This is a genomic window from Bradyrhizobium sp. STM 3566 (assembly GCF_045571445.1).
Classification (GTDB): Bacteria; Pseudomonadota; Alphaproteobacteria; order Rhizobiales; family Xanthobacteraceae; genus Bradyrhizobium; species Bradyrhizobium vignae.
Map to the genome: position 1 here is coordinate 970,531 of NZ_CP120692.1, position 221,629 is coordinate 1,192,159.

Annotated in this window: 220 protein-coding genes, 1 tRNA gene, 5 pseudogenes and 1 riboswitch (2 of these 227 running past the window's edge); of the genes and pseudogenes, 102 read left to right on the top strand and 124 right to left on the bottom strand. The window is 64.7% G+C overall.

Features of this window, described 5'->3' with window-relative positions:
* Together P6U27_RS04610 and P6U27_RS04615 are read left to right on the top strand one after the other, a co-directional pair.
* Positions 1 to 331, top strand: the 3' portion of a protein-coding gene (locus P6U27_RS04610) for a DUF1007 family protein (protein WP_209294643.1). Its footprint begins 308 nt before the window's first position; 331 of the gene's 639 nt are visible here — the last part of the coding sequence; the start codon falls outside the window, past its left edge; the stop codon is at positions 329 to 331.
* Positions 328 to 1,443: a nickel/cobalt transporter gene (locus P6U27_RS04615; protein ID WP_407193709.1), complete on the top strand. Its 1,116-nt coding sequence runs from the start codon at positions 328 to 330 to the stop codon at positions 1,441 to 1,443. The genes P6U27_RS04610 and P6U27_RS04615 overlap by 4 nt, the downstream gene beginning before the upstream one ends.
* 151 nt (positions 1,444 to 1,594) lie before the next feature.
* Here P6U27_RS04615 and P6U27_RS04620 read toward each other — a convergent pair whose 3' ends face one another.
* A complete protein-coding gene (locus tag P6U27_RS04620; RefSeq protein WP_122400855.1) occupies positions 1,595 to 1,993 on the bottom strand; it encodes an MAPEG family protein in 399 nt (132 codons plus the stop codon).
* 82 nt (positions 1,994 to 2,075) lie between these two features.
* On the opposite strand from P6U27_RS04620, the gene hemH reads away from it, so the two are divergent.
* From hemH to P6U27_RS04635, 3 genes are all read left to right on the top strand, one after another.
* A complete protein-coding gene (gene hemH, locus P6U27_RS04625; protein WP_122400856.1) occupies positions 2,076 to 3,113 on the top strand; it encodes a ferrochelatase in 1,038 nt (345 codons plus the stop codon).
* 210 nt (positions 3,114 to 3,323) lie between these two features.
* Positions 3,324 to 4,319, top strand: a complete 996-nt coding sequence (locus P6U27_RS04630) for an SPFH domain-containing protein (protein WP_209294645.1) — start codon at positions 3,324 to 3,326, stop codon at positions 4,317 to 4,319.
* A gap of 27 nt (positions 4,320 to 4,346) precedes the next feature.
* Positions 4,347 to 4,790 (top strand): NfeD family protein, encoded by a 444-nt coding sequence (locus P6U27_RS04635; protein WP_122400858.1) that lies wholly within the window; start codon positions 4,347 to 4,349, stop codon positions 4,788 to 4,790.
* Positions 4,791 to 4,850: 60 nt separating this feature from the next.
* On the opposite strand, the gene P6U27_RS04640 is transcribed toward P6U27_RS04635, so the two are convergent.
* Positions 4,851 to 5,177, bottom strand: a complete 327-nt coding sequence (locus tag P6U27_RS04640; protein WP_407193710.1) for a winged helix-turn-helix transcriptional regulator — start codon at positions 5,175 to 5,177, stop codon at positions 4,851 to 4,853.
* Between the two features lie 71 nt (positions 5,178 to 5,248).
* On the opposite strand from P6U27_RS04640, the gene P6U27_RS04645 reads away from it, so the two are divergent.
* Positions 5,249 to 5,800 carry a carboxymuconolactone decarboxylase family protein gene (locus P6U27_RS04645; protein ID WP_407193711.1) on the top strand — a complete coding sequence of 184 codons (552 nt, stop codon included), beginning with the start codon at positions 5,249 to 5,251 and terminating at the stop codon, positions 5,798 to 5,800.
* Between the two features lie 115 nt (positions 5,801 to 5,915).
* Here the strand turns inward: P6U27_RS04645 and P6U27_RS04650 are convergent, their stop codons facing one another.
* Entirely contained in the window at positions 5,916 to 6,923 is a 1,008-nt protein-coding gene (locus P6U27_RS04650) for an SIS domain-containing protein (RefSeq protein WP_164936767.1), read from the bottom strand.
* Positions 6,924 to 7,113: 190 nt separating this feature from the next.
* Here P6U27_RS04650 and P6U27_RS04655 point away from each other — a divergent pair, with 190 nt between their 5' ends.
* A complete protein-coding gene (locus P6U27_RS04655) occupies positions 7,114 to 8,856 on the top strand; it encodes an outer membrane beta-barrel protein (RefSeq protein WP_407193712.1) in 1,743 nt (580 codons plus the stop codon).
* A gap of 16 nt (positions 8,857 to 8,872) precedes the next feature.
* On the opposite strand, the gene P6U27_RS04660 is transcribed toward P6U27_RS04655, so the two are convergent.
* Positions 8,873 to 9,217, bottom strand: a complete 345-nt coding sequence (locus tag P6U27_RS04660) for a hypothetical protein (RefSeq protein WP_122402509.1) — start codon at positions 9,215 to 9,217, stop codon at positions 8,873 to 8,875.
* A pseudogene (locus P6U27_RS04665) lies at positions 9,217 to 10,023 on the bottom strand (IS5 family transposase); the annotation flags it as partial. The gene P6U27_RS04660 and the pseudogene P6U27_RS04665, both read right to left, overlap by 1 nt.
* Before the next feature lie 106 nt (positions 10,024 to 10,129).
* On the opposite strand from P6U27_RS04665, the gene P6U27_RS04670 reads away from it, so the two are divergent.
* Both P6U27_RS04670 and P6U27_RS04675 read left to right on the top strand, forming a co-directional pair.
* Positions 10,130 to 10,990: a site-specific integrase gene (locus P6U27_RS04670; protein ID WP_162500198.1), complete on the top strand. Its 861-nt coding sequence runs from the start codon at positions 10,130 to 10,132 to the stop codon at positions 10,988 to 10,990.
* A 9-nt stretch (positions 10,991 to 10,999) separates the two neighbouring features.
* The gene (locus P6U27_RS04675; RefSeq protein ID WP_407193637.1) at positions 11,000 to 12,193 is read left to right on the top strand and encodes an IS91 family transposase; all 1,194 of its coding nucleotides are present in this window, start codon (positions 11,000 to 11,002) and stop codon (positions 12,191 to 12,193) included.
* A gap of 354 nt (positions 12,194 to 12,547) precedes the next feature.
* On the opposite strand, the pseudogene P6U27_RS04680 reads toward P6U27_RS04675, so the two are convergent.
* The 3 genes and pseudogenes from P6U27_RS04680 to gltB form a co-directional block, all read right to left on the bottom strand.
* A pseudogene (locus tag P6U27_RS04680) lies at positions 12,548 to 12,835 on the bottom strand (transposase); the annotation flags it as partial.
* Between the two features lie 346 nt (positions 12,836 to 13,181).
* A complete protein-coding gene (locus tag P6U27_RS04685; RefSeq protein ID WP_122400863.1) occupies positions 13,182 to 14,633 on the bottom strand; it encodes a glutamate synthase subunit beta in 1,452 nt (483 codons plus the stop codon).
* Between the two features lie 140 nt (positions 14,634 to 14,773).
* The gene (gene gltB, locus P6U27_RS04690; RefSeq protein ID WP_122400864.1) at positions 14,774 to 19,507 is read right to left on the bottom strand and encodes a glutamate synthase large subunit; all 4,734 of its coding nucleotides are present in this window, start codon (positions 19,505 to 19,507) and stop codon (positions 14,774 to 14,776) included.
* A 490-nt stretch (positions 19,508 to 19,997) separates the two neighbouring features.
* Here gltB and P6U27_RS04695 point away from each other — a divergent pair, with 490 nt between their 5' ends.
* A complete protein-coding gene (locus P6U27_RS04695; protein ID WP_209294647.1) occupies positions 19,998 to 20,768 on the top strand; it encodes a hypothetical protein in 771 nt (256 codons plus the stop codon).
* Between the two features lie 127 nt (positions 20,769 to 20,895).
* On the opposite strand, the gene P6U27_RS04700 is transcribed toward P6U27_RS04695, so the two are convergent.
* Complete coding sequence (locus P6U27_RS04700) at positions 20,896 to 21,666, bottom strand: alpha/beta fold hydrolase (RefSeq protein WP_209294648.1); 771 nt, start codon at positions 21,664 to 21,666, stop codon at positions 20,896 to 20,898.
* A gap of 155 nt (positions 21,667 to 21,821) precedes the next feature.
* Entirely contained in the window at positions 21,822 to 22,286 is a 465-nt protein-coding gene (locus P6U27_RS04705) for an Hsp20 family protein (RefSeq protein ID WP_162500108.1), read from the bottom strand.
* A gap of 205 nt (positions 22,287 to 22,491) precedes the next feature.
* On the opposite strand from P6U27_RS04705, the gene P6U27_RS04710 reads away from it, so the two are divergent.
* Entirely contained in the window at positions 22,492 to 23,439 is a 948-nt protein-coding gene (locus tag P6U27_RS04710; RefSeq protein ID WP_122400868.1) for an alpha/beta fold hydrolase, read from the top strand.
* Positions 23,440 to 23,541: 102 nt separating this feature from the next.
* On the opposite strand, the gene P6U27_RS04715 is transcribed toward P6U27_RS04710, so the two are convergent.
* Together P6U27_RS04715 and P6U27_RS04720 are read right to left on the bottom strand one after the other, a co-directional pair.
* Positions 23,542 to 26,352: a di-heme-cytochrome C peroxidase gene (locus P6U27_RS04715; protein ID WP_209294649.1), complete on the bottom strand. Its 2,811-nt coding sequence runs from the start codon at positions 26,350 to 26,352 to the stop codon at positions 23,542 to 23,544.
* Between the two features lie 182 nt (positions 26,353 to 26,534).
* Positions 26,535 to 28,331: an adenylate/guanylate cyclase domain-containing protein gene (locus P6U27_RS04720; protein ID WP_162500109.1), complete on the bottom strand. Its 1,797-nt coding sequence runs from the start codon at positions 28,329 to 28,331 to the stop codon at positions 26,535 to 26,537.
* 216 nt (positions 28,332 to 28,547) lie between these two features.
* Between P6U27_RS04720 and P6U27_RS04725 the strand changes: the two genes are divergently transcribed.
* Entirely contained in the window at positions 28,548 to 29,180 is a 633-nt protein-coding gene (locus tag P6U27_RS04725) for a LysE family translocator (protein WP_209294650.1), read from the top strand.
* A 6-nt stretch (positions 29,181 to 29,186) separates the two neighbouring features.
* Here P6U27_RS04725 and P6U27_RS04730 read toward each other — a convergent pair whose 3' ends face one another.
* Entirely contained in the window at positions 29,187 to 29,939 is a 753-nt protein-coding gene (locus P6U27_RS04730; RefSeq protein ID WP_209294651.1) for a sulfite exporter TauE/SafE family protein, read from the bottom strand.
* Between the two features lie 89 nt (positions 29,940 to 30,028).
* On the opposite strand from P6U27_RS04730, the gene P6U27_RS04735 reads away from it, so the two are divergent.
* Positions 30,029 to 30,919 (top strand): LysR substrate-binding domain-containing protein, encoded by an 891-nt coding sequence (locus P6U27_RS04735; protein ID WP_122400873.1) that lies wholly within the window; start codon positions 30,029 to 30,031, stop codon positions 30,917 to 30,919.
* A gap of 48 nt (positions 30,920 to 30,967) precedes the next feature.
* On the opposite strand, the gene P6U27_RS04740 is transcribed toward P6U27_RS04735, so the two are convergent.
* From P6U27_RS04740 to P6U27_RS04750, 3 genes are all read right to left on the bottom strand, one after another.
* Entirely contained in the window at positions 30,968 to 31,954 is a 987-nt protein-coding gene (locus P6U27_RS04740; protein WP_209294652.1) for a tripartite tricarboxylate transporter substrate binding protein, read from the bottom strand.
* A 20-nt stretch (positions 31,955 to 31,974) separates the two neighbouring features.
* Complete coding sequence (gene hisN / locus P6U27_RS04745; protein ID WP_122400875.1) at positions 31,975 to 32,757, bottom strand: histidinol-phosphatase; 783 nt, start codon at positions 32,755 to 32,757, stop codon at positions 31,975 to 31,977.
* 528 nt (positions 32,758 to 33,285) lie between these two features.
* Complete coding sequence (locus P6U27_RS04750; RefSeq protein WP_209294653.1) at positions 33,286 to 34,176, bottom strand: N-formylglutamate amidohydrolase; 891 nt, start codon at positions 34,174 to 34,176, stop codon at positions 33,286 to 33,288.
* Positions 34,177 to 34,506: 330 nt separating this feature from the next.
* On the opposite strand from P6U27_RS04750, the gene cpdR reads away from it, so the two are divergent.
* The 4 genes from cpdR (at position 34,507) to P6U27_RS04770 (ending at position 36,005) form a co-directional block, all read left to right on the top strand.
* Positions 34,507 to 34,866: a cell cycle two-component system response regulator CpdR gene (gene cpdR / locus P6U27_RS04755; RefSeq protein ID WP_007597092.1), complete on the top strand. Its 360-nt coding sequence runs from the start codon at positions 34,507 to 34,509 to the stop codon at positions 34,864 to 34,866.
* A gap of 72 nt (positions 34,867 to 34,938) precedes the next feature.
* Positions 34,939 to 35,013, top strand: a tRNA-Val gene (locus tag P6U27_RS04760).
* A gap of 198 nt (positions 35,014 to 35,211) precedes the next feature.
* Complete coding sequence (locus tag P6U27_RS04765; protein WP_122400878.1) at positions 35,212 to 35,439, top strand: DUF2945 domain-containing protein; 228 nt, start codon at positions 35,212 to 35,214, stop codon at positions 35,437 to 35,439.
* Between the two features lie 29 nt (positions 35,440 to 35,468).
* Positions 35,469 to 36,005: a DUF488 family protein gene (locus P6U27_RS04770; protein ID WP_209294654.1), complete on the top strand. Its 537-nt coding sequence runs from the start codon at positions 35,469 to 35,471 to the stop codon at positions 36,003 to 36,005.
* Between the two features lie 40 nt (positions 36,006 to 36,045).
* Here the strand turns inward: P6U27_RS04770 and P6U27_RS04775 are convergent, their stop codons facing one another.
* The 5 genes from P6U27_RS04775 to P6U27_RS04795 all read right to left on the bottom strand — a co-directional run bounded on the left by P6U27_RS04775 (position 36,046) and on the right by P6U27_RS04795 (position 41,029).
* On the bottom strand, positions 36,046 to 36,504 hold the full coding sequence (locus tag P6U27_RS04775; RefSeq protein ID WP_312016163.1) for an NUDIX hydrolase: 459 nt from the start codon (positions 36,502 to 36,504) through the stop codon (positions 36,046 to 36,048).
* 145 nt (positions 36,505 to 36,649) lie between these two features.
* Positions 36,650 to 37,741 (bottom strand): enolase C-terminal domain-like protein, encoded by a 1,092-nt coding sequence (locus P6U27_RS04780; RefSeq protein WP_122400881.1) that lies wholly within the window; start codon positions 37,739 to 37,741, stop codon positions 36,650 to 36,652.
* A gap of 112 nt (positions 37,742 to 37,853) precedes the next feature.
* The gene (locus P6U27_RS04785) at positions 37,854 to 39,077 is read right to left on the bottom strand and encodes an ABC transporter substrate-binding protein (RefSeq protein WP_164936770.1); all 1,224 of its coding nucleotides are present in this window, start codon (positions 39,075 to 39,077) and stop codon (positions 37,854 to 37,856) included.
* A gap of 154 nt (positions 39,078 to 39,231) precedes the next feature.
* Positions 39,232 to 40,161: an alpha/beta hydrolase gene (locus P6U27_RS04790; RefSeq protein WP_129142643.1), complete on the bottom strand. Its 930-nt coding sequence runs from the start codon at positions 40,159 to 40,161 to the stop codon at positions 39,232 to 39,234.
* A 298-nt stretch (positions 40,162 to 40,459) separates the two neighbouring features.
* A complete protein-coding gene (locus P6U27_RS04795; protein WP_407194416.1) occupies positions 40,460 to 41,029 on the bottom strand; it encodes an alpha-ketoglutarate-dependent dioxygenase AlkB in 570 nt (189 codons plus the stop codon).
* A gap of 79 nt (positions 41,030 to 41,108) precedes the next feature.
* Between P6U27_RS04795 and P6U27_RS04800 the strand changes: the two genes are divergently transcribed.
* On the top strand, positions 41,109 to 41,249 hold the full coding sequence (locus P6U27_RS04800) for a hypothetical protein (protein ID WP_164936762.1): 141 nt from the start codon (positions 41,109 to 41,111) through the stop codon (positions 41,247 to 41,249).
* On the opposite strand, the pseudogene P6U27_RS04805 reads toward P6U27_RS04800, so the two are convergent.
* Positions 41,246 to 41,554 (bottom strand): annotated as a pseudogene (locus P6U27_RS04805) (sensor histidine kinase); the annotation flags it as partial. The gene P6U27_RS04800 and the pseudogene P6U27_RS04805 sit on opposite strands and share 4 nt — an antisense overlap.
* A pseudogene (locus P6U27_RS04810) lies at positions 41,552 to 41,806 on the bottom strand (winged helix-turn-helix domain-containing protein); the annotation flags it as partial. The pseudogenes P6U27_RS04810 and P6U27_RS04805, both read right to left, overlap by 3 nt.
* A 205-nt stretch (positions 41,807 to 42,011) precedes the next feature.
* Between P6U27_RS04810 and P6U27_RS04815 the strand changes: the two are divergent.
* Positions 42,012 to 42,218: a hypothetical protein gene (locus P6U27_RS04815; protein ID WP_025033895.1), complete on the top strand. Its 207-nt coding sequence runs from the start codon at positions 42,012 to 42,014 to the stop codon at positions 42,216 to 42,218.
* Between the two features lie 154 nt (positions 42,219 to 42,372).
* Here the strand turns inward: P6U27_RS04815 and P6U27_RS04820 are convergent, their stop codons facing one another.
* Entirely contained in the window at positions 42,373 to 43,218 is an 846-nt protein-coding gene (locus tag P6U27_RS04820) for an SDR family oxidoreductase (protein WP_209294655.1), read from the bottom strand.
* A gap of 180 nt (positions 43,219 to 43,398) precedes the next feature.
* On the opposite strand from P6U27_RS04820, the gene P6U27_RS04825 reads away from it, so the two are divergent.
* The 4 genes and pseudogenes from P6U27_RS04825 to P6U27_RS04840 all read left to right on the top strand — a co-directional run bounded on the left by P6U27_RS04825 (position 43,399) and on the right by P6U27_RS04840 (position 48,819).
* Entirely contained in the window at positions 43,399 to 44,895 is a 1,497-nt protein-coding gene (locus P6U27_RS04825) for an aldehyde dehydrogenase family protein (protein WP_407193713.1), read from the top strand.
* A 119-nt stretch (positions 44,896 to 45,014) separates the two neighbouring features.
* Positions 45,015 to 46,140: pseudogene (locus P6U27_RS04830) on the top strand (alkene reductase).
* A gap of 221 nt (positions 46,141 to 46,361) precedes the next feature.
* Complete coding sequence (locus P6U27_RS04835) at positions 46,362 to 46,865, top strand: GFA family protein (protein WP_122400887.1); 504 nt, start codon at positions 46,362 to 46,364, stop codon at positions 46,863 to 46,865.
* 292 nt (positions 46,866 to 47,157) lie between these two features.
* Positions 47,158 to 48,819: a thiamine pyrophosphate-binding protein gene (locus P6U27_RS04840; protein WP_209294657.1), complete on the top strand. Its 1,662-nt coding sequence runs from the start codon at positions 47,158 to 47,160 to the stop codon at positions 48,817 to 48,819.
* A gap of 61 nt (positions 48,820 to 48,880) precedes the next feature.
* On the opposite strand, the gene P6U27_RS04845 is transcribed toward P6U27_RS04840, so the two are convergent.
* Complete coding sequence (locus tag P6U27_RS04845; RefSeq protein WP_209294658.1) at positions 48,881 to 50,260, bottom strand: LLM class flavin-dependent oxidoreductase; 1,380 nt, start codon at positions 50,258 to 50,260, stop codon at positions 48,881 to 48,883.
* A 265-nt stretch (positions 50,261 to 50,525) separates the two neighbouring features.
* Between P6U27_RS04845 and P6U27_RS04850 the strand changes: the two genes are divergently transcribed.
* The 6 genes from P6U27_RS04850 (at position 50,526) to P6U27_RS04875 (ending at position 56,436) form a co-directional block, all read left to right on the top strand.
* A complete protein-coding gene (locus P6U27_RS04850) occupies positions 50,526 to 51,911 on the top strand; it encodes a M20 family metallopeptidase (protein ID WP_122400890.1) in 1,386 nt (461 codons plus the stop codon).
* An 87-nt stretch (positions 51,912 to 51,998) separates the two neighbouring features.
* A complete protein-coding gene (locus P6U27_RS04855) occupies positions 51,999 to 52,910 on the top strand; it encodes an amino acid ABC transporter substrate-binding protein (RefSeq protein ID WP_122406375.1) in 912 nt (303 codons plus the stop codon).
* A 126-nt stretch (positions 52,911 to 53,036) separates the two neighbouring features.
* Positions 53,037 to 53,768, top strand: a complete 732-nt coding sequence (locus P6U27_RS04860; RefSeq protein WP_122400891.1) for an amino acid ABC transporter permease — start codon at positions 53,037 to 53,039, stop codon at positions 53,766 to 53,768.
* Between the two features lie 4 nt (positions 53,769 to 53,772).
* The gene (locus tag P6U27_RS04865) at positions 53,773 to 54,465 is read left to right on the top strand and encodes an amino acid ABC transporter permease (protein ID WP_122400892.1); all 693 of its coding nucleotides are present in this window, start codon (positions 53,773 to 53,775) and stop codon (positions 54,463 to 54,465) included.
* Between the two features lie 191 nt (positions 54,466 to 54,656).
* On the top strand, positions 54,657 to 55,388 hold the full coding sequence (locus P6U27_RS04870; protein ID WP_122400893.1) for an amino acid ABC transporter ATP-binding protein: 732 nt from the start codon (positions 54,657 to 54,659) through the stop codon (positions 55,386 to 55,388).
* A 187-nt stretch (positions 55,389 to 55,575) separates the two neighbouring features.
* On the top strand, positions 55,576 to 56,436 hold the full coding sequence (locus P6U27_RS04875; protein WP_407193714.1) for a D-amino-acid transaminase: 861 nt from the start codon (positions 55,576 to 55,578) through the stop codon (positions 56,434 to 56,436).
* 129 nt (positions 56,437 to 56,565) lie between these two features.
* Here the strand turns inward: P6U27_RS04875 and P6U27_RS04880 are convergent, their stop codons facing one another.
* The 3 genes from P6U27_RS04880 to P6U27_RS04890 all read right to left on the bottom strand — a co-directional run bounded on the left by P6U27_RS04880 (position 56,566) and on the right by P6U27_RS04890 (position 59,963).
* On the bottom strand, positions 56,566 to 57,027 hold the full coding sequence (locus P6U27_RS04880; RefSeq protein WP_122400895.1) for a carboxymuconolactone decarboxylase family protein: 462 nt from the start codon (positions 57,025 to 57,027) through the stop codon (positions 56,566 to 56,568).
* 29 nt (positions 57,028 to 57,056) lie between these two features.
* Complete coding sequence (locus tag P6U27_RS04885; RefSeq protein WP_209294659.1) at positions 57,057 to 58,664, bottom strand: DHA2 family efflux MFS transporter permease subunit; 1,608 nt, start codon at positions 58,662 to 58,664, stop codon at positions 57,057 to 57,059.
* A gap of 117 nt (positions 58,665 to 58,781) precedes the next feature.
* Positions 58,782 to 59,963, bottom strand: coding sequence for an HlyD family secretion protein (locus tag P6U27_RS04890; protein WP_407193715.1), 1,182 nt, complete (start codon positions 59,961 to 59,963; stop codon positions 58,782 to 58,784).
* Between the two features lie 211 nt (positions 59,964 to 60,174).
* Between P6U27_RS04890 and P6U27_RS04895 the strand changes: the two genes are divergently transcribed.
* Complete coding sequence (locus tag P6U27_RS04895) at positions 60,175 to 61,086, top strand: LysR family transcriptional regulator (RefSeq protein WP_122400898.1); 912 nt, start codon at positions 60,175 to 60,177, stop codon at positions 61,084 to 61,086.
* A gap of 12 nt (positions 61,087 to 61,098) precedes the next feature.
* Here P6U27_RS04895 and P6U27_RS04900 read toward each other — a convergent pair whose 3' ends face one another.
* Positions 61,099 to 64,530, bottom strand: a complete 3,432-nt coding sequence (locus P6U27_RS04900) for an indolepyruvate ferredoxin oxidoreductase family protein (RefSeq protein WP_407193716.1) — start codon at positions 64,528 to 64,530, stop codon at positions 61,099 to 61,101.
* 153 nt (positions 64,531 to 64,683) lie between these two features.
* Between P6U27_RS04900 and P6U27_RS04905 the strand changes: the two genes are divergently transcribed.
* The gene (locus P6U27_RS04905; protein WP_122400900.1) at positions 64,684 to 65,139 is read left to right on the top strand and encodes an Lrp/AsnC family transcriptional regulator; all 456 of its coding nucleotides are present in this window, start codon (positions 64,684 to 64,686) and stop codon (positions 65,137 to 65,139) included.
* 191 nt (positions 65,140 to 65,330) lie between these two features.
* Here P6U27_RS04905 and P6U27_RS04910 read toward each other — a convergent pair whose 3' ends face one another.
* Together P6U27_RS04910 and P6U27_RS04915 are read right to left on the bottom strand one after the other, a co-directional pair.
* Positions 65,331 to 65,834: a hypothetical protein gene (locus tag P6U27_RS04910; RefSeq protein ID WP_122400901.1), complete on the bottom strand. Its 504-nt coding sequence runs from the start codon at positions 65,832 to 65,834 to the stop codon at positions 65,331 to 65,333.
* A 68-nt stretch (positions 65,835 to 65,902) separates the two neighbouring features.
* Entirely contained in the window at positions 65,903 to 66,328 is a 426-nt protein-coding gene (locus P6U27_RS04915; RefSeq protein ID WP_122400902.1) for a hypothetical protein, read from the bottom strand.
* Between the two features lie 103 nt (positions 66,329 to 66,431).
* Here P6U27_RS04915 and P6U27_RS04920 point away from each other — a divergent pair, with 103 nt between their 5' ends.
* Entirely contained in the window at positions 66,432 to 67,352 is a 921-nt protein-coding gene (locus tag P6U27_RS04920; protein ID WP_407193717.1) for a LysR substrate-binding domain-containing protein, read from the top strand.
* Between the two features lie 15 nt (positions 67,353 to 67,367).
* Here the strand turns inward: P6U27_RS04920 and P6U27_RS04925 are convergent, their stop codons facing one another.
* Genes P6U27_RS04925 through P6U27_RS04935 form a run of 3 tightly spaced genes read right to left on the bottom strand, consistent with a single transcriptional unit; the run spans position 67,368 to position 70,610 of the window.
* Positions 67,368 to 68,153, bottom strand: coding sequence for a fumarylacetoacetate hydrolase family protein (locus P6U27_RS04925; RefSeq protein WP_122400904.1), 786 nt, complete (start codon positions 68,151 to 68,153; stop codon positions 67,368 to 67,370).
* Between the two features lie 15 nt (positions 68,154 to 68,168).
* Entirely contained in the window at positions 68,169 to 69,536 is a 1,368-nt protein-coding gene (locus P6U27_RS04930) for an LLM class flavin-dependent oxidoreductase (RefSeq protein WP_122400905.1), read from the bottom strand.
* Positions 69,537 to 69,557: 21 nt separating this feature from the next.
* Positions 69,558 to 70,610 carry an Ldh family oxidoreductase gene (locus tag P6U27_RS04935; RefSeq protein WP_209294662.1) on the bottom strand — a complete coding sequence of 351 codons (1,053 nt, stop codon included), beginning with the start codon at positions 70,608 to 70,610 and terminating at the stop codon, positions 69,558 to 69,560.
* Positions 70,611 to 70,906: 296 nt separating this feature from the next.
* Here P6U27_RS04935 and P6U27_RS04940 point away from each other — a divergent pair, with 296 nt between their 5' ends.
* A complete protein-coding gene (locus tag P6U27_RS04940) occupies positions 70,907 to 75,013 on the top strand; it encodes a GAF domain-containing protein (protein WP_209294663.1) in 4,107 nt (1,368 codons plus the stop codon).
* On the opposite strand, the gene P6U27_RS04945 is transcribed toward P6U27_RS04940, so the two are convergent.
* The 5 genes from P6U27_RS04945 to P6U27_RS04965 form a co-directional block, all read right to left on the bottom strand.
* The gene (locus P6U27_RS04945; RefSeq protein WP_122406376.1) at positions 74,987 to 75,328 is read right to left on the bottom strand and encodes a hypothetical protein; all 342 of its coding nucleotides are present in this window, start codon (positions 75,326 to 75,328) and stop codon (positions 74,987 to 74,989) included. The two genes, P6U27_RS04940 and P6U27_RS04945, sit on opposite strands and share 27 nt — an antisense overlap.
* 216 nt (positions 75,329 to 75,544) lie before the next feature.
* Positions 75,545 to 76,537 carry a UDP-glucose 4-epimerase GalE gene (galE, locus tag P6U27_RS04950; protein ID WP_407193718.1) on the bottom strand — a complete coding sequence of 331 codons (993 nt, stop codon included), beginning with the start codon at positions 76,535 to 76,537 and terminating at the stop codon, positions 75,545 to 75,547.
* Positions 76,538 to 76,556: 19 nt separating this feature from the next.
* The gene (locus tag P6U27_RS04955; RefSeq protein WP_122400909.1) at positions 76,557 to 77,360 is read right to left on the bottom strand and encodes a WecB/TagA/CpsF family glycosyltransferase; all 804 of its coding nucleotides are present in this window, start codon (positions 77,358 to 77,360) and stop codon (positions 76,557 to 76,559) included.
* Positions 77,353 to 79,719 carry an exopolysaccharide transport family protein gene (locus tag P6U27_RS04960; protein ID WP_122400910.1) on the bottom strand — a complete coding sequence of 789 codons (2,367 nt, stop codon included), beginning with the start codon at positions 79,717 to 79,719 and terminating at the stop codon, positions 77,353 to 77,355. The genes P6U27_RS04955 and P6U27_RS04960 overlap by 8 nt, the downstream gene beginning before the upstream one ends.
* A 282-nt stretch (positions 79,720 to 80,001) precedes the next feature.
* Positions 80,002 to 80,802, bottom strand: a complete 801-nt coding sequence (locus tag P6U27_RS04965) for a class I SAM-dependent methyltransferase (protein WP_407193719.1) — start codon at positions 80,800 to 80,802, stop codon at positions 80,002 to 80,004.
* Positions 80,803 to 81,125: 323 nt separating this feature from the next.
* Here P6U27_RS04965 and P6U27_RS04970 point away from each other — a divergent pair, with 323 nt between their 5' ends.
* Positions 81,126 to 82,154 carry a glycosyltransferase family 2 protein gene (locus P6U27_RS04970; protein ID WP_407193720.1) on the top strand — a complete coding sequence of 343 codons (1,029 nt, stop codon included), beginning with the start codon at positions 81,126 to 81,128 and terminating at the stop codon, positions 82,152 to 82,154.
* Positions 82,155 to 82,169: 15 nt separating this feature from the next.
* On the opposite strand, the gene P6U27_RS04975 is transcribed toward P6U27_RS04970, so the two are convergent.
* Positions 82,170 to 83,156, bottom strand: coding sequence for a glycosyltransferase (locus P6U27_RS04975; RefSeq protein ID WP_122400913.1), 987 nt, complete (start codon positions 83,154 to 83,156; stop codon positions 82,170 to 82,172).
* Between the two features lie 246 nt (positions 83,157 to 83,402).
* Between P6U27_RS04975 and P6U27_RS04980 the strand changes: the two genes are divergently transcribed.
* From P6U27_RS04980 to P6U27_RS04990, 3 genes are all read left to right on the top strand, one after another.
* Positions 83,403 to 84,506 (top strand): glycosyltransferase, encoded by a 1,104-nt coding sequence (locus P6U27_RS04980; protein WP_122406377.1) that lies wholly within the window; start codon positions 83,403 to 83,405, stop codon positions 84,504 to 84,506.
* 3 nt (positions 84,507 to 84,509) lie between these two features.
* Positions 84,510 to 85,853: an O-antigen ligase gene (locus P6U27_RS04985; protein WP_122400914.1), complete on the top strand. Its 1,344-nt coding sequence runs from the start codon at positions 84,510 to 84,512 to the stop codon at positions 85,851 to 85,853.
* Between the two features lie 79 nt (positions 85,854 to 85,932).
* Entirely contained in the window at positions 85,933 to 87,078 is a 1,146-nt protein-coding gene (locus P6U27_RS04990; RefSeq protein WP_162500110.1) for a GNAT family N-acetyltransferase, read from the top strand.
* Between the two features lie 42 nt (positions 87,079 to 87,120).
* Here the strand turns inward: P6U27_RS04990 and P6U27_RS04995 are convergent, their stop codons facing one another.
* From P6U27_RS04995 to P6U27_RS05010, 4 genes are all read right to left on the bottom strand, one after another.
* Positions 87,121 to 87,255, bottom strand: coding sequence for a hypothetical protein (locus P6U27_RS04995; protein ID WP_283809935.1), 135 nt, complete (start codon positions 87,253 to 87,255; stop codon positions 87,121 to 87,123).
* 88 nt (positions 87,256 to 87,343) lie between these two features.
* Positions 87,344 to 87,943: an NAD(P)H:quinone oxidoreductase gene (gene wrbA, locus P6U27_RS05000; protein WP_122400915.1), complete on the bottom strand. Its 600-nt coding sequence runs from the start codon at positions 87,941 to 87,943 to the stop codon at positions 87,344 to 87,346.
* Positions 87,944 to 88,085: 142 nt separating this feature from the next.
* Complete coding sequence (locus tag P6U27_RS05005; protein ID WP_122400916.1) at positions 88,086 to 88,784, bottom strand: pirin family protein; 699 nt, start codon at positions 88,782 to 88,784, stop codon at positions 88,086 to 88,088.
* Positions 88,785 to 88,822: 38 nt separating this feature from the next.
* Positions 88,823 to 89,575 (bottom strand): SDR family NAD(P)-dependent oxidoreductase, encoded by a 753-nt coding sequence (locus P6U27_RS05010; protein ID WP_209294666.1) that lies wholly within the window; start codon positions 89,573 to 89,575, stop codon positions 88,823 to 88,825.
* Between the two features lie 118 nt (positions 89,576 to 89,693).
* Here P6U27_RS05010 and P6U27_RS05015 point away from each other — a divergent pair, with 118 nt between their 5' ends.
* The gene (locus P6U27_RS05015) at positions 89,694 to 90,629 is read left to right on the top strand and encodes a LysR family transcriptional regulator (RefSeq protein WP_407193721.1); all 936 of its coding nucleotides are present in this window, start codon (positions 89,694 to 89,696) and stop codon (positions 90,627 to 90,629) included.
* Between the two features lie 186 nt (positions 90,630 to 90,815).
* Entirely contained in the window at positions 90,816 to 91,154 is a 339-nt protein-coding gene (locus P6U27_RS05020) for a hypothetical protein (protein WP_122400919.1), read from the top strand.
* Positions 91,155 to 91,396: 242 nt separating this feature from the next.
* Here P6U27_RS05020 and P6U27_RS05025 read toward each other — a convergent pair whose 3' ends face one another.
* From P6U27_RS05025 to P6U27_RS05035, 3 genes are all read right to left on the bottom strand, one after another.
* Complete coding sequence (locus tag P6U27_RS05025; RefSeq protein ID WP_122400920.1) at positions 91,397 to 91,864, bottom strand: YbaK/EbsC family protein; 468 nt, start codon at positions 91,862 to 91,864, stop codon at positions 91,397 to 91,399.
* A gap of 42 nt (positions 91,865 to 91,906) precedes the next feature.
* The gene (locus tag P6U27_RS05030; protein WP_407193722.1) at positions 91,907 to 92,638 is read right to left on the bottom strand and encodes a haloacid dehalogenase type II; all 732 of its coding nucleotides are present in this window, start codon (positions 92,636 to 92,638) and stop codon (positions 91,907 to 91,909) included.
* Positions 92,639 to 93,006: 368 nt separating this feature from the next.
* Positions 93,007 to 93,345, bottom strand: a complete 339-nt coding sequence (locus P6U27_RS05035) for a winged helix-turn-helix transcriptional regulator (protein WP_376707267.1) — start codon at positions 93,343 to 93,345, stop codon at positions 93,007 to 93,009.
* A gap of 180 nt (positions 93,346 to 93,525) precedes the next feature.
* On the opposite strand from P6U27_RS05035, the gene P6U27_RS05040 reads away from it, so the two are divergent.
* Positions 93,526 to 94,260 carry an SDR family NAD(P)-dependent oxidoreductase gene (locus P6U27_RS05040; RefSeq protein ID WP_162500111.1) on the top strand — a complete coding sequence of 245 codons (735 nt, stop codon included), beginning with the start codon at positions 93,526 to 93,528 and terminating at the stop codon, positions 94,258 to 94,260.
* Between the two features lie 64 nt (positions 94,261 to 94,324).
* Here P6U27_RS05040 and P6U27_RS05045 read toward each other — a convergent pair whose 3' ends face one another.
* A complete protein-coding gene (locus tag P6U27_RS05045; RefSeq protein WP_028180449.1) occupies positions 94,325 to 95,209 on the bottom strand; it encodes an amidohydrolase family protein in 885 nt (294 codons plus the stop codon).
* A gap of 312 nt (positions 95,210 to 95,521) precedes the next feature.
* Between P6U27_RS05045 and ykgO the strand changes: the two genes are divergently transcribed.
* From ykgO to P6U27_RS05060, 3 genes are all read left to right on the top strand, one after another.
* A complete protein-coding gene (gene ykgO / locus P6U27_RS05050) occupies positions 95,522 to 95,647 on the top strand; it encodes a type B 50S ribosomal protein L36 (RefSeq protein WP_006611362.1) in 126 nt (41 codons plus the stop codon).
* A 104-nt stretch (positions 95,648 to 95,751) separates the two neighbouring features.
* Positions 95,752 to 96,384 carry a tetratricopeptide repeat protein gene (locus P6U27_RS05055; RefSeq protein WP_122400923.1) on the top strand — a complete coding sequence of 211 codons (633 nt, stop codon included), beginning with the start codon at positions 95,752 to 95,754 and terminating at the stop codon, positions 96,382 to 96,384.
* A 124-nt stretch (positions 96,385 to 96,508) separates the two neighbouring features.
* Complete coding sequence (locus P6U27_RS05060; RefSeq protein WP_129142614.1) at positions 96,509 to 96,769, top strand: hypothetical protein; 261 nt, start codon at positions 96,509 to 96,511, stop codon at positions 96,767 to 96,769.
* 7 nt (positions 96,770 to 96,776) lie between these two features.
* On the opposite strand, the gene P6U27_RS05065 is transcribed toward P6U27_RS05060, so the two are convergent.
* Positions 96,777 to 96,959, bottom strand: coding sequence for a hypothetical protein (locus P6U27_RS05065; RefSeq protein WP_122400925.1), 183 nt, complete (start codon positions 96,957 to 96,959; stop codon positions 96,777 to 96,779).
* Positions 96,960 to 97,286: 327 nt separating this feature from the next.
* On the opposite strand from P6U27_RS05065, the gene P6U27_RS05070 reads away from it, so the two are divergent.
* A complete protein-coding gene (locus P6U27_RS05070) occupies positions 97,287 to 98,243 on the top strand; it encodes an alpha/beta fold hydrolase (RefSeq protein WP_162500112.1) in 957 nt (318 codons plus the stop codon).
* 41 nt (positions 98,244 to 98,284) lie between these two features.
* On the opposite strand, the gene cycA is transcribed toward P6U27_RS05070, so the two are convergent.
* Positions 98,285 to 98,680 carry a cytochrome c-550 CycA gene (cycA, locus tag P6U27_RS05075; protein WP_122400927.1) on the bottom strand — a complete coding sequence of 132 codons (396 nt, stop codon included), beginning with the start codon at positions 98,678 to 98,680 and terminating at the stop codon, positions 98,285 to 98,287.
* Between the two features lie 263 nt (positions 98,681 to 98,943).
* On the opposite strand from cycA, the gene P6U27_RS05080 reads away from it, so the two are divergent.
* Positions 98,944 to 100,437 (top strand): FAD-linked oxidase C-terminal domain-containing protein, encoded by a 1,494-nt coding sequence (locus P6U27_RS05080; RefSeq protein ID WP_122400928.1) that lies wholly within the window; start codon positions 98,944 to 98,946, stop codon positions 100,435 to 100,437.
* A gap of 175 nt (positions 100,438 to 100,612) precedes the next feature.
* Here the strand turns inward: P6U27_RS05080 and P6U27_RS05085 are convergent, their stop codons facing one another.
* A complete protein-coding gene (locus P6U27_RS05085; RefSeq protein WP_129142612.1) occupies positions 100,613 to 100,951 on the bottom strand; it encodes a putative quinol monooxygenase in 339 nt (112 codons plus the stop codon).
* A gap of 296 nt (positions 100,952 to 101,247) precedes the next feature.
* On the opposite strand from P6U27_RS05085, the gene P6U27_RS05090 reads away from it, so the two are divergent.
* From P6U27_RS05090 to P6U27_RS05105, 4 genes are all read left to right on the top strand, one after another.
* Positions 101,248 to 102,483, top strand: coding sequence for an FAD-binding protein (locus P6U27_RS05090; protein WP_129142611.1), 1,236 nt, complete (start codon positions 101,248 to 101,250; stop codon positions 102,481 to 102,483).
* Positions 102,484 to 103,806 carry a glycolate oxidase subunit GlcF gene (gene glcF, locus P6U27_RS05095; RefSeq protein ID WP_407193723.1) on the top strand — a complete coding sequence of 441 codons (1,323 nt, stop codon included), beginning with the start codon at positions 102,484 to 102,486 and terminating at the stop codon, positions 103,804 to 103,806.
* Positions 103,807 to 103,890: 84 nt separating this feature from the next.
* Positions 103,891 to 104,253 (top strand): histone, encoded by a 363-nt coding sequence (locus P6U27_RS05100; RefSeq protein WP_122400931.1) that lies wholly within the window; start codon positions 103,891 to 103,893, stop codon positions 104,251 to 104,253.
* 401 nt (positions 104,254 to 104,654) lie between these two features.
* Positions 104,655 to 105,665 (top strand): TorF family putative porin, encoded by a 1,011-nt coding sequence (locus tag P6U27_RS05105; RefSeq protein WP_122406381.1) that lies wholly within the window; start codon positions 104,655 to 104,657, stop codon positions 105,663 to 105,665.
* A 387-nt stretch (positions 105,666 to 106,052) separates the two neighbouring features.
* Here P6U27_RS05105 and P6U27_RS05110 read toward each other — a convergent pair whose 3' ends face one another.
* A complete protein-coding gene (locus P6U27_RS05110; protein ID WP_129142608.1) occupies positions 106,053 to 107,813 on the bottom strand; it encodes an ABC transporter ATP-binding protein/permease in 1,761 nt (586 codons plus the stop codon).
* Between the two features lie 292 nt (positions 107,814 to 108,105).
* Between P6U27_RS05110 and P6U27_RS05115 the strand changes: the two genes are divergently transcribed.
* Together P6U27_RS05115 and P6U27_RS05120 are read left to right on the top strand one after the other, a co-directional pair.
* Positions 108,106 to 109,770, top strand: a complete 1,665-nt coding sequence (locus P6U27_RS05115; protein ID WP_129142607.1) for an L-lactate permease — start codon at positions 108,106 to 108,108, stop codon at positions 109,768 to 109,770.
* Between the two features lie 132 nt (positions 109,771 to 109,902).
* The gene (locus P6U27_RS05120; RefSeq protein ID WP_129142606.1) at positions 109,903 to 110,301 is read left to right on the top strand and encodes an META domain-containing protein; all 399 of its coding nucleotides are present in this window, start codon (positions 109,903 to 109,905) and stop codon (positions 110,299 to 110,301) included.
* A gap of 362 nt (positions 110,302 to 110,663) precedes the next feature.
* Here P6U27_RS05120 and P6U27_RS05125 read toward each other — a convergent pair whose 3' ends face one another.
* The 3 genes from P6U27_RS05125 to groES all read right to left on the bottom strand — a co-directional run bounded on the left by P6U27_RS05125 (position 110,664) and on the right by groES (position 114,214).
* The gene (locus P6U27_RS05125) at positions 110,664 to 111,875 is read right to left on the bottom strand and encodes a hypothetical protein (protein ID WP_129142605.1); all 1,212 of its coding nucleotides are present in this window, start codon (positions 111,873 to 111,875) and stop codon (positions 110,664 to 110,666) included.
* A gap of 201 nt (positions 111,876 to 112,076) precedes the next feature.
* Positions 112,077 to 113,708: a chaperonin GroEL gene (groL, locus tag P6U27_RS05130; RefSeq protein ID WP_122400936.1), complete on the bottom strand. Its 1,632-nt coding sequence runs from the start codon at positions 113,706 to 113,708 to the stop codon at positions 112,077 to 112,079.
* Positions 113,709 to 113,917: 209 nt separating this feature from the next.
* The gene (gene groES / locus P6U27_RS05135) at positions 113,918 to 114,214 is read right to left on the bottom strand and encodes a co-chaperone GroES (protein ID WP_025033779.1); all 297 of its coding nucleotides are present in this window, start codon (positions 114,212 to 114,214) and stop codon (positions 113,918 to 113,920) included.
* A 315-nt stretch (positions 114,215 to 114,529) separates the two neighbouring features.
* On the opposite strand from groES, the gene P6U27_RS05140 reads away from it, so the two are divergent.
* Complete coding sequence (locus tag P6U27_RS05140) at positions 114,530 to 115,051, top strand: hypothetical protein (protein WP_162500113.1); 522 nt, start codon at positions 114,530 to 114,532, stop codon at positions 115,049 to 115,051.
* Positions 115,052 to 115,209: 158 nt separating this feature from the next.
* On the opposite strand, the gene P6U27_RS05145 is transcribed toward P6U27_RS05140, so the two are convergent.
* Positions 115,210 to 115,995, bottom strand: coding sequence for a protein phosphatase CheZ (locus P6U27_RS05145; protein WP_164936759.1), 786 nt, complete (start codon positions 115,993 to 115,995; stop codon positions 115,210 to 115,212).
* 315 nt (positions 115,996 to 116,310) lie between these two features.
* On the opposite strand from P6U27_RS05145, the gene P6U27_RS05150 reads away from it, so the two are divergent.
* Positions 116,311 to 117,120: a L,D-transpeptidase gene (locus P6U27_RS05150; protein WP_122400939.1), complete on the top strand. Its 810-nt coding sequence runs from the start codon at positions 116,311 to 116,313 to the stop codon at positions 117,118 to 117,120.
* Positions 117,121 to 117,760: 640 nt separating this feature from the next.
* Here the strand turns inward: P6U27_RS05150 and P6U27_RS05155 are convergent.
* The 6 genes from P6U27_RS05155 to P6U27_RS05180 form a co-directional block, all read right to left on the bottom strand.
* The gene (locus tag P6U27_RS05155) at positions 117,761 to 118,588 is read right to left on the bottom strand and encodes a DUF2076 domain-containing protein (protein ID WP_129142603.1); all 828 of its coding nucleotides are present in this window, start codon (positions 118,586 to 118,588) and stop codon (positions 117,761 to 117,763) included.
* A 127-nt stretch (positions 118,589 to 118,715) separates the two neighbouring features.
* The gene (locus P6U27_RS05160) at positions 118,716 to 119,561 is read right to left on the bottom strand and encodes a ChbG/HpnK family deacetylase (protein WP_209294668.1); all 846 of its coding nucleotides are present in this window, start codon (positions 119,559 to 119,561) and stop codon (positions 118,716 to 118,718) included.
* Entirely contained in the window at positions 119,558 to 120,619 is a 1,062-nt protein-coding gene (locus P6U27_RS05165; RefSeq protein WP_209294669.1) for a glycosyltransferase family 2 protein, read from the bottom strand. Before P6U27_RS05165 ends, P6U27_RS05160 begins: the two co-directional genes overlap by 4 nt.
* 86 nt (positions 120,620 to 120,705) lie before the next feature.
* Positions 120,706 to 121,683 carry an ATP phosphoribosyltransferase gene (gene hisG / locus P6U27_RS05170; RefSeq protein WP_122400942.1) on the bottom strand — a complete coding sequence of 326 codons (978 nt, stop codon included), beginning with the start codon at positions 121,681 to 121,683 and terminating at the stop codon, positions 120,706 to 120,708.
* 3 nt (positions 121,684 to 121,686) lie between these two features.
* Positions 121,687 to 122,838, bottom strand: coding sequence for an ATP phosphoribosyltransferase regulatory subunit (locus P6U27_RS05175; protein WP_209294670.1), 1,152 nt, complete (start codon positions 122,836 to 122,838; stop codon positions 121,687 to 121,689).
* Between the two features lie 132 nt (positions 122,839 to 122,970).
* Positions 122,971 to 123,726 (bottom strand): 16S rRNA (uracil(1498)-N(3))-methyltransferase, encoded by a 756-nt coding sequence (locus P6U27_RS05180; protein ID WP_407193724.1) that lies wholly within the window; start codon positions 123,724 to 123,726, stop codon positions 122,971 to 122,973.
* A gap of 211 nt (positions 123,727 to 123,937) precedes the next feature.
* Between P6U27_RS05180 and P6U27_RS05185 the strand changes: the two genes are divergently transcribed.
* Both P6U27_RS05185 and ubiA read left to right on the top strand, forming a co-directional pair.
* A complete protein-coding gene (locus P6U27_RS05185; protein WP_129142599.1) occupies positions 123,938 to 124,600 on the top strand; it encodes a hypothetical protein in 663 nt (220 codons plus the stop codon).
* Positions 124,597 to 125,529 carry a 4-hydroxybenzoate octaprenyltransferase gene (gene ubiA / locus P6U27_RS05190; RefSeq protein WP_129142598.1) on the top strand — a complete coding sequence of 311 codons (933 nt, stop codon included), beginning with the start codon at positions 124,597 to 124,599 and terminating at the stop codon, positions 125,527 to 125,529. The genes P6U27_RS05185 and ubiA overlap by 4 nt, the downstream gene beginning before the upstream one ends.
* Before the next feature lie 7 nt (positions 125,530 to 125,536).
* Here the strand turns inward: ubiA and P6U27_RS05195 are convergent, their stop codons facing one another.
* On the bottom strand, positions 125,537 to 126,055 hold the full coding sequence (locus P6U27_RS05195; RefSeq protein WP_129142597.1) for a DUF6101 family protein: 519 nt from the start codon (positions 126,053 to 126,055) through the stop codon (positions 125,537 to 125,539).
* 263 nt (positions 126,056 to 126,318) lie between these two features.
* Here P6U27_RS05195 and P6U27_RS05200 point away from each other — a divergent pair, with 263 nt between their 5' ends.
* The 6 genes from P6U27_RS05200 (at position 126,319) to lpxK (ending at position 132,007) form a co-directional block, all read left to right on the top strand.
* A complete protein-coding gene (locus P6U27_RS05200) occupies positions 126,319 to 127,710 on the top strand; it encodes a TldD/PmbA family protein (protein WP_407120274.1) in 1,392 nt (463 codons plus the stop codon).
* A 170-nt stretch (positions 127,711 to 127,880) separates the two neighbouring features.
* Positions 127,881 to 128,687 (top strand): 3'(2'),5'-bisphosphate nucleotidase CysQ, encoded by an 807-nt coding sequence (locus P6U27_RS05205; RefSeq protein WP_209294677.1) that lies wholly within the window; start codon positions 127,881 to 127,883, stop codon positions 128,685 to 128,687.
* Between the two features lie 61 nt (positions 128,688 to 128,748).
* Positions 128,749 to 128,991, top strand: a complete 243-nt coding sequence (locus P6U27_RS05210) for a DUF4170 domain-containing protein (protein WP_122400949.1) — start codon at positions 128,749 to 128,751, stop codon at positions 128,989 to 128,991.
* Complete coding sequence (locus P6U27_RS05215) at positions 128,988 to 129,701, top strand: lysophospholipid acyltransferase family protein (protein ID WP_122400950.1); 714 nt, start codon at positions 128,988 to 128,990, stop codon at positions 129,699 to 129,701. The genes P6U27_RS05210 and P6U27_RS05215 overlap by 4 nt, the downstream gene beginning before the upstream one ends.
* Entirely contained in the window at positions 129,664 to 130,998 is a 1,335-nt protein-coding gene (locus P6U27_RS05220) for a 3-deoxy-D-manno-octulosonic acid transferase (RefSeq protein ID WP_122400951.1), read from the top strand. Before P6U27_RS05215 ends, P6U27_RS05220 begins: the two co-directional genes overlap by 38 nt.
* On the top strand, positions 130,991 to 132,007 hold the full coding sequence (gene lpxK / locus P6U27_RS05225; protein WP_209294672.1) for a tetraacyldisaccharide 4'-kinase: 1,017 nt from the start codon (positions 130,991 to 130,993) through the stop codon (positions 132,005 to 132,007). Before P6U27_RS05220 ends, lpxK begins: the two co-directional genes overlap by 8 nt.
* 549 nt (positions 132,008 to 132,556) lie before the next feature.
* Here the strand turns inward: lpxK and P6U27_RS05230 are convergent.
* The 4 genes from P6U27_RS05230 to P6U27_RS05245 form a co-directional block, all read right to left on the bottom strand.
* Complete coding sequence (locus P6U27_RS05230; protein ID WP_244607859.1) at positions 132,557 to 132,742, bottom strand: hypothetical protein; 186 nt, start codon at positions 132,740 to 132,742, stop codon at positions 132,557 to 132,559.
* 337 nt (positions 132,743 to 133,079) lie between these two features.
* A complete protein-coding gene (locus P6U27_RS05235) occupies positions 133,080 to 133,457 on the bottom strand; it encodes a TadE/TadG family type IV pilus assembly protein (protein ID WP_244607860.1) in 378 nt (125 codons plus the stop codon).
* A complete protein-coding gene (locus P6U27_RS05240; RefSeq protein WP_407120273.1) occupies positions 133,454 to 133,894 on the bottom strand; it encodes a TadE/TadG family type IV pilus assembly protein in 441 nt (146 codons plus the stop codon). Before P6U27_RS05240 ends, P6U27_RS05235 begins: the two co-directional genes overlap by 4 nt.
* 74 nt (positions 133,895 to 133,968) lie before the next feature.
* Positions 133,969 to 135,144, bottom strand: coding sequence for a pilus assembly protein TadG-related protein (locus P6U27_RS05245; RefSeq protein WP_209294674.1), 1,176 nt, complete (start codon positions 135,142 to 135,144; stop codon positions 133,969 to 133,971).
* A gap of 398 nt (positions 135,145 to 135,542) precedes the next feature.
* On the opposite strand from P6U27_RS05245, the gene P6U27_RS05250 reads away from it, so the two are divergent.
* Positions 135,543 to 135,839, top strand: a complete 297-nt coding sequence (locus tag P6U27_RS05250) for a hypothetical protein (RefSeq protein ID WP_122400955.1) — start codon at positions 135,543 to 135,545, stop codon at positions 135,837 to 135,839.
* 16 nt (positions 135,840 to 135,855) lie between these two features.
* Here the strand turns inward: P6U27_RS05250 and P6U27_RS05255 are convergent, their stop codons facing one another.
* On the bottom strand, positions 135,856 to 136,083 hold the full coding sequence (locus tag P6U27_RS05255) for a DUF2093 domain-containing protein (protein ID WP_014491939.1): 228 nt from the start codon (positions 136,081 to 136,083) through the stop codon (positions 135,856 to 135,858).
* A gap of 194 nt (positions 136,084 to 136,277) precedes the next feature.
* On the opposite strand from P6U27_RS05255, the gene P6U27_RS05260 reads away from it, so the two are divergent.
* Both P6U27_RS05260 and P6U27_RS05265 read left to right on the top strand, forming a co-directional pair.
* Positions 136,278 to 137,099, top strand: a complete 822-nt coding sequence (locus P6U27_RS05260; RefSeq protein WP_162500117.1) for a dienelactone hydrolase family protein — start codon at positions 136,278 to 136,280, stop codon at positions 137,097 to 137,099.
* 207 nt (positions 137,100 to 137,306) lie between these two features.
* Positions 137,307 to 137,456, top strand: a complete 150-nt coding sequence (locus P6U27_RS05265) for a hypothetical protein (RefSeq protein ID WP_122400957.1) — start codon at positions 137,307 to 137,309, stop codon at positions 137,454 to 137,456.
* Between the two features lie 202 nt (positions 137,457 to 137,658).
* Here P6U27_RS05265 and xseA read toward each other — a convergent pair whose 3' ends face one another.
* On the bottom strand, positions 137,659 to 139,281 hold the full coding sequence (gene xseA / locus P6U27_RS05270) for an exodeoxyribonuclease VII large subunit (RefSeq protein ID WP_129142591.1): 1,623 nt from the start codon (positions 139,279 to 139,281) through the stop codon (positions 137,659 to 137,661).
* 137 nt (positions 139,282 to 139,418) lie between these two features.
* Between xseA and P6U27_RS05275 the strand changes: the two genes are divergently transcribed.
* The 4 genes from P6U27_RS05275 to P6U27_RS05290 are packed head-to-tail and all read left to right on the top strand — an operon-like array spanning position 139,419 to position 141,803.
* Positions 139,419 to 140,429, top strand: coding sequence for an alpha/beta hydrolase (locus P6U27_RS05275; protein ID WP_164936757.1), 1,011 nt, complete (start codon positions 139,419 to 139,421; stop codon positions 140,427 to 140,429).
* A gap of 2 nt (positions 140,430 to 140,431) precedes the next feature.
* Positions 140,432 to 140,953, top strand: coding sequence for a DUF2306 domain-containing protein (locus P6U27_RS05280; protein WP_129142590.1), 522 nt, complete (start codon positions 140,432 to 140,434; stop codon positions 140,951 to 140,953).
* On the top strand, positions 140,950 to 141,501 hold the full coding sequence (locus P6U27_RS05285; RefSeq protein ID WP_129142589.1) for a hypothetical protein: 552 nt from the start codon (positions 140,950 to 140,952) through the stop codon (positions 141,499 to 141,501). The genes P6U27_RS05280 and P6U27_RS05285 overlap by 4 nt, the downstream gene beginning before the upstream one ends.
* Positions 141,502 to 141,503: 2 nt before the next feature.
* Complete coding sequence (locus P6U27_RS05290) at positions 141,504 to 141,803, top strand: transcriptional regulator (protein WP_129142588.1); 300 nt, start codon at positions 141,504 to 141,506, stop codon at positions 141,801 to 141,803.
* 284 nt (positions 141,804 to 142,087) lie between these two features.
* Here P6U27_RS05290 and P6U27_RS05295 read toward each other — a convergent pair whose 3' ends face one another.
* Entirely contained in the window at positions 142,088 to 142,663 is a 576-nt protein-coding gene (locus P6U27_RS05295) for a hypothetical protein (RefSeq protein WP_129142587.1), read from the bottom strand.
* 414 nt (positions 142,664 to 143,077) lie between these two features.
* On the opposite strand from P6U27_RS05295, the gene P6U27_RS05300 reads away from it, so the two are divergent.
* Positions 143,078 to 143,377 (top strand): transcriptional regulator, encoded by a 300-nt coding sequence (locus tag P6U27_RS05300; RefSeq protein WP_209295941.1) that lies wholly within the window; start codon positions 143,078 to 143,080, stop codon positions 143,375 to 143,377.
* 323 nt (positions 143,378 to 143,700) lie between these two features.
* Here the strand turns inward: P6U27_RS05300 and P6U27_RS05305 are convergent, their stop codons facing one another.
* A complete protein-coding gene (locus P6U27_RS05305) occupies positions 143,701 to 144,216 on the bottom strand; it encodes a hypothetical protein (RefSeq protein WP_129142586.1) in 516 nt (171 codons plus the stop codon).
* Positions 144,217 to 144,785: 569 nt separating this feature from the next.
* Here P6U27_RS05305 and purD point away from each other — a divergent pair.
* Together purD and P6U27_RS05315 are read left to right on the top strand one after the other, a co-directional pair.
* A complete protein-coding gene (purD, locus tag P6U27_RS05310) occupies positions 144,786 to 146,069 on the top strand; it encodes a phosphoribosylamine--glycine ligase (RefSeq protein ID WP_129142585.1) in 1,284 nt (427 codons plus the stop codon).
* 224 nt (positions 146,070 to 146,293) lie between these two features.
* Positions 146,294 to 147,196 carry an alpha/beta fold hydrolase gene (locus P6U27_RS05315; protein WP_129142584.1) on the top strand — a complete coding sequence of 301 codons (903 nt, stop codon included), beginning with the start codon at positions 146,294 to 146,296 and terminating at the stop codon, positions 147,194 to 147,196.
* 143 nt (positions 147,197 to 147,339) lie between these two features.
* On the opposite strand, the gene P6U27_RS05320 is transcribed toward P6U27_RS05315, so the two are convergent.
* On the bottom strand, positions 147,340 to 147,798 hold the full coding sequence (locus P6U27_RS05320) for a nucleoside deaminase (RefSeq protein ID WP_129142583.1): 459 nt from the start codon (positions 147,796 to 147,798) through the stop codon (positions 147,340 to 147,342).
* Positions 147,799 to 147,918: 120 nt separating this feature from the next.
* On the opposite strand from P6U27_RS05320, the gene P6U27_RS05325 reads away from it, so the two are divergent.
* Positions 147,919 to 149,874, top strand: a complete 1,956-nt coding sequence (locus P6U27_RS05325; protein WP_209295926.1) for a pseudouridine synthase — start codon at positions 147,919 to 147,921, stop codon at positions 149,872 to 149,874.
* Between the two features lies 1 nt (position 149,875).
* Positions 149,876 to 150,433 carry a 16S rRNA (guanine(966)-N(2))-methyltransferase RsmD gene (gene rsmD / locus P6U27_RS05330; RefSeq protein ID WP_122400966.1) on the top strand — a complete coding sequence of 186 codons (558 nt, stop codon included), beginning with the start codon at positions 149,876 to 149,878 and terminating at the stop codon, positions 150,431 to 150,433.
* Between the two features lies 1 nt (position 150,434).
* On the opposite strand, the gene mutL is transcribed toward rsmD, so the two are convergent.
* On the bottom strand, positions 150,435 to 152,246 hold the full coding sequence (gene mutL / locus P6U27_RS05335) for a DNA mismatch repair endonuclease MutL (RefSeq protein ID WP_129142581.1): 1,812 nt from the start codon (positions 152,244 to 152,246) through the stop codon (positions 150,435 to 150,437).
* A gap of 306 nt (positions 152,247 to 152,552) precedes the next feature.
* Here mutL and P6U27_RS05340 point away from each other — a divergent pair, with 306 nt between their 5' ends.
* Positions 152,553 to 152,870: a ribbon-helix-helix domain-containing protein gene (locus tag P6U27_RS05340; protein ID WP_129142580.1), complete on the top strand. Its 318-nt coding sequence runs from the start codon at positions 152,553 to 152,555 to the stop codon at positions 152,868 to 152,870.
* A gap of 216 nt (positions 152,871 to 153,086) precedes the next feature.
* On the opposite strand, the gene P6U27_RS05345 is transcribed toward P6U27_RS05340, so the two are convergent.
* The 4 genes from P6U27_RS05345 to P6U27_RS05360 are packed head-to-tail and all read right to left on the bottom strand — an operon-like array spanning position 153,087 to position 156,058.
* Positions 153,087 to 154,655: a GMC family oxidoreductase gene (locus P6U27_RS05345; protein ID WP_209295927.1), complete on the bottom strand. Its 1,569-nt coding sequence runs from the start codon at positions 154,653 to 154,655 to the stop codon at positions 153,087 to 153,089.
* Between the two features lie 27 nt (positions 154,656 to 154,682).
* Positions 154,683 to 155,231, bottom strand: a complete 549-nt coding sequence (locus P6U27_RS05350; protein ID WP_122400970.1) for a gluconate 2-dehydrogenase subunit 3 family protein — start codon at positions 155,229 to 155,231, stop codon at positions 154,683 to 154,685.
* A 44-nt stretch (positions 155,232 to 155,275) separates the two neighbouring features.
* The gene (locus P6U27_RS05355; RefSeq protein ID WP_122400971.1) at positions 155,276 to 155,671 is read right to left on the bottom strand and encodes a VOC family protein; all 396 of its coding nucleotides are present in this window, start codon (positions 155,669 to 155,671) and stop codon (positions 155,276 to 155,278) included.
* The gene (locus P6U27_RS05360) at positions 155,672 to 156,058 is read right to left on the bottom strand and encodes a cytochrome c family protein (protein ID WP_164936755.1); all 387 of its coding nucleotides are present in this window, start codon (positions 156,056 to 156,058) and stop codon (positions 155,672 to 155,674) included.
* A gap of 304 nt (positions 156,059 to 156,362) precedes the next feature.
* Here P6U27_RS05360 and P6U27_RS05365 point away from each other — a divergent pair, with 304 nt between their 5' ends.
* Positions 156,363 to 156,668: a hypothetical protein gene (locus P6U27_RS05365; RefSeq protein WP_122400972.1), complete on the top strand. Its 306-nt coding sequence runs from the start codon at positions 156,363 to 156,365 to the stop codon at positions 156,666 to 156,668.
* Positions 156,669 to 156,831: 163 nt separating this feature from the next.
* Here P6U27_RS05365 and arfB read toward each other — a convergent pair whose 3' ends face one another.
* The 7 genes from arfB to P6U27_RS05400 form a co-directional block, all read right to left on the bottom strand.
* Positions 156,832 to 157,248, bottom strand: coding sequence for an alternative ribosome rescue aminoacyl-tRNA hydrolase ArfB (gene arfB, locus P6U27_RS05370; protein ID WP_407193725.1), 417 nt, complete (start codon positions 157,246 to 157,248; stop codon positions 156,832 to 156,834).
* 119 nt (positions 157,249 to 157,367) lie between these two features.
* Positions 157,368 to 158,834 carry a pitrilysin family protein gene (locus tag P6U27_RS05375; RefSeq protein ID WP_129142577.1) on the bottom strand — a complete coding sequence of 489 codons (1,467 nt, stop codon included), beginning with the start codon at positions 158,832 to 158,834 and terminating at the stop codon, positions 157,368 to 157,370.
* Entirely contained in the window at positions 158,753 to 160,147 is a 1,395-nt protein-coding gene (locus P6U27_RS05380; protein WP_407120270.1) for a M16 family metallopeptidase, read from the bottom strand. Before P6U27_RS05380 ends, P6U27_RS05375 begins: the two co-directional genes overlap by 82 nt.
* A 203-nt stretch (positions 160,148 to 160,350) precedes the next feature.
* Complete coding sequence (locus P6U27_RS05385; protein ID WP_162500545.1) at positions 160,351 to 161,073, bottom strand: hypothetical protein; 723 nt, start codon at positions 161,071 to 161,073, stop codon at positions 160,351 to 160,353.
* Positions 161,074 to 161,169: 96 nt separating this feature from the next.
* Complete coding sequence (gene lspA, locus P6U27_RS05390) at positions 161,170 to 161,664, bottom strand: signal peptidase II (protein ID WP_122400977.1); 495 nt, start codon at positions 161,662 to 161,664, stop codon at positions 161,170 to 161,172.
* 10 nt (positions 161,665 to 161,674) lie between these two features.
* Positions 161,675 to 164,719 (bottom strand): isoleucine--tRNA ligase, encoded by a 3,045-nt coding sequence (gene ileS, locus P6U27_RS05395; RefSeq protein WP_129142575.1) that lies wholly within the window; start codon positions 164,717 to 164,719, stop codon positions 161,675 to 161,677.
* 207 nt (positions 164,720 to 164,926) lie between these two features.
* Positions 164,927 to 165,898, bottom strand: coding sequence for a bifunctional riboflavin kinase/FAD synthetase (locus P6U27_RS05400; protein ID WP_122400979.1), 972 nt, complete (start codon positions 165,896 to 165,898; stop codon positions 164,927 to 164,929).
* Positions 165,899 to 166,127: 229 nt separating this feature from the next.
* On the opposite strand from P6U27_RS05400, the gene P6U27_RS05405 reads away from it, so the two are divergent.
* Positions 166,128 to 166,523, top strand: a complete 396-nt coding sequence (locus tag P6U27_RS05405; RefSeq protein ID WP_122400980.1) for a response regulator — start codon at positions 166,128 to 166,130, stop codon at positions 166,521 to 166,523.
* A gap of 118 nt (positions 166,524 to 166,641) precedes the next feature.
* On the opposite strand, the gene P6U27_RS05410 is transcribed toward P6U27_RS05405, so the two are convergent.
* The 9 genes from P6U27_RS05410 to uvrC form a co-directional block, all read right to left on the bottom strand.
* Entirely contained in the window at positions 166,642 to 167,496 is an 855-nt protein-coding gene (locus P6U27_RS05410) for a TIGR01459 family HAD-type hydrolase (protein ID WP_122400981.1), read from the bottom strand.
* A 15-nt stretch (positions 167,497 to 167,511) separates the two neighbouring features.
* Entirely contained in the window at positions 167,512 to 168,981 is a 1,470-nt protein-coding gene (locus P6U27_RS05415; protein ID WP_129142574.1) for an EAL domain-containing protein, read from the bottom strand.
* A gap of 248 nt (positions 168,982 to 169,229) precedes the next feature.
* Entirely contained in the window at positions 169,230 to 170,360 is a 1,131-nt protein-coding gene (locus tag P6U27_RS05420; protein ID WP_209295929.1) for a YihY/virulence factor BrkB family protein, read from the bottom strand.
* Positions 170,360 to 170,962 carry a phage holin family protein gene (locus tag P6U27_RS05425; RefSeq protein ID WP_209295930.1) on the bottom strand — a complete coding sequence of 201 codons (603 nt, stop codon included), beginning with the start codon at positions 170,960 to 170,962 and terminating at the stop codon, positions 170,360 to 170,362. Before P6U27_RS05425 ends, P6U27_RS05420 begins: the two co-directional genes overlap by 1 nt.
* 87 nt (positions 170,963 to 171,049) lie before the next feature.
* Complete coding sequence (prmB, locus tag P6U27_RS05430) at positions 171,050 to 172,009, bottom strand: 50S ribosomal protein L3 N(5)-glutamine methyltransferase (protein WP_407193726.1); 960 nt, start codon at positions 172,007 to 172,009, stop codon at positions 171,050 to 171,052.
* Positions 172,009 to 172,476, bottom strand: a complete 468-nt coding sequence (locus tag P6U27_RS05435; RefSeq protein WP_129142572.1) for a molybdenum cofactor biosynthesis protein MoaE — start codon at positions 172,474 to 172,476, stop codon at positions 172,009 to 172,011. Before P6U27_RS05435 ends, prmB begins: the two co-directional genes overlap by 1 nt.
* Positions 172,477 to 172,674: 198 nt before the next feature.
* Positions 172,675 to 172,926 (bottom strand): molybdopterin converting factor subunit 1, encoded by a 252-nt coding sequence (moaD, locus tag P6U27_RS05440; protein ID WP_122400987.1) that lies wholly within the window; start codon positions 172,924 to 172,926, stop codon positions 172,675 to 172,677.
* Entirely contained in the window at positions 172,923 to 173,540 is a 618-nt protein-coding gene (pgsA, locus tag P6U27_RS05445) for a CDP-diacylglycerol--glycerol-3-phosphate 3-phosphatidyltransferase (RefSeq protein ID WP_122400988.1), read from the bottom strand. The genes moaD and pgsA overlap by 4 nt, the downstream gene beginning before the upstream one ends.
* Positions 173,541 to 173,637: 97 nt before the next feature.
* Positions 173,638 to 175,710 (bottom strand): excinuclease ABC subunit UvrC, encoded by a 2,073-nt coding sequence (gene uvrC / locus P6U27_RS05450; protein WP_129142571.1) that lies wholly within the window; start codon positions 175,708 to 175,710, stop codon positions 173,638 to 173,640.
* Between the two features lie 249 nt (positions 175,711 to 175,959).
* On the opposite strand from uvrC, the gene P6U27_RS05455 reads away from it, so the two are divergent.
* Complete coding sequence (locus tag P6U27_RS05455; RefSeq protein WP_164936754.1) at positions 175,960 to 176,583, top strand: outer membrane protein; 624 nt, start codon at positions 175,960 to 175,962, stop codon at positions 176,581 to 176,583.
* 171 nt (positions 176,584 to 176,754) lie between these two features.
* On the opposite strand, the gene P6U27_RS05460 is transcribed toward P6U27_RS05455, so the two are convergent.
* From P6U27_RS05460 to P6U27_RS05475, 4 genes are all read right to left on the bottom strand, one after another.
* Positions 176,755 to 176,970: a cold-shock protein gene (locus tag P6U27_RS05460; protein WP_008544396.1), complete on the bottom strand. Its 216-nt coding sequence runs from the start codon at positions 176,968 to 176,970 to the stop codon at positions 176,755 to 176,757.
* 252 nt (positions 176,971 to 177,222) lie between these two features.
* Complete coding sequence (locus P6U27_RS05465; RefSeq protein WP_129142569.1) at positions 177,223 to 178,083, bottom strand: 23S rRNA (adenine(2030)-N(6))-methyltransferase RlmJ; 861 nt, start codon at positions 178,081 to 178,083, stop codon at positions 177,223 to 177,225.
* A 188-nt stretch (positions 178,084 to 178,271) separates the two neighbouring features.
* On the bottom strand, positions 178,272 to 178,964 hold the full coding sequence (locus P6U27_RS05470; protein WP_129142568.1) for a ribonuclease T2 family protein: 693 nt from the start codon (positions 178,962 to 178,964) through the stop codon (positions 178,272 to 178,274).
* Positions 178,965 to 179,083: 119 nt separating this feature from the next.
* Entirely contained in the window at positions 179,084 to 179,545 is a 462-nt protein-coding gene (locus P6U27_RS05475) for a hypothetical protein (protein ID WP_162500122.1), read from the bottom strand.
* Between the two features lie 184 nt (positions 179,546 to 179,729).
* Here P6U27_RS05475 and P6U27_RS05480 point away from each other — a divergent pair, with 184 nt between their 5' ends.
* A complete protein-coding gene (locus tag P6U27_RS05480; RefSeq protein ID WP_122400994.1) occupies positions 179,730 to 180,023 on the top strand; it encodes a hypothetical protein in 294 nt (97 codons plus the stop codon).
* Positions 180,024 to 180,067: 44 nt separating this feature from the next.
* Positions 180,068 to 180,598 carry a DUF3617 family protein gene (locus P6U27_RS05485; protein WP_129142567.1) on the top strand — a complete coding sequence of 177 codons (531 nt, stop codon included), beginning with the start codon at positions 180,068 to 180,070 and terminating at the stop codon, positions 180,596 to 180,598.
* Between the two features lie 30 nt (positions 180,599 to 180,628).
* Here P6U27_RS05485 and P6U27_RS05490 read toward each other — a convergent pair whose 3' ends face one another.
* The 3 genes from P6U27_RS05490 to P6U27_RS05500 are packed head-to-tail and all read right to left on the bottom strand — an operon-like array spanning position 180,629 to position 183,303.
* Entirely contained in the window at positions 180,629 to 182,017 is a 1,389-nt protein-coding gene (locus P6U27_RS05490) for an ATP-binding protein (protein WP_129142566.1), read from the bottom strand.
* A gap of 18 nt (positions 182,018 to 182,035) precedes the next feature.
* A complete protein-coding gene (locus tag P6U27_RS05495; RefSeq protein ID WP_407193727.1) occupies positions 182,036 to 182,764 on the bottom strand; it encodes a response regulator in 729 nt (242 codons plus the stop codon).
* A complete protein-coding gene (locus tag P6U27_RS05500; RefSeq protein ID WP_129142565.1) occupies positions 182,761 to 183,303 on the bottom strand; it encodes a MarR family winged helix-turn-helix transcriptional regulator in 543 nt (180 codons plus the stop codon). The genes P6U27_RS05495 and P6U27_RS05500 overlap by 4 nt, the downstream gene beginning before the upstream one ends.
* A 339-nt stretch (positions 183,304 to 183,642) precedes the next feature.
* Between P6U27_RS05500 and P6U27_RS05505 the strand changes: the two genes are divergently transcribed.
* The 4 genes from P6U27_RS05505 to P6U27_RS05520 all read left to right on the top strand — a co-directional run bounded on the left by P6U27_RS05505 (position 183,643) and on the right by P6U27_RS05520 (position 187,347).
* The gene (locus tag P6U27_RS05505; protein ID WP_129142564.1) at positions 183,643 to 184,725 is read left to right on the top strand and encodes a branched-chain amino acid aminotransferase; all 1,083 of its coding nucleotides are present in this window, start codon (positions 183,643 to 183,645) and stop codon (positions 184,723 to 184,725) included.
* Between the two features lie 200 nt (positions 184,726 to 184,925).
* A complete protein-coding gene (gene hisS / locus P6U27_RS05510; protein ID WP_129142563.1) occupies positions 184,926 to 186,440 on the top strand; it encodes a histidine--tRNA ligase in 1,515 nt (504 codons plus the stop codon).
* A gap of 55 nt (positions 186,441 to 186,495) precedes the next feature.
* Positions 186,496 to 186,744, top strand: coding sequence for a tautomerase family protein (locus P6U27_RS05515; RefSeq protein ID WP_122401001.1), 249 nt, complete (start codon positions 186,496 to 186,498; stop codon positions 186,742 to 186,744).
* Positions 186,745 to 186,942: 198 nt separating this feature from the next.
* A complete protein-coding gene (locus P6U27_RS05520) occupies positions 186,943 to 187,347 on the top strand; it encodes a thioesterase family protein (RefSeq protein WP_129142562.1) in 405 nt (134 codons plus the stop codon).
* A gap of 98 nt (positions 187,348 to 187,445) precedes the next feature.
* Here P6U27_RS05520 and proC read toward each other — a convergent pair whose 3' ends face one another.
* Entirely contained in the window at positions 187,446 to 188,270 is an 825-nt protein-coding gene (gene proC / locus P6U27_RS05525) for a pyrroline-5-carboxylate reductase (protein ID WP_129142561.1), read from the bottom strand.
* A gap of 218 nt (positions 188,271 to 188,488) precedes the next feature.
* Positions 188,489 to 188,989 carry a YbjN domain-containing protein gene (locus P6U27_RS05530; RefSeq protein ID WP_129142560.1) on the bottom strand — a complete coding sequence of 167 codons (501 nt, stop codon included), beginning with the start codon at positions 188,987 to 188,989 and terminating at the stop codon, positions 188,489 to 188,491.
* Positions 188,990 to 189,397: 408 nt separating this feature from the next.
* Positions 189,398 to 189,556, top strand: a riboswitch (FMN riboswitch).
* Positions 189,557 to 189,633: 77 nt separating this feature from the next.
* Here P6U27_RS05530 and P6U27_RS05535 point away from each other — a divergent pair.
* Positions 189,634 to 190,194, top strand: a complete 561-nt coding sequence (locus P6U27_RS05535) for a 6,7-dimethyl-8-ribityllumazine synthase (protein ID WP_122406389.1) — start codon at positions 189,634 to 189,636, stop codon at positions 190,192 to 190,194.
* Between the two features lie 139 nt (positions 190,195 to 190,333).
* Here P6U27_RS05535 and P6U27_RS05540 read toward each other — a convergent pair whose 3' ends face one another.
* From P6U27_RS05540 to lgt, 6 genes are all read right to left on the bottom strand, one after another.
* Positions 190,334 to 190,801: a hypothetical protein gene (locus tag P6U27_RS05540; RefSeq protein WP_209295932.1), complete on the bottom strand. Its 468-nt coding sequence runs from the start codon at positions 190,799 to 190,801 to the stop codon at positions 190,334 to 190,336.
* A 70-nt stretch (positions 190,802 to 190,871) separates the two neighbouring features.
* Complete coding sequence (locus tag P6U27_RS05545) at positions 190,872 to 191,825, bottom strand: ribose-phosphate pyrophosphokinase (protein ID WP_162500124.1); 954 nt, start codon at positions 191,823 to 191,825, stop codon at positions 190,872 to 190,874.
* A gap of 185 nt (positions 191,826 to 192,010) precedes the next feature.
* Positions 192,011 to 192,646, bottom strand: coding sequence for a hypothetical protein (locus P6U27_RS05550; RefSeq protein ID WP_129142558.1), 636 nt, complete (start codon positions 192,644 to 192,646; stop codon positions 192,011 to 192,013).
* Between the two features lie 291 nt (positions 192,647 to 192,937).
* The gene (gene pgeF / locus P6U27_RS05555; RefSeq protein ID WP_122401008.1) at positions 192,938 to 193,705 is read right to left on the bottom strand and encodes a peptidoglycan editing factor PgeF; all 768 of its coding nucleotides are present in this window, start codon (positions 193,703 to 193,705) and stop codon (positions 192,938 to 192,940) included.
* Complete coding sequence (locus tag P6U27_RS05560) at positions 193,702 to 194,820, bottom strand: class I SAM-dependent methyltransferase (protein WP_129142557.1); 1,119 nt, start codon at positions 194,818 to 194,820, stop codon at positions 193,702 to 193,704. The genes pgeF and P6U27_RS05560 overlap by 4 nt, the downstream gene beginning before the upstream one ends.
* Positions 194,821 to 194,841: 21 nt before the next feature.
* Entirely contained in the window at positions 194,842 to 195,684 is an 843-nt protein-coding gene (lgt, locus tag P6U27_RS05565; RefSeq protein ID WP_162500125.1) for a prolipoprotein diacylglyceryl transferase, read from the bottom strand.
* 211 nt (positions 195,685 to 195,895) lie between these two features.
* Here lgt and P6U27_RS05570 point away from each other — a divergent pair, with 211 nt between their 5' ends.
* From P6U27_RS05570 to ychF, 4 genes are all read left to right on the top strand, one after another.
* Positions 195,896 to 196,147: an accessory factor UbiK family protein gene (locus P6U27_RS05570; protein WP_122406390.1), complete on the top strand. Its 252-nt coding sequence runs from the start codon at positions 195,896 to 195,898 to the stop codon at positions 196,145 to 196,147.
* A gap of 290 nt (positions 196,148 to 196,437) precedes the next feature.
* Positions 196,438 to 197,160 (top strand): 50S ribosomal protein L25/general stress protein Ctc, encoded by a 723-nt coding sequence (locus P6U27_RS05575; RefSeq protein ID WP_122401011.1) that lies wholly within the window; start codon positions 196,438 to 196,440, stop codon positions 197,158 to 197,160.
* A 58-nt stretch (positions 197,161 to 197,218) separates the two neighbouring features.
* Positions 197,219 to 197,824 carry an aminoacyl-tRNA hydrolase gene (gene pth, locus P6U27_RS05580; RefSeq protein ID WP_129142556.1) on the top strand — a complete coding sequence of 202 codons (606 nt, stop codon included), beginning with the start codon at positions 197,219 to 197,221 and terminating at the stop codon, positions 197,822 to 197,824.
* A 5-nt stretch (positions 197,825 to 197,829) separates the two neighbouring features.
* Positions 197,830 to 198,927: a redox-regulated ATPase YchF gene (gene ychF, locus P6U27_RS05585; protein ID WP_027575780.1), complete on the top strand. Its 1,098-nt coding sequence runs from the start codon at positions 197,830 to 197,832 to the stop codon at positions 198,925 to 198,927.
* Positions 198,928 to 199,048: 121 nt separating this feature from the next.
* Here ychF and P6U27_RS05590 read toward each other — a convergent pair whose 3' ends face one another.
* Positions 199,049 to 199,345, bottom strand: coding sequence for a DUF4282 domain-containing protein (locus tag P6U27_RS05590; protein WP_018648333.1), 297 nt, complete (start codon positions 199,343 to 199,345; stop codon positions 199,049 to 199,051).
* Positions 199,346 to 199,526: 181 nt separating this feature from the next.
* Here P6U27_RS05590 and P6U27_RS05595 point away from each other — a divergent pair, with 181 nt between their 5' ends.
* From P6U27_RS05595 to P6U27_RS05605, 3 genes are all read left to right on the top strand, one after another.
* Positions 199,527 to 199,979: a MaoC family dehydratase gene (locus tag P6U27_RS05595; RefSeq protein WP_122401014.1), complete on the top strand. Its 453-nt coding sequence runs from the start codon at positions 199,527 to 199,529 to the stop codon at positions 199,977 to 199,979.
* Positions 199,979 to 200,458 (top strand): MaoC family dehydratase, encoded by a 480-nt coding sequence (locus P6U27_RS05600; protein ID WP_122401015.1) that lies wholly within the window; start codon positions 199,979 to 199,981, stop codon positions 200,456 to 200,458. Before P6U27_RS05595 ends, P6U27_RS05600 begins: the two co-directional genes overlap by 1 nt.
* Positions 200,459 to 200,655: 197 nt before the next feature.
* Positions 200,656 to 200,799: a hypothetical protein gene (locus tag P6U27_RS05605; RefSeq protein WP_164936753.1), complete on the top strand. Its 144-nt coding sequence runs from the start codon at positions 200,656 to 200,658 to the stop codon at positions 200,797 to 200,799.
* A 38-nt stretch (positions 200,800 to 200,837) separates the two neighbouring features.
* Here P6U27_RS05605 and P6U27_RS05610 read toward each other — a convergent pair whose 3' ends face one another.
* The 5 genes from P6U27_RS05610 to P6U27_RS05630 all read right to left on the bottom strand — a co-directional run bounded on the left by P6U27_RS05610 (position 200,838) and on the right by P6U27_RS05630 (position 204,311).
* The gene (locus tag P6U27_RS05610) at positions 200,838 to 200,975 is read right to left on the bottom strand and encodes a hypothetical protein (protein ID WP_164936752.1); all 138 of its coding nucleotides are present in this window, start codon (positions 200,973 to 200,975) and stop codon (positions 200,838 to 200,840) included.
* A gap of 300 nt (positions 200,976 to 201,275) precedes the next feature.
* A complete protein-coding gene (locus P6U27_RS05615; RefSeq protein ID WP_122401016.1) occupies positions 201,276 to 201,698 on the bottom strand; it encodes a hypothetical protein in 423 nt (140 codons plus the stop codon).
* Between the two features lie 328 nt (positions 201,699 to 202,026).
* Positions 202,027 to 202,935, bottom strand: a complete 909-nt coding sequence (locus P6U27_RS05620; protein WP_209295933.1) for a hypothetical protein — start codon at positions 202,933 to 202,935, stop codon at positions 202,027 to 202,029.
* A gap of 265 nt (positions 202,936 to 203,200) precedes the next feature.
* Entirely contained in the window at positions 203,201 to 203,641 is a 441-nt protein-coding gene (locus tag P6U27_RS05625; RefSeq protein ID WP_407193728.1) for a nuclear transport factor 2 family protein, read from the bottom strand.
* Between the two features lie 223 nt (positions 203,642 to 203,864).
* Positions 203,865 to 204,311 carry a nuclear transport factor 2 family protein gene (locus tag P6U27_RS05630; protein ID WP_209295934.1) on the bottom strand — a complete coding sequence of 149 codons (447 nt, stop codon included), beginning with the start codon at positions 204,309 to 204,311 and terminating at the stop codon, positions 203,865 to 203,867.
* A gap of 134 nt (positions 204,312 to 204,445) precedes the next feature.
* On the opposite strand from P6U27_RS05630, the gene P6U27_RS05635 reads away from it, so the two are divergent.
* Positions 204,446 to 204,736: a hypothetical protein gene (locus tag P6U27_RS05635; protein ID WP_245163174.1), complete on the top strand. Its 291-nt coding sequence runs from the start codon at positions 204,446 to 204,448 to the stop codon at positions 204,734 to 204,736.
* Positions 204,737 to 204,799: 63 nt separating this feature from the next.
* On the opposite strand, the gene uvrB is transcribed toward P6U27_RS05635, so the two are convergent.
* The 4 genes from uvrB to P6U27_RS05655 form a co-directional block, all read right to left on the bottom strand.
* Entirely contained in the window at positions 204,800 to 207,733 is a 2,934-nt protein-coding gene (gene uvrB / locus P6U27_RS05640; protein ID WP_129142554.1) for an excinuclease ABC subunit UvrB, read from the bottom strand.
* Between the two features lie 93 nt (positions 207,734 to 207,826).
* Positions 207,827 to 208,054: a hypothetical protein gene (locus P6U27_RS05645; RefSeq protein WP_122401020.1), complete on the bottom strand. Its 228-nt coding sequence runs from the start codon at positions 208,052 to 208,054 to the stop codon at positions 207,827 to 207,829.
* A gap of 54 nt (positions 208,055 to 208,108) precedes the next feature.
* Entirely contained in the window at positions 208,109 to 208,333 is a 225-nt protein-coding gene (locus tag P6U27_RS05650) for a hypothetical protein (RefSeq protein WP_035710417.1), read from the bottom strand.
* Positions 208,334 to 208,438: 105 nt separating this feature from the next.
* Entirely contained in the window at positions 208,439 to 209,353 is a 915-nt protein-coding gene (locus P6U27_RS05655) for a LysR substrate-binding domain-containing protein (protein WP_129142667.1), read from the bottom strand.
* Between the two features lie 153 nt (positions 209,354 to 209,506).
* Here P6U27_RS05655 and P6U27_RS05660 point away from each other — a divergent pair, with 153 nt between their 5' ends.
* The 3 genes from P6U27_RS05660 to P6U27_RS05670 all read left to right on the top strand — a co-directional run bounded on the left by P6U27_RS05660 (position 209,507) and on the right by P6U27_RS05670 (position 211,482).
* Positions 209,507 to 210,286: a sulfite exporter TauE/SafE family protein gene (locus P6U27_RS05660; RefSeq protein ID WP_129142553.1), complete on the top strand. Its 780-nt coding sequence runs from the start codon at positions 209,507 to 209,509 to the stop codon at positions 210,284 to 210,286.
* A complete protein-coding gene (locus P6U27_RS05665; RefSeq protein ID WP_122401023.1) occupies positions 210,283 to 210,513 on the top strand; it encodes a hypothetical protein in 231 nt (76 codons plus the stop codon). The genes P6U27_RS05660 and P6U27_RS05665 overlap by 4 nt, the downstream gene beginning before the upstream one ends.
* Positions 210,514 to 210,774: 261 nt before the next feature.
* On the top strand, positions 210,775 to 211,482 hold the full coding sequence (locus tag P6U27_RS05670; RefSeq protein ID WP_129142552.1) for a glutathione S-transferase family protein: 708 nt from the start codon (positions 210,775 to 210,777) through the stop codon (positions 211,480 to 211,482).
* Between the two features lie 48 nt (positions 211,483 to 211,530).
* Here the strand turns inward: P6U27_RS05670 and P6U27_RS05675 are convergent, their stop codons facing one another.
* Positions 211,531 to 211,743, bottom strand: coding sequence for a cysteine-rich CWC family protein (locus P6U27_RS05675; protein ID WP_122401026.1), 213 nt, complete (start codon positions 211,741 to 211,743; stop codon positions 211,531 to 211,533).
* Positions 211,744 to 211,959: 216 nt separating this feature from the next.
* Between P6U27_RS05675 and P6U27_RS05680 the strand changes: the two genes are divergently transcribed.
* The 3 genes from P6U27_RS05680 to P6U27_RS05690 all read left to right on the top strand — a co-directional run bounded on the left by P6U27_RS05680 (position 211,960) and on the right by P6U27_RS05690 (position 215,208).
* Positions 211,960 to 213,525: a DUF1800 domain-containing protein gene (locus P6U27_RS05680; RefSeq protein ID WP_164936751.1), complete on the top strand. Its 1,566-nt coding sequence runs from the start codon at positions 211,960 to 211,962 to the stop codon at positions 213,523 to 213,525.
* Positions 213,526 to 213,527: 2 nt separating this feature from the next.
* On the top strand, positions 213,528 to 214,745 hold the full coding sequence (locus tag P6U27_RS05685) for a DUF1501 domain-containing protein (protein WP_164936750.1): 1,218 nt from the start codon (positions 213,528 to 213,530) through the stop codon (positions 214,743 to 214,745).
* 139 nt (positions 214,746 to 214,884) lie between these two features.
* Entirely contained in the window at positions 214,885 to 215,208 is a 324-nt protein-coding gene (locus tag P6U27_RS05690) for an antibiotic biosynthesis monooxygenase (protein ID WP_122401029.1), read from the top strand.
* A gap of 167 nt (positions 215,209 to 215,375) precedes the next feature.
* Here P6U27_RS05690 and P6U27_RS05695 read toward each other — a convergent pair whose 3' ends face one another.
* The 5 genes from P6U27_RS05695 to P6U27_RS05715 form a co-directional block, all read right to left on the bottom strand.
* Entirely contained in the window at positions 215,376 to 215,831 is a 456-nt protein-coding gene (locus P6U27_RS05695) for a GNAT family N-acetyltransferase (protein ID WP_129142549.1), read from the bottom strand.
* A 171-nt stretch (positions 215,832 to 216,002) separates the two neighbouring features.
* Positions 216,003 to 216,815, bottom strand: a complete 813-nt coding sequence (locus P6U27_RS05700; protein ID WP_129142548.1) for a PAS-domain containing protein — start codon at positions 216,813 to 216,815, stop codon at positions 216,003 to 216,005.
* A 128-nt stretch (positions 216,816 to 216,943) separates the two neighbouring features.
* Positions 216,944 to 217,090: a hypothetical protein gene (locus P6U27_RS05705; protein ID WP_162500030.1), complete on the bottom strand. Its 147-nt coding sequence runs from the start codon at positions 217,088 to 217,090 to the stop codon at positions 216,944 to 216,946.
* An 85-nt stretch (positions 217,091 to 217,175) separates the two neighbouring features.
* Positions 217,176 to 217,352: a hypothetical protein gene (locus tag P6U27_RS05710; protein ID WP_162832045.1), complete on the bottom strand. Its 177-nt coding sequence runs from the start codon at positions 217,350 to 217,352 to the stop codon at positions 217,176 to 217,178.
* Between the two features lie 156 nt (positions 217,353 to 217,508).
* The gene (locus P6U27_RS05715) at positions 217,509 to 218,159 is read right to left on the bottom strand and encodes a glutathione S-transferase family protein (RefSeq protein ID WP_122401032.1); all 651 of its coding nucleotides are present in this window, start codon (positions 218,157 to 218,159) and stop codon (positions 217,509 to 217,511) included.
* 346 nt (positions 218,160 to 218,505) lie between these two features.
* On the opposite strand from P6U27_RS05715, the gene P6U27_RS05720 reads away from it, so the two are divergent.
* The 4 genes from P6U27_RS05720 to P6U27_RS05735 form a co-directional block, all read left to right on the top strand.
* Positions 218,506 to 218,697: a hypothetical protein gene (locus tag P6U27_RS05720; protein ID WP_164936749.1), complete on the top strand. Its 192-nt coding sequence runs from the start codon at positions 218,506 to 218,508 to the stop codon at positions 218,695 to 218,697.
* Between the two features lie 61 nt (positions 218,698 to 218,758).
* Complete coding sequence (locus P6U27_RS05725) at positions 218,759 to 219,961, top strand: pyridoxal phosphate-dependent aminotransferase (protein ID WP_122406393.1); 1,203 nt, start codon at positions 218,759 to 218,761, stop codon at positions 219,959 to 219,961.
* Between the two features lie 329 nt (positions 219,962 to 220,290).
* Positions 220,291 to 220,773 carry a DUF992 domain-containing protein gene (locus P6U27_RS05730; protein WP_129142546.1) on the top strand — a complete coding sequence of 161 codons (483 nt, stop codon included), beginning with the start codon at positions 220,291 to 220,293 and terminating at the stop codon, positions 220,771 to 220,773.
* A 330-nt stretch (positions 220,774 to 221,103) separates the two neighbouring features.
* On the top strand, positions 221,104 to 221,629 hold the 5' end (the start) of the coding sequence (locus P6U27_RS05735) for an elongation factor G (protein WP_129142545.1). It continues 1,523 nt past the right edge of the window; 526 of the gene's 2,049 nt are visible here — the first part of the coding sequence; it begins with the start codon at positions 221,104 to 221,106; the stop codon falls past the right edge of the window.

Genomic DNA, 221,629 nt, shown 5'->3' on the forward strand with positions numbered 1-221,629 from the left:
GAAGGAGCGGTTCCAGGAGCCGATCGACTATTTCCTCGACTACAAGGATACGGTGCTGACCCTGCACTTCACGCTGCCGCTGAAGAATCCGGTCAAGCCGAGGCAGCTCGTGCTCGAAGTGTTCGACCGCTCCTTCTTCATCGACTTCCAGATGGCCAAGGACAACCCAGTCAAGCTGGTCGGCGCGCCCGGGGGCTGCCAGATGAAGCTCGACCGTCCGAGCGACGGCTCGGCCACCGCCCAGAAGCTCAACGAACAGACTTTCCTGAATGGCGAGAACAGCAATTTCGGCATGATGTTCGCCAACAAGATCACGGTGGATTGCCCTTGAAGCAGCACCTCTCCCCGCCGGCGCGCGGGCTGATCGCCTGCGCCACAGTTGTGCTGGTCGCGATCGTGGCCGATGCCGCGCTTCATGATCTGCTCGCACAAAATCCGTTCGGCGCGCCGCGGCCGACCCAGGCGGCCGAACCCGAGGCCAGTGGCATCGTCGGCTGGCTGCTGGCAAAGCAGTCGGAATTCTATCGGCAAATGTCGTCGACCATCCGCGCCGCGAAGTCCGACGGCTCGGCGGTGTGGACGCTGCTGTTCATCTCGTTCGCCTACGGCATCTTCCACGCCGCCGGCCCCGGCCATGGCAAGGCGGTGATCGCCTCCTATCTCGTCGCCAACCGCGAGACCGCCCGGCGCGGCATCGCGCTGTCGTTTGCCTCGGCGCTAATGCAGTCGCTGGTCGCGATCCTCATCGTCGGCATCTCGGCCTGGGTGCTGAATGCGACGGCGAAAACCATGTGCAGGGCGGAGGGCGCGGTCGAGATCGCGAGCTACGCCCTGATTGCAGCGTTCGGCCTGCGCCTGGTCTGGGTCAAGGGCGGCGCCTTCATCCGCGCACTCCAGACGACCCAGCCGGTGCCGGCGATTGCGGGCGTGCCGCACGTTCATCATCATCATGAAATTCATGATCATCACGACCATGATCATCATCACCACGATCATCACGGTCACGACCATGCGCACGCCCATCACCACCACGGGCACGACCACGTCCTTGATGAGCATTGCGGCCATTCCCACGGCCCCACACCGAGCGAGCTCGCGGGGCCGGGCGGCTGGCGGCGCGGCTTTGCAGCGATTCTGACCGTCGGCATCCGCCCCTGCTCGGGCGCGATCCTGGTACTGGTGTTCGCGCTGGCCCAGGGCCTGTTCTGGGCCGGCATCGCCGCGACCTTCCTGATGGGATTGGGCACCGCGATCACCGTTGCGGCCATCGCGGTCGTCGCCGTCTCCGCCAAGGACGTCGCCGCCCGCTTCAGCGCAGGCCGCGACGGCGGCGGCGCGCTGTTCATGCGCGGCATCGAATTCGGTGCCGCGGGCGTGGTGCTGCTGTTCGGCGTCGGCCTCTTGTTCGGCTATATCGCGGCCGAACGGACGACGTGTTTCTGAGCCCAAGCCCTCGTGTCCCGGACGCAGCGCAGCGTCCCTTCGACGAGCCGGGGCCCATCTCTCCGTGTGGTAGTGTCTGGCGTTCTGGGGCCCGGATCTGCGGAGCAGCGCAAGAGCGCTGCACCGCGTCCGGGACACGGCAGCGAGAAACTCACACCGGCAGAAACCGCTTCAAGGCCGGCATGAAGAAGATCCCGAGATTGATCGCAAAGCCGATGCTCCAGAGGATCGAGCGCAGCGTCGGGCGGTTGCCGAGATAGGTCAGCACATAGGCGATCCGCACGATCAGGAACAGCGCGGCGAGCTCGTCGATCAGCCGCTGCGGCGAGTCCCTGTATTCGGCGAGCAGCACCGCGAAGGCGAAGAATGGGAAGGTTTCGATGCCGTTCTGGTGAGCGCCCAGCGCGCGCTGCGCGATGGGGTCCTCATAGAAGGCAGGATCGCGCGGCCGGGAATTGTCGAAGCTGCGAAACCTGATCCATTTGATCGAGCCGATCGTGGACAGATACAGCAACAGCGCTCCCAATACGCACCATTCCGCGAGCGTCATCTTCCCTTCCCCGCTTGGGTGCGACCCTAGCGAAACCGCCCTCGTCTTGACAAGTTCGGACCAACGCGCGACCCAACCAGCCATGAACAGCGTCGTCCCCCTCGAGACTGTGAAACCGGCCGGCCGATCCGTCCTGCCGCGCGTCGGCGTGCTCCTGATCAATCTCGGAACGCCTGACACCGCCGATGCGCCGGGCGTGCGGGTCTATCTCAAGGAGTTCCTCAGTGACGTCCGCGTCATCGAGAACCAGGGCCTGATCTGGAAGCTGGTGCTGAACGGCATCATTCTGCGCAGCCGTCCCCGCACCAAGGCGCTCGACTACGGCAAGATCTGGAACAATGAGCAGAACGAGTCGCCGCTGAAGACCATCACGCGGTCGCAAGCCGGCAAGCTCGCCGCCGGACTGTCGGACTACGCCCATGTCGTGGTGGACTGGGCGATGCGCTACGGCAATCCCTCGATCAAGTCGGGCATCGATACGCTGATCGCGAAAGGCTGCGAGCGCATTCTCGCCGTCCCGCTCTATCCGCAATACTCCGCCTCGACCTCGGCAACCGTCTGCGACGAAGTGTTCCGCGTGCTCGCCCGTCTGCGCAACCAGCCGACGCTGCGGGTGACGCCGCCCTATTATGAGGATGCGGCCTATATCGAGGCGCTCGCGACCTCGATCGAGACGCATCTGGCGAGCCTGCCGTTCGCGCCGGAGCTGATCGTGGCGTCCTTCCACGGCATGCCGAAATCCTATGTCGACAAGGGCGATCCCTATCAGACCCATTGCATCGCCACGACCGAGGCACTGCGCCGCCGGCTCGGCATGGACGAGACGAAGCTGCTGCTGACCTTCCAGTCGCGCTTCGGCAATGACGAATGGCTCCAGCCCTATACCGACAAGACCATGGAGCGGCTCGCCAGCGAAGGCGTGCGCCGCATCGCGGTGGTGACGCCGGGCTTCTCCGCCGACTGCCTGGAGACGCTGGAGGAGATCGCGCAGGAGAATGCCGAGATCTTCAAGCACAATGGCGGCGAGCAGTTTTCCGCGATCCCGTGCCTCAACGACAGCGAACCAGGCATGGACGTGATCCGCACCCTGGTGCTGCGCGAGCTTCAGGGCTGGATCTGACGTTAACCTTTGGCGCTAGGTCTGCTCCGGCATCCTTTCAAGAGCTTCCTCCCAAATACATAATCGTTGCCATTCCCTCTCGGTACGCCTTGTGCGGAATTGCGCCCATGCCGACGTTACTCGCGACCGCTGAACCGGTAGGGTATCGATCCCGACCAATGACAGCGCCGGAAAGGGCTTTTTCCCGATTTTTCCCGGCTTGGAGGAGATATGAGCGGCTTCGACATTTTCGCGATTGTTCTGGTGTTGCTCGTCATCGTCACGCTGGTGGCCGGCGTGAAGACGGTCCCGCAGGGCTATGACTGGACCATCGAGCGGTTCGGCAAATACACCCAGACGCTCAGCCCCGGGCTCAATCTGATCGTGCCCTATTTCGATCGCGTCGGACGCAAGATCAACATGATGGAGCAGGTGATCGACATCCCCGAGCAGGAGGTGATCACCAAGGACAACGCGACCGTCACGGTGGACGGCGTCGCCTTTTATCAGGTGTTCGATGCGGCGAAGGCGAGCTACGAGGTCGCCAACCTGAACCAGGCCATCACGGTTCTCACCATGACCAACATCCGCTCGGTGATGGGCTCCATGGATCTCGACCAGGTGCTGTCGCACCGCGACGAGATCAATGAGCGCCTCTTGCGCGTGGTCGACGCTGCGGTCTCGCCCTGGGGCGTCAAGGTCAATCGCATCGAGATCAAGGACATCGTTCCGCCCGCCGACCTCGTCGAAGCCATGGGCCGGCAGATGAAGGCCGAGCGCGTCAAGCGCGCCGACATCCTCGCCGCCGAAGGCCAGCGCCAGTCCGAGATCCTGCGCGCCGAGGGCGCCAAGCAGGGTCAGATCCTCCAGGCGGAGGGCCGGCGCGAAGCCGCCTTCCGCGACGCCGAGGCGCGCGAGCGTCTGGCCGAGGCCGAGGCGAAAGCGACCCAGGCCGTATCGGAGGCCATTTCCAAGGGCGACGTCGCCGCGTTGAACTATTTCATCGCCGATAAATATATCAAGGCGTTCGGCCAGTTCGCGGATGCGCCGAACCAGAAGATCATCATGTTGCCGGTGGAAGCCGTGAGCATGCTTGGCTCGCTCGCCGGCATCGGCGAGATCGCCAAGGCAACGTTCGGCGAAAGTGCCGCATCCGCAGCCGCTGCCGCGCGCCGAAGCGGATCGGTCCCGTCGTCGGGCCCGACGCCCGCGGTGCCGCCGCAGTAAACGGGGCTATTTTACAGAGGTCGTGTCATGACCGACATATTCGCATCGCTGGGCAACTGGAACTGGCTGATCTTCGGCTTCATCCTGATGGCGCTGGAGGTGCTGGCGCCCGGCATCTTCCTGTTCTGGCTCGGACTTGCGGCATTGCTGGTGGGCCTGATCTCGTTCGCTGTTGCCATGTCCTGGCAGATCCAGCTCGTCATGTTCGCGATCTTCGCCGCCGCAGCTGTGCCGGTGTGGCGCCGCCTCGCCAAGCCGAAGCCGGACGCGAGCACGAGCTCATTTCTCAACAAGCGCGCCGAGGCCTTGCTCGGCCGTGAGTTCACGCTGGAGAAGCCGATCATCGACGGTTCAGGCACAATGCGCATCGGCGACACGGTATGGCGTGTTGCGGGCCCGGATACGCCGGCGGGGACGCGGGTGAAGGTGGTGCAGGTGGACGGTGCGAACCTCACGGTCGCCGCGGCGTGATTCTTTCCCTCTCCCACAACGGGAGAAGGAAGAAAGGAGCATGCGGCACGCTTTCAGATTCTACCTCTTCCACCTCTCCGCAAACCTATGCAGCGGCATGAACGTCTCGCACAGCTCGCGCCCCAGCGTCGTCAGTCCGTAACCTCCGCCGTCGCCCAACTCCACGAATCCTGCCTCGCGCAGTTCGGTCAGCCTCGCTTGCAGCACCGTGGGCGAGGCTTGATCACAGGCGGTGCGCAGGGCGCGCGAGGTGAGGGGCTCTCCGCGCAGCTCCCAGAGAATCCGCAGGCTCCAGCGTCGGCCGAGCAGGTCGAGCAGCACCATGATCGGCCGGCCCGTGCGCGAGCCGCGGACGCTGCGTGTCGTCGTGCCAGCCTGTTTAGCCATCGTCACCTCTTGCGTTGTGCTACAGATAATGTAGCGTATCGCTACGATAATTGTAGCAACGGAGACCGCCCATGTCCGGGGCCTCGCCGCGCATCGCACCGCTCACTCCGCCTTATCCCCCGGAGATCCAGGCGCAGTTCGACCGCATCATGCGCGGCGCGCCGCCGCTGGTGCTGTTCCGGGTGATGGCGGGGCACGGCCGCGCCTGGGACAAGTTCCGCGCCGGCGGCCTGCTCGACGCCGGGCCGCTGTCGCTCCGCGACCGCGAGATCGTCATCGACCGCACCTGCGCGCTGAACAGATGCGAATATGAATGGGGCGTGCACGTCGCGATCTTTGCCGGGCCGGCAAAGCTCACCCAGGACGAAGTGCGGGCGACGGTGCAGGGCGATGCAGCATCAACATGCTGGTCGCCGGCCGAGCAGGCGCTGATCGCAGCCGTCGACGCGTTGCATCATCGCGCGACATTCACGGACGAGGAGTTCGCAGCGCTGTCGGCGCATTACGACGAGGCGCAAATCCTGGAGATCATGCTGCTGTGCGGCTACTACCGCACGGTGTCCTACCTGGCGAACGGGCTGCGGCTGCCGCTGGAGGAGAACGCGGAGCGGTTTCCGGCGTAGGTCTCTCCACCGTCATTTGCGAGGAGCCCTTGCGACGAACCAATCCAGGCTGTCTCCGCAGAGGCAGCCTGGATTGGTTCGCTGCGCTCGCAATGACGAGTGGAGAGAGCGTGCCTTACGCCACGCCCGCGCGCAGCAGATCGTGCAGGTGCACGATCCCGACCACCTTGCCCGCATCGGTCACCAGCAGTGTCGTGATCTTGCGGGTGTTCAGCACCTCGATCATCTCGCTCGCGAGCATCGAGGGCGGTACGGTCTTGGGCTGCTTCGTCATGATCTCATCGACGGTCACCGTCAAAAGGTCGGGCCGCATGTGACGGCGCAGGTCGCCGTCGGTGATGATGCCGACGGCCTCGCCTGCATCGTTGACGATGCAGACGCAGCCAAGCCCTTTGGCCGACATCTCGACCACGGCCTCCGACATCTTTGTGCCTTCGGGCTTGACCGGAATCTCCGCGCCGGTGCGCATGTAGTCGCGGACGAATTTCAGCATTGCGCCCAGCTTGCCGCCGGGATGGAAATGCGCGAACTCCAGCGCAGTGAACCCGCGCCCTTCCAGCAGCGCGATCGCGAGCGCGTCGCCGATCGCGGCCTGCATCAGGGTCGAGGTGGTCGGTGCCAGATTGTGCGGGCAGGCCTCGCGCGCCTTCGGCAGCTCGATCACGAGGTCGGCGGCCTGTCCCAGCGAGGACGAAGCGTTCGACGTCACCGCGATCATGGGGATCGCAAAGCGCGCCGAATAGTTCACGAGGTTCTTCATCTCCGGCTGCTCGCCGGACCAGGACAGCGCCATGATGACGTCGTCGGTGGTGATCATGCCGAGGTCGCCATGGCCGGCTTCGGCGGCGTGCACGAAGAAGGCGGGCGTGCCGGTCGAGGCCAGCGTCGCCGCGATCTTGCGCCCCATATGGCCGGATTTGCCGAGCCCGGTGACGATGACGCGGCCCTTGGCCTGCCGGATCAGCTCGACGGCCTTGGCGAAGGTCGCACCCAGCGGGCCGCGTAGGGCAGCGGCGAGCGCGTTGATGCCGCCGCTCTCCGTCTCCAGGGTGCGGAGCGCGGATTCGACGCTTGTCGGAATGGGGCCGGATGATGCGGTCATCAGCGGTTTCGAGCTCGGCATGGTCTGGTCCAGGGAGGAGGGGCGTTCGCCCGTTGGCGCCTGCTTAGCACGCCCCGGCCAGCGAGGCGACGAGCGCCCGGACACCCTCAACGGGTCATTAACCATAATTGTTTTAACTCCATTAACGATGGTTCCCGCCAGCCGGCAGGGCGATCGTGAAAGTATTTGATTTCGTTGAGGTTATTCCATCGTGGGGTCGTCTCCAGGCAGGGGCCGGAGCAAACGCGCGCATTTCCTGCGCGCGGCTTTGCCATGTCTGGCGCTGACGGCCCTCGGAAGCGGCCCCGCGGCCGCCCAGGGTCTCACGCCCGACCTGTTCAATCCCAACCGCGGCGGCTTTGTCTCGACCGACACGCTGCCGACCCGCCGCACGGCGGGCGTGCCGCAGGCGCCGTCGGATGCATTGCCGGCGCTGCCCGATCCCAACGCAGATCTGCGCAAGCGTCAGCAGACGCCGGCGACCTCGCGCGTCGGTCAGGTCCCGACCTACGGCCTGCCTGCCGCCAACGGGGCGAGCAGCTCGGGCTACGACTCGCTTAACCGCAAACGGCAGCAGCCAAAGCTCTATCCGGGCCAGCCGAAGCCGAAGCGTCCCGCCGGCCCCGGTTCACCGCCGTCGCCCACAACGCCAGTCACGACGCTGGGTCCGCCGCGCATCGCGCCGCCGCCGTCCGAGACCGCGCACAAGACGCCGGTAGCCCCGGCGATGGCGGGCAGCGTGCCCGGCCAGCCGCTGCGCCGCCGCCTCAAGCTCGATGAGGATCCGTTCGGTGCGGTCGGCGATTATGCCGGCAGCTTCCTGATCAAGGGCGGCCTCGAGCTCTCCACCGGCTATGACACCAACCCGGCGCGCCTGAACAAGCCGGTCGGCTCGCCCGTCTATGTCGTCGCGCCCGACCTTCTCGTGCTGTCCGACTGGGAGCGCCACGCGCTGGTCGCCGATCTGCGCGGCTCGTTCTCGGGCTACACCAACAACATGCCGGCGACGATCAACGGCTTCGCGTCGCCCTCGCCGGTCGAGATCGACCGCCCCGACTTCACCGGCCACATCGACGGCCGCATCGACGTCGACCGCGATCTCAAGCTGACATCGCAGCTCCGCCTGCGGCTCGCCACCGACAATCCCGGCAGCCCGAACGTGCAGGCCGGCCTGCAGAAATATCCTGTCTACGCCGCCTATGGGACGACCGTCGGCTTCGACCAGACCTTCAATCGCTTCCAGGTCGCCGCGGGCGCCACGGTCGATCGCACCGCCTACACGGATTCGAGACTCACCGATGGCTCTGTGTTCAGCAACGGTGATCGCGACTTCAACCAATACGGCGGCGTCGGACGCTTCTCCTACGATCTGAAGCCGGGTTTGAAGCCCTTCGTCGAGATCCAGGGCGACACCCGCGTCCACGATCAGGCCGCCGACCGCAACGGCTACTTCCGCGATTCGAACGGCGGCTATGCCAAGGTCGGCTCGTCCTTCGAGTTCTCGCGCATCCTCACCGGCGAGATCTCGGTCGGCTATTCCGCGCGCAGCTACACCGATCCGCGCCTCAGCCAGCTCTCCGGCTTCCTCACCACGGGCTCCTTGATCTGGAACGCCAGCGGCCTCACCACGGTGAAATTCTTCACCGACACGCAGATCGCGGAGACCACGGTCGCCGGCTCCTCCGGCGTGCTGGTGCGCACTTACTCTGCCGAAGTGGACCACGACTTCCGCCGCTGGCTCACCGCGGTCGGCAAGTTCACCTACGGCACGCTCGACTACCAGGGCCAGAATCGCAACGACAAGACGTACTCGCTCGAAGGCAACCTGATCTACAAGCTCAACCGCAACGTCTGGATCAAGGGCACGCTGCGGCACGACATCCTGGATTCGAACCAGGCGGGCTCGAGCTCGCAGGGCACGGTGGTGATGTTGGGCGTGAGACTGCAGAACTAGCAGGCTGTTGAAGAACTCAGCCGCGTTCGCAAACGAAGGCTGAATCGTCGCCATTGTGGATGTAGAAGTGGCCGACGAGCCTGCCCGCAGTGCCGATCATAGCCCATCCGCGACCGCAGGACGGATCATTCTCGTCGTGCCCTTCCCATGAGAACTCGGCGCAGGCCGATCCGTCGCGGGCGCCGTAGCGCACGTCCAGGAAGCCCTTGAGAGCCCCAAAGGCGATTTCGCCATCGGACTTGCCCTGGAAGGTGAGATGCGCCTCTTCGGCAAGATCGAGGAACTCGCTGTCCCAGACGTCCATCTCGACGATGCGCCAGCGGCCGACAAAGGCCTTGGCGAAGCCGGGCACCTTGGCCATCAGCCAGTCTCCGCAATCAGCTTCGGCAGCCGCACCAGATTGTAGGCGGCGGCAGCGAAGGTAAAGGCCCATGCGACGCGATCACGGCCACGGAAGCTGGTCTTCTCTTGCCCGGCAACCGTCTTGATCCAGCCGAATGCCTCCTCGATGCGCTTGCGGATGCGCTGACTGATGGCATAGCCGCCGTGCCGGGTCGTTCGTCCGTCAATCGCAGAACTACGGCCGCTGGTGTTCTGTGCAACATGCGGCGTCACGTTCATCGAGCGCAGTTCGTTGACGAAGTCTTCTGCATCGTAGGCTTTGTCGGCGCCAAGCGTGATCGCTGTCGGTCGGTCGGCACGAGGCTCGATCATGTGCAGCGCGGCCACCCGTTCGGCATGCCCGCCGGCCTGCGTCAGGCAGGCGTCGACCAGCAGGCCGTGGCGGTTCTCCATCAGCCCGTGCCCGATGAAGCACAGCTTCGTCTCCTTGCCTTTGCCCTTGCGGTAGAGCCTGGCGTCCGGATCGGTGGTCGAAGCATGGGTGTCATTCGAGCGTTTCTGGCCATGAAAGTCCGCTTCGGCATTGCGCCCGCCGCCTGGCGCTGGCGGCTCGCCGGAGCCGTCCTTCGGCTTGACGCTCTTCATCGAGGCCCAGGCCTCGATCAGCGTACCGTCGACCGAGAAGTGATCGCTCGACAGAAGCCTCTTCACCTTGGGCTGCGCCAGCACCGCCGCCAGGAACTTGGCCGCGATGTCGCCTTCCAGCAGCCGGTCGCGGTTCTTCGAGAACACCGAATGGTCCCAGGCTGCGTCGTCAACGCCGATTGAACGAACCCGCTACGCGGGAGTGGGGGCAAGCCTGCTGAACTGAGGTGTCCTGTCTGAGAGGATGTTGGTCTTCGCACCACCCCTCTCAAGACAGGAGACCCAGATGGCTACGATGAGCCCTCTTCGGCAGCGCATGATCGAGGACATGACGGTCCGCAATCTGTCGCCGTCGACTCAACAATCCTATATCTATGCGATCGCAAAGTTTAGCCGCCATTTTGGCTACGCCCCGGACCGGTTGAGTTTCGAGCAGGTCCGCGCCTACCAACTGCATCTCATCGGTCAAAAGCGTTCGTGGTCCCACATCAATCAGGTGGCCTGCGCGCTGCGGTTCTTCTACGGCGTCACACTCGGGCAGACGGAGGCATTCGAGCGGATCATCGGTGGCCAGAAGCCCGACAAGCTCCCGCTCGTGCTTAGTGCCGAAGAGATCGAGCGCTTCCTGGACGCGGTTACAGGGGTGCGCAATCGCGTCGTGCTGGCGACGGCTTATGCGGCTGGCTTACGGGTTAGTGAAGTCGTCCGCCTGAAGGTGAGCTCGATCGACAGCAAGCGAATGTTGATCCACATCGAGAACGGCAAGGGCGGCAGGGATCGTTACGCGATGCTTTCTCCGCGACTGCTGGAGATTCTACGTACGTACTGGATGCGAGCCCGGCCGGGACTGTGGCTATTTCCAGGCCAAGACCCAAGTGAACATGTCAGCGTCCGCTGCGTCCAGGCGGCCTGCCGCGCCGCCCGCCGCCGCGCTCGGCTTGCCAAGCCGATTACTGTCCATACGCTCCGGCACTCGTTTGCGACCCATCTCCTGGAAAGCGGGATCGACATTCGCATCATTCAAGTTCTGCTCGGACATGCCGACCTGGGATCGACCGCGCGCTACGCTCAGGTTGCGACCAATCTGCTCGCCCGCACGACCAGCCCATTCGATGGACTCTCCGTTAGGGTGATCCCACCCAACTGAGCTGCGCATATGCGCCCCGTGCTCGAGGTGGCGGACATCCTCCGCCGCCACGGCGGCGCGTTCCGTGCCGCGCAGGGGCCTCGGCTGTCCTCCGATCAGCGCCGTGTGATGGCGGCCATCGAGGCGTGTCGCACAGCGACGCTCGGCGGCCACGTCGAGCGGTGCGACGACTGCGGCCTGGTCCGCGTCGCCTATAACAGCTGTCGCGATCGGCACTGTCCAAAGTGCCAAGCGCTCGCGCGCGCCCAATGGCTCGCCGAGCGCCAGGCCGACCTGCTGCCGGTCCCCTATTTCCATGTCGTCTTCACCGTGCCGGCGCCGGTGGCCGCCATCGCGCTGCAGAACAAGACGGTGGTCTACGACATCCTGCTCAAGGCAGCAGCCGAGACGATCCGTCTCATCAGCGCCGACCCGAAGCATCTCGGTGCCGAGACCGGGATGATCGCCATTCTCCATACCTGGGGCCAGACCCTAACGCATCATCCGCATGCCCATTGCCTCGTGCCAGGCGGCGGGATCGCCCCTGATGGAAGCTGGGTTCATTGTCGCCCCGGCTTCTTCCTTCCCGTTCGCGTCCTGTCACGATTGTATCGTCGGCTGTTCCTGGAGCGCCTGCAGGCGGCGTTCAATGGCACCAAGCTCCAGTTCTTCGGCCATCTCGCGCACCTCGTCGAGCCAGCGGCATTCGCCCGCCATCTAAACGCCCTCCGCAAAGTCGAGTGGGTCGTCTACGCCAAGCGTCCCTTCGGCGGACCAGAACAGGTTCTGGCCTATCTCGGGCGCTACACCCATCGCGTTGCGATCGCCAACGGCCGGCTCCTTACCTGTGACGAGGGCCACGTCCGCTTCCGGTGGAAGGATTATCGCGCTGGCAACAAATCCAAAGTGATGACGCTCGACACTGAGGAGTTCCTTCGTCGCTTTCTGCTCCACATATTGCCGAAGGGGTTTCGCCGCATCCGTCATTTTGGTTTCCTGGCGAACGCCTGCCGCGCCGCCAAACTCGCGCGCATCCGAGCGGCGCTTGAGGCGCCGCAGCCACCTCCGCCTGCCGAAGCTGTCAACTATCGTGAGCGCTGCGCCATCCTCCTTGGTCACCGCCTCGACTTATGCCCCATCTGCGGAGGCCGCATGGTCGAGATTGGGCCTGTGCCGGGTGCGCCAGCGCAGCGACGCGCAGCACCTCGCTGCGACACATCATGACCGACGACCTCGATTTGTTCGCTCCCACTGCACATGCTGCCCTGCCGACGTTCTCCGTCGGAACGATCAAGCACGCTCACAACGCCCGGCGAACGGGCGATAGTCAGCCGCCTGGGCTTGACGCGCCGTTCCACGCTATCGACGGCGGCATCCTTTGCTGCCAACATCAGCGACAATCTGCGGCCACAATCGCTCGCGGGCCCGACATCGGGTCAATCGCGCCTACCGGCGCCTAGATCGAGCCCCCATAGGTCCGCGCTCACAAGACGCGGCTTCGTTCAATCCAGCTTCAAATAGGTCCCGCGCTGGACTTGCGGCGAGATCTGCGACGCGGGACCTATTTGAACCCTCCAGTATTCCGACGAACCAGCGGAACAGCAGGTCGTATTCCAGTCGCTCCATCAGAAGCCGCTCCGAGCGGATCGAATAAAACGCCTGCAACAGCATCGCCCGCAGCAGCTTCTCCGGCGGGATCGACGGCCGCCCAATTGGCGAATAGAGCGCGGCAAACTCTCGCTCCAGCGCCGACAGCCCTTCGTTCACAATCGTCCGGATCGCTCGCAGCGGATGATTACGCCGCACCCGCGCCTCCAGGTCGACGTAGCTGAACAGTTCGCCCGTTCGATTGTCGCCGCCGCGCACGCACCATCTCCGAATCTCATCGGAGCCAATGAATCACGGTCGCCGGTCGGCGGCGAGCGCCTTTTTCAACAGCCTGCTAGAGGGGCGGCGAGGCGCTTGAGCGAATGCGGAATAGTTGGCTCCGCGCCCGCCACCCACTCCGCTGTCGTGCCCCGGCTTGCCGTCTTCGCTGAAGCTTCGCCGGCCGAGCGCGTGTAGGCCCGGCGTAGCTTGGCGGAGCCGGGACCGGGGCATCCAGTACGCCTCGGCTTATCGATTCAATTACAACTGTCTCTGGAATACTGAATCGCCCGGTCAAGCCGGGCGATGACACCGTTTGTTGAACTGGCAGCGGAGCGAGCCTCACTCAGCGCGGCAGATCCGTCTTCCCCATCAGGAACGTATCGATCGACCGGGCGCACAGCCGCCCTTCACGGATCGCCCACACCACCAGCGATTGCCCGCGGCGCATGTCGCCGGCGGAGAACACGTTGGGGCGCGAGGTCTGGTAGTCCAGCGTGTTGGCCTTGACGTTGCCGCGCGGGTCGAACTCGACCGCGAGCAGCTTGAGCAGGCCCTCGTGCACGGGATGGACGAAGCCCATGGCGAGCAGGACAAGCTCGGCGTCGATCTCGAACTCGGTGTCGGCAATCGGCTTGAACTTGTCGTCGACGCGCACGCAGTGCAGCTTCCTGACCTTGCCGTTCTCGCCCGAGAACTTCTGGGTCAGCACGGCATATTCGCGGATCGCGCCTTCGGCCTGGCTGGAGGAGGTGCGCATCTTCAGCGGCCAGTTCGGCCAGGTCAGGCCCTTGTTCTCGCGCTCGGGGGGAGCGGGCATGATCTCGAGCTGGGTCACCGACAGCGCGCCCTGACGCAGCGAGGTGCCTATGCAGTCCGAGCCGGTGTCGCCGCCGCCGATGACGACGACGTGCTTGCCGCCGGCCAGGATCTCCTGGACTCCGCCGAGCGGCTCCCCGGAGACGCGGCGGTTCTGCTGCGGCAGGAAGTCCATGGCGTAGTGGATGCCTTCGAGATCGCGGCCGGGGATCGACAGGTCGCGCGGGGCTTCCGCGCCGCCGGTCAGCGCGACCGCGTCGTACTGGTTGAGCAGCTCGCGCGGATCGACATTGCCGGCTGCGCCGACATGGCTGTTGTAGTGGAAGGTGACGCCTTCGGCTTCCATCTGCGCCACACGGCGGTCGATGATGCGCTTCTCCATCTTGAAGTCGGGGATGCCGTAACGCAGCAGGCCGCCGGCCTTGGCGTACTTCTCATAGACATGCACGTCGTGGCCGGCGCGCGCGAGCTGCTGCGCGCAGGCCATGCCCGCCGGACCCGAGCCGATCACCGCGACCTTCTTGCCGGTCTTGACCGCTGCCACTTCCGGCTTCAGCCAGCCATTGTCCCAGGCGCGGTCGACGATCGCGCATTCGATGGTCTTGATGGTGACGGGGTTGTCGTCGATGTTGAGCGTGCAGGACGCTTCGCACGGCGCCGGACAGATGCGGCCCGTGAACTCAGGAAAGTTGTTGGTCGAATGCAGGTTGCGCGAGGCCTCTTCCCAGTTGCCCTGGTAGACGAGGTCGTTCCAGTCGGGGATCTGGTTGTTGACTGGGCAGCCGGGCGTGCCGGGCGCAACCGAGCCGGTCCCGTGGCAATAGGGAATGCCGCAGTTCATGCAGCGCGCCGCCTGCTCGCGCACCTCCTTCTCGGAGAGCGGAACGACGAATTCCTTGAAATGCTTCAAGCGCTCGGCGACCGGGGTGTACTTGCGATCGTGCCGTTCGATTTCCAGAAAACCCGTGATCTTGCCCATTAAACCCGAAGTCCCTGCCGCTAAGTTTTCTTTTCCGTCGTTCCGGGATGCGCGCGCTGCGCGCACACCCGGAACCTGGAGGTTATCTTTGCGAGATTCCGGGTTCGCGCTTTGCGCCCCGGAATGACGCCAGTTGAGAGTTACGCCCCGATCGCGATTTTCGGCTCGGCGTCCGCATTGGCGGCCAGTTCGCGCAGCGCGCGCCGGTACTCGACCGGCATCACCTTGCGGAACTTGGGCAGCCATTCCTTCCAATTGGCGAGGATCTCGGCGGCACGCTTGGAGCCGGTTGCCTTGGCATGGCGCGTGATCAGCACGTGCAGCCGCTCGACGTCGGAGGCGAGCAGGTTCTTGAACACGTCGACCCGGCCGTGCGCCTCGAGATCGCCGGAGGCGTGATAGGTGTCGGCGTTGATCATCTCCTCCGACAGCACCGGTTCGAGCTCGACCATGCTGAGGTTGCACAGCTTGTCGAAGTCGCCGGCCTCGTCCAGCACATAGGCGATGCCGCCGGACATGCCGGCCGCGAAGTTGCGTCCGGTCTTGCCGAGCACGACCACGATGCCGCCGGTCATGTATTCGCAGCAATGATCGCCCGCGCCCTCGACGACAGCGACCGCGCCCGAGTTACGAACGGCAAAGCGTTCGCCGGCGATGCCGCGGAAGTAGCATTCGCCATCGATCGCCCCGTACATCACGGTGTTGCCGACGATGATGCTCTCTTCCGGCACGATCGCCGAGTTCCGCGGCGGCTTCACGATGATCTTGCCGCCCGAGAGGCCCTTGCCGACATAGTCGTTGCCTTCACCCTCGAGCTCGAAGGTGACGCCATGGGCGAGCCACGCACCGAAGGCCTGGCCCGCGGTACCCTTCAGGCTGACATGGATCGTGTCATGCGGCAGGCCGGCATGGCCGTAGATCTTGGCGACCGCGCCCGACAGCATCGCACCGGCGGAGCGGTTGGTGCTGTTGATCGTGGCCTCGATCTTCACCGGCGCGCCGCGGTCGAGCGCAGGCGTCGCCTGCTCGATCAGCGTGCGGTCGAGCACCGCCTCCAGATGATGGTTCTGGCGCTCGGAGTGATAGATCTTCTGGCCCTTCTCTTCCTTCTGCTTGACGAACAGTTTTGAGAAATCGAGGCCCTTGGCCTTCCAGTGCGCGACCAGCTTGGTCTGATCGAGCAGCTGAACCTGGCCGATCATCTCGTTGAAGGTGCGGAAGCCGAGCGAGGCCATGATCTCGCGGACTTCCTCGGCGACGAAGAAGAAGTAGTTGATCACGTGCTCGGGCTGGCCCGTGAAGCGCTTGCGCAGCACCGGATCCTGCGTCGCGACGCCGACGGGGCAGGTGTTGAGATGGCACTTGCGCATCATGATGCAGCCGGCCGCGATCAGCGGCGCAGTGGCGAAGCCGAATTCGTCGGCCCCGAGCAGCGCGCCGATCACGACGTCACGGCCGGTGCGGAAGCCGCCGTCGACCTGGACCACGATACGGCTGCGCAGCCGCTCGCGCACCAGGGTCTGGTGGGTTTCGGCAAGGCCGATCTCCCACGGCGAACCGGCATGCTTGATCGAGGTCAGCGGCGAAGCGCCAGTGCCGCCCTCGAAGCCCGCGATGGTGACGTGGTCGGCGCGCGCCTTGGCGACGCCCGCGGCGACCGTGCCGACGCCGATCTCGGAGACGAGCTTGACCGAGACGTCGCCCGTCGGGTTGACGTTCTTGAGGTCGTAGATGAGCTGCGCCAGGTCCTCGATCGAGTAGATGTCGTGGTGCGGCGGCGGCGAGATCAGGCCGACGCCCGGCGTCGAGTGCCGGACCCTGGCGATGGTCGCGTCGACCTTGTGGCCGGGCAGCTGGCCGCCTTCGCCGGGCTTGGCGCCCTGCGCCATCTTGATCTGCATCATGTCGGAGTTGACGAGATACTCCGTGGTGACGCCGAAGCGGCCCGAGGCGACCTGCTTGATCGCCGAGCGCATCGAATCGCCGTTCGGCATCGGCTTGAAGCGGTCGGCCTCCTCGCCGCCTTCGCCGGTGTTCGACTTGCCGCCGATCCGGTTCATGGCGATCGCGAGCGTGGTGTGCGCCTCGCGCGAGATCGAACCGAAGCTCATCGCGCCGGTGGCGAAACGCTTGACGATGTCCTTGGCCGGCTCGACCTGGTCGAGCGGGATCGGCTTGCGCTTCTCTTCCTCGGCGTTCTTGATCCGGAACAGGCCGCGCAGCGTCAAAAGACGCTCCGACTGCTCGTTGAGGATTTTTGCGAAGGCGCGGTAGCGCTCCTGCGAATTGCCGCGCGCCGCGTGCTGGAGCAGGGACACCGACTCGGCGGTCCAGGCATGGTCCTCGCCGCGGCTCCGATAGGCATATTCGCCGCCGACATCGAGCGCGCTCTTGTAGACCTGTGCGTCGCCGAACGCGTCGGCATGGCGGCGCACGGCTTCTTCCGCGATCTCGGCAAGGCCGACGCCTTCGACGCGGGTGTGCGTGCCGGCGAAGAACTTGGCGACGAAATCGGCCTTCAGACCGACGGCGTCAAAAATCTGCGCGCCGCAATAGGACTGGTAAGTCGAGATGCCCATCTTGGACATCACCTTGAGCAGGCCCTTGCCGATCGACTTGATGTAGCGCTTGACGATCTCGTAGTCGTCGAGCGAGCCGGGCAGGCGGTCCTTCATCGCGATGATGGTTTCGAACGCGAGATATGGATTGATCGCTTCGGCGCCGTAGCCGGCGAGGCATGCGAAGTGATGCACTTCGCGCGGCTCGCCGGATTCGACGACGAGACCGACCGAGGTGCGCAGTCCGACGCGGATCAGATGATGATGCACGGCGGCGCAGGCCAGCAGCGCCGGGATCGGCACGCGGTCGGTGCCGACCATGCGGTCCGACAGGATGATGATGTTGACGCCCTCGCGCACCGCGCTTTCAGCGCGCGCGCAGAGCTCGTCCAGCACCTGGTCCATGCCGGCTGCGCCGAGACCGGCGTGGAAGGTCGTGTCCAGCGTGCGCGACTTGAAATGCGTGTCGGCGACCTCCGAGATCGAGCGGATCTTTTCCAGGTCCGCGTCGGTCAGGATCGGCTGCCGCGCTTCGAGGCGCTTGGTCGTGGCCATGCCCTGCAGGTCGAACAGGTTCGGCCGCGGTCCGATGATGGAGACGAGGCTCATCACCAGCTCCTCGCGGATCGGGTCGATCGGCGGATTGGTGACCTGCGCGAAGTTCTGCTTGAAATAGGTGAACAGCGGCTTGGCCTTGTCCGACAGCGCCGAGATCGGCGTGTCGTTGCCCATCGAGCCCGCGGCTTCCTCGCCGGTGGCGGCCATCGGCGTCATCAGGATGGCGATGTCTTCCTGGCTGTAGCCGAACGCCTGCTGACGATCGAGCAGCGACAGGTTGGAGCGCACGCCGGTGGTCGGTACCTTCGGCAGGTCTTCGAGCACGATCTGGGTCCGCTCCAGCCACTCCTTGTAGGGATGGCTCGCGGCTAGCGTGGCTTTGATCTCGTCGTCGGGGATCAGGCGGCCCTGCTCGAGATCGACCAGCAGCATCTTGCCGGGCTGCAGGCGCCACTTGGTGATGATCTGGTCCTCGGGGATCGTCAGCACGCCCATCTCGGACGCCATCACGATGCGGTCGTCCTTGGTCACGAGATAGCGCGCCGGCCGCAACCCGTTGCGGTCGAGCGTGGCGCCGATCTGGCGGCCGTCGGTGAAGGCGATCGCGGCGGGGCCGTCCCACGGCTCCATCAGCGCGGCATGATATTCGTAGAAGGCGCGGCGCTTCTCATCCATCAAGGGATTACCGGCCCACGCCTCCGGAATCATCATCATGACGGCGTGCGGCAGCGAGTAGCCGCCCTGCACCAGGAACTCGAGCGCGTTATCGAAGCAGGCGGTGTCCGACTGGCCTTCATAGGAGATCGGCCACAGCCGGTTGATGTCCTTGCCGTACAGCTCGGAGCTCACGGAGGCCTGGCGTGCCGCCATCCAGTTGGTGTTGCCGCGCAGCGTGTTGATCTCGCCATTATGCGCGATCATGCGGTAGGGATGCGCCAGCGACCACGCCGGGAAGGTATTGGTCGAGAAGCGCTGATGCACCAGCGCGAGCGCGCTCTCGAAGTCCTTCTCGTGCAGATCGGGGTAGTACTTGCCGAGCTGGTCGGCGAGGAACATGCCCTTGTAGATCACGGTGCGGCAGGACATCGAGCAAGGGTAATAGCCGGCGAGGCCGCGGTCGCGGCGCTGGTAGATCGCCTGCGAGATCGACTTGCGCAGGATGTAGAGCCGACGCTCGAACTCGTCCTCCGTCTTGGCCGTGCCGTTGCGGCCGATGAACACCTGCATGCAGGCGGGCTCGGTCGGCTTCACGGTGACGCCGAGCGAGGAATTGTCGGTCGGCACGTCGCGCCAGCCGAGCAGGGTCAGGCCCTCTTCCTTGATCTGGTCCGCGATGATGCTCTTGATGACGTTGCGCCAGGCGGTGTCGCGCGGCATGAACAGCGCACCGATGGCGTATTCGCCGGGCGCCGGCAGCGTAAAGCCGAGTTCCTTGGCCTTGCGGCTGAAGAAGGCGTGCGGGATCTGCACCAGGATGCCCGCGCCGTCACCGGCGCGGGGGTCGGCGCCGACCGCACCACGGTGCTCGAGGTTGCAGAGGATGCTCAGCGCATCCGAGACGATCTCGTGCGACTTCTTGCCCTTGATGTTGGCGATGAAGCCGACGCCGCAGGAATCCTTCTCGAGGGCGGGATCGTAGAGACCCTCGGCTTTTGGGCGCGAATTGTGCTCCTGAATCGGGTCGGTCGTTTTCGAGGCGACCGTCGCCGACAGCTCTTCTGCCACGATGTTTGCGCGCTCGAATTGCGACCCGTTCATTGTTCTGTCCTCTCCATGCGGCAAGCTGCCTCACCGCCATCTTCGGCGCACCTTGGGCGTTCCGCGGCACCCGCCTCTGGGTCACCGCTCGTCCGCTGCGAGCCGCATTTTCTTAAATTCAGGCCTAGGCGCTCTTCGTCCCCGAGAACGGCTTTGCCTGGTAGCTTGCCGACGCTCGAGAGCACCGGTTTTCGCTGCAATCCCTGTGCCGGAACCGCCAGCAAAATTGAGACAGTCTTCCTGTCCTAACCATCACCTTGCCAAATTTTTGTCTAGCACACAAGCGTGCGGAAGTCGCGATTCCCGATATGTCAATCAATCGCTTTCCGAAAGTTGCGCAGCCCCGGTTTTGGAGCAAACGCGCCCTGATCCGGCCCTGTGGACGCCGGAATCCCGAATGAAGCTTCGGATCAACCCTTCGGAAGGCGCGCCCCGCCGCAAGAAGCGAAAGAGGGCGGCTACCGGAGGGTCTGACAGGAGCGTCTCGATCATGAAGTTTTTCACAGGATGTGTGGCGGCCGCCGCGCTGGTGCTGGCTGCAAGTGCGGGACACGCCCAGGTTCCCGCGAGCGGTACGGTTGGAGGGGCGGTGATCGCGGTGTCGGATTTCGATGGACCCTTGGCATCGCCGGAGGCCACCCCGCCGCCGCGTTACGGTTACGGCTACGATTACGAGGAACGCGGTCCGGCGCCGGTATTGTTGCCGTCAACGGAGGTTTACGCGGTGCTGCGTGAAAACGGCTTCTCGCCGCTCGGCATCCCGCGGCTCCGCGGCAGCGTCTACACCATCGCGGTGATCGACCGCCGCGGCGACGACGGCCGGCTGGTGATCGACGCCCGCGACGGCCGGATCATCCGCTTCATGCCGGCTTCCGATGCTTACGGCATGGCGCCGCCCTATGAGGAGCGGGCGGTCGGCTCTTACGGCCCGCAAACCGCGCTGCCGCCGCCGACCATGATCCGCAGCGGCCCGCCACGCCCGCCGGCCTCGATCCCGCATGTTGCCAAGCGCGCCGTGCCGCTGCCCAAGGCGGCTGCGCCGCGTGGCGAGGCGCCGGTCGCGGCGGCGAAGCCGGTCGAGCCCACGGCACAGCAGGCGCGGGCGCCGGAGGCTCAGCCCGCTCAGGCGCAATCTGCCCACCAGACCGCGGCCGTACAGGCAAAGGCCGCCGAGGCCGCAGCGCCGACAGTCGCTCAGGCCAAGCCGGGTCCGACGATCCTGCCGACACAGGAGATGCCGGCTGCGCAAGGGCTGGATTAGCGAGGTGGTGCGTTGGGGTAATGGGTCCTGGCTCCCGTGCGCAATGGCGCACTAGGCCAGGACGACATTGGAGCAAAACAAAAGGCGCCCGAATAACTCAGGCGCCTTTTGCATTCACGCAATCACCTTAGCTCCGCGGATACCCCGCCGCGTCCAGGATCAAGTTCGCCACCTCCTTCGGATGTGACACCAGCGAGAGGTGGCCGGCGTCGAGCTCGATCGTAGTGGCGTTCATGCGCTTGGCGAGGAAGCGCTCGAAATCGGGGTTGATGGTGTAGTCGTTCTTCGACACCGCGTACCAACTCGGCTTGGAGCGCCACGCCGCCTCCGTGGTGCGGCCGGCGAAGATCGAGGCCGCGGTCGGCCATTGCACGGCATAGAGCTCCTTGGCCTGCTCCGGCTTCACGCCATTGGCGAAGTACTTCAGGAAGGCCTCTTCCGAGAGCTTGGTATAGCCGTCGCGCTCGACGATGCCGGCACGCGCCGGCCCGGTCGGAAACTGCTTCGACAGCGCCACGAAATCCTCATTCGCATCGGGCGCGCGTGCGGCGACGTAAACGAGGCCGGTGACCTTCGGGTCGGTGCCGACCTGGCTGATCACGGTGCCGCCCCAGGAATGCGCGACCAGCACGGTAGGGCCGTCCTGCTCGGCCAGCGCCCGCTTGGTCGCCTCGACGGAATAGACAAGCGAGGACAGCGGATTCTGCACGGCCGTCACATGCAGGCCTGCAGCCTGCAGGATCGGGATCACCTCCGACCAACTCGAGCCGTCGGCCCAGGCGCCGTGCACCAGCACCACGTTCTTCGCCTTCACCGTCTGCGGTGTCTGGGAATGAGCAAGGTTGAGCGGAGCCGCCAAGAGGCTCGCGGCGACGAAAAGGCTGCGCCAGAGTGACATGATGTTTCTCCGTCTTGTTTGGGGTCGATGCCCAAAGGACGGCGCGCGAGGCCGCAGCGTTACACCTTCACCGTTCTGTGATGCAGTGCAAAAAACGCCCCGGGGGCACCGGGGCGTTTTCGCAACCTGGAAGTCGTTTGGATTGGTCGCCTGGCTTAGGCGGCTTGCGCGGCCGAGTTCTCGATCACCTGCGCCTTCGCGCCGGCATTGATCGCGATCTGGCGCGGCTTCTTGGCCTCGGGAATCTCGCGGACGAGGTCGACGTGAAGCAGCCCATTCTCGAGCGAAGCGTCCTTCACCTGCACGAAGTCGGCAAGCTGGAAGGCGCGCTCGAATGCACGCGCGGCGATGCCGCGGTAGAGCACTTCGGATTTCGAGTTCTCGCCTGCGACTTTCTCGCCCTTGATCGTCAGCGTGTTTTCCTTCGCGACGATGGAGAGCTCATCCTTGGCAAAGCCCGAGACCGCAACGGTGATGCGGTAGGCGTTCTCGCCGGTACGCTCGATGTTGTAAGGGGGGTAGCCGGGGCTGCCGTCCGAGCTGGCCTGGTCGAGCAGGTTGAAGAGACGGTCGAAGCCGACGGTGGAACGATAAAACGGGGTGAGATCGTAGGTACGCATGGTCAAGTCCTCCATTGAGCGACTGTTTAGGTGACCCGCCCGCCATCGGGCCGGGCTTTCGTCTGTGTGCAGCCTGATGTTCCGGTTCCGAAACACTGGTAGCGGCCTGCACGAAGGTGATATGGGTGGAACGAGACGGCGTTCAAGAGGGCGGGATAGGCGCCTTTTCGGCGCTCCCGCCCCTTGATTTCTAGCACTTCCAATCATGACGCTGGTCTCGATCCCGTCCAATCCCGTCCCCGAAAACGTCGTCAGCGGCACCATCAAGACACCCGATGGCGCCGAGCTGCGCTTTGCCCGGTGGGCGCCGCCGGCGAACCGCAAGGGCACCGTCTGCGTCTTCACCGGGCGCAGCGAGCAGATCGAGAAATATTTCGAGACGGTGCGTGACTTGCGCGATCGCGGCTTTGCGGTGGCGATGATCGACTGGCGCGGGCAGGGCCACTCGTCGCGCCGTCTGCGCGATCCGCGCAAGGGCTATGTGCGCGACTTCTCCGATTTCGAGATCGACGTCGAAACCTTCGTGCAGCAGGTGGTGCTGCCGGATTGCCCGCCGCCCTTCTTCGCGCTGGCCCACTCCATGGGCGGCACTGTGCTGCTGCGGGTGGCGCATGCCGGCAAGCGCTGGTTCGACCGCATGGTGCTGTCGGCGCCGATGATCGACCTGCCCGGGCGCACCACCTCGTTTCCGGTGCGTGCGCTGCTCAAGACGATGCGCCTGCTCGGGCAGGGCGGCCGTTACGTTCCCGGCGGCAGCGACCGCCTCACCGGGCTCGATCCCTTCATCAACAATCCCCTGACCAGCGACCCGGTGCGCTATGCGCGCAATGCCGCGATCCTGGAGGAAGACCCGACGCTCGGACTGGCGTCACCGACGGTCGCCTGGGCCGATACCGCCTTCCGCGCGATGCACATTTTCAAGCGCGTGAACTACCCTTCTCAGATCCGCCAACCGATCCTGATGCTGGCGGCGTCCAACGACACCGTGGTTTCGACCGCGGCGATCGAGGAGTTCGCCTATCACTTGCGCGCCGGCTCTCATCTCGTGATCGCCGGCTCCAAGCACGAGATCCTCCAGGAGCAAGACCGCTACCGCTCCCAGTTCTGGGCCGCCTTCGACGCCTTCGTGCCGGGCACGCCGCTGTTCAAGTGAGGATCTTCGTCATGCCGGGCTTGTCCCGGGCATCCACGTTCCTGGTGCCGCAGCAAAGATCGTGGATCGCCGGGACAAGCCCGGCCATGACGACGAGGTCATTCACAGCGTCTTCAGATACTCGATCAGGTCGTAGCGCTCCTGCTCCTTGAGCACGCGGCCGATGGTGCCGTCCTTTCCGGGGCCCGGTGTGCCGTCGAACGAGTGGCCGGCATTGCTGTTGCCGAACAACTCGGTGCCATCAGACGCCCGCGTCGAGAAACGCGACTGCCCGGTCTTGCAGCTCTCACCGTCAGAGACCGCGAAGCCGACCTGCTTCGGATCATAGTCGCGATCACCGCCCATGCAGAACGATTTGGGACGCTCGGCCGCAGGGCTCAGCATCCAGTAGAGCGAGGGCACCGATCCGTTGTGCAGATAAGGCGCGGTGGCCCAGACGCCGTTGAGCGGGCGCGCACGATACCAGGGCCGCGGCTCCTTCTTGTCGGGCGGTTGCGGACCGGGATTGGGGCAGTTCTTGCGCTCACCCCACCAGGCCTGCTGAACCTTCGGGTCGATCTTCGCATCGTCCATCGCCTTGCGGGCGACGATGTCGACGAGCACCATCAGCCCAAGCGAGTACGGCATGTCGGTCGAAGAAACATCCGGCAGATTACAGTTCCACCAGGCATTGAGCTTCTGCGAGGGATCGAGCTTGAGAAAGCCCGGTACCTGAATCGTCCGCGTCTCCAGCACGCTGGCCTGAGCGGGATCGGTCCCCATGCCTTTGACGCTTTTCTGGACCTCGTTCAGGAATTTGTCGGCGCCGATGGTCTCCCAGCGCGACGAGGACCAGATGCTTTGATCCGGAAACTCGGCGTCGAACACGGGATCGTTGACCGGCCCGAGATGGCATTCGGCACAGAGTTGCGCGTACAGCTTGCGGCCGTTCTTGACGCGCTCACCATCGATCTTCCAGGCGTCATCACCGAAGATGTCCGACGGCCATTTCGGCGATGTCAGCCCGGAGAGCTGCTTTTTCGGATAGGGCGGCGACCCCTTCAGCAGATCCTCGATCCAGTTCAGATTCTTGACATCCATCGACGAGCGGAACAGCCTGTCCTTGGGCGTAGTGTCGGACAGATTGAGCAGCGCGGTCACGCCCAGCGCTTCGCCGGCATTGCGGATCAGCGGTTGCTCGATGGACGCGTCATATTGCGCGTATTTGAGCCAGGGTACGGTCCAGATCGGCGGGAAACTGACCGGCGCGTCCTTGGCGTGCAGATTCTTCTCGAAGCCGCTGAGGCCGCTGAGCGCCATGTCCTGGGCGAACACCTGATTGCCGATGCGGTTGAGCGCGTCGAGACGGCCGTATCCTTCCTCCGTGTCCTGCTGTGGCTCTTGCCGCTTCGTCTTCTCGTTGAACCTCGTCTTGCCCTCGATGGTTTTCGCGTAGGTCTTCTCCCAGTCGATCAGGAACGTGCTGATCGCACGCAGCTTCTGCTTCAGCGCATCGCGGTCCGCATCGCTGGCCGAGGCGCCGAGCACGCAATCGGCGAAGCGCGTGAACCGACCCGGGACGTAGAGCGTGTAGGCGATCGACAGGCCGGTCGTGACCTCGAGCTTCCTGAGGTCGGTCATTGCCGGGCCGCCGTCGAAGCGGATGTCGATGCCCTTGTAGTGGATCTGGCCGGTGTGGCAGGCGGCGCAGGTCAGGCCGATCCGGTCCTCGCCGATCTGGCCGGTCGCAGGATCGGGGACGCCCGTCATCCGCGCGAAGCCGACGGGCAGGCCGTCGACGTTTTCGGCCTGGCGACCCCAGTTCACCGGCGGATCCCAGAGCCGCGCCGGCGCCGGCTTGGTCTTGTCATAGACGTTGGCATAGCCGAACCGGCGCAGCGTGGCATCGTCGGTGTCGATCGTCTGCGGGCTCGGGATGAAGCCGAAGCGCTGCAGATGGTCGCTGTCGTGCAGCATGCCGGGCTTTGCGAAGAAATGAAGCCGCGGCTGCTCGAGCGCCATGAACCAGCGGTAGGGCACCGGGAAGGTCGCGGTGCCCTGGCTGGCGTGATGAAACCAGTGCCGGTCCTCCAGCGCCCAGTTCTGCTCGAGCCAGTATGCGGCCCGGGGCTCGACGTGCTCTGGCAATGGCGGCGCCACCAGGTCGCCGAAGATGCCTGGCAGCATCGGCTGGAATTGATCCGGAAAGCGCAGCGCCACGACACCAAAGAGGAGAAGAGCAGCAACGAGTCCGCCGGCAGCGCGCAAGATCAGCGAGGGCGGGGTGACCGGCTGGCTGACGACTCGCTGGGTGATCCTGTCAGGGAATTTGCGCTCGTTGAACAATGTCCTCACGTCGGCCACGCAGAGATAGCGGTCATCACCCTGACCCTTGCCCATGATCTTGAGCAGGATCGGCCATTCGAACTTCATCAGGATCGGGTAGTACCAGCGCGCTTGCTTGCCGGCGCGCTTGAGATTGTCCTTCATGAAGGTCTGGATTTGCGAGGCGTTGAGGCCGGTCTCGGTGCCGCCGCCATCGGGATCGGTATAGGTGCCGCCGAAGCTGGCGAGACGCGCAATCTCGTCCTCGTTGACGCGCCCGTCGACGCCGAGGATGCGCGAGCCGGCACCGAGCTTATCGAGCGGACCGCCGCGCAGCATATCGAGCTGCGCGCCCCAGAAGATGCTCTGCAGGATGTGACAGGCGCCGTTGGCGATCAGCGCGACGCCCCGCACCTGGATGCGGGCCGAAACCTTCTTCAGCCCCGCCTCGCCGCTTGCATTGGCGATGGTCCGTGACAGCGTCCGGAGCGGGACGGTGCCGCCATCGACGAAGCCTTCGCCGACGAGGCCGCGCAGGAACGGACAGGGATTGTTCGGGGAGACCTGGATCGAGGGGTCGAAGGGCGGCTTCGAAGCGCGGTCATGCATGGCCCAAATCCTGAAAACGGCGAATCGCAAAAAAGACGCGCCGATCAAGCGCGGAAAGTCCTAACAAACCGACAGCAAGCTATTCTACTTCAGCGTGCAATGAAGTGTGGCTGATTTCACTGTCGTGTCAACACCGCGGGTGCGCGCAGCTTGCCGCGAAGTGCGGGATCGCGACCCGCCCGTCAGGATTCGGCGGCGCGTTTGAGCTGGCCCTGGACCAGGGTCAGCTTGCCGAGCGGCACGCCCGCCTTCAGCAGCCCCTCGCGGTAATGGGCGATGTCCTCGGGCCGCTTCCAGTGGAAATTGCGCAGGTGACGATCGACGTTCAGGGTTGGGTAGTTGCCCATGAGCACGGAGGTAGCCTCGGCCGCCTCGCTGCTCCGGCCCAGTTGCGCCAGCGCCGCGGCGCGGATCGCCAGCGCCTGCATGTGGTTCGGGTTGATGTAGAGCTGCTCGCGGGCCCATGACAGCGTCGCATCATATTGGCGCAGAAGGTAATGACTGAAGGCGTTCAGCGCGGCCCATTGGTAGCGCGGATCGCTGTTGTCGCGCTGCGAGGCCATCGAGAACAGCTCGATCGCTTCGCGGTGCTCGCCGATGATGAAATGGCAGATGCCGAGCACCCCGCGCGCGCCGTTGTCGTAGGGGTTGAGGGCGACCGCGCGCTTGGCGGCGTCCATCGCGGCCTCATAATGGCCTTCCATGCCGTGGGCCCAGGACAGGATCGAGAACGCGAACGAGGACCGCGGGTCGAGCCGGACGCTGGTTTCGGCGAGATGCATCGCCTCGGCCCACATCTCCCGCGTGCCCTTGACCCAGCCGAACTGGATGCTCTGGATCTGGATCGTGGCGAGATAGGCATGCGCGATCGACAGCTTGGGATCGAGCCGGATGGCCTCCCGGAACAGGTCGATGGCGGCGGCGAGATCTTCCTTGGTCTGCCGGTAGTAATGGGACAGTCCCTTGAGGAAGCGATCCCAGGCGCTCACGTCGGTCGAGAGCCGCGCAGGCGCCGAGGCTTCGGCACGAACGATCTCCGTGGCGATGGCGGCGGACAGGTTGGTCGTGATCTCGTCCTGCATCGCGAAGAGGTCGCCGATGTCGCGGTCGTAGCGGCCGGTCCAGAGCTGCTCGCCGGTTTCCGGTGCGATCAGCTCGGCGGTGACGCGGATCTTGGCGCCGGCGCGCCGCACCGAGCCCTGGATCAGATAGGAGGCGTCGATCTCGCGCGCGATCAGGCGCGTGCTCACATTCTTGCCCTTGAAGGCGAAGGTCGAGTTGCGGCTCAGCACGCGATAGAAGGATTGCAGCGACAGCGCGTGGATCAGATCCTCGGTGAGACCGTCGGAGAAATATTCATCCTGAGCGTCGCTGAGATTGGTGAAGGGAAGCACGCCGACGATCGCGGTGCGGTACTGCTGCGAAAGGGCGGATGCTTCCCGCAGCTCGGGCGCGAGCGCCGGCGCGCCCTCGGGCATCCAGGTAAAGACCCCGACCGCATCCTTGATGTTCTTGAAGCGGTGGTCGCCGGCGTCAGTCAACGGCACGGCGAGATGCTTGCTCGCCTCCCGATAGGCCTTGGCCGAGATCGCGAAGCCGCCGGGGCTCGCCACGGATTCGAGGCGGACGGCAATATTGACATCGTCGCCGAAGACCTCGTCCTCGTCGGCGATGACGTCGCCCATATGGATGCCGAGCCGGAATTGCATGGCGCGGTCGGCAGGGAGATGGTGGTTGCGCTCCGCCATCAGCGTCTGCATCGCGATCGCAGCTTCAGTCGCGCCGACGATGGAGGCGAACTCCAGCAGGAAGCCATCGCCGGTGTTCTTCACGACGCGGCCGCCGTGATTGAGGATGATGGGGTGAATCGCGGCGCGATGGGCCTTGAAGGCGGCATGGGTGCCGGCCTCGTCGCTGCCCATCATGCGCGAATAGCCGGCGACATCGGCGCAGACGATGGCAGCCAGACGTCTTTCCATATCCGCAAAGCTCCAGGGGATAGGGGACCGGCCACGACGTGGCAGTCGCCTCGAATCCCGCATTTCAAGAACCCTGCCCTTATAAAGCAGATGTGGCCGAGCGGAAGTATGATCCGTATTGCAAATTCGAGGTAAATCCTAGGCAATCCCGGAGATGGACGGGGACGGGAGAACCGACTAAGCGGAACCTGGACGGGGCGGCGGGAGGCAGCTTGCATGCTGGGTATTCACGAAATCGGGCTTTTCATCCTGTCTGGCGTGCTGCTCAACATCACGCCGGGGCCGGATTCGGTCTATGTGATCGGCCGCAGCATGCAGATGGGCTGGCGGGGCGGCGCCGCTGCCGCCTTCGGCATCAGTTGCGGCTGTTTTGTTCATGTCGCGGGCGCGGCGATCGGGCTTTCGGCCCTGCTGATGGCATCGTCCACCGCGTTCTCGATCCTGAAGCTGGTCGGCGCGGCCTATCTCGTCGTGACCGGGCTTCAGATGCTGTGGTCGCGCCCGATACTGGCCTCAAGCGTCGACGAGCCGGTGCGGAGTTCATTGCGGCGGGTCTTCCTCCAGGGCGTCTTCACCAACGCGCTCAACCCCAAGGTCGCGCTGTTCTTCCTGGCCTTCCTGCCGCAATTCGTCGCAGCCGATGCGCCGCACAAGCCGCTCGCCTTCTTGACGCTCGGCCTGATCTTCATCTTTACGGGCACGCTGTGGTGCCTCGTGCTCGCCGCGTTCGCGGCCAAGGCCGCCAACCGGCTGCGTCGGTCCGAGGGCGCGATCGCCTGGATCAACCGCGCGCTCGGCGGTCTCTTCATCTATCTCGGCATCCGCGTTGCCATGCTGGAGACGCGGTAACTTCCTTCAAGCGAACTCCTTCGCCAGCGCGCTGCCGGCGAGATACAGGCCGAGCAGGATCATCGCGATCAGGAACCAGCGCCGAAACGCTTCGGCCGGCATCCGTGCACGCACTGACTGGCCGATATACATGCCGGCGAAGGCCATCGCCATGGCGATGGCTCCAGGCACGGCATTGGCGGGGGTCAGCAATCCGCCGGCGGTCAGGTTGAACGCGAGCGCGAGCGTCGCGGTGGTGAAGAACACGCCTAGTGCCTGCACCAATTCGTCCTTCTCCATGCCGATCGCCTGCATGAATGGCATCGAGGGGATGACCTGCACGCCGGTCGAGGCCGAGATCACCCCGGTGACGAGGCCGACTACGCCGCCCACCCATTTCTCGTTCTGCGGCGCGACGCGGAAGTGGAATTTGCTCAGACCGATGATGGCGTAAACAACGAGCAGGATGCCGAGCACGATCGTGCCGTAGCGCGCATGGGGGCCGGTCAGCGCGCCGGCATTGAGCCAGCAGCCGACCACGGTGCCGATCATCAGCGGCCACAGCCGCCGCAGGATGTCGCGCAAATACGGGCCGACGAAGGTCTGCCAGATGTTGGTGATGATGGCCGGCACGATCACGATGGCGATGGCGCGGCTCGGGGCCATGCTCACGGCGAGCAGGCCCATGGACACCGTCGGCAGGCCGAGTCCGACCACGCCCTTGACGAATCCGGCGAGCAGGAAGACGGCGGCGATGAGGATGAGCAGCGGGTCGGTCATATCTGCACATTGACCGAAGCCGCGATCAGGCACAATCTGGAGGTTACGGAGAGAGCCTTCGCTTTAGACGAAGGCTTAGGAGAACCGCCATGCGCTTCGACCTCGTCGACCTCCAGCTCTTCATCGCGGTCGCCGACCAGCGCAGCATCACCCGCGGCGCGGAGCGCTCGCACCTGGCGCTGGCCTCGGCCAGCGCGCGCATCAAGGGGCTCGAGGACGCGCTCGGCGTCGCGCTGCTCAAGCGCGGGCGCCGCGGCGTGGAGTTGACCGCGGCCGGTGAGAGCCTGCTCGATCATGCGCGGCTGGTCATCCACCAGATCGACGCCATGCGCGGCGATCTCGCCAGCTATGCGAGCGGCGTGCGCGCCAGCGTGCATTTCCTCGCCAACACGTCGGGCCTGTCGGAGCATCTGCCGAAGGCGCTCGCCGGTTTTCTGCGTGAGCATCGCGATGTCGCCATCGACATCGAGGAGCGCGAGAGCACCGATATCGCGGCGGCGATCACCGCCGGTGCCGCCGATCTCGGCTTTGCCGCCGAGCACGCGCTGCCGGAGCATATCGAACGCTTCCCCTTCAGCGAGGATCGCCTGACGCTGGTGACCTCGCGCCGTGGCCCGTTCGCCGGCCGCCGCCAGATCGATTTCCAGGAGGCGGGGGCTTGCGAGTTCGTCGGGCTCACCAGCGCCACCGCGCTGCAGATGCACATTTCGAAGCACGCCGCGCGGCTCGGCATGCGCCCGCATTTCCGCGCGCGCCTGCGCGATTTCGACGCGATCTGCCAGATGGTCGCCGCCGATGTCGGCGTAGCCCTCGTGCCTGAAGCCGCCGCACGCCGCTGCGCCAAGACCATGCCGCTCGCCATGGTCCGCCTGCGTGACAATTGGGCCAACCGTCGCCTCGTGATCTGCGCGCGAAACTTCAAGGCGCTGGCAAGGCCGGCCAAGATGCTGGTGGAGCATTTGCGGGCGGAGGCGATGTGAGCTCTTCGCTTACCCCCTCCAGGCCACTCCAGGGGAGGGTAAGCACGACTACTTCGCCGTCTCCACGCCCGCGTCCTTGATCACTTTTGCCCACTTGCTGGTCTCGTCGGCGATGAAGCCGCGAAAATGCTCCGGCTCGTCGCCGATCAGCGTCGCGCCCTGTGCGGCAAGCTTCTCCTTCACCGCGGGATCCGCCATGGCCTTGGTCGCGAGAGCATGCAGCGCCGCGACGATCTCCCTCGGCGTGCCCTTGGGCGCCACCATGCCATACCAGTTCTCGACGCGCAGATCGGGAAAACCGGCTTCCGAAAGAGTCGGCACGTCAGGCGCGGTCGGTGCGCGTTCGGCGGAGCCGACCGCGATCGGCTTCAGCGCGCCGGCCTTGACCTGTGGCAGCAGCACCGGCAGGTCGAGGAAGGTCATCTGCACCTGCTGGCCCAGGAGATCGTTCACGGCCGGAGCGGCGCCGCGATAGGGCACGTGCACGACGTCGATCTTTGCCGTCAGTTTGAACAATTCGCCGGCGAGGTGCGGCAGGCTGCCGGGGCCGGAGGAGGCGAAGTTGAGCTTGCCCGGCTGCGCCTTGGCGAGCGCGATCAATTCGCCGATGTCCTTTGCGGGCACGTTGGTGGCCACCACAAGCATTTCCGGCACGGTCGCAACCAGCGTCACCGGTGTGAGATCCGCCTGCGTGTCATAGGCGACCTTCTCCATGCTCGGGCTGATTGCGAGTGCGCCGGCTGAGGAGATCGCGATGGTGTAGCCGTCAGGCGGGGCCTTCGAAACCGCATCGGTGCCGAGCACGCCGCCCTGGCCGCCGCGATTGTCGATCAGTACCGGCTGTCCTGAGAGTTCCGACATGCGCTGCCCGATCACCCGCGCGATGATGTCGTTGGGGCCGCCGGCCGGGAAGGGCACGATCAGCTTGATCGGTTTGGCCGGAAAATTCTGTGCCGATGCCAATGACGGCGGCAGCAGGAACAATCCCAAGAACAATAGAAGCCATTCAACGAGCAGCCTGCGTGAGACGGTCATGCAAGCCCTCCGCGCGCTTGTTATTGGTTCAAAAGCCTCAAGGCTTCTTCGTGAACCCGCGCGTCGCCGGCCGCGATGATGCGGCCGCCGGCCTGGGCCGGCTTGCCTTCCCAGGTGGTGACGACGCCGCCGGCGCCGGTCACGATCGGAATCAGCGCTGCGATGTCATAGGACTTCAGCTCGGTCTCGACCACGAGGTCGACGTGCCCGGCCGCGAGCATGCAATAGGAGTAGCAATCGCCGCCATAGCGCGACAGCCGCGCGCCGCGCTCGATGCGGCCGAAGATGGCGCGGTCGCTCTCGTTCATGAGCAGCGGGCTGGTGGTGTAGGTCGTGGCTTCCGACAGCGAAGCGCAGCGGCGGACCTGGAGCCGGCGCTCGCCGGAGGGCCCTTTGTAATGGGCCGAGCCATTGTCGCCGGAAAAGCGCTCGCCGATGAAGGGCTGGTGCATCATGCCGAATACCGGCGTGCCCTTGTGCAAGAGCGCGATCAGCGTGCCCCAGATCGGAAAACCGCCGATGAAGGATTTGGTGCCGTCGATGGGGTCGAGCACCCAGACGTAGTCGGCGTCCTCGCGCTCGTTGCCGAATTCCTCGCCGACGATGCCGTGCTGGGGAAAGTTGGCCTTGATCAGCCGCCGCATCACGGCCTCGGCGGCGCGGTCGGCCTCCGTCACCGGGTCGAAATCCTTGGTCTTGCTCTTGTCGTCGATCGACAGCGAGGTGCGGAAGAACGGCAGGATGGTTTCGCCGGAGACGGTGGCGAGCCGTCCGATGAAGGCGGAGAAGTCGATCACCGTCACAGGCCGAATCCTCGAAGCGAAGGTTGGATGAACGCGCCTCCTGCCTAGCTCAATTCGCCTGCCGCGTGCAGCGCTGTCTTGATTTTGCTCCCTGGTATTTTGGATGCCGAGCACGCTGCCTCATCCCAGTCATCTCCTGGCCAAATATCGATCACAGAGTTGAAAACTTAGTTCCGCACTTGCCTTGTTTGTATGCAAATGACTATCAACCCATTGAATTTCCTTATCAAAGAAACTGAATCTGGGTTTCTCTGGAAGCAACTGAGCCATGTGAGAATTGCATGGGAAACCGCTCAAAAGCCCTTGCACTTTGTGCGGCGCGGTCGCATATTGTTGCGGTGCGGTAGCGCTTGGCGTTACCGCTGCCCTCCTTGGGCGTTTCCTCCCTAGACTTGGGCCGCTTCTTCATCAGAAGCGGCCCTTTTTTCTTGGCGCCTCTGCTTTCATTTCAAGGCGCGCAAGCTTGCAAAGCGAAGACGCCATCGCGCCATTCGCAGACAATATCATTGGACGGAGAAGAGCCGGGACCTATTCCGCCGCGGCCTGGAACGGGCCGAGATCGGCGAACGGAATCGTGGTTGCCAGTACGTCGGCGAGAACGCCGAAGTCGGAGGCCACTTGTGCAAAGCGCGCGCTCCGCTCGCGCCGCCGCTCGTCCATGTAGATCGCGCGATTGAGCTCGAGCTGTACGGCGTGCAGGCCGCTTGCGGGATTGCCGTAATGTTCGGTGATGAAACCGCCGGCATAGGGCTTGTTGCGGCCGATCGAATACCCGAGCCCTGACAAGGTCTCCTCGACGCGATCGGGAAGCAGCGGCGTACAGCTCGTGCCGTAGCGATCGCCGATCACGATGTCGGGCCGGCGCGGCTCGTCCCTGCTGACGCCGACCGAAGGCATCGAGTGGCAGTCGACCAGCACCACGGTGCCGAACATCTGGTGCACCTTGTTGATGAGCCGGCGCAGCGCACGATGATAGGGCTTGTAGAGCATCTCGATCCGCCCCAGCGCGTCGTCGACCAGGATGCGGTCGCGATAGATCTCCTGGCCATCGCCGACCACGCGCGGAATGGTGCCGAGGCCGCCCGCGACCCGCATCGACCGGGTGTTGGCGAAGCTCGGCAGCCGTCCGGCGAACATGCGGGGATCGAGCTCATAGGGCTCGCGGTTGACGTCGACATAGGAGCGCGGAAAGTTGACCCGCACCGTCGGAAAGCCGCGCTCGCTCAAATGGCCGATCAGCTCGTCCATGAACGAGTCTTCCGAGCGCCGCAGCGTCGGCAGGTCGATCCGTGACGCCGCCAGGAATTCGTCCGGATAGGTCGAGCCGGAATGGGGCGAGTTGAAGATGATAGGCGCGCGCCATTCGGCGGGCTCGAAGATCTCGAAGGCTGGACACATGTCGCCGTCAAACCGGGTCATCTTCTCAGGCTTCGTCCCTTCGCGCCGGGATCTGGCAGGGACCAGATCGCATCGATTCGGCCGGTCGAGCGGCTCTTATGTGTCGTCATTGTCCGGAATCGCAACCATTCTGCCAAGCGAAAAGATGCGAAGAGCGCTGGAACACGTCTTAACCGTGCAGCTATCGCGGCGGCGATCAGTCGATTCGGCTCGATTGATTCGGAGCCCATTCCGGTTCACAAAGAGCCGGCAGCGCAGCCGGCCCAAGGTAAAGATTTTCACCCCAAATTTACCCTCTGTCGGGCTTAGTGACCTCTGCTGATATCCTCTGGGGATTCGACGTTTCCTGCCATGCCAAAGATCCTGCTCGCCGAAGACGACAACGACATGCGCCGTTTCCTGGTCAAGGCGCTGGAAAACGCCGGTTTTCAGGTCTCGTCCCACGACAACGGCATGGCCGCCTATCAGCGGTTGCGGGAAGAGCCGTTCGAGATGCTGCTCACCGACATCGTGATGCCGGAGATGGACGGGATCGAGCTCGCCCGCCGCGCCTCGGAACTCGACCCCGACATCAAGATCATGTTCATCACCGGCTTCGCGGCGGTCGCCCTGAACTCGGATTCGGACGCCCCCAAGAACGCCAAGGTGCTGTCCAAGCCCGTGCACCTGCGCGAATTGGTCAGTGAAGTGAACAAGATGCTGGCGGCCTAAACCGGCCCCCTTCCGTCCTTGCGCCGGGTCCCCTGAGCCGTTATAGGGACCCCACCGATGAAATGACTTCTAGGGCACGTAGCTCAGCGGGAGAGCACTACCTTGACATGGTAGGGGTCACAGGTTCGATCCCTGTCGTGCCCACCATCCTTCGCTCGCGAAGCGAGAGAAGGATGCCACGCCGAAGCCCAAAGGGCGCAGGCGGGCTGCCGCCGCGAGCTTCGGCTCGGCAAGCCACCCAAATCTCGACGTAAGCGTGTCCGGCGTCGCTCGCAGAGCGAAGACGGACTGGTGCCGCCAGCTTGGTTTCCTGGAACGCCCCGAGACCCCCGGCATTGTACCGCCATGCCGAAGCCCTCCACAAAATCCTTCAAGCGCGGGGATCACGTCAGCTGGAATTCCGAGGCCGGCCGGGTACGCGGCCATATCCTGCGCGTCCACACCGGGGATGTCGACTACAAGGGACACACTCACCATGCGAGCCCGGACGATCCGCAATACGAGATCAAGAGCGACACGACCGACCACGTCGCCCTGCACAAGGGCCGGGCGTTGCGGTTGCTGCGAAGCTGAGCGGCACAGCGGGAGTCGACGAGCTGCCCATGGCCCATCCCTTCTTCACCATCGGCCATGCCAGACGCTCGATCGAGGAATTCGTCGAATTGTTGCAGGGCACCTCGATCAGCTTCGTCGCCGACGTTCGCACCGTGCCCCGCTCGCGGACCAACCCGCAGTATAATCGCGAGACGCTGCCGCAATCGTTGGCGGCTGTTTCGATCGGCTATGAGCACATCGCCGCTCTCGGCGGCCTGCGCAGCCGCACGCGCGAGGTGCCGCGCGAGACCAATGCGTTCTGGCAGAACGGCAGCTTTCACAATTACGCTGACCACGCCATGAGCGCGGCCTTTCGCGACGGCCTCGCTCATTTGCGCGAGCTCGGGCGTACCCGGCGCTGCGCCATCATGTGCGCGGAAACATTGTGGTGGCGATGCCACCGGCGGATCATCACGGACTACTTGCTCGCAGCCGGCGAGACCGTGTTTCACATTCTCGGACCCGGGCAGGTCGAACAGGCAGAAATGAATCCGGCGGCGCGGCTCGTGGCTGACGGCCGCCTGGCCTACCCGGCTGAGAATTAGCCAATCCTCGCCAGCGCGCTCATGCGAGGCAGCATCGTGTTCAATTCGTCTTGTACCTGTTGCCGCGCAGCACGTCCTTCAGGCCCGTCGGATAGAGGCTCGGTCCGCCATCCAGGTCGAGATCGGCAAGGTCGAACCAGCGGGCGACGATCTCTTCTCCGTTGTCCTCGCGGAAGTCGATGCGGTCCTGGCCGGCGAAGGCGCCCTCTGGAAACGCGACCTCCGCGACGAACATCACCTCGTGGCCGGTCGATCCCTCATGCACAAAAATGTTCTCCAGCAGCAAGGGCTCGCTGGCGATGGTGACGTCGATGCCGAGTTCTTCGTTGAATTCCCGCACGAGCGCCGCGTGCCAGCTCTCGCCGAACTCGATCTCGCCGCCGAGCGGGCGCACGCCCTTGATCCGGCCCGCATCGTCGCGCACCTCGGCGGCCAGCAGCCGCCCGTCGCGCCAGTGCAGGCCGATTGCGACGACGCGGATGCGGGGATGTGCCGCCATGTGCTCATGGGGAAGCGTTATCGCGCGCACCGCCGCTGCGCAATACGCTCAGGCGAGCCTCGTCGGGCTCCCTTGGAGCTGAGTATGATTGCCGCCGTTCGGTCGTAGACCCGACGATCGGTGATCGACGCGCCGACAGGCGCCCTCATGTAACGAGATATTTGGCGACCGCCGCCTCATCCCATGCGATCCCGTTGCCGGGCTCTTCGCTCGGCAGTGCAAAGCCGTCCTTGATCTGCAGCCGCGTTGCCAGCACCGCATCGGCCCAGTCGACATATTCCAGCCAATGTGCGGTCGGCGTCACGCAGAGCAAATGCGCGCTCACCTCCGAGAACAGATGCGTCGACATCTCGATGCCGGCGGCATGCGCCAGCGCGGCGGCGCGAAGCCAGCCGGTGACGCCACCGATGCGCTGCACGTCCGGCATCACGTAATCGCAGGCTTCCGCCGCGAGCGCGGACTGCATCGAAAACGCGCTGTCAAAATTCTCACCGATCTGCAGGGGCGTATGCAGCGCGTCCGCGACGCGGGCGCAGCCGGCATAGTCGTCGTGGCGAATCGGCTCCTCGATCCAGGTGAGGCCCTCGTCGTCGAGCATCTCACCGCGGCGGATGGCCTCGGTCACCGTCAGCGCCTGGTTGTAGTCGCACATCAGCGTCACGTGGTCGCCGACGGCCTTGCGTACCGCGCGCACCACGGCGAGGTCCTCCCGCGCATCATGCCGGCCGACGCGGATTTTGGCGGCCTGAAATCCTTCAGCGAGCAGCTTGTGGGCTTCCTCGACCGCGGCGCCGGCCGGCATGATGCCGAGGCCTTTCGAATTGTAGGCCCTCACCGGCTTCGGCGTGCCGCCAAGCAGGCGCACCAGCGGCAGGGCGTTGCTGCGCGCCAGCGCGTCCCAGGCGGCCATGTCGATGCCGGATTGGGCCAGCCGTTGCAGACCGGCGAGGCCCAGCAGGGTGAAGCGCTGGGTCAGCTTGCGTTCGATCTCGAACGGCAGCAGCTCGTCGCCGGCGAGCAAGTCCGACATTTCGGTGACCATCGCCGTCAGCGGCTTCAAGGCCGAGGGCGTGATCGAGAACAGATAGGCATGGCCGGTCTCGCCCTGATCGGTCTCGCAGTCGATCAGCACCAGCGGCGCTTTGGCGACTGCGCCGGTCGAGGTCTGGAGCGGCAGATTCATCGGCACGATCACGGGCCGCGCGTGGAAGCGTTTGATGCGGATGGTCTCGGTCATGGAGTCTCCCGGCGGAGCAGATGCAGGTTGCGACCGATGTTAAACATCCGTGAGGAAACGAAAAGGCGCCTGGCCCAGCCACCACCAAATGGGGGTTGCGCGGGTTTGTGATTCACCGCGCCGCGCCCTCCGTGAACGCCGTCTCGATCACCTCACCAAAGGGCTGCCACGAGCGTCCGTCGAACTGGACCAGCCGCATCTGTCTGATCGGCAGATAGCGGTCCGGCGAGGTGTTCATCCTGATGTTGGGCAAGGCGACCGAGGGCTGGTAGTCCCTGAGCGAAGCCGCCTGACGCATGATATTGTCGCGCGAGAAATCATCGCCGCATTGCGTCAGCACCTGCGTCAGCGCCTCGGCCGCGGCGTAGCCATAGAGTGCGGCGCTGTTGTTGGTGCTTTCGACCTGATGGTATTTGTCCATGAAGGCGAACCAGTCCTTCATGGCGGAATCGTTTTTCCAGGCGGGATCGCTCGGGTCCTTCAGAAAGGCCGCCGAGATCACGCCGGCGGAGTTCTCGAGGCCCGCGGGCGCCATCGCGTTGGCGATCGAGGCGGAGGCATCGTTGACGATGAAGACCGGATGCCAGTTGAGCGACGCCGCCAGCTTGATCACCTTGGACGCCGTCGACGGCACGCCGAGAAAGACGAAGATGTCGGCGCCGGCGCGTTTGAGAATCGAGACGTGCCCGTCGAGATGCTCATCGCCAATGTCGAAGGCGATGTCGACGAGGACGTGACGGTTGAGATCGCCAAGGCCTTCCTGGATGCCCTTGTAGAGCATGCGCCCGAACTGGTCGTTCTGCCAGAGCACCACGATCTTCTTTTGGGGGTAGTAGGCCTGGATGTAGTTGGCATAGATCCGCCCCTCCGATCTGAACGACGGCTGCCAGCCCATGGTCCAGGGAAACGCGCTTGGCTGGCTCAGCTCCTCATCGCCGGAGGCGACGAACAGCTGCGGGATCTTCTTCTCGTTCAGATACCGGCGAGTCGCGAGGTTTCCGGGCGTGCCGAACGAGCCGAACATCAGATGGACGTCCTCGCTCTCGACCAGACTGCGCGTCAGCTCCAGCGCGCTTCCCGGATCGGAATTGTCGTCGCGGGTGATGAAGCGGATCTTGCGGCCGTTGATCCCGCCACGCGCGTTGACCATGTCGAAATAGGCGGCCTCAGCCTGGCCGATCGCGCCGAACTCCGACAGCGGTCCCGAATAAGGCATGACATTGCCGATTCGGATTTCCTTGTCGGTTGCGGGTTGCTCGGTGTGTTGCAGCGACATCGCCCCAAGCGAGGCCGAAGCAACGATCAGAACGAACAGCAGTCTGCCGGTGACGCGCATGCTCGACACCTTGTCGTTGGCCCCCAACGAGGTCGGCTCAATCCGCAGCAAGGCGGGTTGGTGTAGGTCGAGCGTTTGGCGATCGTATGGCTGGGCGAGTCCGCTTCAACCCGGCGCAGGGCCGAACGAAATGGCAGGCGTGTTGACACGCCTGCTACGGCAAACCCCGCGCCTCGAGCTGGTGCACCAGCAGCAGCGTCGGCTCCGCAAGACTATCGCCCGAGCCATCGAGGCCAAACGCGGCCGCGATGCCGTCGCGGCTGCGCAGCAATGCGCTGCGCGGGCAATGGCCCGCGCCGCACAGCGTCTTCTTCAGGGTCTCGCCTTGCGCGACGAGGCCGGCGGAATCGTCCGCGGCCCAGGCCAGCACGATCGGCACGTCGACATTGAGGATGCCGGGGAAGACCGATCGCTTGTCGTATTGGGTGGCATCTGGGCCGAGATAGGCCTTCTCGCTGTCGCTCGCGTCCTTGCCGACGCGGTAGATCCCGGACACCAGCACGACGCCGGCGACGTCGGCGCCGTCGGTCTGCAGCTCGGGATGCGCCAGCAGGGTGGCGACATGGAAGGCGCCGGCGCCGTAGCCGACCGCGACGATTTCGCGAGCATCGCCGTTGAAGAGATCGATATTGCCGTGGACCCAGGACAGCGCCGCCGCCACATCGGACGCGCCGGCCGGCCAGGTCGCCGAGGGCGCCAGGCGATAGTTGACGCGGACCCCGATCATGTCGTTGCGCGCCGCAAAGCACATGGCTTGGTCCTGGATCTGGCGCGACAGCTCCGGCGCGGCGCGGTCGCCGGTGAAGGTATCCCCCGCCACGAACAGCAGCACCGGCCGCGGTGTGTCCGCCTTGGTGGCGCTGGTCGCGACATCCAGCGCATTGGCCTCGGTCTCGCCATAGCGCAGACCGCGCGAGAAGGTGACCTGCTCGCATAGCCGCGCGGTGCCGCCGGCGGTGGTGTCGGAATCGGTCAGGCCCACTTGCACGAGACCGGAGGGCGGCGGCAGCCGGCCCGGCACAGGTCCGTGCGCGGAGGCCGTGGTCATGGTCAGAAGCAGGAAAAATGTCAGACAATTCTTCATGATGATGCCGGCCTTGCGGGGCTCATATTGGCTCGCTGATCTGGCCTGTCTTTTCAATTCGCCTCATTAGTCGGCTGGGCTTGAGGCGAATTCGCGGCACCTTCGGCCAGCACGGACCAGGCGCTTGGCATGTCGCCGCATTTGGAAGGCAGCTTCGCGGGGCCCGGGAGGATTGCGCGGAGCAGCCGTTTTGTCTCGATTCATCAGGCCGTTGTCCGGCGTCGCCCGGTCTCGAGCCGGCAACGGCTTTCTACTGTGCATGGGGTTGTTTTCGCAGTTTTTGTTTTGGACCGCCTGCTTATCGCGGCTTCATCGTCCGGAAAGTGATGGAGTAGCGACGCGCCTCGACCGGCGGGATGCTGTGCTCCCATTGCGACCGCGCCTCACCGTCCATCATGTAGAGCGAACGCGGCAGGGCTTCGAGCGCGTGGCGCTCCCACTTGTCGCCGTTGCGGCGGCGGAAGCGGAATTTGCAACGAGCGCCCAGCGATAGGCCGAGGACCTTGTCGAAATGCGGCTTGTCGCGATGCCAGCCGATGCCGACGCCAACTTCATATTCGGTGCACAGCACCTGCCGGACGCTGCCCTCTGTGAGCCCCGCCCATGCCTCGACCTGGCGCGCGACCGGCCGCACCCAGTCCGGGATCGGCTCGGCCTCGATGAGCCGCTGCAGCGCGTAGTCGTAGCGATAGCCGAACGATGCCACGCGGCGGTTGCCCTCGAAGGCGCCGAACTGGAAGCGCCGGAGCGGCAATGCTGCGATGCGGCCAATCAGATCCTGCTCGGCGGCGACACCGATAAAATTGTTCGTATAGCGAAGACCGGTTGGGCCTGCCTGCGCATCGGCGAACAAACCAAGCTGCGTCATTTCTCGCATTTCCGTGATGGAACCTAAAGACGGCTGGTGCGACTTACATAAGACGCGGGAAGAAACGTGCGAGGCTGTCATGGCAGAGAAGCATACCGCCGATCCGGTTGAGATCATGCGCGCGACCGGTCATCCTGAGCTGGAATACGCCGCCGGCTGGACCATCGCCGGTCTCGTCACCATCGGCGCCATTGTTGCCGCCTGGGTGTTCGCGATCTAGGCCAGAGGGAGTTGGAGCTCGAAGGCCGCGCCCCCGTCGGTCGGCTTCAGCCTGATCGAGCCGCCATGGCTCGCCATCACCGCACGCGCGATCGCCAGCCCCATCCCGGTGCTGCCCTGGTCCCGGCGGGTGGTGAAGAACGCGTCAAAGATCCGGTCGCGGTTCGGGGCCGAGATCGGTTCGCCGTCATTGCTCACGGTCAGCCGCAAGGTCGTACGCTCGTCCGCCGCCTCGAGCCTGATCGTCTGCGCCTTGTGCCGCATCGCATTGTCGGCGAGATGCGACAGCACGATCAGCGCCTTCTCGATCACGTTGTCGCAGGAAAGTGCCGCGAGCTTGGCGCGGATGTTGCGGATGCGGCTGTCGATGGTGCGGTCGGAGACCTGGATGTTGAGCTGATAGGCCGCCCGCATCAGCTGCTCGCGGTTGAACACCGAGGTCGGACGGGTCAGGAACGCGCACAAAATGCCGAGCTCGATCGCCGTCAGTTTGAGCGGTGCGCCAGCGAAGGACGCCACGTGCTGGTCGGGATCGATCAGGAGACTGCCTTGCGTTAGTGTCTGCAAGGCCGTGGTGGAAGCGATCAACGCCGGCGTCGATCTGCTGCTGGTCGCCTACGACGGCGCGCAGTTCTACCGCGTCTTCGCCTGCGCTCGGCAACTATCCGAATGACGTCTTGACCGGCTGCGATCTCCATCACGCATTGTGCTTCGACCGCGGGTGCGATATGGCTCTCGCGCTTTCCAGAGGCGGAGACGAGCTTTGTCGAAACAATCCCTGCGCGAGGAGGCCGAACGCCTGATCCGCGAATCGATGGAAAAGAAGACCATCGTCGTCAAGCAGGGCACCACCCGAATCGAGGCCGTCTGCGGCAAGTGCGGCGCGCCGAACCGGGTGCAGGCGGAGAAGGGGCAGACCCGCGTCAAGTTCGCCTGCAAGAATTGCGGGCACAAGCAGGAGACGCTGTAGGGCGTTTGCGCGAAACTTGCCGGGCGCGAACACTCCGACCCTCATCCTGATGAGCCCGCTGAAAGCGGGCGTCTCGAAGGATAGAGGCCCCAGCCGGGCCTGCATGGTTCGAGACGCGCGCAAGGGCGCGCTCCTCACCATGAGGGTCTGATTGCTATTCCGCCTCCACGAACTTCTTGAACGCATCCGCGTAATCCGGGTGCCAGCGCGACAATGGCGGGCGGTTCTCGATGATGTCGCCGGCGGCCCAGAGCATACGCTTCTCATCGAGAGCGCGCGGCACGTCGTTGTCCGGACAAAGAATGTAGAAATCGCCGGCCTCCAGCCGCGCCAGCATGAAATCGACCGTCTGCTCCGGCGTCCAGGCGCCGGCCGGTTTCTCGGTGCGTCCCTTGGCGGTGAGGCCGGTGAAGACGAAGCCCGGGATCAACAGATGAGCCGTGATGTGGCAGTCCTTGCTGTTGCGCAGCTCGTGTTGGAGCGCCTCGGTGAACGCTTTCACGCCGGCCTTCGAGACATTGTAGGCGGGATCGCCCGGCGGCGTGGTGATGCCCTGCTTGGAGCCGGTATTGATGATGAGGCCACACCTGCCGCGTGCGATCATGCTCGGCGCGAAGATCCGCGAGCCGTTGATGATGCCCCACATGTTGACGCCGATGATGCGCTGCCAATGATCGGGCTCGCCGAACAGCGTGCTGCCCGGCTGGATTCCGGCATTGTTCATGAGGATGTCGGTCCCGCCAAACCGCTCGCGTACTGCGCGCTCCAGTTCCGTCACGCTTTCGATCTCGCTGACATCGACGGCGAGAGTCATCACGTTCGTGGCAGCCGTGACGGATGACAGTCTTGTTGCAGCTTCTGCCAACCGTGTCTCGTCGACATCGGCGATACACACCTTCATTCCAGCGCGCGCAAAGGCGATGGCAGCGGCAAATCCGATGCCGGATGCGCCACCCGTGATCACGGCAACATTGTCTTTGGTGATGGCGGGATGTGGCATGGATGGTCTCCGTGGAACGCTCTCGTCGAGCTATAACATGACAGCAGTGCGACCCTGCACAAGTCGGCATGGGAGGTCTTCGGTCCGTGCTGCCTTTACGCCTATCTGCCACGGCTGTATCCTCGATCGAACGATCCCGCCCAGATCGAGCCAATCAATAACCTGACAGGGAGTGCAGCCATGGCTGTGTCGCAGGCTATTCCGATCACGCGCCATCCGTTCGCAAATGGGTCCTACAAGCAGATGCTGATCGACGGCAGGTGGGTCGACGCCGCCTCAGGCAAGCGCTTCGAGACCCGCAATCCCGCAACCGGCGAGCTGCTTGCAACGGTCGCCGAAGGCGACAAGGAAGACATCGATCGTGCCGTTGCCGCCGCTCGCCGCGCGTTCGAAGGTCCGTGGAGCAACGTCAAGCCGTTCGAGCGGCAGAACCTGCTCTTGAGGCTCGCCGACCTCGTCGAGAAGAACTTCGACGAATTGTCGCAGCTCGACACGCTCGACATGGGCGCGCCTCTCAGCCGCACCCGCGCCTATCGCCTGCGCGCCATCGGCATGCTGCGCTATTACGCCGGCCAGACCACGGCAATCCACGGCGAGACCATCGAGAACTCGCTGCCCGGCGAGATCTTCTCCTACACTCTGAAGGAGCCGGTCGGTGTCGTCGGCGCCATCATCCCGTGGAACGGCCCGCTGACCGCGACGATCTGGAAGATCGGCCCGGCGATCGCGACCGGCTGCACCGTGGTGCTCAAGCCCGCCGAAGAGGCGCCGCTGACCTCGCTGCGCATCGCCGAGCTCGCGATGGAAGCGGGCATTCCGCCGGGCGTTGTCAACGTCGTTCCCGGCTACGGCGAGACCGCGGGCGCGGCGCTGGCCTCGCATCATGATGTCGACAAGGTCGCCTTCACGGGCTCGCATGTGACAGGCCAGTCGATCATCAGCGCCTCGGCCGGCAACTTGAAGCGCGTCTCGCTCGAGCTCGGCGGCAAGTCGCCGGACATCGTGTTCGCGGATGCCGATCTCGACGCGGCGGTGCCGGGCGCGGCGATGGCGGTATTCGCCAATTCGGGTCAGATCTGCAGCGCCGGCACGCGCCTGTTCGTCGAGCAATCGATCTATGACGAATTCGTCGGTCGCGTCGCCGAGTTCGGCAAGAAGCTGCAGGTCGGCAACGGCCTCGATCCCAACGTGCAGATCGGTCCGCTCGTCTCCGAGCAGCAGCTCGAGCGCGTCACCGGCTATCTCGACATCGGTCAGAAGGAAGGCGCCAAGGCGCTCGCCGGCGGGGGTCGCGTCACCGAGGGCGCATTGTCGAAGGGCTTCTTCGTCTCACCGACGGTGTTCGCGGGCGTTGAGGACGACATGCGCATCGCGCAGGAGGAGATTTTTGGTCCGGTCATCTCCGCGATCGCGTTCAAGGACATGGACGAGCTGGTCAAGCGCGCCAACAACACCACCTTCGGCCTCGGCTCCGGTCTGTGGACGCGCGACGTCAGCAAGGCCCATGCAGTGGCGAAGCGCCTGCGTGCTGGCTCGGTGTGGGTGAACTGCTACCAGGCGATGGATCCAGCCGTGCCGTTCGGAGGCTACAAGATGAGTGGCTACGGCCGCGAGTCCGGCAAGCAGCATGTCGAGGAATATCTCAACGTGAAGGCTGTCTGGATCAAGACGGCGTAAGATCCATATCCCTCCCGTGTTCCGCGGAAGGGAATATCTGCCTTCGCGGGGCAGCACCTTTTCCGGTCGCTGCCCCTCGCTATATGATCCGCGTCCTTTCCTAGTCGTTCGGGGCCCACATGAAATTCGAAGCGTTGTTTCAACCGTTGCAGGTTGGTCCGTACAAACTTGCACACCGCGTGGCGATGGCACCGCTCACCCGGATGCGCGCCGAGCGCGACAGCTTTTCCCCGCGTCCGCTCAATGCTGAATATTACCGCCAGCGCGCGACGAAAGGCGGCCTGATCATTGCCGAAGCCTCGCCGGTGCTCTCGCATGGCCGCGGCAACCCGGCGACACCTGGCATCTATTCGCAGGCGCAAGTGGCGGGCTGGCGCAAGGTGGTCGATGCCGTGCATGCCAAGGGCGGCATCATCTTCCTCCAGCTCTGGCATGTCGGCCGCGTCTCTCACTCTTCTTTCCACGGCGGTGCGCTGCCGGTTTCGGCCTCGGCCATCCCGATCAAGGCCGAAGGCATGAAGGCGATGACGGCCGACGGCAAGATCGCCGAATACGAGACGCCGCGCGCGCTGGAGACCGAGGAGGTCAAGGACATCATCGAGGCGTTCCGGCAGGGTGCCAAGAACGCGCTTGCCGCGGGCTTCGACGGCGTCGAGATCCACGGTGCCAACGGCTATCTGCTCGAGCAGTTCCTGCAGTCGCGCAGCAACCAGCGCACCGATCAATATGGCGGCTCGATCGAGAACCGCGCGCGCCTTCTGCTCGAAGTCACGCAGGCCGCGATCGACGTCTGGCGCGAACCGCGTCGCCGTCCGGCTGTCGCCACATGGCATCGCCAATGATTCCGGCGAGCCCGATCCGATGCCGCTTTACACCCATGTCGTGAAGGCGCTCGACAAGCTCGGCCTGGCCTACCTGCACTTCATCGAGCCGCGATCGAGCGGCGCCGGCCGCGCCGACGTGCACTGGGAGAATGTGCCGTCGGCGATGGTGCTGTTCCGGCCACTCTACAGTGGCGTGCTGATGACCGCCGGCGGCTTTACCGGCGAGACCGCAAACGCGGCGATCGCCGAGGGACACGCCGATATCATTGCTTTCGGCCGCATCTTCATCTCCAATCCGGATCTGCCGCGGCGGCTGGAGCACGACTATCCGATCACGCCGTACAACCGCGCGACGTTCTATGGCGGCGAGGAGAAGGGGTATACGGATTATCCGGTGTATGACGAGCTGACGCCCGCCTGACGCTGCCGTAGCCTGGATGGAGCGCAGCGCAATCCGGGATCGTCCCCGCGTCAAGATCCCCGGATTGCGCTTCGCTCCATCCGGGGTACGGGACTATTGCGTTGCTCCGACCACCACCACAAATTCCGTCATTGCGAGCGCAGCGAAGCAATCCAGCATCTCTCCGTTGAGGCAGCCTGGATTGTTTCGCTGCGCTCGCAATGACGACGGGGAGACTTTCCATGGCCAAAGCCGCAGCCGCCGCAGGAATAGCCACCGGCCAATGCCTCTGCGGCAAGGTCACCTTCGAGATCGACGTTCCCGCGCGCTGGGCGTGGCATGATCACTCCGCCGCCAGTCGCCGCGCCCACGGCGCAGCTTACGCGACCTATATCGGTAGCTGGAAGAAGCGCTTTCGCATCACGTCCGGCAAGACCGTGCTCACCCGCTACGAGGACAAGGTAACCAAGACCGCGCGCAGCTTCTGCTCACATTGCGGGACGCCGATCATGTACGAACGTCCGCGCGGACCGCACATGGTCAACATTCCCCGTGCCCTGTTCAACGAACGCACCGGCCGCCAACCGCTCTATCACATCGCGATCGAGGAGCTGCAGGAATGGGCCTATACCGGCGAGCCGCTGGTGCCGCTGAAGGGCTTTCCGGGCGTGGTCTGGCAGCGCTCGAAAAAGAAGAAGCGCGCGGGCGGCGAGGATCCGTTCGAGCTGGGCCGCGAGGAGATATAGTGCGAGCCGCACCTCCGCTCTCGTGCCCAGGACGCGGCGCAGCGCCTCCCCTGCGATGCGAAGCATGGTCCGGTGCGGCGGTGGCTGCTGAGCCGGTGCCCATGCCTCAGCGAACTCGGCGCGAATATCTGTGTCCCGGCTCTGCGCCGCAACGTTGCACGTTGCGTCCCGTCCGAGACACGAGAGTGGGGCTTCCACGCAACGCAGCCATGAGCGCGCTTCCTTGCGCGCATCCCAAAACTTCGGCCATCATGCCTCCGTCCTTGCGGCAACGTCCGCTCCTGGAGGAAACATGAAGAACAAGATCACCGGCCGCTCCGCCTTTCTCGCGCTGCTCAAGGACGAGGGCGTCTCGCATCTGTTCGGCAATCCCGGCACCACGGAGCTGCCGATCATGCATGCGCTGAAGGACCAGCCCGATCTCACCTATGTGATGGCGATGCAGGAGAGCCTGGTGGTGGCGATCGCCGACGGCTACAGCCGTGCCTCCGGCAAGCTCGTCGCCTGCAACGTTCACGTCGCGCCCGGCCTCGGCAACGCCATGGGCTCGCTCTACAACGCCCAGTTCACGGGCACGCCGATGATTTTGACTGCAGGCCAGCAGGAGCAGGGCCACGGCCTGATGGAGCCGGTGCTCTATGGTCCTCTGGTGCGTATGGCCGAGCCGCTGGTGAAATGGGCGGTCGAGGTGACGCGGCTGGAGGATCTGCCGCGCATCGTGCGCCGTGCCGCCAAGGTGGCGATGACGCCGCCGACCGGGCCGGTGTTCATTTCGCTGCCCGGCGACATCCTCAACAGCGAAGCCGGCATTGATCTCGGCCGCTCCACCCGCATCGACGCGCGTACAAGGCCGTCGGATGAAGCGTTGAAGACCTTTGCCGCGCGGCTGCTGAAAGCCGAACGGCCTGTGATCGTCACCATGGACGAGGTGGTCAAGAGCGATGCGCTGAACGAGGCGGCTGAGTTGGCCGAGCTGCTCGGCGCGGCCGCCTACCAATCCTCGACGCCCTATGGCTCGCACTTTCTCTCGGAGAGTCCGAGCTTCATCGGCACGCTGGCGCGCGTGCAGAAGGCCGCACGCGATACGCTTGCGCCGTACGATCTCCTGATCGCGCTGGGCGGCGATCCCCTGCGGATGTCGGTTTACAGCGAAGTGGACGCGCTGCCGGATGGCCTTGGCATCGTGCAGGTCGGTCTGGTCGATTGGGAGATCGCCAAGAACTACGGCGCCGAGATCGCGCTGAAGGCGGATCTGAAGGAAACGCTGCGCGCGCTGATTCCCGTGCTGAAGGAGATGGGCGGCGCGACACTCGCGGGCCGCGCGAAGCAACGTCTCGCCGAACTCGCGCCGAAGAACTGGATCGCACGCCGCGCCGCTTTGGTCGAGCAGATCGGCAGGAGCGCCGCCCGCACGCCAATCGATCCGGATTTCCTGGTGCTGCAGATGGTCGAGGCGATGCCTGATAATGCCATTCTCGTCGATGAAGGGCTCACCTCCAGCCGCCAGATTACGGCGCTGCGGCCGCATCGCGATCGCTATGACTACCACGGACTTGCCTCCGGCGGCATCGGCTGGGGCCTGCCGGCGTCAGTCGGCGCCAGCATTGCCAATCCGGATCGCCCCGTGGTGTGCTTCTCGGGCGATGGCAGCGCGATGTATTCGATCCAGTCGCTGTGGACGGCCGCGCATCACAAGCTGCCGCTCAACGTCGTCATCGCCAACAATGGCGGCTATCGCATCATCAAGCAGCGGCTGCTCGCCTTCCATGGCGATGACAATTACGTCGGCATGGACTTCGTCGATCCGCCCGTGGATTTTGCCGGCATCGCGAAGGCGCTCGGCTGCGAGGCGATCAAGATCAGCGACCCCCGCGAGCTGAGGGCGACGCTGGCGTCGGCGTTCGGCCGGCCGGGGACGAAGCTGATCGAGGTGATGGTGGACGGGAAGGTGTAGGGCGGCCTGGCGCCACGTTCTCAGCGCCCGACTTGATGTTCAGCCCGGGGGCACGTGGTGGCTATCTTTTCCTCCCCACCCGATACCCTGCGGCCGGATGCGGCCCGTCGAGCCTCGCGCGCCCCTCACCGAACAGCTTCTCCCGCAGCGTACCCTTGGCATAATCGCTCTTGTACCGCCCGCGCCGGGTCAGCTCCGGCACCAGCATATCGGCGATGTCCTCGAAATCGCCAGGTGAGATCGCGAACGCGACGTTGAGACCGTCAACGTCGGTCTTCTCGAACCAGTCCTCGATTTTGTCAGCGACCATCTCGGGCGTGCCGACCACGACCGGACCGGCGCCGCCGATGCCGACATGCTCGATCACATCGCGCACCGTCCAGATGCGATCAGGATCAGCGCGGGTGACGTTGTCCATCGCGCTGCGGCCGGCGTCGTTCTGGACATGGCGCACCTGCTGGTCGAGGTCGTAGCCGGAGAAGTCGACGCCGGTCCATCCCGACATCAGCGCCAGCGCTCCCTCGGGGCTGATGTGACGGCGGTAGTCGGCGTATTTCTCCCTGGCTTCGGCTTCCGTCCGTCCAAGGATGATCGTCATCATCGAGAACATCAGGATCTCCGCCGGGTTGCGGCCGAGCGCAGCGGCCTCTTGCCGGATCGCTGAGACGCGCGGCGCGATCACCTTGGCCGACGGTCCCGACATGAAGACGCACTCGGCATGGCGTGCGGCGAACTGCCGGCCGCGAGGCGAGGTGCCGGCCTGGTACAGCACGGGCGTGCGCTGCGGCGATGGCTCGCTGAGGTGAATGGTTTTGTTGATGCGGTAGTTCGTGCCCTCGTGATTGACGCGATGAACTTTTGCGGGGTCGGTAAAGATGCCGCGCGTCCGGTCGCGCAGCACGGCATCGTCCTCCCAGCTTCCTTCCCAGAGCTTGTACACCACCTCCATATATTCGTCGGCAATGTCGTAGCGGTCGTCATGTCCGGTCTGCTTGTCCTTGCCGGCACCGCGCGCGGCGCTGTCGAGATAGCCGGTGACGACGTTCCAGCCGATGCGTCCCTCGGTGAGATGATCCAGCGTCGACATCCGCCGCGCGAACGGGTAGGGCGGCTCGAACGACAGATTGCTGGTGACGCCGAAACCGAGATTTTGCGTCACCGCGGCCATCGCCGAGAGCAGCAGCAGCGGCTCGTTCGACGGCGTCTGTGCTGCATTGCGCAAGGCTGCGTCAGGGCTGTTGCCATAGACATCGTAGACGCCGAGCACGTCCGCCAGGAACAGCCCGTCGAAACGGCCGCGCTCCAGCGTCTTGGCGAGATCGATCCAGTAGGGCAGGCGGTTATACTCGGCGGTGCGGTCGCGCGGATGGGTCCAAAGGCCCGGTGACTGGTGTGCGACGCAATTCATCGCAAAGGCGTTGAGCCTGATCTCTTTGGCCATGCTGGTCCCCTCGCCGCCCTGTACTGAGCGCTCTTCGAATGATAGATCTGCGCCCCAACTTGGCTAAGTTCTTGCATATGTTTGGGGATTGGCAAGGTCAAAATCAGCGGTGCCGCCGCGCTTGGCGAGCCAATCTCAAGCGAGCAAGAACGAAATCCCAAGAACCGCCCAAGAACCGCCCAAGAACGATCCAACGCCCCGCCACTTTCGACGGCCTATGTAGCTCGCTACGTTCGCCGGCATCGAAACCTTGAAAACGAAAGCAATGACCAGAGCCGACGCCATCGCCCGCGCCCGCGACGATTTCAAATCCGGTGCGTTCCTCGCTGAACTCGACCGCCGCGTCGCGTATCGGACCGAAAGCCAGAATCCGTCGCGCGGCCCCGAGCTGCGAGCCTATCTGGAGCAGGAGATGCAGCCGGCCTTCGCCGCGCTCGACTTCACCAGCCGCATCGTCGAATCCCCAAGCGGCAAGGCGCCGTTCCTGTTCGCCGAGCATCACGAGAGTGCGTCCGCGCCGACCGTGCTGGTCTACGGCCATGGCGATGTCGTCGACGGCATGGAAGGCGAGTGGCGCGAGGGGCGCGATCCCTGGCGCACGACAATTGCGGGTACGCGCCTCTATGGCCGCGGCACCGCCGACAACAAGGGCCAGCACAGCATCAACATGGCCGCGCTCCGTGCGGTGCGCGACGCGCGCGGCGGCAAGCTCGGGTTCAACGCCAAGTTCATCGTCGAGATGGGCGAGGAGATCGGCTCGCCCGATCTCGGCAAGGTCTGCGATCTCAATCGCGATGCGCTCAAGGCCGACCTGTTCGTGGCCTCGGACGGCCCGCGCCTGTCGGCCGATCGGCCGACGCTGTTTCTAGGCTGCCGCGGCGGCATCCGAATTCATCTCGACGTGAATTTGCGTGATGGCGGGCATCATTCCGGCAATTGGGGCGGCGTGCTCGCCAACCCCGCGACCATCCTGGTCAACGCGATCTCGACCCTGGTCGACGGTCATGGCCGCCTCCAGCTCGAGGCCCTGAAGCCGCCGCGGCTCACCAACCAAATCCGCAGCTATCTCGCCGACGTCGAGGTGGTGCCGACAGCGGACGAGCCGGCGCTGGCCGAGAACTGGGGCGAGGAGGGGTTGTCGGCGGCCGAACGGCTCTATGCCTGGAATACGCTCGAGGTGCTGGCGATGTCGTCGGGCAATATCGAGAAGCCGGCGAACGCCATTCCCGGCCGCGCCAGTGCCGTGCTGCAACTGCGTTTCGTCGTCGGCACCAAAATTGACGGGCTGATCGAGGCGATCCGCGCGCATCTGGTCCAGAAGGGGTTTCCAATGGTCGAGGTGCGCGCGGCGCAGAGTTTTGCTGCATCGCGCACCGATTTCGACAGCCCGTGGATCAAATGGGCGGCGGATTCGGTGCAGGAGACCACCGGCAAGGCGCCGGCCGTGCTGCCGAACTTTGGCGGCTCGCTGCCCAATGACGTGTTCTCCGAGGTCCTGGGCCTGCCGACGATCTGGGTCCCGCACTCCTATCCCGGCTGCTCCCAGCATGCGCCCAATGAGCACATCCTGCTGCCGTTGACCGAAGAGGCCTTGACGGTGATGGCCGGGCTGTTCTGGGATCTCGGCGAGTTGCCGGCGCCGTTAACCTGAGCCGATAATCCAGCCGAAAGTTACATTCTAATCCGGCTCGATTTGTGCTTGCATCCGGGCCGCATCATCCGAAAGGGGAAGAAAAACGTGAAACATTTCCGTCACATCGGGCTCGCGCTCGCCGCAACCTTCGTCGTCAGCCAGGCCGGGGCGCAGGAGCTGACCGGCACGCTGAAGAACATCAAGGACACCGGCGCGATCACGCTCGGCTTCCGCGACTCCTCGATCCCGTTCTCCTATCTGGACGACAACCAGAAGCCCGTCGGGTTCGCGATGGACATCTGCTACAAGATCGTCGAGGCCGTGAAGAAGGAGCTCAAGCTCGACAAGCTCGAGGTCAAGCTCAACCCGGTGACCTCGGCGACGCGCATCCCGCTGATGGCCAACGGCACCATCGACCTCGAATGCGGCTCGACCACCAACAATGCCGAGCGCCAGAAGCAGGTCGCCTTCACCAATACCCACTTCCTGACCGCCAGCCGCTACGTCTTCAAGAAGTCGAGCGGCTTGAAGTCGATCGACGACCTCAAGGGCAAGACCGTGGTCTCGACCGCCGGCACCACCAACATCAAGCAGCTTACGGAAGCCAACGTCGCGAAGGGACTCGGCGCCAACATCATCCCGGCCAAGGACCACGCCGAAGCCTTCCTGATGGTCGAGACCGACCGTGCGGTCGCCTTCGTGATGGACGACATCCTGCTCGCGAGCCTCGTCGCCGGCTCGAAGAACCCGGACGACTACGCCGTCTCCAAGGACGCGTTCTCCAAGCCCGAGCCCTACGGCATCATGCTGCGCAAGGACGATCCCGCCTTCAAGAAGGTGGTGGATGCTGCGACCGCCGCGCTCTACACCTCGGGCGAGGCCGAGAAGATCTACAACAAATGGTTCACCCAGAAGATCCCGCCGAAGGGCCTGAACCTCAACACGCCGATCTCGGCCGAGCTGAAGAACGAGTTCGCCAAGCCGACGGACTCGCCGAACCCGGACGACTACAAGTAAGATGCACCATCCGCCTCTCCCCGCTTGCGGGGGGAGGCGGTACATTCGGCCTTTCTGGAGGGAGAATGGCCGGACATTTGCATAGGCGCCAGGACATCATGACTGGCGCGTTCGCGCGGGGGACACGTGAACTACAACTGGAACTGGGGAATCTTCTTCCAGCCGAATCCGATGGGGACCGGCACCTATCTCGACATGCTGTTGTCGGGTTTGGCGCTGACCCTCAAGACGGCGGCGCTGGCCTGGATCATCGCGCTGATCACCGGCTCGATCGTCGGCGTCATGCGCACGCTGCCGTCGAAGGGCGCCAACTGGTTCGGCTTCCTTTATGTCGAGTTCTTCCGCAACATGCCGCTGCTCGTGCAGCTGTTCCTGTGGTTCTTCGTGCTGCCGGAACTGCTGCCAAAAGGTGCGGGCACTTGGCTGAAGCAGCTGCCGAACGCGCCGTTCTGGACGGCTGCGATCGGCGTCGGTTTCTTCATGTCGGCACGCGTGGCCGTGCAGTTGCAGGCGGGCATCTCCTCGCTGCCGCGTGGGCAGAGGATGGCGGCGACCGCGCTCGGCCTCACCACGGTGCAGGGCTATCGCTACGTGCTGCTGCCGATGGCCTTCCGCATTATCTTGCCGCCGCTGACCTCCGAGTTCCTCAACACCATCAAGAACACCGCGGTCGCAATCACCATCGGCCTGCTCGAGCTGACCGGACAGGCGCGCTCGATGCAGGAATTCTCGTTCCAGGTGTTCGAGGCCTTCACCGCCGCGACCATCCTCTATCTCCTCGTCAACGCCGTCGTCGTGACCGCGATGCGCTTCCTCGAGCGCTGGGTCGCGATCCCCGGCTACATCACGGGGAAATAGCGCCATGCTCGGCAACTTCGATTTCGACGTCATCCGCCGCGCGCTGCCCTACCTGTTTTATGAGGGCATGACGTTCACGCTGACGCTGACGGGGCTCGCAGCTCTCGGCGGCCTGATCTTCGGCACGGCGCTTGCCCTGATGCGCCTCTCCGGCCTCAAGCTGCTCGGCCGGATCGCCGGCATCTATGTCGACTTCATGCGCTCGCTTCCGCTGGTGCTGGTCATCTTCTGGTTCTACTTCCTGGTGCCCTATATCGGGCAATGGCTGACCGGCGCCTCGCGCCCGATCAGCGTCGGCGCGTTCGCCTCCTCGCTCATCACCTTCATCATGTTCGAGGCGGCGTACTTCTCCGAGATCATGCGCGCCGGCATCCAGTCGATCTCGCGCGGCCAGCCGGCCGCGGCCAGTGCGCTGGGCCTGACCTACGCCCAGACCATGCGCTACGTCGTGCTGCCGCAGGCCTTCCGCAACATGCTGCCGGTGCTGATCACGCAGACCATCGTGCTGTTCCAGGACACCTCGCTGGTCTACGTGCTTTCGATCACCGACTTCCTCGGCGCGGCCAGCAAGGTCGCCCAGCGCGACGGGCGCCTCGTCGAAATGTACCTGTTCGCAGCAGTCGTCTACTTCACCATTTCCTGTATCGCGTCCTTTGGAGTCCGCCGTCTCCAGGCGCGCATCGCCATCATTCGCTAGGTGGATCGTGAACTCCAGATTCCGAAATGAGGTGCCCTTCACTTCTCCCACAGGGAGAGGTCGGATCGCGCGAGCGATCCGCGTGAGGGGTTTCGCCCCGACGATGGACCTGTACCCCTCACCCGGCGCTTCGCGCCGACCTCTCCCCGTGGGAGAGGTGAATCGAGACTGCTGAGGCGCTTGAGAAACACATGATCGAAATCAGCCACGTCAACAAATGGTACAGCCCGAGTTTCCAGGTGCTGACCGACTGCACCACCAGCGTCACCAAGGGCGAGGTGGTCGTGGTCTGCGGTCCCTCCGGCTCGGGCAAGTCGACCCTGATCAAATGCGTCAATGCGCTGGAGCCGTTCCAGAGCGGCGACATCCTGGTCGATGGCACCAAGGTCAATGATCCCAAGACCAATCTGCCGAAACTGCGCTCGCGCGTCGGAATGGTGTTTCAGCATTTCGAGCTGTTTCCGCACCTCAAGATCATCGACAATCTCTGCCTCGCCCAGGAGAAGGTGCTTGGCCGTGGCCACGACAAGTCGGTCACCAAGGGCATGCAACTGCTGGAGCGCGTCGGGCTTAAAGAGCAGGCGCAGAAGTTTCCCGCGCAACTCTCCGGCGGCCAGCAGCAGCGTGTTGCGATTGCCCGCGCGCTCGCGATGGATCCGATCGTGATGCTGTTCGACGAGCCGACCTCGGCGCTCGACCCCGAAATGGTCAGCGAAGTGCTCGACGTCATGGTCGATCTTGCCCGCGAAGGCATGACCATGATGGTCGTGACCCATGAGATGGGCTTCGCCCGCAAGGTCGCCAACCGCGTCATCTTCATGGACCGCGGTGAAATCGTCGAGGACGCTCCGAAGGAAGACTTCTTCGGCAAGCCCCGCAGTGACCGCGCGCAGAAGTTCTTGTCGAAGATTCTGTCGCATTAGACGTTGCCAGTCCGGGGCGCGACGCAGTCGCGAGCCCGGAATCCATTTGGCGGCCGTACGCGATGTGAGATGGATTCCGGGCTCATTCGCTTTGCGAATGCCCCGGAATGACGGATCGAGGGTTTATCGGGCCCGGCAAATCTCCTATACCGATGGCTAAATTCCCTTTCCCGCCAGGAGACTTGCCTTGGACCCGCTCGCCTATGTCAACGGCTCATTCGTCCCGCTCTCGGAAGCCACAATCTCGATCCTTGATCGCGGCTTCCTGTTCGCCGACGGCATCTACGAGGTCTCGGCGGTGCTGGATGGCAAGCTGGTCGACAATGCCTCGCATCTCGCGCGGCTGGAGCGGTCTGTCGGCGAGATCAAGCTGAAGCTGCCCGAGACGGTCGAGCGCATCACCGAGCTGCAGAAGGAGCTGATCGCGCGCAACAAGCTCGAAAGCGGCCTCGTCTACCTCCAGGTCACGCGTGGCGCCGACAAGGGCCGCGACTTCCCGTTCCCCAAGGGCGACGTCAAGTCGAGCCTGGTGATGTTCACCTCCGAGAAGGACATCATCAACGCTCCGGTGGCAAAGACCGGCATCAATGTGATCACGGTGCCCGACATCCGCTGGGAGCGCCGCGACATCAAGAGCGTCGCGCTGCTGGCGCAGGTGCTGGCGAAGCAGGCTGCGGCCGAAGCCGGCGCCGGCGAAGCCTGGATGCTGCAAGACGGCTATGTCACCGAAGGCGGCTCGTCCTCGGCGTTCATTCTCACCAAGGACGATGTCATCGTCACCCGCAAGAACTCCAACGCGATCCTGCCGGGCTGCACCCGCAAAGCCGTGATCGCGCTTGCCGAGGAGCGCCAGCTCCGTGTCGAGGAGCGGTCCTTCACCGTCGCCGAGGCGCTCGCCGCCAAGGAAGCCTTCATCACCAGCGCATCCTCCTTCGTGCAGCCGGTGGTCGCGATCGACGGCAAGAAGATCGGTAATGGTGAGCCCGGCCCGATGGCAACGCGGCTGCGCGAGATCTACGTGGAGTTCGCCAAGGCGACGGCGGTCTGAGCCGCACTCCGCTATCGGTGGGCAAAGCGAGGCGTGCCCACGTCTTCTGTTGGATTCATGGAGAAATGGTGGGCACGGCGCAAGTGCGCCTTTGCCCACCGTACGAAACCTGCGCTGAGGCGCACGCCCCTACGCCACCGACGCCTTCACCTTTACCGGATGTACCGCACGGAACGCGATCGCGATCCTGTTCCAGGCGTTGATCGCCCCGATCAGCATGGTCAGGTTCACTGTCTCCGCGTCGGAGAATTGCGCGCGAACCTGTTCGTAGACGTCGTCCGGCGCGTGCGTCTCTGAGATCAGCGTCACCGCCTCCGTCCAGGCCAGCGCGGCGCGCTCGCGGTCGGAATAGAGCGGGGATTCGCGCCAGGCATTCAGCAGGTAGATGCGCTGCTCCGTCTCGCCGCGCTTGCGGGCGTCCTCAGTATGCATGTTGATGCAGAAGGCGCAGCCGTTGATCTGCGATGCCCGGATCTTGACCAGCTCGATCAGCGATTTCTCCAGGCCTGTCGACTGGATCTGCTCTTCCAGCGCCATCAGCGCCTTCATCGTGTCGGGTGCGGCCTGGTAGAAGTTCATACGGGGCTTCATGGTCGTTCTCCTTGCTTGCTGGGGTGAAATCAGTGGGCACCACCGGCCGAGGTCTGCCGGGGCTTCTTCAGGAAGAGGACGGCGAGCAGCGCCACGATCAGCGCCATGCCGAGCAGATAGAAGGTGTCGCTGAAGGCGAGGACATAGGCCTGCTTCTGCACGATACGGCCGACCGCGACATAGGCGCGATGCGCAGCGTCCGCATGGTCGAGGACACCGTGGTTGATGAAATACTGGGTGAGTTGCTCCAGCCGCGTGCGCGTCGCCTGCCCGAATACCGAGACCGACTGCATCAGCACGTTGGAGTGATACTGCTCGCGCTTGGTCAGCACGGTCTGGAGCAGCGCGATGCCGACCGCGCCGCCGAGATTGCGCATCATGTTGAACAGGCCGGAAGCCGAACCGGCATTCTCGGCCTCCATGCCGGCGGTCGCCACCGCCGACAGCGGCGCCATGACCAGGGCCTGTCCGACCGCGCGAACGACATTGGGCCACAGCAGCTGGTCGGCGGCGTAGTCGTTGCTCATGTAGATGTTCATGAAATTGGATGCCGCAAACAGCGCGAAGCCGATGCCGATGATGATCCGCGCATCGAAGCGCTGCATCAGGCGCGGCACCAGCGGGATCAGCACCAACTGCGGCAGTCCGGTCCAGGCCAGCACCATGCCGATCTGCTCGGCATTGTAGCCCTGGATGCGCGACAGATATTGCGGCAGGATGAACACAGAGCCGTAGAGCGCGATGCCGAGCAGGAAGTTCGCGAGCATGCCGAAGCCGAAATTGCGTCGCACCAGCAGGCGCAGGTTCAACAGTGGCTTCTTCACCGTGAGCTCGATGATGAGGAAGGCGGTCAGCGCCACGGCGGCGATGATCGACAGCTTGACGATGAAGGGCGAGCCGAACCAGTCGTCCTTGTTGCCCTCCTCCAGCACGGTCTGGAGCGCGGAAAGGCCGATCGCCATGGTGATGATGCCGGCCCAGTCGCCCTCGCGCAGGAGGGACAGCTTCATCGGCTTGGCCTCGAGCGCGTACCAGAGCATGCCAACCATGATCGCGCCGGGCACCAAATTGACGTAGAAGATGTACTGCCAGCCGAAATTCTCGGTGAGATAGCCGCCGATGGTCGGCCCGATCGCCGGTGCGAACGTCGCCGACAGTGCGAACAGCGCGAGGCCGACCGGCTGCTTGCCGCGCGGCAACAGCATGATGATCAGCGTGAAAGCCATCGGGATCAGCACGCCGCCGGTGAAGCCCTGGATCGCACGCAGCACGATCATTTGGGACAGATCCTGCGCCAGCGCGCAGGCTGCGGACAGAGCCAGGAACAGGATCGCATTGGTGAGCAGATAGATTCGAATCGAGAACACCTGCGCGAGCCAGCCCGACAGCGGGATCACCACGATCTCGGCGATCAGATAGGAGGTCGAGATCCAGCCGCCGTCGTCGATGCCGGCGCCGATCGCGCCCTGGATGTCGGCGAGCGAGGCGTTGACGATCTGGATGTTCAGCACCGCCATGAAGGCGCCGAGCGTCGCGCCGATCACAGCGATCCAGGTTTTCGCGAGCACCGCCCGAGCGGCGGGGGTGGGAATGGTGGCGGCGGATGCGACGTTGAGGGCGGGTTGGAGCGTGCTCATGGAAGCCTCGTCTCGGGTACGGAGACAGGATGCGATAGGCGGACGATTTCGATAATCGAGGAAGTCCTGGAAGGATCATCCGGCAGGATTTGACAATCCTGCCGGAGCCTTCCGGCGTCAGCTCCCGTCGGGGCGGGAGGCGTTGTTGGCGAGACGTTTGGCCGTCTCGCGATCGGCCAGCACCGTCGCCTTGGTGTCGATGGTCGGCACCGCGGACATGCCGGGGCGCAGCAGGCCGGTGAGACTGTGGTCGTCGAGCACGATCTTCACCGGAACGCGCTGCACGATCTTGGTGAAGTTGCCGGTCGCGTTATCGGGCGGCAGCAGCGCGAATTCGAGCCCGCTCGCCGGCGACAAGCTATCGACACGGCCGTGCAGGGTCCGATTGCGGAAACTGTCGACGTGCAGTTCGACCGGCTGGCCGGGCCGCACATGCGTGAGCTGGGTCTCCTTGAAGTTGGCAACGACATAGACCGCATCGAGCGGCACCACCGCCATCAATTGCGTGCCGGCTTGCACGTATTGGCCGACGCGCAGGCTGCGGGCGCCGACCGTGCCGTCCACCGGCGCGGTGATCTCGGTATAGGACAGGTTCAACGCCGCCTGCTGCGCGACCGCACGGGCACGCTCGAGCTGGGCCGCGGCCTGGGCGCGCTGCGTGGTGAGCACGTCGATCTTGCGCTGTGCAGCCAGAAGGCCGGATTTGGCGTGCTGCAATTGCGCATTGCTGGCGCGTAGCGCCGCATCGGTCTGCTGCGCACGCTGGATCGTACCGGAGCCCGACTTCATCAGGTCGTCGTAGCGGGCGCGCTCCTCCTGCGCGAATTTCAGATTGGCATCCGCAGCAGCGACATCAGCCGTGCTTTGCGCGATGATCGGCTGTTGCAGTTCGAGCTGGGCATCGATGTTGCGTACGGATGCTTCGGCAGCCGCGACATCGGCGCGGGCTTGGTCGAGTGCCGCCTTGAAATCGCGGTCGTCGATCTTGGCCAGCAGCTGGCCTGCCTTGACCTTCTCGTTGTCGCCGACCAGCACTTTTGCGATGTACCCGGAGACCTTCGGCGCGATGATCGTGGAGTCCGCCTTCACGTAGGCGTCGTCGGTGGTCTCGAGGTAGCGGCCCCTGGTCCAGTAATCGTGTCCGTAGTAGGCGAGGGCTGTCGTCCCCGCGAGGAGCGCGAGCACCAAGGCCGCGCGCCGGACCATGTTCCGGGCCGGGATGGCTGGCGGCACCTTGGAGCAATCGCGAGTGATTTCTGTCGCTTGCTGGAAGATCTCGGTGCGGGGCATCTCGGACATTGCGGTCTCCTGTCGGCTCGCTGAGACTATCGGTCTTGCCGGCCCGGATGATAATTGGCAAAATTCTGAAAGGATTATCCGTTGCAAGTGGATAATCGGAACCATCGGCTTGGTTCGCAATGTCTAGCGGGTCAGGCTCGCGACGCGCCAGAGTGATTGCTGCCTCTGTCGCGCGATTGCTGCTGATGCGTACATCCTGGTGCAGGGAAGCATGGATCGATTGACCAGCCTCGAAGTATTCAGCCGGGTGGTCGAGACCGGTGGCTTCTCCGCAGCAGCCCGCAAGCTCAACATGTCGACCACCATGGTGAGCAATCACATTCAGGCATTGGAAGACCGGCTCGGGGTGAGGCTGCTTCACCGCACCACGCGCAAGGTCAATCTGACCGAGATCGGCAAGGCCTATTACGAACGCTGCGTCCAGATCCTCGCCGACATCGAACAGGCCGACGACATTGCGAGCGAATTGCAGTCGGTGCCTCGCGGCACGCTGCGCATTCACGTCGCCACCCATATGGTGCCGTTCGTCGCGCCGGTCGTGGCGAAACTGCTGTCGACCTATCCGGAGCTCAAGATCGATCTGCGCATGGGCGAGGCCGATGTCGATCTCATCGAGGAAGGCTACGACGTTGCGCTGCGCATGATCCCGCCGCCCGATTCGAGCCTGATCGTGCGGAGCCTAGCCACCTGGCGTCACGTGCTGTGCTGCTCCCACGATTACATCGAAAAGCACGGCCGGGTGCAGAAGCTCGACGAGCTCACCGGGCATAATTGTGGTCGGCATTTGAACTATCCATTCGGCGACGAATGGCGTTTCCTTGATCGCAAAGGCACACCAGCCGCCGTGCGTATCTCGGGCAGCTTCGTCACCAATAGCGGGGAAGCACTGCGCAAGGTCGCCCTGGAGGGTGCGGCCGTCTGCCTGATGGCAGGGTTTCTCATTCAGGACGATCTCGAAGCCGGCCGTCTCGTCCGCCTCTTGCCGGAATATCGAACGGTCGAGCTCTCCATGAATGCGGTCTATCCGCATCGTCATCATCTGTCGGCGAAAGTCAGGACCTTCATAGACCTGCTCGTGCACCACAGCGCCGAGCAGCAGAAGCTGATCAACCCGTATTCATGAGCGACGCTGCGCTCAGGCCGCTCGCGCCGCTCTCGGCCGCGCGAGCAGGGATTCGACCTCGGTCTTGACCGACACGATCGCAGCCTCTTTCACGGGCCCATAGCCGCGAATGTCCATGGGGGCCTTCGCTACGGCAACGAGATCCGGAAGACGCGCCGTGTCGAGCTCGCCCAGCATCCGCTCGATCAGGCCCTCATACCAGGCGATCAGTTCGCGCTCAGCGCGCCGTTCTGCGGTATAGCCGAACGGATCGAACGGCGTTCCGCGCAACCCTTTCAAGCGCGCGAGCATGGCCAGAGGTATCTGGATCCATTGGCCGAAGACACGTTTGCGCGGACGTCCACGTGCATCGCGCCGCGACGGCAGGAACGGCGGGGCGAGGTGATACTGGATTGTGAAGCCGTCCTCGAATTCGCCCTTCAACTCGTCGAGGAAGCCGATTCGCATGTGCAGCCGCGCCACCTCGTACTCGTCCTTGTAGGCCATCAGCTTGAACAGCGCGCGAGCGACCGCCTCGGTCAGCGCCTCGCTGTTCAGGTTCGCTTCGGCATTACGCACTTTTGCGACGATCGTCCGGTAGCGCGTCGCATAGGCCGCATTCTGGTAGGCCGTGAGGAACTCAGCACGCGGGGCGATGAGCTGCTCGAGCGTCTCGGCTTCGGGCGCACCGTTTGCTTTCGGCACAAAGTCCGGATCGGCCACGGCGATCCGACCCCAGGCCAAGGCCTGCTTGTTACGCTCGACGGCGACGCCGTTGAGCTCGATCGCACGAAGCAACGCCTGCAGCGAGACCGGAACCAGACCGCGCTGCCAGGCAAAGCCCAGCATGATGATGTTGGAATAGACAGCATCGCCGAGCAGGCGCTCGGCCAGCGCATTGGCATTGATCGTGTCGAGATTGTCATTGCCGACGACCTGACGGATTGCGCGCAGGCGAGCTGGCGAAGCGAGATCGGCATCGCGGAAGCGGACAACGTCGCCGGTCGGCATTTCCGCCGTGTTGACCGCGGCGCGCGTGCCGCGACGATAGGTGCCGGACGCCTTCGGCGAAGAGCTGACGACGAGGTCGCAGCCGATCAGCGCATCGGCCGCACCCTGGTCGATGCGCACCTGGTGCAGCGCGTCGGGACTTGACGCAATGCGGATGTAGCTCAGTACGGGCCCGAATTTTTGCGCAAAACCGGTAAAGTCCAGCACCGAGACGCCGCGACGCTCGAGATGCGCGGCCATGCCGATCAGCGCGCCGACCGTGATCACGCCGGTGCCACCGACGCCGGTGACAAGCAAGTCATAGGGGCGGTCGAGTGTTGCGGGCGCGGGTAGGGGTAGCGTGGCTGCGCGGCCGGCTACGTCGATCTGGCTCGCGCTCTTCTTCCGACGCGTCGCCCCCTCGATGGTAACAAAGCTGGGGCAGAAGCCGTTCAGGCAAGAAAAATCCTTGTTGCAGGCCGACAGGTTGATCTGGCGTTTGCGGCCGAACGGCGTCTCCTTCGGCTCGACGCTGAGACAGTTGGATTCGACCGAGCAGTCGCCGCAGCCCTCGCAGACGAGATCGTTGATGTAGGCGAAGCGCTTGGGATCGACCATCTGTCCGCGCTTGCGCCGGCGCCGCTTCTCGGTAGCGCAGGTCTGCTGATAGATCAGCACCGAGACGCCGGGAATCTCGCGCAGTTCGCGCTGCACGGCCTCCATGTCCTCGCGGGGGTGAATGGTCACGCCGCTGGGCAGGTCCGCCGGGCTGAACTGCGCGGGATCGTCCGACACCAATGCGATGCGTGCCACGCCTTCGGCGCGGACGCTGTGTGCGATGGCATGCACGCTGACGGGGCCGTCGACCGGCTGGCCGCCGGTCATCGCGACGGCATCGTTGAACAGGATCTTGTAGGTGATGTTGGCGCCAGCCGCGATCGCCTGCCGGATCGCCATCGAGCCGGAGTGATAATAGGTGCCTTCGCCGAGGTTCTGGAAGATGTGCTTGTGGCCGGTGAACCGCGACGATGCTGCCCAGTTCACGCCCTCGCCGCCCATCTGGATCAGCGAGGAGGTCTCGCGGTCCATCCAGCTCGCCATGAAATGGCAGCCGATGCCGGCGAGTGCCTTCGATCCCTGAGGCACTTTTGTCGAAGTGTTGTGCGGGCAACCGGAGCAGAAATACGGCGTGCGTGTTGCGCCGCTGACGTTGATCGTGCGCGCCGCTTCCGGCATTAAGGCGGCTGCGCGGGCGGCGAGATTGAGGCCGGGAAACATCGGATCGAGCCGGCGCGCCAGCACGGAAGCGAGCGCCCGCGGCGACAATTCGCCAATCCAGGAAATCAGCCTTGCGCCGGTTTCGTCATGCTTGCCCACCATGCGCTCCGGCTTGCTGCCGGGATAGCCGTAAAAGTATTCCTTGAATTGGCTCTCGATGATGCCGCGCTTCTCCTCGACCACGAGGATCTCGCGCTTGCCTTTCACGAAGTCCATGGCGTCATGCAGCGCCAGCGGCCAAACCATGCCGACCTTGTAGACGTCGATGCCGATGCTGCGGCAGCCAGCTTCATCCAGGCCCATCAACCGCAGCGCCTCCATCAAATCGAGATGCGCCTTGCCTGTGGTCACGATGCCGTATGTCGCGTCCGGAATGTCGTAGATGTGGCGATCGATCGGGTTGGCCTTGGCGAAGGCATAGACCGCGTGCTTCTTCGCCTCCAGCCGTTCCTCGATCTGCGGGCCCGGCAAGTCGGGCCAGCGATAGTGCAGGCCGCCCGGCGGTGGCGTGAAGTCGGGCATTCGGAAGGCGCGCGGCGGGCGCAGCGCGACGGATGCGCCTGATTCCACGATCTCCGAAATCGCCTTGAAGCCGACCCACATGCCGGAGAAGCGGCTCAGTGCATAGCCATACTCGCCGAAAGCCAAATATTCACCGACATCGGCCGGGTGCAGCGTCGGCATGAACCAGCTCATGAAGGCGACGTCTGACTGGTGCGGCATCGAGGAGGAGACGCAGCCATGATCGTCACCGGCGACCACCAGCACGCCGCCATGCGGCGAGGAGCCATAGGCGTTGCCGTGCTTGAGCGCATCGCCGGAGCGATCGACGCCGGGGCCCTTGCCGTACCAGAGCCCGAACACGCCATCGACCTCGCGGTCCCCTTGCGTCTCGACCTGCTGCGAGCCGAGCACCGCGGTCGCCGCGAGGTCCTCGTTGACGGCCGGCAGGAATTCGATGCGATCCCGTTTCAGCCGTTCCTGAATGCGCCACAGCTCGAGATCGATGCCGCCGAGTGGTGAGCCGCGATAGCCCGAGATGAAGCCCGCGGTGTTGAGACCGCTCGCCCGGTCGCGACGCGCCTGATCGAGTGCGATGCGGACGATGGCCTGCGTGCCCGTGAGGAAGACGCGGCCCTCCTCGCGATCGTAGCGATCAGAGAGTTCGTAAGTATCGAGTGACGGAATGGCGTCCATGGCGGACCTCGCGCGGCATCCTGCCCAACGATGGAAGTTATGCCTTGGTCGTTGGTAGGTCCTACCTATTTATCCGGTACCAAGGCCGTATTCGGTAGAATTTTGCATTGTGATGACGAATTTGGTAGATTTGATCGAATTGGAGAGGCGTTCATGATCGAAGAGCAGGACACGCGCATTCTCGCCCACCTCCAGAAGGATGGCCGTGCGACCAACCAGCAGCTCGCGGATGAAGTCGGCATGTCCACCTCGGCCTGCTGGCGGCGGGTGCGGGCGCTCGAAGAGAGCGGCGTCATCCAGGGCTATGCGGCGCTGGTCGCGCGCGAGCAGGCGGGCTTTGCGATGTCCGCCATCCTTCACGTCTCGCTGGAGCGGCACGATGCGAAGTTCGTGGACGAGTTCGTTACGCGGGTGACGAAGCGCCGCGAGGTGCTGGAATGCTTCGCGACCACGGGCGATGCCGACTATCACTTGCGCGTCGTCGTGCAGGATATGGCGGCCTACAACCGCTTCCTCGACGAGTTCATGTTCCGTATTCCCGGCATCCGCTACGTCCGCAGCAATGTGGTGCTGAAGGAGATCAAGACGAGTGTGGCGCTGCCGTTTTGAGGCAAGGTCAGGGATCCGCGGCTCACGCCGTCTCCGACCGCCGGCGCAATTCGCGCAACGAGAGAAGCGGCGCAACCATGGTGGCGGAACCAGCATCGGTGCTGATGTGCTCACCATACCTGGAACGTCGTGGTTGCGGACGCATGTCAGGCTCGCGGCCGGCATGTGACCGATCGCGATCCTCTCTGAGCTCACGAACTTTTTGCCTCTCCTCCGGCCCTGAGCAGAATCATGAAGGCCAGGACGTGGCTGACGAGCAGCAGTGGTACGTAGAGGGTCGGAATATAAATGCCCGCGCCGAACAGGCCGGGATCCGGGATCTTCGTCGCGCCCATGTAGTACGCGTTCAGGAGGTCGAGCGTCCCCCAAACGTTGAAGATCCAGACCACAGGGATAGCGATAGACCATCGCCATGAGAGAGCCGCCATCGACAGAAGCGCGAGGACGGCGGCGATAAGATCGCCCCATCCCACCTCGGCGGCAAAGCGCGAACTCAACTCCGCAGAGACGAACCCGGTCACCATGAAGTTCATTCCCAAGAACCTGAACGCATGGAAAGCTGCGATGAGTCTCAGGGCGTCATAGCGCGGCATCACGCGGATCGCCGGCCAAACGTAGATGGCGGCGACCACCGAGCTGGTCAGGAAAGCGCCGGCGACGCTGAGAACGAATGGAAGATTGAAGTTCGGCGGCACGTTCGGAGTCCCTATGTTTGACCCTGCTGTCGAGCCGGGACGATGCCTATCGATCGACGTGGCGACGCTCAGGGTTTGGCCATGAGCAGGCGGAGCGGCATGAGCGGACCGACCGCGATGTACTCGTGGTCGATGAGATTCTGCTTGGCCAGCGGCAGGCCTTCCATGATCGCGTGCCCTTCGGCGACATCCTTGACGCTCAGCAGGAAGACGGCTCCGCGCCCATCGGACCGCGAATACCATTCGCGAACCATCCCGTTGAGATAGAGCTGGGTGGTTTGCCTGATTTCATCGGGCATCACCGCCATGACCTGTTCGCGTGTGATGCCTGGCCTGACAGTCACAATGACCATCACGCCGGTTGTCGGTGACGTGGTTTGCGCTTGGGCAAGGGATGGCTCTGCCATGGGGGTAACACCTGTCAGTGTGAGGGTGAGTGCCAGGACGATGTTGCGGATTGCCTTCATCGGTTTCATCTCTCCGATCGCGGCCATGGCCGCGATGTCGCAAATGTCGGACGCACCCAGCGGCGCATTTGCGATCCTGATGTAAGGCCGTCTTTGCGAGAGCGACTATTCGCGATAATATTGATAGGCCATGAAGCAGAACTTCACAGTCAGGCAGGGTGCGCTCGACGGTGTGGAGGCGTTCCTGAGCGTCGCCCAGCACCGCAGTTTCCGCCGGGCGGCTGCCGAGCTCGGGGTGACGCCGTCGGCGATCAGCCAGGCGGTGCGCGCACTCGAAGCCCGCGTCGGCGCCGTGCTGTTCCTGCGCACGACTCGCAGCGTCAATCTGACCGAGGCCGGCGAGCGGTTCTTTGCGCGCGCGAGGCCCGCCTTCGAGGAGCTCGTCGCGGCAAGCGGGGCCGCGCGCGACCTTGGACAGCGGCCGGCTGGGCTCCTGCGCCTCACTGTCCCGCGATCGGTCGTGCCGATTCTGCTGGAGCCCCTGGTCGCCTCGTTCTGTCAGGCATTTCCGGAGATCGAGGTGGAGCTCGCTGCAAGCGAAGAACTGGTCGACCTCGCCGCCGGTGGTTTCGATGCCGGCCTCAGGATGGGGCAGTTCATCTCCCCGGACATGGTTGCGGTCCGCCTGACGAAACCGTTGCCTTTCCTGATCGTGGGCAGCCCGGGCTACCTTGAACGCCGCGGCCGGCCGCGGCGGCCGGACGATCTGCACGAGCACGCATGCCTGAGATTGCGGCGATCAAACGGTGCGCTCGCGCCGTGGTCGCTCAACGACGGCGGTCGTTCGATCGAGATTGCCGTCGCAGGTCCCTTCATCGCCAATGACTTTCCGACGATGCTAGGTGCCGCCGTCGAAGGCGTCGGCCTTGCGCAAGTGCCAGGGCCGCTGGCGACCGACGCCGTCAGAACGGGAAAACTCGTCGCCGTGCTGGAGAAATTCGCTCCGATGACGCCGGGGGTGTTTCTCTACTATCCCAGCCATCGACAAATCATGCCGAAGCTCAGAGCCTTTATAGATCACGTGAAGGGCCGATCCCGGACCGCGCGCTGAGCGCTGAGCGCTGAGCTATTGCCCCTCCCGCACGAACCTGTTCCGCAGCTTGCCGATACCGGTGATCTCGATCTCGACGACATCGCCGTGCTTGATGTCAGGCGAGGCGCCGTCCGTGCCCATCCAGATCACATCACCGGGCCATAGCGTGAAATACTTCGTCAGTTCGACCAGGAACGGCACCACGCCGAAGATCATGTCGCCGGTCACGAAGCGATTGGTCTCCGTGCCGTTGACCCGGACGATCGTCTCCATCTTGTCGAGATCGGCTTCGGTCTCGATCCACGGGCCCATCGGCTTGAACGTATCGGCGTTCTTCGAGCGCCACAGGCTGCGGTCGGCCTTCTGCCAGCTGCGTTCGCTGACGTCGTTGCCGATGGTGTAGCCGAACACGCAATCCATCGCGTTCGCTTCGGTGAGATGCTTCACCTTCTTGCCGATGACCACGACGAGCTCGCCCTCGTAGTGGATCTTGTCCGTTGCAAAGGAAGGGATCACGACGTCTTCGTCGTGGGCGATCAGCGCGTTCTGCGCGCGGTAGCCGATCTCGGGCCGGTCGGGGACCGCCGGAATCTCGCCGCGCTTGTCGGCGGCCTCCTTCAGGTGCTTCAGATAGTTCAGGCCGACGCAATAGAAGGTGCGCGGGATCAGCGGCAGCTCGACCTTGACGTCGCCAAGCGGATACGTGCGCGAGGTGCGTTGCCATTCACCGAGCGGATCGCCGTCGATCGCGACGACCTCGTCGTTCTCGACGAGACCCCAGGAGGTCACGCCCGAGGCGGTGAATTTCAACCAGCGCATGGTGCGTCCTCGTTGTTATTCCGCGGCATCGCGCGGTTGCATCTTCCAGGCACCGGCGGCCGGCCGTTTCAGTCCCAGATTTTCGCGCAACGTCTTGCCGCGATAGTCTTTCTGGAACAGGCCGCGCCGCTGCAATTCCGGTACCACGTGTTGCACGAAATCGGCGTAGGAGCCGGGCACGTAAGTCGCCGCAACGACAAAGCCGTCGCAGCCGCGCTCCACGAACATCTCTTCAAGTCTGTCGGCGATCTCCCTGGGACCGCCGACCATCGCGTCCTGCACCTGGCCGCGGCCGGAGAAAGTGACGAAGTCGCGTGCGCTCGGGTTGCTCTTGCCTGACGTCTTCAGCACGCCGTCGCGGATGCCCAGGATGCCTTGCATGCTCTTCAGCTCTTCCGTGGTCAACGGCTCGTCGATGTCCTTGGAGGCGAAGTCATAATTGAGCGCTTCGGCGAGCAGCGACAGCGCGTCGATTTCGAGCGGCAGTTTGTTGATCAACGCCATCTTGTCCTCGGCCTCCGCCTTGGTCGCGGCGCAGACCGGCGTCGTCAGGTTGCAGAGGAACATCTGGTCGGGATCGCGGCCGGCTTTTGCGGCCTCGTTGCGCACGGAAGCATAGCCTGCCTTGGCGGCATCGAGGCTGCGCGCGGCGGTGAAGATCACCTCGCCCCAGCGGCCGGCAAAGCGCTGACCGCGGCCGGATGCACCGGCCTGGATGATGACGGGATGGCCTTGTTGCGAGCGCGGCACGGTGAACGGACCTCGAGACTTGAAGGCCGGCCCCTGGTGGTCGAGCCGCTTCACCTTGGTCGGGTCGGCAAAGCGGCCGCTGGTCTTGTCCATGATGAGCGCGCCATCTTCCCAGGTGTCCCAGTGGCCGAGCACGACCTCCATGAACTCATCGGCGCGGTCGTAGCGGGAATCGTGTTCGGGATGGGAGTCGCGGCCCATGTTAAGCGCTTCGCCGTCGTTCAGCGAGGTGACGACGTTCCAGCCGGCGCGGCCGCCGGACATCAGGTCGAGCGTTGCGAAGCGGCGGGCGACGTCGAACGGTTCGTAATAGGTGGTCGAGCAGGTCGCGCCAAGGCCGAGCTTCTCGGTGACGACGCCCATCGTGGTCAGCACGATCAGCGGATCCATCTTCACGCAGCGGATGCCGTATTCGACGGTGTGGGCGTGGTCGTTGCCATAGCGGTCCGGCATCGCCAGGCGGTCGTCGAAGAAGGCCATGTGGAACTTGCCGGCTTCGAGGATTCTGGCGATCTCCTGATAATAGTCTGCCGACATCGAATCGGCGCGCGAGTCCGGATGCCGCCAGGAGCTCGGCAAGTTCGTGCAGTTCTGTGCCTGAAGGAAGCCGACCAGTACCATCTGCCGATTCATGCCGCTGTTCTCCTGATGCCGTCAGGCCAGATCGAGCACCGTGTCGAGCCTGTACTCACGGGCCAGCGTGCGCAGCTTCTCCCACGTGGCATCCTCGATCTCGATGCCGTCGCGCAGGCGCTGCTGCTCGCGCAAACCCTCGATCTCGCCGGGATAGCAGACGCCCGCGCTGCCCTCGGACGGCGGCGTCGATTTCAGATAGCGCGCGAATTCCGCGACCTCGCGCTTGAACTCCTGCAGCGGGCGGAACGCAGCGACATTGAAGACCGCCATGAAGCAGCCGTCATTATGACGCCCCGTGGGCTCGACGCCAAAACCGAGACCGGTGAGCAGGCCGCAAAGCACCTCGACCATGGCGGCGAGGCCGCTGCCCTTGTAGCCTTCGGTGCCGCCGAGCGGCAGCAGCGCGCCGCCCTTGCGATATTGGGTGGGGTCGATGGTGTGACGCCCCTCGGCATCGATGATCCATCCCGTCGGGATCTCCTCGCCACGCGCGACCGCGAGCTGGATCTTGCCGGCCGCCACCGCCGAAGTCGCCATGTCCAGACAGAAGGGTGCATCGAGATCGGACGGTACCGCGATCGAGATCGGGTTGGTGCCGAGCCGCGCCTCCTTGCCGCCGAACGGAGCGACGTGTTTCGGCGAGCGGCCGGAGTCCGCCGTTGCAATCCCGATCATGCCTTCGCGCATCGCCATCAAGGGATAGGCGGCGAGGCGGCCGACATGGCTCTGCCGGAACACGGTGCAGGCGGCAACGTTCGCGGTCTTCGCCTTCTCGATCGTCAGCGCCATGGCCTTTGCGTTGACGTGAAAGCCAAAGCCCCAATGACCGTCGATCACGGTCGTGGTCGGCGATTCCTGGACGATCGTCCACTTGGCGCCGGGAACGATATGACCGGCCTTGATGCGGTCGATGTAGGTGGGAACGGCGATCACGCCGTGGGAATCATGGCCGGCGAGATTGGCGTTGACGCAACCGATTGCGACAGCATCGGCCTCCTCCTCGGACGCCCCGGCGGCGCGCAGCAGGGCGGCGCTGACGCGCGTGAGGCGATCGGCCTTGACGATCGGCATGGCGTTCCCTCGGCTTGGTGCCCATCACAGGCTGCTTGTTGGGTGCCATCGTCTCAAAGCGCAGCAGCGATATCAATCTCCCATAAACCAACACAGGGCTGCAAATTCGTAAAGAGAACGCGCCTTTGGTCGAAGGGACGTCCCGCGCAGCGGCATTTCCGGCAATTTTGTGCTGCTCGTTCGCTGCTCGTTCACTTTGATCGACGGTTTGCAGTGCGCAATAACGACCACTTAGGCGATCGCCGTTCATAAAGGCACCGGGAGAAATAGGCAGAATTGCCGCGGGAGCTGAGATCGTGCCGACCACACTCGCGCGCACCTTTGCGGCGCTGAGCGCAATCAATGAAGCGATCCTCTACGCGAGATCGTCGGACGAGCTGTACCAGAAGGTCTGCGACGCCGGATTCTCGAGCGGGGACTTTCTGGCCGTTGCCGTCTTCCTGGTCGAGCCGGACGGCCAGCGCCTGCGATTCGCCGCCGGCTGCGGCGATGACATTCCGCGGCTGCGCTCGATTCTGATCACGACGGACGCCGGTACGCCTGAAGGATCTGGCGTCGGCGGCGAGGCATTCCGCGATCAGAAGCTGTGTGTCAGCAACGACTATCTGAACGATCCGCGCTCGCTGGCGTGGCGAGAGGGCGCCGCCAAGGCGCACATCGGTGCGGCGGCGGCGTTGCCGCTGCTCTGCAACGGCAAGAGCGTCGGCGTATTGTACGTGACGCGCAGAGAGGCCAACTCGTTGAACGAGCAGATGGTGTCGCTGTTCGAGCGCATGTCTGCGAACATTTCCTACGCGCTGGACAATTTCGCCCGCGAGACCGCGCGGCAGACCAGCGAACGGGCGACACGGCGGCTCAACCGCATGTTCGGCGCCATCAGCGCCACCAACGAGGCGATCCTGCGCGCCAAGACCGAGCAGGAACTGTACCAGCTCGTCTGCGATGCCTCCGTCCACAGCGGCAAGTCGCTGGCGACCATCGTGCTGCTCCGCGAGCCGGATTCGCACTGGATGAAGCCTGTCGCCGCCACTGGGCAGAATCTCGAGCTCGTCACCCAGGCGCGCTATTCGGTCGACCCGGAGAATCCGTGCGGCAAGGGCATCTCCGGCGAGGTGTTCCGGACGCAAAAGGCGATCGTCGAGGATGATCTCGCCAGCCGCACCAAGGGCTCGCCTTGGGAGCAGGCCAACATCGACACGGGCGTTGCCGCCTGCGTGGTCGCTCCGCTGATCAAGCGCGGCGAAAGCGTCGGCGTGCTCCTGTTCTTCATCAGCCGTTCCTGGGCCAAGGACGAGGAGATCGTCGCGCTGCTGCTGCGCATGGCGGAGAACGTCTCGTTCGCGATCGAAAATTTCCGCCGCGAGGCCGAGAAGGCCAGGATCGCGGCGGAAGAGGAACGTCTGGCGCGCATGTATGCGGCGCTCAGCGCCACCAACGAGGCGATCCTGCGCGCACGGTCACGCTCGGAGCTGTTCGACCTCGTCTGCGAGGCGACGGCCAAAGGCGCCAAGTTCACCTCGGCCAGCATTGCGTTGCTCGACCAGCGCGGCGAGCTGCTGCGCGTGGTCGCCAGCTACGGACCGAATGCCGACCAAGTTCGCAACTTCAAGTTTTCGATCTCCGATGAGGTGGCGGAAGGGCACGGCCTGACCGGCACCGCGTTCCGCACGCGCCAGCCTGCCGTCAGTAACGACGTGCTCGCCGACGACCGCATTGCGCCCCGGTTGGCCAGCGCCCGCCGCAGCGGCATCGCGTCCTCCGCGGCGCTGCCGCTGTTCAACGGCGACCGGCTCGAGGGCGTCTTCCTGTTCAACTCCCCGGAGCGCGGCACCTTCACGCCCGAACTCGTCGAGCTGCTGTGCAAGCTCCAGGCCAACGTCTCCTTTGCGCTGGAAAGCTTCGATCGGGCCGAGGAGAAAGCACTAGCGGACAAGCAGCGCAATCGCCTCAGCGGAATGTTCGAGGCGCTAAGCGCAACCAATGAAGCCATCATGCGCGCCAAGACCCGCGAGGAATTGTTCGAGGCTGCATGCCAGGCGGCCGTCCTCGGCGATGTGTTCGCCTCGGCGACGATCGGCATCATCGACAAGGAAAAGGAGCTCGTTCGTGTCGTCGCGGTGAAGGGACGCCTGCAGGAGCAGATGGTCGGACGGAGCTGCAACATTTCCGCCGGCCATCCCGAGGGCCAGGGCATCATCGGCACCTCGCTCCTGACCCGCCGGCCCAGCGTCATGAACGACTATCTGCACGAGCCGCGTTCAGCCTACTGGCGGACGAAGGCGATCGAGGACGGAACGCGGGCAGCAGCCAGCTTCCCGCTTCTGAAAGCAGGCCAGGAGCCGGTCGGCATCCTGCTTTTTCTCGCGCCCGAAGAGAACACGTTCACGTCCGATCTGGTCGAATTGCTCGGGCGCCTCGCCGAGAACGTCTCCTTCGCGCTCGATAATTTCGATCGCGCCGAGGAGAAGGTCCGCACCGAGGCGCAAAAGGAGCGCTTGACGCGCATGTTCGCGGCACTGAGCGCCACCAACGAGGCGATCATGCGGGCGAAGTCGCGCGCCGAACTGTTCGACCTCGTCTGTCTTGCCGCATCGAACGGCGCCAAGTTCACCTCGACCACCATCGCGCTCGCGAAGGCCGACAGCGATCAGATCGAGATCGTCGCCAGCGCCGGACCGTCGTCCGGCACCACGCGTAATGTCCGCCTCTCGGTCGACCCCGAGCGCCCCGAGGGCCGGGGGATGGCCGGCACGGCGTTCCGAACCCGGCAGCCTTGCATCAGCAATGACTATCTCAACGACCGGCGCGTGAGCGCCTTCCATGCCATCGTTCGCGGCGACGGCGCGCGGTCCGGGGCGGCGTTGCCGCTGATCGTGCACGATCAACCTGTCGGCGTCATGATCTACATGTCGACCGAAAAGGACACCTTCACGCCCGAATTCGTCGAGTTGTTGCAACGTCTGGCCGACAACGTCTCCTTCGCCATGGAGAATTTCGATCGCGCCGACGAGAAGAGCAAGGCCGACGAGCGGATCGAATACCTCGCCTCGCATGACAGCCTGACCGACCTGCCGAACCGCGAGACTTTCAACGGGCTGCTGCGCGCGGCGATCGACACGGCGCAGCGCCGCGATCACCGTTTTGCGGTGCTCTTCATCGATCTCGACCGCTTCAAGCTCATCAACGATTCGCTGGGGCACGAGGCCGGCGACCTGCTCCTGCTCGAAGTGGCCAATCGTTTGCGCGGCGCATTGCGAGCGAGCGACGTGGTCGCGCGCCTCGGCGGCGACGAGTTCGTGGTGATCCTCGACCAGTGCGGCGAGATCGAGGACGTCCAGCGGATCGCCACCGAGCTGCTCGCCGCGCTTGCCGAGCCCATGGAGCTGGCCGGCCACGAGTGCCATACCACGGCTTCGATCGGCATCGCGATGTATCCGGCCAACGGCTCCGACGCGCAGACGCTGACAAAGAACGCCGACATGGCGATGTACCTCGCCAAGGAGGACGGCAAGAACGGCTATCGCTTCTTCTCCAAGGAGGTGAAGACGCAGTCGATCGAGCGGCTGTCGCTCGAGAGCGCGCTGCGCCGAGCGCTGGAGCGCGAGCAGTTCTCGCTGAACTATCAGCCCAAGGTGGATATGGAGACCGGTCAGATCACGGGCGTCGAAGCGCTGCTGCGCTGGACGCATCCCGATCTCGGCAGCGTCTCGCCGGCACAGTTCATTCCACTTGCGGAGGAAACCGGGTTGATCGTGCCGATCGGCCGCTGGGTGCTGAATGAGGCTTGCGCGCAGGCCATGGCCTGGCAGCGCCGCGGCCTGCTGCCGCTATCGATGGCGGTCAACCTGTCGCCGCGGCAGTTCGCAGACGAACATCTGTTGCAGGACATCGACGAGGCGCTCGCGGCCTCCGGCATGTCTCCGGTGCTGCTCCAGCTCGAGGTCACCGAGAGCATGATGATGCGCAATGTCGGCCGCGCGCTGAAGGTGCTCGACTCCATCCAGAGCCGCGGCATCCGTCTCGCCATTGACGATTTCGGCACCGGCTATTCGTCGATGTCGCTGATGAAGCACTTCCCGATCGACACCATCAAGATCGACCGCTCCTTCGTGCGCGACCTGCCCCAGGATTCGGAAGACCAGGCGATCGCGCAGGCGATCATCAGCATGGGCAAGGCACTCGGCATGACTGTCGTCGCCGAAGGAGTCGAGAATGCCGAACAGGAGGCGTTCCTGCGGACCCATGGCTGCGACGAGATGCAGGGCTTCCTCATCTCCAAGCCGCTGGCGGCGCGGCAGATGATCGAGTTGCTGCGGCCGATTGCGCTGCCTGTCGCGCCGCCGCTCCAGCCGGAACCGGCCGACGAAGGCACAGCGTCACGGCTGAAACGCGCCGTCGTCTGACGGCTGCGGGTGCAACTCGCGGACCTCGTGTTCTCGCCCTTCGGCCTTGCTCGGAAAGTCCTGAGGCCCCGTCAGTGACGTCTGCTCGATGAACAGCGCGAGAATGCTGCGCGCGCCTTCGGCGAAACTCGTCCCTTCGCTCACATTCAACGCGCAGCAGCAGGTTTTGCTCATCGGCTCCTGGTCGTCGACCATGGCCATGGCGGGGCCCCACCACCAGGCAGGTGCAGGCGAGCGCTCGCCCTCTGGCACGACATGCCAGCCGACGAACTCCTCCATTACGCGCTCGAATTCCAGGCGCGCAGCCTGATGCATGTGGTCGATGCTCCCAGAATCCGTGCCCGACGACACGCCGATGTGATCGTCACTTCGCTCGGAAAATCGGCTCGCGCATATGGGCCGAACCATGCAAGTCGACATCGTCGTCGGCAATGCGGAAATACGCAGCTGTCGGCGATGCGCCTGAGCAGCTGCGCATATGCATACTAGCCGCTCAAGGGCACGGCAGGCAAGCTATCGGAGTTACGGTGCCTAACGCGACCTGAACGGATGCGCCTTCTGGTGCCAGGCCCAGGCCGTGCGGATGACCGTCGGCAGGTCGGAGTGACGCGGCACGAAGTTCAGCACCTTTCTCGCAGCAGAGGGGTCCGCGACCAGATAGGTGGGATCGCCGGCGCGGCGCGGCTTGATGGTATGCGGTACCTCGCGTCCGGTCTCCTGCCTGATGGCGTCGAGGATCTCGCGCACGGAAAAGCCGGAGCCTGTGCCGAGGTTGAAGCTGCCGCCGGCATGCCCTTGTTCCAGAAGCCTCAAGGCCGCGACATGGGCGGCCGCGAGGTCGGTGATGTGGATGTAGTCGCGGATCGCGGTGCCGTCGGGCGTGTCGTAGTCGTCGCCGAACACCGCGAAGTCGACATGCCCCTGAAGCGCCATCATCGCGCGCGGAATGAGGTGAGTTTCGTTGTCGCGCAGCTCGCCGATGCCACCAGCGGGGTCCGCGCCGCTGGCGTTGAAATAGCGCAGGCAGAACGCACCGAAGCCATAGGCCGTGCGGTAATCGGCGAGCATGCGCTCGATCATCAACTTCGATGCGCCGTAGGGATTGATCGGCGCACAGGGAAAGTCTTCCGGCAGCGCCTTGGAATCGGCGTTGCCATAGACGGCGCCGGTCGAGGAGAACACGATGCGATGGCAGCCCGCGTTGCGCATCGCCTGCAACAGCGACAGCGTGCCCTGGACGTTGTTGATGTAGTATTTCTGCGGGTCGGTCATGGACTCCCCGACGAGGCTCGCCGCCGCGAAATGCATGACCGCCGTGATCTTGTGCTCGGCGAAGGCGCGCGCCAGCGATGCGCCATCGAGCAGATCGCCCGTCACCAGGGGGCCGGCGACGAAGCTGCGATGACCTGTCGAGAGATTGTCATAAACGACGGGCAGATAGCCGGCGGCGGTCAGTGCGCGGCAGGCATGCGAGCCAATATAGCCCGCGCCCCCGGTGACGAGGACGGTCGGTCGGTCGGTCATGTCGTCTTCTGCTCTTCTCTTAGCGGAGGGGGCGGTTGCGGCTGAAGAGAAGATAAAGCGCGCGGGGGTTGGTGGTCAAATAGCGCCAGAACAGACGGCGTGGCTCCAGCAAGGTGCGCCAGGCCCATTCGAGGCCGATTTTTTGCATCCATTGCGGCGCGCGGGAACGGCTCCCCGACAAAAAGTTGAACAGGCCGCCGGACGTCTTGATAACGCCAACATTGGTCAGATGCGGCGTGAATTCCTTCACGAATGCCTGCTCGTTGGGCACGCCGAGCGCGACCCACAGATAGTCCGGCGCCAGGGCGTTGATCTCCTCGATTTTGGCACGTAGCGCCTCGCCGCGCAGATAGCCATGGCTGCGCCCGACGATCTTGAGGCGTGGATACATCTTCAGGACGTTTGCGACCGCCGCGGCGTTCTCGGCCTCGCTTGCCCCAAACATGTAGAAAGTGCGGCCGACTGCTTCCGCCTTGCGCGCGACGACGTGGAACAGGTCCGTGGTCGCAACGCGCTCCGGCAGCGGGAACCAGGATTGCAGCTTCGAGGCCGCGACCAGCGGCTGACCATCGGCGTTGATCAGGTCGGCGGCGCGGAACAGGCGCTCGGTCTGCGGCTCGGTCGAGCAGCGCGCCAGCACCTCGCCATTGGCCGAGGTCAGGAACAGCGGGCGGCCGATGCGATTGTCAGGATCGGTCGCCTCGATCATGAAATCGGCGGTGGCTTCCAGATCGAGCGCGGCCATGCGAAGCCCGCCGACGGTGATCCGCGGCACGTCGGCAGTCGCTGCCCGTCCCTCGAGGTTGACGCGACGCTCAAGCATATTGTTTGCCTCGCTGGCGCGTTTGGATTGCAGGGGTGAGCTCGTCGAGCACGACGCCGACGAGCTTGCGCTCCGCGGGGCCGAGCGCGGTCAGGATCTCTTCCAGGCTGTCGTTGACGTCGAGGCAGGTCGGCAGCACGGCCACCAGCGAATCGATGTCGTCGAGCAGCTTGCGGCCGCCGGCCGCGAGCGGCATCGCCGGGCCGTCGAGGATCACGAGGTCATAGCCGCTCGCGGCGCGCGCCTGCGCAATGGCCTTGCGGATGGCGTCGGCAGCCTTCCCGGCGTCGCCCTCCGCGGCCGGCAGCACCGAGATGCCGTTGACCGTCTTGATCTCGCGTGCGTCCTTGCTGCCGATCGAGAGCCAGCCGAGCCGGCTCGGCTCGCTCTTGCCGGGACGGATCACCTTGTTCGAGAGCACGCGGGCCTGATGGTCGGCATCGATCATCAGCACGCGGGCGCCGTCGCGTGCAGCCGCCAGTGCGAAATTCAGCGCGGTTACGCTACGCCCGCTCGTCTTGCCGGCCCCGACGAGCGCGACGACCGGCATCGCCCTGCCGCCGGAGCGCCGCGCCACTGCGGCGCGCATGTCGCGCCAGGCGTTGAGCAGCGTCGTCAGGGGAAAACCGGGACGGAGCGTCGGCCAGCCCAGCCGTGTGAGATCGACGCCTCCGCCGGTAGCGAGGATGGCGCCGAGCGTGTGAATGACGTCGGCCTCCTGGAAGCGTGCGATCAGCGGCTTTTCGATCAGGGGCTTTTCGACCATCGCAGGCTGGAGCGGGGGAGCGGCAAGCTCCAGCGGAATCCGTTCAACATCCGGAGAGGCCGGCTGAGGCGGCGAAGCCTCCGAAGGGCGCGCGCGCTGCGGAACCCGTGTTGCATCCGGCGCCGATGTGCGCTGTGGGCGGGCTGACGTGGGCGCCGTTGCGATCGCGCCGGCGAACAGCAACTCAGCCGCGACGAACCAGCCCGATGCAGCGATGGCGCCGAACACGAAGCCGATCATGGCGAACAGGCTCATAGCTGGCGGGAACGAGCGCCGCTGCGGCACTGTCGCTTCACCTATGACACGGGCCGCCGAAGTGTTCAGACTCTCCTGCTCCTCGGTCTCGCGGGAGCGCTTGAGAAAGGATTGATAGACGTCGCGGCTGGCATCGGCTTCGCGTTCGAGCTCGCGCAGGCGCACGGCGGCCTGGCTGAGCTGGACGCTCTGTCGCTTCTGCGCTTCCAGCGCCCGGTTGAGCGAAGCCTCGAAATCGCGGGCGCGCGTCAAATCGTTCTTGGCGGACTGCGCGAAGCGGTCGATCTCTTCGTTGATGGTGCGCTTGAGGTCCTCGACCTGCTTCTCGGTCTGACGCAGTGCCGGATGGCGCGGCCCGAGCTCGCCGGCTTGCTCCGCATATTTCTTGCGGGCATCGGCATATTGCGCGCGCAGATTCGCGATCGTTGGCGATTGCAGCGCCTCCGGAATAGCGCCGGCATCGGCAGCGCTACGGCGACTCGCCTCGATCTGATCGAGCCGCGCCTGCGCATCCATCGTCGCCGCCCGGGCCGCGGAAAGCCGCTGGTTGCTGGCGGAAAGCTGCTGGTCGCTGATCAGCGCATCCTGGGTGCCGACGAAATTATTCTGGGCCTTGTAGGTGGCGAGCGCGGTCTCGGCGTTGCGCAGCCGATCGCGCAGCTCCTTCAGGCGACTGGATAGATCGTTGGTGGCGCGCCGTGCGGCCGAAGCCTGCGAGCTGCGGGATTCGGCGAGGTAAGCATTGGTCAGCGTGTTGGCCAGCATCGCGGCTTTCGCGGGGTCTGTCGACCAGACCTCGACGTCGACGATGAAGCTCTTCTCAGTCTTGCGGATCGCGATGTGCCTGCTCAGTGCCTCGAGCGCCGCGAGCTGCACTTCCTTCGTCTCCGCGGCCGAAGGCGCGCGGGGGTGCAGGCCGATCAGGCCGAGCAGCGACGACATCAGGCTCGTGCCATCGCCGCCACCGAATTCCGGATCCTTGTCGAGGCCGGCCTGCTGGATCACCTGGAGCAATACGCTGTTGGACGTGATGAGGCGCGCCTGGCTCTCCACGACCATGGACATGCCGGAGACGTCCTGCGCGCGCGGCGTGAGTTCGCGGTCCACGAGCTGAAGCTCGCGCGGATCGACGTAGAGCTGAGCGGTGGCGGTGTAGCGGGGCGTCACGCTCTTGCCGATGCTGACTGCAAGCGTCGCGCCGAGCAGGGCGGCCGCGGTGATCGCTACCTTTCGCCGCCAGAGCAGATTGGCAAGCTCCAGCACGTTGACGCCGGCCCGAGGCTTCCGTTGCGAGGCCTCCGGTCCGGCCCGGTCGATCGGCTGGTTATAGTCAAGCATGATCCCCAGCTTTCATTCCAGCTGCTGCCGCGGGCTGAGGGGTTACTCTTCGCTTTACGCCACGCACCCGGGATATAGGTGCCCAATCCACGCAACAGGGAAAATTAACCATACTCATTGAGGGACTATTCACCGAAATGGCAAACAAAGCGTTTAAGCGCATCCCACTCTTTGCTGCGTCGCCGTGACGCCCGGATCCTCTGGAGATTAACGGTTCGTTAACGAGCGCAGCGGGCCTGCCAAGCGCCGTTCGTTCCGCGAACAGCTGCACGCGCATGGCTGTCAGCGCTTCCGCAGGATGACGTGATAGTCGCCGCGGCGGACGTCGGTGCCGCGCGGGAGCACGGCGTTCAGCACCGCGGCGCCGGCATCGACCAGGGCCGCAAACAGCGGCTTGCGCCGTCGCATCTCGGGATAGCGCGGACTTTCGACTTCACGACGATAGATCGTCTCGAGGCCATTGGCGGCCGCGAATGCTTCGAGCCTGGGCAACGTCACCAGCGGATGGAAGAAGGTCGGGAACGGCGGCTCGCCGGGCAGGCCGGCGTCCTTGATGCCGCGGATGTGCCGGTAGAACCAGACGTGAAACCAGTGCGGCGAATATTTGGTGACGATTCCGGAGAGCGAGCGCGGATTGGGCGCGCCGATCAGGATCATGCCGCCGCGCTTGAGCGCGTCACGGAAGTTCAGGAGCGCAGCGTCGACGTTCGGCAGATGCTCGATCACGTTGTAGCAGATCACCAGATCGAAGGTCCCGCGGCCGAAGCGGTAGGTCTGGACGTCGCCGAGGATCGCCTCGTCGGCGTAGATGTTTTTGCGGACCTGGTCCTCGTCGATGTCGATGACGGTGACTTTGCTGCGGCTCAGCAATTCTGGCGGCAGGACGCTGCACGAGCCGCCGCCGGCTTCATAAATGGCGAGCCGGCCCTGCGGCAGCTCGCGGCACAGCACCTCATGAACGGCGAGCAGGCTGTCGCGAGCTTCGCCGTGGACGAGATCATGAAGCGCCTCGGTACCTGTCGCGGCCTCGGGGATTTGGATCGCCGTGGCTGTCGCGAAATCGATCGTGGCTGGCTTGTTCATGGTTTCTGACCGCGCTTGTTCTATTCAAATTTACAGGAAAAAACGCGCTTGCCCGAAGAGCAAATCCGATGCCGCACGGTCTCACCGGTCGCAGTGCTTACGGTCGGGTTAATGCGCATGCGCATTAACTACAGCATTGTCCATATTGCGGCCTCGTCGGCGCATAGACCGCCAGTTGCAGTATCACGCCCGGCAGATGTGGCGGCGATGTGCCGCTCGGCAGCCGTCTGTTTTGGGACGCATCTGTCCCGCGGCGATGTGTCGTCGTGGGATGCGTGATCGAAGCAGGGCTTTTTCAATATATCTCGGACATCTAGATCGTCATGACATTGATCCCGACAGACCTGTCCACCATGCGCATCGCGGATGCCGTGCGCGATCCCAACCGGGAGATCGCGGTGAGCTCTGCGGTCATCGACCTGTCCGTCGGCATCGTCGTCTGCATTCCCTGCTTTCGCCGCCCGCAGCACCTTCGGCTGACGCTGGAATCTCTGGCGAACCAGCGCACCTCGCGTTCCTTTGCCGTCGTCATGGTCGAGAACGATGCCGCGCGGCGCGAAAGCGCGCCGGTTGCCGCAGAGTTTCTGGCCGCCGGCAGGCTCCAGGGCGTTTGCCTGATCGAGAAACGGCAGGGGAACTGCCAGGCGATCAATGCTGCGTTCGAGACGGCGCAGGAGCTGTTTCCCGCCGCGACCCGTTTCCTGATGATCGACGACGACGAGATCGCTTCGCCCGACTGGCTCGAGCTGATGGTCCGCACTGCGGAGGCGACCGGAGCCGACGTGGTCGGCGGTCCGGTGCTGCCGGTCTTCGACGACGAGAGCAAGCCCTGGCTTTCGCGTCATCCCGCTTTCCGTCCCGCCTACGACTACAGCGGTGCGGTGCCGCTGATTTACGGCTGCGGCAACTGTCTGATCACACGCGCCGCCTTCGAAAGGTTCGATCGTCCCGCGTTCGACCTGCGCTTCAATTTTCTCGGCGGCGGTGATTGTGATTTCTTCGTGCGGTGCCGTGACGCCGGTATGCTGTTCCACTGGACGGCGGAGGCCGTCATCACCGAGTCCGTGCCGCGCAGCCGCACCAGCATCGGCTGGATCGCAAAGCGCGGCCTGCGCATCGGTGCGATCAATTATCGCGTGCAGTACAAGGCCGCGCAAAGCGCGGCGGCGCGGGCGCGGGTGTTTGCGCAGATGCTTGGACGGCTGCCGCTGTCGCTGGCTCGTGCCGCAGCCTTGTTGACCTCGTCGAAAGCCGTCGTCGCGATGCATCCCGTGATGGTTGCGCTTGGCGCCGCCTTGGCGGCCTTCGGGCTCGAGCCGAAGCCCTATGAGGCCTCGAAGATCGCGTCTTGATGCGGCGGCGAGGGACTAGATGCCGAAACGGGCGAGGGCGACCCGGATTGCGGAGCGTGGCAGCGATTTGAGCGACCGCCGGCCGATCATCGCGAGATAGGCGAAGGCTTGGCGATGTCTGCCGAAGCGAATCGCTTGCATCGCCGAATAGGTGACGAGATGAATCTCGGCAGCCCGGCGCAACCCACGCGCCGCGCCCTCGGGGAGTCTCGCCAGGATCAACCCGTCATCGAAGATACGTGCGACCGCCGGCAAGAAATCCTGCGGGGTTCGCGCCGCCGCGTTCATCGTATTGGCCGTGTGCAGGCGATAATCCAGCAGAAGCTTTGGCGCGAATTCGAACTCGCCGATCGCGGCAAGCCGGCACCAGCAATGCCAGTCTTCGCAATATCTGAGAGAGACGTCGAAACCGCCGATGGCGCGGAAAGCCTCCGCACGGGTGAGCACGACGCCACCGTTGACGATGAAGTTCCCGGCCGTGAGCCGCACCAGCACGTCGCCTGATGGTTTGCGGCGTCCCTTCAGCAGGTCGCGCCGGCCGATCTGCCGCCCCTCGCTGTCGATCGTGTTGTAGTCGCCGTAGACGAGAACCGCGCGCGGAGCACCGCGCGCTGCCGAAAGCAGCGCCGCCACCGCGCCGGGGCGCAGGCGGTCGTCGGCATCGAGGAAGAGCAGCCACTCACCGTTCGCATGCCGGGCCCCGAGATTGCGCGCCGCCGAGACGCCTGCGGAATCGTTGTGGATCAAGCGCAGCCGCGAGTCACGCACGTCCCGGACGATCGCAATGGTTTCGTCGGTCGAGCCGTCGTCCACGACGATCACCTCGGTCACCTCGCGTTGCGCCAGTGCGCTGGCGAGGGTTTCGCCGACATAAGCTGCAGCGTTCTTGGCGGGAATCACGACGGACACCGAATTGGCGGCGCCGATCTGAAGCGGGAGGCGCGCTGGCGCTGCCGCGCGGGAGGCGGCCGGCAGTTCGAGAACGTCTTCGGCGGTGATCAAGCTACGGCTCGCCTTTAATGATCTGTTAACCGGGACCTGTCGGCCGCGCTGGCAACGCTGGCGATCGCAAGCCGGCCGCCCGCGGATGATACCCGCATTGTGGTCAACCCGTTGCCGGGAAGGCCTGTGCGCCGCCTGGTTTCGTAGAATAGCGTTAAGCCACTGGCATTAAGCCTGTGGCAAATTTGGAAGAGTGCGACAGGCGTCCCCATGCGACAATGCGCTTGGCTGCCGCGGATGGATCCAGTGCCCGCAAAGACGTTCGAACACGACCCCGATGCGATGATCCTGAACCTCTTTTATGAGGACAAGGACGATCGTTGGTTTCCCGGCGACCGGCACCTGCGGCGCATGGCTCGCCGGTTGCTGCTCGGCGAACCGCGCATGAGCGGCCAGCTCCGCGTGTTTCTCAATCTCTGTGCCGGACTCGACCGGCTCGGCATCCGCTACCGCGTCAACGACTACGGTCATATCGCCGAGCATCCCGACGAGCTCGCCTGCATCATCGGCCGGACCTTCCTGCTCGACAAGTTCGCCTGGAAGAATCCGATCCTGCTCGGCGTTGCCGCCCACAATCATCCGCTCGACGACCCCAATCTGTTCAAGCGTCTGCCGGTGAAGAAGGTCGTGGTGCCCGGCCCCTGGTACGTCGATATGTACCGGCCGCATTGGCCCGATACGGAGGCCTGGCCCGTCGGCATCGACACGGACCTCTGGGCGCCGTCGAAGCAATCGCAAAAGGCCGTCGATGTGCTGATCTACGACAAGGTCCACTGGGACCGCGAGCGCTATGCGCAGGAGATGATCGAGCCCATCCGCGCCCGGCTGCTCAAGGACGGTCGCTCGCTCACCGAGCTGCGCTATGGCAGCTACAAGGAAGCGGATTATCAGGGCGCGCTGGCGCGTTCGCGGGCGATGATCTTTCTGTGCCAGAGCGAGAGCCAGGGCATCGCCTATCAGCAGGCCTTGTCCAGCGGCGTGCCGGTGTTCGCCTGGGATCCGGGCGGGCCTTGGCGCGACCCCGATTACTATCCACACCGGGTGAGGTTCGCGCCGGTGTCGTCGGTGCCGTATTGGGACGAACGCTGCGGTGCCAAGTTCACCGACATCGCGGGGTTCGAGGCGGGTTGGGAAAGGTTCTGGGCCGGGTGCGCCGCGGGCGACTTCGATCCGCGCGGTTACATCCTGGACAATCTCACGCTGGAGCAACGGGCGCTGCAATACTACGAGATCGCGCTGAGCATCGTGCGCGAGTCCGCGGCGTCGCAGACCTCCGCCGGGCCCGCTGATAGACGCTCGAAAGAGTCGAACCACGACCGGAAGCTGCACCGGCGTCACGAAATGTCTTGAGTCATGGTCCGCAGCGCCGCAGACATGACCGACGTCGAGGCCCGATCGTTGGGCCATGTCCTGCGCGACCGCCTTGCGGGGCTCAATGCCGTACAGGCGGCGCGCTGCCTCGTCGCGGTCGGAGCGCTGCTGCTGGTCCTGGTGACGCTCGATCCATTCCCGGACCTGCGCAATCCCGACGTCACCACCATCGTCGGCGGACGAATGGCGCTGACCTATATCTCCTGGGGCCTCCTGGCTGCGGTCGCGGTGCTGTGTGTCGCCGCCTCGGATGCACCCGCGCTGAAGAGCCTGCTGACGCCGCTTCATCTTTGTCTTCTGGGCTGGCTGGTGATCAATATCGTCTTCTCCGAGAGTCGCGGCGTTTCGATCCAGCGATTCGTGCTTGCGGCCAGCGTGACGTCGCTCGCCGTCGTGTTGCCGTTGCTGCCGCCGACCCAGCGCAGCTTCAACCTTTGCCTGGGGGCCGCCGCGCTCGTGCTGCTCGCGCTTTGTTATCTCGGCGTCTTCCTCGCGCCGCAATATTCAATCCACACGGCCATCGACGTCACCGAGCCGCACCTTGCCGGCGACTGGCGCGGCAGCTTTGGCCACAAGAACATCGCCTCGGCCGTGATGACCATCCTGGTCTATGTCGGTATCTACCTGTCCGCCGTGGGCTCGTTCGTGATGGGACCCGCGATCGCCGTGCTGGCCGGCACATTCCTGATCTTCACCGGCGGCAAGACGTCGTCGGTGCTCTGCCTTGCAATCTACGCTCTCGCCTCGCTGGTCTATGTCACGCCAGGCCTGTGGCTGAAGCGAATCATCTGCTTCGTGCCGCTGGTTGCGATGAACCTGTTGACGGTCGGCAGTGTCCTCAGCCCGGCGCTCGGGGCGATGACGCGGCTGCTTCCGCTCGATCCCACCTTCACCGGACGGTCCGCGATATGGGAGTTCGCGCTTGCGGCCGTGGCCGAGAAGCCGATCATCGGTCACGGCTATGCAGCGTTCTGGGACGACGTAAGTGCGCGGCAGACCACCCAGGGCGCCGAATGGGCGACGTCCGCGGCGCACAGCCACAACAGCTATCTCGATCTCGCGGTCACCATCGGCCTGCCGGGATTGATGCTCGTGATCCTCGTGTTCGTGCTCGCCCCGCTCGCCAATTTCCAGACGGCCCAGGCTCACAGTCGCAGTGGAGCATTGGCCAAGCTGTTCCTGACGGTGTGGCTGTTCGGCCTGTACTACGGCGCCACAGAGACCTTCCTGCTCGAACGGCAGAATCCAATCTGGTTCATGTTCGCCCTAGCCGTGGCCGGCCTGCACTTCCTGGCGAGGTTCCAATGCGTCGAGCAGATCGAATAACGCTGAGCAACGACGTTGCTTGTAGTCTGCAACGACACATAGTCCATCTGGAAACATTCAGTAATCGTATGCCCTGCGGATGACGTTTCTCAGCGTCGAGCAATATGACGGACAGGTGTCCAGCACGTCGGGAATCGCAGTCGATTTCCTCCGTGACTGGCAGCACGCGGCCTCGCGCCTGAACGCCGGGTACCGCACCGCGTTCCAGCATGTTGACTGGCTCGGCGCCTGGTACGAGGCGTTTCACGACGTCGCTCCGCTGATCGCCGTGATCTCCGATTTCGCCACGGGCAGGGATATCGCGGTTGTGCCGATGATCAGCCATGTCAGGCGCGGCATCCGGATTGTCGAATTCGCGGATCTCGGCGTCTCCGACAACAACGCGCCGATCCTGGCGCTCGATGCCGCGTTGGACGCGGGGGCGACGGATGCGATCACCAGGGCGCTGATCGGCGCGTTGCGCGCGCTGCCCGACCGTTTCGATCTGCTCCGCCTGAAGAAGATGCCGGCCGAGGTCGGCGGCAAGCCGAATCCGCTGGTGTCGCTCGGCCGGATCGGCTCCTCCTCGCTCAATGGCAATCTCGTGTTGATGGGCGATGACTATGACGACTATCAGGCCTCGATCAAGCGGCTGCAGATGCGGCGCTGCTGGCGGGTCCTCAGCCGTCATCCAGGTGCGCGGTTCGAGGTCGCCGCGGATGTCGCGCGTGCGCATGAGCTGCTGGATGTGATGGATGTCCAGCAACAGGCGCGCATGCAAAAGCTCGGCTCGCCGTTCGTTCTCAACGACGAGACTCATGCGAGATTCTATCGCGAGGTCGTCCGCCAAGGCCTTGCGAAAGGCTATGCCGTGGTCTCGGCGCTGGTGTGCGATGCGGGCGTCGTCGCCACTGCGCTCGGCGTCACGCATGGCGCGACCTATTTCCTGCTGCGTATCAGTCACGCCGGCGATGCATGGTCGAGCTGTTCGCCGGGTCTTCTCGTCACCGAGCGCACCATGGCGGCGCTGCATGCGCAAGGCGTGCGCCGGTTCGATCTCAGCATCGGCAATCAAGCCTACAAGCGCCGCTTCGGCGCCGAGCGGGTGCCGCTGACCGATGCGAGCGTCGCGTTGTCCTGGCGCGGTCTGCCCTACGCCTGGCGCGATCATGCCGCGCAGGGCTTGCGCCGCTATCCTAGGCTTGCCTCCCTCGCGGCGAGGGCGATGGGCAAGCCGGCGCGATAGAACGTGCCGCAGCGTGCGGCGTTTTCATCGTCCGAGCAGACCTCACGAGCCCGTGCAACTGGCGCAGCGAAACCGGCCGCGCGAGGCGCGGAATAGGCTGCGGCAATACCAGCGCCGCGCCAGCGCCTGTGCAGGCTTGCGGATCATCTGCGCGATCAACAAGAGTTCGAAGGCCATTCGTATCGTTCTTTGTCGAATATCCCGATAGGAGATGGGGCGGCATTCCCGAATGAGAATGCCGCCCCCGTCGCATCAGCCATGCAGCTCAGCCATGAAGTTTCTTGGCGGTCTCCGCGATCTGGCGGCCCTGGTAGCGCGCGCCGGCGAGCTCGTTGGCGCTGGGCTGGCGGCTGCCGTCGCCGCCGGTGATCGTGGTGGCGCCGTAGGGCGCACCGCCCGTGATCTCGTCGAGCTTCATCTGGCCGGCAAAGCCGTAGTTCATGCCGACCACCACCATGCCGAAATGCAGGAGGTTGGTGATGATCGAGAACAACGTGGTCTCCTGGCCGCCATGCTGGGTCGCGCTGGAGGTGAAGGCGCCGCCGACCTTGCCGTGCAATGCGCCCTTGGCCCAGAGCCCGCCGGCCTGGTCGAGGAAGTTCGCCATCTGCGAGGACATGCGGCCGAAGCGCGTGCCGGTGCCCACGATGATCGCGTCGTAATTGGCGAGGTCCTCGATCTTGGCGACCGGCGCGGCTTGATCGAGCTTGTAATGCGAGGCTTTCGCGACTTCGGCCGGCACCAGCTCGGGCACGCGCTTGATGTCGACGGTGGCGCCCGCCTCGCGTGCGCCTTCGGCGACGGCCTTGGCCATCGCCTCGATGTGGCCATAGGCGGAATAATAGAGGACGAGAACTTTGGTCATGATGGTCTCCGTTCGGTGATGAGTGAGTCCTTTTCAGTGTCGTTGCCGGGCTTGACCCGGCAACCCATCGCTCTTTGAAAAGGTCCTTGCGAAGGCGATGGATGCCCGGCTCAAGGCCGGGCATGACGAGTTCGTGTGTGCGCTAAGCCGCGTCGACGAGCACGAGCTCGGAGTCTTCCAGCGCCGTGATCTTCAGCCTGGCCTCATCGCGGATCGCGGCGCCGTCGCGGGCATTGACGCGGATGCCATTGATCTCGACGGAACCAGCCGCCGGCACGAGGTAGAGATGCCGCGATTTCTGCGGCTCGTACTCCGCGCTCTCGCCCGCCTTCAGCGTGGTGGCGAGCACCCGCGCGTCGGCGCGGATCGGCAATGCGTCCGTATCATCCTCGAAGCCGCTCGCGATGGTGACGAGCTTGCCGGAGCGGTCCGCCTTCGGGAACGGCTTCGAGCCCCAGGTCGGCTGTCCGCCGCGCTCGGTCGGCTCGATCCAAATCTGGAAGATCCGCGTCCTGGTCGGCTCCAGATTGTACTCGGAATGGCGGATGCCGCTGCCGGCGCTCATCACCTGCACGTCGCCGGCTTCAGTCCGGCCCTCGTTGCCGAGGCTGTCCTGATGGGTGATCGCACCTTCACGCACATAGGTGATGATCTCCATGTTGGCGTGGGGATGGGCGGGAAAGCCCGTGTTCGGCGCGATCTCGTCGTCGTTCCACACCCGCAAGGCGCCGTGGCCCATATTGTTCGGATCATAGTGGCTGGCGAAGGAGAAATGATGCTTGGCCTTGAGCCAGCCGTGATCGGCGCCGCCGAGCTTTGCGAAAGGTCTGAGTTCGATCATCTTTGCAATTCCTTGGCTTGATAGGGTGGCGGTTCGGATCAGGCACCGAACCCGCCGTCGACATTGAGCACCGTGCCGGTGACGAAGGAGGCTTCCGGACTTGTGAGGAACACGACGCCGGCGGCGACTTCCTCGGGGCGGCCGAAGCGCTGCAGCGCGTGCTGCTTGCGCTGGGCCTCGGCGAACTCGCCGCCGTCCTTCGGATTCATGTCGGTGTCGATCGAGCCGGGCTGCACCACGTTCACGGTGATCCCGCGCGGGCCGAGGTCGCGCGCCGCGCCCTTGGTGTAACCGACCACGGCCGCTTTGGTGGCGACGTAGTCGGCAAGACCCGGGAACGAGGCGCGGTCGGCGAGCATCGAGCCGACAGTGACGATCCGGCCGCCTTCACCCATCAATTGCGAGGCGGCGCGGATCGCCGCGATCACACCGTGCACGTTGATGGCGTCCTGACGGGCAAGCGCGTCCACGTCGGCCTTGGGATCGTCGATCGCCCCGCCGGCGGCGACGCCGGCATTGTTGACGAGGATGTCGAGATGGCCGAATTCCCTGGCGACATCGTTGACGAGCTGTGTCACTTCCTTCGCGGAGGCTTGGTCGGCCTTGAAGGCACGCGCCTTGACGCCCTTCGCCTTCAATTCAGCAACGACGGCCTCCGCCTTGTCGGGCGAGGCGACATAGCTGATGGCGACATCCGCGCCTGCATCGGCGAGCGCGCGGGCGGAGGCTGCGCCGATGCCGCGCGAGCCGCCGGTGACGAGGGCAACCTTGCCGGAGAGCTTCTTGGTCATTGGATTTCTCCATGTCCTGAATTTCTGATGGGCCTTGGATAAGCCTTCGTCTGTGGTATAGAAATAGAAACTGTTGAAACTCATTGTTTCCTTGATTGCCCTACATGGACCGGCACCGATGGCAAAGCTCCCAGACTTCGAAGCGCTCGCGATCTTCGCAAAAGTCGTGGAATTACGGTCATTTGCGGGGGCCGCTAGCGAGCTCCTCATGTCCAAGGCCACGGTATCCAAGGCGGTCACGCGGCTGGAAGAGCGGCTCGGCGCGCGGCTGTTTAACCGCACCTCGCGCCGACTCGCGCTGACCGATGCCGGCCACAAGCTGGCCGAACGCGCGACGCGCCTTTTGGCCGACGGCGAGGCCGCCGAGAACGAAGCGCTGGCGCAGTCGATGGCGCCGCGCGGCCTGGTGCGGCTCACCGTTCCCATGACGTTCGGCATCAAGGCCGTGGCGCCGCTGCTGCCCGAATTTTTCGAGACCTATCCGGAGGTGTCGGTCGATCTGCATTTGAGCGATGCGACCGTCGACCTGATCGGCGAGGGTTTCGACATGGCGGTGCGGATCGCGCGGCTACCGGACTCATCGCTGATCGCACGGCGGCTCTTCACCATGCCGCGCTACACGGTCGCCGCGCCGTCATATCTGAAGCGTTACGGCAGGCCGACGCATCCAATGCATCTCGCCCAGCACAAATGCTTCAGCTACGCCTATCTCTCCACGCCCAACGTCTGGCACTACACCAACTCGGCCGGCGAGCAGGCGAGCGTGCGCCCGGGCGGCCAGCTGCGCGTCAACAACGGCGAAGCCGTGATGCCGGCGCTGATCGCGGGCCTCGGCATCGCCGAGCTGCCCGAGTTCATCGTCGGCGAGGCGATCTCGTCCGGCGAGGTCGAAGTCATCCTGAAGGACTGGAAGCAGGCCGAAGGCGCCGTGCATCTGGTGACGCCGCCCGGCGGCCCGCGCCCCGCGCGCGTGGAAGCGCTCGGCGATTTTCTCGCAGCGAAGCTGCCGGGCACGTGCAAGCGACGGACGCGCGGCAGGGCTAGGGCGTTGTAGGACGACCGGCCTCAACGCCCCGTCGCGCAGGCCGCGGCCGATAGCACGCGCCTGATCGCGGCGGTGAAGAGGATCGATAAGATGGAGTAGGTTCCAACTGCGTTTTTCACATTTTGTTGTTGGTCCAGAACAAGCTCGCGTCTCGTTGATTGAAGACAATTCGAGAGACGTGAGAAGGATCTGGACATGCGAACAGAGCGGATCGCGCTAGGTGTGGCGCTCGCGGTGGGCGGCGTCTTGGCGCAGAGCGCTGCGTCCGCCCAGGAATATCGCGGGACCATGGAGCAGCAGATGGCCTGCACGCCCGATGTGTGGCGGCTGTGCAGCGATCAGATTCCGGACGTGAACCGTATCGTGGCCTGCTTGCAACAGAACACGCCGCAGCTCTCGAGCGGGTGCCGCGCGGTGTTCCAGTCGAACAATCAGGGTCAGCCGCGGCAGCCAGTCCCGCGCAACCGCATCGTGCCTCCGCCGCGCTACAACACCGCGCCGCCCGCGTACCCGCGTTACGACGAGGACGACTAGAACTGGCTATAGCGCGCGAAAGCTATAGCGCGAACCAAATGAGGCTCGATCGCTGCGACGGCGGAGGTGCGCTCCCTCTCCCGCTTGCGGTCGCTTGCGGGAGAGGGTTGGGGAGAGGGTGCTTCCGCGATGGGACCGGCCGAGAGGAGAAAGCCTCACCCGCGCCGGAGCCTGTCGTCCGGGGCGACTCGATGGGCGCGATCTCTCCCGCGGAAATGGATCCAGCCTGAAGCTATTCCGCCTCAGCTTCGATGCTCACAGACGTCGATCCATTCAGCCCCGGTCAGCTCGGCCATCCGCTCGGGAGCAATGCGCACCGCGCTGTGGGTCGAGCCCGCGGCTGGCACGACGATGTCGAATGCCTTCAGTGACACGTCGCAATAGACCGGCAGCGGTGACTTCAGCCCGAACGGGCAGACGCCGCCAACCTCGTGCCCGGTGATGTCGGCGACTTCCTCCAGGCCCAGCATCTTCGGCTTGCCGCCGAACTGCGCCTTCACCTTCTTGTTGTCCATGCGTGAGGTGCCGGCGGCGACGATCAGGATCACGCGCTCGCCGATCCGCAACGACAGCGTCTTGGCGATCCGTCCCGGCTCGACGCCATAGGCTTCGGCCGCCAGCGCCACGGTCGCGGAGCTGATCGGGGATTCGATGACGGAGATGTCGGGGGCTTTCTCGGCGAAGAAGGCGCGAACGGATTCCAGGCTCATTCCGGGTAGCTCATTGCAATCTCACAGGCGGTCGGCGACCCGTTAAGCGATTTTCGGCAGCTCGGAGAGTGCGCGGATACGATGATCCGGCGCGAAGCCGAGCTCGTCCATCTGGGTGCGGATCGCTCTAAACAGGGTGAGCGGTGCCACGAGTTCGTTCTCGACGCAAGCCAGCGCCATCGCTTCCGGCGTCACCCGCTCGATCCAGGCAACCTTCAATCCGAACGATTTCGCCCCGGCGGCGTCCCAGGGATTGGAGGAGACGAACAGAACCTCATCAGGCGCAGTGCCGAGCACCTCGCCGATCAGCTCATAGGCCTGCGGGCTCGGCTTGAAGACCTTCTTCGCGTCGATGCTGATGGTGGCATCGAGCAAGGCATCGAGGCCGGAATTGCGCACGAGCGCATCGAGCATGTCCGGGTCGCCGTTGGAGAGGATGGCGAGCTTGCGCGGTTTCAGGGCCGCAAGCGTTTCCGCCGCGTCAGGATAGAGATCGAGATGCAGATACTTCTCGATCACGCGCTCGAACGTCTCGTTCTCGTAGGCCAGCCCGAGCACGCGCAGCGTATAGGCGAGGGAATCGCGGGTGACGACGGTAAAGTCCTGGTAGCGCTGCATCAGCGAGCGCAGCCAGGTGTATTCGAGCTGCTTGATGCGCCAGACCTGCGTGATGATCTCGCCGTAGCCGGGAAACGCATCCTCGGTGACGTCAGCGACCGACTGGATGTCGTAGAGCGTTCCGTAGGCGTCGAAGACGACGGCGTTGATGCTCATTGGCTGTCCTTCCGGGCCGTTGAGGTTCGCAACAACTCCGCTTGGGGAGTAAGCATCATCGTCAGCTTACCAGAGCAAAGCGGAAGTCTGCCACTGCAAGCGCGACCGGCGGCTTGCGACGACGAGCGGACGCTGCCGAAGCGTGAACACGTGAGGCGTTCAATTCGGGAGAGGCGCAGTAAAATCTAGTGAGGACCAGATACGCTGCGGTTGCACAAAGCAAGAACGACGACATATGCGCCACGTGTGCGGCCGTAAAACCAAAGTATCGGAGAAGCGATTTGCCCTACTAGGAGCCGCGCGTATCCCAACAAAATACGAGACAGAGAACATCACTACGGGCAGACCTGGACGAACAGCATCGCAAGCTAGCCGGTCGGCTGATGTCCTCGCCGCGTCCAGCCCTCCCGCTCGGCGAACACCCGGCTGACCTCCGCCATGTGCTCCGTGCCCCACGTGCAGAGCGGCACCAGCGCCTCGGCCAGGCTGAGGCCTAACGTGGTGAGGCTATAGTCCACCCGCGGCGGCACCTCCTTGTAGTCCGTCCGCTTCACCAGTCCATCGGCCTCCAGCTCCTTGAGCTGCTGGATCAGCATCTTGTCGCTGACATCGCGCACGGATCGTCGAAGCTCGCCGTAGCGGGTCGGCCCGCCCTGGGCGAGGAAGTACAGGATCAGCGGCTTCCACTTGCCAGAGACGACCCGCAAGGTCGCGTCTAAGCCGCACGTGAAGCCGGGCAGATTTGGCGTGCAGTTCTGGACAGGAAGTGGAGGCCGCGCAGGCAAAGAGGTCGGGTCTGACATTTTTGGGCACTTACCAAAAGGTGCATACTTGTCGTTAGGTGGGTACGCCGCCAGCTCAGTGCAACCTCAATGAAGGAGCACATCATGAGCAGACTACAAGGCAAGACGGCGGTGGTGACCGGCGGCGGAAGCGGCATCGGACTCGGAGCCGCCAAGCGGTTCGTCGACGAAGGCGCGTTCGTCTACCTCTTCGGGCGGCGGCAGGAGCCGCTCGATGCCGCCGTTGCGCAGCTAGGACCCTCGGCGCGCGCAGTCAGGGGCTCGGTGACGGATCTGTCCGACCTCGATCGGCTGTATGCCGCCGTCAGGGACGAACGAGGCAGCGTCGACGTTCTCTTCGCCAATGCCGGGACCGGAGCCTTTGCACCGCTCGGCCAGATCACGCCCGAGCATTACGATCAGATCTTCGACGTCAATGTGAGGGGGTTGGTGTTCACCGTGCAGAAAGCCCTGCCGCTGATGCGCAAGGGATCGTCGATCATCCTGACCGGATCGAGCACGGGCGTGATGGGGACGCCGCAGTTCAGCATCTATAGCGCGACCAAGGCGGCGATCCGCAATCTGGCGCGCAGCTGGGCGCTCGACCTGCGCGGCACGGGCATCCGCGTCAACGTGCTGTCACCGGGGCCAACTAAAACGGAGCTGGCGTTGGAGGTTGTGGGCGAGGAAGCGTTCGATGCGCTTGGCAGCTCCACGCCGATCGGGCGTGTGGGCGATCCCTCTGAGACAGGGGCCGTGGCCGCGTTCCTGGCGTCCTCGGATAGCAGCTACATGACCGGCGGCGAGATCTTCGTCGATGGAGGCCTGGCGCAAGTCTGAGACTTTGAGCGCGAGGGCTTCGGTCATCCGAAGCCCTCGATGCGCGGCGATGATGGGGACGCGCCTAGATCCCCAGCAGCTTGCGCGCGTTCGCCTTCAACACCTTCGGCCGGATTTCGTCGCGGATGTCGATCTTGGCAAAATCCGACAGCCAGCGGTCCGGCGTGATCACCGGCCAGTCCGAGCCGAACAGCATCTTGTCCTGCAGGATCGAGTTGATGTAGCGCACCAGGATCGGCGGGAAATACTTTGGCGACCAGCCCGAGAGGTCGATGTAGACGTTCGGCTTGTGAGTCGCGACCGACAGCGCCTCTTCCTGCCAGGGGAAGGACGGGTGGGCGAGGATGATCTTGAGGTCGGGGAAATCGGCCGCGACGTCGTCCATGTACATCGGGTTGGAATATTTCAGCCGCATGCCCATGCCGCCCGGCATGCCCGAGCCGACGCCGGTCTGGCCGGTGTGGAACAGCGCGATCGCACCGCCATTGTTGATCTCTTCATAGAGCGGATAGGCCATGCGGTCGTTGGCGTAGAAGCCCTGCATGGTCGGGTGGAATTTGAAGCCGCGGACGCCGTATTCCTCGATCAGCTTGCGCGCCTCGCGCGCCCCGAGCTTGCCCTTGTGCGGATCGATCGAGACGAAGGGGATGAGGACGTCGAGATGTTCGGAGGCGACCTCCAGCATCTCGTAATTGTTGTAGCGGCGGAAGCCGGTCTCGCGCTCGGCATCGACAGGGAAGATCACGGCCGCGATGTTCTTGGAGCGGTAATAGGCCGCGGTCTCGGGCACGGTCGGCGGATGCTTGTTCGGCGACTTGAAGTATTCCGCCATCTGCGCCTGGAAATCGTCATAGCCGTCGTCGGGATGGCAGCCGCAGGGCTCCTCGGCATGGGTGTGGATGTCGATGGCGACGACATCGTCGATATTGGGCAGCTTCAGCTTCGGCATTGGTTTCCTCCCGACGGGTTGCCAAATTGATTATATGATATAACGAATTTGGCAAGGTGTCGTCGAAGCCCCTTGAGATCATGGCGATAAAATTGGGCCGATCCGGCCGCTTCTACTGTGCATGGGGTTGTTTTCACCATTTTGCTGGGCCGGAACCGGGCGGTTAACATTGACATCACCGCCTGCCATGCCTTAAGAACCGCCCCGTCCCGGGCGGTCGGTCCGCCGGCGGGAAAGATCTCATTTTGCCACATTCGCGCGTGCCGAAACGGTAGTGCCGAACACGGCCTTTCGAACGTTCAGGATTCTGCCATGAAGGTCCGTAACTCGCTGAAATCGCTGCGCGGTCGCCATCGCGCCAACCGCCTGGTCCGCCGCAAGGGCCGGGTCTATGTGATCAACAAGGTGCAGCGCCGCTTCAAGGCGCGCCAGGGCTGATATCGCCCTGCCGGGCGCTCGCGTGCCCGCAAGACCACGGCCTCACACGAGTTTGACGCCGCCTTTGCTTTGCAAGGGCGGCTTTGAGCGTTTAGACTTTCGCCATGGCAGTCAGATTCCCTTTCGCGTGCTCCCTGTGTCTGGCCCTTGTGCTGGGAACTGCCGGCCTCGCTCCGGCCTCGGCGCAGCAGGTTGAGCCGCCGGCCAAGCAGAAGAAGCTGCCTGAAGCGCCTGCAAAGCTGCCCAAGGTCGATCGCAGCAAGAATCTCGATTTCCTGTTCGGCGCGCTGAAGGCGGCCCCCGATGAGGCCAGCGCCAAGCATGTCGAGGCGCGGATCTGGGCGATCTGGCTCCAGACCCCGAGCGACACGGCAGCGCTCCTGATGTCCCGCGCCAAGACCGCAGTCGACGCGAAGAAGATCGACGTCGCGATCAAGCTCCTGGATTCGGTCATCAAGCTCAGGCCTGATTACATCGAGGCCTGGAACCGCCGTGCGACGCTCTATTACATGCAGAACGATTATGGCCGCTCCCTCGCGGACATCCAGCAAGTGCTGATCCGGGAGCCGCGCCATTTCGGCGCGCTCGCCGGCCTCGGCATGATCATGCAGGAGGTCGGCGACGATAAGCGCGCGCTCGATGCCTACCGCAAGGCGCTCGCCGTCAATCCGCACCTCGAGAAGATTCCAGATCAGGTCAAGGCGCTGACCGAGAAGGTCGAAGGCCGCGACATCTAGCTATAACTCGATCATTTCTTGAGCGATCGCCGCCGGCGTGGATTAACCACGATCGCAGGCGTTGCACCGCGAGGACTATTGCGAGGCCCGTTACAGGCCTACCTGCATGGCAGGAGCGAAAGCCATGAAGGGTTTGGTGGTCGCAGCTGTATTGCTGCTCGCGTCGGGGACGGTGAGCTTCGCCGACGAACTGTTCTGGGTGGTCGGCAACCGCGCCACCGGCAAATGCACCATCGTGACCAGCAATCCGGTCATCATCGGCGACATCTGGTTCGGCGACGGTCCCTACAAGTCCAAGACCGATGCCAAGCTTGCCCGTTCGACGATCCGCGCTTGCCCCGCAGTCACGCCCGACGAAGAAAAGGAAGAGGACGGGACGGACTAACCTGCGCTCAATGCAGGACGTTGCTGCCGCGCTCGACGAGGCTGCGGTCGGCGGCTGCGGCGTAAGCCTTTGCAAGCTCGGTCTCGAGGTGCTCGTTGATCAGGAGCAGCGCCCGCACGGCACCGCGCAGATCGCCGTTGCAGCTCGCGACGATTTCGTCGATCGCAGTGTCGTTTGATCTGAAGTTCATTGGAATTCTCCGGTTCAAATCAGGACAAATCCTGCCGGTCTTTCCCGCATCGCCCGAAGTTGCGAGGAGGATCGGCGCCCACCCGCGCCTAGATGGCCGAACCGACCATGGCGATTATATGGAAGCAGCGATGACGCCTGCATGAAGCTGTTCCGGGGCTTGCGTACGCTCTCGGATCGTTGTTGATTTTATTGAGTTTTTTGGTTCGGCAATTGTACACATATCCACAGCCCGGCAGTTTCGGTGGAGGCGCGGCAAGCCGGCGGCGAAACTGCCACCCGTCAGACCCGTAACTGCCCTGTGCCCAGGATCACCCGGATTCTCCCCATGATCGTGATGTCAGTCGTGACGGCGCTGGTTCTGCTGGCGCTGGTCACCCAGGCGGGGATAGTCGCCGTGCAACGCGCCCATCCACCGCAGGGCCGGATGATCGAGGTCGACGGCGCGACGCTCCATGTCGTCGATATCGGCCCGCGCGATCCGGGTCTTCCGATCGTGATGCTGCACGGCGCAAGCTCCAACCTCGAAGCGATGCGCCGGCCGCTCGGTGACATCCTCGCCCGGGATCATCGCGTGATTCTGATCGACCGCCCCGGCCATGGCTGGAGCACGCGCGCGCGGCGGCAGGATTCGACGCCGCAGATCCAGGCGCGGATGATCGATGAGGCGCTTCACAAGCTCGGGATCGATCGCGCGGTTTTCGTGGTGCATTCCTGGAGCGGCGCGCTCGGGGCGCGGATCGCGCTCGATCACCCGCACCGCGTTGCCGGTCTCGTGATGCTCGCGCCGGTCACGCATCCCTGGCGCGGTGGTGTCGGGCGCTACAACGAGATCATCGCAACGCCCGTGATCGGTCCGCTGCTCGCCTACACCATCACGCTGCCGCTCGGCTACGTCCTCGCTGAATCCGGCGCGCGCAACGTCTTTCTGCCGCAAATCATGCCGGATGGCTTCGTCAAGGATTCCGCGACGCCGCTCTTGCTGCGTCCCCGCGAGTTCATCGCCAATGCCTATGATCTGGTGACTCTGAAACAGTCCGTCGCCGCGCAAGTTGCGCGCTATGGCGACATTTCCGTGCCGGTGACGATCATCGCCGGCGAGCCCGACAAGACGGTGAAAACCAGCATCCACGCGCGCCCATTCGCCGCGGCGGTGCCGAATGCGAGGTTGATCGTGCTGCCCGACCTCGGGCACATGGTGCAGATTGCCGTACCAGATCTCGTGAAGTCAGAGATCGAGACGATGATCGGCAAGATCGTTCCGGCGCAGGCGGCCGCCGATTAAAGCGTTTTCGAGCGAAACTCCAGCGGCCGCCGTTCGCGCGCTTACTGCTTGATCTTCCCGTCCTTGTCGAACTGCGACACATAGGCCCAGAGATTGTTGATCTCGGTCTCGTTCTTGATGCCGGCGAACGCCATCTTGGTGCCGGGGATCTTGGCCTTGGGGTCCTTGATGTATTCCTTGAACGTGGCCTCGTCCCAGGTGATGCCGGAATTCTTGTTCGCATCCGAATAATTGTAGTCCGGAGCCGTGCCCGACTTGCGGCCGTTGAGGCCGTTGAGCTCGGGGCCGACCTTGTTCTTGGCGCCTTCGCCGATCGCGTGGCAGGCCAGGCACTTGTTGAACGATGTCTTGCCGGCCGCGACATCCTGCGCCATCGCGGCGGGTGCGGTGGCAATCACGGTGAGGATCGTCAGTGCGCCAAAAGTCAGTTTTGTCATCGGGTGCTCTTCGTCTCTTCCCTGGTGGGTCTGGTCAGTCTCTTGTCTGATCGACAATCGCCGGCCCGCCGCTTTTGGCAGGCCTGCTCGGCTTGGACAAGCCGCCAAACCATGACAGGTTTCACGGTTTCCTGCTTGTCCCAGAGCGAACTCGCTTCAGATCCTCGCTCCGACTTTCGGATGGCCTACCCAAACAAGCGCGGACGTGGTTGATTTGCCGCGACAAATTGGGATCATGCGGCGCGAGCCGGAAGGATATGTCAATGGCCATCATGATGCCTGCGAGCGACCAGGCGGTGCTGGCGCGCCGCGCGGAGATCATTGCTGCGCTGCGCGCAATCGTGCCGGGCGAGGGCGTGATCGACAGTGCCGCCGAGATGCGGGCCTACGAATCCGACGGGCTGACCGCCTACCGGCAGCCGCCGATGGTCGTGGTGCTGCCGGATACGACCGAGCAGGTCTCGCTCATCCTGAAATATTGTGCCGCGCAGGGTATCAAGGTGGTGCCGCGCGGCTCCGGCACCTCTTTGTCCGGCGGCGCGTTGCCGCTCGAAGACGGCGTGCTGCTCGGGCTCGGCAAGTTCAAGCGCATCCGCGAGATCGATTTCGACAACCGCGTCGTCGTCACCGAGCCCGGCGTCACCAACCTCGCGATCAGCCAGGCGGTTGCGCATGCCGGCTTCTACTACGCGCCCGATCCGTCCTCGCAGATCGCCTGCTCGATCGGCGGCAATGTCGCCGAGAATTCCGGCGGGGTGCATTGCCTGAAATACGGCATGACCACCAACAACGTGCTCGGTTGTGAGATCGTGCTGATGAGCGGCGAGATCCTGCGCATCGGCGGCAAGTCGGCGGAGAACCCAGGCTATGACCTCATGGGCGTCATCACCGGCTCGGAAGGCCTGCTCGGCGTCATCACCGAGATCACGGTGCGGATTCTGCAAAAGCCTGAGACCGCTCGCGCGCTGATGGTCGGCTTCGCCCAAGTCGAGGCGGCCGGCGAGTGCGTGGCGCGCATCATCGGCGCCGGCATCATCCCCGGCGGCATGGAGATGATGGACAAGCCCGCGATCCACGCCGCAGAGGCCTTCGTCCACGCCGGCTATCCCCTCGACGTCGAAGCGCTCCTCATCATCGAGCTCGACGGGCCCAAGATCGAGGTCGACGAGCTGATCACGCGCGTCGAGGCCATCGCCAATGCCTGCGGCTCGACCACCTGCCAGATCTCGACCTCGGAGGCCGAGCGCAATCTGTTCTGGGCCGGTCGCAAGGCCGCCTTTCCGGCCGTGGGCCGCATCTCGCCCGACTATCTCTGCATGGACGGGACGATTCCCCGCGGCGCGCTGCCGAAGGCGCTCGCCCGTATCCGCGAGCTCTCGGAAAAATACCAGCTTGGCTGCGCCAACGTGTTCCACGCCGGCGACGGCAATCTGCATCCGCTGATCCTCTATGATGCCAACAAGCCCGGCGAGATCGAGCGCGCCGAAGCGTTCGGAGCCGACATCCTGCGTGCCTGCGTCGAGTTTGGCGGTGTGCTCACCGGTGAGCACGGCGTCGGTATCGAGAAGCGCGATCTGATGGGCGACATGTTCAGCGAGATCGATCTCAACCAGCAGCAGCGGTTGAAATGCGCCTTCGACGCCCAGGGACTGCTCAATCCCGGGAAAGTATTTCCGACCCTGCACCGCTGCGCCGAGCTCGGCCGCATGCATGTCCATGCGGGCAAGCTGGCATTTCCGGATATTCCCCGATTCTGAGCGAGCCGATCATGCGGCGGGCGTAAACGGGCGGGCCGCCAACGTTCGCAACCAACCTCGCCGCATTCTGATCGTCCAAGGTCAAAAGGAGCCGCCCGGGAGACCCCGGCGGCTCCTGCTTGTATCGATTCCGGGTTGGTCGTCAGTAACCGCGCTTCGTGCCGTTCATGGAGCCTCATATCAGCTCGTATTGCGTACGCTCACGCTTGGCCAGCAAGGCCAGCGCCTGCCCTGCGATATGGCTCTTGAAATGCGGGCTGTCCTGATGCGCCCTGAAGGCGGCTTCATCGTGGAATAATTCGTAGAACAGGAATTGAGCCCCGTTGTCCTTGGCGCGGCCGATAAGGAACAGTTTTACGCCCGGCTCGCTTTGCGCCTGCGGGAGGAAGTCGCGCAGGATCTCGGCAACACGATTGGCCTCTTCGGGCTTCGCTTCCCACTGCGCCACGACCAAAAGACCGCCGCCGCTGACCGCCTGGTAGAAGGTTTGCTGGTTCGTCGCCTGCTCGTTCATGACGAAAACTCCATTGGAGAGAGGATCATTCGATCAGTAGCGAAGTTTGCATGGCAATGGTTCGATAGTGATCGAAGTGCGACATCGCGCGGAAGCGGCGCGATGCGGCACGGTCCAGATCTTGAAAGTAACGAGACCGCGAAGCGGTCGAACCACGAAGGCGGTTGCAGCTCGGCCTTCATCCTTCGGGACGCTTGCGCCGCAAGCTCCTCCGCGCTCCGGCCGCGATGCTCCGAGGCGGTGCCCTTCATGCGTCGAATTGATTTTCCGCGCGAATTTCGCTACCGCCTCTTCCCGTGGATACGCTCAGGGTCAGAGACGCCAAAGACGTCGAAGAGGTGGTGCGCGCGGCGATTGCCAATGAGCAGCCGCTCGAGATCATCGGTCATGGCAGCAAGCGCAGCATTGGCCACGCCATGGCGACCAACGCCGTGCTCGACGTCTCCGCGCTCAATGCCGTCACCTCCTACGAGCCGAACGAGCTGATCGTCACGCTCCAGGCCGGGGCGCCGCTTGCCGACGTGCTGTCGCTGATCGATGCCAAGAACCAGCAATTCGCCTTCGAGCCGATGAACACGGCGCCGCTGCTCGGCACGCCGGTGTCAGGCACCATCGGCGGCATGATCGCGGCCGGGCTCGCCGGTCCAAGGCGGATCAGGGCGGGCGGGGCGCGTGATCATCTGCTCGGGGCGCATGCCGTCTCCGGCTTCGGCGACAGCTTCAAGACCGGCGGCAAGGTGGTGAAGAACGTCACCGGCTACGATCTCTGCAAGCTCCTCGCGGGGTCGTGGGGCACGCTGTCGGTGATGACCGAGGTCACGCTCAAGGTGATGCCGAAGCCGGAGGCGGAGCGGACGCTGTTGCTGCGCGGGTTAGAGGATGCCGCCGCCAACAAGGCCATGACTGCGGCCCTTGGCTCACCCTTCGACGTCTCCGGTGCCGCGCATCTGCCGAAATCGGCACTCCGGGCCGAGACCGAGGGGCTGGGCGACATCGTGGGCCAGGGCGAGGCGCTGACCGTGCTGCGGCTCGAGGGCATCACCGCATCTGCCGCGCACCGCGCCGGCTCGCTGCGCGAATTGCTGGCGCCGTTTGGAATCGCGACGCTGATCGAGGATGCGGCATCTGCCGCGCTGTGGGGCGCGATCCGCGATGTGCTGCCCTTCGCGGCCGGCGGTGCGCTCGGCGCCTGGCCGGTGTGGCGGATCGTCTGTCCGCCGGCCTCGGGCGCGGCACTCGGGATCGAATTGGCGCGCCAGACGGGCGGCGATTTGATCTACGATTGGGGCGGCGGCCTGATCTGGGCGGCATTGCCGCCGAAGCCGGACGCGCATGCACCGGTCGTCCGTGCGCGCGCGAATGCGGTTGGGGGACATGCCACGCTGATCCGGGCCGCCGAGCAGGTCAGGCGCGATGTCGATGTGTTCCACCCACAGGCGCCGGGCATTGCCGCGCTGAGCGAGCGGGTGCGCGCCAGCTTCGATCCGAAGACCATTCTCAACCGGGGGCGGCTCACGCGGAGCGCTGGCTGAATGAAGACCGAATTCTCACTCGCGCAGCTCGCCGACCCCGACATCGCGGAAGCCGACAAGATCCTGCGCGCCTGCGTCCATTGCGGCTTCTGCACCGCAACCTGTCCGACCTATGTGCTGCTCGGCGACGAGCTCGACAGCCCGCGTGGCCGCATCTACCTGATCAAGGAGATGCTGGAGAAGGATCAGGCCCCGACCGCCGAGGTGGTCAAGCATATCGACCGTTGCCTGTCGTGCCTTGCCTGCATGACGACCTGCCCCTCCGGCGTGAACTACATGCATCTCGTCGACCAGGCCCGGGTCCGGATCGAGCAGCGCTATCGGCGGGCGCTGGCCGAGCGGCTGTTGCGCAAGATGCTGGCCTTGGTCCTGCCGGACCCGCAGCGCTTCCGCATCAGCATGTGGCTGGCGCGGCTGGCCCGTCCGCTCAGCGTCTTGCTGCCGACGCCCCGGCCTTCAGCGACGGCCGGATTGATCCCACGCATCAAGGCGATGCTGGCGCTGGCTCCGAACCGGCTGCCGCCCGCGGGGCCTGCCGCGGGCAGCGTATTCGCCCCGCTCGGCAAGAAGCGCGGACGTGTGGCGCTGCTGCAGGGCTGCGCCCAGCAGGTGCTGGCGCCGCGCATCAACCAGGCCGCCATCAGCCTCCTCACCCGCCATGGCATCGAGGTCGTCCTGGTCCGGGACGAGCAGTGCTGCGGGGCGCTGACCCATCACCTCGGCAATGATGAGGATGCGCTGGCGCGAGCGCGCGCCAACGTCGCGGCGTGGAGCGCGGAGGCAGCCGGCGAGGGGCTGGACGCCATCCTGGTGACGGCCTCCGGCTGCGGCACCGTCATCAAGGACTATGGCTATCTCCTGCGCGAGGACACCGCGTTCGCGGCTGATGCGGCGAAGGTGTCGGCGCTCGCCAAGGACATCACCGAATACGTCGCCGGCCTCGGACTCGCGACGACTGCGAGACAGGACAACATCGTCGTCGCCTATCACTCCGCGTGTTCGCTGCAGCACGGGCAGAAAATCACAGACCTTCCGAAAGAATTGCTTTCCAAGAATGGATTCGTGGTGAAAGATGTACCCGAGAGCCATTTGTGTTGCGGCTCGGCGGGGACCTACAACATTCTCCAGCCCGAGCTTGCGGGTCGGTTGCGCGATCGCAAGGTCGCCAACATCGCGAGCGTCAAGCCGGACATGATTGCCGCGGGCAATATCGGCTGCATGGTGCAGATTGCCAGTGGCACGTCAGTTCCGGTCGTACACACGATTGAGCTTCTCGATTGGGCTACGGGCGGATCGCGGCCGGCACTGAACACGCAAGCTTGAGCTTCAAAGGCTGAGCTTTCGTCCGGAGGTGACGGCGCAACGGGGCCCGATCGACCATTGTTCGGCGGCAACAGGAGGACCACGATGGCGAAAGCGAAGAAGAAGAAAAGCAAGAAGGCCAAAAAGGCCAAAAAGGCTGTAGCGGCGAAGAAGGCCGCGAAGAAGACAGCCAAGAAGTCTGCCAAAAAGACTGCGAAGAAAGCTGCAAAGAAATCTGCCAAGAAGGCAGCCCCGAAGAAGGCCGCCAAGAAGGCTGCGGCAAAGTCGGCCAAGAAAGCCGCTCCCAAGAAGGCCGCGAGGAAAGCGGCACCGAAGAAGGCGAAGGCAGCGCCTGCTCCGAAGCCGTCAGCACCGGCAGAGGCTCCGGCTCCCGAGCCCGCCGCCGAGACAAGCTGGGCGATGCCTTCGTCTTCTGCGGAATCGGCGTCGGCCGAGGGACAGAGGTAGGGCCTCGGGCTCTCGTCGCCCCTTGGAAATCTGCAACAGAAGGGCCGCGGCGCTATGTGCTGCGGTCCTTTTGCATCGTCGCTGGCAGCGTTTGGTCGCACCGCTCCCGGCGCCAGGTTGATTCGTGGCCTGGGTATCACGCTGTCCGAGAATCCCCGGACTTTCCCGGGTCTTCTGTGCACCTCGGACTGCAAATAATGTGATCTAGAAGCCACACATGCTGACAACCTTTCGTGGAATCGTCAAAACGCCTAAAAAGTCGGCAGATGCCCGCGCTTTTTGCTTCACGGTTCCTGTCCCCCAATCCAAATTGCCGCAGCGATGAAATTTGCAATCAGGTCGAGCGCCCCGGGGGCTTCCGGGATCCGACTGGGGTCTAAGAACTGGCGATGGGGATCGAAATGAAAAAAGTGACTTTGTTGGCCACGGCGCTGGCAATGGTAACGGGTTCGGCTTTCGCGGCAGACTTGCCCGTGAAGGCGCTGAAAGCCCCGCCGCCGCCTGCCTTCGATCCCTGGGATATCGCCTTCGGCGCCGGCATCATGAGCGATTACATCTTCCGCGGCGTTACGCAGTCCAACCATAATCCGTCGGTCACGGCCTATTTCGAGCCGCGCTACAACGTCAACAAAGACCTGCAGCTCTACATCGGTGCGTCCGCGGAGAGCATCTCGTTCCCGAACCGCGCCGCGGCCGAAGTCGACATCTACGGCGGTATCCGCCCGACCTTCGGCATGTTCGCCTTCGACTTCGGTGTGTGGGGCTATCTCTATCCTGGCGGAAGCTGCTTCGGCTCGCAGGGCACCCTCGCCCAGGGCAATTGCGGCACCGACATCGATTACTCTCAGGGCGCTATCGGCCTTCCGATCAACGGCAATTTCGCCAAGAAGGACGCGAGCTTCTTCGAGGCCTATGCCAAGCTGAACATCAACATCAACGACCAGTGGACGGTCGGCTTTAACGAGTACTACTCGCCAAACTTCCTCAACCTTGGTGCCTGGGGCAACTACGCTTCGATCACCGCCAAGTGGACCGCGCCGAGCACGATCTTCGGTGCCAGCGGCGTCGGCATGTACGTGTCGGGTGAGTTCGGCCGGCAGTGGCTCGGCACCTCCGACATCTTCTACGGCATCGCGGGCGATCCGGTGTACGCGAACGGCATCAAGGAGCCGAGCTACAACACCTGGAACGTCGGCGTCGGCTTCACCTACAAGGTGTTCACGCTCGATCTGCGCTACTACGACACCGACCTGAAGAAGGGCGATTGCAACGCCTTCACCAGCGACTACACCGCGAAGTTCGACGGCAGCTTCACCCCGATCAACCCGGGCGGCTTCGGCTCCAACTGGTGCAGCGCGGCCGGCGTCGCCAAGCTCTCATTCGACCTGACGGCGATGAGCAATCTGAAGTAAGTCTTCTGACCGAGACGACTTGAGGAGGGCGGCAGAGCGATCTGCCGCCCTTTTGCTTTTGGGGCTGGTGAGAGGGATGCTCGACCGCTGCGCGAGAGCGCGACGTGTGGGGCTGAAGATCGACGCTGACGCCTCGCACTCCGGATTGCGTTTGCAGTGTGGATTTGTGGATGTGAACCGCGTCTCGTTCTCCTGGCCCGGACGCAGCGCTGCTTCAGCGGTGCTGCAGAGCCGGGGCCCATCCTTCTGGAGTGCGACTGGAGTACGACATCTGGGTGCCGGCGCTGCGCCGCAACGCTGAAGGGCCTTGCGGCCTGTCCGGGACACGAGAGGAGGCAGCTGGACCTTCGGTGGCGCTGACCGAGGGGCGCCACGTCCCTTTGCGCCTCAGGGCGCGACGGTCGGCTCCGCCTCGACCGGTTCACGGCCCCTGCCGACAACGTGGATCGCACCGTCCTTCACCAAGGCCACCTTCCGCGTGTGGAAGGCGTCGAGCGTCGAGCGGTGGCCGATCGAGACGATGGTGGCCTGCGGCAGCTTCTCCGCCAGGAGCCGGTACAGCCGGGCCTCCGACGGCTCATCCAGCGAGGCAGTCGCCTCGTCCAGGAACAGATAGTCCGGCGCATGCAGCAGTGCGCGCGCAAGCCCCAGGCGCTGCTGCTCGCCGAGCGACAGCATCCGGTTCCAGTGACCGTCCTCGTCGAGCCGTCCGGCGAGGTCAGGCAGCCCGACCGCGATCAGCGCGTCGTGCACTTGCGCCGCGCTGAACGCGCCGGGCGCTGCCGGATAGACAACGGCATCGCGCAGCACGCCGACCGGAAAATAGGGCCGTTGCGGTAGCATCATCAGTTTTGCCTTCGCCGGAATGACAACCGTGCCGGTACCGAACGGCCAAATGCCGGCGATGGCCCGGAACAGCGTGGACTTGCCGGAGCCCGACGGTCCGGTCACCAACACGCGCTCCGGGGACTGAATCGTGAAGGCCTTGGCGGCCACCAGCGGCGTGCCGTTGGGCAGGTTAACGCAGAGCTGCTCGAGGTCGATATGACGGCCGCCGGCGACCTCCAGGGCGATGGCAGGCTCACGTGCCGGCAAATTCGCCGCCGATTCGACCGACATCTCGAAGCCATCGAGGCGCGCAACGATCGAGCGCCACTCCGCCAGCGACCGGTAGGCCGTGACGAAGAACGACAATGCGCCCTGGACGCTGGAGAAGGCGGATGCGGTCTGCATCATGTCGCCGAGCTGGATCTTCTTGGCGAAGAAGGCCGGCGCCACCAGCACGTAGGGAAAGATCACTGCGGCCTGCTGGTAGCTGGCCGTGAACGCGGTGAGGCGTTTGGTCCGGCTCATGATGCCGTACCAGTTGGCGATCACGAAACCGAAGCGATCGAGCAGGCGGGCGCGTTCGGCGCCTTCTCCCCTGAGCAGCGCGATCTGCTCGGAATTCTCGCGGACGCGGACCAGGTTGAAGCGGAAGTCGGCTTCGTAACGTTGCTGCTCGAAATTGAGGTTGACCAGCGGTGCGCCGATCCAGTGCGTCAGCGCGGTGCCGAAGATCGCGTAGATCAATGCGCCCCAGCACAGATAGCCTGGGATCATGAGATCGGTGCCGAACAGGCGCAGCGGCGCGGCGTTGGAAAGGCCCCAAAGGATGATCACGAAGGAGAACAGCGTCACGATCGACGAGAGCAGGCCGAGCCCGATGGTCAGGGTCTGCTCGACGAAGTTCTTGACGTCCTCGGTGATGCGCTGGTCCGGGTTGTCGGCCGCATCGCCCTTGAGCTGCATGCGGTAATGCGTGGCGCCCCCGAGCCATTCACCGAGATAATGCCGAGTGAGCCATTGCCGCCAGCGAATCTGGAGCCACTGGTTCAGGTAAAGCTTGTAGACGGCCAGCGCGATATAGGTGAACGCGAGCGCGATGAAGATCCAGATCTCCCGCACGAAGTTGTCCCAGTCGCTGGTCTGGAGCGCGCTGTAGAACCGGTTCTGCCATTGGTTCACCAGCACGTCGATCGCGACCAGCGCCAGCTCCATCGCGACCACGGCGGCGAGCAGGCCGCGGCCGGCCCATTTGTCCTCGGATCGGAAATAGGGGGCTGCGATTCGCCAGACGATCGCGAGCGTGGCGCTGATGTTCTTCACAGAGCGGGGTCTCCTCGGGGGTATGCGCAACTGCCTGTAGCAACGGCAGAAACAAGCGCGCTTAGACTAAAGTCGCAAGTTGTGCAATTTGCGTTGTCCCGGCCGGCGACCCTAGCATGGACGTTGACGGCGCGGGGCGGGGGCATTCGGACTTCGCGAGCTTGTGAGCGGACGGGAACCGCTTCATTCGCGAGGAATTCGCGTCCAACTCGGGGGTTATCGCTTCCAGCGTCAAGCAGGACCGGCTCTCCACGCGGGCCGCCTGCCGCAAACAGGCGTGGGGGAGGAAGCCATGTGGAATCAAATCTACAATCCGCTGAACAATGCGGCACTGTCGACCGTCGCGGCAGCCGTTCCGGTCGTCTCGCTCCTGGTCATGATCGCGAGCGGGCGCGTGAAAGCGCACATCGCGGCCGTGATCGCCGTGATCATCACCAACCTGATCGCGATCTTGATCTTCACCATGCCGGCGGGCATGTCGATCCGCGCCTCGGCGCTCGGCATCGTCACCGGCTTCTTTCCCATCGGCTGGATCGTCCTCAACGTCATCTTCCTCTACCAGGTCACGGTGAGCACCGGGCGCTTTGAATTGCTCAAGCGCGCCATCGGCGGTGTCACCGAGGACCGGCGCCTACAGCTCTTGCTGGTCGCGTTCTCGTTCGGCGCCTTCTTTGAAGGCGCCTCGGGCTTCGGCACGCCGGTCGCGATCACTGGCGCGGTGCTGATCGGGCTGGGCTTCTCGCCGCTCGCAGCCTCCGGCCTGTCGCTGATCGCCAACACGGCGCCGGTCGCCTATGGCGCGCTGGGCACGCCAATCCAGGGACTTGCTTCCGTCACCGGGCTCGATCCCTACATCCTGGGCGCGATGGTCGGCCGGCAATTGCCGTTCTTCTCGCTGATCGTGCCGTTCTGGGTGGTCTGGGCGTTCGCGGGCTGGCGGGGCATGAAGGATGTCTGGCCGGCGATTCTCGTCACCGGCGTGTCATTCGCGATTCCCCAGTATGTGATTTCGAACTACGTCAATCCCTGGATCGTCGACATCGGGGCGTCGCTGATCTCGATGGGCGCGCTCATCCTGTTCCTGAAAGTGTGGCAGCCGCGGCAGCTCTGGTTGTCGCCGGAGCTGCGCGGCCACGACGAATCGGCCGCGCAGATGGAAAAGACAACGCCGTTGGACAAGACGCCGCTGACCCAGTCCGAGCTGTGGAGCGCGCTTTTGCCCTGGATCATCGTCTGTATCGTGATGCTGATCTGGGGCAACGGCGCATTCAAGACCTGGGCGAACTCGGTCTTCACCTGGAACTACCCCGTTCCCGATCTGCACCAGATGATCAACAAGATGCCGCCTGTGGCCGCCAAGCCGACGCCGGAGGGCGCGGTGTTCGCGTTCACCTATCTCTCGTTCACCGGCACCGGCATGCTGATCGCGGCGATCATCTCCGGCTTGCTGATGGGGGTTGGGCCGGGACGCCTGCTGGTCGAGTACGGCCGCACGATCCGGCTGTGCGCGATCTCGCTGATCACCATTTCGGCGATGCTCGCGATCGGCACGCTCACCCGCCTCTCGGGTGTCGACGCGACGCTCGGTCTCGCCTTCGCGGCGACCGGTGTGCTCTATCCCTTCTTCGGCACGCTGCTCGGTTGGTTGGGCGTGGCGCTGACGGGATCCGATACCGCCTCGAACATCCTGTTCGGCAATTTGCAGAAGATCACCTCCGAGCAGATCGGCCTGTCGCCGGTGCTGATGGCGGCGGCGAACTCCTCCGGCGGCGTGATGGGCAAGATGATCGACGCGCAGTCGATCGTGGTCGCCTCCACCGCGACGCGGTGGTACGGCCACGAGGGCTCGATTCTGCGCTTCGTGTTCTGGCACTCGATCGTGCTGGCCTGCTTGGTCGGCGTGCTCGTGACGCTGCAGGCCTATGTCTGGCCGTTCACGGCGCTGGTCCTGAAGTAGCCGTCAGCGTCGCGCTTCGACAAATCCCCGCGAGGTTCATCCCCGCGGGGATGTTTGCGTCGGCCGCGAACCTTCTCAACGGCACGGCTGTCCTATAGAAGGTGCCGCAAATCAGGTCGCTCGAGAGGTCTCATGGTTTCGCTTCTGCGATTGGTGTGCGCTGTGGTTGCAATGCTCGCGATGTCCACGCTCGCGCGTGCCGAGGAGGGGTTTCCCTTCGGCACCGAGATGACGCTGGAGGCGTTGCCGCAGGCAGGCTCGAAACGGATTCCGAACATCGAGATCGGCGACAATGGGGAGGTCGTGCTGGAGCTCTGGTGCAAGGGCGGCAAGGGCCAGTTCTCGGTTGCCGGCAACACCGTGATCTTCGTCCCCACCCAGATCCAGGACCGTTCCTGTCCGCCTGCAAAGGCGCAGGCCGATGACGAGCTCGTCGCCGCACTCGGCAGCGTCGAGACCTGGAAGCGCCAGGGTGACGTCCTCATGCTCACAGGTCCCAAGCCGCTGCGCTTTCGCGTCAACGGGAATTAAAGCATGATCCGGAAAAGTGTGCAGCGGTTTTCCGAAAAGATCATGCTCAAACAATAACCTGAAGCGCGATGGTGATTCATCCTGATCCCATCGCGGTTTAGGTCTCGCTCGCGGCACTCTCATGTCCCGGACAAGGCGCATCGCCTAAAGCATGATCCGGAAAAGTGCGAAGCGGTTTTCCGGAAAGATCATGCGTAAACAACAAGCTAAAGCGCGATGACGATTCATCCAAATCTCATCGCGCTTTAGGCGATGCGACGCAGGGCCGGGACCCAGGAATTCATCCCCGACTTCGCGTGCAGCCTCTTGGGGGGGCGGCTCTGAAGCGCTGTCGCGCTGCGTCCGGGGCACGGTAGCTCGGCCTACTTCCACACCGACTTGTCGGCATCCCAGCGCTGGCCCTTCAGCTCCTGGGCAAGCGCCTCGATCGAGCCGTTGTCGTCGGGCAGATCGCCTTCTTCGTCCGGGCTCGCGTCCTCGGACAAATTGAGCTTGGCACCGCTGCTCTCGTCGGCGGTGGTGGTTGCGGGGCTGCCGATCCAGAGCATGAGCTTGTCGGTGGCGCCCGGCTTGTCGGGCGATACGAGCCCTGCGACCTCGATCGTGTCGGTGAGCTCGAGCGCCGGAAAATCCTGGTTCGGCCGCTTGAACACCAGCTTAAGCTTGCCGGTGGCCGGATTGAAGTTTTGCGACACCGGCTTTGCCGCGAGTGTCCTGCTCAGCACGTTCGCCACCGCGGTCGCAAGCTTGCCCTTGTTGATCTTGTCGCCCTCGCGCCAGTCGGCCGCGGGGAAGCGGATGGTGCGGTCCATCTCGGTCATGCCCGCAGTCCAGCCAGCGGCCGTGACGCCGGGCATCGCCTTGAATTTCGACAGCAGCGCGCCCGCGCGCTCGGGATCGACCGACATGTTGATGGTCTGCTCGCCCGCGCGCAGCGCATCGCAGCCGACATTGAGGCTCGCCAGCGTCACCTCGACCTCCTGGCCCTTCAGGCTCTTCAGGAAGTCGGTCGCAGCGTCGAGCTTGACCTTGACTGCGATCGCTTCCGGCGAGACGTCGGTGAAATCCTTCGGCTGCGGCGTGATGCCGTCGTCGGAGGTCTGACTGTCCAGGAATTCTCTTTCGCTGAGATCGGAATTGTCGGGCGAGGTGACCTCGGTCACCGCCTGACCGATCGCGATCTGGCCGCGGAATTCGAACGTGTCGCCGGACTGTTTGCGCGTCAGCTTGACGCTGACCGGCGACTTCTCGCCGAGGCTCTGCGTCGTTCCCGTCAGCGTCTGGCCGGCGACCTGGAGATTGACGACGAACCGGTCCTTGCGCTCGGAGTTTTTCGCGACCGGGTAACAGACGTCGAGCACCGCCGCGGTGACCGTCTTGCCCTGCCGTGTCTCCTTCAGGATCACGTCGGCATTGCCGTCCATCAGCCCGTCGATCGAGGTGAAATAGCGCGTCTCGGTTCCGCCCGGCACTGTCGACTTCGGCGACAGCTTCATCTGGGCGGAGGCCGGATGCGGCGAAACGGTGAGCAGGGCCGCCAAAACGGCTGTCGAACAAACCAGAAGCGCACGCATTGATGAGATCCTCGGGCAACGGGCATGATCCGGAAAAGTGTGAAGCGGTTTTCCGAGAGGATCATGCCCAAACGATCAGAATCGGCGCGCCACCGTAGTGGGTTTTGGCCGCTGGTTGAATCGGAAAGCGAGGAGGCAGGGTCGGCAAAAAAGAAGGCCGCCTGGAGGCGGCCTTCGCAACACTTTCATTGGGATGGAGGCTTAGAAGCCGCCCATGCCGCCGCCGGGGGGCATGGCGGGCGGAGCTTCCTTCTTCGGCAGCTCGGCGACCATGGCTTCGGTGGTGACCAGCAGGCCGGCCACGGAGGAGGCGTCCTGCAGCGCGGTGCGCACCACCTTGGCCGGATCGATGATGCCCTTCTCGACCATGTCGACATAGTCCTCGTTCTGGGCGTCGAAGCCGAAGGTCTCGGACTTGTTCTCCAGGATCTTGCCGACGACGATCGAGCCTTCCACGCCCGCGTTCTCGGAGATCTGGCGGATCGGGGCCTCCAGTGCCTTCAGCACGATGTTGATGCCGGCCTGGACGTCGTCATTGGCGTTGGTGAGACGGCCGACCGCCTTCTTGGCGCGGAGCAGCGCGACGCCGCCGCCTGGGACGATGCCTTCCTGCACCGCGGCGCGGGTGGCGTTGAGCGCGTCCTCGACGCGGTCCTTCTTCTCCTTGACCTCGATCTCGGTGGCGCCGCCGACGCGGATGACCGCGACGCCGCCGGCGAGCTTGGCGAGGCGCTCCTGGAGCTTCTCGCGGTCGTAGTCCGAGGTGGTCTCCTCGATCTGAGCCTTGATCTGGCCGACGCGGGCCTCGATCTCCGGCTTCTTGCCGGCGCCCTTGACGATCGTGGTGTTCTCCTTGTCGATCACCACCTTGCCCGCGCGTCCCAGCATCTTCACCGTGACGTTCTCGAGCTTGATGCCGAGCTCCTCGGAGATGAGCTGGCCGCCGGTGAGGATCGCGATGTCCTCCAGCATGGCCTTGCGGCGGTCACCGAAACCCGGCGCCTTGACGGCGGCGACCTTGAGGCCGCCACGGAGCCGGTTGACGACCAGGGTGGCCAGCGCCTCGCCCTCGACGTCCTCGGCGATGATGACGAGCGGCTTGCCCGACTGCACCACGGCTTCGAGCACCGGCAGCATGGCCTGCAGGCCCGAGAGCTTCTTCTCGTGCAGGAGGATGTAGGCGTCCTCGAGCTCGGCGGTCATCTTCTCGGCATTGGTGACGAAGTAGGGGCTGAGATAGCCGCGGTCGAACTTCATGCCCTCGACGATGTCGACCTCGGTGTCGAGCGACTTGTTCTCCTCGACGGTGATGACGCCCTCGTTGCCGACCTTCTGCATCGCCTGGGCGATCATCTTGCCGATGGCGGCATCGCCGTTGGCCGAGATGGTGCCGACCTGGGCGACCTCGGAGGAGGCGGCGACCGGTTTGGCGCGCTTTTCGATATCCTTGACGACCGCGGCAACCGCGGTGTCGATGCCGCGCTTGAGGTCCATCGGGTTCATGCCGGCGGCAACCGCCTTGGCGCCTTCGCGCACGATGGCCTGGGCCAGCACGGTCGCGGTGGTGGTGCCGTCGCCGGCGAGGTCGTTGGTCTTGGAGGCGACCTCACGCACCATCTGGGCGCCCATGTTCTCGAACTTGTCCTCGAGCTCGATCTCCTTGGCGACGGTGACGCCGTCCTTGGTGATGCGGGGCGCGCCGAAGCTCTTCTCGATGACGACGTTGCGGCCCTTCGGACCGAGCGTCACCTTGACGGCGTTGGCGAGAACGTCGACGCCGCGCAGCATGCGTTCGCGCGCGTCTCCGGAAAACTTGACGTCTTTGGCAGCCATGGTCTGCAGTCCCTCTTGTTTCGTGATGTGTCTTGTTTCGTGCGTGCGGCGCTGTCTTCGTCATTGCCGGGCTTGACCCGCCTGCGCGGCCGAAGCCGCTTCGGCGTGGCGTAGGCCCGGCAATCCATCATCTTGTGAGGAAGGATGGATGCCCGGGTCGAGCCCGGGCATGACAGCGGAGCATTCAGTGGCCGTTCAGGCGGGTGGCCTTAGGCCAGCACGCCCATGATGTCCGACTCCTTCATGATCAGGAGCTCTTCATTGTCGATCTTGACCTCGGTGCCCGACCACTTGCCGAACAGCACGCGGTCGCCGACCTTGAGGTCGATCGGAATCAGCTTGCCGGTCTCGTCGCGGCCGCCGGGGCCGACGGCGACGACCTCGCCCTGCGACGGCTTTTCCTTGGCGGTGTCGGGAATGATGATGCCGCCCTTGGTCTTTTCCTCGGCGTCGATACGTTTGACCACGACACGGTCATGCAGCGGACGAAATTTGGATTTAGCCATGACGTTTCCCTTTGGAGGCTCGCTTCGGAAGTAGTGGAAGTCGGTGGGGCGGCGCTTCCGTCCACCCTCTCCTCGAGGATCGAACGGCGCGCTTAGCAATCGGGCTTTCCGAGTGCTAATAGTGGGCCCGGAAATATGGCTTGGCTGCGATCCTGTCAAGCAAAGGTGGTTAAGCGGTTGTTGAGGCGGATATAGGATGGTGGCATTGGAAACTCGTTCGGAGCGCCGGCGTATAGAAGGACGTCATTGCTCCGGCAGCGGTTTTGCGCTTGGCTGCGGGAGGGGTGCGGCCATGGTCTTGTTCGGGGGAATGCCATGATCTGTTCGGCTCACACGCGCACGGTTGCCAATCTGGCGGCCGCCTCTTGTCTGGCGCTGTTGCTGGGCGCCTGCGGCGGCGGCATGAGCCTGCCATCCTTCTCGTCGTCCTCGCCGCCGCCCGAAGCCGAGCCCGGCACAGCTCCGGAAATGCCGGCCACCATCCGCGCCGACGAGATCGTCGGTCGCTGGGGTCTCGCCTCGTTCCAGAACCCGGCCGACCGCGCTCGCACCGAGGCTGCGGCGAGAGCCCAGTGCAAGAATCCCTACGTGATCGGCGCCGGTTCATCCGGCGGCGTGATCATGCATCTGGCCGACCAGGCGACGCCGCAGGAACTGCGGCTGAAGGGCTCGCCGAGCGGCAAGAACTACATCGGACCGGCCGGTCCGACCCCCGGCGAGCAGGACCGCGAGATCGTCTCCTTCGACGGCCGCGTCCTGATCACCCGCTTCATCGACAAGGACGCCGCCACGCGCTACGGCAACATGGTCTACGTCCGCTGCGCGCCAAGGGCGTGATAGGGCTCCGGCCCAACCACTCGTCATTGCGAGCGTAGCGAAGCAATCGAGAGTCTTTCCAGGGTGACAGTCTGGATTGCTTCGCTTCGCTCGCAATGACGGCAAACAAAAACGCCGGCCCTGGGCCGGCGTTTTGCTTTGTCCGTATGCGCGTCCGCTCAATCAAACAGCGCGTCGATGTCGTCTTGCGAGGCGTGGCCGACGTCGCCGGCGAGCTTCGGACCATTGAGGAGCTTCTCGTCGTCGCTGCGGTTGTCGACCTGCGCCGGCACATGGGCCTTGATCGCGTCGACGCCACCCCAGATGTCCATCATCGCATTGATGTGCTGCTCGATGAACTTCATCGTGGTCATGACCTTGCTGATGCGCTGGCCGGTCAGGTCCTGGAAGTTGCAGGCCTCGAAGATCGAGATGACGCGCTCCTGGATATCGTCGGCGAGGCGCTTCTGCTGATCGGCCGAGTCCACCTTGGACATTGCGCTGGCGGCCTGGTCGATCGATTCCGCGGCTTCGAGGATTTGCTGGGTCGCCTGCTCGGTGCCGCCGACCACCGCGCCGAGCTCGCCATTGACCTTGGCCATTTCGCCGCCGTCGAAGCTCTTGCCGTGCAGCGTCGCGATCTCGCGCTTGGTACGATCGATGGCGTCGTGGATGAGGTCGAGCTCGACCTTCAGCTTCTCGCACTGCTCGATCTGCGCCCGGTAGGTCTCGAGCATGGTGCGGGCTTCGGCAAGCTCGTGCGCCGTGGAAGCATCGATCGCCGCCATGGCAGCGCTGCCGGACAGCGGGGCCGCGACGACGCCCTTCGCCATCTGGGCGCGGATCGCGCGCAGCTCGGCCATGATCTCGCTATGCATCGGGATTGCCTCTTCGGTGTCGTCCAGAATCGGCATCTCGCCGCTGATGATATCCTCGACGCGAAAACGCTTGCGGTGAACAGCCATCAGGTTACTCCCCCACCTCACTCACGCGTCTTTGTAGGCAGAACCGATTTAACACGAAGTTCACAGGCGGAACTGCCGATCGGCCGCGCGCGACGCTGCGCAAAGAAGCGATTAACCATGGCCGCGCTGCGTTCATCGAAAATAAACGCTGATCGCGAAATTGCGCCGCCGCTCGCGACGTGGTGAATCCAAACGCCCGATACGTTTACCAAACAAAGCGGCTTTTGCTTTTTATTGACCACGTCGAGGAGCGCGGATCAGCCACCGGCTCGCCACGACGCATGTGATCTAGACGAAACAGTACAGAGTACGTCGATGTTCAAGAAAATGTCTGTTGCGCTGCTCGGCGGCGCTTGCACCTTCGTTGCCGGCGCGGACGCCGGCGCCTTCGACAATACCGTGCCGAACGATCCGCCCGCGGTGCTCTACGCGCCGCAGGTGCCGCCGGCGCCGGTGCGCGTCGCGTCGAATTCGAATCTGGGTGGCGGCTTCATCGAGTTTCTGTTCGGCGACGGTCCCGGCCGCGGTCCGGCCTATGCGCCGCAGCAGCCGATGTATCAGCAGCAGCCGGCTTACTACGAGCAGCGCCGCCTGCCGCCGATGGGCGAGCCGCAGATGCAAGGCGCAATTCAGCAAAGCGCGCTCCAGCAGGACGCGGTCGATCCGCGGCAGCGTCCATTCGATCCGAAATTCGAGAAGCAACTCGTCGACTATAGCGGCAAGGAAAGTCCGGGCACGATCGTGGTCGATACGCCGAACAAGTTCCTCTATCTCGTCGAGGGCAACGGCCGCGCGTTGCGCTACGGTATCGGTGTAGGCCGTCCCGGCTTCACCTGGTCCGGCGTGAAGTCGATCACGGCCAAACGCGAATGGCCGGACTGGACGCCGCCGGCCGAGATGCTCGCGCGCCGGCCCGATTTGCCGCGGCACATGGAAGGCGGTCCAGAAAATCCGCTCGGCGCTCGCGCGATGTATCTCGGCTCGACCCTCTACCGCATTCACGGCTCCAACGAGCCCTGGACCATCGGCACCAACGTCTCCTCCGGTTGCATCCGCATGCGCAACGAGGATGTCATCGATCTCTACGGCCGCGTCAACGTCGGCACCAAGGTCGTGGTGATGTGAAGCGTCATGCGCTCGATGGGGCGATCAACTCCGCATGCCGCGCCGGCTCGGGATGCGCGGCATCGAAGGGGGTGCGTGCCGCCGCCGAGCGCCTGCTTGGTTAGTCTATGTCTGCTGACGGTGTCCCCTCGACCCGAGACGGCGACGACAAGTTGATGAAGCCGAACGCGGTGCGCGAGCGAAGCGGCTTAGCCGCCGCACCGACAGCTCCGCCTTCCGGAGGCGTTCGTGCAGTCCCTCCAACTCGTACAATTCGGTGATGAGATGGGTTGTCACGTCGCTCAAGGTTGCAATGCGCTGCTGAAGTGGACTCATGTTCAAGACCCCCGACTATAGCCAAGAGAGGCAGCCACGACGTGTGGCGGAAGCAACGTGTTCTTCCAGTTGAACACCCATGTCCGTATTTGGAAATCCGGGAGTCTACGGCTGCACGCGTCAGAAGCGCGATTTTCAACTTCTATGGTGAAGTCATGCGCGCTGCTGACGTTCTGCTCGGTGCTATCCAGCAACGGTGTGCATTAGTCATATTATTTATATCGAACGGCTTCTCTGCGCGCGCTGGCGCAGAAGGCACTTCAACTCAGCCTCAAAAGAAACCGGCCGCCTGGAGGCGGCCGGTTTGCATCTGCAGCGCAAATGCTCACGCGTAATCGCTGCCGCCGTCATCGCCGCTGTCGAAATCGCTGTCGTCAGCCGTGTTGAAATTGTCGTCGCGATCGTCGTCGTAATTCTGGTCGTTGTTGTCGCGGTCGTTCGCCGCCTGGTCGAAGAAGCCCTGGCGGCTGTCCCGGTTGGAGCCGATGTCGTTCAGGCCCGCATCGCGTGCCAGCGAGCCGCCGGACTGATCGCTACCGCCCCAGGGGCTTCCACCTGCGCCGCCGCCACCGCGCTCCTCGATGATCGTGGTGTCGCCGAAAGCCTGCTGGTGCGGACCGCCCATCATGCCGCGGATGCTCGAGAGCAGGAGGGAGCCGCCGACGACGCCGGCCGCGGCCGCTGCGGCCGTGCCGAGGAACGAGCCGCCACCACCGACCGGCGGAGCGCCATAGCCCTGACCCGGACCCTGGCCATAGGCCTGCCCGTAGGGCGGCGCGCCGTAACCTGGCTGCGTCTGCTGCATCGCCTGTCCGCTGTTCCAGACCGGCCGCGAATCGCGCGGCGGCACGTTCGGAACCGAGCCGCGCGACGGGCTCGATCCGAACAGCGTCTCGCGCATGGTATCCAGGAAGCCGCCAGACTGCGCCTGCTCGGGCCCGTGTCCTGCCTCCAACTCCTGAATGCGGGCATTGGCGCGCTTGAGTGCTTCGTCCTGCACCAACACGGTCTGCACCAGCGCGTAGACCGCGCCGGGCGCCTTGCGCAGACCGTCGGAAATTGCCGCGGTCGCGTCGGGATCGCGCGGTGCATTCTCCAGTTTAGAAAGCCGGTCAAAAAGCTCGTCGACGAGCTGGCGTTCCTGCGGCGTCATGATCTGTCTCCTCTGCGCAGAACCAAGCGCGCAGGAGATGTAGGGTTCCATTATGGCCCCAACAGTGCCGGCCGGATTAAATTTCCGTAGGCGACAAGCTGTCGCCTGGTCCCGCTTTTCGCCCGTTTCATCCCAATGTCACGTTGCTGTCCGCCAGCAGGCGCGCGAAGGCGTCGCTCTTCAGATATGCGTGCTCGCGTTCACGCACGTCGGTCATGGGATCGAGTCCGGCGAGGACCTCATCGACGAAGCCGGGATGGCACATCACGAGGCCGCCATCGGGGAGACCTTCCAGGAATTGCCGCATCAGCGCGCCGAAATCGGCCGCGCGCGTGAAATCATAGGCGCCGGCGAAGGCGGGATTGAAGCTCAGTCCGGCACTGGCGGCACGGGGGCGGAATTGCGCGCTGAGGATATCGAGCACCATCGCTTTCGGTGAGGCGAGCCGCTGCGCCAGCGGCAGATCGCGGCCGCCCTGGCGCACCCAGGCGTTTGGCGCAGCCTCAGCGACTGCATCGACGAAGCCGTCGCGCACCTGCGGATAGAGCTGCACATGCTGGTGGCCGTCGACAAAATCAGGAGCGCGTCCGAACGCTTCCATGAAGGCGGCCAGTTGCGCCTTCACCTCGTTGCGGATGAATTCACGGTCGAGCCGCCGCAAAAGTCCCGCGCGCAGCAGTTTTGGAAACGGCATGAACATGTCGCCGTCGAGCGGGCGGAAGTGCATGGTGAGCGGCCGGAACGGCGCCGACAGCGTCACATGCAATCCGATCGCGCAGCGCGGGCTTTGCTTTGCACAAGCCTGCAGCGCCTCGACTTCGCCGCGCATGATCGCCGGACCTACCATCATCACCGAAGTGGCGTTGAGGCGGCCGCGTTCGATCAGGTCGCGGATGGCGCGGTTGACGCCCGGGCTGATGCCGTAATCGTCGGCGCAGAGCCAGATTCGCCGCGGGCTCGCGGCGGTGCTCATTCGGCTGCCGTCCTGCTCGCGGCGTCCTGGCTTGAATCGTCCTGGGCCTTGCCGGCCTCGAAATGCTTCGCGCTGTGCTCGGCGACGAAGTAGATCGGACGCGCCTTCAGCTCGGACAGGATTTTTCCGATATATTCGCCGACGATGCCGATCATGATGAGCTGCACGCCGCCGATCGTCATCAGGCCCACCACGAGCGAGGGATAGCCGGGGACCTGCTTGCCGGTCGTGAATACCTCCCAGAGGATCGACAGGCCGAACAGGAAGGCACCTCCGGCGAGAATAACGCCGAGCAGGCTGGCGAAGCGCAGCGGCGCCACCGAGAACGAGGTCAGGCCCTCGATCGAGAGGCCGAGCAGGCTTACGGCGTTGAAGGAGGTGATGCCATGGGCGCGCGCCGCAGGCTCGTAGTCGACACGGATCTGGCGGAAGCCGATCCAGCTGGCGAGGCCCTTGAAGAAGCGGTTGCGCTCCGGCAGCTGCCTGAGTGCGGCGACCGCGCGCGGCGACAGCAGACGGAAGTCGCCGGCGTCCTCCGGGATCTTCTGGCGGGCGCCCCAATTGATCAGCGCGTAGAAGCCGTGCACGGCGATCCGGCGCAAGAAGGGCTCGTTGTCGCGATGCGCCTTGGCAGTGTAGACGACGTCATAGCCGTCATCGATCCAGTGCCGCACCAGCTCTTCGACGAGCGCCGGCGGATGCTGGCCGTCGCCATCCATGAACATGACGGCGCCGAGCCGGGCATGGTCGAGGCCCGCCATCAGCGCGGCCTCCTTGCCGAAATTGCGCGACAAGGACACCACCTGGACGTCGATTGCGTCGGCCGGCAGCGACCGGGCGATCGACAGCGTCGCATCCGCGCTGCCGTCATCGACATAGACGACCTCGCAGGCCAGGCGATACCGCTGCCGCAAGGTCTTGGCGAGATCGCAGATGCGCTGATGCAGTGCGGCGAGGCCGGCCGCCTCGTTGTAGACGGGAATGACGATCGACAGCCCCTTCGCTGCGGCGCTAGCTGCGGTGGTCGTCATGCCGGAAACGTCAGAGCCCAGCGTCATCGATCAAGGTTCCAGAGGCGTTTAGGTCTTCTCAACCGCATATGGTAACTGCCGTTTGCTGTCGCTACGCTGAACGGACCCGAGGCTCACCGCCCCAGGAACGCCTCGAGCCTGGCGAATAGCGGGTTCTCCCGGTCGAACACGTAGTCGAGCGAGACCACCGAGACGGTCTCGGCGCCGTGCTCGCGCAGGTAGCTCGCCAGCGCATAGAGCTGCCCGGGCGGGCAGTGCAGCGTCAGCATGCCTGACGAAGTCGGACCGCCGAACGGGGCCTCGACTCCGTATCGGCTGTGAGCCTCGCTGAGCAGGGCGGCGTCGCATTGCCGGAAGCGGGTGCGGACCTCGCGGTACTTGTTGGCCCGGGCCCGCGCTGCGATGTGATCGAGGATGACACGCGCCGTCTCGCGCGCTTGCGGCGACCAGTCGGCCTCTTTGGATGCCACCAGATTGGCCTGGCTGCGCAGGATCACGCCGTCATCGAGCACCCGCAGGCCGTTGGCGGCGAGCGTCGCGCCGGTCGTGGTGATGTCGACGATCAGCTCGGCGCTGCCGGCGGCCGGCGCGCCTTCGGTCGCGCCCGCGCTTTCGACGATGCGATAATCGGTGATGCCCTGACTCTGGAAGAAGGCACGCGTGAGGTTGACGAACTTGGTTGCCACCCGCATCCGCATGTGATGCTGCTCGCGGAAGCCGGTGGTGACGTCGTCGAGGTCGGCCATGGTGCGGACGTCGATCCAGGCCTGCGGCACCGCGACGACGACATCGGCATAGCCGAAGCCGAGCCCTTCGATCAGCGACACGCGCTTGTCGGCATCGGCGATGGTCTCGCGCACCAGGTCTTCGCCGGTGACGCCGAGATGCGCAAAGCCGCGCGACAGCTGCGAGGCGATCTCGCTCGCCGAGAGATAGGCAACCTCGACATTGTCCAGCCCTGCGATGGTGCCGCGATAATCGCGGGCGCCGCCGGCCTTCGACAGCTTGAGCCCGGCGCGGGCGAAGAAGGCTTCAGTGTTTTCCTGCAGGCGGCCCTTGGAGGGAACGGCCAGAACGAACGGCGCGCTCATGTCTTAAGCTCCCACCTTGCGGCCGATCCGGTTCAGCGCATCCACCCAGACCGAGAAACCGACGGCGGGAATCGGCGCGGCCGAGCCGAGCTGGGTCATCAGCCTGTCATAGCGGCCACCGGCAACCAGCGGCTCGGCGCAGTTGCCTCTGTGATGCAGCTCGAATTCGAATCCGGTGTAATAATCGAGCCCGCGTCCGAATGCGGTCGAGAAGCGCGTCTGCTTCACGTCGATGCCGCGCGCGGCCATGAAGCCGACCCGGCTCTCGAGTTGATCGATCGCCGAGGCGAGATCGAGCTTTGCATCAAGCGTGAGCGCGCGCAGCTCGGCGATGGCATCGTCGGGATTGCCTGATATCGACAGGAAGCGCTTGAGCACGGTGATCGCCTCGCGCGGCAGCGCGCCGCCCTTCAGCGTCGATTGCTCGAGGAAGCGGTCGGCGATCTCGGCCGTGGTGCGCCCGCCGACATGGGTGGTGCCGGCGATCGACATCAGATCAGTGACGAAGGCGAGCGCCGCCTTGCGGTCGGAGCCGGCGAGAGCGGCCAGCACGCCCTCATATTCGCTGCGCGTCGCGGTGGCTGCGGCCGCCAATCGCTCCAGATCCTTCTCCAGGCTGATCTTGCGGTTGAAATCCTTCACCAGGCGGCGGCGCCAGACCGGATAGAGGTTGAGGGCGTCCAGCAGAGCATTGAACAGCGCGACGTCGCCGGTGCGGATCTCGACATCGCGGACGCCGAAAGCGGCGGTCGCCTCCAGCGCCAGTGACAGCATCTCGGCATCGGCCGCGGCGCGGTCCTGACGGCCGAATGATTCGATGCCGGCCTGAAGGAACTCGCTGGCCTGACCGCTGCGGTAGCGGAAGACCGGACCGAGATAGCTGAATCCGGCCGGCTGGCCGGCGCGCCCCGAGGCCAGATAGTCGCGTGCCACCGGAATGGTCAGGTCTGGGCGCAGGCAGAGCTCATCGCCGGACAGGTCGGTGGTGAGGTACAGGCTCTTGCGGATGTCCTCGCCGGAGAGGTCCAGGAACGGCTCGGCCGGTTGCAGGATCGCGGGCTCGGCCCTGACATAGCCGGCCTGCGCGAACGACAAGAGCAGCGTATCCGCCCAGGCGGCGGAGCCGGCAGCATTTGAGGTGGCAGTCGCGGTCATCACAGGGGTCCATCGTCCCGGTGGAACCGGGTAGCCAAGGGAGAGACGGGAATTGGCGCAGCCCTTAGCATGGCCCGACAGCGGTTTCGACCTCCAAAGGATCAATCGCTTAACGGTCAGGCAAAGCCGGGATCAGGTGGGCTTGCCCCAATCACCCAGCACCGTCTGGACCAGCGCCAGGGCCGCCACAGCAGCCGTATCGGCCCGCATGATCCGCGGGCCGAGCGCCAGCCGCAGGGTCCTGGGCTGCCGCAGCAGCAGCGTACGCTCCTCCTCGGCGAAGCCGCCTTCGGGGCCGATCAGCACGTCGATACCTTGAGCGGCCTCGCCGCGGGCGTTTTGCAGGCTCCGAGCGGGGTCTTGGACCTCCGCCGCCTCGTCGCAGAAGATCAGCAACCGGCCCGCGACGCGCTGGCTCAAAAAGCGCTCCAGCGGCATCGGCTCGGCAACTGCGGCGATGCTGAGGATGCCGCATTGCTCGGCCGCCTCGACGACATTGGCGCGCATCCGCTCGGTGTTGACCCGCGAGGCCTGGGTGAACCGGGTCAGGACCGGCTGCAGGGCGGAGGCGCCCATTTCGATGGCCTTCTGCACCATGTAATCCAGCCGGGCATGCTTGAGCGGGGCGAACACGTAAGTGAGGTCGGGTAGTCGGTCCTGGGGCCGCGTCTGCTGGAGGATGACGAGGGCATCCGGCCGCTTGCGGCCTTCGATGGCGGCCTGCCACTCGCCATCGCGACCGTTGAAGGCCAGGACCTCGGCCCCGGTGGCCAGCCGCAGCACGTTACCCAGATAATTGCTCTGGTCGCGGTCGAGCGGCACCCTAGCGTCCTGGGCGAGGGGGGCGTCAACGAACAGGCGAGGGGCGCGAAAATCGTGAGAGGGCATCGTTCAAGGGTCCGATTTGCCGCCGTTCTTAACCGAAACCAGTACTTTTGGGGGTAAATATCGCCGAATTGGTGCGTCTCCGCGCCGCGCTCTTGCCCTATTCGATGGGTTGTTAAGGGCCGGCGGGAATCGTAAAAACGCGAACACGCTGGTTGCGCTTCGATTGGGAAGACGCCGAACCCCGTAAGCTCCTGCCGGAGAGACTGCCTTGATGATCCGTCATCTGATGGTTCCGATCACTGCCGCCATGGTCGCCATGGGTGCCGCGGGCGCCTATGCGCAAAGCGCCTTCCCGGCGCCGCTGCCGAACCAGGCCGCGAGCAGCTCGGCGTTTCCGCCCGTGAACGGCTCGGCGCCCGTCGCTTCCGTCGGCACGGCGCCGCAATCGTCCTTTCCCGTGAACGGCGCCGCGCCGATCGGCGGCGGTGGCGCTTTCAGCGCCGCTCCGCCGACGCAAGCCGGTCCCGGCGAGGACTGCATGAAGGCCTTCATTCCGCTGCGCGAAGAGGCCGAGAAGCGCGGCAAGCTGATCAAGGCGGCGAGCGACCGTCATGCACCGCCGGACGAAGCCTGTAAGCTGATCCGCAATTTCAGCCAGGCTGAGACCAAGATGATCAAGTACATCGAGACCCACGCCGCCAAATGCGGAATCCCGCCGCAGGTCGGCGCGCAAATGAAGGACGGCCACAAGAACACCGAGGCGATGGCGACGAAGGTCTGCAACGTTGCGCAGCAGATGCAGAACCAGCCGCGCGGTCCGGCAGGTCCCTCGCTGAGCGAGGTGCTGGGTTCGGGCTCGGCGCCTGAGGCCAATGCCGGCAAGAAGGGTGGCAGCACCTTCGATACGCTCAACGGCAACGTCCTGACCCGATGAGCGACTCATCCGCCCGCGTTGCCGATTCCACGGGCAACTGGGTCGATACGCTCGCGCCGCTCTGGGCGCGACCCTATTTGCGCCTGTCCCGCTTCGACCGTCCGATCGGCTCCTGGCTTCTCTTGATGCCATGTTGGTGGTCGGCGGCGCTCGCCGCCGGCATGGCGCACGATATCCGCGGTCTGCCGCTCACCATCGTCCTGTTTTTCATCGGCGCTTTCGTCATGCGCGGTGCGGGCTGCACCTGGAACGACATCACCGACCGCGATCTCGACGACAAGGTCGAGCGCACGCGCTCGCGGCCGCTGCCGTCGGGGCAGGTGACCACGAAGCAGGCGCTGGTCTTCATGGTTGCACAGGCGCTGATCGGTCTCGTGGTGCTCCTGCAATTCAACCGCTTCGCGATTGCGACCGGCATCGCCTCGCTCGTGATCGTCGCGATCTATCCCTTCATGAAGCGCATCACCTGGTGGCCGCAGACCGTGCTCGGGCTTGCCTTCTCCTGGGGCGCCTTGATGGGATTTGCCGTCACCTTCGGACGCATCGACGTCACCGCGCTCGTGCTCTATGCCGGCGCGATTACGTGGGTGATCGGCTATGACACGATCTACGCGCATCAGGACGCCGAGGACGACGCTCTGATCGGCATCAAGTCGACCGCGCGCCTGTTCGGCACGCATACGCGCCAGGCGCTGGTCCTTTTCTACGGGCTCGCGGTGATGCTGATCGGCATTGCACTGGCGTCCGGCGATGCGCGCTGGCCGGCCTGGCTCGGGCTGATCGCCTTCACCGCGCATCTGGCGTCACAGATCGTGCGCCTCAGGATTGACGATCCTGAACTCTGCCTGCGCCTGTTCAAGTCGAACCGCGATGCCGGCTTGCTGCTGTTTGCGGGATTGCTCGCGGACGCGGCGGTGAAGGCAGCGTAGTCGCCGCTTAGTTCCGCGCAATAATCTCGCGCTCGTCCCGATGAACGGGCAGCTCGCGCGCCATGCCGGTGCGGCGCCGCATCAAGAACTTCGGGCGGCGGGTGCGAATCGCGTTGGCGCGGCGGCGGCGCGGCGCGGGCTTGCGGGCACCCTCGTCGAGCTGCGGCAGCGCGAAGATCTCGCTCCAGATTGTCCAGGCTTGCGCGATCTCGTCGGCATCGGCGCCGACCAGCAGCGGAATGGATAGCGAGGGATCGCGATGCACGAGGACGAGCGTCTGCGCTTCGTCCTTGCCGCGCAACGCGACGCCGGTGAAGTCGGCAACGCGGACGTTGATCGCCATCTGCATGCCGCGGACGGCACGGCGCAGCACGACGCGCTCGCGATGAAGCTCGATCTGCCTGACATGTCCGTCGGCGCGCGGATCATGCGCATCGAAGCGGACCGGAAGGGAAAGAGGGTCGAGCCGCAAGGAGCGGCTCGACCCGGCGGGGTTGGCCCCGCATGTTGCTGTTTGACGCCTCACGGCTTCGTTCTCCCCGCCGGGATTATGTTCCCGGTCGATGCGAAGACCTTAGCGCGCGCCTGTCCGAAACCGCTTAAAAAGGCTGGTTAACCCACCGTCACTTGCTCCTCATGATTGACAAGACCTTGGCGCGCATGATTGACGAGACGTTGCGCGAGAGCTGCGAATTTGAGCTTTTGCGGGCTGAAAATGCTTGAAGTCCGCGCTATCAGGGCACATCTGTGGGTTCCGGTCCCGAACCCCGCCCCAATAGGATTTCGTTCGTGAACTCTTCACCAAGCTCGACGCTTTCGACTTCAGCCAATCGCGATTTGTTCGATCAGTCCGCGCTCTCCGATCTCGCGCAGCGGCTGGTCGAGGCGGCCAGGCGCGCCGGCGCGGATGCGGCCGACGCGGTCGCGGTGCGCGGCGTCTCGCAGGGTGTCGAGGTGCGCGACGGTCGTGTCGAGGAATCCGAGCGGTCCGAGGGCGACGATGTCGGCCTGCGCGTGCTGGTCGGCCAGCGCCAGGCGGTGGTTTCGACCAACGATGTCAGCGGCGATGCCGTCACCAAGCTCGCCGAACGCGCGGTGGCGATGGCGCGTGTCGCGCCCGACGACAAATATGTCGGCCTGGCCGATCCTGCGTTGCTCGCGCGCGACTTCCCCGATCTCGACCTGCTCGATCCCCATGTGCCCACGACGGCCGAGCTCGAGCGCCGCGCGCTCGCGGCCGAAGCTGCCGCGCTCGGCGTGAAGGGCGTGACCAAGTCCGGCGGCGCTTCGGCGTCTGCCGGCATCGGCGGCATGGTGCTCGTCACCTCGACCGGTTTCCACGGCTCCTACCTCCGTTCCAGCCAGGGCATCTCCGCGACCGCCATATCGGGCGAAGGCACCAGCATGGAGCGCGACTACGACTTCACCTCGGCGCCACATGGCGCCGATCTGTTGTCGCCGGAAACCGTCGGCCGTTCCGCCGGCGAGCGCACCGTGGCGCGCTACAATCCGCGCAAGGTCGAGACCTGCAAGGTGCCGGTGGTGTTCGATCCGCGCGTCGCCGGCTCCCTGGTCGGCCATCTCGTCGGCGCCATCAACGGCGCCTCGATCGCGCGCAAGACCAGCTTCCTCAAGGACAAGCTCGGCCAGCAGCTCTTCGCCAAGAACATCCGTATCGTCGACGATCCGCTGCGCAAGCGCGGCCTGCGCTCGCAGACGTTCGACGCCGAAGGCGTCGCGGTGCAAAGACTCGCGCTGGTCGACGAAGGCGTGCTGACGACCTGGCTGCTCGACTGCGCCACCGCACGCGAGCTCGGCCTCACCACGACCGGCCACGCCCATCGCGGCGTTTCCTCTTCGCCCTCGCCGGGGCCGTACAACCTGCATCTCGAGCCCGGCACGCCAACGCCCGCCGAGCTGATCGCCGACGTCAAGCAGGGCTTTTACGTCACCGATCTGATCGGCTCCGGTGTCAACGGCGTCACCGGTGATTACAGCCGGGGCGCCTCCGGCTTCTGGATCGAGAACGGCGAGATCACCTATCCCGTCAGTGAAGTGACGATCGCCGGGCATCTGTTCGAGATCTTCAAGTCGATGCAGCCCGCGAACAATCTCGAGTTCCGCTACGGCATCAATGCGCCGACGGTGCGCATCGAGGGTTTGACGCTTGGCGGACGCTGACCGAGCAGACGCTGCTTGGCTCACCTCTCCCATGGGGAGAGGTCGCGCCGAAGGCGCGGGTGAGGGGACCGCGCTCTCGCGGGACCTGCGCCCTCTCACGCGATTTGCTGCGCAAATCGACCTCTGCCCGATGGGGAGAGGTGGTCTTCGCATGCGGCTCGGTTGACCCGATGACGCCTGTTCTCGACAAGACCATCCTGACCCGCGATGCGGCGCTGCTGAAGGACACGGTGCGGGACGCGGGCGCGCTCGCGCAGTCGATGTTCCGCACCGAGCTGAGGAAGTGGATCAAGGGCGCGTCCTCGCCGGTGTCGGAAGCCGATATCGCGGTCAATGATCTGCTCGAAACGCGCCTGCGCGCTGCCACTCCCGACTATGGCTGGCTGTCCGAGGAGAGCGCTGACGACGCGGCGCGGCTGTCGCGGCGGCTGACTTGGATCGTCGATCCCATCGACGGCACCCGCAATTATCTCGGCGGGCACGACGAATGGTGCGTCAGCGTCGCGCTGGTGGAGGACGCCGCGCCGGTGCTGGCCGCGGTGTTCGCGCCGGCGACCGACGAGTTCTTCTTCGCGGTGCGCGGCCAGGGCACGACGCTGAACGACAAGCCGGTGCGGGCGACGGGCGGATCCGAGCTCGACTTCGCCCGCGTCGCCGGCCCGAAGCCCCTGGTCGAGCGGCTGAAGCCGTCACTCGGCGAGATCAAGCTGCACCGGCGAATCGGCTCGCTCGCGCTGCGGCTGTGCCGGGTCGCCCACGGCGCGCTGGATGCGGCTTTTGCGGGGGGCAACAGCCATGATTGGGATCTTGCCGCGGCCGATTTGATCGTGCAGGAAGCGGATGGTAGGATGAGCGACCTCTCCGGAGAACCCATCCTCTATAACCGCCGGGAAGTGGCGCACGGGGTGCTGGTGGCAGCGGGACGCGATCGTCATGCGGGCATTGTCGCGCATTTTCGCAACCGTCCCTTAGCCTAAAGCGCTTTCGTCGTGCTTCTCGAACACTGCTTTGCCGGGCAGCCCGTTAGGAACAGAACTCATGCCAGATAGTGCCCCGCAACAACTGCTTCACCTCGTCATCGGCGGCGAGCTCGTCGATCTCGACCACAACACCTTCAAGAATCTGGACGAGGTCGACATCGTCGGCCTCTATCCGAACTATGCCACCGCCCACGCTGCCTGGCGGGCCAAGGCGCAGAGCACGGTCGACAATGCGCAGATGCGCTATTTCATCGTGCACCTGCATCGGCTGCTCGATCCGAATCAAGAACCGGCACGTTGAAGAAACTGCTTCGCAATACGCTGCGAAGCAGCTTCGTTCAGCGTGCCGTCGGGGTCCTGGCGGCCGAATATCTGCGCTTTGTCTGGCGGACCAACAGGTTCACGTTCGATCCGCCGGATGTCTATGAACGCGTCGAACCGCAGATCCCGGCGATCTTCGCCTTCTGGCACGGCCAGCACTTCCTCACCCCGTTCATCAAGAACAAGGACCGGTACAAGGCCAGGGTCCTGATCTCCCGGCATCGCGACGGCGAGTTCAACGCCATCGCCGCCGAGCGGCTAGGCATCGGCACGATCAGGGGTTCCGGCGATCATGGCGGGGCTTTCCACCGCAAGGGCGGGGTCGGCGCTTTCAAGGAAATGGTGCGGACGCTCCAGGACGGTTGTAATGTCGCGCTGACCGCCGATGTCCCCAAGCGTTCGCGCGTGGCCGGGCTCGGCATCATCATGCTGGCACGGGAATCGGGACGGCCGATCATGCCTTTCGCGATGGCGACCAGCCGCTTCGTCCGGCTCAAGAACTGGGACCGCACCACCATCAATCTGCCATTCGGGCGGGGCGCATTGGTCGGCATCAAGGAAATCCACGTTCCCGCAGATGCCGACGCCGCCACGATGGAAGCGCTGCGGCAGGAGCTGGAAGACACGTTGAACGAGGCGACCCGCCGCGCCTATGCGCAGCTCGGCCGCCCGGGACCTGAAGATGCCTAGTTCGCTGCCGATGACGCTGCGGATGTATCGGCGCCTGGCTAGCGGCCTGGTGCCGCTCGCGCCTGCGCTGATCAAGCGGCGGCTGAAGCAGGGCAAGGAGGATCCCGCGCGGGTCGGCGAGCGGCGTGGCCTGTCCCGCGACGTGCGGCCGCATGGCCCGCTGGTCTGGATTCACGGCGCCAGCGTCGGCGAGGTGCTGGCCGCGGCGGCGCTGATCGAGCGCCTGCGCGATCTCAACCTGCGTATCCTGCTCACCTCGGGCACGGTCACCTCGGCGGCGGTGGTGGCAAAGCGCTTTCCGCCCGATGTCATCCATCAATACGTGCCGTATGACTCGCCGCGCTATGTCGCGCGCTTCCTCGATCACTGGAAGCCGTCGCTGGCGCTGTTCATCGAATCCGATCTGTGGCCGAACCTGATCCTCGCCGGCGCGGCGCGCCGGGTGCCGATGGTGCTGATCAACGGGCGGATGTCGCCGCGTTCTTTCCCGCGCTGGCGGCGCATGCACGGAACCATCTCGGCGCTGCTGTCGCGGTTCGACATTTGTCTTGCGCAGTCGAAGATCGATGCGGAGCGCTTCTCCGCGCTCGGCGGCCGCGACGTCGTCACCACGGGCAATCTCAAGCTCGACGTGCCGGCGCCGCCGGCCGATCAGGCCAAGCTCGAACGGCTGATGGCGATGACGCGCGGCAGGCCGATCATCGTCGCGGCCTCGACCCATCCGGGCGAGGACGAGATGCTGGTGGCGGCGCATCGCAGTCTCGTCGGTTTCTTCCCGCAGCTTCTCACCGTGATCGTGCCGCGGCATCCGGATCGCGGCTCCTCGATCGCAGGCCTGATCACGGCCTCGGGCCTGAAACCGGCATTGCGCTCGCGCGAGGAGCTGCCGACGGCGACGACCGACGTCTATGTCGCCGACACCATGGGCGAGCTCGGGCTGTTCTATCGGCTCTCGGGAATCGTGTTCATGGGCGGATCGCTGATCCACCATGGCGGCCAGAATCCGATCGAAGCGATCAAGCTTGGCGGCGCGATCGTCCATGGTCCGCACGTGTTCAACTTCGCCGATGTCTATGAGGCGCTCGATGCGAGCGGCGGGGCACGGCAGGCCGACACGCAGGAGGCGTTGGTCAAGCAGCTCGGACAGCTTCTGGCCGAGCCGACGGTGCGCGACAAGATGCAACGCGCAGCCTCGGGCGTGGTCGAGCAGCTTGGCGGTGCGCTCGATCGCACCATGGCCGCGCTCGAGCCGTATCTGTTGCAGTTGCGGATCGAGATGGGAGCCGCCAATGCGTGAGCCGGCCTTCTGGTACCGGCCGCGTTCCCCGCTTTCGCATGTCCTTTCTCCCCTGGGTGTGCTCTACGGCGCCATCACCGCACGGCGCATGCAGCGCACGGGCGTGGATGCCGGCATCCCCGTGATCTGCGTCGGCAACTACCATGTCGGCGGCGCCGGCAAGACGCCGACCGTGCTGGCGTTGACCAAGCTCTTGCGCGAGCTCGGCGAGACGCCGGTCGTGATCAGCCGCGGCTATGGCGGACGCCTGAAGGGCCCGGTCACGGTCGACCGCGCACGTCACACCGCAACCGACGTCGGCGACGAGCCCCTGATGATGGCGAGCGACGTCCCGGTCGCAGTCGCGCGCGACCGTCTCGACGGCGTCGCGCTCGCGAAGTCGCAGGGCGCCACCGTGATCCTGATGGATGATGGTTTCCAGAATCCTGGTCTGTTCAAGGACGCCTCCCTGATCGTGATCGACAGCGAGCGCGGCCTCGGCAACGGCAGGGTGTTTCCCGCAGGCCCCCTGCGCGCGCCGCTGCAGGCGCAGCTCGCGCGCACCGACGCGCTGGTGCTGATCGGCGATGGCCGTGCTGCCAACGATGTCGCGGCCGAGCTTGCCAAGCGCGACAAGCCCGAGCTGCGCGCGCGGCTGAAGCCGGTTACGGCATCGCTCACGCAGCTGCTCGGAAAGCGGGTCTTCGCCTTCGCCGGCATCGGTGATCCCGACCGCTTCTTCCGCACTCTGCGTGCGAGCGGCATCGAGGTCGCGCACGCGCGCGCTTTCGCCGACCACCACGTGTTTTCGCAAGACGAGATCGCGGCGCTCGTAGCGGAAGCGCGGCGCGAGCAGCTCACGCTGGTGACGACGGAGAAGGACCTTGCACGCCTGCGCGGCCGCGAAGGCGTGCCTGATGGCATCGTGCCGTTTGCCGTTCAGCTCGAATTCGATGAACCGGCAAAGCTGCGGGAATTGATCAGCTATCATCTGTACAAGGCGCGCGAGCGGCGGTTCAGCGCGCGTTGAGGTCTGTGCCTTAGCCGAAATGCGAAACGTCGCGGCTGGCGAATCCTCTTCCGCACGCTCGGAAGTTGATGTAGCCTCGCATGAGAGCCGTCACCGGGACGTGCCGAACTCCCGGCAATCGTCGGCGGCGTTAAATGCCCACGGCGGGCAACGTATCTTTCATCACATCAGGTGCAGCGGCCGTAACGAACCCGTTCGGAACGGCATCGAGAGTCATTGCCAAAGTTCAGAGGAGAACATGCCAGAACGCGGCGAAGCTGCGTTCTTCGTATACCCCGCCGGGAGGCTGAGATCCGGATCCGAAGCGCAGCCGCCGCAGTCGGGCGACGTGGCGGCTGTGCTCATGTGAAAGTCAGAGCCACGTCTGCAGTGCGGCGAGGCGGCATGGTCACCACGCCCCGACTGCCATCATTCCGATAATGGTGAGGCACGAGACGCAGGCCACGATGACGGTATAGGACTCGGGTGTATTCATTATTGCTGCCTCCCAAACTGTTGCCAATCGCTTGGTCATTGCTGCGCGGGAGTGATCGCCGGTCTTGGGCCGCTTCAATTCGGCATGCTGTGACCAGCCTCGCGGTGTGCATCCGTTCTCTCATCGTCATCCCGCTTTGCAGGATGATGATCCGCTTCGAGAGTCTCAGAGCGTTCAGCTGCGATCAGAAGCTGATTGCGCATTTCAGCGAGACGGGCCCGGCAATATTCACGATAGAGCAGGTCGAAAATGGCGGGCATGATCACCCCCATCGATTGATTTTCGAATTACAGAAATTCCACCGCAAATTTTCGAGGTGATCGTAGCCCGTCGGATGGCTCTTCGTTATGAGCCCGTTCACAGACCGCGCCAATTCCAAAGCTCGATGGCTGTTTGGTTGACTTGATCGTCCGTGCGATAAAAAGAACAGGGCCAATTACCTAACGTGCATTGTAGCAGCCCTTTGTTTCACCAAGACTTCGTCAAACAACTTAAGGGCGCCGAACCGCAACAAAGAATCCAACCACAGCGCGAAATGACTCACCAAGGAGTGCACGCACTGCTCGATGCAACGCGGAGCGGCAAATCGCTGCGAGTTCAGCTCGGAAAGCACGCCTGAGCGGTCAGAGTCACCGGCGAGAGATTGAGGATCTGCGGAAACTCGAATGCGTAGCTCGCGCTGACCTGGTTGCCGCATGTCAGCGCGGAATAGGTGAATGTCCCCGCCGGAAGCGTGAGGCCGAACGCCTGCTGGGCCGCGTAGTTGGTGATCGCGCTGCCGCTCGGGCACAGCGTGCTGTTGACCGTTGCGCAGCGCGCCGCCATTTCGGCCCCGTGCTGAAGCCCGAGCTGAGTCCAGAACAACAATCCGAATTCGATGATCCCAAAGATGAACAGGAAGAACGCGGGAGCGGTCAGGGCAAATTCCAGCGCCGACGCGCCCCGATCGTCGTGCCATAGCGCTGTGAGTTTCACTGTAGCCTCGCGGTGGACTGGGCGCTAAAGGAGTATGTCGTCGCCACGATCTGATAGTTGATGAGCGTATAGTACGTCGCGCGCGCCGAGACTGTCGTATATGTTCCGGCCTGCGCGCCACCGGTGCAGACCGTCCCGCAACTGACGGCGCTAATTCCCGCACTCGTTGGACATCCGCAGAATTGGGTCGGCGCAGGTGAAGCGGTAATGGCTGTGGAATTGGTGGCGTTTGTCACGGCATCGGAGATGCCGCTCGCATCGTAGCCGCGCACGATCGCATACTGCGCCCCCGCCTGTGCGGCCTCTTCAACCTGCATCTTGCGATAGAGCGCGAGTCCAATGTCGGTCAGCGAAACGACCATCAACGACAGCAACGGGATCATGATGCCGAATTCGACGGCCGCGACGCCGCGCCTGTCGGCGGCGGCAGCGCGCAAGTGCCCCCTGAGAGCGTTGAGCAGGCGATCACGGCTCGCGGATACGGACCTCTGGATTTGCATCGGACCCAATCTCATTCGACGAGTTGCGCGGTTTGCGACCCTATCGTCGCGGTGCCGAGCGAGGAACAATTGACCTGAAGGTTCGACGTGCCGGTAAACGTCAGCGTATCGGCGATGATCTTGGTGCAGGACGTGCTCGTGCCGTTGCCGCCGCTGAAGCTGAGGTTGGCCTTTGGCAGGTAGATGGCGCCGCCGAAGTTCTGGGTGCCGCCGCCCGTCAGATTGAAGGAGGTCCCGGCCGGCATATTGCGGTCACCGTACATGACGATGCCTTTCGTCGCGCCGCTGGTTGGGGCCGTCAAATCGATGATCGCATTGCTGCCGATTGAAGCGGTCCCCCAATCGCTTCCCGAACCCGTAAAAACCAGGGTCACGCCGCTGCCCGTGATCGTGGCGTTTCCCGCGACGCTCAGGCTGGCCCCGTCGAGATAATAAATGCCCGGACTAAGATTCAGGGTTGCGCCGGCATTGACCGTAATGCTGCCTGTGTAACAGCCGGGAGCGAGGGAATTGGTTTTTCCGTTGGCGTTGACCGTGATCTTGGCGTTCGTGCAGCTCGGCTCTAGAGGGGGAGAAACATTCGCATAGGGGTCGGCGACCGGCATGATGTGCGTCTTGACGCCATTGGTCGCGGTGATGCTGCTGGCGCCGGAGACGTCGCCAACGACTCCGACCTGATTTGCGGAGACCGACGCACTGCCTGCAACATTGAGCGATGGGCTTGCGCCTGAGTTGCTGTAGAGGTTGCACTTGATCAGGTTGAGCTGGTTGCCGCCGCTCACGTTGACCGCGGGGCTGGCGCTCGAGTTGAGCGCAAGGACGCACCCTGTCCCCGAGTTGGGCAGGGCGACCGCGCGCGCGGTGATGAGGACAGGACCCGAGCCGAACAAGGACGAGAGCAGCCGTTGTTGCGGCTGACTCACGATGACTTCGATTGCCTGCAGATCTGACGTATGACTGCCTGTTTTCGGCGGCTGATTCAACGTAACCGTGACGTTGTTCGCCGCGTCTGCGTAACCGTAGTTTGCCGCAACTGCCTTCGCTTCGGACAAGGGGTCAGCGCCGGAAGCCGCCGCTGTTGCAGCGCTGACGGCGCCGGAATCGGCCGCGCTCTGCATGTTCTTATGTTTGTAGTACCACCATCCCACTTCAGTCCCGAGACCTGCGGTGCCGACCAGGACCGGCATAAGCAGCGCCGAAATGACGACATAGCTGCCCGACTGGTCGCGGACGAATTGTTGAACCAGGCTGGCCCTCTGTTCGTGCTCACGAACGGAGCCACATGACCGGCTCCATGGTGCATTAGCCGAGCGGCTGCAAAGTCTCCGGCGCGCCATCTGCTTCCCCGCACATTGCCACTTTTTCCCGAGAACTGTGAGGCCAACGGATTAAACGTAGCCCAATCGGACAGCGACAATTTTAGACATCGGTTGATTCTCGGGGGTTTGTGCGAAGGGCCGGTTTCGCGCACGAGAGAGACCCACCTCGAAGTGGACGGTGGCACACCCTTCGCCGCGACATGCCTGACATTCAGGCCACATTCATCACGAGACTCCTATCCACTTCGGACGATCAGGAGAATTCGATGAAACTGCCGACCGCGGCCGCCGCCAGCCTTGTGTGTCTGATCATCGCGCCCGCGCTGGCACAAACGCCGTCCGCTGCTCCCACCACCGTGCCGGTTCCCGCGACCAAGCGCGTGACGTGTCTCGCCACGACGGCAAACCTGAAAGGACAGGACAAGCGCGACCAACTCCAGCTCTGCATGGCGCAGGCGCGGGTGGATTGCCTGAAGCAGGCGATTGATCAGAAGGTCGTCGGCGAGCCCAGGAAGGCCTTCATCAAGACCTGCGTCGGCACGGATGGCGCTGAACAACAATAGGCGCGCGGGCGCGGCCTCACGGCTGCGGCTTCAGTGCTCCGGGAAAGTGCCGCTGCAGCACCGCGGCGGGCGTGGCGTAGGCCTCCTGCAAATCCACGCTCCAGTACTTCAGCTCGTCGAGCGGGATTCGCGTGTCGGTGATCGCGCAGCGCACGAAGGTCCCCGGCGAGATCACGCGGAAATCGCCGTCGAGATACTGCACCTGCGCTTCGCCATGGCCCGAGGGGCCGAACTTGTTCAGCACGGTCGAAAGTCTCCACGGAACGCCTCTCCATGGAAGACCTTGGAGGGCACGATGTGTTGGATGAGATGTAGCATAGATGGGGTGGCTTGTCCGCCCGTTAAACCCACCGGTTTGTGATGTTTTGCCGCCGTTTCCGCGTGATAATGCTTGAACTGAAGGGTCGCTGGTTCCGGCACCTCCTGCGGCAGAGTCCGATGCGCCTTCGACTGACCGCCCTGTTCATGACGCTGCTGATATCGGCCGCGCCCGCCTCGCCCGCGCCGCAGCCGGTCGACATCCCGCTCGCGTCCGGGGTCCTTCATGCGCAGCTCTACAAGCCCGAGGGCGCGGGCCCGTTTCCGACCGTGATCGCGCTGCATGGCTGCGGTGGCCTGGGTGGCCATTCCGATCCCGTGCTGCCGCGCTATCGCGATTGGGCCGAGCGCCTGCTCGAGGCCGGCAATGCCGTGCTGCTGCCCGACAGCTACGGCTCGCGCGAGCTCGGGCCGCAATGCCGCGTCAAGGAGATGCATGTCAAGGCGCGGCGCGAGCGTGTCGCCGATATCGCGGCCTCGCGCGCCTGGCTGATGAAGCAGGCCTGGGTGGCGCGCGACCGCGTCAGCCTGATCGGCTGGGCAAATGGGGCGAGCGCGCTGCTCTGGGCCGTGCGCCCGCAGAGCGCGGGGCGCGATCTCGGTCCGGATTTCCGCGCCGCGATCGCGTTCTATCCGGATTGCCGGATCTCGGCGGGTTTGGGGTGGAGCACGCGGGTGCCGACGCTGGTGCTGATCGGCGCCGATGACGACGTGTCGTCGCCGCCGGCCTGCCGGCAGATGGTGGACGGCGCGCGCGGCCGCAGCGCGCTCGCGCGCATCGTGGTCTATCCCGGCGCCGACCATGATTTCGACCGCGCCAACATACCTCTGCACGGTGCTGCCGACAGCGACGCTGCCGCGCCCGAGCACGGCCATTTCGGCACGGACGCCGAGGCGCGCGCGGCCTCGCAGAAGGACGTCGCGCAATGGCTGGCGCGGTAACCGGATGAGCGGACTTGCCGCGCCGTAGCTCGTAGAGCGAAGGCGGAAGCGGGGCCATCCGGGAACAACATCAGGCGGACAGCCCCGCATCGACCACCGCCGTGCACGGAAAATGGCCGACCTGGAATCTACGGATCGCGCCTTGATGCGGTTTCAGCCTGTGGCGGCGCCATCATTCGACCATGATGTCGATTAAACGCATTTCACATGCGCAACCGCATCACGCTCTTCGCCTCCGCGCTGATCGTCTTCACCGTCGTGATCCTCCTGTTCGAGGCCCATGCCGGCGCCCCACAGCTTGCGCCGGAACATTGCGGCTTCTGGACCACGATCGACGCGGGATTGTCCTGCCGGTAGAGCTAGGCTGGTTCCACCTCGTCATTGCGAGTGCAGCGACTTGTCCGCCGAAGCCTTGGCGGAGCCGGGACCGCGCGATCCAGTACGCCGAGACGTCAGTGATTCACAGAGAAGCTGCGGCGTACTGGATTCCCCGCTCCAGTGCGCAATTGCGCACAAGGCGGGGAATGACGCCGAGGGCGGAGCGCTCGCTCCTCGCGCCTCAGAACAAGCTGCCCTGATCCACCGGCTTGACCACCCGCTTCGGTGCCGGCTTTGTGTCCTGCGTGGCCGGCTTTGCCTGCGATGGCGCGCGCTTTACCGCGGGGGGCGGGCGATCCGTATCCGCCGTTGCGCCGACGCGGCCATCCGCGAACTCGATCTCGACGCGTGCGCCGGGACCGATCGACTCGGCCGCATGCAGGGGATGGCCGGCCTCATCGCGCACCAGCGCAAAGCCACGCGCGAGCACGCTGCGATAGGACAGCGCGGAGAGCAGCTTGCCGCTGTTCTCGACACGGGCATCGAGCCGGTGCAGCAGCGTGACGAGCGCGCGGCCCGCGCGCTCGGCCAGTCGATGCGTGCGCTCGCGCTGGCGCGCAATCGCGTTGCGCTGCGCCTGCGCATTCGAAAGTCTTGAGGCACGCAGGCGCACCTCCAACCCGGCAAAGCGATCGCGCCGCTGCCGCAGCAGCGAGCGTGCGGACAGGCCGAGCCGCTCGCCGCACACGGTGAGGCGGTGATCGGCCTGCGCGATCTGGCCGTGCAGCACCCGCAGCGTCAGTTTTGAACTTGCGGCGGTGAATCTGCGGAAATGCGCGTGCGTGTTGGCCTTGAGGCAGCGGGGCAGGGAGGCGCCCGCCGCATCCAGCCGTTGCCGCGGGATCGCCAGGAGATCGCCGGCCGCCGGCAGCGCGCGCGCGGCGGCGCGCAGCTCGTTACGGCGATTCTCGTGGCCGCGCTGCCAGCAGGCACGGGTGCGCCGCGCGAGATCGGCGACCTCGACGAACAGGTCGCTGCGCACCGGCACCGCCATCTCCGCCGCCGCCGTCGGCGTCGGGGCGCGCTTGTCGGCGACGAAATCGATCAGCGTGATGTCGGTCTCATGCCCCACCGCCGAGATCAGCGGGATCATGCTGTCGCTGGCTGCGCGGACCACGATCTCCTCGTTGAACGACCAGAGATCCTCCAGCGAGCCGCCGCCGCGCGCGACGATGAGCACGTCGGGACGGGGAATCTTGCCGCCCTCAGGGATCGCGTTGAAGCCGCGGATCGCCGCCGCGACCTGCTCGGCCGAGCCGTCGCCCTGCACCTTGACCGGCCACACCAGCACGCGGCGGGGAAAGCGATCCTCCAGCCGGTGCAGGATGTCGCGAATGACGGCACCGGTCGGCGAGGTCACGACGCCAATCACCTCCGGCAGCCAGGGCAAGAGCTGCTTGCGCGCCTCGTCGAACAGGCCTTCGGCGGCGAGCTTCTTCTTCCGCTCCTCCATCAGCGCCATCAGCGCGCCGATCCCGGCCGGCTCCAGCGCCTCGATCACGATCTGGTACTTTGAGGAGCCGGGGTAAGTGGTCAACTTGCCGGTGGCGATGACCTCGAGGCCTTCCTGCGGCTTGAAGCGCATGCGGCCGTGCACGCCCTTCCAGATCACCGCCTCGATCTTGGCGCTCTCGTCCTTGAGCGCGAAATAGCAATGGCCGGAGGAATGCGGCCCGCGAAAGCCGGAGATCTCGCCGCGGACGCGGACATGGCCGAAGGCGTCCTCGACCGTCCGCTTCAGGGACAGGGACAACTCGGAGACGGTGAATTCGGGCGCGTTGAGCAGTTGTTCCGCAGGCGGCATCTCAAAAACGATTCGGCATTTTGGGGTCAGACCCGACGTTAAGGATTTTCGCCGCGCGGCGCCAATCCCCGGGTTGATCGAAAGAGTACTCTGTACTATAGAGTTCTCTGTTGATTAATGGGTTTGAGGGCGATGGCATGGCGATCCGGCTCCTGCGCGGCGTTCTGAACGGCCTGAAATGGGTCCTGTGTGCAATCGGCGGTGTGGCGTTGATTCTGGGCGCCATGATCGCAATGCCGCTGGAGCGGCCGCCCGAGATGCGATCGGTCTCGGATTCCGCCAAGGGCATCGACTGGTCCACACTGCCGCCGCTCGAGCGCTTTCAGGCCCGTGACGGCACCTGGATCGGCTATCGCCATTATGCGCCGACCGGCCCGGAGACAGGCCGCGGCGCGATCTTCATCCATGGCTCTTCCGGCTCCAGCGGCACCGTCAATCACGCGCTGACCCATGCGATCGCCGCGCACGGGGTGGAGACCTGGGCGCTGGACATCCGCGGCCATGGCGGCTCCGGCACGCGCGGCGACATCTTCTATGTCGGCCAGCTCGAGGATGACCTGATCGATTTCGTCGCTCATGTCCGCAAGAGCGCGCCCGATCTGCCGCTGACCCTGATCGGCCATTCCGCCGGCGCCGGCTTCTCGCTGCGCGTCGCCGCGACACCGATCATGCAGGACATGTTCGTCCGCACCGTGCTGCTCGCGCCCTATCTCGGCTATGACGCGCCGACCAACAGGCCGAAGGCCGGCGGCTGGGCCAACATCGATCTCCCGCGCTTCCTCGGCCTGACGGCATTGCGCAGGCTCGGCATCGACTGCTGTTCGCAGCTGCCGGTGCTCGCCTTGGCCGTGCCGCCGAGCTCGGCAAAGTACCTCGTCTCCACCTATTCGGACCGCCTGATGCGCAACTTCGGGACGCGCGGCTATCGCATCGATCTTCCGGCGACGACACGTCCAGTCACGATCTTCGGCGCCGCCGAGGACGAGATGATGATCTCGGACAAATATGCGGAAGTCGTGCGAGCGGTGAAGCCGTCGGTCGACGTCAAGATCATCGACGGCATCAACCACATGGGCATCGTCACCAATCCGAAAGCCGTCTCCGCGATCGCCGAGGACGTGGCGACGCGCGGTGCAGCGGGGAGCTGACCATGATGGCGCATTTGACCCTCGCAGGTACGATCCATCTGGTGCTGGCGCTGCTCTGCAGTACCGTCGGGCTCATCCAGTTCCTGCGTCCCAAGCGCGGTGCCGGCCACCGTGCGCGCGGTTACTTCTACGTCTATGCCATGCTGGTCTCTGACGGCACGACCTTGCTGATCCACCGGTTCACGGGGCATTTCAACGTCTTCCATGTCGCCGCGATCGTGAATTTCGCCTGCATCGTGCTGGCGGTCGTCCCGCTGTTGCGCATGCCGAGGCCGTCGAACTGGAGATCCATCCACTACCACTTCATCGCCTGGTCCTATGTAGCGCTGATGTCGGCCGCGGCAATCAACACGGCGTTGCGGCTGTTGCCGCTGACGATGCGGAACCAGTGCGGCTTGACCGCACTGATCGTGTCGGTCGCGACGATGACGATCGCCCATCTCGTGATCCGCAAGTACCGGCCTCCATCAGATGTGGCGGCGCCATCCACCGGATTGGCCGGGCAGGCTGGAGCGCCGTCATGATCGACAGCAAGCAAGCCGCGGACGCGATGGCGGATATCGACGACACCGTTCGCCGCGTGCGCCAGTCGCTGATCTATCAAGTTTCGAGCCTGGCTTTGTTGATGTGGGGCGTGCTGGCGTTCGTCGGCAACATCGCAGGCTGGCTCTGGCCGCGCTATGGACTCTATTTCTGGATCAGCATCTACACGGTTTCGATCGTCGGCTTCCTTGCCATCGGCGCCTATCACCGGTCCCGAAACCGCATTCGCGTGTTCGACATCCGCTATCTCTTGACATTTCTGCTGATCGTCGCCTTCGGCATCTTCGTCTGCTATTTCGGCCATTTCACCCCGCGCCAACAGACGGCGTTCTGGCCGATCTACATCATGCTGTTCTACATGATGGCGGGGGTGTGGTTCGGCTACGCTTTCCTCGTGATCGGCGCCACCATCATTGCACTGACGCTGATTGGTTATTTCTACATCCCGGGCATATCGCTGTTGCTGTGGATGGCAGTCGTCAACGGTGGCGGGCTGACCCTCGGCGGCCTCTGGATGCGGCGGAGCTAGCATTGGCCGAGCTCGACGACATCATCCATCAGCCGCTGCGCCTGAAGATCATGGCGGCGCTGAACGCCCTGCCTGCAGGGGTCGGGCTGGAATTCGCCCGCCTGAAGAAGCTCACCGGCGCCACCGACGGCAATCTCGGTGCGCATATCGAGACCCTGGCCAAGGCCGGCTATGTCCAGGTGGACAAGGCGTTTGTAGGCAAGAAGCCGCAGACCACGGTGACCGCCACCGCCGCCGGCCGCGGCGCGTTCGCGCGGCATGTGGCGACGTTGCAGGAGATTATTGCGGGGAAGCAGGGTTAGGCTCCGCCGTCTTCCGGGGCGCGCCCTCTTGGGCACGAACCCGGAATCCATTCCACCGCCGACGCTGCCGCTCAATGGATTCCGGGTTCGCGCTGCGCGCGCCCCGGAATAACGGTTCGTAGGATGGGTTGAGCCCTTGCGAAACCATCGCTTTCCTCTTCAGGCTCTCAGTTATGGCCGCTGTCATCCGAAGCGCGGATGGCGCCCGATCATTTAACTTTACAGGCGCTTCGGGCAACACGTGTGATGGCTTTCGCAAGGGCTCAACCCATCCTACGGGCTGATCAAATCACCTTGTCACGCGGCCACTGCATCTTTGGGAAGAGGCCACGATACCTGTCGCGCGCATCAATGGCGCGGGCAAGGTCGGAAAACCACATCGGCCTGCTTCCTCCAGGAAGCTCATCGCCGATCAATGGGCGAAGCCCCTCATCCCTGTCGGGAACGAGCACAAAATACATATCAAGGCTATGCCGATAATGGATGCCCTGTCTGCCTTCAAAGTTGAAGGTGTGGTTGCGCATGTATTCTGCAATGACGGCAATCCTGGGAGTCCGCGCACGGCATTGCGGAGCCTGCTGAGGGCGATAATACTTCCGCGTATTCAGGAGATTGTCGAAGAGATTAATCCAGTATGTTTCACGATCGCTGACCTGACTTATGTCGCACCATTCGAGCAATGCGGTCCGAACCGGAAAGGCGTCATTCCACTCGTCACGCATCCAGCCTCGCACGACACCTATCCCGTCATAAGGACCCCGCCGGTGCTGCACAAAACGGCGATCGATGGTGCCGGTCGTCATCCCGACGTATCGTACCCGCCCGTCGCGGCAGGAATAGAGAGCGTAGATGGATGCCATCGAGGCTCCTAGGTGGTTTCCGGCTCAGCAAATGAAGTGATAGGCTCGAGGTTTGTCAACCTCCGGCCGGCACATCTCAAATTGCTGGGTGACGGGGTTGGCCCGGAACGTGTAGCTCGTAGGATGAGTTGAGCTCATGAGAAACCCATTGCTTTCCTATTCCTGCTCCGTCATCGCGGCTGTCATCCGTGCAAGTGACGACAAACCGCGGGTGGCGCCCGGTCGATTAGCTTTACGGATGCTTCGAGGAACACGTGTGATGGGTTTCGCTAGGCTGCCTTCCTGGCAATCGGCCTCGGCATCGCCGCGCTGACCCTGATTGGGTTCTTGTACATCGGCGACGCCTTCCCGCTCTGGATGGCCTTCGTCAACGGCGGCGACCTGGTCCTCGGCGGCCTCTGGATGCGGCGTCTGATGGCCGAGCTCGACGACATCATCCACCAGCCGCTGCGGCTCAAGATCATGGCGGCGCTGAACGCACTGCTCGTGTCGGCCGGTTTGGAGTTCGCGCGCCTGAAAAAGCTCACCGGCGCCACCGACGGCAATTTCGGCGCGCATATAGAGACGCTAGCGAAGGCGGGCTATGCGTCCGTGGAGGAGGCGTTCGTCGGCAAGAAGCCGCAGACCACGGTGGCAGCCACGGCGGCGGGGCGCGGGGCGTTCGCGCGGCATGTGGCGACGTCGCAGGAGATCATTGCGGGGAAGCAGGTTTAGCCAGCCTCGCTATTCCGTGGCGTTTCCTCTCGTCATTCCGGGGCGCGCCCCTTGGGCGCGAGCCCCGGAACGACGGGCGAATTGAATGTGGAGAGTTCGGACCGTTTCCCCTGAGGGATTTCGGAATTGCAGTGACAATGCTCTCAATGATCGACTGCTATCGAGCATCCAAGCCTTATGTATTGTGTGCACTGTCACCGTAATTCCACGATGATTTCTCGCACGTCAATTTCGTTCATCGCATCGAAGTCGGGAGTCATTGGTCCGTCAATTCGCTGCCACCGAAGGTGACTTCCATGAGTGCCGTTCTCCCGCGCGTGCGACTAGATGAAACCAAGTTTCCCTTTGGTCACCGCAGTTGCGACTTTGACGGGGCTCTCCAATACCGCTCTTATGTACTCGTGAATCTCCTCACAGACCCGTTCGACGTCCTGTTCGCCGAAATCGAGGGGAATGCCTCGCAGCGCTCGCGGGCTATCGCCAATTCTGATTGTTATGGCATCGCCTATCATCTCAAATTCTAGCACCACGCGCGGCCAGAACTTACCGTTACCGCTTGTACGCGGAATGCCCACTGCAACACCCATCTGGATAGGAGCTAACGTCAAGGTCCCTTTGACGTGGGTACTGAACTTTGCACCTCGGTAGTCGCCCGCCTCCTCTTGAAACTCGCCTTCAGGCGGCACGCCCCGTGCTTCAGACCCTTCACCTAGATAGATTGGCAAGTGCTGCACGATTGCATCTCCAAGCGCTTCGATGGTCCGGAAGCTCTTAACCGTCATGTCGCTGTATTCGGACATTGCGTCTTGCAGGATCTTCATTCGTTCACTCAGAGCCATCAGTCGTCCTCCTTCAAGTCCGCATACCAGTTGCCGCAACGTGTGTGCAGCGCAACTTCAAGCTTCGCACCTTTCCCCAAACAGCAATGACGCCAGTCGTACATCGTTGAGCGAATTGCCCTTATCCCTCCATAAGGGAGCAAAGCAGCCGCAGAAGATGCCATATTCTTCGGGTGGAGGTACGTCATCCAGCCACGTGCTCTTTTGAGCTGTGGGAAGACCTCGATGATAATACAGGGAAATATAGGAGACCCCGTCATCATCGGGTCCGAAGATAATCCCGTCTCCAGTGGCTGTCGGCATTCCTACATTCCGTCCCTCTTAAGAGCCCGGCAAGACCTCTTGCATTCTTCCCGACTATCTATCGATGAGTGCTCCTGAAAGCGCAATCATAAAGCGCGCTCGACTTGTACAAAATTGACCTAACGTTCGTTACGGCGTCGAGCTTTCAGCAATGTCCGTTACTCAGCCGAAAGCGGAGATCGAATCCGGAGCGCCTCCCCCCTTCACACCCGCCCCGATTCGTGCGACCTCCGCCCCCAGCAAAACCCCTCATTTCTGAGCCTTCGATGCACATTCTCCTGCTCGGTTCCGGCGGCCGCGAACATGCTCTGGCGTGGAAGATCGCGGCCTCTCCCCTGGTGACCAAATTCTGGTGCGCGCCCGGCAATGCCGGCATCGCGCGCGAGGCGGAATGCGTGGCGCTCGATGTCGCCGACCATGCCGCCGTGATCGACTTCTGCAAGAAGAACGCGGTCGAACTCGTCGTGGTCGGGCCGGAGACGCCGCTGGCGGCCGGCATCGTCGACGATCTCACTGCGGCCGGCATCAAGGCGTTCGGCCCGAGCAAGGCGGCGGCGCAGCTCGAGAGCTCCAAGGGCTTTACCAAGGCGCTTTGCACCGAGTTCGGCATTCCGACCGGTGCCTATGAGCGATTCACCAACGCACAGGACGCGCGCGCCTATGTGCAGAGCCAGGGCGCGCCGATCGTGATCAAGGCCGACGGCCTTGCCGCCGGCAAGGGCGTCGTCGTCGCCAAGACCTTGCGCGAGGCCGAGGATGCCATCGCCATGATGTTCGAGGGCGCCTTTGGCGAGGCCGGCACCGAGGTCGTGATCGAGGAGTTTCTGCCGGGCCGCGAGATCAGCTTCTTCGCGCTCTGCGACGGCGAGACTGCCATCCCGCTGGCCTCTGCCCAGGACCACAAGCGCGTGTTCGACCATGACGTCGGCCCCAACACCGGCGGCATGGGCGCCTATTCGCCGACGCCGCTGGTGACGCCAGGGATCCACGACGCGATCATGGCCAAGATCATCCTGCCGACGGTATCAGGCATGAAGCAGCGCGGCACGCCGTTCCGCGGCGTGCTCTATGCCGGGATCATGCTGACGACGCAGGGCCCGAAACTGTTCGAGTTCAACGTCCGCTTCGGCGATCCCGAGTGCCAGGTCTTGATGCTGCGCATGATGAGCGACATCGTGCCGGCGCTGCTCGCCGCCTGCGACGGCGAGTTGAAGCATTTCGATCTGCGCTGGTATCCGGAATCCGCGCTCACGGTGGTGATGGCCGCCAAGGGCTATCCCGGCGACTACCAGAAGGGCACGCGCATCCAGGGGCTGGAGGAGGCCGCCAAGGTCGAGAGCGTCGAGATCTTCCACGCCGGCACGGTTGCCAAGGACGGCGCGATCCTCGCCAATGGCGGCCGCGTGCTCAATGTCTGCGCGCTCGGTGCGACCGTGACGGAAGCGCAGGCCCGCGCCTACCAGGCCGTCGACCGCATCGACTGGCCGGAAGGCTTCTGCCGCCGCGACATCGGCTGGCAGGCGGTCGATGCGGAGAAGGCCAAGACTTGAGAAGGCCAAGACTTGAGGTGTCATTCCGGACGGCGTGCCGAACGCGCCGATCCGGAATCTCGACATTTTCGCCACCGCGCCGCCACATCGACACGCCAGAAATATCCAATTGCCTGTTGGGGTTAGCAGCCCCGCATATAATACCGCTACTGTGCATGGGGTCGTTTTCGACATTTTTGTTTGTCGGGCCGGCTCCGCGACTGACCAGATAAGGATGCAAGAAGATGTCCGATCTCGCCGACCTCTATCCGGGCTTTGCCGCCGAATGGATCGACACCTCCTTCGGCCGCATCTTCGCCCGCGTCGGCGGCAGCGGGCCGCCCCTCCTGCTCCTGCACGGCTTCTCCGAAACGCATGTGATGTGGCACCGCGTGGCACCGGAGCTTGCCGACAATTTCACGCTGATCATCGCCGATCTGCCGGGCTACGGCTGGTCCGACATGCCCGAAAGCGATGCGCTGCACATCCCGTACAGCAAGCGCGCGATGGCGAAAGCCATGGTCGAGGCGATGGAGCGTCTCGGTCACGTGCACTTCGCGCTCGCCGGCCACGACCGCGGCGGCCGCGTCTCCTATCGCCTTGCGCTCGACCATCCCGGCCGGCTCTCGAAGCTCGCCGTGCTCGATATCCTGCCGACCTATAATTACTGGGAGCGGATGAACCGCGCCTATGCCTTGAAGATCTATCACTGGACCTTCCTGGCCCAGCCCTATCCGCTGCCGGAGACGCTGATCTCTGGCAATGGCGAGTTCTTCCTGCGCTTCAAGATGGCGAGCCAGACCAAGTCGAAGACGCTGGACGCGATCGACCCGCGCGCGCTCGAACACTACATCGCCCCGTTCCGTGATCCCGCCCGGGTGCACGCGATGTGCGAGGACTACCGCGCCGGCGCCTATTTCGACTACGACCTCGACAAGGCCGATTTCGATTCCGGCAAGAAGATCACGGTCCCGATGCTGACGCTGTGGGGCAATGCCGGCGTCGCGCAAGCCGCCGCCACGCCGCTGGAGACGTGGAAGCAATGGGCGACCAACGTGGACGGCATGCCGGTGGACTCGGGGCACTTCCTCACCGAGGAGAACCCGGACGTCACCGCGAAGGCGTTGCGCGAGTTTTTCTCGGCTTGAGCCACACCGTCATTGCGAGGAGCCCTTGCGACGAAGCAATCCAGTCCGTCTCCGCGGAAAGACCCTGGATTTGCTTCGCTGAGCCTGTCATCGGGCCGCGCTTCGCACGGACCCGGTGGCTCGCAATGGCGGGGAGAGACCCCTTACCTTCGCTCCCGGAAAAACTCCTTGAGCAGCCGCGCCGCCTCGCTCTCGCCGACGCCGGAGTAGACGTCCGGCGCGTGGTGGCAGGTCGGCGAGGCAAAGAACCGCACGCCCGACTCCACCGCGCCGCCCTTGGGATCGGCGGCGCCGTAATAGAGCCGGCGGACCCTTGCAAAGGAGATCGCGCCCGCACACATGGTGCAGGGCTCCAGCGTCACGTAGAGGTCGCAGTCGACGAGGCGCTCGCTCCCGATCTTGCTCGCTGCCTCGCGCAGCGCGATGATCTCGGCATGGGCGGTGGGGTCGTGGTCGGTCAGCGTCCGGTTGGCTGCGGTGGCGACGACCTCGGACTTGCGGACCACCACGCATCCGATCGGAACTTCGCCCGATTTTCCGGCATTTTCGGCCGCCAGAAGCGCCAAATCCATGAAAGAAGGGGCTTTCATGCCTCGTATCATCGCCAGAAACCTGCTACTAGCTCCGCCTTCAGCAAGAGTGGATACCGGTTTTGCCTGAGCATGCGGCTCCGAACGAGCGCGCGCAATGCTCCTCGCGCGACCCCCTAAGTGAGATCATTCATGCCTCGCGACAGCGACAAAGACAACGATTCCCGCGGCCGGCGAGGCCCGGCCAAAGGCCGCAGCGGCAAGCCGCGCGGCCCCGAGAAGAAATTCGCCAAGCGCGGGTTCGAAGGCAAGGGCGCTCGCGACAGCCGCCCGTCCCGCGGCGACCGCGACAGCCGCCCGTTCCGTCGTCGCGATGAGGGCGATGCCCCGCGTCGCGAGTTCAGTGATCGTCCCCGCTTCAAGCGCGAGGACCGCGGCGGCGAGGAGCGCAGCTTCAAGCCGCGTGGCGACCGGCCGTTCAAGCCGCGCGGCGATCGTCCGAATTTCGACCGTGACGAGCGCGCGCCACGTGGCGAGCGAAGCGAGCGGCGTGTCGAGGATCGCAAGTTCTCGCGTGGCGGTTCGGATCGGCCGCGCAAGGATTTTGGCCGCGGCCGCGACTTCCGGGATCGCAAGGGCGACCCGGGAGATCGCAAGCGCGACTTCGAGGGCGGCGACCGCAAGCGCAGCTTTGGCGATCGTCCGCGCGAGCGGGACGATTCCAAGCCGTGGCAGAAGCGCGAGGCGGGCCCGGGTGGTGACCGTCCGCGCAAGTCCTTCGACAAGGATTTCGGCGGCCGCGATCGCAGCGACGAGAAGCCCTGGCGTCAGCGCGACGATCGGCGTGAAGGTAGCCATGGCGATGAGCGTCCGCGTTTCTCCCGGCGCCGGGAAGAGGGTGATGATCGCCCGCGTTTCTCGCGCCCGCGCGAGGAGCGGTCCGGTGACGATCGTCCGCGCTTCAATCGCTCGCGCGAGAAGCGGCCGGAAGGCCGCATGGACTGGCAGGAGCATCCGCGCAGCGAGGGCCGTTTCCGCGATCGTCCGCGCCGCGACAATGAGGACGACAGCAGGATTTTCGAGAAGCGCCCGGCCTTCGGCGGCCGCGGCGCCTATCGCGAGCGCGATCGTGATTTCGAGGGCCGGCCACGCCGCGATGACGCGCCGAAGCCGAAGAAGGCCGGCGAGCGCATCGCCAAGGTATTGGCGCGCGCGGGCCTTGCCTCGCGCCGCGACGCCGAGGAAATGGTCACGCAGGGCCGCGTCACCGTCAACGGAAGGGTGATCAACTCGCCGGCGCTCGACGTCACCCGGAACGACGTCGTCATGGTCGACGGCAAGCCGTTGCCGGAGCGCGAGCGCACGCGGTTGTTCCTCTACCACAAGCCGCGCGGGTTGATGACGACGCATGACGACCCCGAGGGGCGCCCGACCGTATTCGACAATCTGCCCGAAGGCCTGCCGCGGCTGATCAGCGTCGGCCGGCTCGACTTCAACACCGAAGGCCTGCTCCTGCTCACAAATGACGGCGGCCTCGCGCGCACGCTCGAGCTGCCGGACACCGGCTGGCTGCGCCGCTACCGTGTCCGCGCCCATGGCGACGTCACCCAGGCGCAGCTCGACGCGCTCAAGAACGGCATCGAGGTCGAGGGCGTCAAATACGGTCCGATCGAGGCGACGCTTGAACGCGACCAGGGCGCCAATGTCTGGCTGGTGTTCGCGATCCGCGAAGGCAAGAACCGCGAGGTGCGCAATGTCTGCGCCCATCTCGGCCTCGAGGTGAACCGGCTGATCCGCGTCTCCTATGGCCCGTTCCAGCTCGGGGAGATTCCGGAAGGCCAGGTCGAGGAGATCCGCTCGCGCGTGCTGCGCGAGCAGCTCGGCGAGAAGGTGATCGAGAAGTCGGGCGCGCAGTTCGACGTACCGCAAAAATCCTCTGCGGGCGGCGGCGATGCGCCTCGCGAGAACAAGCCCGCCAGCAAGCGCGCGGTCATCAGCGACCGCAAGGGCCGCCGCGTGCTGGTGCAGCGCACCGGCAGCGAGGAGGCGCGCGAGCGCAACGAGATGGAAGCGAGCGGCTATGGCCCGCCGCGCCGTCCCAAGCGCGGCTATCACGGCAAGCGCGACCTGACGCCGCGGGATGAATAGCATGCGCGTGGTCGGCGGTCGCCTGAAGGGGCGCAATCTCGCCTCACCGTCTTCGCGCGACATCCGTCCCACGGCGGATCGGCTGCGAGAATCCGTGTTCAACATCCTCGTGCACGCCTATGACGATCCGATTGCGGATGCGCGCGTGCTCGATCTCTTCGCCGGCACCGGCGCGCTCGGCATCGAGGCGGCCTCGCGCGGTGCCAAGTTCACGCTGTTCGTCGACAATGGCGCCGAGGCGCGCGCGCTGTTGCGTAACAATGTCGAGTCGCTGGGCCTTGGCGGCGTCACCAAAGTCTATCGTCGCGACGCGACCGATCTCGGGCCCGCGCATCCCGTCGAGCCGTTCTCGCTGGTGTTCCTCGATCCGCCCTATGGCAAGGGCTTTGCGGAGAAGGCGCTTGCGTCCTTGCGCGACGGCGGCTGGCTCACCCCGGGCGCGTTGCTCGTGGTGGAGGAGGCCAAGGCCGCGCAATTCGTGACGCCGGAGGGTTTTGAGGAATTGGAGCGGCGCGCGTACGACGATACGGAGTTCGTGTTTTTGAAGCGAGACGCTTAACTCACCTCCGTCCGAACAGCTTCTCCACGTCGCTCAGCTTCAGCTCGACATAAGTCGGGCGGCCGTGATTGCACTGGCCGGAGTTCGGCGTCTCCTCCATCTCGCGAAGCAGGGCATTCATCTCCTCGGGCCGCAGCCTGCGGCCGGCGCGCACCGAGCCGTGGCAGGCCATGGTGGCGGCGACGTGCATCAGGCGGCGTTCGAGAGGAAGAGCCTCGTCCCATTCGGCCATGTGCTCGGAGAGATCGCGAAGCAGCCCGACGGCATTGGTCTTGCCGAGCAGCGACGGCGTCTCGCGGACCGCAACCGCGCCGGGGCCGAAGGATTCGATGGCAAGGCCGAACGAGGCCAGCTCCTCGCTGCGTTCGAGCAGGCGCTCGACAGTCGCCTCGTCCATCTCGACGATCTCGGGGATCAACAGGATCTGCCGCTGCACGCCGTTTGCGGCGAGCGAAGCCTTGAGCCGTTCGTAGACGATGCGCTCATGCGCAGCGTGCTGGTCGACGATGATCAGGCCGTCCCGGGTCTGCGAGACGATGTAGGTCTCGTGGATCTGGGTGCGCGCCGCGCCGAGCGGGCGGTCGACGAGGTCGGCCACCGGCTGCGCCTCGATCCGCACGTCCGCGCTGGGTGCACCGACATCGAACGCCGCCTGCGCGCGCTCCGCGAAAGCCGGCGCAGCCGAGCCTTCGAAAGGCATCGGCGCGACCGGGGCGGATGGCGAGGTCCGCCAGTCCCAACTCGCCGGGCGCGGCGGCGTGAACGCGGGCCGGAATGAGGACAGCGCGCTCTCGCCGCTGTTGGCGGCGGTGCGGCGGCCCTCGCGCGCGAGTGCTTCCTTCAGCCCGTGCACGATCAGCGCGCGGACGAGGCCGGCGTTGCGGAAACGCACCTCGGTCTTGGCCGGATGCACGTTGGCGTCGACCTCGCGCGGATCGAGCGTGACGAACAGCGCCAGCACCGGATGGCGGTCGCGCGGCAGATAGTCGGAATAGGCGGCGCGCACGGCGCCCAGGATCAGCTTGTCGCGCACCGGTCGGCCGTTGACGAAGAGATATTGGCCGAGCGCGTTGGCCTTGGTCAGCGCGGGAGCCGCGGCATAGCCGGCAACCACGATGCCCTCGCGCTCGGCATGGACCTCGATGGCGTGGCTGCGGAATTCAGCGCCGAGAATATCGCCGAGCCGCGTCAGCCGCCCGGCGGCGCCGGGCAGGGCGGCCGCCCAGGCCACCGGCGCGCGCTCCTCGCCCGCGAGCGTGAAGGCGATGTCGGGCCGCGCCATGGCAAGGCGCCGCACCACCTCGCGGATCGCTTCCGCCTCGGTGCGGTCGGTCTTCAAGAATTTCAGCCGTGCCGGTGTTGCATAGAAGAGGTCGCCAACCTCGACGCGGGTGCCATGCGCCAGCGCCGCCGGCATGATCTCGGACTTCTCGCCGCCCTCGACCGACAGCGCCCAGGCATGCGGCTCGGTGGCATGGCGTGTCGTGATCGACAGCCGCGCCACCGAGCCGATCGAAGGCAGGGCCTCGCCACGGAAGCCGAGGGTGCGAATCTGCAGCAAGTCCTCGTCATCGAGCTTGGACGTCGCGTGGCGCTCCACGGCGAGTGCGAGGTCCTTCGCGGTCATGCCGCTGCCATCGTCGGTGATGCCGATCCGCCGCCGCCCGCCGCCATCGGTGAAGACGTCGATCCGGCTCGCGCCGGCATCGATGGCATTCTCGACGAGTTCCTTCACCACGCTCGCCGGACGCTCCACCACCTCGCCGGCGGCGATACGGTTGACGAGCTGTTCTGGCAATTGGCGGACGGGCATGGAATCTGACTTGGGGGCTCTGACTTGGGGGCTCTGACTTGGGGGCTCTGACTTGGGGCTCTGACTTGGGCTCTGACTTGGATTCGCTGTCGGCGCCATTCTAGGCCGTGTTGCGTCAAAAGCATGCGTTGGGCAACAGCCGCGTGGCGGCCTGGGGAAGAGGGATGCCTATCACATTGAAGACATTGGGCGTTCGAGAAAATCGCGCAGTCCGGATGAAGCCACTTGCGGGCTACTGTCGTGATTGTGGGGTGCCGGGCCGCGGTGTAGCATCGTGAAAAAATGGCAACAGGACGGGAGGACGCCATGTGCCATCTCTTCGCGCACCAGCCTCAACGCGACTACGAATCCCAGACCCGCTCGCTTAGAATCGGTGGGCACTGCACGTCGATTCGGCTGGAGATGGCGTTCTGGGACACTCTGGAGGAGATCGCAGCCAAGGAGGGCATGAGCCTCGGCAAGTTCCTGACCACGCTCTACAACGAGGTGCTCGACCATCACGGCGAGGTCAATAATTTCGCATCGCTGCTGCGGTGCTCCTGCCTGATCTACCGCTCCCGGAGCATCACACCAGTCCAGGATTTCAAGGCAACCGTTGCGCCCATCCTCGACGCGGCCGAATAGCTATCCCAACAAAGGCGCGTATCCCGGATGGAGCGCAGCGCAATCCGGGATTCGTGCCACCAGCGGCGGTGGTCCCGGATTGCTGCGCTCCATCCGGGCTTCTCCCTCCACATCGTCATTGCGAGGAGCAATTGCGACGAAGCAATCCAGAATCTTTCCGCTGGATTGCTTCGCTTCGCTCGCAATGACGGAGGAGAGCGGTTCGTCTATCAGGCCTCAAATTTCCTTCTTCTGCATCGCCCCGGCAATGTAATCCGCCTGCCGGATCGCCAGCGCGACGATGGTCAGCGTCGGATTGCAGGCCGCGCCGCTGGTGAACTGGCTGCCGTCGGAGACGAACAAGTTCTTGATATCGTGGCTCTGCCCGAACTTGTTGACGACGCCGTCGCGCGGCTTCTCGCTCATCCTGTTGGTGCCGAGATTGTGCGTGCTTGGATAGGGCGGCGTCGGATAGGTCACGGTGGCGCCGACGGCGTCGTAGACCGCAGCGCCCTGCTTGTAGGCATGCGCGCGCATCGCGACGTCGTTGGGATGATCGTCGAAATGCACGCTCGCGACCGGCTGGCCGAACTTGTCCTTGACGACAGGGTCGAGCGTGATGCGGTTGGTCTCCTGCGGCATGTCCTCGCCGACCAGCCACATGCCGGCCATCCTGGGATAACCGTCGAGCGCTGACGTGAACGAACGTCCCCAGGCGCCGGGATTGAGGAACGCCGCCATGAAGGGCAGGCCGATCGACAGCGTCTCCATCTCGTAGCCGCCGACGAAGCCGCGTTTCGGGTTGTTGGCCGCTTCATCGCGGATGATGCCGGCCATGGTGGTGCCGCGATACATGTGCACCGACTTCTCGAACACGGCATAGACACTGCCGGTCATATGGCGCATGTAGTTGCGGCCGACCTGTCCCGATGAATTGGCGAGACCGTCCGGGAACATGGTCGAGGCACTGTTGAGCAGCAGCCGCGGGCTCTCGATCGAATTGCCGGCGACTGCGACGATGCGCGCCTTCTGGCGCTGCATGGCGCCGCTCTCGTCAGCGTAGACGACGCCGGTCACCTTACCGCTGGAATCATGCTCGATCTTGACCGCCATGCTGCTCGGCCGCACTTCGAGATTGCCGGTCGCCTCGCCCTTGGGGATCTCGGTGTAGAGCGTCGACCATTTCGCGCCGGACTTGCAGCCCTGGAAGCAGAAGCCGATCTGCTGGCAGGAGCCGCGTCCGTCGCGCGGTTGGCTGTTGATCGCCATGTTGCCGGTGTGCACGGTCTTGTAGCCGAGCTTCTTTGCGCCGGCCTCCAGCACCTTGAAGTTATTGTTGCCGGGAAGTCCGGGAATGCCGTTGGTGCGGGTCACGCCCATCTTGTTCTCGGCCTTGGCGTACCATGGCTCCATCTCGGCAAGCGTGATCGGCCAGTCCAGGAGGTTCGCGCTAGGAATGTTGCCGTAGGTGCTCTTGACCCTGAACTCGTGCTCATCGAAGCGCAGCGAGGCGCCGGCCCAATGCACCGTGGAGCCGCCGACCGCCTTGACGATCCAGGCAGGAAGATTGGGAAAGTCCTTGGCGACGCGCCACGTCCCCGACGTGGTGCGCGCGTCCGACCAGGCGAGCTGGGAAAAGCTCTCCCACTCGTCGTTGACGAAATCCTGGTTCTCGATGCGCGGACCTGCTTCCAGGATGACAACCTTGACGCCCTTTTGCGCGAGCTCGTTGCCCAGCGTGCCGCCGCCGGCTCCGGAACCGACGATCACCACAACGCTGGAGTCGTTCAGATCGAATTTGGCCATATGCGTTCTCCTGAACCGTTGGGTGCGTTAAGCCTTCGGCAGCCAATCGATGTCGGCGAAGCCACGATTGATGTAGCCGCCGTGCTCGGCGGAGGAGCCCTCGTAGCCGAAGCGCGGCCAGACCTCCTTCTGGTTGTAGAGCGAGACGACGAGATCGCCGCGCACCTTCTGGAAGAAGTCGCTCTGCTCGATCTCCTTCAGCAGCACCACGCGGTCGGCCTCCCAGGGCACTTCGACATAAGGCACCTTGTGGCGGTCGCGCGCGTTCTGATCGAGCCGCGCAATGCCGTCGCTGATCAGCGATTTGACGGCGGGATCCTTCGCCGCCTTGCCGTCCCAGGGCTTGATTGCGGTGATGTAATAGCTGTCGCCGAGCACATCGTGCGGATAGATGTCGCGCGCGACCTTCAGCAGCGTCTTCATCGTCGCGGGCGAGAGCGTGGTGGCATCATCGGCCCAGGCATCCCCGATGCTGGTGGCGATACTGGTCGCGACAGCGACGACCGGCACAGCGGTCGCCGCGCCCTTGAGAAAGACGCGGCGGCTTTGCTTGCTTCGACGATCGATTTCTCTCATGGCATTCCTCCGTGGATTTTTGTGATTTGGTTCTTGTGATTTGATCAGCCGAAGCGTCCGCCTCGCTGGATCACCTCTATCTTGTAGCCATCGGGATCGCTGACGAAGAAGAAGCGCGCCAGCGTCTTGCCGCCGTGCTTGAAGTCGCGCAGCGGCCCCGGTGCGAGGCTCTCGCGCTCGAAGCGAGCATGCTCGGCATCGAGATCCTCGACCACCACGGCGAGATGGCCGTAGCCATCGCCGAGCACGTACGGCTCCTTGCGATCGAAATTCACCGTCAGCTCCACCTCGAAAGGTGAGGAGGGGTGACGCAGATAGATCAGGGCGAAATCCGCGAATTTCAGGTGGTCGGCGACCTCCAGGCCGAAGGCGCGCCTGTAGAAGTCGAGTGAGCGCGCCTCGTCGCGCACGCGGATCATGGAATGGATCGGCTTTGCCATTCAGTTCTGCTCCTTGAGAAAGGCGATGATGGCGGCGCGCGTCTCGGGCTTGGCCTGCCGGTAGACCATCACCACGCCGGGAATGACGGCTTGCGGATTGGCCAGCCACGCATCGAGCCGGGTCTCGTCCCAGGTGAAATCAGCCTTGGCGAGGCCGTCCGAATAATGGAAGCCCTCGACCTTGCCGGCGGGACGGCCCAGGACCTTGACCAAAGGGGGGCCTTGCCGCATCGGCTCCGACAGGCTCAAGGTGTGACACACCGCGCATTGCTGCTTGAACAGTGTGGCACCGTCCGGCGGCCTTGTGGCCGGCAACGGCATCTGCGCGTCGGCAACCCTGACCAACAGCACCATCGCGGTGCACAATCCCAGCACGACCACGCGCATCGTCAAGAATCCGCCCAACTGCATCGACGTGCGCAAACACTAGGCGCGGCCAAACATGCGGTGGTAGTAGCGGGCTGTGTCGCTACGCGCGTCGATGCTTGTGGCGTGTGGTGCTCCGCGCTGCCTTATATGCGGAGCACAATTCCGCGAAAGCGCCGTCAAATCCCTAAACGTTCACCACATGATGCGCATTGCATGACGGTCGCGCCGCTTGAACTCTCTACGCGATGCAATGGTCCGGTGCAGACGAGGCGGCGCAGGGAGCCGCCGAGCCATTCATTGCGAAAAAATCCAGGAGAAATGGATGAAGTTGGTGAAGACCTCGATGATCGCATGCGCTCTGTCGGCTCTCGTTGCGACGCCTGTTCTCGCGCAAGGCGCGCCACCCGCCAAGACAGGCGGCACGGTGCAAAGCAAACCCATGCAAGGCGGCACCATGGGCAGCGGTGACGAGGAGATGAACGCTCAGCCGGGCGCAGCGGGCGAGAAGACCGGCATGAAATCAACCAAGGGCACCAGGGGCACGGTCGGCACCACGGGGAGCGCTGCGCACAAGGGAACAGCCGACGATTCCACCACAGGCGGCGCAGCCCCGTCGAAGCGTTACTAAAGCATGATCCGGAAAAGTGCGAAGCGGTTTTCCGGAAGATCATGCGCAAAACAACAGCCTGAAGCGCGATGACGATTCGTCCAAATCTCATCGCGCTTTGGGCTCGCCGGCGCAACCGGCACAACTCCGGTCGCGTTGCGGCCGGAGTTTCCTGCCGCGCCGGTTAGTCGTCGAAGCGGCCGCCGCGTCCGGCCTTGATGTCGCTGCGGCGCTTCTTGCCTTCGAGCCGGCGTTGCTTGGAGGCGTAGGTCGGCCGCGTCGCGCGGCGCGGCGTCGGCCGCACCATGGCCTCCTTGAGGATCTCGACGAGGTGGTCGATGGCGTCCTGGCGGTTGCGCTCCTGGGTACGGAAGCGCTGGGCGTGGATCACGATGATGCCGTCCTTGGTCATGCGCTGGCCGGCGATGCGGGCGAGGCGCAGCGCGGCATCCTCGGGCAAGGTCAGCTTGCGGGTGTCGAAGCGCAGTTGCGCGGAGGTCGCGACCTTGTTGACGTTCTGCCCACCCGGGCCGGAGGCGCGGACAAAGCCGATCTCGATGTCGTCCTCGTCGATGACGAGATCGCGGGATATCCGCAGCATGATGGCACCATTCGTGATGTCCGGACATACCGCGGACGCCGGCCCTCAGCAATGGCGCTGCCGCGAAACGCAAATGGCCGGGCGAGCCCGGCCATTTCAGGAAGCGTATGGAGAGGAGGTCAGTTCGATTTCGGCGCCGTGGCTGCCGGCTGTGCGGCGGCCTGCGGGGTGCGGCCGACGACGACGGTCAGCAGCCCCTGGCCCCAGAGCCGCTTGGCGGCCGCCTTGGCATCGTCCAGCGTCACCGCATCGACGATGGCATTGCGCTTCTCGATGTAGTCGATCGGCAGTTTGTCCTGCTGATATTGCAGCAGTGCCTGGGCGAGCTTGGACGAGGTGTCGAGCGCCAGCATCTGCGAGCCCTTGAGGTAGGACTTGGCCTCGTCCAGCTCCTTCTGCGTCGGGCCCTCCTCGGCAATGCGGCGCACCTCCTTCTCGATGGCATCGATGGTGTCGCCGGCGCGGTCGGCGCGGGTGCCGGTGTTGCCGATAAAGACCGCCGAATGCTCCATCCAGAGCAGCGATTCGAACACGGAATAGGCGAGGCCGCGCTTCTCGCGCACCTCGCGATAGAGCCGCGAGGACAAGCCGCCGCCGCCGAGGATGTGGTTGACGACATAGGCGGCCATGAAGTTCGGGTCGCTGCGCTTCACGCCGGGGCCGCCGAAGGTGATCACGGTCTGCGGCACGTCGAGCGGCACGAAAGCGCGTTGCGGCGGCTTTGCAGCCTCGACGTCCGGGACTGGCGTCAGATTAGCCTTTGCGGGCAGGCCACCGAAGGTGTGGTCGAGCAGCTTGCCCAAGGTCGCCGGATCGACGTCGCCGACGACCGCGATCTTGAGCCCATCCTTGGCGAGAACGCGGCCGACATAATCCTTCAAGTCGGCGACCGTGATGGTCGGCACGCTGTCGAGATTGCCGTTGCTTTGCCGGCTGTAGGGATGATCGCCGAAGGCGACCTCGAGGAACTTGCGGCTCGCCAGCGAGGTCGGATTGGTGGTCTCGCGGCGCAGGCCCGAGATGACTTGCGAACGGATACGCTCGACGTCGGCACTGTCGAAATGTGGCGAGGTCAGCGCCATCCTGAGCAGGTCGAAGGCCTCGTCCTTGTTGTCGCGGAGCATGCGCAGGCTGCCGCGGAAGGTGTCGCGCGTGGCGCTGAAGGAGAGCTCGATGGCGCGGCGGTCGAGCCGTTCATGGAACATCTTGGAATCGAGATCACCGGAGCCTTCGTCGAGGAGGTCGCCGACCAGATTGGCGACGCCCGGCTTGTCCTTGGGATCCTGCGCCGAGCCGCCCGCGAAGGAATATTCCATCGCGATCAGCGGCACCGTCGCGTCCTGCACGAACCAGGCTTCGATGCCGCCCGGCGAGATCAGGTGCTGGATCTTTGCGGCCGCCTGCGAAGGCGAGACCGCCGCCAGCGCAAGCGCGGCGCCGGTGACGAAGGACAGCGCGAAATGTCTCGTGCGCGGGAAGTGTGATGCGCGAAGGAAGGAATAGGTCACGAACGCTTCTCCTCGCGCTTGGCGGTGGCGGTGTCCTTGATCAGATAGCCCGTCACGGAACGCTTCTTCTCGAGCCATTTCTGCGCAGCGGCGCGCACCTGCTCGGCGGTGACGGCGCGGATGCGATCGGGCCAGCTCCTGATGTCCTCGATCGACAGGCCCGTGCTCAGCGCGCCGCCGTACCAGCGTGCCAGTACGGCCTGGTTGTCCTGGGCATAGATCGCCTCGGCAATCAGCTGGGTCTTGACCCGTTCCAGATCCTCGGCGCGGATCGGGTTCTGCGCGACGTCGGCGATGACGCCGTCGACCGCCTGTTCCACGTCTGCGAAGCTGACGCCGGGTTTCGGCGCAGCCGAGATCGCGAATTGAGTCGGGTCGAGCGAGATGCTCGAATAACTGGCGCTGGCGGAGACCGCGAGCGACTTGTCGACGACGAGGGCGCGGTAGAGATAGGAATTGCTGCCGCTGCCCATCAGCTGCGCCAGCACGTCGAGGGCCGCGCTCTCGCCGGCCGCGGCCGTGGTGGCCGATGGCACCAGATAGTAGCGCCGCATGTTCGGCTGCTCGACGCGCGGATCGGCCAGCGTGACGGTGCGTGGGGCGGCGGGCTCCGGCTCCTGCGGACGGATACGTCGCGCCGGGATTGCGGGCTGGGCGGGAATGGCGCCGAAATTGCGCTCGACCAGCGTGCGGATTTCGGCGGCGTCGACGTCGCCGGCGATCACCAGGATCGCGTTGTTCGGCGCATAGAAGCGACGATAGAAGGCGAGCGCATCCTCGCGATCGAGCTTCTCGATCTCCTGGTGCCAGCCGATCACCGGCCGGCCATAGGGATGATTGAGGTAGAGCGCCGCCATGATCTGCTCGTTGAGCCGCGCGTCCGGATTGTTGGCGACGCGCATGTTGTACTCTTCGAGCACGACGTCTCGCTCGGGCAGCACGTTCTCGTCCTTGAGGACGAGGCCTGTCATGCGGTCGGCCTCGAACTCCATCATGGTCGGCAGCTGCTCTTTCGGCACGCGCTGGTAATAATTGGTGTAGTCGACCGAGGTGGAGGCGTTCTCGTTGCCGCCGACACGGAGCACGGTCTGGGAGAATTCGCCGACTGGATGATTCGAGGTGCCCTTGAACATCAGGTGCTCGAGGAAATGGGCGAGGCCGGACTTGCCTGGGGTCTCGTCGGCCGAGCCGACCTTGTACCAGATCATCTCGGTGACCACGGGGGTGCGGTGATCCGGGATCACCACGACCTGCATGCCGTTATCGAGCGTGAAGCTGGCGGGTGGGGCCGATGTGACCGTGGTCTGGGCAAGGGCGGCGCCGGCCGAAAGGACACTGGTCGAAAGCAGCGCGGCAAGAAGGCAGGCAGCCGATCGGTAAGAGGACATCATGAACCCTGGTGAAAGGTCGAGCCCGGATCTTCCGGCTCGGAAGGCACGGCATGGTACACCGTGCGGCTGAGGCTTCGCGTCACGAAGCAGAGAACTCAACGCGTAGGCAAGTTACTGATAGGCAATCTTGGATGGCGTCGGGCGGACATGAGCCGCCGACGCTCGATTCGCGTCGCTCAGAATGCAGCGACGGGACAGGAACGCTATTGTTCCTTCTCCTTGCCGGACATGATGTCGTAGTACATCCGCCGCGACTTGTCCGGCCCGGCGCCATAGGCATAGTTCGGCGAGGGCGTCTGGTAGCCCGGCGGCGGCTCGACCAGCGACTGGCGCGGCGGCTCGCTGACGAATTTCTTCTCTTCGGTGGCGTTGCCACCCTTCATCATGTTCCACAGGCCGCCAGAGTAGCCGAGTTCGGCGGGGCTGAGTGACGGATTGCCATTGGTACCCGGCTGGATCGGGTCATTGCTTGTCCGGGGCGCTGCCGCGACCTGGCCGGCCTTCATCTCGGCGGGCGTGAGGGGCTGGGCGGCTTGCCAGTTCTCCGTTGCTTTGGTGGCCTTCTTGCGCGCGGCGATGGCCTCCTTGCGGCGCTTCTCGTCGGGATCCTTCGGCCAGTTCGGCGCAGCCTTGGCTTCAGTCGCAGGCGGCGGCAGATCGAGGTTGGGCGGCACGACCAGCGGCGAGCGCTCGCGGTATTCGATGCCCTTCTTCTCCATGCTCTTGGCGCCGAGGCCGGACATCAGATTGTCGATAAGCCTCTCTTCGAAGGTCATATCGTCTTCCTCGTCGTCGTCACCGGCGCGGGCCGCGCCGGTCGACATGACGAGACCGATGCCGAGTGCGACAGCAGACAATTTCAATGCCCGCCAAAGCCCCCACCGGGGGTCTCGCACCATCGAACCGCTGGTCATCGCGCTGCGCATCACTTTACCTGTTCCATATTGTGGCAGATTGCCGCTCGCGCGCGGCTCCAACCTCGCAAAAGCGGGGTTCCACCGGCCGGTCCGTATCGGCCGGGATCAGGGCGCTTTTGCGGCGGGTACCCCCAGGATGGAATCATACAATAGCGCCGCCACCCCAGCAACGATGGCCACATCCGCGAGGTTAAACACATACCAATTATAGGTATTTCCGGCGATCTCGATGTGGAACAGAGCGAAATCGATCACTGCCCCGTGGACGAAGCGGTCTATGCCATTGCCGACGGCACCGCCGATGATCAACCCCAGGGCGACGGTCGCAAGCCGGGTGTGCGATCGGACCATCCAGATCGTCAGGGCGACCACAGCGATGACCTTCACAGCCATCAGCGCGAGCTGCGCCGCCTGATCGTCGTTCTGGAGCCAACCGAAGCTGATCCCGACGTTCTTGGCCAGCACCAGGTCGAAGAACGGCGTCACCCGCACTGCGCCGCGACGGGCGAGGTCGAACACGTTCAGGAGCCAGAGTTTCGAGGCCTGGTCGGCCACGAGCGTGACCACGGCCGAGAGGATGCCGGCGCGGAGCGGGGTCATGGCCGATCGATCAGACGCTCACCCCCAGCGCCTTCCATTCGCGCAGCGCCTTCGCGTCGCGCGGGGTGACGTCGGGGTATTCAGGGTCCTCGCCGACCGTCGGCGAAATCTTCCAGGAGCGGGCGCATTTGGTGCCGACCGCCTTCTCCACCACGACCGCGACGCCGGGGACAGCATCGAGACGGAATACACCTGCCGGCGCCTCGTCCTCTCGCACCTCGTAGTTCGAGGTGATGCAGACTTCAGCGAGATCGACGTCGAACAAGGTCGCCAGCATGGCGCGATCGGCGACATAGATCACCGGCGAAGCCTCCAGCGAGGAGCCGATGTTCTTGGCGGCCCGTTCCAACTCGAGCGCGCCGGTGACGACGCGACGGACGTTGCGGATCATCTCCCATTTCGCGGCGAGTTTGTCGTCGCGAAAGGCTTCGAGATCGGTCGGGAACAGCGTCAGATGCACGGACGGCTCCGCGTCGGGCCGGTACATGCGCCAGGCTTCCTCCGCGGTGAAGCTGAGGATCGGGGCCAGCCATTTCAGGATCGAGGCGCACAGCAGGTCGATGGTCGTCAGCGCCGCTTTGCGCGTCAGTGACGACGGCGGATCGCAATAAAGCGTGTCCTTGCGGATGTCGAAGTAGAACGCGGAGAGCTCGCTGTTGAGGAAGGCGGACAGGATCGCGACCACGGTCTTGTAGTCGAACTCCCGATAGGCCTTGCCGATCGCGGCGGCGCGCACCGCGAGCTCGTGCAGCATGAAGCGCTCGAGCTCGGGCATGTCGGCGGGCGCGACCGCGTCGGCAGGCTTGTAGTGATGCAGCGTGCCCAGCATCCAGCGCACGGTGTTGCGCAGCTTGCGATAGGTCTCGACGGTGTTCTTCAGGATCTCGGGCCCGATGCGCTGATCGTCGGTGTAGTCGCAGGACGCGACCCAGAGTCTCAAGATGTCGGCACCGGATTCCTTGATGACGGCCTGCGGCTCGATGGTGTTGCCGAGCGACTTCGACATCTTGCGGCCGTCCTCGGCCTGCGTGAAGCCGTGAGTCAGAACGATGTCGTAAGGCGCGCGGCCGCGCGTGCCGCAGCTCTCCAGCAGCGAGGAGTGGAACCAGCCGCGGTGCTGGTCCGAGCCTTCCAGATACATCACCGTGTCGGTGCCGCCGTCGACCTTGCGCTTGATGCCTGACAGCCCCGGGAAATGCACGGGGTCTTCCAGCACGAAGGCGTGGGTCGAGCCTGAATCGAACCAGACGTCGAGAATGTCGTCGACCTTCTGCCAGTCCTCGCTCGCGCGGGGCCCGAGGAAGCGCTCGCGCGCGCCCGTCGCATACCAGGCGTCGGCGCCTTCCTTCTCGAAGGCTTCGCCGATGCGCGCGTTCACCGCCTCGTCCTGGAGGATCTCGGCGGAGCCGTCGCCCTTCTCGCGCACGAACACGGCGATCGGCACGCCCCAGGCGCGCTGGCGCGAGATCACCCAGTCCGGGCGCGCCTCGATCATGCCATTGATGCGGTTCTCGCCCGATGGCGGCACCCATTGCGTTACCGAGATCGCGTGCAGCGCGCGGGCGCGCAGCGTGTCGCCGCTCTTCGCCTTGCCGCCCTGCGCCACGTCCATAGCGCCGGGCTTGCCCGGTGCGTCCACAACAGGTTTGTCCATCGCGATGAACCATTGCGGCGTGTTGCGGAAGATCACCGGCTTCTTGGAGCGCCAGGAGTGCGGATATTGATGCTTGAGCCGGCCGCGCGCGAGCAGCATGCCTCTGTCGACGAGCGCCTTGATCACGGCCTCGTTGGCATCGCCCTTCTCGCCCCTGTCGTTGATGACACGCTTGCCGGTAAAGCCGGGCGCATGATCGGTGTAGGCGCCGTTCTCATCGACAGTGTAGGGGATCGCGGTGTTGATGCCGCGCGCATCGAGATCGCGCGCCTGCGCCATCCAGGCGTCAAAATCCTCCCGGCCATGGCCCGGCGCCGTGTGCACGAAGCCGGTGCCAGTATCGTCGGTGACGTGATCGCCGGGCAGCAGCGGCACGGTGAATTCGTAGCCGCCGGCAAGGCCCTTGAGCGGATGAGCGCATTCGATCGCGTCCATGGTGTCGCCGGGGACGTCGCGCACCTTCTCATAGGCGGTCACACGCGCTTGCTTGAACACCTCTTCAGCGAGTGCGTCAGCGAGGATCAGAAGGTCGCCGGTCTTGGCCCAATTGTCCGCGGGCGCGTCCGAGACCTTGTAGAGGCCATAAGCGATCTTCGGCGAGAACGAGATGGCGCGGTTGCCGGGGAGGGTCCAAGGCGTGGTGGTCCAGATGACGACGCTCGCGGAGGCAAGCGCACCGTGCGCTGGCGAGGTCACCGGGAATTTCACCCAGACCATGTCGGAGGTGTAGTCCTCGTACTCCACTTCGGCTTCGGCCAGCGCGGTCTTCTCGACCACGCTCCACATCACCGGCTTGGAGCCGCGATAAAGCGTGCCGTTGGCGGCGAACTTCATCAGCTCGCGCGCGATCTGGGCTTCGGCGGGATAGCTCATGGTGGCGTAGGGATGGTCCCAGTCGCCGATCACCCCCAGGCGCTTGAATTCCTCGCGCTGCACGCCGAGCCAGTGCGTGGCATAGGCGCGGCACTCTCTCCGGAAATCGATCATGGCGGCACTGTCGCGGAAGTCGGGCTTCTGCTTGCCCTTCTTGCGATAGTGCTCCTCCTCGACCTTCCACTCGATCGGCAGGCCGTGGCAATCCCAGCCCGGCACGTAGTTGGAATCGAAGCCGAGCATCTGCTGGCTCTTGGTGACGAGATCCTTCAGGATCTTGTTCAGCGCCGTGCCGATATGGATGTTGCCGTTGGCGTAGGGCGGCCCATCGTGCAGCACGAACTTGGCGCGGCCCTTCGCACTCTCGCGCAGCTTTTCGTAAAGGCCGATCTCGTACCAGCGCTTGAGGATCTCCGGCTCGCGCTGCGGCAGGCCGGCGCGCATCGGGAATTCGGTCTGCGGCAGGAACAGGGTTTTCGAATAGTCTTTGGCTTCAGACTTTTGCGACTTTTGCGGCTTTTCGGACATGAGGCTGACTGGCTCGGAGGTGGCGCGGGGAACGGCTGGGCGATGCGGAATCGCGGGGTGAAACGACGAAATCCCGGTCTTGCGCCGAGCCTTGAGGCTCAGGCGGAAGCCGGGCCGCTAATCCCTATGATGCGCCGCGCAAACATGGGCTCTCCATAGCAGGGGGGCGGAGGAAGCGCAAAGGTTCGGCTGGCCCGGTTTCGGCCCTTAATCGATCACGCCCAGCCTCGGAAACGCGTCCGGGGCAGCGGCCAGGATGGCGCGGGCGCGGCCGGAATCGTCGTCCATCTGGCGGATCAGGGCCTCCAGGCTGTCGAATTTCAGCTCCTCGCGGATGAAGCCGATGAAGGCGCAGTCGAGCGCCTGCCCGTAAAGGTCGCCCTTGAAGTCGAACAGGAAGATTTCCAGCAGCGGGGCGCCGTTGTCGAAGGTCGGGCGGCGGCCGAAGCTCGCCACCCCATCCAGGCGCTCGGTCCCCCGGCCGACCCGCACCGCGTAGATGCCGTGCTTGAGGCCGCAATTGGCATCCAGGCGGATGTTGGCGGTGGGATAACCGAGGTCGCGGCCGCGCTTCTCGCCATGGATGACTTCGCCGGTGATGAACCAGGGCGCGCCCAGCATGGTGGTGGCTTGGTCGAGCTGGCCCTCGGCGAGGGCGATCCGGATGGCACTGGAGGAAACCGGCCGTTCGTCGATATCGACATGCGGTTGCACGTCGACCTCGATGCCGAGCCGGGGCGCTTCGTTGACGAGAAGGCTCGGCGAGCCGACCCGTCCCTTGCCGAAATGGAAGTCGTAGCCGACCGCGATGCCGCTGACCCCGAGACGCCCGATCAGGTCATGGCGAATGAAATCTTGCGCGCTGGTTCCGGCACGCGCCTTGTCGAAGGTCATGACAACGGCGCCGGCGAGCCCGGTACCGGCCAAAAGCCGCAGCTTGGCCCGCTCGTCCGTCAGGCGGAATTGCGGGGTGTTGGGGCTGAAAAACCGCCGCGGATGCGGCTCGAAGGTCAATGCCAGCGCAGGGCGGCCATGCGCTCGGCCCATCTCCAGGGCAGCCGCAATCACGGCGCGATGGCCGAGATGAACGCCATCGAAATTGCCCATGGCGACCACGGCGCCCCTCGGAATGGCGGAATCCGGCGTTGTGTCGCGGATAACGGTAAAAGGCGGAGCCATCAGGGGAATTCTCGAACCGGGCAGGACCGGCCCGGACCGTGGCGCGACCGGCCCTGCGAAGTCAAGCGGCGGGGCGGGCAGACATTGAACACGATTTCAATCCTTCGGAGCGGCCCCCAGTTAACGGGCTGTTTAAGGCCTCGATGCTAGTGCTTGAGGCGTGGAACTGCCGGGCGCCGGCCTGGCAGTCCGATCGTAATATTCCTGGGTTTGCGTTGGGGGAGTCGAGATGGCGGTTGATTTGACGATGCCGGTTCTGGTGGTGGATGACTACAGCACCATGATCCGTATCATCCGGAATCTGCTGAAGCAGCTTGGCTTCGAGAATATCGATGATGCCAGCGACGGTTCGGCGGCGCTGAACAAGATGCGCGGCAAGAAGTACGGGCTCGTGATCTCCGATTGGAACATGGAGCCGATGACGGGTTACGACCTCCTGCGCGAAGTTCGCGCGGATCCGAACCTCGCCACTACGCCGTTCATCATGATCACGGCCGAATCCAAGACCGAGAACGTGATCGCGGCGAAGAAGGCCGGCGTGAACAACTACATCGTGAAGCCGTTCAACGCGGCGACGCTGAAGACGAAGATCGAGGCGGTCTTCCCGGACATGGCGAGCGCGTAAGGTGCTTTCGTGTCCCGGACGCGGCGCTGCGCCGGGACCCCGTCCATTCACGACATCGGTTGCGGCTTCTGGCCCCGGCTCTGCAGCGCTTCGAGCTGCGTCCGGGGCACGATATTTTCTACCACTTCAATTCGCGCATCAGCGCCTTCGGCGGGTGGCCGAACAATTCCATCACCGAATTCGGGTCGAGCTGGTCGAGACCCTCGAACTCCTCGGCATGGATGCCGCGGGTCACGAACAGGCAGTCGATGCCGAATTCGCGCGCGCCGGTGAGATCGGTGCGGACGGAATCGCCGATCGCCAGCACCTTTTTGCGATCGATCTGATGGCCCTGCCGCTCGCCGGCGAGCGCCATGGCGCGCTCGTAGATCGGGCGGTGCGGCTTGCCGTAGAAGATCACCTCGCCGCCGAGCTCGCGGTAGAGCTCCGCGATGGCGCCGGCGCAATAGATCAGCCGGTCGCCGCGTTCCACCACGATGTCGGGGTTGGCGCAGACCAGCGTCAGCTTGCGCTCGCGCGCCTTCAGCATCATGCCGCGATAGTCTTCCGCCGTTTCGGTCTCGTCGTCATAGAGACCGGTGCAGACGATGTAATCGGCTTCCTCGAGCGGCGCGGTCATCGCATCGAGGCCGCGATAGATCGAATTGTCGCGCTCGGGACCGAGCCAGAACATCTTGCGGCCGGGATGCTCGGCCACATAGAGCCGGGTCAGGTCGCCTGAAGATACGATCGCGTCATAGGTCTCATCCGGGACGCCGAGCTTGCGCAATTGCCGCTGCACGGAATCGGCCGGGCGCGGCGCGTTGGTGATCAGGATCACCGTACCGCCGCGGCTGCGACAGGTGTGCAGCGCCTCGCAGGCTTCGGGGAAGGATTCCAGCCCGTTATGGACCACGCCCCAGATGTCGCTGAGCACAACGTCAACGCCGCCCACGAGCTCGCGCAGGCCTTCGGCAAAATGCAGCGTGGTCATGATGCGCGCGGCCGATCAGATGCGGCGCGCGAGCGCCGCGTTGCCGGTGATGCGTTGTGGTGGAGGCGCAGAAGACGTTGCGCCTGAGCTTTGTGTGCCGGAGCCATGAGGTCCCTGAATGTCTTTCGCCTGGTTCGGCGGCGCCCCGGCGGTAGCAGATGCCCCCTCCGGCCGCAATGGCCGGGGCGGCGCGAACAGGAAGCCCTGGCCGAACCGCACGTCGTAGTCGAGCAGATCGACCACGGCGCGCTCGCCCTCGATCCGCTCGGCGATCAGGTCGATGCCGAAGCGGCCGAGCAGGTCCGAGAGGTCGGACGGATGGATGTCGGAGGTCGAGGCCTGCCTGGGATCGAGCAGCAGCGCGGCCGGCACCTTGATGAAGCGTACCCCGCGATCGGCCAGCTCGCGCGGCTCGATCCTGAGATCCGTGACATGGTCGATCGAGAAGCGGAAGCCGCGCTGAGCGAGCGCGGCGAGGTTCTCGGTCTCGGCCGGGCCGAGATGGCGGAACGTCGACTGCTTGAACTCCAGCACCAGTGAGGGCGCGAGCGCGCGGTTGGCTTCGAGGAAGTCGAGGCATTGCGTGAAGGTGGTGGAATTGCCGAGCGTGGAGGCCGCCACGTTACAGAACACGCCGACGTCCTTGTTGCGCACCATCAGGCGCCGCAGCACCTGCACGCAGCGCAGCATCACCATGTTGTCGATGCGCCCGATCAGCCCGGAGGCTTCGGCGATGCTGATGAACTCCTCGGCGGCGATCAGCTGGTCGCGCTCGTCGCGCAGGCGCGTCACCGCCTCGTAGAACCGCACCTTGCGCTGCGGCAGCGTTACCATCGGCTGCAGGAAGATGTCGATGCGGTTCTCGTCGATCGCATTGCGCAGCGTCGCCAACAACTGGGTCTGATTGCGTCCATTGCCGCTCTGAACCGGGTTGGCGGTTTGGGCCTGAATCGCCGGCGCCGGCCGCGGCGGCACGGAAAGCGGAGGAGGGGCGACCGGCTTCTCCTCCTCGTGGGGAGCGGCCAAATCGACCGGCATCTCCGGCTCGGGCCTCGTGACCGGGGCGGGAGCCGGCGCGTTGCCGGCCAGCAGATCCTCATGGGCAGCCACGGTGGTGGCGAGCTGCCTGACCAATCCGCCCAGTTCGTTGATCTCGCCGATGACCGACTGGACGCGGTCGGAATTGGTCGAATTGGACGAGGCGATGCGGCCCTCGAGCGCTGCAAGCCGGCGGCCGAACTCGGCCACCTGCCGGGCGAGGTCGGCAGTGCCCCGCGAGAGGTCGGCAATCTGGCCGCCGACGTCGCTGCGGTCGCGCAGCCGCATCGACACCGCGTTGTAGAGGATCAGGAAGGTCAGCGCGGTCAGCGCCACGATCGCCGATTCCGTTCCGCTGATGCCGGCGACCGAATAGAGCACGAGCCCGAGCGAGGCCGCGACCAGGACCATGCAGATGGCGATGAAGATCGTCGAAATGCGAATCATGCCGCGCGTTCGCCTCAAGAGCTGACTGCTTCACCCGGGAAAACACGGGCCGCGTCCGAACCCGTCACGCCTCATGCTCCCCGAAGCACGCATGAAGCTAACATCATTGTTGATTCGAGGGGATAGCGACCGTCTCACAGTCCGGTCGGTCCGCCGCCGAAAGGCTTCTATCGGTATATCTGGACCCGCGATCACGCTCATCGCGCCCGAGACGCGGTCGGGCCAAGCTCCGGGCTGATCGCCCCCGCTCAAAATGGCGCGGGGGCGCCGACCGTGTCGGCCGAGACGGCTTCGCGGCTGCCGAGCGGCTTCGGCCGTCCGGTGGTGGTGTCGCGCAGCGTCTGCCGTTCGATCTCCGAGTTCAACTCGGCGCCGAACATGATGACGATCGCCGACATCCACATCCACATCATCAGGCCGATCGCAGCGCCCAGAGAGCCGTAGGTCGCATTGTAATTGGCGAATTCCGAGAGGTACCAGGAGAGCAGGGCCGAGCCGGCGATCCAGAGGATGGCCGCCGTCACCGCCCCAAGGCTGAGCCATTGCCATCGCGGGGCGTCGCGGCTCGGGGCGAAGCGGTAGAGGATGGCGAGCGCCACGAGCAGGATCAGGAACAGCAGCGGCCATCGGGCCAACGCCATGATCAATTTGCTTTCGGGCGCCATGCCGAGATGATTGAGCGCTAGCGGGAAGGCGACGACGGCCCCCACCATCAGCAGCAGTGCCACGATGCCGCCGACGGTGAAGGCCAGCGAGACCATGTTCAGGCGGATGAAGCTGCGCTTCTCGCGTTCCTCATAGGCGACATTGAGGGCGTCGAAGATCGCCTTGACCCCGGCATTGGCGCTCCAGATCGCAAGCACAAAGCCGAACAGGAATGTGGCCCCCAGCGCCGTGTTGCCCTTCGAGACCACGCGCCCGACCTGCTCCTCGACGATCTCGAACGTGCCCTGGGGCAGCATCATCGCCAGCTTCTGGAGGTTGGCGCTGATCGTGGCGGGATCGGCGAACAGGCCATAGGAAGAGACGACCGCCGTGACTGCGGGGAAGATCGCGAGCAGCCCGAAGAAGACGACGCCGCCCGCCGTCGCGAGCAGGCGATCCTCGTCGATACGCTGATAGGTCCGCCAGAAAATGTCCTTCCAGCCCGACCAAGGGATGTCGAATGGACTTTTCGCCCGGCGGCCACGGCCGGGCTGCACGGCGGCGCTCGCCGGGCTCGTTTCCGGTGAGTTCGCTTCGGCTTTGCGGTGGTCCTGCGGAGGCCCCAACCGGATCAGGCCAGAATCCTGAAAGTAGCGCTCCGCCGTCAGCACGAAGACCGCCGTCGCCGCCACCAGCAGCCAGGAGTCGATCGGTTCGGAGCGCCGCGCCAGCATCATGCCCCCAGACTGTGCCTGTGGCGCCGCCTCCGGGCGGCCGTCAGTCCGACCAGACCGACGGCCGCGAGCATCAGGCCAAGTTGCACGGGGCGGTTGGCGCGGACCGGCCAGGTGCTGTTGCCGTAATGTTTGCCGCCGTGACCGCGTTCGCCCGGCGCGAGCGGTGCGAGGGGAATTGTCGTTGCGACCTCCTTCACCGCCTGCTTGACCGTTCCGCGCGGGATCCGCGGCGTCGCGACCGCCACGCGCAGGCGGCTCCCAAGCGGCACGATCGGCTTGGGCTTGCGCCTCATCTGCGCCATCGCCACCCCGGCACAGACCGCAGCCAACACCAGCAGCACTGCGCCGACCGCGCCAAAACCCCAGAATTGCCCGTAACTGATGGCGATCCAGCGGTACAGGGCGATCAGCCCGACGAAAAGTGCCGCGACAACGAACAGGCCCGCGGCTGCGAACAGTCCGCCGGCCACGGCGTAAGATGTCACCTTGCCCGTTGCCTGGCTGGTCTGGTCACGCAGATAGGATTGAGCGGCGCGTTTGAGGTGGTTGAGCTTGAGCGCCACGCCGGCGCGCAGCAATTCGCCCGATGGCGCGAGCATGCGGACATCCTCCGAGAGCGAAAAAATGCATCGGAGGATGAACGTGGCGCTATTTGACTTGTTCCGAAGCGCGCGCGTCGCAAAGGCTCAGCCGAGATCGGCGGCTGCGATCCAGAACACCTCGCCCTCGGAATCTTCGGTGTCGAGCCAGAGCAGCGGCAAGTCCGGAAAGGCCTCGTTGACCAGCTCGCGGCCGCGCCCGATCTCGCAGATCAGCCCGCCGTCCGGCGTCAGGTGATCGGGCGCATCGCGCAGGATGCGGCGCACCACGTCGAGACCGTCGGCGCCGCCGTCGAAGGCGAGCTTTGGTTCGGCCCGGCACTCGGGCGGCAGCGCCGCCATGCCCTCGGCATCGACGTAAGGCGGGTTGGTGATGATCAGGTCGTATCTGTTGCCGCCGAGCGGGGCGAAAAGGTCGCCGCGATGGAGGCTGATCCGGTCCGCCAGCCCGTATTCGCCGACATTGCGGGCGGCGACTTCAAGCGCACCCTTGGAGATATCGACGGCATCGACGGTGGCGTTCGGGAAATGATGCGCGGCGAGGATCGCAAGGCATCCCGATCCCGTGCAGAGATCGAGCACGCGCGCCACGGCCGTTGGATCATCGATCAACGAGCCGGCATCGCCGTCGCCGCCGAAATGCGAATCCAGCAGCTCGCCGATGAACGAGCGCGGAACGATGACGCGCTCGTCGACATAGAAGGGCAGGCCGCGCATATAGATCTTGTTGACGAGATAGGCGGCCGGTTTGCGCGTTGTGACGCGCTTATGAATCAGATCGATGATGGCCTTGCCTTCCGCTGCGGTGACGCGCGCGTTGGCGAAGATATCGAATTGTTCGGGATTGAGATGCAGCGCCTCGCAGATCAGGAAGGCGGCTTCCGCGACCGGGTCGATGGTGCCGTGGGCAAAGGCGAGCCTGGCTTCGACGAAGCGGCTCACCGCATAGCGGACGAAGTCGAGCAGCGTGACAAGCTCGCCGGGCCCCACCTTTGCAAACTTCGGCGCCGCGCGGCCGCGCGCGGTCTTTCTTGCAGTTTTTGCCATCAGGATTTCGTCCAGCGCGCGGCGGCCTCGTCGTCACGGGCGTGGGCCTCGACCCAGCCGGTGCCGGTGGCGCTCTCTTCTTTCTTCCAGAACGGTGCACTGGTCTTGAGATAGTCCATCAGGAACTCGGCCGCCTGGAATGCGGCCTGGCGGTGCTGCGAGGCGGTCAGCACCAGCACGATGTTCTGGCCGGGCATAAGGCGGCCGACGCGGTGAATCACCGTGACGCCATTCAGCGGCCAACGCGAGGTCGCCTCCTCGACATGGCGCTTGATCTCCTCTTCCGCCATGCCCGGATAATGTTCGAGCGTGAGCGCGGCGATCTTCGCGCTCTCCTCGTCGGCGCGGCAAATGCCGGAGAAGCTCACGACCGCGCCGATGTCGGTGCGGCTCTTGGTCAGGACCGCGATCTCGCGCGCGATGTCGAAATCGTCCTCCTGGATGCGGATGGTGACGGGACAGGTCATGATCGTGCCGCTTCGACACCTCTCCCATCGGGAGAGGTCGCGCCGAAGGCGCGGGTGAGGGGATACGCCCTCTCGTGAGACCTCTGTCCCATCACCCGGATCGCGCCGGACGATGCTTTGCATCGCCGCGAGCGATCCGACCTCTCCCCGTTGAGAGGTGAGGCGGCGCCGCACGCTGGTCTGTTCCAGGACATCGGCCTAGCCGCCGGTCATCGGCGGGAAGAACGCGATCTCGCCGGCGCCGGCGATCACGGCGTCTGATTTGACGTGGGCGCGGTCGATCGCGGCGCGGATCACCTTCGGCTTCTCGAATGCATACGCATGGGCCTCGCTTTGGCCGGAGAGCCAGGCGATCAGCTCCTCGACGGTGCGCACGCTTCCCGGCGGCTCGATCGTCTCTTCGGCCTTGCCGACGCGTTCGCGCACCCAGGCGAAATACTTCACCTTCATCCCTCGTCCTCCTTGATGAGGTGATGGATGCCGGCGCGGAAATAGTCGTAGCCGGTGTACATGGTGAGGATCGCAGAAGCCCACAGCAGCGCCAGTCCGATCATCGAGACGACCGGCACCACCTCGTCCCCGGCTGGACCAGCGAGCAGGAAGCCGATGGCGACGAGCTGGACCGTGGTCTTCCATTTGGCGAGCTTGGTCACGGGCACGCTGACGCGCAGCGCGGCGAGGTATTCGCGCAGGCCCGAGACCAGGATCTCGCGGCACAGGATCACGATGGCGGCCCACAGCGACCAGCCGTGGATGATGCCGTCCGCGGCCAGCATCAGCAGGCAGGAGGCAACCAGCAGCTTGTCGGCGATCGGGTCGAGCATCCGGCCGAACGCCGATTGCTGATTCCAGATCCGCGCATAATAGCCGTCGAGGTAATCAGTCACCCCGGCCGCGATGAAAAGGGCGACGGCGAGCCAGCGCAGCCAGAGCGGCTGATCCAGAATCGACTGCGCATAGATGCATCCGACCACGACCGGGATCGCGGCGATCCGGCCATAGGTCAGGATGTTGGGGAGGGACATCGCGCGGCTGGTCGTCCCTCGTGTCGTGGCGATGTTCATCCGTCCTACCAATACCGCTCGGGCCCCAAGGTCAACCGTTCCGCTCCCCAGATGGGCGCGGGATGCAACGACCATATGACCGCGGCCCCCCTTTAGTTCATCCCGGCTGAGGATGGAAATATTCGAAAATCCTGCGGGCGCTCTCGGCGCTCACCCCCGGAACCTTGCCGAGATCGGCGATTGAGGCCCGTTCGATCTCCTTCAGGGTTCCGAAATGGTGCAGCAAGGCACGTTTGCGTGACGGGCCGATGCCCGGAATCTCCTGCAAGCCGGCCTCGCGGATGTCCTTCTTGCGCAGCTTGCGGTGCGAACCGATGACGAAGCGGTGGGCCTCGTCGCGCAGGCGCTGGATGAAATAGAGCACGGGATCGCGCGGCTCGAGTTTGATGGCCTCGCGTTCCGGCATGAACAGGGTCTCGCGGCCGGCATCCCGGTCCGGCCCCTTGGCGACGGACATCAGCGACACCTGGGTCAGGCCGAGATTTGCAAAGATCTCGCGAACGGCGTTGAGCTGGCCGCGGCCGCCGTCGATGATGACGAGGTCGGGCCATTGCGGGAAATCGTCGTCCTTGGCCTTGTCGTTTTCCCTGGCTGCACCGTCCTCGGGGGGATTGATCAGGCGCTTGAAGCGGCGCTCGAGCACCTCGCGCATCATGGCGTAGTCGTCGCCGGGCGTCAGCCCTTCCGACTTGATGTTGAACTTGCGGTACTGGTTCTTCACGAAGCCGTCGGGGCCGGCGACGATCATGGCGCCGACCGCATTGGTGCCCTGGATATGGCTGTTGTCATAGACCTCGATACGCTTGGGCGCATGCGGCAGGTTCAGCGTCGCGGCCATGGCCTCGAGCAGGCGGCTTTGCGTTGCGGTGTCCGCGAGCTTGCGGCCGAGCGCCTCGCGCGCATTGGTCAGCGCGTGAGTGACCAGCTCCTTCTTCTCGCCGCGCTTGGGCGCAGTGATCTCGACCTTGTGGCCGGCCTTGATCGAGAGCGCATTGGCGAGCAGCTCGCATTCCTCGATCTCGTGCGAGAGCAGGATGTTCCTCGGCGGCGGCTTGTCATCGTAGAACTGGGCGAGCAACGAGCCGAGCACCTCTTCCGGCGTAAAGCTCTTTTCCGCGCGCGGAAAATAGGCGCGGTTGCCCCAGTTCTGGCCGGTGCGGAAGAAGAACACCTCGACGCAGGAGAAGCCGCCCTCCTGGTGGATGGCGAACACGTCGGCTTCCTCCACCGTGCGCGGATTGATGCCCTGCTGCGACTGGATCGCCGACAGTGCGGCGAGGCGGTCGCGGTAGAGTGCGGCGCGCTCGAATTCGAGCTCGCTGGCCGCCTTCTCCATCTCGCCGGCGAGCTCCTGCTTCACCGCATGGCTCTTGCCGGAAAGAAAGTCGCTGGCCTCGCGCACCAGCGTCGAATAACCGCCGAAATCGATCTCGCGGGTGCACGGACCGGCGCAGCGGCGGATCTGATACAGCAGGCAGGGGCGGGTGCGGCTCTCGAAGAAGGAATCGGTGCAGGAGCGGATCAGGAACGCGCGCTGCAGCGCCGTGATGGTGCGGTTGACCGCGCCGGCGGAGGCGAACGGGCCGAAATAGCGGCCGGGCCGGGTCTGTGCGCCGCGATGTTTCAGGATCTGCGGCGCCCAATGGTCGCCGGTGATCAGGATATAGGGGAACGACTTGTCGTCGCGCAGCTGCACGTTGAAGCGCGGCCGCAGCTGCTTGATGAGGTTGGCTTCCAGCAGCAGGGCCTCGGTCTCGGTGTTGGTCGAGACGATCTCCACGGTCACGGTGGCCGCGATCATGCGCAGGATGCGGGCCGGCAGCGGCGCACTCTGGCGCGCATAGCTGGACAGTCGCTTTTTGACGTTCTTGGCTTTGCCGACATAGAGCACGTCGGCGTTCGCATTGAGCATGCGATAGACGCCGGGCGAGGTGGGTGCGAGCCGAACCGCGCGCTCGATCGCCTCATGACCGGTCGCCAGCGGGCCTTCGCCAACCGCGCCGCTCTCTTCCAGGATATCCGGCAGCAGCGCATCGTCCTCGTCGTCGCCGCCCGCTGCCGCGGGATCGACGTCCGGCGCTGCCAGGCGCTCGGGCGGCGCGTCGGTCGCACCAGGGCGCGGCGACTTACGCGCGCGGTCGTCCGGATTGTCGGAGGAATCGTGAACCATGGGGCGAATTTAGGTGCTGGGGGGGCCGATTTGAAGTTCCGGCCTTGCTGCACGCACAGGATGGCGGCCAGTTCCCGGTAACGCTTCCTTAAGTCTGTTAAGCGGGCGGTAACCCGACTTAACAGCCCTTTAACTTAAAACTCTCGATAAATCCTGCGCGAAAAGTTCTTGGTTCCGTAACCATGCGACGGTGTCGGCGCGGCGGCGCGGACATCGCGAGGGGTTGCGACAGTTGCGTTGGAGTGAGTGATGAAGAGGTTCGTTGTGGGCGCAGCCGCGTTGGTTGCCGCCGGCTGGACAGCTTCGGCAGAGGCCGCCGATCTCAATTACGGGCAGCGTGCGCCCTATACCGTCAATCAGCCGCTCAATGCCTATAGCTGGGCAGGTCCCTATCTCGGGGGCAACATCGGCTATGAGTGGGGCTCGGTCGACAACAACCCGACGAAGCCGTCGGGCTTCGTCGGCGGTGTCCAAGCCGGCTACAATTTCCAGAACGGCCCGTGGGTGTTCGGTGTCGAAGGCGACATCCAGGCGAGCGGTGCCGACGATACCTTTGCGCCGTGGAAATTCTCCAATCCGTGGTTCGGCACCCTGCGCGGCCGCGCCGGCTATGCGTTCAGCAATGTGCTGTTCTACGGCACCGCCGGTCTCGTTTTCGGCGAGCTGCGTGGGCAGACCTTTGGCTGGACGGAGTCGCACACCACCGCGGGCTGGACCATCGGTGCTGGCGCGGAAGTCGGCCTCGCGCCGAACTGGAGCGCCAAGCTCGAATATCTCTACATCGATCTGTCGACGAGCCAGTTCGCCATTACGGGCGTGTCAAACGGCTATAGCGCCAGCGTTGTCCGCGCAGGCGTGAACTATCACTTCTGACATCCAAAGAAGAAAATACCGGACCAGCCTCCCGGCCGCTCGCGGCCGGGATTTTTTTACTCAGGGCTCGCTAAAGCATGATCCGGAAAAGTGCGAAGCGGTTTTCCGGAAAGATCATGCGTAAACAACAAGCTAAAGCGCGATGACGATTCATCCAAATCTCATTGCGCTTTAGGAGAGGATCACCAAATTGACCGCTTTCGGTCCCTTCCCCTTCTTGTCCGGTTCGACTTCGAAAGTAATACGCTGTCCTTCGGCAAGGTCTTTCAGTCCCGCCCGCTCCACAGCGGTGATGTGAACGAAGACATCGCGACCGCCGTCATCGGGCTTGATGAAGCCGTAGCCGCGCTCGCCGTTGAAGAACTTGACCGTTCCCGTCATGGCCATCGGGAAACTCCCCCTCATTGCTCCTCCGCCGCGACGCAGACTCACGTCACGACATGACCGGGCCTCACGGAGCCCGGGAGCTGGCCATCCTTGGACGGACCTCATCGGTCCGGCGGGATCTTTCTTAGGGCCTTCACTCCGCCGCAACCATTCGCGGAAGCGGAACGTAAAGCCAGTCACAGAAACAGCATAATACGGTTCTTTGCAGATTGACTACGGGTCCTGCATATTTTTCCCAAGAATGCCGGAGTGTTACAGTCTCGGCACCTCCAATCGGAATCTGGCAGCCCCGCCCTGGCCGAGCGGCATTTCCAGCTCGGGCAGGATGGTCTTGAGCTCGCCGTGCAGCGTATAGGGCGGATTGACGATCAGGAGCCCGGTGGAGGTGAGGGCGGCGCCGTCGGCTTGCGGCGCGACGCTGAATTCGAGGCGCAGGCATTTCCCCGGCGGCTTTGCTGCAGCTGCGAGCCGCGCGACCGTTTGGGCCAGCGTGTCGGTGGCCCGCCGATTCTTGGCCGGATACCAAATAACATAGATACCGGTCGGCCATTTTGCGAAGGCCGCCGCGAAGGCCTCGCCCAGCCGCTCGAACTCGTCCTTGGCTTCGAACGGCGGGTCGATCAGCACGAGGCCGCGCCGCTCCTTCGGCGGCACGAAGGCCGGCAGCGCCACCCAGCCGTCGAGATCGACCACGCGGGCCTGCTCGTCGCGGCGCAGCACGTCGATCAGCGCTTTCCGCGCCTTCGGCTCGAGCTCGCAGGCGACGAGGCGGTCTTGCGGTCTGAGCAGGCCGCGCGCAATCAGCGGCGAGCCTGGATAAGCCCTAAGCTCGCCCTTCGGATTGAAGGCGCGGACGATGTCGAGATAGGGCTTGATCAGCGCCGCGGTCTCGTTCGACAGGCGCGCCTGCAGCAGCCGCGCAATGCCGGTCAGCCATTCGCCGCCGCGGCGCGCCTCGTCGCTGTCGAGATCGTAGAGCCCGGCGCCGGCATGGGTGTCGATGACGCGGAACGCCGCGGGCTTGTCCTGCAAGTAAGTGAGGATGCGCGCCAGCACGATGTGCTTGATGACATCGGCGAAGCTGCCGGCGTGGAAGGCGTGGCGGTAGTTCATGAAACAGCACTACGCTACGTGATCGCTTCAGCAAAGAGGCACGATCACATGTCCCGGACGCGGTGCAGCGCGTAACGCTGCGCCGCTGAGCCGGGACCCAGCTCTTTCTCGTATTGGGCCTCAGATCAGCAGCGCACTACGCCGCGGTTCGCGGCGTAGTGCGCTGAATCCCGGCCACAAGAGCGGGGCTACCCGCCCCTGATCGGCGGCATCGTCACCTGGTCGCGGCGGCAGGCGCGGCGCTCGATCTCGTCGCAGGCGCGGAATTGCAGGTCCTTGCTGAGGCAGATGCGGACCTCGGAGAGCCGGGTCCGGTTGCAGGTGACCGAGATGGCGGCATTGCTGAGACCGGGATTGGCCTTGATGAAGGCTTCCTCGACCTCCGCCGGCGCCACGGTCTTGGCCTGCGACAGATCGAGATATTCGGGCGGAATCTTGATCGCGGCGCGCGCCTTGCGGATCGTCTCGAAATAGCTGCGGCCTTCGAGCCCGGAGCAGGTGCCGTGTTTGTCCCATTCGTTGAAGATCAGGCCCGGCGCCGGCATCAGGTCGAGCATCGAGGAGACGATGCTGCGATTCAGCCGCGGCGCCGGCCGCTGGCAGTATTCCGGAAAGCCGTTCTCATATTGCGGCCACAGCCCATGCACCACGAAAGCGTAGGGCCGTCCGCCGCATTGCATCTGTGACCGGCCGCCGCGTTCTGCCGCTTCCTCGCAGAACGATGGCGACCATGACAGCGAAAGCACATAGAAGTCGAATTCGCCGGGCGCGTTCTGCCGCTTGTCCTGGGCCTTCGCACCGCCGGCGAGAGTTGCCAACCCGGCAGCAAGGGTCAGCGAGATCATCAGACGGGACAACGAACGCAATCTGGAATGAAACATGGCGACGCCCTCAACTAGACTGTGCACGCAGCCTAGCAGGCGGTTGGAACATTTCAAGAACAAAATTTGGAGCCGCTCTCGTGCGCCGGCCGATCAGCCCGAATCAGGCGCTCTTCGGATCAGGGTTTGGCGGCGCGGCAGGCCGGGTTGTAGGCCCAATTGCGATCGAGCCCGACCACGCACCACTCGACGCCGTTGCCGTAGCCGGCAAAGCCGCCGTCCTCGATGAGCGAGAAATGCACCCTGCGCACCTTGCCGTCGTTGAGCATGGCGTCAGCGGTGCAATAGCGGCGCGGAATGTTATCGGACTGCCAGGGGCGGAACGCGACCTCGCGAACGGCCGAGAAGCCGGTGATCTTCAAGGAGGAATTCCAGAACGAGCTTTCTTTCTCCCAGAACTGGGTGGCGATCGTCGGCAGCGCCTTGTCGCAATCGGCAACGGCGCCGTCGTAGCGCGGGCCGCTCAGCCAGAAATTCAGCTCAAGTCCGTTGGCGGCCTTGGCTTCGCCGAGCGACAGTGCCCCGAACATGAGGCCGAGCACGGCGGCGAAGCGGAGCGATTTCGAGGAGGGGGCGCGCATGATCAATCCAGACAGCTGAGGTCTTGCGAAGGTCGGACGGTGCCGCGAAGGCCGGGGGAGGTCAAGTGCAGCGCGGCAACACTTCGCCAGGAGTTGACCAAGACGTCGCGGCCAACTGGCCTTCGGTTCTTTTCACTTCCATCCCGGCACCGTAAACTGCCGCTAACAAATTGGAGTGACAGGAATGCGAATCATTGCGGCCGCGGGCCTTCTTGCCTTGGGGTTGATGGCGAGCCAGTCGGCGCGCGCCGATATCCTTCCGGTGCCTCCGTTCAAGGGCAACGACACCGGCGGCATCATCGCCTATTCGATGGCGACCCAGGTCGACGCGCGGCAGGTCGCGGTCGATCACTGCGCACGCTACGGCAAGGTCGCGAAATTCCTCGGCGTGCAGGCCTATGAGGGCGGTTACATCTCGTTCTCCTGCCGCTGGGTGCCCTATGGCGCCGCCGATCGGCCGATCCGCACGCTCTACTGAGGCGTTGTCGAAACGCCGCAATCTGTTGGCCGGGAGCTTCCCACATGACGCGCAAACTCGCTTTGCTCGGCTCGACGCTTTGCCTCGCGTTGTCGGCAGGTAGCGCCAGTGCCGATGACCTGCCGGTGCGCAAGGCCGGTCTTTGGGAGATGAAGCTGGTCACATCAGGCTCGCCCGTGCCCGAGATGACCATGCAGCACTGCACCGACGAGACCGTCGACAAGGAGATGAGCAACAACGTCTCCCCGATGGCCAAGCAGATCTGCGCCAAGCAGGAGATCAGGAAGACCGCGACCGGCTATGTCAGCGATTCCGAGTGCAGCGTCGCCGGCGTCAGCACGACCTCGCATGCCGAGATCACTGGCGATTTCAACTCGGCCTACACGGTGAAGACGACCTCGCATGCGCAAGGCGGCGTCGCCGGCGCGGCGGGGCGCGACAACACCACGACGCTGCAAGCCAAGTGGCTGGGAGCCTGCAAGCCGGAGCAAAAGCCCGGCGACATCGTGATGCCAGGCGGTTTCAAGATGAACGTGCGCGACATGGACAAGCTGAAGGCGCTGCTGCCGAAGTAGGGTGAGATGGTCGTGAGACCGTAGCCCGAGCTACACCGGAATCCTCACGCTCGCCCTCAATCCGCCCATCGGGCTGTCACCCAGCGTGATGTCGCCGCCATGCGAGCGGGCGATGTCGCGGGCGATGGCGAGGCCGAGGCCGGTGCCGCCTTCGTCCTGGTTGCGGGCGTTGTCCAGCCGGAGGAACGGCTTGAACACCTCTTCGCGCAAGTGAGCGGGAATGCCTGGGCCGTCGTCGTCGATCGTGACGGTGAGATAACGGTGATCGCGCTGGCCTGTGATGGCGATCGCCTTGCCGTAGCGCGCCGCGTTGGTGACGAGGTTGGCGAGGCAGCGCTTGAACGAGGCGGCCTTCACCGTCACCACCGGCAACCCGTGGAAGGCCACGGTTGCAGTGTGGCCATGGCGCTCGGCATCGCTGCGCAACTCCTCGAGCGCTTGCGCCATGTCGGTCGGCTGCGACTGCTCGCCGGAATCGCCGCGGGCAAACGCGAGGTAATCCTCGAGCATCATCGACATCTCGTCGACATCCTTGCGCATGCCCTCGAGCTCGGGGCTGTCGCCGATCAGCGCCAGCTCGAGCTTGAAGCGGGTCAGGATGGTGCGCAGATCGTGGCTGACGCCGGCGAGCATCGCGGTGCGCTGCTCCATCGTGCGCTCGATGCGCGACTTCATCTCGAGGAAGGCGACCGCCGCGCGCCGCACCTCGCGTGCACCACGCGGCCTGAAATTTGGCGCCTCGCGGCCCTTGCCAAAACTTTCGGCGGCATCGGCAAGGCGCAGGATCGGCTTGATCTGGTTGCGCAGGAACAGCACAGCGACGATCAGGAGGATCGAGGACGTGCCGACCATCCAGAACAGGAAAATCTCCGAATTCGAGGCATAGGCGGCGCTGCGCTGCGCGAACACGCGCATCACGGCGTCGTCGAGCTGGATGCGGATTTCGACCAGGTTGGAGCGGCCGACCGTGTCGATCCAGAACGAGCGTCCGATCTGGCGGCCGAGCTGCACCGACAGCGTCTGATCGAGCAGCGAGAAGAACGGCTTCGGCCCTGGCGGCGGCATGTCGCCGGCGGGCAGGAAGTCGACGACGAGGCCGAGACGCTGTTGCGCGATGCGGCGGATCTGGTCGCGGTCCTTGTCTTGCGGATAGCCCTTGTAGACGTCGATCAGCGCGGCGATGTCCTGCACCACGGCAGCGGACAATCTGCGCGTCACCGTGTTCCAGTGCCGCTCCATGAACACGAAGGCGACGACCGATTGCAGCACCACCATCGGCACGATCATGATGAGGAGCGCGCGGGCATAGAGGCCGGTCGGCATCCAGCCCTTGAACGCATTGCCCATCCAGCCATTGGCCGCCGAAACGCGGCCGGCGGCGCTCTTCAGAAGCGTCAGGCCGGTATCGATCGTGCTCATCTAGCGCGCTTCACTGATTTATGGCGAGGCAACCAGGCGGTAGCCGATGCCGCGCACCGCCTGCAAAAACAGCGGATTGGCGGGATCGGTCTCGATCTTGCGCCTGAGGCGGTTGATCTGCACGTCGACGGCGCGCTCGTTGACGCTGCCATTGCCGGTCAGTGCGCTGCGCGGCACGGTCTCGCCCGGCGTCTCCGCGAGAATCCGCAGCATCTCGCGCTCGCGATCGGTGAGGTGGATGACCTCCTCGCCCTGGCGCAACTCGCCGCGATCGAGATGGTAGACGTAGGGACCGAACGCGATCTTCTCGACGGTCGTGGCCTGCGGCGGCGGCGCGGCGCGCTTGAGGATGTTGTTGATGCGCAGCGCAAGCTCGCGCGGCTCGAAAGGCTTTGCCACGTAATCGTCGGCGCCGATCTGGAGGCCCTCGATACGGGCTTCGGCCTCGTGCCGCGCCGTCAGCATCACGATCGGCACCGAGGACGAGGTCCGGATGAAGCGGGCAACGTCGAAGCCGGTCTCGCCGGGCATCATGACGTCGAGGATCAGGAGATCGAAATGCAGGCCCAGCAGTTTCGAGCGGGCATCGCCGGCGCTCGCCGCGGTGGTGACGCGGTAGCCCTCACTGGCGAGAAAGCGCGAGAGCAGATCGCGGATGCGGCGATCGTCATCGACCAGCAGCAGATGCGGGGCATCGTCGGCGGGTTGCACCGGCGGGCGGGCGAGCGTGGCAGCGAGCACGGTCACTCCTTGGCGTCGTGGTTGACGGAAGCGAAGATCGTCTCGAGCACCTTGTCCGGATCGTCGCGGTCGATCATCGCGCGTAGGAAGCGCTTCACGATCTCGGCGTCCTGCGGAGCCAACTCCGCGAGCGCCCTGGTGATCCGCGTGGTCTGGAGCCCGGCGAGCTTCTGCACCAGCGCCTCGCCCTTCGGTGTCGCGTAAAGCAGACGCTGGCGGCGATCATTGTCACCGGTCTTCTGCACGATGTAGCCCTCGTCCAGGAGCTGCTTGAGCACCCGGCCGAGCGACTGCTTTGTGATGCGCAGGACGTCGAGGAGGTCGGCGACCTTGAGGCCGGGATAGCGATAGACGAAATGCATGACGCGGTGGTGGGCGCGGCCGAAGCCGAACGCCTCCAGCTCCTGGTCGGGATCGCCGACGAAGTCGCGATAGGCGAAGAACAAGAGCTCGATGATATCCCAGCGCAAATTGCCTCCATCAGACGCGGCGGGCCGAGATTCGGCGACGTCAGGAGAAGAGGCTGCGAAATTTATGTCAGGCATATTGACGTATCTTGGGTTCAATGTTACAAAACGATCGACCCGGACGAAATTTTAGATCGTTTTCGCGTCGGGCGGTGTCGAAGCAGGGACGGCGAAAAGGGCCGGACAGGCGACGACGGCCGGATCAGATCTACCGTGCGATTGTCGAGCGGCATTTCGGCAAAACATACTGGACTTCCGCCTTCCGCAAAAGCATGTCCTCGGCGACATGCTGGCCACGGAAACCGGCCGTAACAAGGCTGGCGGCGGTCCGGCCAAGAACCCAATCAAGCCAGCCGGGCCCGAAACGGGCAGGCGGGCGCCAGAACAGCGCCGCAACCGGCAGCGGGAGGCAAGGACATGAGCATGAAATTCGACATCCAGCCCGCATCCAATCCGACGTCCGAAAAGGACCGTATCGCCAAGCTGGTGGACCCCGGCTTCGGGCGGGTTTTCACCGATCACATGGCGATCGTCCGCTACAATCAGGCCAAGAGCGGCTGGTACGAAGCGCGGATCGAGGCGCGCGCCAACTTCCAGCTCGATCCGGCCGGCGCGGTCCTGCACTACGCCCAGGAAATTTTTGAAGGCCTCAAGGCCTACAAGCGCGACGATGGCGGGGTGAACCTGTTCCGCCCCGACGCCAATGCGCGCCGCTTCAAGGACTCGGCGGACCGCATGGCAATGGCTCAGTTGCCTGAGGATGTCTTCATCGAGGCGGTCGAGCAGGTCGTGCGCATCGACCGCGCCTGGATGCCGGGCGGCGAGGGCAGCCTGTATTTGCGCCCCTTCATGATCGCGAGCGAGACCTTCCTCGGCGTCAAGCCGTCGTCGGAGTATATTTTTGCGGTGATCGCGTCGCCCGTCGGCTCCTATTTCAAGGGCGGGCCTGCGCCGGTCTCGATCTGGGTCTCCGAGAACTACACGCGCGCCGCGATCGGCGGCACCGGCGCGGTCAAGTGCGGTGGCAATTATGCCGCGAGCCTGCGCGCCCAGGCGGAAGCGATCCAGCACGGCTGCGATCAGGTGGTGTTTCTCGATGCGGTCGAGCGCCGCTATATCGAGGAGCTCGGCGGGATGAACATCTTCTTCGTGTTCGACGACGGCTCGCTCTCGACGCCGCCGCTCGGCACCATCCTGCCCGGCATCACCCGCGACTCCATCATCACGCTGGCACGCGATGCCGGCAAGACCGTGCGCGAGGAGCCGTATTCGCTCGAGCAGTGGCGCAAGGATGCGGCCTCAGGCAAGCTGAAGGAAGCGTTTGCCTGCGGCACTGCCGCCGTCATCTCGCCGATCGGCAAGGTGCGCTCGGTGAGCGGCGATTTCGAGATCTCGGGCGGCGCCGCCGGCCCCGTCGCCATGGGTCTGCGCAAGCAGCTCGTCGACATCCAGTACGGCCGCACCAACGATCCGCACAACTGGATACGGAAAGTCTTCTAGGATTCTCGTGTCCCCGACGCGGCGCAGCACTTCTTCAGCGGTGCGCCGCAGAGCCGGGATCCATCCCAGCGTCAATGGACCCCGGATCAGCAGCGCACCACGCCGCCAAGAGGCGGCGCGCTGGGGAGCGCCGGCTGGCATCTGGCACGAGCAGCCGTAGGACGGTTGCCGCCTCCCGCGTCGGCTGGTAAACGCCGCGCATGGCCGAGAAACCCAAAAAACCCCAGAAACTGAAGGCGCGCCTGCCGCGCGGGCTCGAGGATCGCGATCCCGCCGCGATCCGGGCGACGCGCGAGATGGTCGAGAAGATCCGCGCCGTCTACGAGCTCTACGGTTTCGAGCCGGTGGAGACGCCGGCGATGGAGTACACCGACGCGCTCGGAAAATTCCTGCCCGATCAGGATCGTCCGAACGAGGGCGTGTTCTCGTTCCAGGACGACGACGAGCAGTGGATCAGCCTGCGCTACGATCTGACCGCGCCGCTCGCCCGCTATGTCGCCGAGAATTTCGACACACTGCCAAAGCCCTATCGCAGCTATCGGGCCGGCTACGTGTTCCGCAACGAGAAGCCCGGCCCCGGCCGCTTCCGCCAGTTCATGCAGTTCGATGCCGACACCGTCGGCTCGGCGACGCCGGCGGCGGATGCCGAGATCTGCATGATGGCGGCGGACACGATGGAAGCGCTCGGCATTGCGCGTGGCCAGTATGTGGTGAAGGTGAACAATCGCAAGGTGCTCGATGGCGTTCTGGAAGCCATCGGTCTGGCGGGTGAGGAAAATGCGGCACGCCGACTGACCGTGCTGCGAGCGATCGACAAGCTGGACAAGTTTTCCGCCGACGAAGTGCGCAAGCTGCTTGGTCCTGGACGATGGGATGGCGGCGAAGAAGGCAAGGGCGACTTCACGAAAGGCGCCAATTTGAGCGCGGCGGAGGCTGACGTTGTTCTCGCCATCACCAAGACGCGCGAAGATTGGAAAGACGCCATCGCGGCGGCAGAGGCTTATCTCGCCAAGAGCGAAGTCGGTCAGGCCGGTGTCAGCGAGCTGGAAGAGATCGCCAAGCTGGTGACGGCGTCGGGTTACGGGGCAGATCGCATCAAGATCGATCCCTCCGTCGTGCGCGGTCTCGAATATTACACCGGTCCCGTCTACGAGGTCGAACTGCTGCTCGACACCAAGGACGAGAAGGGCCGCCCGGTACGCTTCGGCTCGGTCGGCGGCGGTGGCCGCTATGACGGCCTCGTCTCGCGCTTCCGCGGCGAGCCGGTGCCGGCGACCGGTTTCTCGATCGGCGTGTCGCGGCTGCAGGCGGCGCTGACGCTGCTCGGCAAGCTCGACACGCGGCCCGAGTTCGGTCCCGTCGTCGTCACCGTGTTCGACCGCGACCGTGTCGCCGACTACCAGAAGATGGTGGCAAGCTTGCGCACCGCCGGCATCCGCGCCGAGCTCTATCTCGGCAATCCCAAGAACATGGGCAACCAGCTCAAATATGGCGACCGCCGCAACTCACCTTGCGTCATCATCCAGGGCTCGGACGAGAAGGCGCGTGGCGAGGTGCAGATCAAGGATCTGGTCGAGGGCGCCAAGGCGGCGGCCGCGATCGCCTCCAATCAGGAATGGCGCGAGAGCAGGCCGGCGCAGTTCTCGTGCAGCGAGGCGGATATCGTCGCCAAGGTGCGCGAGATCCTGGCGCGCCATGACGTGAGCTGGGGCTAGCTATTCGCAGGCAGCGTCATGCGCGGGCTTGTCCCGGGCATCCGCGTCTTGTTTGATGGCGACCGTCAATGGCCGGTGTTCGGCCGCAAGGGAGAAAAAAATGCCTGAGATCACCATCAGCATGGCCGAAGGCCGCACGGACGAACAGAAGGCCGGCATGATGCGCGACATCACCCAGGCGCTGGTGAAGAATCTCGGCGTCGACGCCGATGCCGTCGTCATCCAGATCAACGAAGCCCCGCTCCGCCACAAGATGAAGGGCGGCAAGACGTTCGTGGAGCGCGCGGCGGCCGCAAAGAAGTAGTTTCGGCTGGCGCGGCATTTTCCGCTGGTCGTCCCGGACAAGCGTCAGCGCGGATCCGGGACGCAAGCCCCAGGGAACGGTTGTGGGGTGAAGCGGTAACTCCGAGTCCCTGCAATCACGAGGTTCTGTGGTTATGGATCCCGGATCGGCGCGCGCTCAAGGCGCGCTTGTCCGGGACGACACCTTGTTTGAGGCACCATGGACGCACGCGACTTCATCAAGGTTGGCATGAGCGCCGAGCGCACGCTGGTGGTGCCAGTGGAGCGCACCGTCGGGCACTTCGTGCCCGGCATGCCTTTCGTTTACGCGACGCCGATGATGATCCTGGAGATGGAGATGACATCCGGCGATGCGATCCGCTCAGCGCTTCAGCCGGGCTGGGTCACCGTCGGCACCGAGGTCGACATCCGCCATCTTGCCGCTGCGCTCGTCGGCGCGACGGTGCGGACCACCGCAAAGGTGGTCGCCGTCGAGCGCCGCGTCATCCGCTTCGATGTCGAGGCCTTCGAGGGCACGCGCAAGCTTGGCGAGGGCCGCCACGCCCGCGGGCTCGTGAATGTCGAGCTGTTCAACAAGCGGCTAGCCGCAGGCTCGAAATCGTAGGGCGGGCAAAAGGCGCGGAGCGCCGTGCCCATCATCTTTCCCGAATCTCGATCGAAATGGTGGGCACGCTTTCGCTTTGCCCGTCTTACGGCACTTTTCTATTTCGCCAATTCCTTCGACCGCTTCGTCGCCGCCGCGATGGCGCGGATCATCAGATCGCGCAACCCCGGTTCGCCCATCAGCACGCCGAGCGCCGCGGCCGTGGTGCCGCCGGGCGAGGTGACGTTCTGGCGCAGCGTGCTGGCGGGCAGCTCTGAGCGGTGCAGCAGCTCGCCGGAGCCGGTGACGGTTTCGCGGGCGAGCTTCGTCGCCAGCGCCTCGGGCAAGCCCGCTTCGACGCCGGCCCGCGCCAGCTCCTCGGCGAGCAGGAAGACATAGGCCGGTCCCGAGCCGGAGACGGCCGTCACCGCGTCCATCAATCCTTCATCCTCGACCCATTCCACCGAGCCGGTGGCGCGCAGCAGCGCATCAGCCACCGCGCGCTGCGCGGGGCTGACGTTCTTCGCCGCGACGGCAACGGTGATGCCGCGGCCGATCGCGGCCGGCGTGTTCGGCATCGCGCGCACCACGGCGCCGCCGCAGACCTCTTCAAGCGAGGCGATCGTGGTGCCCGCCATGATCGAGACCACCGAGGTCTTGTCCGAGACGAACGGCTTCAGCTTGGCGCCGGCCTCGCGGAACATCTGCGGCTTCACCGCGACGACCAGCGTGTCGATCGCGCCCGCGGTCGCCGCGTCAGGATTGAGCACGACGCCCTTGGCGGCCAGCGCGGAGATCTCGGGCGCAACGTGCGGATCGATCACCGCAACGCGGCGCGGATCGAGTCCGCCCGCGAGCCATCCCGTCAGCATCGCGCCGCCCATCTTGCCGGCGCCGGCGAGCAGGATGGTGCCGGTGATGTTTTGGAGGGTGTTGTTTGCCATCGGTGATCACCACAAGCTCGGTGTCGTCCCGGCCTAGCGCGCAATTGCGCGCGGGGGGCCGGGACCCATAACCACGACTGGTTCTAGTGGATGGAGGTGTTGGCAACAAGCCGCGTGCCACAAGGGACATCACGCGGTATGGACTCCGGATCTGCGCGCGCTTTAGGCGCGCTTGTCCGGGACGACGCGGGGAGGGGGCGGCGGCTCCCTCAAGACCCCTACGCCTCGCCCACCGTGTCGAACATCGCCGCGTCCATGGCCTCCGCGGTGGTCTTGCCGGCCCACACCACGAACTGGAACGCCGGGAAGTAGCGCTCGCAGGCGTGAATGGCGCCGGCGAGCATGGCCTCGCATTGCGCGGTCGAGGCGGTGAGGCCGCCCGGCAGCACCAGAGCCTGGCGGTGCATGATCAAGCCGGTGTTGGTCCACAAATCGAAATGGCCGACCCACAGCTGCTCGTTCACGGCGGCGACGAGCCGCTGCACCTCGCTTCGCCGCGGCAGCGGAATTTTCATGTCGAAGGCACACGCCAGATGCAGCGCCTCGATCTCGGCCATCCAGGTGAAGGAGAGCTGGTAATCGGTCCATTGTCCCTTCGAGACAATCGTGAGTTCGTCTTCGCCAGAGCGTTCGAACGGCCAGTTGTTGCTGGCAGCGATATCCTCGACCACCGCGAGCGGATGGCTTCTGGAATCGGTAGTGCCTTCGAGCAGGGACATGCCGTCTCGACCTCTTGCCTTCTTGTTGTCTTTGATACGCACGCGGTTGGGTCCGGCGCGCGCTCCCCTAACGTCGTCGATCTCGGGAGTCGCTTTCGCAATCTCCTTCCGATCGGCGCGGCCTGTCGCGGATCAACTGATGTGATTTGCGGAATCTGCGCAACTGGGTCCCGAGTCCGTCCACAAGCCAGGACTCGTTCGTCCACAGCTGATCTCGGCCACAATTGTTAACGAATGAGAACAAATCGGAATCGGATTCCCGAAAACCCCCAGTCGCTAATTCCGCTGTGCGAGGGGGCGCACCGCCCCTGCAGCATGGGACCATGCGGTTTTGGGCTGCGGAACACGCTTGCTTGCTGCCCCCGACCGGCGGCATAGTTCCAGCCAGGTCGCTCAATCCCGGGCGGCCGATGTTCTCAGGGCGGGGTGAAAGTCCCCACCGGCGGTAAGGGCCGAAAGGCCCAAGCCCGCGAGCGCCTTCCGTGAGGGTCATCCCGAAGGGAAGGGTCAGCAGATTCGGTGCAACTCCGAAGCCGACGGTCAAAGTCCGGATGAAAGAGAACGGTCGGTGGCAGACGCATCGCAAGATGCGGCTGTTTGTCGTTCCGTGTGCCCTGATTCTGGTCCTTAAACCGAGGAAAGCCATGAATCAGATGTTGCAAGATCCCCAAACCGAAACGTCCCAGCCCACTCGACCGCCGGTTCCGCAGGACCCGGTGCCGGAGCATCCGCGCTTCGCAAAGCCGCAGCGGGTGGCCTTCGTGCAGGCCTGCTGGCACCGCGATGTGGTCGCGGAGGCCCGCATCGCCTTCCTGAAGGAGGCGGAGGCGCGGCACCTCACACATGTCGACGTGTTCGAGGTGCCGGGCTCGTTCGAGATTCCGCTGCACGCCCAGGTCCTCGCCAAGACGCGGCGCTACACCGCGATCGTCGCCGCCGGTCTCGTCGTCGACGGCGGCATCTATCGCCACGAATTCGTCGCGGACACCGTGATCAAGGCGCTGATGGATGTGCAGCTCCGCACCGAGGTGCCGGTGTTCTCGGCGGTGCTGACGCCGCAGCAATTCCACGAGACCGAGGTGCACTACGACTTCTTCCGCAAGCATTTTGCGATCAAGGGCGTCGAGGTCGCGGCAGCCTGCGCCGAGACGTTGCACGGCCTGGAGCGCCTGCGCGGCCAGGTCGCGGCGGGGATCGTGGGATAAGTCGAAGAGCCGTCAGCGTTCTTGCAGCGAGACCCGGACTCTCGAGAGTCCGGGGGCTCTGTTGCCGCGCCCTGGAATGACCAGGGTGCAGATACAAGCAAATCGGTCGGCCATGGAGGCCGACCGACTTGTCATGGGATCACGCCGCCTTGGTATTGCTCAGCGGTGTTGAATCGATGTTCACCGTGGTGCTGCTGGCGAAGCTGCCGGCGTCGTCGAACAGCTCGATGGCGCCGAGATTGAGGTCGACCTCCGGCCAGAAGAACGACGAGACGCAATCGTTCATGTTGACGGCGCGCAGGTCGACAGCCTCGGTCTTGCCGGTGCCGACCAGATCGACGCAGCGGCCGCAGCCGCTGAGGTCCGCCACAGTCTTGCCGGCAGGGACCGACGTCACGTTATCCATCAACGACATCACAGTGCCGACCGGCAGGTTGAACGCGACGAAGGTGGCCTGGTCGAACGTGAATGATTGGAGCCGCTGACGCTGGTTCGGCACGAAATCGCCGGTGCTGAGGTCGAAGCGCTGGCTGCTCCAATTGTCGTCGCGGAACAGCGCCACCGAGCCGCTGGAGAGCTGTGGGGCGGGCGCGGAAGGCGCAGGCAATCTGGTGAGCAGGCTAACCTGGGTGGCGGGGTAATCTCGCCTCTCTCGGCAAGCGGGAGGGGGCGAAAAATCAGTCGAACAGGCTCGACACCGACTCTTCCGCAGCGGTGCGCGCGATCGCATCCGAGATCAGGCTGGCGATCGGCAGGGTGCGGATGTTCGGCGCCTTGGTCACCGCCTCGGTCGGCAGGATCGAATCGGTGATCACCAGCTCCTTCAGCTTCGAGCCGGAGATGCGCGCGGCCGCGCCGCCGGAGAGAACGCCATGGGTGATGTAGGCGTAGACGTCCTTGGCACCCTTCGCGATCAGCGCGTCGGCCGCGTTCACCAGCGTGCCGCCGGAATCGACGATGTCGTCGACCAGGATGCAGCTGTAGCCGGAGACATCGCCGATCACGTTCATGACTTCGGATTCGCCCGGACGCTCGCGGCGCTTGTCGACGATCGCGAGCGGGGTGTTGATGCGCTTGGCAAGGCCACGGGCGCGGGCCACGCCGCCGACGTCGGGCGAGACCACCATCACCTTGCCGAGGTCGAAACGTTCGCGGATGTCGCGCACCATCAGGGGGGCGGCGAACAAATTGTCGGTCGGGATATCGAAGAAGCCCTGGATCTGGCCGGCATGCAGGTCGAGCGTCATGACGCGGTCGACACCGGCATGGGTGATCAGATTGGCCACGAGCTTGGCCGAGATCGGCGTGCGCGAGCCGGAACGGCGGTCCTGCCTGGCATAGCCGAAATAAGGGATCACCGCGGTGATGCGGCGCGCCGAGGAGCGGCGCAGCGCGTCGGTGATGATCAGCAGCTCCATCAGATTGTCGTTCGCCGGGAACGACGTCGACTGGATGATGAAGGCGTCCGAGCCGCGGATGTTCTCCTGAACCTCGACAAAGATCTCCATGTCGGCGAAGCGCCGCACCACCGCCTTGGTCAGCGGCATGTCCAGGCCTTGCGCGATCGCCTGGGCGAGAGCCGGGTTGGAGTTGCCGGCGACGAGCTTGATGGAGCCGTTTTTGGCCGACATGGACGTTTCCTCCCGCGCTTTGCTGGATACGACGTTCAACATCAGAAAATACCCACAGGCAGCACGGTTACGACGGGCGAGGAAATATCAGGCCGGGGGCTCGAATGGCAACCCGGGATGCTACAGTTTTCCCTGCGAAAATCCCGAGTCGGGCCAACGGCTTGGCCGTGACTTGAGCCCGTGGTTTAGCGGGGGTCATCGGCATAGCCGAGGGCCGAGGCCGGCATGTCCGACGCTGGCGGCTGCTGGATCACGCTCGCGACCGCCGGCCCCCGGAGGCCGGGAGCCGCGCCCGGTGCATCCGGCGTTCCGTTGATCATGTTGGAAAGTCCGCTGAATCCGGCCTGGGCGATCTTCCGCAGTACCAGGTCGTCGGCGGCCGCCCAAGCATCACGTGTCGCGTCGCGACCACCCTTGGCCGAGGTCGGTTCCTCGCCGGACAGGCGCAGTGCCCGTTGCTGATTGGCGTCATAGACGTCCCAGACCCAGGCGATCACGGTCCTGCCGCGGACGACCTGGGCGGAGAGGTAGCTGCGCACGCGGTAGGCGGCCGTGCCCTCGCGGGAGACGACGGACAGGCTGCGTAGCTTGGATTCGCTGTCGAGCACGCCGACCATGCGGTCGAACACTTGCGGCGGCGGCCCGTCGATCGATTCGAACGCCACCGTCGCACCCGAGCCGGTGCTCGGCGCCATTGCATAGGAGTTGGCGGCACTGCCGCCGCCACCGGCGCAGCCGCCAAGTGCGGTCGCAGACGCCAGCAGCATGACCGCCAGCACGCGCGAACCCGCGCGGCGCAGAAAAGATGACGCTTCCCTCATTGGAGGGCAGCGATATCGTTAAAACGCATTAACGTCTAGGGCGGAGGCGACACAAAAGGGGGCCGAAGGAAATGGGGTATTGCCACCCTGGTTTGCGTCACATGGAAGCTTCTCGTGTCCCGGACGCGCTGCGGCGCGTAGTGCCGCTGCGCTGAGCCGGGACACGAGATTGGCGCCGAGATCGAGATTGCAGAGAATCGAGATTGCAGAGAATCGAGATTGCAGAGACATGGGCCCCGGCTCAGCGGCCGCATCACTTGCGTGCTGCGCCGCGTCCGGGAGCACGGGCCCTCAGCCCTCGAGCGCGATCGCGTGAACGTGGCGGCCGTAATCCGGCTCCTTGCGATGCACCGAGCGGCGGTAGCTGAAGAAACGTTCGTCGGCGTAGGTGTCGAGCCCGAGATCGTCGATCATCAGGATGCCGGCGGCTTCCAGCCGCTTGCGGATGAAGCCGGCGAGATCGAACATCGCGTGGCCCTCGCGCACCGACGGGATGAAGAACACCGCGTTGTCCGCGTCCGCCTCGATGAAGCGCGCGACGAACTCGTTGCCGACCTCGTAGCTGTCCTGCCGGATCAAGGGGCCAATCGCGGCAATGATACCGCCGCGCGTGGCGCCGAGTTGCTCCATCGCCGAGATCGTTGCTTCCAGCACGCCTGACAGCGCGCCCTTCCAGCCGGCATGGGCGCCGCCGATCACGCGTGCATTGGGATCGACGAACAGCACCGGCCCGCAATCGGCGGTGGAGACGCCGAGCGCGATGCCGGGCGTCTTCGTCACCAGCGCATCGCCCCTCGGCCGCGGCCCGTTCGGCCACGGCGCGTCAGCCACGAGCACGTCGGGCGAATGGATCTGGTGCAGGCTGAGGAAGCGTTCGGGCGCGACGCCGACATGTTCGGCCATGCGGCGGCGGTTCTCGGCGACCAGCGCCTGATCGTCGTTGGAGCCGAGCCCGCCGTTCAGCGCACAATAAATGCCACCGGAGACGCCGCCCTCGCGGGTGAAGAAGGCATGGCGCAGGCCGGGCACGGCTGACAGCAGCGAGGAAGCAATCGTCATGAGGCCTCTCCTGCGTGTTCGAGATCGCTGAGGCCGGCAAGGCCCGATAGCCGCGGCTCGGAGATGCCGAGCACCTTGAACATCGAGCCCATGCCGCCACGCCCGGTATCAGTCAGGCGCTTGAGTGCCACCGAAATGTCGGTAGCCACCTCCGGCGCCGCCTTCTGCATCAGGGCGGCGGCGCGGGTGTCGATGCCGATCCGCTTCAGGAAATCGCCTTGCGTCACCGGGCCGTGCACGCGGGCGCCGACATCCTCGGCCGCGCGCACCAGCGCCTGGAAGTCGACATGCGCGGTGACGTCGGCCTGGCCCGGCGCCTTCAAGGGATCGGCGAAGGTGTGGCGCGCGATGGCCTGGAAGGTGTCGCCGGCATCGCTGCGCAGATGGCCGTAGTCGATGATCAGCGCCGCGCCGTCCTGGTCGCGCACGCGCGTGGCGAGCTTCATGATTTCGCCGTCGGGCCGCCATTCGAATACGGCCCCTATGGGCGCGGCGCGCACCAAGGGCGGCAGCAGCACGTCGAAGCGTGGCGTCGGCTCGGGCGCCGCGCCGAACTGAAGCCTTCCGTTGGGATCGATCTCGATGACGCGCTCGTGCCAGCCGTTTTCGTGGCGGATCATCTGATGGATCGGCAGCACGTCGAAATATTCGTTGGCGAGGATGATGCTAGGTCCCTCCGGCACCTCGTCGATGCTGTCGTGCCAGGCGATGTTGCGCACGTTGGCCAGCGTCGCGCTCTGCCGTTCGCGCAAGACGGGATTGACCTCGACCAAGTGGATGTGAAGCGCCTGGTAGAGCGGCGGCAGCACGCGCAATGCGCGCAGCGCATCGGCCATCATGGTGCCGCGGCCGGGCCCGAGCTCGATCAGCCGCAGGAATTGCGGCGAGCCCATCTGCTTCCACACCGAGGCGGTCCACAGGCCCAGGAGCTCGCCGAACATCTGGCTGACCTCGGGCGCGGTGGTGAAATCGCCCTCGCGCCCGAGCGGATCGCGCGAGACGTAATAGCCGTAGCGCGGATGCATCAGGCACAGTTCCATGTACCGCCAGACCGGCATGGGCCCTGAGGATTTGATCAGCGCCTTGATCTCGTTGAGGAGCGGCTGGTCGGTCACGGCGTGCTTTCTCGAAATGAATTAATGAACGGCCTCGATCGGCTTCGGCGCACCGCGCCGCACTGCCAATACAATAAGTATGAGGCCGACGATAAGCATCGGGATCGACAACAGCATGCCCATGGTTAATCCGCCCCAGAGGTAGCCGAGCTGGGCGTCCGGCTCGCGGAAGTGCTCGCCGATGATCCGGGTCAAGCCGTAGATCAGGATGAAGCTGCCGAGGATGAGCCCCGGCCGCTTCAACGCGCCGCGGCGGATCATCACGGCGAGCACGGCGAACAGCAGCAGCCCCTCCATGCCCGCCTCGTAGAGCTGGCTCGGATGGCGCGGCACGTCGCCGCCGGTCGGAAAGATCATGGCCCAGGGCAGGCTGGGATCGGCAGCGCGGCCCCACAATTCGCCGTTGATGAAGTTCGTCAGCCGCACCAGGAAAATCCCGATCGGCGCAACGCCGCAGGTGATGTCGCCGAGCGACAGGATCGAGATGCCGTTCTTCCGGGCGAACCACATCACTGCGACGACGCAACCGAGGAAGCCGCCGTGGAAGGACATGCCGCCTTCCCACAATTTGAAGATGGCGGCCGGGTGCTCGATGAAGAAGGGCAGATTGTAGAACAGGACATAACCGCTGCGGCCACCGACGATGATGCCGAGCGTCACCCACAAGATGAAATCGTCGATCTGCACCAGGCTGATCGGCGATGAGCCGGCCCACAGCCTGTCGTTCTTGATCAGTGCGCGGGCATAGAGCCAGCCGATCGTGATCCCGCAGATATAGCCAAGCGCGTACCAGCGGATCGCAAACGGCCCGATCTGGAGCGCGATTGGGCTGAACGAGGGAAAGTCGATGAGAAGGAAGGGCATCACGCCTTCTGTGCCTAGACGAGGTTGCGGCGATCGAGCGCCAGCAGACGCCGCGTGATTCTTCTTATGCAGGGAGGTTGAATACGATTGCAAGGAAACGGGGGCATGACAAGGATACCGCTGATCGGCCCTTGAACCGTTCCCTGCGGATTGCCATTGTCTTTTTCGAATGTTCGCGCAAAGTTTATCGCAAGGCCGCGAGGAGACCGACATGACCCAGACCAGCAACCGGTTTTTCGACGAGATCGGTCGCCTGATGAACGACGCCGCCGGTGCGGCCCAGGGCGTCAAGCGCGAGTTCGACACGGTGATGCGCAGCCAGGCCGAAAAATTCCTGCGCGACATGGATCTCGTCAAGCGCGAGGAATTCGAGGCGGTCAAGGACATGGCGCGCCTGGCGCGTGAGGAGAACGAGTCCCTGAAGGCGCGGATTGCCGCGCTGGAGGCCAAGCTGGGCGGGTGACGCCTCTCTGCGTCATTTCCGGCGCGCGGCGAAGTCGCGAACCCCGGTGCGCAATTGCGCACCTGGGAATCTCGAGGTTCCGGGTTCGGTGCTCCGCATCGCCCCGGAAAGACGGGGTACGGGCCTCACAGGTCCCCGCAAAAAGTCCCCGCATTTCCTTGTCATTTCCGCATCTTCCGGGTAAAAGCCCGCCACGTTCGCGGCCCCCGCACCCCTGGAGGCTTGCTGCGAGCTATGCCATGGGCCGCCTTGCGGCCCATTAACTTTTGCAAAAACAAGGACTTAACGACATGGCGACGACCGTCAAGGAATTGAAGGCGACCGCACGTCCGAAGAGCGGCAAGGGGGCCGCCCGGGCTGAGCGTCGCGCCGGGCGAGTGCCCGGAGTGATCTATGGCAACAACCAGCCCCCGCTGACCATCTCGATCGAAGATCGTGAGCTGCGCCAGCGCATCCTCGCCGGCCGGTTCCTGACCACGCTGGTCGACATCGACCTCGAAGGCAAGAAGCACCGCGTCATTCCGCGCGACTACCACCTCGATCCGGTGAAGGACTTCCCGATCCATGTCGATTTCATGCGGCTCGGGGAAGGCGCCACCATCCGTATCAGCGTTCCCCTGCACGTGGTGAAGGCGGAAACCTCTCCGGGCGTGAAGCGCGGCGGCACCGTCAACATCGTTGCCCACGCGATCGACCTCGAATGCGGCGTCGAGAGCATCCCGCAATACATCGAGGCCGATGTCGGCTCGCTCGAAATCGGTCACTCCCTGCATCTGTCGGACGTCAAGCTCCCGGCCGGCGTGAAGGCGCTGACCCGCGAGGACGCGACCCTCGTCACCATCGTGCCGCCATCCGGCTACGCCGAAGAGCAGAAGGCTGCTGCTGCGGCTGCGGCGGGTGGGGCGGCTCCGGCCGCGGGTGCTGCTGCTCCGGCTGCAGCTGCTCCGGCTGCGGGTGCTGCTGCTCCGGCGGCGGCTGCCAAGGCTCCCGCCGGCGGCGACAAGAAGAAGTAATCTCTCAAAGCTGGCGCGCGGTCCCTGACCGCGCGCCGAGCGAGGGGCGCGCCGCGTCATGCGACTCTTTGTTGGGCTCGGCAATCCCGGCGCGAAATACGCACGCAACCGGCACAATATCGGCTTCATGGCCGTCGACGAGATCGCGCGGCGTCATGGCTTTGCGCCATGGCGCCGTCGCTTTCAGGGCGAGACCTCGGAAGGCACGCTCGGACCTGAGCGCGTGATCCTGCTCAAGCCCACGACCTACATGAACGAGTCCGGCCGCAGCGTTCAGGAGGCGGCGGGCTTCTTCAAGATCGCGCCGGGCGACGTCACCGTGTTCCACGACGAGCTCGAGCTGCCGCCGGCCAAGGTGCGGGTGAAGATCGGCGGCGGCATCGCCGGTCACAACGGCCTGCGCTCGATCTCGGCGCATATCGGCAACGACTATCGCCGGGTGCGGCTCGGCATCGGTCATCCCGGTGTCAAGGAACTGGTGCACGGCCACGTGCTCTCGGATTTCGCCAAGGCCGACAACGAATGGGTGGCGACGCTCTGCGAGGCGGTCGCCGAGCACGCCGCGCTGCTCGCCAAAGGCACGGACGCGACCTTCGCCAACAGGGTCCATCTGGCCATGCAGGCGAAGGGATTTTTGACCAAGGACGAGAACGGCAAGGAATAACGCTCGTGGGATTCAAATGCGGGATCGTCGGATTGCCCAATGTCGGCAAGTCGACCTTGTTCAATGCGCTGACCGAGACGGCCGCGGCGCAGGCCGCAAACTATCCGTTCTGCACCATCGAGCCGAATGTCGGCGAGGTCGCCGTGCCCGATCCGCGGCTGGAGAAGCTCGCCGCGATCGCCAAGTCCGGCCAGATCATTCCGACGCGGCTGACCTTCGTCGACATCGCGGGCCTCGTGCGCGGCGCCTCCAAGGGCGAAGGCCTCGGCAACCAGTTCCTCGCCAACATCCGCGAGGTCGACGCCATCGCGCATGTCGTGCGCTGCTTCGAGGACTCCGACATCACCCATGTCGAAGGCAAGATCGCCCCGCTCGCCGACATCGAGACCATCGAGACCGAGCTGATGCTCGCCGACCTCGACAGCCTCGAGAAGCGCGTCGACAATCTCACCAAGAAGGCCAAGGGCAACGACAAGGACGCCAAGGAGCAGCTCGACCTCGTCAACCGCACTTTGGTGCTGCTGCGTGAGGGCAAGCCCGCGCGGCTCGTCGAGCGCAAGGCGGAGGAAGAGCGCGCGTTCTCCATGCTCGGCCTCTTGTCGTCGAAGCCCGTGCTCTACGTCTGTAACGTCGAGGAAGGCTCGGCCGCGACCGGCAACGCCTTCTCGAAGGCGGTCGAGGAGCAGGCTGCGAAGGAAGGCGCAGTCGCCGTCGTCATCTCCGCCAAGATCGAATCCGAGATCGCGACGATCTCACGTGAAGAGCGAGCCGACTTCCTGGAGACGCTGGGCCTCGAAGAAGCCGGGCTCGATCGCCTGATCCGCGCCGGCTACACGCTGCTCGACCTCATCACCTACTTCACCGTTGGCCCGAAGGAAGCGCGCGCCTGGACCATTCACCGCGGCACCAAAGCGCCGGCGGCAGCCGGCGTGATCCACACCGATTTCGAGAAGGGTTTCATTCGCGCCGAGACGATCGCGTATGAAGATTACGTGGCGCTCGGCGGCGAAGCCGGCGCGCGCGATGCCGGCAAGCTCCGCCTCGAAGGCAAGGAATACGTCGTCGCCGACGGCGACGTGATGCATTTCAGGTTCAATACGTAAGCACCGACCTCGGTACAGGGTGGGCAAAGCGAAGCGTGCCCACCACCTCTCTCATATCGCGGAATGATCGTGGGCACGGCGCTTTGCGTCTTTGCCCATCCTACGGCACCTATGTGTGCCGCTACCGCATCCCGCCGCCCTGATCCCGGATCGCGCCGAGATGCTCGTTGATGCGGAAGACGATCAGGATCAGCTCCGCGACGATGCGCGAGAACACGATGCCGACCACGACGCTCGCGATCGACGACAGCAGCACCAGAAAGCCGCCGAACGGGCTGATCGCCATCGCAGCGAGGCCTGAGAAGATGCCGGAGAGGCCGAACAGGCAGATCAGCGCGATCACCAGCCAATAGAAGGTCTTGATGATTGTCGGCGTGATGAAGCGGTCCCATTGGAATAGGTCGCTGAATGAAAACATTGCTCTCCCCAGGGCAAATCGGGACGTCAAATTCGGCCGCGTCGATGGATCCTGGCCCTCGGCTGATCCGACTCAAGACCACCGCCGCCACCGCCTATGTAGCACGAGCCATGCGGGCCGGCGGGTTGAGATTGCCGCAAAGTGCGGCCACAATCTGTCATTCCCGCAAAGCTTTCCCGAGATGACCCTGACCTTCGAAGACTTCCCGCCCGGCCGGTTCGGCACGTTCGGCCCGCGCCATGTCACCCGCGACGAGATCGTGGCCTTTGCCGCCGAGTTCGATCCGCAGCCGATGCATATGGACGAAGAGGCCGCAGCCAGAAGCATGCTGCGCGGCCTGTCCGGCTCGGGCTGGCACCTCTGCTCGCTGATGATGCGGATGATGGCCGACGGCTTCATCACCCGTGCCGCCTCGCTCGGCTCGCCCGGCGTGGATGAGGTGCGCTGGCTGTCCCCACTTCGCCCTGGCGACGATCTCACGCTCGATGTCGATGTCGTGGAGGCGCGCACTTCCAAGAGCCGCCCGGAGCTCGGCATCGTCAAGTTCAAATGCACCGCGCGCAATGCGGCGGGGCAGGCGCTTGCCGAGATGACCTCGCCGATCCTGATCAAGCGGCGCGAGGGAGCGGTCTGATGCGGTTCTTCGAAGACATCGCGATCGGACAGCGGCGCGAGCTCGGCAGCTATACGTTCACGGCGGAGTCCATCAAGACATTCGCCCATAAATTCGATCCGCAGCGCTTTCACCTCGACGAGGAGGAAGGCAAGAACTCGCTGTTCGGCGGGCTCGCCGCCTCGGGCTGGCATGTCGGCTCGGCCTGCATGAGCCTGGTTGTCGCCGACGGCCAGCGTCTGGCGCAGGAAGCCGCAGCACGCGGCGAGGAGGTCGCGGTGTGGGGCCCGTCGCCGGGCTTTCGCGACCTGCGCTGGATCAGGCCGGTGCTCGCCGGCGATACCGTCTCTTACGTCAGCGAAGTCGTCGACAAGCGCACCTCCGCCTCGCGTCCCGGCTGGGGCATTTTGACGGCTCGCACCACCGGCACCAACCAGCGCGGCGAAGAGGTCTATTCCATCACCGCCAGCGCCTTCGTGCCGCTGCGAAAGACGAACTAGATCAGTTCCAAGATGGACGGGCAAATGAGTGCGCGAGTGTTGCCCTCGCGCTATGGACGCGATTCCGGGCGGCTGCCATAAGCCTGCGCAACATGGTTACCGCGAAGCAGTTTGGCGGAACCGGGGAGATGCTAACTAATTATGAACCTGTCGCTGCCTATTTGAAACGAATTGGCAGAGGACAGGGGACGAGGACCATGGCTGACCGCGGCGCACTTAAATTCGTTGGATTCATCTTTGCGACCGCGACGCTGGCCGTGATGCTGGTCGCCGGCATGGTGGTGAAGGGCTATGCCGATGGCGCCTACACGCTGGAAGCCTCGACCGTGGAAGCCCCGTAAGAATTCGTTGATCTTCCGGGCCCGTGCCCGGCCCTGTGTCAGCGGCTGTAGACGAACGCCAGTACCGCGATCGCAACCACCAGCAATCCGACAAAGCGCAGCATGATCGTGCCGAGCTGATTCGGCGCGGGCCGCAGCGATATCGGGTCCGTGTTGTCGGGCCGAATGCTTTCCATGACATGTCCCCTGAGTCCGGCGCTGCCTGCACGGGTGCTTGGCATTGGTCGCGGGGGAGGGGCTGAGGGTTCAATGCCTCGCGCTGCCGCATCCATCGCCGTCATGTCCCGGCGTGACCGGGGCATCCAATACGCCGCGGCCTCTCGATTCAATCACTGCCGCCTCTGGGATACTGGATCGCCCGGTCAAGCCGGCGATGACACCTTCGTTGATGAGAGTGTCCACCCATCATACCCACAAATCAAAACCGCCGCGCTCTCCTTTCGGGAACGCGGCGGCCAATGGCGTCGTGCGAATGATCAGCTGTTGCGGAGACCGTCGGCGGCGCGCTTCCACTGCGCGACGTTGTCGGCGATCATACGGGTCGACTTCATCGCGGCCTGGCTGAGCTGGGCGTAGCCGGAGATCTCGCGCTGGACGCGCTGGCCTTCGGCATGCAGCAGGTCGCGCAGGCTCTCGAGCTCGGAGATCAAGTTCTCGATCTCGGCGAGCGAGGTGCCGGCGACGCGCTGGATCAGCGAATTGACGTTGTTGACGGTGGCTTCCGCGCTCGGGTCGAGCGGCGGCGCGTCGGCGGTGCTCGATGCCGGACGGCGCAGATAGGCGATGTCGTTGCGGACGAAATCGCGGATGCCGGCTTCGACCTCGGTCACGGCGGCGAGGTTGGTATCGACCGTCTCGGTCTCGGTGGATTCGATCTTTTCCGGGCGAGTGGCGTTCATCGTTGTTCCCCTGTTCGCGTTGAGCGCAGCGCGAGTGTCCCCCGCACGACGACGTCTGTGAGGCAGCCCGCATCAGGGCGTCCGATTTTGACCGCAAAGGGGCCGAGATGCGGCAAGGGAGGACCATTCGGGGGTTTTGCCGTGGCGCATGGTTAGGGGAGTGTGAATCGGCGGGAGCCTCCATCTCCTCATGGTGAGGAGCGCGAAGCGCGTCTCGAACCATGAAAGGCCCAGCTCTAACGGCGGGGCCTCGATCCTTCGAGACGCGCTCCTTCGGAGCGCTCCTCAGGATGAGGGGTGGATGAGGGGAGAGCGTGGAGCGCTGGTCTCACCAGCTCTTCTTGAAACCCGCCGTCACGCTCTTGTTCAGCGCACCTTGCGAAGTCTCGCCAACCGAGCCGGAGACGGTGATGTTGTCGAACAATTTTTGCTCGGCGCCGACTTTGCGCAGCCATTTGTCGTCGGTGGTCGACAGCGTCTGGCCGGCGGTGATGCTGGTGCCGGTGTCGGTGAGGGTGATCTTGGCGGTCTGGTCGGTCTCGTAATTGCGCGTGACGTGGCCGCCAATGCCGGGGACTGCGGTGGTACCCTGCTGGTTGACGCTGTAGCCGTTCTGCAGCGTCAGCGAGGTGTCGCCCGACAGCGGCATCGATTTGGACAGTGACGCCCCGATCTTGCTGTGCTCGGCGCCGGGATCGACCCGGGCTTCCACCGCGGTCTTGTCCCAGATCGCGCCCGCGCCGGGCGCAGTCGCCGCCGCCCAGGCGCTGCCGGAGGATTGCGGCAAGCTGCCGCCATTGGTGGCCTTCTGCGCCAGCAGCTCGGACATCGTCTTGGGTTCGCTCGTCACCGTCATGTCGGCGCCGACCCGCGTATCCCAGAACGAGAACACGGACTGTTTCACGGTCACCGCCGACGAGCCATTTGCATTGGGGTTGGACGACCAGTCCAGGCCCTCCTTGGCGGCGGCCTCGGCACGCCTCTTCGCAGCGAGGGGATCGATGCCGGTCCCGGCATCGACCGCGAGCTGGCTCCAGTCGAGCTTGTCGACGTCGATGCCCTTGAGCACGTCGGGATCGTTGACGTCGGGGGCCTCCGCGGCCTCGGCCGCTTCGTCGTCAGGTGCGGCCGGCGTCGGCGCAATGATCTGCGCCGAGACCGTCAGTGCCGAGCCAAAAATGAATGCGGCCGCCAGCAATGGCAGCCTGGTCCAGCCAAACCCTGTCGAGAATTTCATCGTCCTGCCCGCGAGCCCCGGCGCATGCTTTGCGATAGTTATATATCGGCCGTCCGCAAAGACCATGCGCCATTCCGCGCTGAAAATGCCGATTCATCGTTGCGGAATTGTGGCGGTTCGCTGGGGGGCGAACCAACGGGCCGCGCGAAAGGTGCGCGCCCGATGACGAGCTCTTGATGCGACGGCATCCGGCGGGGCTGGAGGCCAGGACGTCGCGCCAGGCAAGGTCATCGGTCCCGATAGGCGGGACCCGTTGGCGTCCCCTTCAGCCGACGCTGGTCATCTTCGGCAGATGAATGGCGCGGCCGAGTGCCTGCTCGACCAGGTCGAAGGTGTCGATCAGCACGCGCATGCTGACGAGCTTGCCCGCCTTGAACTGGGCGAACTGTGCCACGCGCAGGCTGATCGGCTTGCTGGAGTCCAGGGCCGTCAGCGAATAGCGCAGCATCGAGGCGGCGGAATCGGCGCCCAGCATGATGCTCTCGCGGTCGAAGCGGCGGACGTGGAAATTTTCGGCGAGCTGGCGGATGACGTCGAGCACGGCATCCTTGCCCTGCCGCGCGCCGAAAAACGGAAACATGTCGATCGGGCCGTAGAGCGCCCATTCGACGTCCTCGTCGAGCAGGGCTTCGATATCCCTGAAGTGCCGGTCGTTGATCGCGCGGTGCAATGCGCGCGAGAAACGCCAGAGGCTGTGCTCTGTCATTTGGGCAGTCCTGACGCTGGCTTGCGGAAAAAAACGGAAACCAACCCCATGCACCGTAAACGTGCCCTGGGGCGCTCAACCCATTTGTATGCGAACGAAATAGCCGATTTCGGTCAAAACGCAATTCACAATTTCGCAAAGCACAATTGAGCGCGTTTTGTGAGATTTACAATAGAACCCCGTAATTTTCCGGTCTCCGGCCGGCACCAGGGAGAGAGAACGATCAGTCCACCCGCGTCCCGACGATCAGCGGGCCGATCTCCCGTTCCAGCACCTGCTGCACGAGGTCGTAGGAATCGATGATCTCGCGGATCTGCGCCACCAGCCCGCCGCGGAAGGTGTAGAACACCGCCATGTCGAACTGCACGATGCGATCGTTGCTGCGCTTTCTGAAATAGGTGTGCATGTAGGTCGCGACCGCCTCGCCCTCGGCGAGGATGTGCGGTGCCTTGTAGCGGATTTCCGAATAGCGCGACCAGACCGTCTGCCAGAGCTCGCGCAGCTCTTGCTTGCCGTGGCGCGGCGCCATGTGCGGCAGCACGTCGCTCGGCGCGTGGGTGAGGAAGTCGACATCGTCGGTGCAGCAGGATAGCGCCGTCTCGATATCGCCGCGCGCGAAGGCGTCGAGCAGATGCACGACGCGTTGGCGATTCAGCTTCTCCAATGTCATCACGCCCGTCCTCGTTTGGCCCCGTGGCGCTCCGCAACGCTAACGCGCCGCAAGATCACAGGGGAGTTGCAGAGATTTTGACGCGCGAGCGCAATGCCCGGTTCATCGCACGCAACTGCAGGTTGACATATGGGATGGCTGCACGAATTCGCGCCCTCTGCGGCTACCACGACCTCGTCGGCGACCCCGGCGTCGCCATCTTCGTCGCCATCGCCTCGCTCGTCCACGCGATGCTTGCAGTCACGCTCGGGCCGAGCTTCCCCGCCCTCTTCAAGACCGTCTACGAGCCGAAATTCTTCGAGGCGCAGTTGTCGCTGTCCGACAAGATCACGGCATGGCGTACCCAGCCGGTCGCCTCGCTTCAGCTCGTGACGATTGTGCTGCTGCAGTCTGTGATGGCGGTGGTGACGGCGAGCGTGGGGTGAGGGGCACAAATCTCTCCTCGTCATTCCGGGGCGCCGCGGAGCGGCGAGCCCGGAATCCGCCGCTTACCTCTTCTTCCACCCGCCGCGCCGCCCCGGCGCCCCGCCCGTCGACTTCGGCGCCGGCCCGAACTCCGGGCCCGACTGCCGCGAATCCGTCGGCTGGATGATCCGGCTGGTGCTTCCGAACGGCTTTGACGGCAGGTTCGGGCTCGCGCGGTAGGGCAGGGATTCCGGGCCGTGCATTTCGTCGAGATGCGGCTTGTGCACGCGGGAGCCCTTGCCGCCGCCGGCCTTCAGCGCGGTTGCGGCGCTCTTGTTCTTCATGGCGCTGACGGGGAGGTTGGCGGCGTCGCCGTACTTCTTCGCGCCGGCATAGGCGCCGGCCCTGCTCTGCACGGCGCGCTGTTTGGCGGTGGGGTCGTCGACCACGGCGAGCTCGGTGGCGCGCAGGCGCTTGACCTCGTCGCGCAGCCGCGCGGCTTCCTCGAAGTTCAGATCGGCGGCGGCCTCGCGCATCCTCGTCTCGAGATCGGCGAGCACGGCCTCGAAATTGTGGCCGATCGAGATGACGTCGTCGGTCATGTCGTGGCCGCCGACCTCGACCAGCACGTGGTCGCGCTCGTAGACGGAGTTGAGGATGTCGCCGATCTGCTTCTTCACGCTCTCCGGCGTGATGCCGTTGGCCTTGTTGTACTCGACCTGCTTCTCGCGGCGGCGGTTGGTCTCGGCGATGGCGCGCTCCATCGAGCCGGTCATGCTGTCGGCATAGAGGATGACCTTGCCATCGACGTTGCGTGCGGCGCGGCCGATGGTCTGGATCAGCGAGGTCTCGCTGCGCAAGAAGCCTTCCTTGTCGGCATCCAGAATCGCGACCAGCGCGCATTCGGGAATGTCGAGGCCCTCGCGCAAGAGGTTGATGCCGACCAGCGCGTCGAACGCGCCGAGACGCAGATCCCTGATGATCTCGATGCGCTCGATGGTGTCGATGTCGGAGTGCATGTAGCGGACGCGAATGCCCTGCTCGTGCAGATATTCGGTGAGGTCCTCGGCCATGCGCTTGGTCAGCACGGTGATCAGCGAGCGGTAGCCCGCCTGCGCGGTGGCGCGGACCTCGCCGACGAGATCGTCCACCTGGGTACGCGCCGGGCGGATGTCGACGGGCGGATCGATCAGGCCTGTGGGGCGAATGACCTGCTCGACGAACACGCCGCCGCTCTCGTTCAGCTCCCAGCTGCCCGGGGTCGCCGACACCGCGATGGTCTGCGGCCGCATCATGTCCCATTCCTCGAACCGCAGCGGGCGGTTGTCCATGCAGGAGGGCAGGCGGAAGCCGTATTCGGCCAGCGTCGCCTTGCGGCGGAAGTCGCCGCGGAACATGGCGCCGATCTGCGGGATGGTGACGTGGCTTTCGTCGGCGAAGATCAGCGCGTTGTCGGGGACATATTCGAACAGCGTCGGTGGCGGCTCGCCGGGCCGGCGTCCGGTAAGATAGCGCGAATAGTTCTCGATGCCGGCGCAGCTTCCAGTCGCCTCCATCATCTCGAGGTCGAAGGTGGTGCGTTGCTCCAGACGCTGCGCTTCCAGCAGGCGACCCTGATTATTCAGCTGATCGAGCCGCTGCTTCAATTCGAACTTGATCGACTTGATCGCCTGCACCAGCGTCGGGCGCGGCGTCACATAGTGCGAATTGGCGTACATCTTGATGAATTCGAGCTCGTCCTGCTTGTGGCCGGTGAGCGGATCGAATTCCTCGATGGCCTCGATGGTGTCGCCGAACAGGTTCACGCGCCAGGCGCGGTCTTCATAGTGCGCCGGGAAAATATCGATCACATCGCCGCGCACGCGAAAGGTGCCGCGGGTGAAATCGGCCTGGGTGCGTTTGTACTGGAGCGCGACGAGGTCGGCGATGAGCTGGCGCTGGTCGATACGTTCGCCTTTCTTCAGCGCAAAGGTCATGGCGGTGTAGGTCTCGACCGAGCCGATACCGTAGATGCAGGACACCGACGCCACGATGATGACGTCGTCGCGCTCGAGCAGCGCGCGCGTCGCCGAGTGCCGCATGCGGTCGATCTGCTCGTTGATGGACGAATCCTTCTCGATGTACGTGTCCGTGCGCGGGACATACGCTTCCGGCTGGTAATAGTCGTAATATGAGACGAAATACTCGACCGCGTTGTCCGGGAAAAAGTTCTTGAACTCGCCATAGAGCTGGGCCGCCAGCGTCTTGTTCGGCGCCAGGATCAGGGCCGGGCGCTGCGTCGCCTCGATCACCTTGGCCATGGTGTAGGTCTTGCCCGAGCCGGTGACGCCGAGCAGCACCTGGCTGCGGTCGTTGCGCTGGATGCCCTCGACCAGCTCGGCGATCGCGGTCGGCTGGTCGCCCTTGGGCTCGTAGGACGATTTGATCTCGAAGCGCACGCCGCCTTCGGATTTTTCCGGGCGTGGCGGCCGGTGCGGCGTCCACACCTTCATGGAGCCGTCGTCTTTGCGGAACTCAGGCCGGCCCTCGCGGATCAGCGACTCCAGCGCATCCGCGGTCGCCTTGACGCCGAGCGCTTCCATCTTGCTGCGCGGCGGACGCGCCAGCGCCTCGGCATCGTCCTCTTCCGTCGGCAGGCCGAGCTGACGCGCCAGTTCCGGATCGAGCGTCGGGATCGTGGCCGCCGTGCCGTAATTGGCCTGCGGCGCCTCCTCGAAACCACCGCTCCCTCCCCCCGTGTGGGGGAGGGATGTTGGCCGCGCCATATCCTGCGGAAACTGCTTCGGCGTCGATGCCCGCGCGCGATGCGCCGCAGCCTCGCCCCCGGCGCGGCGGTCACGCGAATTGTCCGGCGGCGGCTGCAGGCCGGTGCCCGAGCCAAGCCCGGCATCGCCGCGATTGATCGCCGGATTGAGCAGCTCGGCCAGCGCCGGCCCGATCGGCTGCACGTCAGGCCGATGTGCTCTGGATTTGGGGGACTTGCCGGATTTTTCGGAGGATGCAGGTTTCTTCGCCATGGGGCGAATATGGGACGAGTCCGCACCGCGATAAAGGGCGAATGCCCGCTGCCATGCAGGCTGCTGACAGCAGGTTGGCAGCAGCCTTGCGGTTCATGCCGCCGGCGGCGGCTCATTGTCATCCCCGGCCGTGATGTGAGGCTCGAGGATGTCGAGATGAATGCCGCCGCAATCCGTGCAGCGCATGGTCCAGTACTCGCATCCGGCACGACCGCCGATCACGCGGAGCACCGCGAGATCGCCGTCGCATTCCGGGCAGTTGGACAGCACCGCGCGGGCGTAGATCCGCGGCCGCGCCGCGTTGATTTCGATGATGGACATGACCGGTTTTCCCCTTGCGCCGCCCCGTCTCTGGTCCGCCCGCGGACCCGTCGTCTATTCGTCGTCGCCGTCGGCCCGCCGGCGGAAGCGATCGATGTGGTGCTTGGCATCGGCAATCGCGGCATCGCGATCGGGCCAGGCGAAGCCGACTTCCATGGCAGGAAACAGCACGCCGTCGATGGCCACCGGGCTGAAATCGGCACGCCGGATCCGCGCGTGCCACAGCCCCTTGCCAGCTTCGAAGGATTCGATGTCAAAGCCGTCGTAAAGGGTCGTCATGAGTGTAGGTCCCACGTTTCTTTTCGGAGGATCAGGGGACCATGTTTGCGGATTTCAGAATGTGAAGCCGTTCACAAGCAGTCGGCTTTTTTGCCCGGGGGGGCCTCAACTCCGCGCCGCGGCGCGGCCAATCCGCCGCGGGCGGGCGGCGGGTTCCGACGCCGCTCGCATGATCCAGCGGCGGAACGCGGCAAAGTCGCGCTGCTCGGTCTGAAAGCTGCGATAGAGCAGGTACCAGCGCATGCCCTTAGGGACGGAGAGGTCGAACGGCGCCACCAGCCGGCCGGCGGCGAGGTCGTCGTCGATATAGGGGCGGATGCCCATGGCGATGCCGAGCCCGTCGGCGGCGGCCTGCAACGCCTGGCCGTAGAACTGGAACTCGGGCCCGCGCGCATTGATCCGCGCAGCGCCTGCGGCCTTCAGCCAGATCGGCCAGTCCTCGGCTGAGTGCGCGACGCGGATCAGGCTCGGTCCCTTCAAATCGGCCGGACGCTTCAGGCCGCCCGCGAGGCGGGGCACGCAGACGGGGGTGAGATCGCCGGCGAACAGCGGCTCCGCGACGAGACCGGGCCAGTCGCCGGTGCCGAGCTTGATGCCGCAGCTCCAGTCCTCGCCGAACGGCACCGCGGCGCCGCCGGTGGTGAAGCGCACCTCGATGTCGGGCTCCTCGCTGCGGAACTCCGACAGGCGCGGGATCAGCCAGCGCATCGCGAAGGTGTGGCCGACGCCGATGGTGAGCACGCGCACGCTGGCAGGCGCCGTCACCTGCGCGGTGAGGCTTGCCAGCGCATCGAAGATCGGGGTCAGTCCGCCCTGATAGGCGCGGCCGGCCTGCGTCAGCACCAGGCGGTTGGCCTTGCGCTCGAACAGCGCGACGCCTAGTCGCTCTTCGAGCAGATGCACCATGCGGCTGACGGCGGCCGCCGACACGCTCAGCTCCAGCCCGGCCGCAGCAAAGCTGCCGGTCCGCGCCGCCGCCTCGAACGCCTTGATGCCGTTGAGAAACAGCAGCCGCCGCAAATGATCCGCCCTCAGGAAAGCTGATGCCAGGCCAAGATAACTCAGTTTGCGCGAGAGGAGCAAGCGAGGCACGTTCTCCTTCGCCTTCCCCCAAGCGGGGCAAGGGGGAATTGGCAACTTGCGTCCCCAACCCACCGGCAGGAGATACCCTTCGTGGCGCCCATCATGATCGCTGCCCTCGGATTGCTGATGGTCGCCACCGCGTTCCTGTCGGGGCTGTTCGGCATGGCGGGCGGGCTGATCCTGATCGGCGTGCTCTTGGCCTTGATGCCGCTGCCGACAGCGATGGTACTGCACGCGATCACGCAGATGGCCTCGAACGGCTGGCGCGCGTTCCTGTGGCGGGCGCATATCCGCTGGCGGCCGGTCGCGAATTATATGGTCGGCGCCGCGGTCGCGCTCACGGCTTGGTCGCTCACCCGCTACGTGCCGGACAAGCCGACCGCGCTGCTGATGCTCGGCGCCACGCCGTTCATGGCGCGGCTGCTTCCCGCGAACATCAAGCCGGATCCCGACCGTCTCTGGCAGGGCACGGTCTATGGCACGATCTGCATGGGCTTGATGTTGATGACCGGCGTCTCCGGCCCGCTGCTCGACACCTTCTTCCTCGGCGGCGATTTCGGCCGGCGCGAGAAGGTCGCGACCAAGGCGATGTGCCAGCTCGTCAGCCATTTCACCAAGCTGGTCTATTTCGGCGGCATCATCGATCAGGCCGCGAGCCTCGATCCCGTGCTCGCCGGGGTCGCGATTCTCGCCTCGATGCTCGGCACCACGCTGGCACGGCGCATCCTCGAAGCCATGACCGACCAGCAATTCATCGCCTGGTCCAACAAGCTGATCACCACCATCGCCTGCTACTACATCGCCCATGGCGGCTGGCTGTTGCTTCGTGCGCCGGTGCTGGCCGCCTTCGACAGGGGAGGTTTGCAATGAGCGAGACCGTCGATCCGCTGGTGCTGGACTTCGTCGAATGGGTGGCGCGCGAGCCGCGCGCCTATGCCGAGGTGATCGCGACCTGGAAGACCTCTTGCCCGCGCCTCACGATCTGGGAGGACGCCGCCGACCGCGGCTACGTCGCCCGCGAGACGGTTGCCGGCCTCGGGCTGGTCATCGCGGTCACCAAGGACGGCGAGAAACTGCTGCGCACCAACGGGCGGTGAAGCGCTCGCTTTCTCGATGTCTCGCTGTCATCATCCGCGAAGGCGGATGATCCGGTAGACACCGGCGGCAGTGCATCTCACGACTGCCGCGGCGTACTGGATGCCCCGGAGAAGCCGGGGCATGACAACAGAATTTGGCGTGGACATCTCTCACCACATCGTCATTGCGAGCGCAAGCGAAGCAATCCAGAATGTCTTTCGCGGCGGCAGTCTTCGTCGCAACAGCTCCTCGCAATGACGGAGCGTGTGGAGACACCTTGCATGTCGCTCAAATTGTTCGAACTCGTCGGCACCGACCCCGCGCGCCCGTTCAGCCCGTATTGCTGGCGCACGCGGATGGCGCTGGCGCACAAGGGTCTATCGGCGGAATCACTGCCCTGGCGCTTCACCGAGAAGAGCGCGCTTGCCCCGCACGGCTCCGAGAAGGTCCCGGTGCTGTTGCACGACGACAAGCCAGTGGTCGATTCCTGGACCATCGCGACCTATCTCGAAGACAATTTCCCGGATCGCCCGTCGCTGTTCGGCGGCGAGGGCGGCCGCGCGATGGCGCGCATGATCAACGCATGGGGCGACATCGCCATCGTCGGCGGCATCTTTCCGCTGATTATCGCCGACATCCCGGCGAACCTTGCCGACGTCGACGCCGCCTATTTCCGCAAGTCGCGCGAGGCGCGCTTCGGCGGCAAGACCCTCGAGGAGATCATGGCGAGCCGCGATGCCGGCGTGGTCGCGTTCCGCAAATCTCTGGAGGTGATGCGGCAGACATTCAAGACGCAGCCCTTCATCGGCGGCAACGCGCCGAACTATGCCGACTACATCGTGTTCGGCGGATTCCAATGGGCACGCGTGGTCAGCCCGTTCAAGCTGCTGGAGGCGGATGATCCAGTCTACGCCTGGCGTGAAAAGCTGCTGGATGCGTTCGATGGCATGGCGCGCAAATCGCCCGGACATCAGGTGCAGGTTTCGTAGCCGGATGGCAGCGAAATCCGGGGATTGTGCCTGCAGAACGTTTCCGGATTACGCTTGCGCTCCGTCCGGGCTAGGCGCCTCCGCCGCCCTGCGCAGACACTCCCGGCACAGGCAGTCCTCGCCCTCGACCGGCATCGGCAGTCGCGCGGTTTCCTCCGCGCACCAGCAGTTGCCCGAGAGATCGCAGCCGAACTCGCTGCCGCAGCGGGAGCAGGCGAGGCGCCGTGGTTCCTGCAATGCGGGTTCTTTCGGATTTGTCATGATTTACGTCGAAGCTTCGCCGTCATTTTTCATGTCGGGTTCATCTGTCGCTCCGGTATATTAGAGCATGATCCGGAAAAGTGTGGAGCGGTTTTCCGAAAGGATCATGCTCGAACAATAACCTGGAGCGCGATGGTGATTCATCCTGATCCCATCGCGCTTCAGGCGCCGCGAACGTATCAGGAAAGCGGCTCCCAACGCGCGAAGGACAGATCGATGGCTCGCGATTCGCAAGCCGCCCTCATCGCACTCAACCGCTTCGGCTTCGGCGCCCGCGGCGGCGCATCGGGCGATCTCATCAACGCAGCATCCGACCCGCGCGGCTTCGTGAAGGCCGAGCTTGCGCGTCCCAATGGCGTGCTGCTGGAAGCGCCCGGACTGCAATCGACGCCGCAACTCGGTCAGGCCGTGTTCGCCTATCAGGACCAGGTCAAACAGGCGCGCGAGGCCGCCAAGGAAACTGCCAAAGCCGGGGGGCCCGCCGAAACGCCGGCACAAGCGCCTGCCGATCAGACGCCGGGGCTGCGCCGCAATCTCTCGCTGAACGCTGCGGCGGAGATCACCGGGCAGATGGCGGAGGCGAAGCCGACCGAGAACACCGCCAAGTCCGAGACCATGCAGCCCAACGCGGCCACGCCGCCTGCGGCAAAGCCGGCACCGCAGCCGCTCAACGTGATTCAAAAGATCTTTCGCGCCGAGGCGCTGGCACGCCTGCAGCGCGCGACGCTCGTCGATTGCGGCTTCACCGAGCGTCTCGTCGTGTTCTGGTCCAACCATTTCTGCATCTCCGCCGGCAAGGGCGAGCTGGCGCGGATCTGGGCCGGTTCCTTCGAGCGCGAGGCGATCAGGCCGCATGTGCTCGGGCGCTTCGCCGACATGCTGAGGGCGGTCGAGCAGCATCCGGCCATGCTGTTCTTCCTCGACAACCAGCAATCGCTCGGACCGGACTCGCGCGCGGGCCAAAACCGCAAGCGCGGGCTGAATGAAAATCTCGCGCGCGAGATCATGGAGCTGCATACGCTCGGCGTCGGCGGCGGCTACACGCAGGGCGACGTCACCTCGCTCGCGCGCATCATCACCGGCTGGACCTTTGCCGGACGGCAGGGGCAGTTGGGGGCACCCGGCTCCTTCGTCTTCAACGTCAACGCGCATCAGCCCGGGCCGCAAGTCCTGCTCGGCAAGACCTACGACGCCGCCGGGCTCGCACAGGGCGAAGCCGCGCTCGCCGACCTCGCGCGACATCCGTCGACCGCGAACTTCATCGCCACCAAATTCGCTCGGCACTTCGTCGCCGACGATCCGCCGCCGGTGCTCGTCGCGCGGCTGCGCGATGTCTTCGTCAAGACCGACGGCGATCTCAAGGCGCTCGCGACGGCGCTGGTCGATTCCGATGAGGCCTGGAAAGCGCCGCTGACCAAGATGCGCAGCCCTTACGATTTCCTGGTCGCGAGCGGCCGGCTGCTGGCGCGCGTGCCCGAGGATCCCGGGGTGTATCTCAACGGTCTCAACCTGCTCGGCCAGCCGCTGTGGTCGCCGGCAGGACCCAACGGTTTCCCCGATACCAGCGCCGCCTGGGCTGCGCCCGAAGGCATGAAGCTCAGGCTCGACATCGCCGCGCGGATCGGCGCGCGGCTCGGCAACAACATCGATCCGCTCGACCTGCTGGAGTTCGCAGCGGCGGACGCGGCCTCGACCGAAACGCGCCGCACCATCGAGCGTGCGGAGTCGCGGCAGCAGGCGCTGGCGCTGCTCTTGATGTCGCCGGAAATGCAGAGGAGATGATGATGACCGATTGCCTCGAGAACCGGCTCCTCACCACGCGCCGTGGCCTGCTGCTCGGCAGCGCCTCCTTTGCAGCCTGGGCTTACCTGCCGAAATTCGCCCGCGCGGCCGACGGGCGCGATCCGCGATTGATCGTGGTGATCCTGCGCGGCGCGCTGGACGGGCTCTCGACCGTCGCGCCGATCGGCGATCCCGATTATGCCGGCCTGCACGGATCGATCGCGCTCACGGCCGATGGAGCCCATCCCGCGATCATGCTCGACTCGTTCTTCGCCTTGCATCCGGCGATGCCGGAGTTCGCGCGCATGTATAGGGATCGGCATGCCGCGGTGATTCATGCGGTGGCGACGCCCTATCGCGACCGCTCGCATTTCGACGGTCAGGACGTGCTCGAAAGCGGCTATGCCGGCCCCGGCCGGGTGCAGTCCGGCTGGCTCAACCGCGCGCTGGAGGCGCTGCCGCGCGGCGAGCGCGTGTCGAGCGGCCTCGCGGTCGGGCCGACCACGCCGCTGGTGCTGCGCGGCAACGCGCCGACCGTCGGCTGGGCGTCGGTGGCGCTGCCGCAGGCCGACGACGACACCGCGATGCGGCTCGTCGAGCTCTATCGCCACCGCGATCCCGTTCTGGCCTCGGCGCTGTCGCAAGGCCTTCAGCTCGACAAGGTCGCGAGCGGCGACGACATGAAAGCGACGCGCGGCAACGCCGTCGCACAGATGCGCCAAGTGGCGCGCGGCGCCGCCAAACTGATGGCGGCCGATGACGGCCCGCGCATCGCCGCACTCGCCTTCGACGGTTGGGACACGCATGCCAATGAAGGCGGCCCGGTGGGGCGTCTCGCCTTCCTGCTCGGTGGGCTCGACGGCGCGCTCGCCGAATTCGAAAGCTGCTTGGGCAATCGCTGGCGCGACACCATCGTGGTCGTTGCCACCGAGTTCGGCCGCACCGCGCGCATCAACGGCACCGACGGCACCGATCACGGCACCGGCACGATCGCGCTGCTCGCCGGCGGCGCCGTGAAAGGCGGCCGCGTCATCTCGGACTGGCCGGGCCTCAAGCTCGCGAACCTGTATGAGAGCCGCGACCTCAAGCCAACGACGGATCTGCGCTCCGTGATCAAGGGCGTGCTGCAGGACCAGTTCGGCCTGTCGGATCGTGTGCTGGCGGAGACGGTGTTTCCGGACAGCGCAAGCGCAAGGCCGATGAAGGGGCTTGCGGCTTAGCTGTCATTCCGGGCCGTGCGAAGCGCGAACCCGGAATCCATCTCTCCACACTTTCTGCAGAAAAATGGATTCCGGGCCCGCGCCTTGCGGCGCATCCCGGAATGACGAAATATCGGCGGAGCATCAGGAGAACCACCCCATGTACATCGCCATGAACCGCTTCCGTGTCGCCAAGGGCTCCGAGGCCGCCTTCGAGCAGGTCTGGCTCACGCGCGATACCCATCTCGACAAGGTGCCAGGCTTCATCGAATTCCATCTGCTGCGCGGGCCGGAAGCCGAGGATCACACGCTGTACGCTTCGCACACGGTCTGGGCGAACCACGCAGCCTTCGAGGCCTGGACCAAGTCGGAGGCGTTTCGCGCGGCGCATCACCGGGCCGGCGACAACAAGCCGCTTTATCTCGGCCATCCTCAGTTCGAGGGATTCGAGGTCATGCAGACGGTGGGGCGCGGCGCGAAGTGACGCTGTCGCAAAAAAATGCGGCCCCTGTCAGACGCGGCGACTGACGGGGACCGCTTGGGCGCTTGATCGGAGACGGGGGGCCTGACCAGACGCAGGGGCAGCCTAACCTTGCTATGTTACGCGCGGGTGACAGGCGGAGTTATCCACAGGACCCCACGGCACAGGACTCAGAAGATCTTGCGATAGACGATGAAGCCGGAGCGCTCTGCGACCTTGTCGTACAGGCGCTGCGCCGTGAGATTGGTCTCATGTGTCTGCCAGTAGACGCGCGGCGATCCCGCAAGTTTTGCCCGCTCGTAGACGCCTAGGATCAGCGCCGAGGCGACACCCTTGCCGCGCGCCGCCTCGAGCGTGAACAGGTCCTGCAAATAGCAGGACGGCTCGATCGCGGTGGTGCTGCGATGAAACAGATAATGCGTCAGCCCGAGCAGGCGGCCGCCGTCCTCGGCGACCAGCGCGTGCATCGGCTCGTAGGCATCGAAGAAGCGCTGCCACGTCATGCGCGTGATCTCGGGCGCGAGCGCGGTCGGACCGGAGCGGCCGTAGAAGGCGTTGTAGCCGTCCCACAGCGGCAGCCATTGATCGTAATCCTGCCTGGTGACGGCGCGAATGGTGAGGGGCATGTGAATTTCCGCGATCAATCAAGTGCCCTTCATACGTGATGATCGGTGCAGCAATCAATCGCGCTGTCAGTTGGGCACGAAGAGGATTGGCTAGCTCAGGATTCGGTTCACCTCTGCCCGTCGGGGAGAGGTGAACCCCGAGCGCCGCCAGTGCTTGCGTTCGACCCTGTTCTACTCCGCGAAGCGCAGATACCGGATCAGCTTGCGGCTCGCGGGGTCGCGCAGCGAGCGGTAGTAGTCGGCGCGCGACGGCGCGTCGGTGTGGCGCACGAGGTCGGTCACCGGGGTGTAGCTCAGCATCCGTCCGCCGTCGGGCAGCGCGGTGCAGACGAAGCGCAGCACCTCGCCGCTGCGCAATTTGATGTTGATCGGCGTGGCATCGCCGACCCGCACCATCTCCATGCGCTGCGCGATGAAGGTGCCGAGCTCGTCCGCGGGCAGCTCGAACGCGCCGGTGTCGCGGCCGTGATACATCAGCGCGATGAAGGGCGGCTTGCCGTCGGCGATCTCGTCCGGCACCCCAAAATAATCGCGGAACGCGCGGTTGATGAATTCGGCCCGGGTCTCGGCATCGAGCAGCACGATGCCGATATCGATCTGGTCGAGCGCGGCCGACAGCCGCGCGGCCGTGGCGTGGCTCCGGCGTTCGGCCGCGAATGTGCGGAGCAGCCGCTCGCGCATCAGGCCGGTGATGCCGGCCGTGCCGGCGGCCGTGATGGCCAGGAGCCCGAGCCGGATCAGATCGGCGGGCCCATAGCCGGACACGCCCTGGCGGCTGAGGAAGAACAGCGCCGTGCCGATCACCGCGACGACCGCGGTCGTCGTCGCGGCGGCGAGACCCGCGAGCGCGCCGGCGAGAGCCACGATGCAGACGAACAGCGGCGCGGGCGAGGGCGTGGGGATGAAGCGGTCGAAAAGCAGTGCCAGCAGCAGGGCTGTTGCCGTCAACGCCGGACCGCAGATCGCGCGCCATCCGAACCGCATGGACCAGTCTCGCTCCTTCCGAACGATGTAAGGCCGCAACACTGAGTGATTGTTGCGCGAGCGCGATGCGATTTCGTGCGGTGTGCTTAAGGCGCGCTTGCGTGCAAGCGCAGGGTTTTCGGATGATTTTAGACCATATGCGCGTGCTTGACGCGCTGTTGCAGCGTCGGCGCATTCAGCGTCGATGTCCCCGCGCCCTTGCGCGTGCCGACGATGATCAGCAGCGATGCCGCGACCAGGATGGCCGCAGTCAGGGTGATTGCAACGACTACCACAGGTGATTTCATCGACGTCCTGTCGCAATGCCGGTCGGCGCGGGCCCCGTGGCGCCCTGAAGGCTGGTCCAGGATGAAACGGGAATCAGACCGGCAGGCCCATCGCCATGGTCGCCTTGGTCGACAGCACCGTCAGGGTGACGATCAGGCACAGCGAGAGCGCGGCGACGGCGAGCGAGGCCGCGACCGCATGGGTGAGCCGGGAAGACGCGACGGTAGCGGATGGGCTTTGAAAGCCTGCCGTGCCGGACGCCCGCATCATTGGTCTAAATCCTTCAACACGCGAGCGAATCACCCGCGATTTTCCGGAAATTCCCAGTTTCAACCGGCAATATTGCGGCGGCGATCGCGCTGAAAGTGGCGGGATTGCGGCAAAGGCGGTCCTTATGCCCGCTATTCGCCGGAGCCGGTCGCGCCGTCAGGCGCCCGCCGCGATGCTGGCGGGGTCGTCGATGTCGGCCGGGCGCCAGTCCATCGTCACGAATCCGGGCGTGGCTTCGACGCGTTTCAGCCAGTCCCGGATCGCCGGGAAGGTCGAAAGATCGAAGTCGCAGCGGTCGGCGAGGTGGGTGTAGCCGTACAGCGCGATGTCGGCCACCGTGAGCTGGCGCGCGGCGAAATAGGCGTTGGTCTTGAGATGGTTCTCCATCACCTGGAGCGCGCCATAGCCGCGCTCCATCCAGTCCTCCAGCGAATGGGTCTGGAGATCGCGGCCGCCCTTGACCAGCGACAGCCAGAAATAGGCCGCGCCGATGTTCGGCTCGAGCGCGTGCTGCTCGAAGAACATCCATTGCAGCGCCTCGGCGCGGTCGATGCGGTTCTCCGGTGCGAGCGGCGTACCGACGGCGACGTACCAGAGGATGGCGTTGGACTCGGCGAGATAGCGGTTCTCGCCGACCTCGAGCAGCGGCACCTGCCCCGAGGGGTTCTTGCTCAGAAAATCCGGCGTGCGGCTCTCGCCGCGCAGAATGTCCACCTCCACCGCTTCGTAAGGCAGGTTGAGCAGCGCCAGCGCAAGGCGGACCTTGTAGCTGTTGCCCGAGCGTTGCATCGAATAGAGCTTGTACATTCTGGGGTTCGAATCCGAGGACGGGAAGACGCGGCGCTCGTTGCCCCGCGAGGCGGCTAAACAATGATGCCGATGCGAATCCGCCGCAAGAGCCAGCCAATAGAAAAACTCGAAAACCCTACCGCACTGCAATGCTGCGGAAGATCATTTCCGCGCGACGATGCAATTCAGTTCACGCTTGCGTCAACGCGGGCAGGCATTGCGCCGCGCATGAGCGAGAGACGGTTGAGCGATTGAGTTAGGTCGCTGCCATAGAATCAGCACGCCGTCATGCCCGGGCTTGTCCAGGGCATCCACATTCTTTGCGCCGTTTGGCAGGACGTGGATGGCCGGGACGAGCCCGGCCATGACGGTGCAGAAACAGCGCCACGCGCAAGCAAAATTGCTCCGAGGACAGGCCTTGCCGGATATGAGGGATTTGGCCGGCAAAGTTGCGCAATATTGCGGAAAATCGCACCTTGAGACGGTCGAAAATCATAAACTTTTCCGAGATCGGGCCGAAGTTTCTTGCGGCGCAGCGGCACACGTTTTAGGGTAGCTCATTCCCACAATCAGAGTCGTGAGGCGAAAGGCTTCACGACGCTTGTCAGGAGATGACGATGTCCTTCCTTGCCGCTGCGCTCGACCGTGTGAAGCCGTCCGCGACCATCGCGGTCACGGACAAAGCACGCGCGCTGAAAGCGGCGGGGCGCAACGTCATCGGCCTCGGTGCCGGCGAGCCCGATTTCGATACGCCCGCCAACATCAAGCTGGCAGCGATCCGCGCCATCGAGGCCGGCAAGACCAAGTACACCGCGGTCGACGGCATCCCCGAGCTGAAGGAAGCCATCATCGCCAAGTTTCAGCGCGAGAATGGCGTGGCCTACAAGCCGAACCAGATCATCGTCGGCACCGGCGGCAAGCAGGTGCTCTACAACGCGCTGATGGCGACCATCAATCCGGGCGACGAGGTGATCATTCCCGCACCGTACTGGGTCAGCTACCCTGAAATGGTCGCGCTCGCCGGCGGCGAGCCGGTGCCGGTGGTCTGCCCTGCCGGAACCGGTTTCAAGCTGCAGGCGGAGGCGCTCGAGCGCGCGATCACGCCGAAGACCAAATGGGTCATCCTGTGCTCGCCGTCGAACCCGACGGGGGCCGCCTACACCAAGTCGGAGCTGAAGGCGCTCACCGATGTGCTGATGAAGCATCCCCATGTCTGGGTGATGACCGACGACATGTACGAGCATCTCGTCTATGACGACTTCCAGTTCACCACCGTCGCACAGGTCGAGCCCGGCCTCTACGACCGCACGCTCACCGTGAACGGCGTCTCCAAGGCGTATTGCATGACCGGCTGGCGCATTGGCTATGCCGGCGGTCCGGCGCATCTCATCAAGGCGATGGCGACCATTCAGTCGCAATCGACCTCGAACCCGTGCTCGATCGCGCAGTGGGCCTCGGTCGAGGCGCTGAACGGTCCGCAGGAGTTCATCCCCGCCAACAACAAGGTGTTCAAGGAGCGCCGCGACCTCGTCGTCTCCATGCTCAACCAGGCGAACGGCATCGAGTGCCCGCGTCCCGAGGGTGCGTTCTACGTCTATCCCTCCTGCGCCGGTACCATCGGCAAGAAGGCGCCGTCGGGCAACGTGATCGGCAATGACGAGCAGTTCGTCACCGAGCTCTTGGAGACCGAAGGCGTCGCCGTGGTGCAGGGTTCGGCCTTCGGCCTCGGCCCGGCCTTCCGCATCTCTTACGCGACCAAGACCTCGGACCTCGAAGACGCCTGCAAGCGCATCCAGCGCTTCTGCGGCAACCTGCGCTGAGCCGAGGACAGTGTGCGAATTGAAAAGGCCCGCTTCGGCGGGCCTTTCTTGTTGTGTTTCGATAAGCGGAGTCGGATGGACTTTTGCTCTGGTCGGCGTTGTGCCCGGCCCCTCACCCGGATCACATCTGCGACGACTGTAAGGGACGCACGTCTCTCTCGCTCCCTCGCCCATTCTTACTGGGAGAGGGTGGGGCGAGGGGCCTCTCTCCGCGAATTCGATTCTAAACGCGTCCGATCTGGCAGCCACAACGCTCTTGTGGCATAGACGATCGCGCGGCGTGTGCCGCGTCCTTCCTGCTTGCATCCCATTCATCGCCGGAGACATTCATGCGCCGTTCGTTCGTCCTTGCCGGGCTCGCCGCCGTCAGCCTCCTTGCCTCCGTCGGGAGCAGCGGCGCGCAGCAGCAGCGGATGGTCCGGGTCGGCGTGCTCGAATGCCGCGGCGGCGCCAGCGTCGGCTTCATCGTGGGATCGGTGACCAATCTCGGCTGCGTGCTGCGCGCCGACGGCTTGCCTGAGGACCGCTACGTCGCGACCATCCGTAAAGTGGGCCTCGACATCGGCATCACCCAGGAGACCTCGCTCGCCTGGGGCGTGTTCGCGCCGGTCGACCGGCTCGGCCCCGGCGATCTCTCCGGCAATTACGCCGGCGCGCAGGGCAGCGCCTCGGTTGGCGTCGGCCTCGGCGGCAACGTGCTGGTCGGCGGCTCCAACAACGCGATCGCGCTCCAGCCGCTCAGCGTGCAGGGCCAGGTCGGCCTCAACGTCGCCGCCGGTCTCGAAAGCCTGGAACTCCGCCCGGGCCGTTGAGCGCCGTCAATTCTAATTGACTGAAGAGGCTCTCGTTCACCTCTCCCGAAGGGAGAGGTCGGATCGCATCGAGGGATGCGATCCGGGTGAGGGGTTACGGTCTCACCAAAAGCTGCCGCCCCTCACCCGGATTGCTGCGCAATCCGACCTCTCCCCGTCGGGGAGAGGCAGAACGCCGGACTCGAAGCCACATCTGGTCTCAACCGTCATCAAGACTTACTGACGACGCACCGCAGCGACGTTTGATGCTTGCCAAACCTCGGGGACGGGCAGAGCATCAATGCTTGCCGACCCAATCATGGGCCGAGCTCCACACAAAGGAGGCGGCGAATGGGACAAGACGTCAGAAGTCCCCGAGGTCCACGGTGCATTGCGCTGGTGGGCCCTTTCCAAAGCGGTAAAACCACACTTCTCGAAGCAATCCTGGCGCGAACGGGCGCAATCCCGCGCGCCGGCAGCGTCGACGCCGGAACTTCCGTTGGCGACGCCACGCCAGAGGCCCGTCAACACAAGATGACCGTCGGGCTGACTGCCGCGACCACGAGTTTCATGGGCGACAGCTACACCTTCCTCGATTGTCCCGGTTCCGTCGAGTTTGCCCACGACATGCGCGCCGCGCTTCCCGCGGTCGACGCCGCCATCGTGGTCTGTGAGGCCGACGAGAAGAAGCTGCCGCAGCTTCAGATCATCCTGCGCGAGCTGGAGGAGCTGAAGATCCCGCGTTTCCTGTTCCTCAACAAGATCGATCGCGCCAGCCAGCGCATCCGCGAGACCCTCGCGATGCTGCAGCCCGCCTCGCGCGTACCGCTGGTGCTGCGCCAGATCCCGATCTGGAAGGGCGAGCTGATCGAGGGCT

Bases quoted from the DNA above. Each gene is read 5' to 3' on its own strand.
- P6U27_RS05150 (WP_122400939.1), top strand. From the start codon at position 116,311: ATGTTCAAGAAAATGTCTGTTGCGCTGCTCGGCGGCGCTTGCACCTTC.
- P6U27_RS05700 (WP_129142548.1), bottom strand. From the start codon at position 216,815: ATGCGGTTCGGATGGCGCGCGATCTGCGGTCCGGCGTTGACGGCAACA.
- P6U27_RS04845 (WP_209294658.1), bottom strand. From the start codon at position 50,260: ATGGCCAAAGAGATCAGGCTCAACGCCTTTGCGATGAATTGCGTCGCA.
- P6U27_RS05550 (WP_129142558.1), bottom strand. From the start codon at position 192,646: ATGAGGGAAGCGTCATCTTTTCTGCGCCGCGCGGGTTCGCGCGTGCTG.
- P6U27_RS05690 (WP_122401029.1), top strand. From the start codon at position 214,885: ATGTACATCGCCATGAACCGCTTCCGTGTCGCCAAGGGCTCCGAGGCC.
- P6U27_RS05385 (WP_162500545.1), bottom strand. From the start codon at position 161,073: ATGCGCAGCGCGATGACCAGCGGTTCGATGGTGCGAGACCCCCGGTGG.
- P6U27_RS04935 (WP_209294662.1), bottom strand. From the start codon at position 70,610: ATGCCGATCGTCAAGGCCGATCGCCTCACGCGCGTCAGCGCCGCCCTG.
- P6U27_RS05620 (WP_209295933.1), bottom strand. From the start codon at position 202,935: ATGAAATTCTCGACAGGGTTTGGCTGGACCAGGCTGCCATTGCTGGCG.
- P6U27_RS05665 (WP_122401023.1), top strand. From the start codon at position 210,283: ATGAGCGAGACCGTCGATCCGCTGGTGCTGGACTTCGTCGAATGGGTG.
- P6U27_RS04895 (WP_122400898.1), top strand. From the start codon at position 60,175: ATGGATCGATTGACCAGCCTCGAAGTATTCAGCCGGGTGGTCGAGACC.
- ubiA (WP_129142598.1), top strand. From the start codon at position 124,597: ATGAGCGACTCATCCGCCCGCGTTGCCGATTCCACGGGCAACTGGGTC.
- cpdR (WP_007597092.1), top strand. From the start codon at position 34,507: ATGCCAAAGATCCTGCTCGCCGAAGACGACAACGACATGCGCCGTTTC.
- P6U27_RS05125 (WP_129142605.1), bottom strand. From the start codon at position 111,875: ATGCGTGCGCTTCTGGTTTGTTCGACAGCCGTTTTGGCGGCCCTGCTC.
- pth (WP_129142556.1), top strand. From the start codon at position 197,219: ATGCGACTCTTTGTTGGGCTCGGCAATCCCGGCGCGAAATACGCACGC.
- P6U27_RS05610 (WP_164936752.1), bottom strand. From the start codon at position 200,975: ATGGAAAGCATTCGGCCCGACAACACGGACCCGATATCGCTGCGGCCC.
- P6U27_RS05425 (WP_209295930.1), bottom strand. From the start codon at position 170,962: ATGCTCGCGCCATCGGGCGAATTGCTGCGCGCCGGCGTGGCGCTCAAG.
- P6U27_RS04765 (WP_122400878.1), top strand. From the start codon at position 35,212: ATGCCGAAGCCCTCCACAAAATCCTTCAAGCGCGGGGATCACGTCAGC.
- P6U27_RS05080 (WP_122400928.1), top strand. From the start codon at position 98,944: ATGGCCATCATGATGCCTGCGAGCGACCAGGCGGTGCTGGCGCGCCGC.
- P6U27_RS05345 (WP_209295927.1), bottom strand. From the start codon at position 154,655: ATGGCCAAATTCGATCTGAACGACTCCAGCGTTGTGGTGATCGTCGGT.
- P6U27_RS04740 (WP_209294652.1), bottom strand. From the start codon at position 31,954: ATGACCGTCTCACGCAGGCTGCTCGTTGAATGGCTTCTATTGTTCTTG.
- P6U27_RS05680 (WP_164936751.1), top strand. From the start codon at position 211,960: ATGGCTCGCGATTCGCAAGCCGCCCTCATCGCACTCAACCGCTTCGGC.
- P6U27_RS05315 (WP_129142584.1), top strand. From the start codon at position 146,294: ATGTCCGATCTCGCCGACCTCTATCCGGGCTTTGCCGCCGAATGGATC.
- P6U27_RS05005 (WP_122400916.1), bottom strand. From the start codon at position 88,784: ATGATCGAACTCAGACCTTTCGCAAAGCTCGGCGGCGCCGATCACGGC.
- P6U27_RS05410 (WP_122400981.1), bottom strand. From the start codon at position 167,496: ATGACCACGCTGCATTTTGCCGAAGGCCTGCGCGAGCTCGTGGGCGGC.
- P6U27_RS04825 (WP_407193713.1), top strand. From the start codon at position 43,399: ATGGCTGTGTCGCAGGCTATTCCGATCACGCGCCATCCGTTCGCAAAT.
- P6U27_RS04985 (WP_122400914.1), top strand. From the start codon at position 84,510: ATGGTCCGCAGCGCCGCAGACATGACCGACGTCGAGGCCCGATCGTTG.
- P6U27_RS05695 (WP_129142549.1), bottom strand. From the start codon at position 215,831: ATGCCCCTCACCATTCGCGCCGTCACCAGGCAGGATTACGATCAATGG.
- P6U27_RS05100 (WP_122400931.1), top strand. From the start codon at position 103,891: ATGGCGAAAGCGAAGAAGAAGAAAAGCAAGAAGGCCAAAAAGGCCAAA.
- P6U27_RS05180 (WP_407193724.1), bottom strand. From the start codon at position 123,726: ATGCCCTCTCACGATTTTCGCGCCCCTCGCCTGTTCGTTGACGCCCCC.
- P6U27_RS05600 (WP_122401015.1), top strand. From the start codon at position 199,979: ATGCGGTTCTTCGAAGACATCGCGATCGGACAGCGGCGCGAGCTCGGC.
- P6U27_RS05030 (WP_407193722.1), bottom strand. From the start codon at position 92,638: ATGAGCATCAACGCCGTCGTCTTCGACGCCTACGGAACGCTCTACGAC.
- moaD (WP_122400987.1), bottom strand. From the start codon at position 172,926: ATGAAGGTGAAGTATTTCGCCTGGGTGCGCGAACGCGTCGGCAAGGCC.
- pgsA (WP_122400988.1), bottom strand. From the start codon at position 173,540: ATGAACATCGCCACGACACGAGGGACGACCAGCCGCGCGATGTCCCTC.
- P6U27_RS04700 (WP_209294648.1), bottom strand. From the start codon at position 21,666: ATGTCACTCTGGCGCAGCCTTTTCGTCGCCGCGAGCCTCTTGGCGGCT.
- hisS (WP_129142563.1), top strand. From the start codon at position 184,926: ATGGCCGAGAAACCCAAAAAACCCCAGAAACTGAAGGCGCGCCTGCCG.
- pgeF (WP_122401008.1), bottom strand. From the start codon at position 193,705: ATGACGATTGCTTCCTCGCTGCTGTCAGCCGTGCCCGGCCTGCGCCAT.
- uvrC (WP_129142571.1), bottom strand. From the start codon at position 175,710: ATGGTTCACGATTCCTCCGACAATCCGGACGACCGCGCGCGTAAGTCG.
- P6U27_RS05470 (WP_129142568.1), bottom strand. From the start codon at position 178,964: ATGTTTCATTCCAGATTGCGTTCGTTGTCCCGTCTGATGATCTCGCTG.
- P6U27_RS05275 (WP_164936757.1), top strand. From the start codon at position 139,419: ATGGCGATCCGGCTCCTGCGCGGCGTTCTGAACGGCCTGAAATGGGTC.
- P6U27_RS04900 (WP_407193716.1), bottom strand. From the start codon at position 64,530: ATGGACGCCATTCCGTCACTCGATACTTACGAACTCTCTGATCGCTAC.
- P6U27_RS05350 (WP_122400970.1), bottom strand. From the start codon at position 155,231: ATGAGAGAAATCGATCGTCGAAGCAAGCAAAGCCGCCGCGTCTTTCTC.
- P6U27_RS05230 (WP_244607859.1), bottom strand. From the start codon at position 132,742: ATGCCCGCCATTTTCGACCTGCTCTATCGTGAATATTGCCGGGCCCGT.
- P6U27_RS05720 (WP_164936749.1), top strand. From the start codon at position 218,506: ATGACGGTGCAGAAACAGCGCCACGCGCAAGCAAAATTGCTCCGAGGA.
- lgt (WP_162500125.1), bottom strand. From the start codon at position 195,684: ATGCCCTTCCTTCTCATCGACTTTCCCTCGTTCAGCCCAATCGCGCTC.
- P6U27_RS04790 (WP_129142643.1), bottom strand. From the start codon at position 40,161: ATGAAGAATTGTCTGACATTTTTCCTGCTTCTGACCATGACCACGGCC.
- P6U27_RS05635 (WP_245163174.1), top strand. From the start codon at position 204,446: ATGGCTGCACGAATTCGCGCCCTCTGCGGCTACCACGACCTCGTCGGC.
- P6U27_RS05480 (WP_122400994.1), top strand. From the start codon at position 179,730: ATGCGAATCATTGCGGCCGCGGGCCTTCTTGCCTTGGGGTTGATGGCG.
- P6U27_RS05160 (WP_209294668.1), bottom strand. From the start codon at position 119,561: ATGAGCACCGCCGCGAGCCCGCGGCGAATCTGGCTCTGCGCCGACGAT.
- P6U27_RS05490 (WP_129142566.1), bottom strand. From the start codon at position 182,017: ATGAGCACGATCGATACCGGCCTGACGCTTCTGAAGAGCGCCGCCGGC.
- P6U27_RS05040 (WP_162500111.1), top strand. From the start codon at position 93,526: ATGAGCAGACTACAAGGCAAGACGGCGGTGGTGACCGGCGGCGGAAGC.
- P6U27_RS05590 (WP_018648333.1), bottom strand. From the start codon at position 199,345: ATGTTTTCATTCAGCGACCTATTCCAATGGGACCGCTTCATCACGCCG.
- P6U27_RS05105 (WP_122406381.1), top strand. From the start codon at position 104,655: ATGAAAAAAGTGACTTTGTTGGCCACGGCGCTGGCAATGGTAACGGGT.
- purD (WP_129142585.1), top strand. From the start codon at position 144,786: ATGCACATTCTCCTGCTCGGTTCCGGCGGCCGCGAACATGCTCTGGCG.
- P6U27_RS05185 (WP_129142599.1), top strand. From the start codon at position 123,938: ATGATCCGTCATCTGATGGTTCCGATCACTGCCGCCATGGTCGCCATG.
- P6U27_RS04965 (WP_407193719.1), bottom strand. From the start codon at position 80,802: ATGAACAAGCCAGCCACGATCGATTTCGCGACAGCCACGGCGATCCAA.
- P6U27_RS04720 (WP_162500109.1), bottom strand. From the start codon at position 28,331: ATGGAAAGACGTCTGGCTGCCATCGTCTGCGCCGATGTCGCCGGCTAT.
- P6U27_RS05625 (WP_407193728.1), bottom strand. From the start codon at position 203,641: ATGACAGAGCACAGCCTCTGGCGTTTCTCGCGCGCATTGCACCGCGCG.
- cycA (WP_122400927.1), bottom strand. From the start codon at position 98,680: ATGACAAAACTGACTTTTGGCGCACTGACGATCCTCACCGTGATTGCC.
- prmB (WP_407193726.1), bottom strand. From the start codon at position 172,009: ATGGCAAAAACTGCAAGAAAGACCGCGCGCGGCCGCGCGGCGCCGAAG.
- P6U27_RS05675 (WP_122401026.1), bottom strand. From the start codon at position 211,743: ATGACAAATCCGAAAGAACCCGCATTGCAGGAACCACGGCGCCTCGCC.
- P6U27_RS05245 (WP_209294674.1), bottom strand. From the start codon at position 135,144: ATGCCGGTCCTGGTCGGCACCGCAGGTCTCGGGACTGAAGTGGGATGG.
- groL (WP_122400936.1), bottom strand. From the start codon at position 113,708: ATGGCTGCCAAAGACGTCAAGTTTTCCGGAGACGCGCGCGAACGCATG.
- P6U27_RS05460 (WP_008544396.1), bottom strand. From the start codon at position 176,970: ATGGCCATGACGGGAACGGTCAAGTTCTTCAACGGCGAGCGCGGCTAC.
- P6U27_RS04685 (WP_122400863.1), bottom strand. From the start codon at position 14,633: ATGGGCAAGATCACGGGTTTTCTGGAAATCGAACGGCACGATCGCAAG.
- P6U27_RS04735 (WP_122400873.1), top strand. From the start codon at position 30,029: ATGCGCTTCGACCTCGTCGACCTCCAGCTCTTCATCGCGGTCGCCGAC.
- P6U27_RS05265 (WP_122400957.1), top strand. From the start codon at position 137,307: ATGCGCAACCGCATCACGCTCTTCGCCTCCGCGCTGATCGTCTTCACC.
- P6U27_RS05085 (WP_129142612.1), bottom strand. From the start codon at position 100,951: ATGAACGAGCAGGCGACGAACCAGCAAACCTTCTACCAGGCGGTCAGC.
- P6U27_RS05530 (WP_129142560.1), bottom strand. From the start codon at position 188,989: ATGTCCCTGCTCGAAGGCACTACCGATTCCAGAAGCCATCCGCTCGCG.
- P6U27_RS04915 (WP_122400902.1), bottom strand. From the start codon at position 66,328: ATGGCCGCGATCGGAGAGATGAAACCGATGAAGGCAATCCGCAACATC.
- P6U27_RS04620 (WP_122400855.1), bottom strand. From the start codon at position 1,993: ATGACGCTCGCGGAATGGTGCGTATTGGGAGCGCTGTTGCTGTATCTG.
- P6U27_RS05715 (WP_122401032.1), bottom strand. From the start codon at position 218,159: ATGTACAAGCTCTATTCGATGCAACGCTCGGGCAACAGCTACAAGGTC.
- P6U27_RS05260 (WP_162500117.1), top strand. From the start codon at position 136,278: ATGCGCCTTCGACTGACCGCCCTGTTCATGACGCTGCTGATATCGGCC.
- P6U27_RS04890 (WP_407193715.1), bottom strand. From the start codon at position 59,963: ATGTCCGAGATGCCCCGCACCGAGATCTTCCAGCAAGCGACAGAAATC.
- lpxK (WP_209294672.1), top strand. From the start codon at position 130,991: ATGCGTGAGCCGGCCTTCTGGTACCGGCCGCGTTCCCCGCTTTCGCAT.
- P6U27_RS04800 (WP_164936762.1), top strand. From the start codon at position 41,109: ATGGCAGAGAAGCATACCGCCGATCCGGTTGAGATCATGCGCGCGACC.
- P6U27_RS05115 (WP_129142607.1), top strand. From the start codon at position 108,106: ATGTGGAATCAAATCTACAATCCGCTGAACAATGCGGCACTGTCGACC.
- P6U27_RS04710 (WP_122400868.1), top strand. From the start codon at position 22,492: ATGACGCTGGTCTCGATCCCGTCCAATCCCGTCCCCGAAAACGTCGTC.
- P6U27_RS04635 (WP_122400858.1), top strand. From the start codon at position 4,347: ATGACCGACATATTCGCATCGCTGGGCAACTGGAACTGGCTGATCTTC.
- P6U27_RS05280 (WP_129142590.1), top strand. From the start codon at position 140,432: ATGATGGCGCATTTGACCCTCGCAGGTACGATCCATCTGGTGCTGGCG.
- hemH (WP_122400856.1), top strand. From the start codon at position 2,076: ATGAACAGCGTCGTCCCCCTCGAGACTGTGAAACCGGCCGGCCGATCC.
- P6U27_RS05405 (WP_122400980.1), top strand. From the start codon at position 166,128: ATGGCGGTTGATTTGACGATGCCGGTTCTGGTGGTGGATGACTACAGC.
- P6U27_RS05010 (WP_209294666.1), bottom strand. From the start codon at position 89,575: ATGACCAAGAAGCTCTCCGGCAAGGTTGCCCTCGTCACCGGCGGCTCG.
- P6U27_RS05605 (WP_164936753.1), top strand. From the start codon at position 200,656: ATGGCTGACCGCGGCGCACTTAAATTCGTTGGATTCATCTTTGCGACC.
- P6U27_RS05045 (WP_028180449.1), bottom strand. From the start codon at position 95,209: ATGCCGAAGCTGAAGCTGCCCAATATCGACGATGTCGTCGCCATCGAC.
- galE (WP_407193718.1), bottom strand. From the start codon at position 76,537: ATGACCGACCGACCGACCGTCCTCGTCACCGGGGGCGCGGGCTATATT.
- P6U27_RS05205 (WP_209294677.1), top strand. From the start codon at position 127,881: ATGACGCCTGTTCTCGACAAGACCATCCTGACCCGCGATGCGGCGCTG.
- P6U27_RS05210 (WP_122400949.1), top strand. From the start codon at position 128,749: ATGCCAGATAGTGCCCCGCAACAACTGCTTCACCTCGTCATCGGCGGC.
- P6U27_RS04995 (WP_283809935.1), bottom strand. From the start codon at position 87,255: ATGGCCTTCGAACTCTTGTTGATCGCGCAGATGATCCGCAAGCCTGCA.
- P6U27_RS04920 (WP_407193717.1), top strand. From the start codon at position 66,432: ATGAAGCAGAACTTCACAGTCAGGCAGGGTGCGCTCGACGGTGTGGAG.
- gltB (WP_122400864.1), bottom strand. From the start codon at position 19,507: ATGAACGGGTCGCAATTCGAGCGCGCAAACATCGTGGCAGAAGAGCTG.
- P6U27_RS04960 (WP_122400910.1), bottom strand. From the start codon at position 79,719: ATGCTTGACTATAACCAGCCGATCGACCGGGCCGGACCGGAGGCCTCG.
- P6U27_RS04930 (WP_122400905.1), bottom strand. From the start codon at position 69,536: ATGAATCGGCAGATGGTACTGGTCGGCTTCCTTCAGGCACAGAACTGC.
- P6U27_RS05375 (WP_129142577.1), bottom strand. From the start codon at position 158,834: ATGGCTCGAGAAGAAGCGTTCCGTGACGGGCTATCTGATCAAGGACAC.
- P6U27_RS04730 (WP_209294651.1), bottom strand. From the start codon at position 29,939: ATGACCGACCCGCTGCTCATCCTCATCGCCGCCGTCTTCCTGCTCGCC.
- P6U27_RS05220 (WP_122400951.1), top strand. From the start codon at position 129,664: ATGCGCAGCTCGGCCGCCCGGGACCTGAAGATGCCTAGTTCGCTGCCG.
- P6U27_RS05320 (WP_129142583.1), bottom strand. From the start codon at position 147,798: ATGATACGAGGCATGAAAGCCCCTTCTTTCATGGATTTGGCGCTTCTG.
- P6U27_RS04750 (WP_209294653.1), bottom strand. From the start codon at position 34,176: ATGACCCGGTTTGACGGCGACATGTGTCCAGCCTTCGAGATCTTCGAG.
- rsmD (WP_122400966.1), top strand. From the start codon at position 149,876: ATGCGCGTGGTCGGCGGTCGCCTGAAGGGGCGCAATCTCGCCTCACCG.
- P6U27_RS04630 (WP_209294645.1), top strand. From the start codon at position 3,324: ATGAGCGGCTTCGACATTTTCGCGATTGTTCTGGTGTTGCTCGTCATC.
- P6U27_RS05015 (WP_407193721.1), top strand. From the start codon at position 89,694: ATGGCAAAGCTCCCAGACTTCGAAGCGCTCGCGATCTTCGCAAAAGTC.
- P6U27_RS05475 (WP_162500122.1), bottom strand. From the start codon at position 179,545: ATGCGCGCCCCCTCCTCGAAATCGCTCCGCTTCGCCGCCGTGCTCGGC.
- P6U27_RS05065 (WP_122400925.1), bottom strand. From the start codon at position 96,959: ATGAACTTCAGATCAAACGACACTGCGATCGACGAAATCGTCGCGAGC.
- P6U27_RS05435 (WP_129142572.1), bottom strand. From the start codon at position 172,476: ATGACCTGTCCCGTCACCATCCGCATCCAGGAGGACGATTTCGACATC.
- lspA (WP_122400977.1), bottom strand. From the start codon at position 161,664: ATGACCCCGCTCCGCGCCGGCATCCTCTCGGCCGTGGTCACGCTCGTG.
- P6U27_RS05250 (WP_122400955.1), top strand. From the start codon at position 135,543: ATGAAACTGCCGACCGCGGCCGCCGCCAGCCTTGTGTGTCTGATCATC.
- P6U27_RS04870 (WP_122400893.1), top strand. From the start codon at position 54,657: ATGATCGAAATCAGCCACGTCAACAAATGGTACAGCCCGAGTTTCCAG.
- P6U27_RS04955 (WP_122400909.1), bottom strand. From the start codon at position 77,360: ATGCTTGAGCGTCGCGTCAACCTCGAGGGACGGGCAGCGACTGCCGAC.
- ykgO (WP_006611362.1), top strand. From the start codon at position 95,522: ATGAAGGTCCGTAACTCGCTGAAATCGCTGCGCGGTCGCCATCGCGCC.
- P6U27_RS05355 (WP_122400971.1), bottom strand. From the start codon at position 155,671: ATGGCAAAGCCGATCCATTCCATGATCCGCGTGCGCGACGAGGCGCGC.
- P6U27_RS04885 (WP_209294659.1), bottom strand. From the start codon at position 58,664: ATGAGCACGCTCCAACCCGCCCTCAACGTCGCATCCGCCGCCACCATT.
- P6U27_RS05140 (WP_162500113.1), top strand. From the start codon at position 114,530: ATGATCTGTTCGGCTCACACGCGCACGGTTGCCAATCTGGCGGCCGCC.
- ileS (WP_129142575.1), bottom strand. From the start codon at position 164,719: ATGTCCGAAAAGCCGCAAAAGTCGCAAAAGTCTGAAGCCAAAGACTAT.
- P6U27_RS04850 (WP_122400890.1), top strand. From the start codon at position 50,526: ATGACCAGAGCCGACGCCATCGCCCGCGCCCGCGACGATTTCAAATCC.
- mutL (WP_129142581.1), bottom strand. From the start codon at position 152,246: ATGCCCGTCCGCCAATTGCCAGAACAGCTCGTCAACCGTATCGCCGCC.
- P6U27_RS04795 (WP_407194416.1), bottom strand. From the start codon at position 41,029: ATGACGCAGCTTGGTTTGTTCGCCGATGCGCAGGCAGGCCCAACCGGT.
- P6U27_RS05020 (WP_122400919.1), top strand. From the start codon at position 90,816: ATGCGAACAGAGCGGATCGCGCTAGGTGTGGCGCTCGCGGTGGGCGGC.
- P6U27_RS05300 (WP_209295941.1), top strand. From the start codon at position 143,078: ATGGCCGAGCTCGACGACATCATCCACCAGCCGCTGCGGCTCAAGATC.
- P6U27_RS05295 (WP_129142587.1), bottom strand. From the start codon at position 142,663: ATGGCATCCATCTACGCTCTCTATTCCTGCCGCGACGGGCGGGTACGA.
- P6U27_RS05485 (WP_129142567.1), top strand. From the start codon at position 180,068: ATGACGCGCAAACTCGCTTTGCTCGGCTCGACGCTTTGCCTCGCGTTG.
- uvrB (WP_129142554.1), bottom strand. From the start codon at position 207,733: ATGGCGAAGAAACCTGCATCCTCCGAAAAATCCGGCAAGTCCCCCAAA.
- P6U27_RS05360 (WP_164936755.1), bottom strand. From the start codon at position 156,058: ATGCGCGTGGTCGTGCTGGGATTGTGCACCGCGATGGTGCTGTTGGTC.
- P6U27_RS04785 (WP_164936770.1), bottom strand. From the start codon at position 39,077: ATGCGCGTCACCGGCAGACTGCTGTTCGTTCTGATCGTTGCTTCGGCC.
- P6U27_RS05400 (WP_122400979.1), bottom strand. From the start codon at position 165,898: ATGGCTCCGCCTTTTACCGTTATCCGCGACACAACGCCGGATTCCGCC.
- glcF (WP_407193723.1), top strand. From the start codon at position 102,484: ATGAAGACCGAATTCTCACTCGCGCAGCTCGCCGACCCCGACATCGCG.
- P6U27_RS04865 (WP_122400892.1), top strand. From the start codon at position 53,773: ATGCTCGGCAACTTCGATTTCGACGTCATCCGCCGCGCGCTGCCCTAC.
- P6U27_RS04705 (WP_162500108.1), bottom strand. From the start codon at position 22,286: ATGCGTACCTACGATCTCACCCCGTTTTATCGTTCCACCGTCGGCTTC.
- P6U27_RS04640 (WP_407193710.1), bottom strand. From the start codon at position 5,177: ATGGCTAAACAGGCTGGCACGACGACACGCAGCGTCCGCGGCTCGCGC.
- P6U27_RS04770 (WP_209294654.1), top strand. From the start codon at position 35,469: ATGGCCCATCCCTTCTTCACCATCGGCCATGCCAGACGCTCGATCGAG.
- P6U27_RS04670 (WP_162500198.1), top strand. From the start codon at position 10,130: ATGGCTACGATGAGCCCTCTTCGGCAGCGCATGATCGAGGACATGACG.
- P6U27_RS04840 (WP_209294657.1), top strand. From the start codon at position 47,158: ATGAAGAACAAGATCACCGGCCGCTCCGCCTTTCTCGCGCTGCTCAAG.
- P6U27_RS05420 (WP_209295929.1), bottom strand. From the start codon at position 170,360: ATGCTGGCGCGGCGCTCCGAACCGATCGACTCCTGGCTGCTGGTGGCG.
- P6U27_RS04695 (WP_209294647.1), top strand. From the start codon at position 19,998: ATGAAGTTTTTCACAGGATGTGTGGCGGCCGCCGCGCTGGTGCTGGCT.
- P6U27_RS05570 (WP_122406390.1), top strand. From the start codon at position 195,896: ATGACCCAGACCAGCAACCGGTTTTTCGACGAGATCGGTCGCCTGATG.
- proC (WP_129142561.1), bottom strand. From the start codon at position 188,270: ATGGCAAACAACACCCTCCAAAACATCACCGGCACCATCCTGCTCGCC.
- P6U27_RS05055 (WP_122400923.1), top strand. From the start codon at position 95,752: ATGGCAGTCAGATTCCCTTTCGCGTGCTCCCTGTGTCTGGCCCTTGTG.
- P6U27_RS05025 (WP_122400920.1), bottom strand. From the start codon at position 91,864: ATGAGCCTGGAATCCGTTCGCGCCTTCTTCGCCGAGAAAGCCCCCGAC.
- wrbA (WP_122400915.1), bottom strand. From the start codon at position 87,943: ATGACCAAAGTTCTCGTCCTCTATTATTCCGCCTATGGCCACATCGAG.
- P6U27_RS05455 (WP_164936754.1), top strand. From the start codon at position 175,960: ATGAAGAGGTTCGTTGTGGGCGCAGCCGCGTTGGTTGCCGCCGGCTGG.
- P6U27_RS05545 (WP_162500124.1), bottom strand. From the start codon at position 191,825: ATGTCGGCCAAAAACGGCTCCATCAAGCTCGTCGCCGGCAACTCCAAC.
- P6U27_RS05305 (WP_129142586.1), bottom strand. From the start codon at position 144,216: ATGGCTCTGAGTGAACGAATGAAGATCCTGCAAGACGCAATGTCCGAA.
- P6U27_RS04970 (WP_407193720.1), top strand. From the start codon at position 81,126: ATGACATTGATCCCGACAGACCTGTCCACCATGCGCATCGCGGATGCC.
- P6U27_RS05340 (WP_129142580.1), top strand. From the start codon at position 152,553: ATGTGCCATCTCTTCGCGCACCAGCCTCAACGCGACTACGAATCCCAG.
- P6U27_RS05670 (WP_129142552.1), top strand. From the start codon at position 210,775: ATGTCGCTCAAATTGTTCGAACTCGTCGGCACCGACCCCGCGCGCCCG.
- P6U27_RS05730 (WP_129142546.1), top strand. From the start codon at position 220,291: ATGCGCCGTTCGTTCGTCCTTGCCGGGCTCGCCGCCGTCAGCCTCCTT.
- P6U27_RS05710 (WP_162832045.1), bottom strand. From the start codon at position 217,352: ATGATGCGGGCGTCCGGCACGGCAGGCTTTCAAAGCCCATCCGCTACC.
- P6U27_RS05155 (WP_129142603.1), bottom strand. From the start codon at position 118,588: ATGACGCCGCAGGAACGCCAGCTCGTCGACGAGCTTTTTGACCGGCTT.
- P6U27_RS05145 (WP_164936759.1), bottom strand. From the start codon at position 115,995: ATGGCTGTTCACCGCAAGCGTTTTCGCGTCGAGGATATCATCAGCGGC.
- P6U27_RS05500 (WP_129142565.1), bottom strand. From the start codon at position 183,303: ATGCCTGACATAAATTTCGCAGCCTCTTCTCCTGACGTCGCCGAATCT.
- P6U27_RS05165 (WP_209294669.1), bottom strand. From the start codon at position 120,619: ATGACGCTGGGCTCTGACGTTTCCGGCATGACGACCACCGCAGCTAGC.
- P6U27_RS05630 (WP_209295934.1), bottom strand. From the start codon at position 204,311: ATGACATTGGAGAAGCTGAATCGCCAACGCGTCGTGCATCTGCTCGAC.
- hisG (WP_122400942.1), bottom strand. From the start codon at position 121,683: ATGAGCGCGCCGTTCGTTCTGGCCGTTCCCTCCAAGGGCCGCCTGCAG.
- P6U27_RS04780 (WP_122400881.1), bottom strand. From the start codon at position 37,741: ATGACCGAGACCATCCGCATCAAACGCTTCCACGCGCGGCCCGTGATC.
- groES (WP_025033779.1), bottom strand. From the start codon at position 114,214: ATGGCTAAATCCAAATTTCGTCCGCTGCATGACCGTGTCGTGGTCAAA.
- P6U27_RS05285 (WP_129142589.1), top strand. From the start codon at position 140,950: ATGATCGACAGCAAGCAAGCCGCGGACGCGATGGCGGATATCGACGAC.
- P6U27_RS04650 (WP_164936767.1), bottom strand. From the start codon at position 6,923: ATGCCGAGCTCGAAACCGCTGATGACCGCATCATCCGGCCCCATTCCG.
- P6U27_RS04880 (WP_122400895.1), bottom strand. From the start codon at position 57,027: ATGAAGCCCCGTATGAACTTCTACCAGGCCGCACCCGACACGATGAAG.
- P6U27_RS05615 (WP_122401016.1), bottom strand. From the start codon at position 201,698: ATGAACGCCACTCGCCCGGAAAAGATCGAATCCACCGAGACCGAGACG.
- P6U27_RS04945 (WP_122406376.1), bottom strand. From the start codon at position 75,328: ATGCATCAGGCTGCGCGCCTGGAATTCGAGCGCGTAATGGAGGAGTTC.
- P6U27_RS05575 (WP_122401011.1), top strand. From the start codon at position 196,438: ATGGCGACGACCGTCAAGGAATTGAAGGCGACCGCACGTCCGAAGAGC.
- P6U27_RS04660 (WP_122402509.1), bottom strand. From the start codon at position 9,217: ATGGCCAAGGTGCCCGGCTTCGCCAAGGCCTTTGTCGGCCGCTGGCGC.
- P6U27_RS05380 (WP_407120270.1), bottom strand. From the start codon at position 160,147: ATGATGTCCTCTTACCGATCGGCTGCCTGCCTTCTTGCCGCGCTGCTT.
- P6U27_RS05465 (WP_129142569.1), bottom strand. From the start codon at position 178,083: ATGAACTACCGCCACGCCTTCCACGCCGGCAGCTTCGCCGATGTCATC.
- arfB (WP_407193725.1), bottom strand. From the start codon at position 157,248: ATGCTGCGGATATCCCGCGATCTCGTCATCGACGAGGACGACATCGAG.
- P6U27_RS05070 (WP_162500112.1), top strand. From the start codon at position 97,287: ATGATCGTGATGTCAGTCGTGACGGCGCTGGTTCTGCTGGCGCTGGTC.
- P6U27_RS05650 (WP_035710417.1), bottom strand. From the start codon at position 208,333: ATGACGACCCTTTACGACGGCTTTGACATCGAATCCTTCGAAGCTGGC.
- P6U27_RS04820 (WP_209294655.1), bottom strand. From the start codon at position 43,218: ATGCCACATCCCGCCATCACCAAAGACAATGTTGCCGTGATCACGGGT.
- P6U27_RS04725 (WP_209294650.1), top strand. From the start codon at position 28,548: ATGCTGGGTATTCACGAAATCGGGCTTTTCATCCTGTCTGGCGTGCTG.
- P6U27_RS04835 (WP_122400887.1), top strand. From the start codon at position 46,362: ATGGCCAAAGCCGCAGCCGCCGCAGGAATAGCCACCGGCCAATGCCTC.
- xseA (WP_129142591.1), bottom strand. From the start codon at position 139,281: ATGCCGCCTGCGGAACAACTGCTCAACGCGCCCGAATTCACCGTCTCC.
- P6U27_RS05505 (WP_129142564.1), top strand. From the start codon at position 183,643: ATGAGCATGAAATTCGACATCCAGCCCGCATCCAATCCGACGTCCGAA.
- P6U27_RS05365 (WP_122400972.1), top strand. From the start codon at position 156,363: ATGAAGTTGGTGAAGACCTCGATGATCGCATGCGCTCTGTCGGCTCTC.
- P6U27_RS04990 (WP_162500110.1), top strand. From the start codon at position 85,933: ATGACGTTTCTCAGCGTCGAGCAATATGACGGACAGGTGTCCAGCACG.
- P6U27_RS04645 (WP_407193711.1), top strand. From the start codon at position 5,249: ATGTCCGGGGCCTCGCCGCGCATCGCACCGCTCACTCCGCCTTATCCC.
- P6U27_RS04905 (WP_122400900.1), top strand. From the start codon at position 64,684: ATGATCGAAGAGCAGGACACGCGCATTCTCGCCCACCTCCAGAAGGAT.
- P6U27_RS05535 (WP_122406389.1), top strand. From the start codon at position 189,634: ATGAATCAGATGTTGCAAGATCCCCAAACCGAAACGTCCCAGCCCACT.
- P6U27_RS05595 (WP_122401014.1), top strand. From the start codon at position 199,527: ATGACCCTGACCTTCGAAGACTTCCCGCCCGGCCGGTTCGGCACGTTC.
- P6U27_RS05515 (WP_122401001.1), top strand. From the start codon at position 186,496: ATGGCGACCGTCAATGGCCGGTGTTCGGCCGCAAGGGAGAAAAAAATG.
- P6U27_RS05415 (WP_129142574.1), bottom strand. From the start codon at position 168,981: ATGATTCGCATTTCGACGATCTTCATCGCCATCTGCATGGTCCTGGTC.
- P6U27_RS05120 (WP_129142606.1), top strand. From the start codon at position 109,903: ATGGTTTCGCTTCTGCGATTGGTGTGCGCTGTGGTTGCAATGCTCGCG.
- P6U27_RS05060 (WP_129142614.1), top strand. From the start codon at position 96,509: ATGAAGGGTTTGGTGGTCGCAGCTGTATTGCTGCTCGCGTCGGGGACG.
- P6U27_RS05685 (WP_164936750.1), top strand. From the start codon at position 213,528: ATGACCGATTGCCTCGAGAACCGGCTCCTCACCACGCGCCGTGGCCTG.
- P6U27_RS04925 (WP_122400904.1), bottom strand. From the start codon at position 68,153: ATGCGCTGGTTGAAATTCACCGCCTCGGGCGTGACCTCCTGGGGTCTC.
- P6U27_RS05175 (WP_209294670.1), bottom strand. From the start codon at position 122,838: ATGACCGCGACTGCCACCTCAAATGCTGCCGGCTCCGCCGCCTGGGCG.
- P6U27_RS05520 (WP_129142562.1), top strand. From the start codon at position 186,943: ATGGACGCACGCGACTTCATCAAGGTTGGCATGAGCGCCGAGCGCACG.
- P6U27_RS04715 (WP_209294649.1), bottom strand. From the start codon at position 26,352: ATGCATGACCGCGCTTCGAAGCCGCCCTTCGACCCCTCGATCCAGGTC.
- P6U27_RS04675 (WP_407193637.1), top strand. From the start codon at position 11,000: ATGCGCCCCGTGCTCGAGGTGGCGGACATCCTCCGCCGCCACGGCGGC.
- P6U27_RS05645 (WP_122401020.1), bottom strand. From the start codon at position 208,054: ATGTCCATCATCGAAATCAACGCGGCGCGGCCGCGGATCTACGCCCGC.
- P6U27_RS04775 (WP_312016163.1), bottom strand. From the start codon at position 36,504: ATGGCGGCACATCCCCGCATCCGCGTCGTCGCAATCGGCCTGCACTGG.
- P6U27_RS05325 (WP_209295926.1), top strand. From the start codon at position 147,919: ATGCCTCGCGACAGCGACAAAGACAACGATTCCCGCGGCCGGCGAGGC.
- P6U27_RS05725 (WP_122406393.1), top strand. From the start codon at position 218,759: ATGTCCTTCCTTGCCGCTGCGCTCGACCGTGTGAAGCCGTCCGCGACC.